Raw genomic sequence first — 224022 nt, forward strand, 5'->3', positions numbered from 1 at the left:
GGATATCGACGGCGAGCGGCACATGGTCCTTCAGCACGCGGGCATAATAGGAGGTCGTCTCGGTAGAAGTGGCGGCATTGACTTCGCCGCCGACATTCTCGATTTCCTCGGCGATCTGACGCGCCGTGCGACGCGCCGTACCCTTGAACGCCATGTGTTCGAGCAGATGCGCAATGCCGTGCTCCGCCTCGGTTTCGTTACGCGAACCCGATTTGATCCAGACGCCGAGTGCCACGCTTTCGAGGTGTGGCATCGTCTGGGTCGCTACTGTCAGCCCGGACGCAAGCCGGGTGCACTCCACTGTCATCGTCTGTCTTTCTGCGTTTATTATTCCCCGGCCCGGGCATGTTTGCCGATAAAAGTTTCTACGGCTTTAAGCTCCGGATCGAGGACGTCGAAACGCTCCTCCCTGTTCATCAGTCCAGCAAGCCACGTCGGAAGCGCCGGGTCAATACCACATGCCGATTTTACTGCGGCGGGGAATTTTGCCGGATGTGCGGTAGCAAGCGTTACCATCGGGCTTGCCGGCTTCTCGTTCTTTTCCGCAACAAAAACGCCGATGGCGGTGTGCGGATCGATGAGATAGCCGGTGTCATCGAGCATCTTGCGGATCGTAGCAGCGACCTGTTTCTCGCTGGCGCGGTCGGCGCGGAAGTCCTTCTTGATGGTCTTCAGAGCGTGGTCGCCAATCGAAAAACCATTCGATTGTTTCAGGCTTTCCATCGCCGCGCGCACCTTCGAGGCGTCGCGGTCATAGGCTTCGAACAGCAGCCGTTCGAAGTTGGAGGAGATCTGGATGTCCATCGACGGCGCAGTGGTAGCCTTGACCTCGCGCATCTCGTAGCGCCCGGTCTTCAGGGTGCGTGCAAGGATGTCGTTCTCGTTGGTGGCGATCACCAGCCGGTCGATCGGCAGGCCCATGCGCTTGGCGACATAGCCGGCGAAAATATCGCCGAAATTGCCGGTTGGAACGGTGAAGGAAATTTTCCGGTCGGGTCCGCCGAGCGCGACGGCGGTGGTGAAATAATAGACCACCTGCGCCATGATGCGCGCCCAATTGATCGAATTGACGCCCGAAAGTTTGGCGCGATCGCGGAAGGCGGTGTCGTTGAACATGGCTTTGACCAGGTTCTGGCAATCATCGAAATTGCCGTTGATCGCCAGCGCGTGCACATTGGCCGCGGTCGAGGTGGTCATCTGCCGTTGCTGCACCGGCGAAACCTTGCCATGCGGGAAGAGGATGAAGATGTCGGTCCGTTCGCGGCCGGCAAAAGCATCGATCGCCGCGCCGCCGGTGTCGCCCGAGGTCGCTCCGACAATGGTTGCCCGTTGCCCGCGCTTTTCCAGCGCGTAGTCCATCAGCCGTGCAAGCAGCTGCATGGCGACATCCTTGAACGCAAGCGTCGTGCCGTGGAACAGCTCCATCACGAAGCTGTTCGGGCCAGTCTGCACCAGTGGCGCGACGGCGGGGTGGCGGAAGGTGGCATAGGCTTCGTCGATCATGCCGCGGAAGACGTTGTCCGGAATTTCGCCGTTGGTGAAAGGCGACAGCACGGTGAACGCGACGTCCTGATAGCTCTTGCCGCGGAAAGCGCGGATCTCTTTTTTGTCAGGGTCGGCCATTTACGGGGTACATAAAGCCCGCCATCACGCGCAAGGCCGGCCAGAAGGGCGTCGCAGAAGCCAAGAGCAGGGGCTTCTCCCCGCGTTGAGATATAGTCCACGGTCTAGAATTCCTTTGGTCGCAAAATTGCCGGAGTGATGGGGTGAGAGGATAGGAGAACGAAGCGATGGCAGCCCGTCTTTTTGCGTCGGATCAGCCGCGTGGTTTTCGCGTTTGCACAATGTCCGCCCGGCTGTTTCCGGCGGGCGGCGGCTTGCGCCAATCTGTCGACGTCGAAAAGTGAGCCAAAACGGTGCCTACCCAATCGATTTTTCGCTGCGCCGCTGGTATAGACCATCGCCAAGTGTCATTAAAGGCCCGTCGAACAGGCTGCAGGCCGATAATTGAATTATATGCAGAGGGTGGAATAATAGTGTTTGGCAGAGTTTCTCGTCGTCTTTTCTCCGCTTCGCTTCTGGCATTGTTGACTGGTTGCAGTTCTCTTGGTTTCGGTGGTGGCGACAAGCAGCCCGCAACGGATGTAACGGTTGCGCCGCAGGTAACAGCGGGCAGCACAGCCTCTGCCGACCCCGCACCGCAGGTGACCGGCGGCCAGGCCTATGTCGCCGGCAAATGCCCGCAAGTGGTGATCCGTGACGAGTCGTCCGTCTACCGCACCTATGCAAAGGGTGCCAAGGACGATCCGAACCAATTGATGTACCAAGCCTCGCTCGCACAAGCGACGCGCCAGTGCACGAGCGATGGCACCAGCCTCGGTATCAACGTCGTCGCGCAGGGGCGTCTCGTCGCCGGCCCGCAGGGCGGCCCCGGTAAGGTAACCTTGCCGATCCATGTCGCCGTCATGGACGACAACAACGCGCTCTACGAGAAGACCATTAACTTCACCGCCGAAATCCCGCCGGGTGAGAGCACCACGCAGTTCCTCTTCACCGACAACGACATCAAGGTTGCCGGCGGCTCCGGCGGCTTCACCAGCGTCCAGGTCGGCTTCGATCAGGGACCGCAGAAGCCCGTGAAGAGCCAGAAGCCGGCCCGCAAGAAGCATCAGTAAGGCTGGGATCAGGCAGTAGGCAGTAGGCAGTAGCAAAAGGTCGCCCTGTCCTTGCTACTGCCGGCAGTATAGCCGCAACATCTATTGCCTATAGCCTTACAAAACGCCTTCCCATTCCGCCAGCGCCATTACCACGCCGGCCAGGTCGGCCATTCGGGCGATGACGGTTTCCGCGTCCGCGTCGGTCAGCCGGTCGGCATGGGAAGGATAGGTGTGCGAGGCGCCGGTAAAGCCGATGACGCGCATGCCGGCGGCGCGCGCCGCCTGGACACCATGGACCGAATCTTCGACGACGACGACGTTGGCCGGCGCAACGTTCATCTGCTTGGCGCCGTGCAGGAAAATATCGGGCTTCGGCTTCACTCGATCGGCGCCGAGATCCTTGGCGGAGAAGATATGCGGCGCAAACAGCTCTTTGTAGCCGACCTTGGAGAGCATCATGTCGATCCGCGCGGAGCTGGAGTTCGAGCAGATGCAGCGCGGCATCGGTAGCCGCGACAGAGCGAGAGGAACGCCCGGGATAGCTTTGACGTCACTGGCGAGCTTGAGGTCGAGAAGCTTCTCGGATTTGTCGAGCAGCGATGCCGAGAGCGGGATGCTCGCCTCGCGTTCGACTTCGAACAGAATGTTCTGCCAGGTCATGCCTGCAAAGCGCTCGCCCATTTCTTCGACACCGATTGGGTAGCCTGCTTCCGTCAGGAGCTTGGATTCAACCTCCGCCGCGATGATTTCCGAATCGACCAGAACGCCGTCGCAGTCGAAGATAATGAGATCGAAGCCATTGCTCATGAGAATACACTGCCTTTGAGGGAGCTCTGGATTTGGCACGGCCTTATCCAACAACCGCTCCGCGCTTTTTGGGGCCTGCTCTAAAAAGGATCGTGCGGCTTTACACGATGCTCCGGCAAAGCTCAACCAATCAGCTGGCATGGCAGAAATGCACAGGCGGAAGGGATAGACTGAGTCTGAGCCTGACTTAGCGGATCAGCCGTGATGGGTCATGTTGAAAAAGTCGCTGCGCAGGCTTTTGGCATGTAATTGGCCGACCTGCGACTCATATTCTTCCTGCGCCGCCTGCCAGAAAGGCTCGGCCTCCGCGATCTTGCCTCGCCCGGCCGGCGATAGCTCCAGCATCAACCGACGGCTCTCTTCCGTTTCGGGTGCGCTGATGACCAACCCTTGCTGCTGCAGCGGCTTCACCGCCCGCAGGAGCGTCGTGCGGTCCATTAGCATCGCGGCTGCCAGTTCGTTCATCGTCATGCGTGCGTCGCGGCCGAGGAAGTTCAGCAGGGAAAATTGCGTGCTGGTTATGCCGGTCGGCGCCATATGCCGCTCGTAAAGTTTCGAGACATGCCGGGCCAGTTGCCGGGTTGCCAGGCAATGACAGGCGAGGGGACCAAGATCATCTTCGATTTGCATGTTTCTAATATACGTGTGCATATGCACCAGATCAAGGCGTCATTGCATTTGATCTGGACGCTCGACAAGGCCGATCGCCACCTTTAAGGATCGGCCATGGCCAAAGAGCGCGACGACACGATTGCCAGCCGTATCAGCCGGGTGCTTGCCGATCGCATCATCCGCGGCGAGATCGCGCCCGATGCGCGCCTGCGGCAGGATCACATCGCCGAGGAGTTCGGCGCCAGCCATGTGCCGGTGCGCGAAGCGTTCCGGCGGCTGGAGGCGCAGGGGTTGGCGATCAGCGTGCCCCGCCGCGGCGTCCGTGTCGCTTCCTTCGATCTCAAGGAAGTCCGTGAAGTCGCGGAAATGCGGGCGGCGCTGGAGAGTTTGGCATTGAAACATGCGGCGCAACACCTGACGCCGGCAATCCTCGATGCCGCTGAACAGGCGACGCGGGAAGGGGATGCGGCTGCCGATGTCCGCGCCTGGGAAGAGGCCAATCGCCGCTTCCACCGCCTGATCCTTGCGCCCTGCGGCATGGCGCGGCTCCTCGCATCGATCGATGACCTGCACGCCGCCAGCGCTCGCTTTCTCTTCTCCGCCTGGCAATCCGGCTGGGAAAAACGCACCGATCACGACCATCGATCAATCCTCGCCGCTCTGCGCCAAGGACGGACGGAGGAAGCGGCGTCTATCCTGCAGAAACATGTGCAATGGATCGGCCGGGCACCGGTGCGGACACCCTCGGGCACGACACGCGAAGCTTTTGCGATTGTTGGGTAAATTATAGGTAATTTGGATGCCGTGGTCTCCCGTCGTGGGGGATGATACGGGCGCGCCCTTCATCCTCGAGCGATGTCCCCGACACTTAAGCGTCGGCCCCATCCAGCCCTTTGTTCGTCACATCGGCTTCGATAGGGAACAGCGCCAAAAACCGGCGTTCGCCTTCCGATGTGAACAGGATCGAGCGGCTGTTTTCCGTTCGCCGTGCCCAGCCCTTGTCGAAGAAGTTGGAAAGCAGTGCCTTGCCGAGGCTGCCGGCGAGATGCGCTCGGCGTTCGCTCCAGTCAAGGCAGGAGCGACAGAGTGGACGGCGTGTCGAGCGCAGCCCGGTCACGTCTATGCCGATCGAGGTGAGGTGCGTTTCGCCGCGTTCCGTCAGGCTCAAGCCGTCACCGACCGCCGAGATGGCGCCGGCCGCAATCAGGCTGTCGAGCATGCGCACACCGTAATCGCCGGCGAGATGGTCGTAGCAGATGCGTGCCTTGCGCAGCGCCGGCTCTTTCGGACCGGGGCGGTGCCGCAGGTGCCCTCGCGTGGCGGCGAAGCCCATGATACTTTCGAGCAGCTTGCCGACACCGTCGTCGGCCAGCGCAAAATAACGGTGTCGGCCCTGTTTGCGTTGGGCGAGCAACCCGCCCGCTTCGAGTTTCGATAAATGCGTGCTCGCCGTCTGCAGCGTGATGCCGCCGGCCTCCGCCAGCTCCGTTGCCGTCAGAGCACGGCCGCCCATCAGCGCGGTGAGCATGTTCGCCCGTGCCGGATCGCCGATAAGCGCGCCTATCTGCACTATGTCAGGACCTTCCTTCATACTTCGATCGTAACCGAAGCATCCGCGTCACGCAATATGCGACAACATCTCCATCACCAAAGGAGAAAATCATGATCACCTGTTTCATCCGCTACGAGATCGATCCCTTCAAGAGGGACGCCTTTGTCGAATACGCCAGGGCATGGGGGCAGGTTATCCCACGCAACGGTGCGGATCTCGTCGGCTATTTCGCTCCACACGAGGGCTCCGCGACGACTGCTTACGGCGTCTACAACATCGAAAGCCTGGCTGCTTACGAAGCCTATCGTGCTCGTCTCGCAGCCGACCCGCTCGGTAAGGCGAACTACGATTTTTCCTGCCGCGAACGTTTCATAATCAGGGAAGATCGCATCTTCCTGAAAAACGTGTCGCTGCCGCATGGTCCGAAGGTGACGTTATGATCGCCGTCATTTTCGAGGTCGTTCCCTATCTCGGCGAGCGTCATCACTATCTCGATCTTGCCGGCAAGCTGCGCGCGGAGCTTGAAACGATCGACGGGTTCATCTCCATCGAACGCTTCGAAAGTCTGACGCAACGCGGCAAGCTTCTCTCGCTGTCTTTCTGGCGCGACGAGGCGGCGGTCAAGGAATGGCGGAACCGCGAAGCGCATCGGGCTGCGCAGAAGGCCGGGCGAGGGGCGATATTTGCCGACTATCGGCTGCGCATAGCGCATGTGATGCGGGATTACGGGATGAATGAAAGGGACGAGGCACCGGCCGACAGCCGCGCGGTGTATGATGGATCCGAGACGGGGAGCGACGACCGACGATCGACGCTGTCTTGAGAATTTGCAAAATGTGGAGCTCGCTTTAGCCTTTGGTAACCAACTTAGGTAACCATAACACTCAGTTAAGCGTATCGAGTAAGTGTAACAGCGAGTATCACATGGCGTCAGTTTTCCCGCTTGCCGACCTCAGGACTTCCGCAACGCCGGGCTCTTGGGTCGACACGATCATCAAGGGTGATTGCGTGGCGGCTCTTGAAGCACTGCCCACCCATTCCGTCGACGTCATCTTCGCCGACCCGCCCTATAACCTGCAGCTCGGTGGCACGCTGCATCGTCCCGATCAGTCACTGGTCGACGCCGTCGACGACGAGTGGGACCAGTTTGCCTCGTTCGAGGCCTATGATGCTTTCACGCGTGCCTGGCTGCTGGCCTGCCGCCGCGTGCTGAAGCCGACGGGCACGATCTGGGTCATCGGCTCCTACCACAATATCTTCCGCGTCGGCGCAACGATGCAGGATCTGAACTTCTGGATCCTCAACGATATCGTTTGGCGCAAGACCAATCCGATGCCGAATTTCAAGGGCCGCCGTTTCCAGAATGCGCATGAAACGATGATCTGGGCGAGCCCGAACGCCAAGGCCAAGGGCTATACCTTCAACTACGATGCCATGAAAGCCGCCAACGACGATGTGCAGATGCGCTCCGATTGGCTGTTCCCGATCTGCAGCGGCGGCGAGCGGTTGAAGGATCAGGACGGTAAGAAGGCGCATCCGACGCAGAAGCCGGAAGCTCTGCTTGCCCGCGTCATCATGGCTTCGTCCAAGCCCGGCGACATCGTGCTTGATCCCTTTTTCGGCTCGGGCACTACCGGCGCCGTCGCCAAGCGTCTCGGCCGCCACTTCGTCGGCATCGAACGTGAGCAGGATTACATCGATGCGGCCAGTGCCCGCATCGCCGCCGTCGAGCCGCTCGGCAAGGCGGAACTGACCGTCATGACCGGCAAGAAGGCCGAAGTTCGCGTCGCTTTCAACGTGCTGATCGAAAGCGGCCTCATCAAGCCCGGTCAGGTGCTGACGGATGCGAGGCGCCGCTATAGCGCCATCGTGCGCGCCGACGGTACCGTCGCGTCCGGCGGTGAGGCCGGCTCAATTCATCGCCTCGGCGCGAAAGTCCAGGGCCTTGATGCATGCAACGGATGGACGTTCTGGCACTTCGACGACGGGCAGTCCCTGCGCCCGATCGACGATCTGCGTTCGATCGTCCGCAATGATCTGGCCAAGGCAGAATAATCCCAACTATTTAAGTGGCATGATCTTATCCGAAAGCCTTTCCCAGCTTTCGCGATCATGCCACTGCCGGATCCGCATATCCGCCTTCTTCCGTCGAGTACCTCCAGTTAGGGAGGAAGGCGAAACGCCCAGGGTTCACGCATAACCCCTTAAATCCAAATGGATTTAAGGAAAGGATTATGCGTCATTCAAAATGTTACCGGACAGCACGTCCGGTAAGGCCCTGGGCGCTTTTTTTGGAGGCCTTCTAGATTAGAATTCCTGATAGTCCGTCACATCGACCCGGACGACACGTCCGTCTTCGTCGAAAGTGATCGTCTCCTCGCCCTCGCGGATCAGCGGCTTGCCGGTCTTGCTGTTCGTCGCCCGGACGGACCAGACGGCCCGGCCGGAGAGTGGCGTCAGCGTTTCCACCAAGGAATTAGAGGCGGTTTGATCCGGATAGGTATCGAAATAGCCGCGGAAAGCTTCCATGATCGCCTCGCGGCCGGCAAGGCTGCCGACGCCGTTGGAGACATAGGTGGCATTCTCCGCGAAGAAATTCTCGATTGCTTCGTAGTCGAGCCTGTTGATCGCGTCGTGGAACAGGGTGATGCGTTGTGCCGGATCGAAAATCATGAGCTCAAACCTCGATGCCGTAGGCGGCGAGATCGCTGCGCAGCTTCTCGGCGCCGGTGAAATGGACTGCATTCCAACCCGCGGCTTTTGCACCTTCTACGTTGGCGAGCGAATCGTCGATGAAGATGGTGGAAGCCGGGTCCAGATCGAAACTTTTGACATGCGCCTCGTAGATAGCAACATCAGGCTTGATCAGGCCAATGTCGCCCGACACGGTAACGCCGCGCGGCTTGGAGAGGAAATCGAAGCGCGTCTGCGCTTCGCGAAACGTGTCGGAGGCAAAATTGGTGAGCATGGTGACGTCGCGGCCCTCGGCAATCAGCTTCTCCAGGATGGCAACGCTGTCGTCGTAGGCATGCGGCACCATGTCGTGCCAATATTTGCGGAAGGCGCGAATCTGTTCTTCGCGTTCCGGATGCTCGGCGATCAGCAGAGCTTCGGCCTCTTCCCAGGCCCGGCCGCGATCCTGCTCGATATTCCATTCATTTGTGCAGACATTGGCGAGAAACCAGGCTCGCTCCGCCTCATCCGGGATGATGCGGCTATAGGGGATGCTCGGATCGTAGTGAACAAGCACCTTGCCGATGTCGAAGACGATGTGCCGGATTTCCGTAGTCATGAATTGCGTCCTGATGTGTAAGCGCTGGCTTTAATGAATGCGCGTGGAATAGCCTGTGCGATCGCTTTTTTCATGACGGTCGGCAAGGCCTGTGCTTCAAGATTTGTAACCGGCTCCCACCATCCGTCATTGCGGGTCGTGTTCGATGCCACCTGAGCGCGATAGATCGATAGCCGCAGTTCGAAGTGAGTGAAGACATGGGTCACGGTCCCGGCTGCCTGCCAATCGGCAGGGAAGGGCGCGGCTGCAGCGCTGGTCTCGCCGTCGATCCGTGCCGTCCAACCGGTGGTTGGTACTTCCGTCATGCCGCCGAGCAGGCCGCTGGCAATGCGCCGGCGTAAATAAATCTCGCCATCGTCATTCACCGCCACGAAAGCGGCACCCTGACGCACCGGCTTTTCCTTCTTTGCCGCTTTGACAGGAAAATGTTCGGGATCATGCAGCCGCAATGCCTCGCAGGCATTGTTGAAGGGACAGAGTGCACAGGCCGGCCGTTTCGGCGTGCAGATCGTCGCGCCCAGATCCATCATCGCCTGCGCGAAATCGCCTGGACGATCGGCAGGTGTTAGTAGCGCCACCTTCTGCTTCATCAATAGCTTGGCCGCGGGCAACGGTGTGGCGATGGCGTAAAGGCGGGAAATGACGCGCTCGACATTGCGGTCCATGACGGCCGCCTGCCGGTTGAATGCGATGGCCGCGACCGCCGCTGCCGTATAGTCGCCGATTCCGGGCAAGGCCCGCAGCCCGTCCTCGGTATCCGGGAACAGACCGCCATGTTCCGCCGCCACGGCCTCCGCACATTTCTTGAGGTTGCGGGCGCGGGCATAATAGCCAAGCCCGGCCCAGGCGGCCATGACATCATCGGTGGGCGCCGCCGCAAGATCACGAACCGTCGGCCAGCGCTCCAGGAATTTGGCGAAGTAGGCTTTGACCGCCGGCACCGTGGTCTGCTGCAGCATCACCTCGGATAGCCAGATATGATAGGGATCGGGCCGGATGCCGCGCGCCGCCATCAGCGGCGAAATCCGCCAGGGCAGGTCGCGGTGATGACGGTCGTACCAGGAAAGAAGCTCTCCGCTCAGGGACGATATCTGCGGTGAAATATCCATAATTTCCTATCGGTGAAGCGATTACATCCAACTCTCTAGACGCAATTGCTCGGGAAGTGAAAGTCGGAAAATATGAGATCCCCTAAACGGTGGAGATGAAGGAGAATTCATCATGCTTATCGAGCTTTTCGATCGTCTATTGAATGCGAGTCCCAACCTAGGGCTTCTGAATATCTGCGTGGCAGAAATTCTTTTCTTGTCGCTTGTCTATTGTGTGATGTGGAAGTTGTTGCACACACAACCATTTAAGGTTCTCATCGCTTATCTCAAACAAGAATTACGGCCGCAGCAAGAGAAGAGTTCGGATCGCTCACAAATGTTTTATCATGCTTTCGGTGCGCTCATCTTCTTTGTAATGGCGCTAAGCGTCTACGCCGCGTCGTCGGTTGTGTTGCTCGTTGCAGCTTGGCACACAGGTGAGAAGGGCGTATTTCCCCTACAGCTACTGGCCCTGGGATTTTCCTTCTTGGTCTTGTTGCAACGCAACTGATGCGCAACAATGCAGTGAAAGAGTGGAGATTATTTCGTGCTCTTTTGCAAAACAGAAAAGGCAGTTCTCTTTGACGTTCCTGCCGCGCTAATGCTTCGTTCTGACGCCGGGAAGCGACCTATAGCCTCAAAATGAGCGAATATCGTCTGTCAAAAATGCCGCGTCGCGGCGAAAAACAGATTTCCGAGCTGACCAACGGCATCATCGATCCCGTTCTGGCGAAGCGTGCGGGAATTAATACCGCGCTGCTCGGTTCCTGGGACGAGATCGCCGGCGAGGATTTCGCCGAATGCACACGGCCGGAGAAGATCGCCTGGGCCAAACGCGGCGGCTCGGGCGATGATGGCGGTTATCAGCCCGGTGTGCTGACCGTCGCCTGCGAGGGCGCTCGCGCCTTGTTTCTGACCCATGCACAGGGCGAGCTCATCCAGCGCATCAACGGCTTCTTCGGCTTCCATGCCGTCAGCCAGATCCGCATCGTCCAAAAGCCGGTCTCCGTTGCCTCCAAACGCTCGCGCACGCCGCCGCCGCTAAAGGGCGAGGCGGCGCGAAAGCTGGAAGACATGATGGACGGCATCGAGGACGACAAGCTCCGTGCGGCAATTCAAAGATTGGGTACGGCGATGGTCTGGAAGCGGGGTAAGAGATAATCCAAACTTGCTTTTTGTGAATGACACTGTCATACTCAGAAGATATTTGCAGGAGCTAAATATGCGAACCAGCAAGCCGATAACGGTCACACTCGGTAGCCAACAGCGCGGTGTGGATGCCCGATTGGAATCCGGAGCGTACGATTCCGCCAGCGAGGTCCTGCGCGCTGCTTTGAGGGCGCTGGACCGTGAAGAAGAAGTCATCAATCAAATCATGCGCGCAAAGATCCAGGAAGCGCTTGATGACCCTCGACCCGGCAGAGACGCTGACGAAGTTTTTGATCGAGTCGAAAAAATACATGCCGAGCGGATGAAAGCGGCTGGTCGTGAACTATAGGGTTGTTTTCAGCGTTTTTGCCGAAGACGACCTTATTGGTATCTATGAATTCATTGCGAAAGACAGCCCGAGCCGCGCGCTGTCGTTTGTCCAACGGCTCCGGGTACAGTGCGGAACGCTTAAGACAATGGCCGCTCGAGGTCCTCAACGTGAGGGTTTAGGGTCGGGTGTTCGAATTATGGTGTTCGAGCGGCGGGTGACGGTCGCATATCATATCAAGAACGAGCAGGTGATTATTCTACGTCTCTTTTATGCTGGTCAAAATATCCCATCGACCTTAATCGACGAGCACTGAGCTTGCGCACTGCCCCATCCCAATCAATTCTGACGATAATTTAACCTTTTTGTCTTCTGTAGGTCACAATTCTTTGAAGAAAGTTGGTCAACCGTGCCTTGTTAGTGGTAACTGGCCGTTATATCGCAATGAACCATTCACAGACCTCTCAAACGACGGGTGACTCTATGCCGATGTCCGACATGCTTTTGACTAAACGCCACCTGCTGGGCGGCACCGCCGCGGCGGCCCTCTCCCTGGCGTTCGCTGCCTTTGCCGACACCGCATCCGCCGCCAATGCCACCACCGTCGGCGGTGCCCAGGAGACCACCAATGCCGCCTCGCCGGAGGACCAAGTTCCGTCGTCGGAAGGCAACGTCGACATGAACGAGGTGCTGAAGCCCGGCCCGCTGCCGGAGATCGCGCTTGGCAAGGAAGACGCCCCGGTCAAGATCGTCGAGTACATGTCGCTGACCTGCCCGCACTGCGCGCATTTCGCCACGACGACTTTCGACGCGATCAAGCAGAAATACGTCGACACCGGCAAGGTCCGCTTCATCATCCGCGAATTCCCCTTCGACCCGCGCGCCGCCGCCGCTTTCATGCTGGCCCGTTGTGCGCCGCAGGAACAGTATCTTCCGATGGTCGATATGCTGTTCAAGCAGCAGATCGCCTGGGCGTCGCCGGATGTGGATGGCCGTTCCGCACTGCTGCAAATGTCGAAACTTGCCGGTTTTACTGAGGATAGCTTTACGAAATGCTTGACGAACCAGAAGCTTCTGGATGATGTCAACTCAGTTAGGGAACGTGCGGCCAAGGACTTCGGCGTCAATGCTACGCCGACCTTCTTGATCAACGGCAAGCGTTATGCAGGGGACATGTCGGTTGGTGCTATGTCGAAGCTCATCGATAGCCTTCTCTGATCCGTGCCTTTTCGAAACGGCGGGCGGCGGGGAAACCTGCGCGCCCGTTTTTTCGTCTCTCACTCCTGAAAAGATAGGGGTTTCGTCCTTCCTCCGCCCGCGCGGAGAGGGGGAGTGGCGCTTATGAAGTTCAACAGGCTTCGTCTCGTCGGCTTCAAATCCTTTGTGGAGCCGGCGGAATTCGTCATTGAGCGCGGATTGACCGGCGTCGTCGGTCCGAACGGCTGCGGCAAGTCCAACCTGGTCGAAGCGCTGCGCTGGGTGATGGGCGAGAATTCCTACAAGAACATGCGCGCCTCAGGCATGGACGATGTCATCTTCTCCGGTTCCGGCAATCGCCCGGCGCGCAATACCGCGGAAGTCGGCCTCTATCTCGACAACAGCGACCGCACGGCACCCGCCGCCTTTAACGACAGTGACGAAATCCAGGTCACCCGCCGCATCGAACGCGAGCAGGGCTCGCTCTATCGCATCAACGGCAAGGAGGCCCGCGCCAAGGATGTGCAACTGTTGTTCGCCGATGCCTCGACCGGCGCGCGTTCGCCGTCGATGGTCGGGCAAGGGCGTATCGGCGAGCTGATCCAGGCCAAGCCACAGGCTCGCCGGCAACTTCTCGAAGAGGCGGCCGGCATTTCCGGCCTGCATTCGCGCCGACACGAAGCGGAACTGCGCCTGCGCGCCGCCGAAGGCAATCTCGAACGTCTCGATGACGTGACCTCGCAGCTTGAAAGCCAGATCGAGAGCCTGAAGCGCCAGGCGCGTCAGGCCAACCGCTTCAAGATGCTCTCCGCCGATATCCGAGCCCGCGAGGCCATGCTCCTGCATATCCACTGGGTGCAAGCAAAGGAGGCGGAAGCGGAGGCCGACAACGCCCTCAAGCAGGCGACGCTTTTGGTTGCCGAAAAGGCGCAGATACAGATGGAGGCGGCGAAGACACAGGGTGTCGCCAGCCTGAAGCTGCCGGAACTGCGAGAAGGGGAAGCAAAAGCCGCGGCCGCATTGCAGCGCCTGCAGATCGCCCGCACTCAGCTTGAAGAGGATGCCAACCGCATTCTCGGTCGTCGAGACGAGTTGACCCGGCGGCTGGCGCAACTAGCTGAAGATATCCGCCGCGAAGAGCGCCTTGTTTCCGACAATACTCAAATCCTGGCCAAGCTCGACGCGGAGGAGGCCGATATTGCCGATATTCTCGCCGATTCGGGCCGGCTTGCCGAGGAGACGCGCGAGGCTTTCGAAGAGGCTGCCGCCAAGCTGGCCGATAGCGAGCGTATCTTTACCGCGCTGACTGCGGAACGCGCAGAAGCTGCTGCCGCCCGCAATCAGCTCGAGCGCGCCATCCGCGATCTTGCCGACCGCAAGATGCGGCTGGAACGCCAGATGGACGAGGCGAACCGTGAGCTTGCTGCGATCGATGAAAAAATCGCCGCCCTGCCGGATCCCGGCGAAAAGCGCGACGTGGTCGAGGCCGCTGAAAATGTCGTAGCCGATGCGGAGGTGGCGATCCAGTTCGTCGAGGCGGCCCTCTCTAGGGCCCGTGAAACCGAAGCTTTATCCCGCGCGCCGGTCGATGAAGCCCGTTCGCGGCTGAATGCCTTGGAAACGGAAGCACGCACGATCTCCAATATGCTGGCGGCGGGAGCCACCTCGGCCGCATTTGCACCCGTTGCGGAAGAACTGCGCGTCGATCGCGGCTTCGAGACCGCGCTTGGTGCAGCTCTTGGCGACGATCTTGAATCGCCGCTGGATCCGCAAGCGCCGGTGTATTGGTCCGACAATGGGAGCGGCGCGACCGATCCCGCCTTGCCGGAAGGCGTCGTGCCGCTGATTACGCATGTCGGCGCACCGGCTGCGTTGACGAGGCGTCTGCGCCAGATCGGCCTTGTCGCCGCCGAGGACGCCATGCGTCTCATGCCGACATTGAAACCAGGCCAGCGGCTGGTGACGAAAGACGGCGCCGTATTTCGCTGGGACGGGCACGTGACCGGGGCCGATGCCCCCAGCGCAGCCGCCCTGCGATTGGCACAGAAAAATCGCCTTGCGGAGCTTGAGGCCGAAGCCGAGGTGGCACGTGATGTCCTGGCCGAGGCCGAGGAGCGCTTGGCAATCGCCGGCGATGCGATCCGCGCCGAGGAAGGTCGGCTTGTCGTCGCGCGTGACACCAGCCGGCTTGCTGCCCGCCACCTCGCGGAAGCTCGCGAAGCATTGGCGATGGCGGAGCGCGCCTCCGGCGACTTGATCCGCCGTCGCGATGTCATCACGGAAGCTACCAGCCATCTGCAGGCACAGATGGAAGAGGTGGCGGTGCAAGATGAAAATGCCCGCATCGAATTGGAGGATGCGCCCGATCTGACGACGATGGATCTCAAGCTGCGCGATCAGCAGGCGGATGTCGCCACAGATCGCGGTGCTCTCGCAGAGGCGCGTGCCCGTTACGAGGGCCTCAATCGGGAAAACGAAGCGCGGCAGCGCCGCATCCTGGCGATCCGGCAGGAGCGCGACGGTTGGCGCCAGCGTGCCGCCAGCGCCGAAGAGCATATCCAGACTTTGCGCGACCGCGAGAAAGAGGCGCGCGACGAGGCAGCCGAGCTGGACCTTGCCCCGGATGAATTCGATGATAAGCGCCGCGCGCTGATGAACGAGCTGCAAAAGGCCGAGGAGGCGCGCCGCGCCGCGGCCGACCGCCTGGTTGAGGCAGAAATCGTTCAGCGCGAGGCCGACCGCCAGGCCGCCACGGCGCTGTCGGAACTGGCGGAAAGCCGCGAAAAGCGCGGCCGTATCGAGGAGCGGCTGGTTTCTGCCCGCGAGCGCCGTCAGGAAAGCGAGTTGCGCATCCGCCAGGCGTTGAATGTAGAACTGCACGAGGTGTTGCGGCTCGCGGGCCTGTCGGCGGGGCAGAATATTCCCGATTTGCGCGAAGTGGAGCGTGAGCTGGAGCGGCTGAAGATCGAGCGCGAGCGCCTCGGTGCCGTCAATCTGCGTGCCGAAGAGGAAAGCAAAGAACTGACCGAACGGCTACGGGCCTTGATCAAGGAGCGCGACGATGTCATCGACGCCATCCGTAAGCTGCGCGGTGCGATCCAGAGCCTTAACCGAGAAGGCCGCGAGCGGCTGATCGCCGCTTTCGACGTCGTCAATGTGCAGTTCCAGCGGCTGTTTACGCATCTCTTCGGCGGCGGAACGGCCGAGTTGCAATTGATCGAATCGGACGATCCGCTGGAGGCCGGCCTCGAAATCCTCGCCCGTCCGCCGGGCAAGAAGCCGCAGACCATGACGCTGCTTTCCGGTGGCGAACAGGCGTTGACGGCGATGGCGCTGATCTTTGCCGTCTTCCTCACCAATCCGGCGCCGATCTGCGTGCTGGACGAAGTCGACGCGCCGCTCGACGACCACAATGTCGAGCGCTATTGCAATCTCATGGACGAGATGGCGGCATCGACTGAAACGCGTTTCGTGGTCATTACTCACAATCCCATCACTATGGCGCGCATGGACCGTCTCTTCGGCGTCACTATGGCCGAACAGGGCGTTTCACAGCTTGTTTCCGTCGACCTGCAGACCGCGGAGCAATTGCGGGAAATAGCTTGATGTTTTTCGTTGTTCGGCGGCAGCTTCCAACAATGCGTTGATTGTCCGAACCAATCCGAGACGTGTTCTCAACCCTGCTTTTTGGCGGCGTTCGAGGCACCCCAAAGTGAGCCTGGATTGGCGCGATTGGGATAGAGTTCCAGCATAGCGTCGTAGAGCTCACGCGCGGTCGTCGTTGCCTCATTCAGGCGATTGAAATCGAGAAGATATTGCCGCGTCTCGCTGATAATCCGGGGATCATCGGCGTTTTCAGGCAATTTGTGCCCTGCGATTACCGTCTGGGGCTGCAGTACCTCAAGCTTGTCAAGCGCGGCGATCCATTCAAGCCGGCTCTGCGTATCGGTCTCGCCAAGGTAAGGATGGATACCGTTATAGACGACGTCACCGCCGACGATCAGGCCGGTCGAGGGGACATACAAGCAGGTTGAATGGCTCGTGTCGGTATGCCCAGTATTCACCACGACAAGCTTATGCCCTTCCAGTTCTACACTGTCGCCGTCGAGCGGTTCGGCGATGAGCAATCGGTCTGGAATCTGGCCGGGAAAGAGTCTGCGCCAGAAATTGTCGATCGACTCTGGCGACAGTTGCGCATGCATGGCCTCGACCACCGCCGGCGTCGCGAACGCCTTTGCATTGGGGAAACGCTCCAGAAGCGGCGCGAGGCCAAAGAAATGATCGCCATGTCCGTGGGTGACGTAGATCGTGGTGAGGTTCTTGCCGCTCGCGGCGACCCATTCCACCAAGACCTGCGCCTGCTCGGCTGTGAGAAACGTATCGACAAGGACTGCGTCGCGCTCGCCATAGATGAGCGTCGATGAATTCACCACCCACATCAGCTCCTCTTTGCCGGCTGGCACGTCGCGGCCAAGGCCGGGGCGTTTGATCGTCAATACATCCCAGTTCAGGCCCGGCTTCGCAGTTTCAATCTCGGTCATTGTTATCTCCATTGCGGTTTGAGGGCTTGGCAACCAATTGATCTCGTTGGATCAATGCTCATATTCGCGATGATCGGGGCGCGCTTCGCCGGCAGGCGTCCCAAACGAGGATGCCCGTATTCGACTTCCGGTATGATGCGTGTTAGCTGCCCCTCTCTTGACAGTTGTTCCGAGACTGGCGATAAACACCGTATGACCGGTTGGTCTGAATTAGTCAAGAGGCCTGAAATGAAATCTTCTACAGGCGCCAAGCGCGGCCCAAAGCCAAAGCCCGATACGCGTAACAACCTCCTTCAGGTGGGACTGCAGATAATCCACGCCGAAGGCTATGCCGCGACCGGCATCCAGAGCATCGTAGATCGGGCGGATGTTCCCAAGGCTTCTTTTTACAATCATTTCCCGAGCAAGGAGGCATTCGGGATCGAAGTGATCGATGCCTATTTCGATCGCAACGAGAGCAAGTTGCGTGACTTCTTCTGCAATTCGAATGTTGGTCCACTCGCCAGGTTGGAAGCCTATTTCGATGATCGCATCGCTGCCTTCAGAGCGAATGGATTTGCGCGAGGATGCTTACTTGGCAATTTCGCCGCAGAGGTTGCCGATCATAGCGAGCCCGTGCGCGAGCATGTGGTTGAACATCTTGAAGCTTGGAGCAGTTTCTTTGAAAAATGTATCGCAGAGGCGCAGGAGCGGCGAGACATCGACAACAAGCTTCCTGCGGCTTTGCTCGGTCGTTTCGTGTTGAACAGTTGGGAAGGCGCGTTGTTGCGTATGCGAGCCGAAAAGAGCGATGCAGCGCTGCTCGAATTCAAGGAAGTCATCTTTGGTGGGCTCTTCGCCTAGCGTGATGTCCGGGCGAAATTTCTGTTCGAGCGCTATTACGGTGTCGAAAGTTAGCCTGGCGAAAGCCGCTATCGACCTCCCGCTTTGGCTCCGTACACAGCAGGTCTTGACGGTTCATTTGACCCTTTGGTTTCAAGAAATCTAGGCGCTCTTTGCATTTCGCCGTATCCCGGCAACGCCCCTTGGAACGAAAAATGTTTCACTTATCTACAAGAAATTGCTGTCTCGGCTGCCGCACAGCCGGAAAGCGTGTTAGATTTCTTTTCGATCAATAATACGTGGCGCTAATCCGCCCGGAAGGGAAGTATGTCTGGATATGATGGCGGTATTTTCGATGTCCTCGGAATATTCGCTGTGTTTTTTCTTGTCGCCGCTAATGGTTTCTTCGTTGCCGCAGAGTTTTCGCTCGTCTCCGTTCGGCGTAGCCGTGTGGCCGAGCTTGTAGCCGAACGACGCATGAATGCCGCGGCCCTGCAACGGGCGGTCGACAATCTCGATGCCAATCTTGCGGCGACCCAGCTCGGCATCACCATATCTTCGCTCGCGCTCGGTTGGGTCGGTGAGCCGGCGCTCGCCCATCTGGTTGAGCCGCTTCTCGATTTTCTGCCCGGCTCATGGGCCGCTGCCGGATCGCATGCCGTGGCCGTCGCGATTTCCTTCATCATCATCACGGCCCTGCATATCGTTCTCGGCGAACTTGCGCCGAAGAGCCTGGCGTTGCAGCGCAGTGAAGGCACTGCCCTGGGTGTCGTGCGGCCGTTGGGCTTGTTCCTGTTCCTGCTCCGCCCAGCGATCTTTGTGTTGAACGGCCTCGGGAATATGGTTGTGCGCCTCTTCGGGCTGCGGCCGGGCGCCGGCGAAGGCTCGCTGCATTCCCCTGCCGAGATCAAAATGCTGGTGGCGGAAAGCCAGGAGGCAGGCTTGCTGGAACAGGCACAGCAGGAGCTGGTCGAGCGTGTCTTCAACATTGGCGATCGCGATGTTTCCGATATCATGACGCCCAGGCTGGACGTTGATTGGATCGATGCCGAGGACACGCCTGAGGAGATGCTGAAGGCCATTCGCGAAAGCCGTTTCGAACAGCTTCTGGTCGGTCGCGGAACGATAGACGAACCGATCGGCATGATCCTGAAGAAGGATCTTCTCGATCAGCTCCTGAACGGCCAGCCCCTCGATCCGATTGCAGTCATGCGTCAGCCGCTCATTGTTCATGAAGCGACGGCCGTGTTTAAAGTGCTTGAGAGTTTCAAGCGCGCGCCCGTCCGTCTCGCCATGGTCATCGATGAATATGGCAGCCTGGAGGGCATCGTCACGCAGACGGACCTGCTGGAAGCCATCGCCGGTGACCTGCCGGACATGGAGAACGAGGGACCGGATATCGTCGAGCGCGCCGACGGCTCATTGCTGATGGAAGGCATGATGCCTGCCTATGACGCCTTCCAAAGACTAGGCGTGCGTGAGCCCTCCGAAGACGGCAATTTTCACACCTTCGCCGGCTTTGCGCTTTTCCAGCTCGGTCATATTCCGGAGGTCGGCGAGAGCTTTACGTTCGATGGCTGGCACTTCGAAATCGTCGACTTGGACGGTATGCGGATCGACAAGATTTTGGCGCGCCGGGAGGCGGAGGCTTAGTCCGATTTCTGCTGTCCATTGTTCAGCAGCAAACGCTGCAGCAGGTCGAGTGTCGACCTGCCTAAGTCCTGTGGAACGTCGATGCTTTCTGCAATGCGATAATAATGGGTTACGCTGTGAGCGGGGTCGTTTCTGATACCTATTGCCGCTAGTTCGATAACGGCCTCTGCTTCAATGTTCTTAATGACTTCGGTTAGATGTCTTGCCAAAAAATAATGATCATTTTCAGCGAGCGTAGAATCATCAACAGGAGCGCCATCGGAAACGGCCAGCAGCAACTTACGTTTTTCAGGCCGATCGCGTAGTCGGCTCGCGGCCCATTGCAGCGCTTCACCGTCAACATTCTCCTTCAGCAAATCGGGTCTTAGCATCGGCCTAAGGTCGCCGGCGTGCGGCAAAGTGCTGTCTGCAGTTCGGTAGATGATGTGGAGAAGGTCGCAGAGTCGTCCAGGCGTCTTTGGACGTGGGCGTTCTGAAAGCCAGTGTTTTCGCGAGCGTCCGCCCTGCCAGGATGTCGTTGTAAAACCGAGAACTTCCACCTTACAACCGAGGTGCACTAGAAAATCAGTGGCGACGTCGATTGTGGCCGCCGCGAGCAATATCGATTGCCCTCTCATCGAGCCGGAATGGTCGACTAAGATCGAGACCACTGTATCATTGCGCATCTGTTCTGTGGTTTGCATCCGCACCAGCCGTGAAGCCTCTAATGCGGCAATATCGCATTCCATCCGCCAATCAACGAGCGCGCCTTGATATCGTTGCCATGCTGCATCTAACGCTGCGGCATGCTCAATCGAGAGTGGTCCCAGAGCGCTATCCAACTGATTGGATGCTAAGGTTTTGTCGAACTCACGCGTATAGACTCGATAGGATGTGATCGAATCCATTGCAGGCTCGGTTGCTGGCTTTTTGAATATAGCTCTTAGAAATTGCATCAGCGATTGCTAGCTCTGAACCAATCGGCAATGAAGAGAAATTTGCCAATCTGTCCGTATTTTTGCGGTTTTCTCCATATTTATTGTGCGGCGCAACATTTTGCCGCATTTGTCGATTTTCATTTCCACCTCAATGAATTAAGTTCAACCTTGGGAGTTGGACGGGGGAAAATGACGAAGTGGGTTTATACATTCGGCAATGGAAAGGCCGAGGGTCGCGCCAGGGATTATGAGCGGCTCGGGGGGAAGGGTGCTAATCTCGCCGAAATGTGCAGCCTCGGTCTGCCGGTTCCGCCCGGCTTGACGATCGTCTGCGACGCTTGCGCCTACTACTACAAGAACGGCCGCAATGTTCCGGAAGATCTGAAACTCCAGGTGATGCAAGCGCTGAAGCAGATGGAAGAAATTACCGGACGCAAGTTCGGCGATACCGTTCGGCCGCTGCTTGTCTCCGTGCGCTCCGGTGGGCGGGCCTCCATGCCCGGCATGATGGATACTGTCCTCAATCTCGGCCTCAACGACGATACCGTGCAGGCGCTCGGCCATGATGCCGGCGATGCGCGTTTTGCTTGGGATAGCTATCGCCGCTTCATCCAGATGTATGCCGACGTCGTCATGGGGCTCGACAACGAGGTTTTCGAGGAAATCCTCGAGGACGAGAAGGCCCGTCTCGGCCACGAGTTCGATACCGATCTTTCCGCCGTCGAGTGGCAGCATGTTGTCTCGCTCTACAAGGCCGTCATTGAAGAGGAGCTAGATGATGCCTTCCCGCAGGAGCCGGAAGTGCAGCTCTGGGGTGCCGTCGGCGCGGTGTTTTCGAGCTGGATGAACCCGCGAGCCGTCACTTATCGTCATCTGCACAATATTCCCGAAGCCTGGGGCACGGCGGTCAATATCCAGGCCATGGTCTTCGGCAATCTCGGCAATTCGTCGGCCACCGGCGTCGCCTTCACCCGCAATCCTTCGACCGGGGAGAAAGAGCTCTATGGCGAATTCCTCGTCAATGCCCAGGGGGAAGATGTCGTCGCCGGTATTCGCACGCCGCAAAGCATCACCGAGGTGGCCCGCATCGCCTCCGGCTATGACCGGCCGTCGATGGAAAAGGTGATGCCGGAAGCCTTTGCCGAATTCCGCCGCATCTGCGCTGAACTCGAAGCGCATTACCGTGACATGCAGGATCTGGAATTCACCATCGAGCGCGGCAAGCTCTGGATGCTACAGACCCGCGCCGGCAAGCGCACCACCAAGGCGGCGATGAAGGTCGCGGTCGACATGGTCGAGGAGGGGCTGATTACCGAGGACGAGGCCGTCTCGCGCATCGAGCCGGCGACGCTCGACCAGCTTCTCCATCCGACGATCGATCCGCGCGTGCGCCGTGAGGTCATCGGCTCCGGCCTGCCGGCCTCACCGGGGGCGGCCATCGGGGAGGTGGTCTTCACCGCCGAGGAGGCGATCATCGCCGAAGAGGAGGGCCGCAAGGTCATTCTCGTGCGCATCGAGACGAGCCCGGAGGATATTCACGGCATGCATGCCGCCGAGGGAATTCTCACCACGCGCGGCGGCATGACCAGCCACGCGGCGGTGGTTGCCCGCGGCATGGGCATTCCCTGCGTCGTCGGCGCCGGCACCATGCGCATCGACATGCGCAACGAAAAGCTGATCGGTATTGGCGTCACCCTGAAAAAGGGTGATGTCATTACCATCGACGGTTCTACCGGTCAGGTGCTGAAGGGCGAAGTACCGATGATCCAGCCGGAACTGTCCGGCGATTTCGGCCGCATCATGGCCTGGGCCGATCGTTCGCGCCGCATGACGGTGCGTACGAATGCGGATACGCCCGCGGACGCCCGCGCGGCCCGCTCCTTCGGCGCGGAAGGCATCGGCCTTTGCCGCACCGAGCATATGTTCTTCGAGGGAGACCGCATCCATGTCATGCGCGAAATGATCCTCGCGGAAGGCGAGGAGGGGCGCCGCGCCGCGCTCGCCAAGCTCTTGCCGATGCAGCGGCTCGATTTCACCGGCATGTTCACCATCATGCACGGCCTGCCGGTGACCATCCGGCTGCTTGACCCGCCATTGCACGAATTCCTGCCGAAAACGGATGAGGAGATCGCCGAGGTTGCAGGCATCATGGGCATGGAGCCGGCCATGCTGCGCCAACGCGTCGATGCGCTGCATGAATTCAATCCCATGCTCGGTCATCGCGGCTGCCGCCTGGCAATCTCCTATCCCGAAATCGTCGAGATGCAGGCCCGTGCTATTTTTGAAGCTGCCGTCTCTGCCGCAAGGGAGACGGGTGCGGCGGTCGTGCCGGAGATCATGGTGCCGCTGGTCGGCCTGCGCTCGGAGCTCGATTACGTCAAGGCACGCATCGATGAGGTTGCCCGAGCCGTCATGACGGAAGCCAAGATGAAGATCGACTATCTCGTCGGCACGATGATCGAGCTGCCGCGAGCTGCCCTTCGCGCCCACATCATTGCCGAGGCGGCCGAGTTCTTCTCCTTCGGCACCAACGACCTGACGCAAACCACTTTCGGCATGTCGCGCGACGATGCCGCCGCCTTTATCCCGACCTATCAGCGCAAAGGGATTATCGAGCATGATCCCTTCATCTCGCTCGATTTCGATGGTGTGGGAGAGCTGATCCGCATTGCCGCCGAACGCGGCCGCCGAACGCGCAACGATATGAAGCTCGGCATCTGCGGCGAACATGGTGGCGATCCGGCCTCGATCCATTTTTGTGAGGAGATCGGGCTGGACTATGTCTCCTGCTCGCCTTTCCGCGTGCCGATCGCAAGGCTTGCGGCGGCGCAGGCGGCGATCAGAGGCAAGGCATAGCCTTCGTCGCGGGGAAGGGCGTCGCCGAAAGGCGAAGTGATCAGTGCCAGTGGTGATAATAGCGATGATATCCCGGTCCGACCACGAAGGGCGGCCCCCAGTAGAAATCATTATTGCTTTCCATGAAAGCCCGCTGGTCCGCACGGCGGCTCAGGTCCTGATTCATCAGACAGTTGGCGAAATTCTCGGTGCCGCGCCGGAAGCCGTAGCTGCTGCATCTCGCTTCGTCTGCCGCGCGAATCTCTTCCGCCGTCTGACAGGCAGATAATACCAGGGCTATGACAATGAGAGAGAGTGCGGGAAAAATACGCATGACTCGATATCCTCGGCACAAATATGCACCCGGGAATTATAGTCTGGCTTGGTGAGGTGCGAAAGGCGTATTGGCAACAGCTTATCACGAACCGTTGAAGGGCGTGATGGGGCTTGGAGCAATTCCAGGAAAAGTGCGCAGCGGTTTTCCGTCCGGAATTGCGAAAGAACAAAAGGCTGCTCAAGCGTCGTCGCGCGGCCTTTGCGGCAAGCGTTGCAGCAGATTGACGAAAGCGTCGGTGAAGTGGAGCAAGGGCTCGGTTTCCTCATCCGGCTGCAGCAGACGGATTTCCGTGCCGTCTTCGCCGAGCGCCGCGAAGATGACACGCATGGCCTCTCCATCCTCAGGGATTCGCAGAACTGCAATCCGGCAGCAATCCGATATCAATCCCGTGGCCGGAAGATCGAAGAGGAATTCGCCATGTGCGGCCCCGGCAGCGTCTCGCACTGCTTCGCAAAAGGCCGCTTCGCCACCGGAAAAACCTTCAAGCGATAATTCCAGCTCCAAGAGTTCGAGCGGCAAGGTAGGATCGGCGGCATCGGCAACCGTGCCGGCCGCTGCAGGCAACGGCTTGGCGGCGATGTCCGGCGATTGCATCGTTTCCATCTCCTCAAGTCCTTTCATGGCCTCAGTAAAACGTCAAAAAGCATGACCCTTTTTCAGAATTTAAGCAAGTACTCACGTTTTTGCGTCACTGGAGCAATTCCAGGAAAAGTGCGAAGCGGTTTTCCGTCCGGAATGCGCAAAAACAAAGGAATAGAGCGAGGAAGCGATTCCGAGAAATGCTGAACCGCTCTAGTCCGGAATCTGCTTGCAGCGGCGCGTTAATCGTCTGTGCCGAGATCTGATTTATTTTCGCCATTTCTTGTTCTAAACATGGGGTCGACCTTGGGGATTGGGGTAGCATCCGCCTTCCGATCCGACGCGCCGACGAGCTTTTGATGACCATTCGCTTCGACCGTCCCGTTTCGCATGCCGCGCGCGCCGCGCGCTTGATTGCGTCCTTTGCGCTGGTGCTGAGCGGGGTGATCTTGATCGGCCATCGATTCGGACCACTGGAAACGCCCTATTTCGTCCTGCTGATGCTGATTTCCGCGGGCTTTGCCGCGCTGGCGGTAACGCTGGCGGTCGTCGGCCTGACCCAGCTCTGGCGGGTTGCCGCCATCGGTGGCGTTTCGGCCGTCAAGGCGCTGATTTACGCCGCCTTGCCGCTGGCGATCGTCGGTATCGGCGTCGAGCGCTATTGGACGCGGCCCGCCATCTACGATGTCTCCACGGATCTCACCGACGCTCCGGAATGGCTGGCGCTACCGGAGGCCAAACAGATTTGGTTGCCGGCAAGGCATTTTGTGACAACAGAGGACCGTGAGGCGCAATCCTCCGCCTATCCGGCCCTGACCAGCCGTCGCTACGAGGGCGCTGTCGACCGCGTGCTGGAGGCCGTGCGCAAGGTCGCCAAGGACAATCACATCACCATCGTCAAGGCCGAAGGCGCCGATGTCATCGATCCGAACGGCGATGAAAAGCCGAAGCGCCGCGGGCCGCGGCAGCATCCTAGCCAGACCCCGGACGATAGTGCCGTGACCGACATGCCAGATGTCGTCCCCGTGCCGACGCCACGTCCCCTTCGCGACGAGGTGGCTGCCTTGATTCGCCAAAACTCCGACGTCGTCCTGCAGGGCGAGACCCGCACCCGCATTCTCGGTCTGCATTTCGATGTGCTGATCCGCCTGCGTGAAGAGGAAGAGACGACGCTTGTCGACGTCCGCGTCGCTTCCCGCTACGGCCAGGACGATCTCGGCATCAGCGCCAACATAGCCGAAAGCTATTTGAAGGCGCTGGATGCCGAACTTCTGGGCATTGCCGGAAGCTGATGGGCTAGGCAGGCCTGTAGGCGCCGAACAGCGCCGGCGGCCCGTCTGTCTCCACTTGGCCTTTCTCCACCAGATCCTCCAGATGCGCCAGCACGGAGAGTGCGGCCGCACCATGCAGGCGCGGGTCGGTTTCGCGATAGATGGCTTTCACCATGTCGGGGATAAAGCGGTCGCCAGCCCTGATGCGCTCCAGCACGGCGCGCTCGCGCATGCGCCGGTGGGTTCTGAGCCCGCGCATGAAGGCGGCGGGCTCCATCACCGGCCCGCCATGGCCGGGAAAGAACAGGCGGTCGTCGCGGGCAAGCAGCCGGTCGAGCGAAGCCATATAGTCGGCCATGGAACCGTCAGGCGGGGCGACGATCGTCGTTGCCCAGGCCATGACGTGATCGGCGGAAAAGACGATGCCGCTCCCCTCCAGCGCAAAGCAGGTGTGGTTGGCCGTGTGGCCAGGCGTCAGAAGCGCAGTCAGCTGCCAACCGTCTCCCGAGACGCTTTCGCCATCGGCAAGCGTGATATCCGGCAGGAAACCCGTATCCGAGCTTTCGGCGAAGGGATTGATCTCGCCCTCGTGCAGTGGCCGCGCGGCGCGGTGCGGCCCTTCGCCGACCGTCAGGGCACCCGTCGCCTCCTTGAGCCGCCTGGCGAGCGGCGAGTGGTCACGATGGGTATGGCTGACGAAGATATGCGTCACCTCGCGCCCCTTCAGCGCCGTCATCAGAGCCGCGAAATGCGCGTCATTCTCCGGGCCGGGGTCGATCACCGCCACGGACGAGCCGCCGACGATATAGCTATTGGTGCCGTGGAAGGTAAAAGCGCTGGGATTGTTGACCGTCATCCGCTCGACGCCGGGCGCTGTGGGGACGGCGCGGCCATAGGCAGGATCGAAGGCAAGGTCGAATTCGGGAGTGCTCATCGCTTATATTCAATCTCAATGAAGGCCATTGGTTCCGACCCGGCATTGACCACATTATGCTCGACGCCGGCATCGCGCCGGTAAGCCGCGCCTTTGACGAGGTCGACGCGTCGGCTCTCGGACCCTTCCTCGATCAAAAACCGGCAATCCGTCATCGGCACAACGACATAGCCGAGACCATGGACATGATGCCCCGTATCGGCGCCCGGCTCGAAGTCCCAGCGGGTGATGCGCACCACAGCGTCGTCGACAAGCACCGACGGGACGGCCGGAGGGCGGGCACGATACTGGCTCATTAGATCTCCTGGGTGGATTTTGGGATAACAAGCCCTATCATAGGGCAGCCGGAAGCACACAGAAATATGCGTTCACCCATAACTTAATGATTGTGAGCGGATGCGACCTTTGCTAATCAGACGCCGATTTGGCGCGAACAGTCGCCATCTCCCAGTGTTGGGGCGTAGCCAAGCGGTAAGGCAGCGGTTTTTGGTACCGCCATCCCCTGGTTCGAATCCAGGCGCCCCAGCCACTTCTATGTTCGGGAAACCGACCAGAGTTACGTCAGCAAGGCTTGCAGAGTTACGGCCACAAAGAACGCGATGATGACGGCTGCGGCCATCAGGGTGACTTGGCGATTGGCTCGTTGAAGGACGCGAGATTGCCGTCCCCGTTTCGCGCGAAGGCGATACCCTCGGATGGGGACTGTATTGGAGCGACCTTGCTCTTTTTTCCCGGACATAGCTGCCTCCCAGCAGGAGATGCCGCTTTTGAATATAGCAGCCGACGCCACATTTTTCATTGCTTGAATCAGCACTTTGAGGCTGGGATTCCCTATCATCCATGTTGATCATGAATCGTGCAGCGTGCGTCCTCGGCTAAAAGTTGTTAGCTTTAGGCATGAGCACGATTCACGACATCCCCCAACACTTCCAGATCGCCGAAATTGATAGCAGAGCAAGTATATCGCAATATACCTGACAATAGAGGATTGCGTTAGAGAGCACTGATCGGCTTCTTCTCTCTCCGCCTATGCCCCATCAACGCCTTGTTGCGCTTCTACGATGAAACGCGATCGCTGTTCGAAGCGATAGACGTGCACGGGCGAAGGCAGGGCAATGAGAGCGGCCGAAGCGGCAATCGCGAACCCGTTGCCGAATGACGTTTCAATGAGAGGTGCCAAGGGTGTTCTAGTCTCGATCTCCGGAGGTTCGGATATGACACTCTTCGAGGTGGACAAGGCAGCGAGCCGCATTCGGGACGAAGTGCAGGGCGACGCCGAAATCGTCATCGGTGCAATCTTCGACCCCAGTCTTGACGGCAGGTTTCGTCTGTTTGTTGTGGCGATTGGATTGGATGGTAGTCGACCCCTGGATCCGATGGACGCCTTCGTTCAGGGTTTGGGGCAGAAGTATACGCTGCAGTAGCACGCGTGTTTTTCGATGCCGAGCGCATTTCCTAAATGAAAACAGGCGACCCTTTCGAGCCGCCCGCGATATTCCGTCCCCGATAAACCCCGAGACTCAGCTCGCCTTTTCTGGCGGCGCCAGCAGTTCGGCGCAGTAGGAGGAGCCGCTGGTGCCAGGCTGGTCGCTGAGGATGTGGACCGCGCGGATGACATAGCTCTGGTTGGTGACGATATCGGCCTTGCAGCTGAGATAGAGCTTACCCTTCTTTTCGCCCTTCTTGCCAGCGATGGTGACCGTCTTGTAGCCGCCCCGCCACGTGTAGACGCGGTTGCCGCCTTCGTCGCGGTCGGAGATCGGCGGGCCGAAGGTGGCGAAGAAACGGCCAGCCGACTGGCCTTCCCAGCGGTCCTGAACCGGGTTGCTCGCAATCGTCGGAAGAGCGACAGTTGTGGTGGTGCAGCCGGCAAGGGCCAGCAACAGCCCCGCCGCGGTGATCATGCGGATATTCATCGTATCGTCCTTGAGCTTCTGTCTCGCAATCGGCTGCGGAAACGCCGCTGTCCCACGACATTTCCGCCTGTCCCGCAAAGGCTTTAGCGCCAAAGCCGGCAAAAGAAAATTCCCATCCGCGTGTACAAGCGGGATTTTGCTAAATGTGTTGCGCCTTATGCACTTCGGCCGGTTCGACACCCATTTTCCTGCCGATTTTCTGAGCAATTGCCTCTGCAATTTTTTCGTCAAGAATCAAACGGTTTTTTTGATTTTGGTGCTTGTGCTTCAAAAATGGCTGGTCTATAGAGGCGCCGCTGGTCACGGAGTGTAGCGCAGTCTGGTAGCGCACCACGTTCGGGACGTGGGGGTCGAGTGTTCGAATCACTCCACTCCGACCAGCCGAAAAGCCTAGGAACTCAAGGCTGTCATCCCGAACAATACTTCCTCCTCAAGAGCCATTTTCCAGCTAACGGGCCATTCGAGACGGCGGAGCTACAGCAATGGCGGTTCCGGATCGTCCGTGGACGGTTCTACAACAGGCTCGATGATATCGGGCCTATCATTTTTCGACGATCCTACATCCTTGCCGATCGGCCACATGGTCATAAGCTCAGACGGAAACGGCTTGGTGAGATCGTGCGGATCCGGTTCGAAGGAAAGCCAGCGTTCGTAATCTTCCGGATGCAGGATGACCGGCATGCGGTCGTGGATGGTCGCCATCAGCTCATTTGGCTTACAGGTGATGATAGCGAAGGTTCTCCGCTCAAGACCGGTTTCCGGATCGCGTCGGCTCGCCCAGATGCCAGCGAGGGCGAAGGGCTCGCCTGACTTCATTGCGATAGCATAGGGCTTCTTGTTTTTGCCGGTTCCGTAAATGTCCTTCCATTCGAAAAAGCCATTGATCGGCACCAGACAGCGTTTCGACTTATAGGAATGCTTAAACATGCTGTTGGTCGAAATGCCTTCGGACCTGACGTTGATCATCGGCCGACCGGCATCCTTTATCCAAGTCGATATAAAGCCCCATCGCGCCGTCGCGAAGACAGGCCCCATGACGTCGGGCTCCCGGACGATCTCGCGGATGATGATCGGATAATCCTGCTGCGGCGCTCCGTTATAACGGGGGAAGCCGTTAGACAGCGGCTCGACATCGCCGGGGCCGGCAAAAGCGAAGTTGGCGAGTAATTCCCTCAGGGATGTTCGGATGTAGATGCGTCCACACATGGCTATACCGCCTCGTTCAACCGCATGATGGCTTCATAGTATGTTTCGAGACGACAGGCCGCCTGTCTCGCGCTCCGTTCCCAATCGGCAGAGGGAGATTGTCGCTCAGGACGCTCCGGCGGCAAAGTGGGAAGTGATCGGCGATTATATTTTCGACGCTGTTGCTAAGCGACGGTAAAGTTGCAATCTCGCAGGCTGACGAGTTTTCACGATTTCGCCTATCTGTTCGCTCTTGAGCGATGACGGGAGTTTCGGCCACCTTGTGGGCCCGCCCACCGAAACTCCCGGCTGTCGTTAAGGGGTGAGTACGACAGCGCGGGCAACTAAGCGGGTCTCGCCAAGATGATCCAATGGTAGCCGCGCAGCTGGGTAACCTCTGATTAATATCCACCAATCTTGTGCCGTTTTGGATCGGGCCAATCTCTCGAAATCCATCGTATGAAGCCTTCGATTACGCGGCAGCCACCTGCGCCAAAAAGCGCGGTCAGATTGCTGTTGACAATTAATAAGTCTAACTTACCATTAGCTTGCTAGATTAGATTGACCTCCAATCTGCACCATGGTGGTCTGGTCGTTTCCCTCGGCCAGGCCACTTTTTTCTGGGGCATCACTCAGTTGCTACCGGCCTCGGTTAAGGCTCTCGAAACAAGTGTCGGAGTCCTTGGCTATATCGGTGTTTCCGAATTTTCCCGTTGTCTTGTGCTCTTGCTGGCCTTCGTAATCATCGCGAGCCGCCGATATGCCGTTTATGTCGGTATTGACCGCCGCCTCTCTGCTCTCGGCCTTCTTACGGTGCAGCAATCCAGTCATGGCAATTGTTGCGTGATATCCTTTTGCGGCATTGCGCTTTTCGTTGCAGGAAACACTATATACAGAGTTGAAACGGGACGACTGACTCGATGTCGAGGAGAGGCTCCCGCTTGGAAAAGCGAAGCGAGGGATGAGAATGCGGTCTTGGCGGGGACGAAATGCCGGCGGTTCGGCTCTGAGTTGTTTTACAGCCATGAAAGCCGTGAATGGGCCTGTTGCCGCCGGTCTTTCCGGGCTGGCGCTGGCTGTGGCAATCCTGCTCGCATCTGGTGCCCACGATCTCGCGCAGGCCGCAGATTGCGACAGAGTTGCCTCGCCCGGCCTGAATTGGAGTGAATGCAGCAAAACCAGCATCATGCTGCAGGGCAGTGATCTGCACGGGGCAAATCTTGCCGGCGCTCATTTCGACAGCACCGATCTCAGCAACTCCAATCTCACATTGGCAAATCTGGAGAAGGCAACGCTTGTGCGCGCGTGGTTAAAGAATGCGCGGGCCGACGCGGCGAATTTCTCGAGGATCGAGGCATACCGCTCCGATTTCAGCAATATCTCGGCCAACGGCGCCAGATTCGCCAGTGCCGAGCTGCAACGGGCCGAATTCGGCGGCGCGCAGCTCGCCAATGTGGATTTTCAGAAGGCCGAGCTTGGCCGTGCCGATTTCGACAAGGCGGTGCTGACGGGGAGTAATTTTTCTCTCGCCAATCTATCCCGTGCCACTTTGAGCGGCGCGACGATAAAGGGCCCGGTCGCGTTCGACGGCGCGTTCATGTTTCTGACCCGTATCGAAGGGCTCGATCTCTCGGCCGCCACCGGCTTGACACAACAGCAGATCAATCTCGCCTGCGGCGATAAGTCGACCATGTTGCCCGCCGGGTTGACGGCGCCGCAGAGCTGGCCCTGTCCGCCCGACGACAAGGACTGAAACAATTCGGCTGGTCACGACATAGGTCATGACATAATCGAGAGGCAGTAATTCAATGTTTGTGGAAAAGACGATCCAGCACGACAGCAAGCCCGAATTCTATCGTGAGCTTGCCGGTCAATTGCAGGCGCTGCTCGAGGGCGAGGCCGATCCGATCGCCAACGCCGCCAATACGTCGGCGCTGATCTACCAGATGCTGCCGGACCTCAACTGGGCCGGCTTTTACTTCCTGCAGTCGGATGACGAGCTCGTGTTGGGACCGTTCCAGGGCAAGCCGGCCTGCGTCCGTATCGCGGTTGGCCGTGGCGTGTGCGGGACGGCGGTCGAGAAGGAACAGTCGATTCTTGTCGCGGACGTGCATGCTTTCCCTGGCCATATCGCCTGCGATGCCGCCTCCCGTTCGGAGCTGGTGGTGCCGCTGTTTCAGGATGGCCAGGTTTTCGGCGTCGTTGATCTGGATAGTCCGCTCGCCGGCCGCTTCGACGCGGACGATCAGGCCGGCATCGAGGCTCTGGCGACGATCTATGCCTCTGCCTGCGACTGGGATGATTGATCGCTTAATGCATGTCGCGCAAAAGTGTGCTGCTGTTTTGCGAAAGCGACATGCACAAACAAGGAGCTAAAGCGTGGGAGTGAATCCTGGAGATTGCGACGAGCTTTAGGCGCGACGCATCACGCCGCCGTGTGCGATATGGCAAATCGCCTTCTCCATACCTATATTTCCGTCGCAACCACTCCCGCGACGCTCATCGAGCTTGATGTCTGTAACGATATCCAGTGTTCTCTCGTAGACCTGGTTGAGTTCGAAACATGCGTCTGAGGGCAAGGAGAACAGGAATGCAGAACTACCGCAAGACTTCCGAGGCTATAGCGAATCTGTCTCCCGAGCAGTACCGCGTGACGCAGCAAAGCGGTACCGAACGTCCAGGCACGGGCGAATATCTCAACAACAAGCAGCCCGGCATCTATGTCGATGTCGTATCAGGCGAGCCATTGTTTGCCTCTTCTGACAAGTTCGATTCGGGCTGCGGCTGGCCGAGCTTCACCAAGCCCATCGAAGCTGCCAATATCAACGAGCTTACCGACCTCTCGCATGGCATGCTGCGCACCGAAGTGCGCTCTATCCATGGCGACAGCCATCTCGGTCATGTTTTCCCGGATGGGCCGCAAGATCGCGGCGGCCTGCGCTATTGCATCAACTCTGCCTCTCTTCGCTTCGTGCATCGCGACAGGATGGAGGCTGAAGGCTATGGTGCCTATCTCGACCAAGTGGAGGATATCAGATGACTACGGAACGTGCAGTTCTCGCCGGCGGTTGTTTCTGGGGCATGCAGGACCTCATTCGCCGCTATAAGGGCGTCATCTCGACACGCGTCGGCTATACCGGCGGCGACGTTCGCAATGCGACCTATCGCAATCATGGCACCCATGCGGAAGCGATCGAGATCACCTTCGATCCCGAGAAGATCAGCTATCGCGACCTTCTGGAATTTTTCTTCCAGATCCATGATCCGAGCACGCGCAACCGCCAGGGCAATGACGTCGGCACGAGCTACCGTTCGGCGATCTTCTATACGAACGACGAGCAGAAGCGGGTCGCTCTGGATACGATCGCCGATGTCGACGCTTCCGGGCTGTGGCCGGGCAAGGTCGTCACCGAAGTGACGCCGGCAAGCGACTTTTGGGAAGCCGAGCCGGAGCACCAGGATTATCTGGAGCGCATTCCGAACGGCTACACCTGCCATTTCGTTCGTCCAGGCTGGAAACTGCCGGTCAGGCAGTCCGCCGCCGATGCCACGCAGCGCGCGGCATCCTGAATGAAAGACCATGGCCGCGGGCGAAGGCCGTGAATGAACGGCTGAACTCGTATCTCGGTACATGGGATGTCAGGCGGAAGATCATCGACCGCCTCAACGGGGGTGTTATCTCGTTCGAAGGACAGGCGTTCGTGACGCCTGTCCAGTTCGAGGAGCACGGCGACACGACGGCGGACCATGCGACGCTCAGGAGCAGCCGCACCTATCGGCTACGTGGCGAGGCTAAGCATCTCGCCGTCTGCTTCCCCAATCTCACCGAGTTCATCCGCATCGGAAATGGCGCCTCGCAACGCGTCGTCCATCACTGCGGCACCGATCTTTATCGCGGCCGCCTATTCTTTCGTGGCCCGGATGCCTGGGCCGAGATGTGGCACGTGCAAGGGCCACGAAAACACTATGTAAGCCTGGCTCACTATCGCCGTGCCTAACCAGTCAGGGCCGGATGCGAAGCGGAAAATGCTTGCGCTTCCTTCTGCAGCCATTCGCAGAACAATACCGATTTTCGATTCCGCCGAGCGCGCCGCAGCGCCACGTAATGATGTCCGCTGTCGATGAAACCCAACGGAGCGGCGAGGCGGCCGAAGCGGATGTCATCGGTTACATAGGGCCAAGGCGCGACGCAGACCCCCAGGCCGGCACTGGCCGCCTCCAACATGAAATAGAAATGCTCGTATTCGACGCGCGTTCCCGCCTCGATTGTTGCGCCCGACCGTGACAGCCAGTCGCCCCAGGCGCGAAGGCGTGTTCTCGTATGAAGCTGCGGAACGCCGGCGAAATTCTCCGCGACGGTTCTTTCGAGGGAAGGGGAGAGAACCGGACCCGTCTGCTCCGGAAACAGCGCGATCACCTCAGCGCCTTGTGGCCAGGGTACGGTCCCGACCCGGATCGCGACGTCGAACCCGTCGCGCGTAAAATCGACGGGACGGGACGATGCCGTCAGACGAACTTCGATATTGGGATACTCCGCCTGAAACCGGTAAAGCCGCGGGATCAGCCAACGCATGGTAAAGGTGCCGGGGCAGGAGACGTCGAGTGATCCGTCTTCCGTATCCGCAACGGCTCGCACCGACATGTCGATCTGATCGAAAGCGGAGACTAAGCCCGACAACAGGGTCGAACCCGCCTCCGTCAGCCGCAATTTGTTCTTTGGTCCCTCAAACAGCGGCACACCCAGCACATCTTCGAGATGCTGGATCTGACGACTGACGGCGCTATGCGTCACATTCAGCTCATCGGCCGCCAAAGTCATTCGCCCATGCCGGCCGGCGGCTTCGAAGGCGCGTAACGCATTGAGAGATGGGATGCGGCGGGCCATGTGAGATTTCCGAACAGCTCTTGTTCGATCATATCGGTTTTCTTCCTGCGCACCATAATGTTTTGTCCGGCTTACAATCTAAATTTCCCCGCTGAGGGAACAATGAAACTCGGATTGCGGGAGCATTTCGATGGCGGCGAGGCTATGCCCTGCGAGCCACAAAACTGCTCGGTGCAACCAGACAACGAGGATGAAGATACGATGGCCAACAGACATCAGGACGGCAGCGCCGGTGACGCAAATTACGGCATCATTGGCACGGACTATGCAAAATACCGCCAGCCCGACCCGCATATTGCGGAATTTATCCGTGCTGCATTGGGCAATGCCCGTAGCATCCTCAACGTCGGAGCGGGCGCCGGCTCTTACGAGCCTTTCGACCGGATGGTCACGGCAGTTGAACCGTCCGCATCCATGCGGGCGCAGCGGCCGGCGCATCTGCCTGTCGCCATCGATGCCGTAGCTGAGAAGCTTCCCTTTGCAGATGGCAGTTTCGATGCCAGCATGGCGACATTTACCGTGCATCAGTGGTCCGATCTCGCGGCCGGGCTTGCCGAGATGCGGCGGGTGACACGTGGTCCCGTCCTGATCTTGACCGGCGATCCCAGCGAGCTCAATCGATTTTGGCTTGTCGACTATGCGCCGGAAGTAATTGCGGTAGAGGCGCGCCGCTATCCGCAAATGGCGACCATCGGCGAAGGGTTGGACGGCAATGCGGAGGTCATTCCCGTGCCGATCACGCTGAACTGCACAGACGGTTTCGGCGAGGCCTATTATGGGCGCCCGGAACGCCTGCTGGAGGCGGGGGCGCGCCTTGCCAATTCCGCCTGGAGTTTCGTCGATGCTTCGATCGGGGACCGCTTTGTCGCCGATCTCAGCCGCGATCTGGAAGACGGCACCTGGGACGCCAAATACGGGCAACTGCGCTCGCTGCCGGAATTCGAGGGCTCGCTGAAGCTGGTCGTTGGTCGCGGGCGATCCTGAGCCGGATCGAAAAGGGAGGCTTTGTCCGCGGCCGCTCGGCGAAGACAAGCCTGATCGCGGACAGGGATCGTTCACCAAGGCGCGGCTGGTGAACGATCCACTGGCTGGAAAATGCTATTGGCGAGGCATCCGCCGTCTTGTTTGTGCAGCTCGGGCCAGTTCCTCCAATGTCCGGACGGAAGTCGGCCAATCAATGCAGCCGTCGGTGATGCTTTGGCCATAGACCAGTGCTTTGCCGGGAACGAGATCCTGGCGGCCGCCGACGATGTTGCTCTCCATCATCATGCCTTTGATGCGACGGTCGCCGGCAGATATTTGTTCTGCGACGGAGCTGACGACCATTGGCTGGTTCTCAGGGTCCTTGCCGCTGTTGGCATGGCTGGCATCGATGATGATCCGCGGATCAAGCCCCGTTTTCTGAGCCTGTGCCGATACCGCCTGCACACTGGCCGCGTCATAGTTGGGTTGCTTGCCGCCGCGCAGAATGAGATGGCAATCGTCGTTGCCGCGTGTCGAGGCAATGGCCGCAAGGCCATCCTTGGTCACTGCCGGAAAATGATGCGGCTGCGAGGCTGCCACGATCGCATCCAGAGCTATCTTTGCATCGCCATTCGTTCCGTTCTTGAAACCGACAGGGCATGAAAGGCCCGAAGCGAGCTGACGATGCACCTGGCTCTCGGTCGTCCTTGCACCGATTGCGCCCCAGCTCACCAAATCGGAAATGTACTGCGGCGTGATCGTGTCGAGGTATTCGCAACCGGCCGGCAGCCCTATTTCGTTGACGTCAACCAGAAGACTTCTGGCGATACGCAACCCCTCTTCGATGCGGTAGCTTCCGTCGAGATGGGGATCGTTGATGAGGCCCTTCCAGCCGACCGTGGTTCGAGGCTTCTCGAAATAGACCCGCATGATGATTTCGAGATCGTCGGCGAACCGGTCGCGCTGTTCCTTCAGGCGAGCGGCGTAGTCACGTGCCGCGACGGGATCGTGGATGGAGCAGGGGCCGATAACCACGATCAATCGATCATCGTCATTGTGCAGGATGCCGTGAACGGCATTGCGAGTTTCCGTCACGGTCGTGGTAATGGCCTCGTCCCGCGGGATCTCCTCTATAATGCGGGAGGGCGGCGTCAGGGCAGTAATCTCGACAATTCGCAAATCATCAGTGGATTTCAACACGGTATCGGTTCCTTTGTGGGTTCATACCGTGGCGACAAAAAAGCCGCCAGGTAAGACTAGCGGCTGTTCGGGTCTATGTCGTTGCGTCGATTTTACCTACGCACGGGCCCGCCTCCGCTGAGAGCAGCGGTACGAATAAAATCGCGAGGCAATTGCGTAGGTGAATGACATGCGGCCTCTCTACGACAAAAAATGCGGCTTGTCGATAATCTTGATACGTTTGGAGCGCATCATCAAAAGCCTCTTCGCGGGGCCACAGTTTTGACACCCGGGAAAGCAGCAGCAGCCTTATCTTGGCCCGCTATTTTTTGTTATCGCGAAGCCGAAACAATGCCGGCGGTCTCTGGCTTTCGAAAATCCACCCAGCAATATAATATAAGAATAACATTATATATAATGTTACAAATAAAAAATTCCACCTCCGGATGTGCTGCATCCGGGTGGTAGCGATTCTCAAATGTAGCGGTTCCAACTCGGAAGGACCGGCCCGGCTTCGCTGGAAGACGGACCGGCCCCCATCCGATCAGGGGTCAAGTCAGATCAGATCTCGGAAATGAGGTCTTAGAAGCTGCGCTGGAAGCGGAGGATACCAGCCCACTGATCCTGGTTCACAGAATCGAAGTTGGTGTAGGTAACTTCCGGCTCGACGAGCAGGTTCTTGACGGGGTTCCACTTGAGGTTCGTCGTGGCTTCGAAGATCTTCGAGTCGGTGTAGGCGAGCTGGACGTTCCACTTCAGCTGGTCGCTGATCTTATAGCCAACGCCACCCCAAACAGCCCAGTCACCCCAGCCGCAGAGATCGCCACGGCCAACCGGGCAAGCCGACGGGTCCAGGTTCGAGCCGGCATACTGGTTCAGCTTGGAGCCGTCCGTGTTCCAGCCGCCCATCAAGAAGGCCGAGAAGGCGCCGAAGTTGGCGTCGATACGAGCCTTGACAGCGCCTTCTTCGACGATGGAGTCATAACCACCGACGACGCGGAACTGCCAAGCGCCAGCCTTGTAGCCAGCACCGGCTACGACGTTCGGAGCATAGTGGTTTTGCTCGGACTTAACCCAAGCGCCGCCGAACGAAGACGCGTCAGCGCCGGAATTGGAATCTTCCAACGAAACCACAGCCGTGAAGCCGTTGCCGGCGTCGTAGTTGTAGGTCAACTGGTTGAGTTCGTACGGGCCGTCATAGATCACGTCGTCGTTGATGACGTCGCCGGCGTAACCGGTGAACAGGTTGTACTGCGAGTCCTGCTTACCAACCAGGAAACCAGCGAGGCTGATGTTAGCCCACAGCAGCTTCGGGGTCGTGGAGCCGCCTTCCTGCCAGTCGAAACGGTAGACGGTGTTGGTCTTCAGCGGACCGTATTCGGTGTCCGATGCCGTGTCGATGGAAAGCTGAGCGCGGGTGTGCCACAGCGTACCATAGTCGCCGCCTGGGCCCGGATTGTAAGCGTTGTACCACTTACCTTCGGTACGAACCATGCCGCCGATCTTGAGGCAGGTCTCGGTACCCGGGATGAAGAAGTAGCCAGCGCCATATGCGTCGCAGATGCGGACGTATTCGAGCGGCTCCGGCTCAGCGGCGACGACAGCGTCGGCTGCCTGAGCGCCGGAAACTGCTGCCAGCGCAGCAGCGGAGCCGAGAAGAAGGCTCTTGATATTCATAAAAACTCCAATCCAATATAGATTGGGCACAGGCCATCGCGCCGAAAATCGACGTGCCTCACCCTATCCCTGTTAAAAACCCCGACTCGGGAGAAGCAGGCCCCACCCGCTTCTGTTCCCTATTAAGGACTAATTCCTGCAAAGTTATATGATATATTTTTTGCAGAGCGGCATTTTCATGATTTAAAAATTTCAGTTGCAGGAAAGCAACATCCGCAAACAAAATAGTAAGACACTCATAATATTGGCGCCGTAATAATCATTTTGGAGTACGATCCAGGGAGCCAGTCCCTTGACATGCGAAGGGAAGGCGGTTGCGGGAGAATTTCCCTGTGGGTGTGGAGGCGCGCCGCTCTCAACCAGATCCGCGCCTTCAACAGTGCGCGCTGGATTGCTGTCAGCGGTGAAAGTCGCGGAGCGCCGCTTAATAGAGAACGGTTCGTTTCGAAGTCGGCGATATCAGCTTGCTGAGCATGGCGCCGATTGCGATGCCCCAGAGGGCGCCGGCCATGCCGACGATGATATCCATCGGAGAGCCGTAACTTCCATTCGCCAGAAAATGTGAGAAGCCGAGCGCCGAAACGCTGCCGATCATCAACAGGCAGGTGAAAGAGGGCGACTGTGGATAGGCAAGTCGCGCCAGCATGCCGGCGACGCAGAGTGCGCCCGCGCGATACATGTTGAAAGGATTGCCAAACTCGGCCTGCCAATTGAGATGCGCAAAGGTCACCGCAACCAGTGCCGCGATGTAGCTCCAAGCGATAATTTTCAAAAACCGGCCCGATATCATGGCGCTATTCTATAGCTGCGATCGCCATTCTGCGGCGCACACATTTTGTGTGTTTTCGAAATATATTGTTGCGTGCCGAGAGGCGCCAAAAAACGCTCGCAACCCGCGATTTCCGTAGCTTACGCCTCGGCCTATCTGATCGGAAGGCGAAGAGGGAAGCGCAGATTTCCTTAATCATGGATGAGGCGATCTGCGGCGAAATGAGCCGGCACCATTATGCCGGCTCGCTGATGCCGAAGTGGTCTCAGGCGTTGGAGGCTTTCAGCGCTTCTTCGTCGTCTTCCGCTTCCAGGTCCACGGCTTCGACGGTGCTCTCCCCGGTACCGCGGCCAAGGAACGCGAAGACGACGATTGCTGTAATGGTTGTGATCGCCATCAGGAGCCACAACAGCGCGCTAAAGGCATCACTGTAGCCTTGGATCAGCTGGGCATGTCCGATCGCCGGCACATTCGATGCCGCGTTGAGAAGATCGCCTGTGACGAGCCGCTGCGCTGCAATGGAGGCATGTTCGCCCGCCTCAGCGCCGAGATAGGATTGTATGAGCGCCGAAAGGACGGCACTGACGACAGCAAGCGCTACGCCTTCGCCGGCGACGCGGGTGGTGCTGAAGATGCCGGTCGCCATGCCCGCCCGTTCCTTCGGAACCACGCTGACGGCAAGCCCATCCATCAGGCCCCAGGGCAGGCTGATACCGATGCCGATCGTCAGGAGTGGACCAATCAATGCGGTCGACGCCGATCTTGTCGCGAGATGGCTGAGCCAGAACAGCCCGGCGGCGGAAATGATCAGGCCGACACTGCAGATGGTGGCGGCCGTGAACCATCGCGTCAGCAGACCGGCAACGATCGGCAGGATGAGAAGCGGCGCCGACAGGGCGACCATCATGCGGCCGGCCGCGACCTCGCTCATGCCCTCGATGCCGACAAAGCGAACGGGAAGCAGGATGAGCAGCACGACGAAGGCATAGGCGGGTGCCGCCGCCAGCAACTGCACGCCGACGAAACGCGGATACCGAAACAGAGTGAGTTCCAGCATTGGGCGTTTCACCAAACGTTCGATGACGCCGAAGGCCGCAAAGAGCAATACTGCTCCCGCAAGCAAGACAACGACCAGCGGGTCGCTCCAACCGCTCTGCGGAGCGCGCAGCACGCCGTAGGTGAACAATGTCAGGGCGAGCGTAAAGCTGAGTGCGCCTGGCCAATCGAGATCCGCGGCATCGGGATCTTTGGACTCGGTCAGGAAATATGCGCCGAGGCCAAAAGCGAGGCCGGCGAGGATGACGACCAGAAGAAAGATCGCCGGCCAGCCGAAGGTTTCGATCATCAGGCCGGACGCGATCGGCCCGAAGGCAAGGCCGACACCAAAGCTTGAACCGACGATGCTGAAGGCACGCATGCGCGCTGGTCCCTCGAACTCCTGCGCGAGTGAGGCCATCCCGCCGGAAAATGCGGCGGCGGCGCCCATGCCTTGCAGCGCCCGCAGGATATCGAACCAGACGATGTCGCCGGCGAAGGCCAGTCCCGCCGAGAACAGGGCGAAGCCGGCGAGCCCTATGAGGAAGATGCGCTTGCGCCCGAAGCTGTCGGCGAGCGCACCGGCGGCCATGAGGCTGCTACCGAAGGTCAGCATGAAGGCATTGGTAACCCAGTTGAGCGCGATCGGGCTGCCGCCAAGCGTTCGGCTGATTGCCGGCAACGCGACGGCAGGGCCGGTGAAGGTAAGAGGCATGGCGGCGGCCGCGCAACAGACGGCGATGAGAACGAATAGTTTTTCGGCCGGACTCGCGGCCTTTATCTTGTTTGGATGCATCGGGATTTCCGCTGAGCTTGAGCAAAAGAGAACCCGCGGTCGGTTTGGGAGTGGAAACCGGCTCTAAAAAGCGGCGTCCATCGGCCGCGGGAGTGGTGAAATACCGAAGCAGGATAATTTTGCTTCAATTGAAGGAAAATAGCGCTAAGTTTCCACTTATACCGGAAGAAAACGCTCGAATGGACAAAGGGAATGGATCGGCTAAGTGGCTTGACTGCCTTTGTGCGAACCGCCGATCTCGGCAGCTTTGCCGCCGCGGGGCGCGTGCTTGGCCTTTCGGCCTCCGCTGTCGGCAAGGCGGTGACCAATCTCGAACGGCAGCTCGGCGTCCGGCTGCTGCAGCGCTCGACCCGCAGTATTCGCCTGACTGAGGAGGGGCGCCTCTTCCACGAGCGCTGCCGGCGCGTGCTTGATGATCTCGACGACGCCCAGGCGTCGCTCGCTCAGGCGGTTGCCGTACCACGCGGGCGGCTGCGCGTCAGCGTGCCCATCGTCACCTACCATCTCCTGCTGCCGGTGCTGCCCGAATTTATTGCGCGCTATCCCGAAGTCGAACTCGATATCGACTTTAACGACCGCATTATCGATATGATCGAAGAGGGGGTCGATGTGGCGATCCGCAGCGGCAATCTGCCGGATTCGCGGCTGATGTCGCGCTCGCTGCGGCCGTTCCAGATGCTGCTTTGCGCAGCGCCCGTCTATCTCGAACGTTATGGTGTTCCCGATTGCCCGCGCGCCCTCGACGGCCACTTGGCCATCCACTTCCGCTTCCCCAACAGCGGCAAGGTTCAGAATTGGCCTCTGACCCTGCCGGAAGGCGAACCGGAATTGCGCACGCGAACGGTTTTGTCATGCAACAATATGGAGGCGCTGCGTGGCGCTACCCTCAGCGGTCTCGGTATTGGCTGCATGCCGGATTTCTTGGCGCGCAGCGCGCTTGCCGAGGGCAAGCTGTGCACGGTGCTTGACGCCCATATCGATGGTCCAGGTCGTTTCCACTTGCTTTGGCCATCCAATCGCCATCTCTCTCCTAAGGTTCGGGTCTTCGTCGATTTTCTCAGCGAACGACTTTTCGCGGAGCGCTGCGAAGCTCTGCCGGGCGCGGCTACCTTATCGTAAAAGAACGGTTTGCCGGGATATCGTTTCGAACCTGCCTCGCAGGCAGTTGCTGCGCGAGCTCGATTTTGCGACGGTACCGGCCATGAATGAAATGAAAATCCTCCGCTCGGGGTCAGCCACCACCGGCAGTTAAGTTTGAAAGCACGATGAGTCGTTTCTGGAGCCCCATAGTCCATTCCTTGACCCCCTATGTTGCCGGCGAGCAGCCGGTCATCAGCGGCCTGGTCAAACTGAACACCAATGAAAGCCCCTACGGGCCTTCGCCGCTGGCGCTGGAGGCTATTTCACAAGCCACCGCCGATACGCTGCGGCTCTACCCCGATCCGACGGCGCGGGATTTGCGCGCCGCTATCGCCGAAAGCTTCGGCCTCGACGCAAACGAGGTTTTTGTCGGCAACGGATCGGACGAGGTGCTGGCGCATACGTTCCAGGGACTGCTGAACCACGACGGGCCGCTGCTGTTCCCCGACATCACCTACAGCTTCTATCCGACCTATTGCCGCCTTTATGGGATCGCGTTCCAGCAAATCCCGGTCGATGGGGAGATGCGGGTTCGGCTTGATGACTATCGCCGGCCATGCGGCGCCATCATCCTGCCCAATCCCAATGCGCCCACGGGTATCGGCCTGCCGCTCGCCGAGGTCGAGAGCCTTCTCCGCGATCGTCCCGATCAGGTCGTGGTCATCGACGAAGCCTATGTCGATTTCGGCGGCGAAAGCGCCGTTCCGCTCGTCCGCCATTATCCGAACCTGCTGGTGATTCAGACGCTCTCCAAGTCTCGCGGGCTGGCCGGCCTGCGCGTCGGCTTCGCCGTCGGGCAAAGGCCATTGATCGAGGCGTTGGAGCGGGTCAAGGACAGCTTCAATTCCTACCCGCTCGACCGGCTCGCTTTGGCGGGCGCACTGGCAGCCTGGAAGGATCGGGAGTGGTTCGAGCGCCACCGCGAACTGATCGTCGCCAGCCGGCAGCGGCTGGCTGCCGCCTTGCGGGAACTCGGTTTCGAGGTGCTGCCGTCATCCGCCAATTTCCTGTTCGCGCGTCATCCCGGCAAGGTGGGGGCGGTACTGGCGGGGGAACTGAGAAGCAGGAAAATCCTGGTCAGGCGCTTTTCCGCCGCGCGTATCGAAGATTTCCTGCGCATCAGCATCGGGACGGACGAGGAATGCGATCGCCTCCTGGCGGCGCTCGGCGAAATATTGCAGTGATCTGACGTCTCGAAATCAACGTTCCGAGGCTTCTCCCTAACTGCTTCAGTCAAACCGAACGGCGGTCGTGTTCGCGCCGCAAAGCAGCACGGCCACACGCTCGTTTGGAGCCGGGACATATTTGTTCGCAAACAGCGCGGCAAATGCCGTCGCACCGCCGAGCTCGGCGACGATCCGCAGCCGATCCCATAAAGTCTGCTGCGCCTGGCGGATCTCGTCGTCCGATACCAGCAGGGGGCGCTGCGCATAGGCTCGGGCAATCGGGAACATCAACTCACCAACGCGCTTTGGAGCAAGCGAATCGGCGGCGATGCTGCCGGCGGGGGCATCGACCGGATGCCCGGCCTCGAAGGCCTGCCAGAGCGTCGGTGCGCCTTCCGGCTCGACAGCAACGACCCGGACGCGTCCCTCGAACCAGGCAGCGATCCCGCCAATCAATCCGCCGCCGCCGACCGCGACCAACAGCGTGTCGATATCGGGAATGTCCGCCTCGATCTCGAGCCCGATCGTCCCTTGCCCGAGCAGGGTCTCCGGCTGGTCATAGGCGTGGATCGCCATCGCGCCGCGTTCCTCGACCCATTGCTGGCTGGCGGCAAGCGCATCGGCATAACGCTCCCCGCCGATGACGAGGTTGGCCCCGTAGCCACGAATGCGCTCGGCCTTGGCCGGCGACGTCACACTCGGCACGAAGATCGTCGCCGGAATGCCGAGCCGCATCGCGGCATAGGCGACCGCCGCACCATGATTGCCGCCGGATGCCGCAACGACACCAGCCGCCGGCACGTCTCTGCCAAGCAGGCTGGAAAAGGCGCCCCGCGCCTTGAACGAGCCGGAATGCTGCAGAAATTCGAGCTTGAAGTCCAGACGGCCCGGATTAAGGCCGAAATCCGCGAGGTCCGAACGTAAAACCGGGGTGTGCCGGATATGCGGGCGGATCCGCTTTTCGGTTTCTGCAATACGCTCGGGGGTGATCTTTGTGTCGGGAAACATGGGCATCTCGCGGACAGAAGTTGACAATAACTTTGTTACTTAGCAAAGTGACGAAATGCAAGAGATTGATCTTATCAAGGCCCTGGCCAACGAACGCCGCATCAGCATTCTCAGATGGCTGAAGGATCCCCGCGCTCATTTTCCTCCGCAGATCGACGGCGATCTGGTGGAGGATGGCGTCTGCGCGCTCCTCGTTGCCGAAAAGCTCGAGATATCCCAGGCAACCTTGAGCGAGCACATGCGCATTCTGGTTCAAGCCGGTCTATTGCGGCCAAAGCGCATCAAACAGTGGATATTCTACAAGCGCGATGAATCCCGCATGGCAGCGCTGGCGGCAGTTGTTGCAAGCCTCTAGCCAAATCATCATGACGCCGGTCCAGTGGATATCCTAAAATGAAAAAGGCGGCTGAGCTGAGCCCGCCGCCTTCTTTATCAGATGCGATAGCGATCAAATATCGCTAGCCGCGTTCGCCCAAATCTCCGCTGCCTGGGCGGCGGTGACGCGGCGGACTTCGGTTTCGTCGCGGCGGCTGGCGAAGAGTTCGCTCGCCATGATCTGGTCGGCAAGGTCGGCCGGCAGCGACAAGAGCACGCGTTGGCCGTCCTTGTGGATGCCGCCGACGTCGGCGCGCTTGCCGGTGATCATGCCGCCGGCAACCGTATTGTTGCTTTCCGGATCGATCAGGATGAAGGAGCCGGTCGAGCGGTTCTGGTCGTAGGGGTCGAAGACCGCGGCTTCGTCGAAGGAAAGGCGGACCTTGCCGATCGCATTCATCCATAGCGACTGTGCCGGTGCCCAGGCACCGGTCTTCAGCTCGAGCTGAGCGATAGGCTGCACCTGCACACGCTGACGGCGGCTGCCGCTCTTCAGCCAGTAGCGCTTGCCGGGCTCGATGCCTTCCGGCTGCAGCGCGACGATCTGAGCGTCGAAGGCGAGGCCGGACTGCGGCTGGCTGTCGATGGCGACGATCATGTCGCCGCGCGACACGTCCACCTGCCGGTCAAGCACAAGCGTGATGGCATCGCCGGCCACTGCGGCATTGCGCACGAGATCGAAGGTGACGATCTTCGAGACGTTGGCGACCATCCCCGACGGCAGGATCATGACACTGTCGCCCGGCTTTACCGAGCCACCAGCAACCGTGCCCTGATAGCCACGGAAGCTTTCGCCCGGCCGCGACACGCGCTGCACTGAGAGGCGGAAGCCGACCGTCTGCGCCGAACGTACGGTGGCAAGTTCCAGTGTTTCGACCAGCGTCGGGCCGTTGTACCAAGGCATGGAGGTTTCGCCGGAATAAACGACGTTCTCCCCCTTCAGCGCCGACATCGGGATGGCGGTGATCTGCTTGACGCCGAGCGACAGAGCGAATTCGCGGAAATCATGCGAAATTTTCTCGAAGCCGGCGCGGTCGTAGTTCGTCAGGTCGATCTTGTTGACGGCGAGCACGAACTGCTTGATGCCGAGCAGCGAAGCAATCGTCGCATGGCGGCGCGTCTGTTCGAGAATGCCCATGCGCGCATCGACCAGCAGGACCGCGAGATCGGCGGTGGAGGCGCCGGTCGCCATATTGCGGGTATATTGCTCGTGGCCGGGCGTGTCGGCGACGATGAAGGAGCGCTTGTCGGTCGAGAAATAGCGATAGGCGACATCGATGGTGATGCCCTGTTCACGCTCGGCCTGCAGGCCGTCGAGCAGAAGCGCGAAGTCGGGCAGGCCGAGATCGTTCTGCTTGCCGGTGGAATCGCGCTGTAGCGTAGCGGCCTGGTCTTCCTTGACGGCCTTGGTATCCCAGAGCAGACGGCCGATCAGCGTGGACTTGCCGTCGTCGACGCTGCCGCAGGTGATCAGGCGAAGCGGGCGTGAGTCGCGCGCCGCCTTGGCGGGCTCGGCGGCAGGCAGGGTGACGACGTTTGCGGTTGCGGCTGCAGTCATCTCAGAAATATCCTTCACGCTTCTTCTTTTCCATGGAGCCGGATTGGTCGCGGTCGATGGCGCGGCCCTGACGCTCGGACACCGTGGCGATTTCCAGCTCTGCAATAACGTCTTCGAGTGTGGTGGCCGTTGAGCGGATCGCGCCCGTCAGCGGGAAGCAGCCGAGGGTACGGAAGCGGATGACCTCCTCGCGTTTGACCTCGCCGGGTAGCAGTTCAAGCCGCGGATCCGCCGCCATGATCATCATGCCGTCGCGCTCTACGACCGGGCGCTTGGCAGCAAAATAGAGCGGCACGATCGGAATCTCTTCGGCCTGGATATAGCGCCAGATGTCGACTTCGGTCCAGTTCGACAGAGGAAAGACGCGGACGCTCTCGCCCTTGCGGATCTGGCCGTTATAGATGTTCCACAGTTCCGGGCGCTGATTGCGCGGATCCCAGCGATGGTCCGGCGTGCGGAAGGAATAGATGCGTTCCTTGGCGCGCGAGGCCTCTTCGTCGCGGCGCGCACCGCCGAAAGCAGCGTCATACTGACCGGCGTCGAGCGCCTGCCGCAACGCTTCCGTCTTCATGATGTCGGTATAGCGCGCCGAGCCGTGGGTGAACGGCGTGACGTTCTCGGCCTGGCCGCGCGGATTGATATGCTCGATCAGGTCGAGGTCGTATCTCTTCACGATCTCGTCGCGGAAGGTGATCATCTCGGCGAACTTCCAGCCGGTGTTCACATGCAGGAGCGGGAAGGGCACGCGGCCGGGATAGAAGGCCTTGCGCGCCAGATGCAGCAGCACAGAGGAGTCCTTGCCGATCGAATAGAGCATCACCGGGCGCTCGAATTCGGCCGCCACTTCGCGGAAAATATGGATCGACTCGTTTTCCAGCGCCTTCAGATGCGGATCGAGTGGCGGTTTGCTGCTTTGCGGATTGGAGAGTTCCTTATCCGGACGGCTATCGGGCATTTCTAACTCCAGAACTTCAATTAATCCCGACGGCAGATGTCGGAATGAATGGGGATGCGTTGGTTCCCGGTGGATGGCGGCGAATCTGAGCGCGCTTCAAACCGGTGGCCGGGAACCGGCGGGTGTTATTGGGCAGCAACCGCAGTTTCCTCATGAACATGCAGGCCGCATTCGCGTTTCTCGTCGTTTTCCCACCACCAGCGACCGGCCCGTTCGGGCTCGCCCGGCTTAATGGCGCGGGTGCAGGGCTCGCAGCCAATCGAGGGATAGCCGCGCTGATGCAGCGGGTTCACCGGCACGCCATTGTCAGCGACATAGGCGCGGATCGCGTCGATGTCCCAGTCGGCAAGCGGGTTGACCTTGATGAGATTGCGTTCCGGGTCGTATTCCGCAAAAGGCGTATCGGCGCGATTTGCCGACTGGCCGCGGCGCAGGCCGGTGATCCAGATTGTGGCCCCGGAAAGTGCTCGCGCAAGCGGCTTCAGCTTGCGCACGCCACAACAGGCATGCCGGGCTTCGACGCTTTCGTAAAAACCGTTGAGGCCATATTTCGCGGCATAGGCATCGATGTCGGCCTGTTCCGGCTCGTAACGGCTAATATGGATGTCGTATTGGCTTTCCGTTTCATCGATCAGCGCCATCGTCTCGGGAAAGAGACGACCGGTCTGTAGGGTCGCAACTTCGATCGGCAGACGATGGTTGCCGATCTCCGCGGTGATGACCTGATCTTCAATCCCAAGGGAGGTCGTAAAGACAGCGCGGCCGCCAAGGCCGGCGACCAGAGACAGACGGCCGGCGAGATCAAGCGCCGCCAACCGGCTGTTCAGCGTTCCGGCTTCTTCGATAAGATTGATGGCAGTCATAGAGAATCCTGTCCTGAAGTTGCCAGAAGTATCGCAGCTTGTGACAGGAGCGGACAGAAAAACCGATTTCGAAAGCATGGGAATAGGGAGCAAATATCTCCATGAAGCCGCGCCCATGCGGAAAACCGACCGCCTCGGCGGTTAACCAAGGCGTTTTGCCCCTGAAGTGGGCGAGTGCAGCAACGCCGATAAGACTAGTCATATCTAAGCGCTTACTTTAATGTCTATAGAAATAGTAGAGATACACGCAGCTTGTCAAACGGAAATCGGAAGTGATGGCCAAAAAGATGCGAAATGCCGAATTTTGCCCTAAACTGTGGGCATAGCGACAAGAAGGAAAACAAGGCTGGGTTGCCGGCATCACAAAAGCTTTTTCTAGTTTGCATTTTGATGCAGAATTAAAGCTTGGTGAAAAGTGTTGAGAGTTCCGAAACGATGTGGCCGTATGTGTCGGGCGAGCGCATCGTATGTGTGTGTAGACGGTTCGAAATGATCACTCAGAAAGCAAAATATGCGCTGCGGGCGCTGTCTGCTCTGGCCCAGGCTGAAGCGGGCGAGCCGATGATGATTTCCGATATTGCCGCTCAGCAGAAAATCCCGAAGAAATTTCTGGAGCAGATCCTTCTCGACCTGAAACATCAGGGCATTGTCATCAGCCGTCGCGGCAAGCAGGGTGGCTACCTCCTGCGCAAGCCGGCAAATGAAATTACCTTCGGCGAGATCCTGCGCATCATCGATGGGCCGATCGCGCCGCTGCCCTGCCTCTCCATCACCGCCTATCGCCGCTGCGACGATTGCGACGGCGAACAGACCTGCGAAATCCGCCACGTTTTCGCGAAGGTCGCCGATGCGACCCGCAAGGTCTTGTTCTCGACCACCATCGCCGATGCAGTGGCGCTGCCCGATAAAGCCGAGGTCGCCCGGCTGCTCGCCTGAGTGAGCGTCAGCCTGTGGCGGATTGCTCTACCGCCGCGATTGCATCGACGGCGAAACCGCAGATCAGGACGCGGCCTCAATGATCACCCCGATCGCCAGCGCGACGGCCGTTCACATCAAGCATGCATTGACTCTGCTCAATCCACAAATAAAATTGCATCGCAATTGCAATGCAAGAGGTTTGTCATGAAATCCGCTTCCATCCCATCGCTTCGCGTCGATCCGGAACTGCGTGCGGCCGCCGAAAGCGTCCTCAAGGAGGGGGAGACGCTCTCCGCGTTCATCGAAAATTCCCTGCGCGCTCAGATTCATCATCGGCGAGCGCAGGAACAGTTCATTGCACGTGGACTGGCGGCAAAGGATGAAGCGAAGCGGACAGGCACTTACTATAACTCGGGAGATGTTCTGGAAATGCTGACCGCCAAGCTTGCCAAGGCAAAAGCTTCCAGACAGAAATGAAATATGCAATCCGCTACACTGCCGCCGCGTTCGAGGATTTCGAGCGTCTTTACGACTATCTGATCGCAAAAGATATCGAGCTTGCGGAGAGAGCTCTCGAGGCCATTCAAAAAGCGGTCGAACTGCTCGGCGATTTTCCCTTCACCTGTCGCAAAGCATCGGCCGATAACGCCTTTCTGCGCGAATTGGTAATCCCCTTCGGTTCTTCCGGTCACGTTGCTCTTTTCGAAATTGAGAATGACACGACAGTGACCGTCCTCGCCGTCCGGCATCAGCGGGAAGAGGATTACCATTGAAGCCATCGACGTTTACCGATCGCTCACCGCCCACCGCGGATTGATCCACGGCTCCTGGTTCGATCGTGCCAATCTCGGCTTGCCGAGGATATGGTCTGCAGCTTTTTCGCCGGTCATGATCGAAGGGCCGTTGAGATTGCCATAGGTGACGTGCGGGAAGATCGAGCTGTCGGCGACGCGCAGGCCGTCGACCCCGATGACGCGAGTGTCGGGATCGACCACGGCCATCGGATCGTCCTTCGAGCCCATCCTGCATGTGCCGCAGGGGTGATAGGCGCTTTCCAGATGCTCGCGGAGGAAGGCGTCGATCTGATCGTCGGTCTGGACCTCGGGACCTGGCTGGATTTCCGGCCCGCGATATTCTTCAAAGGCCTGCTGCCCGAAGATCTCGCGCGTGAGGCGCACGCAGTGACGGAACTTTTCCCAGTCCTCGGGATGGCTCATATAGTTGAAGCGAATGACGGGATCGGCTTTCGGGTCGGAGGAGCGCAGGGTAACAGTGCCGCGTGATTTCGACAGGTTGTAGCCGACATGCACTTGAAATCCGTGGCTCTTCGCAGCCGCCTTGCCGTCATAGCTGATGGCGACCGGCAGGAAATGATATTGAATATCGGGCTGCTTGATGCCCGGCGCCGATCGCAAAAAGGCGCAGGCCTCGAATTGATTGGAGGTTCCGAGGCCGGATTTGAAGAACATCCACTGCGCCCCGACGATGCCCTGCTTATACCAGGGCAGCCAGGAATAGAGTGAAACCGGCTTCAGGCTGGTCTGCTGGAAGTAGAATTCCATGTGGTCCTGCAGATTGGCGCCGACGCCCGGCCGGTCCACCTTCACCTGGATACCCATCTGCTTGAGATGCTGTCCTGGGCCTATGCCGGAGAGCATCAGCAGTTTCGGCGAATTGAAGGAGGAGGCCGAGACGATGACTTCGCGGTTCGCTCTGACGATCTCGGTCTTGCCGCCGCGCTCGATCTCAACGCCCGTCGCTCGGCCGTTTTCAATTACCACCTTGTGGGCTAGGCAGCGGATCAATTGGACATTCTGCCGTTTCAGCGCTGGCTTCAAATAGGCAGTCGCGGCGGACCAGCGCCTGCCGGCCCAAGTCGTCTGCTCCATCAGGCCGAAGCCTTCCTGCTTGCTGCCGTTATAATCCTCCGTCGCCTCGAAGCCGGCCTGCTTGCCGGCCTCGATAAAGGCATGGAACAAGGGATTGCGGGCATCGCCGCGCCGGACATGCAGAGGGCCGTCGGTCCCGCGCCAGCTCTTTTCGCCGCCATGCGAATGTTCCATCCGCTTGAAGTAGGGGAGCACGTCGGCATAGGCCCAGCCATGGGCGCCAAGCTCTTCCCAGCGGTTGAAATCCTCCGCGTGACCACGGACATAAACCATGCCGTTGATCGAGGACGAGCCGCCGATGACCTTGCCGCGCGGTGCAGTGATCCGCCGGTTGTTGAGTTGCGGCTCCGGCTCGGAGAGATAACCCCAATTATAGCGGTTCATGCTCATCGGCCATGCAAGGGCAGCCGGCATCTGGATGAAGGGGCCAAAATCGCTGCCGCCGAATTCCAGGACGATGACTGAATGCTTGCCGTCCTCCGACAGCCGATAGGCCATGGCGGAGCCGGCGGAACCTGAGCCGATGATGACGAAATCTGCTTGCATGACGATGGGCTTTCTCTGCGGGCGTTCTTCTTCTTCCGACGGTGATGGCTGGGCTTGGTCGTTCCCTCGCCCCGCATGAGCGGGGAGAGGGGTAGGGTGAGGGGCGGGGCAGTTAGATGCGGCATCCTCGCAGCAGCCCCTCATCCGACTTGTCGCAATCTCACTCCGTTCGATTTCTCCAACCCACCTTCTTCCCGTTTCACGGGGCGAAGGGATTTGTTCAATAAGGTGCCTGCACCGGCCCCATGCCGACATAGACCGTCTTCAGTTCGGAATAGTGCTCCAGCGCGGCCAGCGAATTCTCGCGGCCGAAGCCCGATTGCTTGGAGCCGCCGAACGGGATTTCGACCGGGCAGAGATTGTAGGTGTTGATCCACAGCGTGCCAGCTTCGAGTTGATCGACGACACGGTGCGCGCGCGTGAGGTCGGCTGTGAAGACTCCACCGGAAAGGCCGAATTCGGTGGCGTTGGCGCGTGCGATCACTTCCGACTCATCATCGAAATCCAGCACGCACATGACCGGGCCGAAGATTTCTTCGCGGGCGATGGTCATATCGTCCGTGACATCCGCAAAAACGGTCGGCTGCACATAGTAGCCTTCGCCGGCGACATTGTTGGGGATGCCGCCGCCGGCCACCAGCGTGGCGCCCTCAGCTTTGCCCTTCTCGATATAGGACAGCACCTTCTCGCGCTGTGCCCAGGACACCATCGGGCCGATTTGGGTGGCCTCGTCCATGGGGTCGCCGATCAGCATCGCCTCGGTGCGTGCCTTCAGGCGCTTCAGGAATTCGGCTTTGATCTTCCTGTTGACGAAGACGCGCGTGCCGTTCGAGCAGACCTGACCGGTCGAATAGAAATTGCCGAGCATGGCGCCGCCGATGGCGCTGTCGAGATCGGCGTCGTCAAACACGATCAGCGGCGACTTGCCACCTAGCTCCATGGTGACGTGCTTCAGGCTTCCCGCGGCTGCCGCGGCGACCTTGCGGCCGGTCGGAACCGAGCCGGTCAGCGACACCTTGGCGACGTCTGGATGGTTGATGAGCAGCGGCCCGGTTTCGCGGTCACCCTGGATGACGTTGTAGAGCCCCTTCGGCAAGCCGGCCTCGATCAGGATCTCGGCGATCTTCAGCGCACCGAGCGGCGTGTTTTCGGAAGGCTTGAACACCATGGCATTGCCGGCCACTAGGGCCGGCGCGCCCTTCCAGCAGGCGATCTGTTGCGGATAATTCCAGGCGCCGATGCCGACGCAGACGCCGAGCGGCACGCGCTTGGTATAGGCAAAATCACCGCCTAGGGGGATATAGGAGCCATTGAGGCCGGCTGGGGCCACACCGCCGAAGAATTCGAAACTATCGGCGCCCGATGTCGGGTCTGCGACGATCGTCTCCTGAATCGGCTTGCCGGTGTCGAGGGTTTCCAGCTCGGAAAGCTCGCGGTTACGCTCGCGCACGATCTCGGCGGCGCGCCTCAGAACGCGGCCGCGTGCCGTGGGGCTCATCGCCGCCCATTCCGGCTGCGCCCGCTTGGCGCTGGCGATCGCCTGCTCGACGATGGCAGGGGTTGCGGCATGCAGCCGGGCGATCACCTCGCCCGTCGCCGGATAGATGCTTTCGATGACGGTCCCGTCGGTATCCTCGACATATTCCCCGTCGATGAAATGCGAGGCTTTCGGCTGGGCTTTGAGGGTCATTTTATCTGTCCTTTTGAAAGGCGGCCTGCCTGGAAAGCGGCGCAAGCATTGTGTTGATATAGTCCTCGGTGAGTGTGATCGAAGCATCGATGCTGATCGGCGCCGATCTCAGGCTCTGGCGAATATAGAGCCCGTCGATCATCGCCGCGGCACCCTCGGCGATACGCTCGGCGTCTTCGCTCGGACACAGCGCTCGGAGGTTGGCGAGCAGGTTGGAGCGCAGCCGCCTCGCATAGATGACGAGGAAGCGGCGTGTCTCCTCGGAACGCTGCGCCTCGGCATAGAAGGCGAGCCAGGCGGCAATCGTCTCCGGCGCGAATTGATCGGCCTGGAAACTCACGCGGATAACGGCGGACAGTTTTTCCCGCGGCGTCTTTGCGGCCCTCAGCGCTATCACCGTGTTGTCGCGCAGTCGCTGTAGATGACTCCTGACGGTCTCGATCAACAACTGTTCTTTACTGCCGAAGTAGTGGTGGGCGAGAGCAGGGGAAACGCCTGCCTGCTTGGCGATTTCGGACATGGTGACGGTCAGCGACCCATGATCGCCGATCACGCGCATCGCCGCGTCCACAAGCGCCTTGCGGCGCACCGGTTCCATTCCAACTTTCGGCATACTTCACCCCAGCACTTGCTACAGTGTATTTTTGATTGACTGATCAATCAACAAAAAAATCATTGTTCGGATTGATTAACATCAGAAATCTCCCGCCTCTTTCCGGGATATGTTCCTGTATCATATTCCGCTCAATGAGGAGGTGCAGTCATGGTCAATGTTCTGGATGAAATTCCGCCATCCGCCATGCGGGACAAATGGGGATGGTTTGTTGCGCTCGGTGTGTTTCTGCTCATTTGCGGCGGGATCGCGCTTGGCAATCTTTTCATAGCCACAGTCGCATCAGTCTATTACATCGGCGTGCTGATGCTGATCGGTGGTGTCATCCACCTAGCGCATGCCTTTCAGGTCCGGGGATGGGAGCATATTCTCTTCTGGGTGCTCAGCGGCCTTCTCTATACGATCGCCGGTGTTCTTGCTTTCGCCAATCCCTTGCTCGCTTCGGCAGCGCTGACGCTGTTTCTTGCCGTCGCCTTGCTGATTGCTGGCACATTTCGTGTCTGGGTTGGCCGCAAGCTGAAACCGGAGCGGGGTTGGATATGGGTTGTCATCGGCGGCGTGGTGACCGCACTTGCCGGCATTGCCATCGCTCTCGGCTGGCCGGTCAACAGTCTTTGGGTGCTTGGTCTCTTCCTGGCGGTCGACTTGATTTTCCAGGGCTGGACGCTGATGGCCTTCGGCTTCGCTCTTAGGCAGTAGCGGCGGATAATGGGGGAGTAACGGACTGCTACTTTTTGACAAGAGGTGGGAGCGGCGTTACTCTTCGCCCACTTCCGTGGAGGACGGAGTGCGCAGGCTGACCTAACGGCAGGCGCAGTCATCCGGGCAGACGTGTCTCTTAAGACGCGCCTTCGAAGCTTCGATGACACGCATTGGAGTAGATCTCCAGCAAAGAGTTTTTCTTAAAGAGCTAAAAAGGGAGGAATATCATGCCGATGGTAACGGTTTCCATCTCCCCGCTTCAAGCTGCCGGCATCCGCGCTGCCGTCGACACGGGCACCTATGCTTCGAGCAGCGAAGTTGTTCGCGAGGCCCTGCGCATGTGGGATGCCGCGCGCAAGCGTGGTGACATCTGCGATGTGCCCCGTGCGGCGGCCAATGATCCGGATGGCGTGGCAAAGAGCAGCCGCCGCGTTGCCGATATGTTTGCCGATTACGAGGCGGAAAGACGCCGGCATAACTGAACGGCGAACACCGTATGCACCGTGAGACTATGACCGCAGAGCTTTGGATCTAAGCAATTTCGGAATGGTTAATGCTCCTTTACCATTCACGAAACTTTCACATGGGGGAAAGGTTTCGTTGACGGTTGTGGCGCATCTTGGGCCGAAAACGCGATAAATCCAAAGTTTTATTAAAAAACTTAGATCAAGATTCTTAAGTGGAGAAAGGCATGTCCCTGACTGCCGCCGTCGAGCCGGGCGTATTGCGCCGGTATGCGAGCGACCAGATTGTCACGCTTGCCAAACTCGTTATCGAAAATGCCTTCCAGCCAATTGTCGAGGCCGGCACCGGTGCGGTTTTCGGCTATGAATCCTTGATGCGCGGGCAAGAGCGTATCGGCTTCGACAGCCCGATGCAGATCCTCGACGAGGCCGAGCGCACGGGCCAGCTCCTCGGACTGGAACAGATGGTGACAAGCCGGGCGCTGGCGAAATTCGCGACCCTCGGCAATGCCGGCACCGCGACCCTCTTCCTCAATCTCGATGTCCGCCTGATCCCGCAAGGCGAAATGCTGGTCGGCGGTTTGCTGCAGCATATGAAGAAGGCTGGCATCGCACCGTCCTCCGTCTGCTTCGAATTCTCCGAACGCTTCGACAATACAAGTGTGCCGGAATTTTGCGGTTTGGTCACCAAGATGCGGGACGCCGGCTTCAAGCTCGCGATCGACGATTTCGGTGTCGGCCATGGCGAGATGAAGCTGTTGTCAGACTATCCCGTCGATTATCTCAAGATCGACCGGTATTTCGTCTCCAATATCCATCGCAGCGCCCGCAAGCGCCACATTCTCAGAAACCTCGTCAACATCGCTCACGTCCTCGGTACCCGTGTCATCGCCGAAGGCATCGAAACCGAGGCGGAGTTCCTGATTTGCCGCGAATTCGGCGTCGATCTTGTCCAGGGCTGGTTTATCGCCCGCCCGACGACCTTCATCAACGAGCTGAAGCCTAGCTTCCCGCATCTGCAGGATCTCGGCAAAATAGCGCGCAATAGCCAATCGCTGGACGAAATTCTCATCCGCAAGCAGATCGAAGTGTTGCCGACCATTCGCGAGAACGACAGCATCGACAGCGTCTTCGAACTCTTCCGCCGCAATCCGCGCCGCGCCTATTTCCCCGTCGTCAACGCCAACGGCGAACCGCGCGGCATCATTCACGAGTACCAGCTCAAGGAATATATCTATCAACCCTTTGGCCGCGACCTCCTGAAAAATAAGGTCTATGAGCGTTCGATTTCGCATTTCGTCGAGATGGCGCCGATCGTCGGCTTGGACTCCGATGCCGATACGCTGATGACGATCTTCGCCAATATGGAAAGCAGCAACTGCCTGATCGTCACCGAGGGTACGCATTATGCCGGCATCGTCTCGGCCGCCTCGCTGATCAAGGTCATCAACGAGAAGCAGCTCAAGATTGCCCAGGACCAGAACCCGCTGACCGGCCTGCCCGGCAATCGCGCCATCCACGATTTCATGCAGAATGCCGGCCGCGACGGCGATGAGGTTAGACATTTCTGCTATTGCGATTTCGACAATTTCAAACCGTTCAACGATGCCTACGGCTTCCATCTCGGCGATCATGCCATCTCGTTGTTTGCAGCGCTGATGCGGCGTTACTTCTTCGCAGAACGCCATTTTCTCGGCCATGTCGGTGGTGATGATTTCTTCATCGGCGTGACCGGTTGGAATCTTGGCGAACTGCGCGAGGTTCTGGATAGGCTGCTTGCCGATTTCCACGCCGACGTCCTGGAATTCTATTCGGCGGAAGATCGCGCCGCCGGCCGCATGCGCGGGCATGACCGCAGCGGCGCGGAGGCGCTATTCCCACTGATGCGTTGCTCCATCGGCATCCTCGAACTGCCCGATGGCCTGGTCATCGACGACATCAACCGTGTCAGCACATCGATCGCCGGCATCAAGGCTAGGGCGAAGGAAAACGAAATCGGCGTTGCGTTCCTGAGCCTGGGCGAGACGAATTGACGCCCTCCCACTCCCGCTTCTTTTCAAGCCGCATGCGCTAAACTATCTCCACTGCTTTGCTGGGAGAGGAGAAACGAGCCATGCCCTTGCCGTCTGAAATGCGTTTTGTGGATTTGCCATCCTTCGGCGTGCCCGAGGTCATGACGATTGCCCGCAAGCCTCTGCCGGTGTTGAAAGACGGCGAAATCCTAGTTCGTGTCGAGGCGGCCGGCGTCAACCGGCCGGATGTGGCGCAGCGCCAGGGCATTTATCCGCCGCCAAAGGATGCAAGCCCCATCCTCGGTCTGGAAATCGCCGGCGAGGTGGTTGATGTCGCGCCCGATGTCAGGGAGTTCGCCATCGGCAACAAGGTCTGCGGCCTCGCGAACGGTGGCGCCTATGCCGAATATTGCGTTCTCCCGGCTGGCCAGGCATTGCGGTTTCCAAATGGCTATGACGCGGTTCGCGCGGCCGCATTGCCTGAGACGTTTTTCACCGTCTGGGCCAATCTCTTCCAGATGGCAGGCCTTACCGAAGGCGAGAGCGTGCTGATCCACGGCGGCTCCAGCGGCATCGGGACGACGGCGATCCAGCTTGCCAAAGCCTTCGGCGCCACGGTCTACGCCACCGCCGGCTCCAAGGAGAAATGCGAAGCCTGTGAGAGGCTCGGCGCGAAACGGGCGATCAATTATAAAGAGGAAGACTTTGCCGAGGTCATCAAGGCGGAAACCGGCCATGGGGTCGATGCCGTCCTCGACATGATCGGCGCCGCCTATTTCGAAAAGAACCTGGCCTCGCTTGCCAAGGACGGTTGCCTGTCTATCATCGCTTTCCTCGGCGGCGCCGTGGCCGAAAGGGCCAATCTGCAGCCGATCATGGTCAAGCGACTGACAGTCACCGGCTCGACCATGCGCCCGCGCACCGCAGAAGAAAAGCGTGCCATCCGCGACGACCTTCTCTCCCAGGTCTGGCCGCTTCTTGACGAGGGCTCTGTTGCCCCCGTCGTCCACCGGACATTTGCCTTCGAAGACGTCATCGACGCCCACAAGCTGATGGAGACCAGCAGTCACATCGGCAAAATCATGCTGAAACTGGCTTAAGGGTCAACGACATCGCGATGGCGATGAGGCCGGGCAGGGCCATCAACGCATAGAGCCATGTGGCCGCCGACAGACTACCCGTGATGTCGCCGGGGTCGGCAAGACCGGCACTGTTGACGATGACGCCGGCAAGGGAAGAGCCGAACGCGCCACCCAGCGATTGGACCGTCGAAATCGCCGCCGACGCCTTGTCCTGCTCGGAGCTGTCGACAAGGCCGATGACCTTGGTGACCAGATGTGCCCAGCCAAGGCCGACGCCACAGCCCATCAAGAACATGGCGACGACGGCCGGGCCGAGCAGAGCAAGGTCGCCGGACGGATTGTCCCTCGCCAGAAAAAGAATCAGCGAGGCCGTGGCCGCGGTTTCAAGCACGCAGCCGACTATGATCGAGACGCCAGCCTGTTTCCCGGAAAACGACGCACTGAAAAAGGCTGCAAGGGTCCAGCCGAGGGCAACCAAAGCGACCAGATAGCCTGAAACCAAAGGTGCCACGCCATGCAGGGTCTGCAGGAAATAGGGAATATAGATGTCGCTCGTAAGCACCATCATGAGCGTGAACATCGTCAAATAGAGCCGAGATATAGGCCTGCCGAGCATGACCGCGCCCTGCGGCAGCAGCCGGTTCGCGCTTTTTCGTTCGATGGCAAGCATGGCGGAGATGGACGCCATTGAAATTGCGACGAGTGTGATCTTGCTCGAAATAGGTTCGATGGTTCCGGCGAAGCTCATCAACAAGACCGCGGCAAGCAGAAGGGCAATCTGAAGGACTGGCGTCTTCTGTTGCGCCCTGTCATCGTCGACGCGCGGCAGCAGCCATCGGGACGAGAGGGCCATGAGGCCTGCCAGCGGCACGAGAATGACGAAGGCCTCGCGCCAGGCGCTGCCCTGCGAAAATAACCCGCCCAACGTCGGCCCGAGCACAGTCGCGACGCCCCATATGGCGGCGTAAAGTGTAGAGGCTTTCCGCCACAATGGTTGTGGATAGACGAAGCGGATGAAAGCATAGGCGAGTGCGGCCAGCATGCCGGCGCCAAAACCTTGCACTGCCCGTCCGGCAAGTACGACCTGTATCGCCGGCGCGATGGCGCAGATCAGGTTTCCTGCGCCGAATATCAAAGCCGCCGCGACGTAGACGGTGCGCAGGCCTACGCCTCTCGGTCGTGTGGCAACGGTGATCGAGCCGAGCACGCCGGCCGCGACGAAAAGCGTTATCATCCAGGAAAACAGCTCCAGGCCGCCGATGTCGCGAACGATGGACGGCGCGATCGTCGCGGTAATGTAGGCCTCGACCGCATAGAGGGCGACGCCGCCACCAAGCATCAGCGTCGCCGGCAGGAGCGCGGGCGAAAAGAGCGAGAAGACGGAAATGGATTTTGGCGTGACTGTTTGTTCGACGCTCGACATCGGATGCCCCCGGAATTTCCCTAGCGTATAATTATTTTCCAAGTTATAAATTGGAAAATCACATAGCTATGAAATTAAAACAAGCGAAAACTTGGAAAAATGCGCCAATCGCCTGTCAACCGTATCCTGATCCTGTTGAAAACCGAGGGCGCGCAGCTCGCGTCGGCGATCGGTAGCGCGCTCGGCATATCGTCGGAAGCGGCCCGCCAGCAGCTGACGAAGATGGCGGATGAGGGCCTGGTCGAGCCGGTGACGGAAGCTGCTTCAGGTAGAGGCAGGCCGCGCCAGCTCTGGCATTTGACCTCGGCCGGCAATGGCCGGTTCCCCGACGGCCACGCCGATCTGACCGCGACGCTTCTGACGACGATGGCCAACCAGCTAGGGCCGGGTGCTGTCGATGCGGTCATATCCGCCCGTGAAGTGGAGACACTGAAGCGCTACCGCGGCGAGGTCGAAGTCGCCGCCGATCTGCCGTCACGCGTCGCGACGCTTACCGCCATCCGCACGCGCGAGGGCTATATGGCCGACCATTGGCAGGAAGAGGATGGCTCGCTTGTGCTGGTGGAGAACCACTGCCCGATCTGCGCCGCCGCGACAGTATGCGCCGGCTTCTGCCGGTCGGAACTCGAGACGTTTCGGGCCACACTTGGAGCAAACGTGGAACGCGAAGAGCATATTCTCCTCGGCGCACGACGTTGTGCCTATCGGATTCGAGCGGTCTGAAGCTAAATGGCTATGTAGCTCGCTCACTTGCCGTCCCACGACACAAGTCACAAATTCCTGCACCGCGGTTTCACTTCATATGACGATTGGCAATCCGAGGTGCAGCAGCTATCAGTAGCGTATGCCGCAAATCAAAGAGCGCTTCCCATCATGTCCAATCCTGTCTGCGTCGAAGTCACCCGTGGAAATCTCGTTGAAAGCCGTCATCGCGGTTCGGTTGCCGTGGTCGATGGCGATGGGAAGTTGGTGCTGTCGCTCGGCGATATCGAGAGGGGCGTGTTTCCGCGTTCTGCCTGCAAGGCGATGCAGGCTCTGCCGCTGGTCGAGAGCGGTGCGGCGGATGCCTACTGTTTCGGCAACAAAGAGCTGGCGCTGGCCTGCTCTTCGCACAACGGTGAAGACGCGCATGTGGCGCTGGCTGCCTCCATGCTCGCCCGTGCCGGCCGGGACGTCAGCGCGCTGGAATGCGGTGCACATTGGTCTTCCGACCAGAAAACGCTCGTCCACCAGGCGCGCACCATCGATAAGCCGACGGCGCTGCACAACAACTGCTCGGGCAAGCATTCCGGCTTTGTCTGCGCCTGTTGTCATCAGGGCATCGATCCCAAGGGCTATGTCGGTTACGACCATCCGCTGCAGCAGCAGATCCGCGCGACGATGCAGAGCCTTACCGGAACGCCGCTCGGTCACGACAATTGCGGCACCGACGGATGCTCCATCCCGAATTACGCCGTGCCGCTGAGAAGCCTGGCGCATGGTTTTGCCAAGATGGCGACGGGCAATGGCCTTGAACCGCTGCGCGCTAAGGCCTCGCGTCGGCTCTTCGAAGCCTGTATGGCCGAGCCCTTCTACGTTGCCGGCACCGGCCGCGCCTGCACCAAGCTGATGCAGATCGCCCACGGCCGCATCTTCGCCAAAACCGGCGCCGAAGGCGTCTTCTGTGCCGCAATCCCTGAACAGGGCGTCGCCATTGCGGTCAAAGCCGATGATGGCAATGGCCGCGCCGCCGAAGTCATGGTTGCAGCCACGCTTGCCCGCTTCTTTGAAAGAGGCAGCGACGTCCACGCCGGTCTTACGACGATGGCCAACAAGGCGCTCAGCAATTGGAATGGCATCCATGTCGGCGATATCAGAGCGACGGCAACGCTGGCGGCATAAGGCAGCTTGGCCATCATTGCGAAACTGAGGGTTTGCCGGGCAGAAATCGCAGAGTTGAAGGTGTCGAACCGCCGAGGCCCTGCGAATCCGCCGTTTGGGCAAGCTCCAGGTCCTCTGGAAACTCGTATAGCTGTGCCAGCCGCCGATCCAACAATGCTAGTTCTGCCTCCAAGGCAGGCCGGCGGAAATCAGGCAGCACCTGCAAGCCATATTCCAGCACCGCGCGCAGGCGGCGCGCGATTTGGAAATTTTCTGCGCCATAGAGCCGAATTTCGCTGAAGGTCAACTTTACGAAATCCTCCCAGTCCGGCGTCCTGCAGATGACCCGCAGTTCTCCAGATTGGTTCAAGATCGTTTCGCGCGTCAGGTTGCGCTTACCTACGAAGCAGAGCAGACGCTGCAACTGATCGATCGCGAGCACCGCGGTCGTTGGATCATTTATCGCTTTCGAGAGGGCCTTGATGGCAATGTCCACGATGATCCTGAAAGCAAATGTCGCGTCTTGTTCAAGAGTCCGTTCCGGTCCGAAGGCGATCATCGTCTTCAGGACGGATTCTTCGGGAAATCGGCTGCCGTACAATCGAAAGAGGGGCTCACCAGAAGCCACGAAATCGCCGATCCTCGGGACCAATTCGACCACTGACTGCGTTTTCTCGGCCAACGTCAGTAAGGCGTTTTTATTGATGGCCACGATGATGGCGGGTCGTCCCCTGTAGAGGATGACTTTGTCTGGCCGTGCGCTTGGCCTCGGATCTGTGGCGGTGGCGTCAGCTTCCTCCGTCGCCATTGTCGGGTAGACGTCTTCGATGACCGCGCGACCCTCCTCGCTCACTCGCAAGACAATGCTCACCGGTCGTAGGAGACGGGCGGCGTAGTCGATCAAATAAAGGAAGGCGGCTATTGACAGAAAACCTAAAAGGACCGGGATACCGACGATGGCTCGGTCGGTGTCGGTCTCCAGCCTTGCGAGCGTCCCTGTTGCAAACAGCAGCGTGAAAATGAACAGTCCGACGGTAAATCGGATGGCGTTGTCGCTCAGTAAGGTTGTCGCAATGATCCGAGGCGTCAGTTGACCGCCCGCGATCTGGATCGCTACCAGCAGCGACCCAAACGTAAAGACGACGAACGTCAGGGTCATCGTGATGATCGTTTCGAGTAGCCTCTGTGAGCCTGCCACACCCCATGGCCACGGTTCGATCCAGATCAACCATTGTTTAAATAGATAGGCGATGCGAATTGCTACGACGTAGAGAGGTAGGGCGATGAATGGTACCAGCCACAAAGAAGACTTGACGTAGCTTTTCAGGCTATACCATCGGTTCCAGCCCATTTTGGTTCCCTCGGTATCCGAGCGGGACACCATCGCCGCATCACTGATTGCTGTCGAAAGGTAATGATCATGCCGTTTGAATTTCAAAGCATTGATGCCGATCAATCAAGTTAGCCAATGAGATTGCACGCTTGTGCATTTGTGCATTTGCCTACTACCTGGGCGCCACCTTTCTCGTTGGCTGCGCTTCAATCATCAGCACGGAAAATAGGAACCTGTACGCTGTGATAGGGTCCCAGGCTTGCCTCCGTCATATCTGACGGCACCATCATCCCCGAGACCGCCGTGACAGGCAGGATATGGCAGGGGGAGACCGCGTCCAGCTTCTCCTGGGTGACCATCACATAGGTTTCCGCCGAGCATTGCGCGATATGCCGCTTGATGGCCGCCTCCTCGAAATCGCCGGTCGAAAGGCCGTGAATTGGGTGAATGGCGGTGACGCCGAGAAAGAAGATGTCCGGCCGCACCAGCGAGATTGCCGCCATTGCTGCGGCACCCGTCGCCACCATCGAATGCTTGTAGAGCTTGCCGCCGATCAGGACCACCTCGGCTGTCGGATGATGTTCGAGCTCGCCCGCGATCGTCGGGCTATGGGTGACGACCGTGAAGGCAAAATTCCTGGGCAGGTGACGCGCTATTTCCGCGGTCGTCGTGCCGCCGTCGAGAAATACCGTCCGTCCTGGCCGAACCATACTCGCGGCGTAAGCGCCGAGTTGCCGCTTCACATCAGGCGACACGCTCCTTCGCGCCGAAAAATCCGGCAGCTCCGGTGCGAGCGGCAGCGCGCCGCCATGCACGCGCTTCAGCAGCCTTTCAGCCGCCATCTCCCTCAGGTCCCTTCGGATCGTGTCTTCGGAAAGGCCCAGATCGTCGGCCAATGCCTTGGCGATCACCTGGCCATCGCGGCGCAGGATATCGAGGATGAGGGTCTTTCGCTGGCCTATAAGCATATCCGTTTCCACACGATAATTCATGAAATATCGTGAAGTTATCAAAATGAGTCGACAATCAAGAAATCAAACGCATATTCGTGTAAATTCCCGCAAGGTGCGGGAGGAAAAGGAGATGTGACATGTTGATCTTGATCGCCGGACCATATCGTTCGGGAACCGGGGACGATCCCCGGAAGATGGCAGAGAATCTCAGGCGGCTGGAGGAGCCGTCCTATGCGCTGTTCAGGGCCGGGCACCTGCCCATGATCGGCGAATGGGTTGCCTTGCCGGTTTGGCATGCCGCCGGCGGCAAGAGCATCGGCGACGACCTCTATGAAGAGATATTCCACCCGACTGCTGGCCGGCTGTTGCAATTATGCGAGGGTATTCTCAGGCTTCCGGGCGAATCCAAGGGAGCGGACAATGATGTCCGCATCGCCAATGAGCGCGGCATTCCCGTCTGGTATCGGCTGGAGGATGTGCCGGGCTGCGCCTAACGGGCTGGTCATCCAGTCCTTGCGGTGCGGTTGCTGACGCCGGTCTGCGCGCCTCCCCAAGAGCGATGCGCAGACGGCATCCATCAAAAGCTTTCATAGGCAATATCGGTGCCGGCCACTTCCGTATTTCCTCGGTCGCCGGTAACCTCGAGCAAAATCGAGCAGAGGAAACGGATATGCTGAATTTGTATTTCTCACCGGGCAGTTGTGCGCTCGCCAGTCTGATAGCGCTCGAAGAGTCGGGCCTTGCCTACGAGGCGCGGCGCCTCAATTTTTCCAACGGAGAGCAGCGTTCGCTGGAATATCTGGCGATCAATCCCAAGGGGCGTGTTCCGGCGCTAGTGACCGAAAAAGGCGTCGTCACGGAAAATGTGGCGATCCTTGCCTATGTCGCCCAAATCGCGCCGGCGGCTCGCTTGGCTCCGCTCGACGATCCCTTCGATTTTGCCCGCATGCAGGCATTCAACAGCTATCTTGCCTCGACCGTGCATGTGAACCATGCCCACAAAGGGCGTGGCTATCGCTGGACCGACGATTCGGCGGCAATCGAAGCGATGAAGGCCAAGGTGCCGCAGACCATGGGCGAGAGTTTCGCGCTGATCGAGGAGAAGATGCTGGAAGGGCCGTGGGTGATGGGCGAGCAATACACCGTTGCCGACGGCTATCTCTTCACGCTGGCAAGCTGGTTGCCGGGCGACGGCGTCGATCGGGCCGGCTTTGAAAAGGTCAGCGCCCATCATGCGCGCATGCTGGAGCGTCCCGCCGTGCAAAGGGCCATCGCTGTTGAGCGGATTTGATCAACCGGCGTCGAAGGCAGCCCGCAATTTCTTCGGCGCCCGAAACCGCCAGGCCTCGATCAGCCGCATCTGCAGTTCGTCGTCGCCGATGGCGGCGATACGCGTTGGCAGGGACGGCCAGCCGACATAGTGATCCGACTGGAAATAGATCTCCGGCGCCATTTCCATGAGCTGCTCCTTGCGGTCGATCGGCAGCGCCAGCACGATGGTCTCGTTATTCTTCACCGTCACAAATGATTTTCCGCCGACTTTGAAGGCCGGCAGGCCGTAATGCGCGCCGGGCTCCACCTCTGGCAATTGTGCTTGGGCCACGAGCCGCTGCAGTCGTTCCGCGATGGCGTTCATATCGATGTTCGATGTCATGTTGCGCGCGATTGGGATGTCTATTACGCGCATTCTTCCGGCTGAACGGTTCGCTTGTCCATAGGCCGTCCCAGATTTTCCGGCATGAGCGGCAGGTCGGCCAGTTCTTCCAGCGACATGGTCGAGAGCATCGGGTGCTGCAGCGGATCGCTTTCCTGTTCGCGATCCCCTTCCTGCGAGTGATTGAAGAAAAACTTCAGTATCGACATGACATGCCTCCTCGTTCTTCCGAGGCGATGCGCCTACGGGCGCGTCAGGCGTCGGGGTGGTGGCGGTTCTGATCTTTATGCTGCAATGATCGCGCGCATTGCGCAGCTTTTCAATTGAGAATGCCGGCACGCTGGTATAGATATTCTATATGAAAAATCTCAACAGCGTTCATTTGAACGGTCTCCGGGCATTGGAGGCGGTGGGGCGGCTCGGGTCGTTGCAGGCGGCTGCCGACGAGCTTGGCGTGACCATCGGCGCTGTCAGCCAGCAGGTGATCAAGGCCGAGGCGCAATTGGGGCGGCCGGTTTTTGAGCGCACGCCAAAGGGCATGGTGGTGACGGAGGCGGGCATCTCGGTCCTGGCGCGCCTAGGCGAAGGCTTTCAGGCCCTGTCTGCGGCGGTGACCGCCGCACAGCACCGCGACGACAATATTCTCACCATCTCGGTTGCGCCGGTCTTGGCCGCCCGATGGCTGGTGCACCGGCTCGATCGTTTCGCCAAGCACCATCAGGATATCCGCTTGCGCATCGACGCCACCACGCAGCTCGTCAACCCAGCGACATCGGATGTCGACATCGGCATCCGCGTTGGCAGTGGACACTGGCCGGGCGTCAAATCCGAGCTGCTATTGGCACAGGAAATCTTTCCTGTCGTCACGCCGCAGATCGCCGCCACACTCAAGAAACCTGCGGACCTGCTGGATGTGCCGGCCGTCATCGACGGACACGCCATGTTCACCTGGGATGTCTGGCTGAGAGAGGCCGGCCTTTCTGGCAAATGCATGGAAGAGCGTCACATCTTCAACGATGCCTCGCTCTGTCTCGATGCCGCCATGGCCGGCCAGGGCGCGATGCTTGCCTGGCAGACACTGGCGGCCTATGCGCTCCAACAGAAATGTTTGGTCGATCCCTTCGGTATCCGCGCCAAAACCGGCTTCGGCCATTATTTCATCACAGCCGAAGGCGTGCCGGAGGCGAAAAAGGTCACCGCCTTTAAAGCCTGGATCCGCGAGGAGATGGAGGAGAGCATGCGGCTCTTCCGGTAAGTGGCCTCAGACCGGCTCCTTGCCGCGCGTTTCCTGCATTGCCCTGTAGGCGGCGCGGGACTGGCAACGCTCAATCCAGGCTTTCACCTTCGGATGACTGTCGAACAGGGCCTGCTCCGTCTGCGCGTAGCGCAGCACCTCGGCAATGTTGAGGTCGGCGACGGTGAAGCGGTTGCCGACGACATAATCCTGGTTTTGAAGGTGTTGTTCGAGCACGCCGAAAGGCCGCTTCAGCGAGCGGCAGGCAACCGCGATCCCAGCCTTGCCGGCCTCGCTGTCGTCCTGGGCTCTATCATAGATCCTAACGATTGCGACGGTATATGGCTCGACCTCGGTCGCCGCCCACATCGTCCACATCGCCAACAATCCTTCTTCTTCCGCCGTATGGCCGGCGAGCGGGCCGCCATATTTGCGGGCGAGATAGAGATTGATGGCGAGGGATTCGTGCATCACAAGATCGCCGTCCTTGATACTCGGGATCATGCCCATGGGATTGATCGCCAAGAACTCCGCCGACATCGTGTTCAGCAGCGCATCCGGGCTCATGGGATTGTCAAGCCGGGAAGCTTGCAACACCGGCACGGATTGAAAGGCAATGCCAAGCTCCTCCGCCATCCAATAGTTGCGGGAGGCGCGTGAGCGATAGACGCCGTAAATTGTCAGCATGGCCGGTCTCCGAAAATTGAGTCGGACGGAGGTTATTGACGGATTTCGGCAAACGGAAGAGGCCCCCGTTCATATGTCAATGAAAGCTTTTGATGGGTGTGTAGGGCCAAGCACGAAAATGTCCGCCAATCGCCCATAATCTTTGCAAATCATGCGGTTTGCCCATCGCCTTCGTTCGGAAATTAGCGGTGGTGCATGCTAATATAACGTCGTGTTTTTCATCGGATGCGGTAGGAGGCATCAGGTGAATAGGCGCATGCGCAATTGGTGACTGCGATCTCGGGAGGAGAGCAGATGCTTGCAACCAGTGTATCGCTAGACGACAAATATACAGCAGAGGAAGGCCGCGTTTTCATGACCGGCCTGCAGACGCTTGTGCGGCTGCCCATGACCCAGATGCGGCGTGACCGCGCCGCCGGTCTCAACACCGCAGCCTTCATATCCGGCTATCGCGGCTCGCCGCTCGGCGGCTACGATCAGCAGCTCTTGAAAGCCAAGACCTATCTCGACGCGCATGACGTCACTTTCCAACCGGGCATCAACGAAGACCTTGCAGCCACGGCCATCTGGGGCACGCAGCAAGTCGGTCTGTCGCCCGGCGTACGAAAGGACGGCGTGCTCGGCATCTGGTACGGCAAAGGTCCCGGCGTCGACCGCTCCGGTGACGTGCTGAAACACGGCAATGCCGCCGGCACGTCGAAACATGGTGGCGTCCTCTGTTTTGCTGGTGACGATCATTCCGCCAAATCCTCCACCATGCCGCATCAGACCGACCATGATTTCATGTCGGCGGTTATTCCGGTTCTCTACCCGTCCTCGATCCACGAATTCCTTGAATACGGCCTGCTCGGCATCGCCATGTCGCGCTATTCCGGCTGCTGGGTCGGCATGAAGTTTATCGCCGACACCATCGAGACGACGGCTGCCGTCGATCTCTCCGGCGAGAAGCGGCAATTCGTGCTGCCGACCGATTTCGAGTTGCCGCCCGGCGGCTTGAACCTGCGCTGGCCCGACCCGCCGCTCGTCCAGGACGACCGGCTGCAGACCTACAAGGCCTATGCGGCGATCGCCTTCGCCCGCGCCAATCGCGTCGACGAGATTACTCATGATGTGCCGAACGCCCGCCTCGGCATCATCTCCTCCGGCAAGGCCTATGAGGACGTATTGCAGGCGCTACGCGAACTCGAAATCGGCCCCAGGGAAATGGCCGCGATCGGCCTGCGTATCCTGAAAGTCCGTATGCCCTGGCCGCTGGAGCCGGAAGCCGTCCGGCATTTCTCCGAAGGGCTGGACGAGGTACTCGTCGTCGAGGAACGGCGCGAGATCATCGAAAACCAGATCAAGCAGCAGCTCTTCAACTGGCGCGCCGACGTCCGCCCACGCATCGTCGGCAAGTTCGACGAGCACGACAAACCCTATCTCAGCTTGTCGGCGGCGCTGACCGTCGGCTCGGTGGCGAGGGCCATTGCCGGGCGTATCGTCAAGCTCGATCTCGATCCTTCGTTGCACGACCAGATCGCCGCCAAGCTTGCCTATCTCGCCGAACGCGGCGAGATCAGCCGCACACACGTCGCACCCGTGCAGCGCACGCCGTTCTTCTGCTCCGGTTGTCCGCACAATACGTCCACCCGTGTCCCCGAAGGCAGCCGGGCCCTGGCCGGCATAGGCTGCCACTACATGGTCACCTGGATGGACCGCAACACCGAGACCTTCTCGCAGATGGGCGGCGAAGGCGTGCCCTGGACGGCGATTGCCCGCTACACCGACGAGAAGCACATGTTCGTCAATCTCGGGGACGGCACCTATTTCCATTCCGGCATACTCGCCATTCGCCAGTCGGTCGCCGCCAAGGTCAACGTCACCTACAAGCTGCTCTACAACGACGCCGTCGCCATGACCGGCGGCCAGCCGATCGACGGTTATCTGACGCCCGAACTCTTGACCCGCCAGTTGCACGGCGAAGGCGTCACGCCGATCTATCTGCTCGCGGAAAATCCCGCGGCCTATTCGTCATCTGACCTGGCTCCCGGGGTCAAAGTCCTGCATCGCGACAGTATCGATCAAGTCATGCTGAAGCTGCGCGAGACCGAGGGCTGCTCGGCGATCGTCTATGTCCAGACCTGCGCCGCGGAAAAGCGTCGCCGCAGAAGCCGCGGCCTGCTGGAGGACCCCGCCAAGCGCGTCTTTATCAATCCGGCCGTTTGCGAAGGCTGCGGCGATTGTTCGGTGCAGTCCAACTGCATCTCGGTCGAGCCGCTGGAAACGGAATTCGGCCGCAAACGGCAGATCAACCAGTCGAGCTGCAACAAGGACTTCTCCTGCGTCAAGGGCTTTTGCCCCTCTTTCGTCACTGTCCACGGCGGCAAGCGCCGCAAGCGCCAGGCGCTGGAACATGCGGATGCCGAGGTCCCGATGCCGGAGGTCCCTTTGATTGGCGAGCGACCCTGGAACATCGCGATCGCAGGCGTTGGCGGCACCGGCATTCTGACCATTGGCGCCATCCTCGGCATGGCCGCGCATCTCGACGGCAAGGTGCCGATGATCCTCGACATGGCAGGTCTCGCGCAGAAGGGCGGCGCTGTCATGAGCCATCTGCGCATCGGCTATAGCGAGGCCGACGTAACCTCGTCGCGCATTGTCAACGGTGGCGCCGACTTGCTGCTCGCTGCCGACGAAGTGGTCGGCGCGTCCAAGGATGCGATTACGCTCTGTGCCTCGACCCGCACGACTGCCATCGTCAATACCGGCCTGATGCCGGTTGCCGACTTTGTTCGCAATCGCGACTTTGATTTCAAGATCGGCTCGATTCAGCATACCATCGCCAAGACCGTCAGCGATAAATCCGTCTTTCTCGATTTTGGTCATGTCGCGACCGCGGTCACCGGGGATGCCATGTCGACCAATATCCTTCTGACCGGCTTTGCCTGGCAGCGAGGCCTGCTGCCGCTGTCGCTGGAAGCTATCGAGAAGGCAATCGAGCTGAACGGCGTGGCCGTGAAGGCCAGCCTCTCGGCCTTCCATTGGGGCCGTCTGTTGGCGCATGATCCGCAATCCGTGCGCGAGATGATGACGGAACCGGATGCCGGGAAGACGCTTGCCGAGATGAGCCTCGACGAGCTGATTGCCCACCGCAAGACGCATCTGACCGCCTATCAGAACGCCGCGCTTGCTGATCGCTATGCCGCTTTCGTCGAGCGCGCCAAAGCTGTTACTGCAAGAGAGCGCCTATCGGACAAGATACCTTTCGCCGTGGCCGTCACTTATGCGCGTGTTCTGGCCTATAAGGACGAATATGAGGTGGCGCGGCTGTTGACCGATCCGGCTTTCGAGGCCCACCTTCGTAACGAGATGGAAGGCGACTTCAAGCTGGCCTTCAATCTCGCCCCGCCCATGCTTGCTGGCAAGGATCCGAACGGCCGGCCGAAGAAGCGTGAATTCGGCCGCTGGATATTGCCGCTACTTCGCAGGCTCGCGCCGATGAAGCGGTTGCGCGGTACCCCCTTCGATCCTTTCGGTTATCTGCCGGAACGCCGGCTGGAGCGCCGGTTGATCGGCGAATACGAGGCGATCGCCGAGCGTGTTCTGAACGGCCTGCGCGCGGAAAATGAGACGGAGGCCCTTGCCACCCTGTCGTTGTTCGATGAGATCAGAGGCTTCGGGCCGATCAAGGAAGAGGCGGCCCGCAAGGTCATGGCGCGGATCGCCGAGAAGTTGAAGACCTATGAAATGCCGGAGGAGAAGCACCACGTTCCCGCCGATGCGGCGTGATGGTCTCAAAAGAGGATGAGGAGAAAGCATGCTTCCAAGTGGCACCTAGCTGCTTCTGGTTCATGTGTTGGGAGGGGAAGACGATGTTTGCAGGGGGATTGAACTTCGCGCTCGGCGAGGAGATCGAGGCACTGCGCGACAGCGTGCGCCGCTTTGCCGGTCAGCGCATCGCACCGCTTGCCGACGAATTCGATCGTAACAACGGTTTTCCGATCGAGCTGTGGCGGGAGATGGGCGATCTTGGGCTGCTTGGCATCACCGCCGATGAAGCCTATGGGGGCGCCGGTCTCGGCTATGTCGCGCATGCGGTCGCCATGGAAGAAATCAGTCGGGCCTCGGCCTCCGTTGGTCTGAGTTACGGCGCCCATTCCAATCTCTGCGTCAACCAGATCAACCGCAACGGCACCGACGAGCAAAAAGCGCGCTATCTGCCGAAGCTGATTTCCGGCGAGCATATCGGTGCGCTCGCCATGTCGGAGCCCGGCTCAGGCTCCGACGTCGTCTCGATGAAGCTGCAGGCTCAAAAGCATGGCGACCGTTATGTGTTGAACGGCAGCAAGATGTGGATCACCAACGGCCCGGATGCCGATATCCTGGTCGTCTATGCCAAGACCGCGCCGGAGGCTGGCCCGCGCGGCATCACCGCTTTTTTGGTCGAAAAGGGTTTTGAGGGTTTCTCCGTGGGCCAGAAACTCGACAAGCTCGGCATGCGCGGTTCCAGCACCTCGGAGCTGGTTTTTATCGACTGCGAGGTGCCGGCGGAAAATGTGTTGGGGCAGGTCGATGGCGGCGTCCGCGTGCTGATGTCCGGCCTCGACTATGAGCGCGTCGTCCTCTCGGGTGGCCCGCTCGGCATCATGGCCGCCTGCATGGACGTTGTGCTGCCTTACCTCCATGAGCGCAGGCAGTTCGGCCAGCCGATCGGCGAATTCCAGCTCATGCAGGGCAAACTTGCCGATATGTATGTGACCATGAATGCCGCCCGCGCCTATGTCTATGCGGTCGCCGCCGCCTGCGATCGTGGCGAAACCAACCGCAAGGACGCTGCCGGCTGTATCCTCTACGCTGCCGAGAAAGCGACTGCCATGGCGCTCGAATGCATCCAGGCCCTTGGCGGAAATGGCTACACCAACGACTATCCCGCCGGCCGGCTGCTGCGTGATGCCAAGCTCTACGAAATCGGCGCCGGCACCTCCGAAATCCGCCGCATGCTGATCGGGCGGGAGCTTTTTGCCGAGACTGTCTGATTTTGAAATTTCGCCCCCAATCTTTCGGTGATACTGCATGACCGCCCTGAAATCACAAATCTCCACGCATTCGGACCGTTTCAGAGACAATCGCGCTGCGATGTTGGAGGCGATTGCGGTGGCCGAGGCGGCGGTCTTGCGGGCGGCTGAGGGCGGCGGCGTGCAGGCGCGAGAGCGCCATGTCGGCCGAGGCAAGATGCTGCCGCGCGACCGGGTGGCGGGACTGATCGATCCCGCGACGCCTTTTCTCGAGATCGGCGCGACGGCCGCCCACGGCATGTATGGCGATGGAGCGCCAGGTGCCGGACTGATCGCCGGTATCGGCCGCGTTGTGGGCCGCGACTGCATGATCGTGTGCAACGATGCCACGGTCAAAGGCGGCACCTACTATCCGATCACGGTGAAGAAGCATTTGCGGGCTCAGGAGATCGCGGCGGAAAATAATCTGCCATGCCTCTATCTGGTCGATTCCGGCGGAGCCAATCTGCCGAACCAGGATGAGGTCTTTCCCGACCGCGATCATTTCGGCCGCATCTTCTACAATCAGGCCAATATGTCGGCGGCGGGCATTCCGCAGATCGCCGTGGTGATGGGTTCGTGCACGGCTGGGGGCGCCTATGTGCCGGCTATGTCCGACGAGACCATCATCGTCGAAGGGCAGGGGACAATCTTTCTCGCCGGGCCGCCGCTGGTCAAAGCCGCGACCGGCGAGGTGGTTTCTGCCGAGGATCTCGGCGGCGGCGACGTGCACACGCGCCTTTCCGGCGTCGCCGACTATCTGGCGCGGGATGATGCCCATGCGCTTGCCATGGCGCGGCAGGCCATTGCCAATCTCAATCGCCACAAGCCGACGACTGTCGAACTCACCACACCGGAGCCGCCGCTTTACGATCCGGAAGATATTCTCGGTATCGTGCCCTCCGATCTGCGCACGCCCTATGATGTTCGCGAAGTCATCGCCCGCGTTGTCGATGGCTCGCGCCTCGACGAATTCAAGGCGCGCTATGGCGCTACACTGGTCTGCGGCTTTGCTCATATCCACGGAATCCCCGTCGGCATCATTGCCAACAATGGCGTGCTGTTTTCGGAATCGGCGCTGAAAGGCGCGCATTTCGTCGAGCTTTGCTCGCAGCGTAAAATCCCGTTAGTCTTCCTGCAGAACATCACCGGCTTCATGGTTGGCCGGAAATACGAGACGGAGGGCATCGCCAAGCACGGCGCCAAACTGGTGACGGCAGTGGCGACGACGAAAGTGCCGAAGATCACCATGCTGATCGGCGGCTCCTTCGGCGCCGGCAATTACGGCATGGCCGGCCGTGCTTATTCGCCGCGCTTCCTCTGGACGTGGCCGAACAGCCGCATCTCCGTCATGGGCGGAGAGCAGGCGGCAGGCGTGCTGGCGACGGTCCGCAGCGAGGCCCTGGCGCGTGCCGGTAAGCCCTGGACGAAAGAGGAGGAGGCGGCCTTCAAGCAGCCGACCCTGAAAATGTTCGAAACCCAGAGCCATCCGCTCTACGCCTCGGCGCGTCTATGGGACGACGGCATCATCGATCCACGCAGAAGCCGCGATGTACTGGCTCTGTCGCTTTCAGCCGCGCTCAATGCGCCGATCGAAGACACCCGCTTCGGCCTATTCAGGATGTGAGGAGATTGAGATGAAACGCGACATCGTCAATGCCAAGAACGCACCTCAGCCGCGTGGCGGCTACGCCCAGGCCGTCAAGCTCGAAAACTTCGAGAAATTGCTGTTCGTCAGCGGCCAGATTCCGACGACGGCCGACGATGCTCTTCCCGACGGATTTCAGGCGCAGGCGCATCAGGTCTGGCTCAATGTCGACGCCCAGCTCAAGGCCGCCGGAATGAGCAAGGCCGATATCGTCAAGGTCACCACCTATCTCGCCGACCGTCACCACACGCTCGAGAACCGCAAGATCCGCAGTGAGTACTTGGGCTCGCTCGCCCCGGCGATGACGGTGGTGATAGCAGGCATTTTCGATACCGCGTGGCTGCTCGAAGTCGAGGTCGTTGCCGCGCAATAGGGTTTGCCGATGTTTTCGAAGATATTGATCGCCAATCGCGGAGAAATCGCCTGCCGGATCATCCGTTCGGCAAGGCGGATGGGTATCCGCACGGTCGCTGTTTATTCCGACGCCGATATTGCCGCACTGCATGTGGCACTGGCCGATGAGGCGGTCCATATCGGCCCGGCGGTGGCGAGCGAGAGCTATCTTTCGAAAGACCGGATCATAGCCGCTGCACGGCGATCCGGCGTCGAGGCCATTCACCCCGGCTATGGATTTCTCTCGGAAAATGCCGATTTCGCGGAGGCCGTCGAAGCTGCCGGACTGGTTTTCATCGGCCCATCGCCGGCCTCGATCCGGGCCATGGGCCTGAAGGATGCCGCCAAGGCGTTGATGGAGCGCGCCGGTGTGCCCGTCGTTCCCGGCTATCATGGCGATAAACAGGATACGGAGTTCCTCGCGGAGCGGGCAACGGAGATCGGCTTCCCCGTTCTTATCAAGGCACGGGCAGGCGGCGGCGGCAAGGGCATGCGTCGGGTCGATCGGCCGGAGGATTTTGCCACTGCGCTGGAAGCGGCAAGGCGCGAGGCCAAATCCGCCTTCGGTGATGATGCCGTCCTCATCGAAAAATATCTGACCCAGCCCCGGCACATCGAAATCCAGGTCTTCGGCGACAGTCACGGCAATGTCGTGCATCTCTTCGAGCGCGATTGTTCTCTGCAGCGACGGCACCAGAAGGTGATTGAGGAGGCGCCGGCCCCCGGGATGACGGAGGAGATGCGTAACGCCATGGGCGAAGCTGCCGTCCGTGCAGCCCGCGCCATCGACTATCGCGGCGCCGGCACCGTTGAATTCATTGTTGATGTCTCTGGTGGCTTGTCGCCGGATCGCTTCTTTTTCATGGAAATGAACACCCGCCTGCAGGTCGAGCATCCCGTCACCGAGGCGATCGCCGGGGTCGACCTTGTCGAATGGCAACTACGGATTGCCGGTGGCGAGCCTTTGCAGAAGACCCAAGTCGAACTCACCGTTGACGGCTGGGCCTTCGAAGCGCGGCTTTATGCCGAAGACCCGTCGCGGGGTTTTCTGCCGGCGACCGGCACGCTCTCGCATCTCAGATTTCCCGACGGCGATGTCCGCATCGACACCGGCGTGCACGAAGGCGACAGCATCACGCCGCATTACGATCCCCTGATCGCCAAGCTCATTGTTTACGCGCCAACCCGCCAAGCAGCCCTCGCCAAGTTGACGCGGGCGCTGCAGGATACGCAGGTTGCCGGAACAGTAAGCAATCTCGACTTTCTGGTCCGCTTGAGCCAGCAGCCGGATTTCGTTGCGGGCCATCCGGATACGGGCCTGATCGACCGCGAGGCGGAGACGCTGACCGCCGCATCAATCCCGGACGATATCGCGCTTGCCATTGCCGCCATCTTCGAGGCGGGGTGCATGGCGCGATCCCATGCGCGCGATCCCTGGCAATCGCTTGGCGCCTGGCAGCTTTGGGGCGAGGCGAGCCGGCCTGCCGCCCTGCATCACCGCGGCGGTCATACGAACTGCGGCGTGATTGCGAAAGGACAAGATCTCTTCTCTGTGCATCTCGATGATCGTGCTGTCGGCGTTCGCATCGTCGGCCGCACCGACAACGGCTGCCGCGTCGAGATCAATGGCCGGCAGTCGAGTGCCGATATCTTCCAGACTCTGCATGACATGACGCTGTTCCTCGATGGCCATACCCATCATTTCCATCGACCCGATCCGCTGGATGGCGTCGAGGAAGGGGCCGTCGGTGGTGACCGGCTGATCGCGCCGATGCCTGGCCTCATCAAGATTGTCCGAGTGCAGGAAGGCGATATGGTCGCCAGGGGCGAGGCGCTGATCGTGATGGAAGCCATGAAGATGGAACTGACACTGACGGCGACGCGCGACGGCGTGGTGGAAAGCCTCAACGTCGGCGAGGGTGATCAAACCAGTGAGAGCGCCGTCCTGCTGTCGCTCCGGCCAGAGGACGAACAATGACCGATCGCCCTTCCAACCACGTCACCATCGTCGAGATGGCGCCGCGAGACGGCCTGCAGAACGAAAAACGGCTGATCGGCGCGGAGACCAAGATCGAGCTGGTGGATCTGCTCTCCGACTGCGGTTTCGAGCGTATCGAAGTCACCAGCTTCGTCAGCCCGAAATGGGTGCCGCAGCTCTCCGATGCTGCTGACGTCATGGCCGGGATCAAACGAAAGCCCGGCGTCCGCTATGCGGTTCTGACGCCGAATATGCAGGGGTTCGAGGCGGCACTTGCCGCTGGCGCCGACGAGGTGGCGATCTTCGCATCGGCTTCCGAAAGCTTTTCAGTCCGCAACATCAATTGCTCCATCGCCGAAAGCATCGAGCGTTTCCGGCCGGTGGCGGCGGCAAGCCGCGATCGCGGCATTCCCCTGCGCGGCTACGTCAGTTGCGTCGTTGAATGCCCCTATGAGGGCGCGGTGCCGCCGGCGAATGCCGCAAGCGTCGCCCGACAATTGCAGGAGCTCGGCTGCTACGAGGTCAGCCTTGGCGACACGATCGGCAGAGGCAAACCGGAGGCGGTGGACAGGATGCTGGAAGCCGTGCTTGCCGCTCTTCCCGCCAGTATGCTGGCCGGCCATTTTCACGATACCTCTGGGCGGGCACTAGACAATATCGGCGTAGCGCTGGATCGGGGCCTGCGGGTATTCGACGCCGCTGCCGGCGGTCTCGGCGGCTGCCCCTTCGCGCCCGGCGCCAAAGGCAACGTCGATACCGTGTCGGTTCACCGCTATCTGGCACTGCACGGCTTCGAGACTGGTCTCGACGAGGAGAAACTTGCCCACGCCGCCGCCTTTGCCAGCAGCCTCAGGAGTCCCGTATGACATCGCAAACGATCCAGATCGCTATCGGGGAACGCGGCGTCGCCCGCCTGACCCTGGCGCGCCCGGAAAAGCACAACGCCCTATCGGCTGAGATGATCGATGCCCTGACCGAGGCCGCTTACGATCTTGGCCGGAATGCGAGCGTGCGCGTCGTCGTCCTCGCGGGCGAGGGGGCAAGTTTCTGCGCCGGCGGCGATCTCGGCTGGATGCGCGCGCAGTTTGACGCCACCCGGGCTGAGCGCATCGCAGAAGCCCGCCGGCTCGCCATGTTGTTCAAGGCCTTGAACGAATTGCCGAAGCCGTTGATCGCCCGCGTGCACGGCAATGCTTTCGGCGGCGGCATCGGCATCCTCAGTGTCTGCGACATGGCGATATCAGCCGCTACGGCCCGCTTCGGTCTGACGGAGGTTCGCCTCGGGATCATCCCGGCCACCATCAGCCCGTATGTGATCGCCCGCATCGGCGAGGCCAAGGCCCGCCCGCTCTTTCTCTCCGGCAAGATCATCGATGCCTGGCAAGCCCATGCCGCCGGCTTACTGACCCGCGTCGTCCCTGAGGACGCGCTCGACGAAGCCATCGAATCCGAAATCCGCCATCTCCTCGCCGCTTCGCCGCAGGCCTCCGCGCGAGCAAAAGCTCTGGCCCGTTCTCTCGGCGTGCCGATCACTGATGACCTTATCGACCGCGTCATCACGCAATTGGCCGATACCTGGGAGACGGAGGAAGCAAGGGAAGGGCTGGCAGCGTTTTTCGAACGGCGAGAACCGAGCTGGAGATAGGAAGTCTACGCCAACCTATTTTTCGCTATTGTAAGTTGTGGAAAATTTTCACTCCCCGTCGTCGTCAAATCCCCTGAAGCCGGTTTGTCCCAACGAAAGCCGATGATCGCTCCTTTCGTCGCTTCTTGAAACAGATTGTCTGAGATGACAGCCGCGCCGGCGCCGTCGACGACGGAGACGGCGCAGCCGATGGGGGCTTGACGTATGATGTTGCCGGTGGCGACGAGGTTGCGCAGATAGGCGCCCCAGCCCAGTTTGAGGCCCCAGAGCGGGGCATTTTCGATAAGGTTCGAAGCAATCAGCGTGTCGGCTTCTGCCGAGATCCCGATGCCGAAACCGCTCTCCTGGGCATAGGGACCGGTCAGCAACAGATTGCGGACGATATTGCCGGTGACGCTGGCGAGCCGGCCGCCCTTGTCGAAATTGGCAATCGCGATGCCGTTTGCCGCGCCGTCGATGAGATTGTTGCTGACCACGGCGCCTTCGAACTCGAATTCGCAGAAGATAGCCGTTTCGCCTGAGCGCAGGCATTGATTACCTGTGATCTGAACGTTCGATGCCGAATTGGCCCGTACGGCGGTGAAAGCGCAATCAGCGATCTGGTTGCCGGAGACCAAGACGCCGCCGGCGCGAAAGACGTTGATGCCGTTGCCGTTTTGGCCGGTGCCACCGTCGTTGGCACCGATGCGGGCGATGCGGTTGCCGCTGACGACGCTGCCGTCTGCGCCCTTGTCCCAGCGGTGGATGAGGATGCCGCCATTGCCGCAATCCTCGACCGTATTGCCGGTGATCGTCAACCCAGTCGATTGGACGGAATAAAGGCCAGCCTCCGCGGCGCCTGATATTCGGCTGCGTTCGATGCGCCCGCCGCAGCGCTCCAATTGCAGCGCATGTTTGCGGCTGCCGGCGATTTCGCAATTGTCGATGAGGACTTGGTCGATGCCGGCAAATTGCAGCAATCCGCCGGCATAGTCGGCAAGCCACCGATTGCCGCCGTCGAGAACGAGGCCGGATAGTTCGATGCGTTTGGCCTTGTCGGCGCTCATCAGATGGCCCTCGCCACCATAGACGAGCCGTGAGGCGCCGGGGATGCCGGTAATGCGGGTGTTATCGGGCAATGTGAGGTTCGAGACATCATAGTTGCCGGGCGGCAGGAAGACCGGCGCGTTGTTACGCGCGGCGTTGTCGATCACCGCCTGGAGCTTGCCGCTTCGGATATCGCTGGTGCCTGGCGTCGCCTTGTAAGCGATAGCATCGATCGGTCCGCGCATCTCGGCGGCCGCGATCTTGGCGAGCGGTGCCGCAAGAGAGCGTTGCGCAAACAGGCCGGCGGCGGCCGAGGCGGCGATATAGGCGATGAACGCGCGGCGCTGGACCATTGTTAACTCCTGACTGAGCCTTTCGAAGCAGAAAACGTGCCACGCGCATGTGTCCTGATATGGCACGGGAAAGAACGCGATTATCGCGAAAGTGGGCTTCCTGTTTTTCAGGTGTTTCGCCCTTTTATTCTTTCATTCACCCATCCGCTTAAGAGGCTTGAAGGAAGCGCGAACTATACTGATCGCGTTTCAGTTGTGACATTTGAGAAAGCCGCGCCTGCGGCTGTAATGGGAGAATGCGCATCATGAATAAGCCGGCTTTTCAGCACGCGCGGACAAGCGAGCGTGGTCGTACGCTCGACATCGAAACGGAGCGTCTGTTGGCGGCGACGCAAGCGCTGATGGCGGCGAACGCGCACCATGTTGCCGATGGCATCGAGCAATTGCGGCTCAAGGCGATCGTGCATGAACTGCCGGATTTTCTCTTCGTCAAGGATCGTGAAAGCCGCTTCGTCTTCGCCAACGCCGCCACTGCAAAAAGTTTGGGATTGGAGAGAGCGAGTGCGCTCGCCGGCAAGACCGATTTCGATTTGATGCCGCCGGAGCAGGCTAGCGAATACTACCGTATCGAGCAGGAAATCATCGCTACCGGCAAGCCTCGGATCGATATGGAGGATGTCGTCCTTTCTGCGAGCGGCGGAAAGCCGGTCTATCGGCTGACCTCGAAATTGCCGCTGCGCAACGATCGCGGTGAGGTGATCGGTCTGATCTGCAGTTCCCGCGATATCACCGAGCGCAAGCGCCAGGAGCATCTGCGCCGCAGCCAGGCCGAACTGTTGGAAATGATCGCCAAGAGCGAGCCGCTGGAGATGATCCTCGAGGCTCTGGTGCTGATGGTTGAGGACCAGATGGTCGGCATCAAAGGGTCGGTGCTGCTGCTGGATCATGAAGGCATACATCTGTCCCATGGCGCCGCGCCCAATCTGCCCGCCGCCTACAGCCGCCTGATCGACGGCATTGCCATCGGCCCGAAGGTCGGCTCCTGCGGTACGGCCGCCTGGCGCGGCAAGCCGGTCTTCGTCAACGACACGCAGACTGATCCCCTTTGGCAGGATTTTCGCGGGCTTGCCGCGCAATTCGATCTGTATTCCTGTTGGTCGACGCCAATCATGACCTCGCAGGGCAACGTGCTTGGCACTCTCGGGCTCTATTCCAGCGCGGTACGCGAGCCGACCGAGTGCGAGCTGGAGTTGATCGCCATGGCGACCCACATCGCCGGCATCGCCATCGAGCGCAAGCGCGCTGAAGACCGCATTTATTTCATGGCCCACCACGATGACCTCACCGGTTTGCCGAACCGTGCCTTTCTCAAGGAGAACATGGCGAAGATCCTGTTCAAGGCGCGGCGTAATGGCCGCAAGGTGACGGTCGCCTATGTCGATCTCGACAATTTCAAGCAAGTCAACGACAGTCGCGGCCACGGCGCCGGCGATGAGCTGTTGAAGGAGCTGACAGCGCGCATGGTCGATAGCCTGCGAGCCTCCGACATGGTGGTGCGCCTTGGCGGCGACGAATTCCTGCTGGTCTTCGTCCACCAGTCGCGGCGGCACGACACAGGCATCGCGCGCCGACTGCGTGAGCTGCAGAAGGCGATTACACAGCCGGTGGTGATCGGAGATATCGAGGTTTCCGTCACGAGCAGCATCGGCGTCGCGGCGTTTCCCGCCGATGGTGAGACGCCCGAGGAGCTGATCGCCTGTGCAGACGCGGCCATGTACAAGGCCAAGGAGCATGGGCGCAACCGGCTGCAATATCATACCCATAAGCCCAATGCGGCAGGTGTCATGCCGTTGAGCGAGCAGGAGGAATTGCGCAGCGCCATCGGCGCCAAGCAGTTTTTCGTGGAATACCAGCCGCAGGTCGATGTCGCGAGCGGCCGCATCGTCGGCGTCGAAGCGCTGGTGCGCTGGCGTCATCCGCGTCACGGCATGCTGCCCCCTGGCCAATTCATCCCGCTGGCGGAAGAATCCGGGCTGATCATTCCGCTCGGCTTGTTCGTATTGAACGAGGCCTGCCGGCAGGCCAAGGAGTGGCAGGCGATGGGTTTGCCGCCGGTCACGATCGCCGTCAATGTTTCGGCTCGGCAGTTCGGTGATCCAGCGCTCGCCGCTCATGTCACCGAAGCCCTGGAGGCAAGCGGTCTCGGCCCGCAATGGCTGGAGTTGGAGTTGACCGAAAGCACGCTGATGCATGACGTGCCGCGCGCCTTGCATGTGATGCAGGCGCTGAAGGCGCTCGGCGTGCGCCTGTCGATCGACGACTTCGGCACCGGCTATTCCAGCTTGGCGGCGCTGAAGACCTTTCCCTTCGACCGTCTCAAAATGGATCGTTCCTTCGTCGAGGCGTTGCCTCGCGACGAAACGACGGTTGCCATCGCCTCCGCCGTCATCTCGCTCGCGCGCCGGCTGCGCCTCGCCGTGGTCGCAGAGGGGGTGGAGTCGGACGAGCAGCTCGAGTTCCTGCGCGAGAGTCAATGCAACGAAGCGCAGGGTTTCTATTTTTCGCGGCCGGTCGGAGCAGGGGAGATCGCAAGGCTTCTAACAAGCGCCTGTGACCGCCTCGCTTGAACGCATCCCCATCTGCTGTAATCCTGCCTCCACACGCTGGCCCCTGAGTTGATTCTGTATTGGGCTCCGCGCGAAGAAGAGGGGAAGTCGATTCATGGGCAAGGGGCGCATCGAGGCCTTTTCCGATGGCGTGATCGCCATCATCATCACCATCATGGTGCTGGAATTGAAAGCGCCGCATGGCGAGGGGCTGCAGGCACTCGTGCCGCTGATTCCGACGCTGCTTTCCTATGTTCTAAGCTTCGTCTACGTCGGCATCTACTGGAACAATCACCATCATATGTTCCAGGCGGTGAAGCATGTCCGGGGTGGCGTGCTTTGGGCCAATCTGCATCTGCTATTCTGGCTGTCATTAATGCCCTTCGCCACCGGCTGGATGGACGAAAACGACTTCGCCATGACCCCCGTGATGGTTTATGGCTTCATCCTGCTGATGTGCGGTTTTGCCTACTACATCCTCGGACAAATGCTGATCCGCGTGCATGGAACGGATTCAGATTTTGCCCAGACGCTCGGCTCGGATCGTAAGGCCGGAATTTCCGTCGCCCTCTACATCCTCGCGATCATACTTGCCGCGATCAACCCGTTTATTTCCCTCGGCATCTATTTCATCGTCGCCTGCATATGGCTGGTGCCGGACCGACGGTTCGAGCAGATGATGAGGTAGAAGCGCAGTTTCGCGCTGTAGACGACTCAAGGCTCGTGCTAGTCCTTCGATATGCGGATTGCAGCCTTTCAACGTCTAGCGATGTTCGATGCCGTCGATAAGGTCGCGGATGTGCTTGCGCGCGACTTGGCGTGGGCGGACGAGCAAGGTATCGAACTCGCCCTTTTCCCGGAATGCTATCTTCAGGGACACAGTTACAACGCGGCAATTGCCGGGCGGCGCGCACTGTCTCTCGATGATCCCCGGTTGAACGCCCTTGTCGCTCGCTTTGCCGCTGGGAGGACGACTGCGGTCGTCGGCCTTTTTGAGCGGAGGGGCGATGCGCTCTACAACAGCGCCATCGTCGCCAAGGCAGGCCGGATCATCGGGGCCTATGCCAAAGCGCATCCGCTGGAAAGCGGCTGCACGCCCGGGCAGGATTTTCCTGTCTGGGAGGAGGGCCATTGGCGCTTCGGTATCAATATCTGCGCCGATTTGAGATATCCCTATACCTCGACTCGTCTGGCCCGAAAGGGGGCCGGCCTTATCTGCAATCCCATCAATCTGATGCTCCGGCCTCACAAGGCGGAAAAGTGGCATAAGCCGGGTATGGCGGGCCTGCAAATATGCGCCAAGCACACAGGGTGTTGGGTCATGGCGGCCGATGTGGTCGGCGGCAACGACGACGGCTGGTTCAGCTATGGCAGCAGCGCGATCGTCGATCCGAACGGCGTCGTCGTGGCCAAGGCGAAACCACATAACGAGGATGTCCTTGTCTTCGATCTGCCCGATCGACAACCCGAACGCGGATTCGATCAAAAAGCCCCAATGATCGCTACATAATTGCACAAATCACGCTATCTTCTCCCGCATGAGACCGGATCAACTGCTTTATCCCGCGCCTGAGGGACTGTTCTGTCCGATCGGCGGCTTTTATGTCGATCCCGTGCGGCCGGTGGAGCGGGCGTTGGTGACGCATGGGCATTCCGATCATGCTCGCGCAGGCCATGGCCGAGTGCTTGCGACCCGCCAGACGCTGGACATCATGCGGATACGTTATGGCGACGGTTTTGCCGGATCGGAGCAGGCCGTCGGTTTCGGCGAGGAGCTGACGATCAACAGCGTGCGGGTACAGTTTCATCCGGCTGGGCACGTGCTCGGTTCTGCGCAGATCGCCGTGGAGAAGGATGGGCTGCGCATCGTCGTATCGGGCGACTACAAGCGGCGGCCGGATCCGACCTGTGCCGCATACGTGCCCGTTGCCTGCGACGTCTTCATTACCGAGGCAACGTTCGGACTACCGGTGTTCCATCATCCCGATCCGATGGATGAAACGGAAAAGCTGCTCGCATCGCTCCGGCAATTCCCGGAGCGCACCCATCTCATCGGCGCCTACGCGCTCGGCAAGGCGCAGCGTGTCATCCGGCTGCTGCGCGATGCCGGTTACAGCAAGCCGATTTATATTCACGGCGCGCTGGAGACGTTATGCGGCTACTATGCCGGGCAGGGCATCGTCCTCGGCGAGTTATTGCCGGCAACGATCGAAAGCCGGGATCAGTCGATCTTCAAGGGTGCCGTCGTCGTCGGGCCGCCATCGGCCTTTTCTGATCGCTGGGCGCGGCGGTTCTATGATCCTCTGCCCGCCTTTGCATCGGGCTGGATGATGGTGCGCCAGCGCGCCAAGCAGCTCGGCGTCGAGCTGCCGCTGGTCATTTCGGATCATTGCGATTGGCCGGAGCTGACGGAGACCATTTCGGAGTTGAAGCCAGGCGAAGTCTGGGTCACCCACGGGCGCGAAGAAGCCCTTGTCCGCTGGTGCGAGTTGCAGGGCATCCCCGCCAAGCCACTGCATCTGATCGGCTATGAGGACGAGGGCGACTGATGAAAGCCTTCGCAGACCTTCTGGATCGCCTGGTGCTGACGCCGAGCCGCAATGGCAAGCTGAAGCTGCTCACCGACTATTTCCGCGATACGCCCGACCCGGATCGCGGTTACGGTCTCGCCGCAATTGCCGGTACGCTGGAGGTCCGCAACGTCAAGCCGGCCATGCTGCGCGACCTCGTGCTGGAACGCATGGACGAGGTGCTGTTTCGTTACTCTTACGACTATGTCGGCGATCTCGCCGAGACCATCTCGCTGGTCTGGGACAAGGAGAGCGATATCGTCCGCCCAGTGGGTGAGCAGCCGAAGCTCGGCGACGTTGTGCGCCGAATGAATGCGCTGGGGCGTACCGAGGTACGCAGCTTCGTTCGCGACCTGCTCGACCGGCTGGACACGTCGGGCCGTTTTGCCTTCCTGAAGCTCGCGACCGGTGCGCTGCGCATCGGCGTTTCGGCGCGGCTTGCCAAGCAGGCTTTGGCGGAGTTGAGCCGCAAGGACGTGACCGAGATCGAAACGCTGTGGCATGGGCTGCAGCCGCCCTATGAAAGCCTGTTCCAATGGCTGGAAGGCAAGGGCGACAAGCCGGTGCTGGCGACGCCGGCGATTTTTCATTCCGTGATGCTCGCCAATCCGGTCGAGCCCGGGGATCTCAGTGGGCTCGATCCTTTGGATTATGCCGCCGAGTGGAAATGGGACGGCATCCGCGTCCAACTTTCGCGAGCGGGTGCGACGAGCAAGCTCTATTCCCGTTCCGGTGACGATATATCCGGCGCCTTCCCGGATATCGTCGACGCCGTGAGCTTCGAGGGCGTTGTTGACGGCGAATTGCTGATCGGCGGCACGGCGCGCTCCAACAGCCCGACACGCACTTTTTCCGACCTGCAGCAGCGGTTGAACCGCAAGACGGTGACGGCGAAGATGCTGGAGGACTATCCCGCCTTCATTCGTGCCTATGACCTGCTGTTCGATGGCGAAGAGGACGTGCGTGCCCGCGGCTTTCTCGACCGGCGCGAGCGGCTGATGGAGATCATCGAGGCAGCACCCCACGATCGTTTCGATCTCTCGCCGCTGGTCGATTTTACCTCCTGGGAGGAATTGGACCAATTGCGCTCGTCGCCGCCCGATCCCGTTATCGAAGGCGTCATGATCAAGCGCCGCGACAGCGCCTATCTCGCCGGCCGCGCCAAGGGGCCGTGGTTCAAATGGAAACGCAATCCCTACAATGTCGATGCGGTGCTGATGTATGCTCAGCGCGGGCATGGCAAACGTTCGAGCTATTATTCCGATTTCACCTTCGGCGTCTGGTCGATGACACCGGAAGGCGAGCAACTGGTACCGGTCGGCAAGGCCTATTTCGGCTTTACGGATGCCGAGCTTGAGGTGCTCGACAAGTTTGTGCGCAACAATACAATCGATCGTTTCGGCCCGGTGAGAGCGGTCAGGGCCGATCGCGATTTCGGCTTCGTTCTCGAAGTCGCTTTCGAAGGGATCAACCGTTCGACGCGGCACAAATCCGGTGTCGCCATGCGTTTTCCGCGAATTGCCCGTCTTCGACCAGACAAGCCGCCCTATGAGGCGGATCGGCTGGAAAGTTTGGTGGCGCTAATTGACGCCAAGGCTCCTGCTGTTGATGAATAGGTCAGGTTGATTCCTCACCACAATGTGAATTGGCCGCGCCTTTCAACCCGTGCAGATTTCGATTCGCCGGGCATATTTGGACAGAGCATATGACAACGTCTGAAGACAACGCATTTCCCCTCAGTCGCCGCACCGTTCTTGCCGGTCTTGCCGTAACATTGTTAGCTCCCAATATCGCCAGGGCTGTCGAAACCGCGGCTCCTGTCGCCAAGCCGGCTGATGCCAAGGTTGTCGATCCCCAGACCGGCAAGCCGGCCGCCGCAATGGCCGATCCGCCGCTTTTGGCAGGCGATTATGCCAAGGAGCGCCACAAGTTTCGCACCGATCTTCTGAACAAGGGTCCGGCGCCTGACAAATATGAGCCGCTGGTCGCGCCCTCCGGCGCCGATCAGATTTTCTATCGCAGCGGCCTGGGTGGTGAACTGGAGCTCGTCGCCTGGGTGTCGCGCTATGAGCGCACGCCGAAGCCGAAGCCGGCCGTGCTCTTCCTGCACGGCGGCAACGCCATCGGTCAGGGCCATTGGCTGCTGATGAAGCCTTATATTGATGCCGGCTACATCGTCATGATCCCTTCGATGCGCGGCGAAAACGGCCAGAAGGGCAATTTCTCCGGTTTCTATGACGAAGTCGCTGATGTACTTGCCGCAACCAATCGCCTGCGCCATCTGCCGGGCGTTGATCCACACCGTCTGTTCCTTGCCGGCCACAGCGTCGGCGGCACGCTGGCGATGCTTGCGGCGATGTCGACCAAACATTTCCGCGCGGCCACTCCCATGTCAGGTAATCCGGATGCCTTTGCCTTCTTCCATCGTTATCCGGAGGATATCCGCTTCAACGCAAAGAATCCGCGCGAATTCCAGATGCGCTCGGCAATCTGCTATGCTCACAGCTTCAAATGCCCCTTGAAGGTCACGCATGCCAGCGAAGAGGCCAATATCGACCCCCGTTTGGCGCTGCTCGCCAAACGTGCCCTTGCTGGCGGGGTGAAAATGGAATTGGCGACAGTTCAAGGCAGCCACAATTCCGCGTTGCCAGGCGAGATCGAACAGAGCATCCAGTTTTTCAGGAGTGTGGCGGTCTAAGCGGTTAGCGCATCAGCCGATCCATCAGCGCCGCTGCCGCTTCCGCGATCACCGTCCCCGGCGGAAAAATAGCGTCGGCGCCGGCGGCTTCCAATGCCGCGAAATCCTGGGGCGGGATGACGCCGCCGACTGCGATGAGAATATGGCCAGCGTGGCGGCGGGTGAGTGCCTCCTTCAGTTCCGGCACCAGCGTCAGATGGCCGGCGGCAAGCGATGAAGCGCCGATGATGTCGACGCCTTCCCGAACCGCGAGATCGGCGACCTCTTCCGGCGTCTGGAACATTGCGCCGACGACGACATCGAAGCCGAGGTCGGCGAAGGCGGTGGCGATGACCTTCTGGCCGCGATCGTGGCCGTCCTGTCCCATCTTGGCGACGAGGATGCGCGGCTTTTCGCCCTTTGCCCTGCGGAACGCTTCGACCTTGGCGACGGCCCTGTTGAACAGTGGATCGGCGGTGCCGACTTCCTTGCGATAGACGCCGGATATGGTTCGGATCTCTGCGGCATGCCGGCCATAGGCTTTTTCCAGCGCCAGCGAGATTTCGCCGACCGTGGCTCTCGCCCGCGCCGCCTTGACGGCGAAATCCAGCAGATTGCCGGTGCCGTTGCGCGCAGCGTCGGTCAGCGCCTCCAACGCGGTCTCCACGGCCGCAGTCTCGCGCGTGCCCTTCAACTGCTGCAGTTTCGAGAGCTGACGGGCGCGGACTTCGGAGTTGTCTACCTTCAGCACGTCTACGTTGATGTCCTGTTCCGGTCGCGAGAAATTGACGCCGACGATGGTCTGGTGGCCGCTGTCGATGCGGGCCTGTGTGCGGGCGGCCGCCTCTTCGATCCTGAGCTTCGGAATGCCTTTTTCGATCGCCTTTGCCATACCGCCGAGTGCTTCGACCTCTTCGATATGGGTGAGCGCGCGGGCCGCCAGATCATGCGTCAGCCGCTCGACATAGGCCGAGCCGCCCCAGGGATCGATGATATCGGTCGTACCGGATTCCTTCTGCAGCAGGATCTGCGTATTGCGGGCGATGCGGGCCGAATGGTCTGTCGGCAACGCCAGCGCTTCGTCGAAGGAATTGGTGTGCAGGGACTGGGTATGGCCCTGCGTCGCCGCCATGGCCTCGACCATGGTGCGGATAATATTGTTCATCGGGTCTTGTGCCGTCAGCGACCATCCGGACGTCTGGCTATGGGTGCGCAGCGCCAGCGATTTCGCATCCTTCGGCGCAAAGTTTTTCTGCATCAATGCAGCCCAGATCAACCGTGCCGCTCGCATCTTGGCGACTTCCATGAAGAAGTTCATGCCAACCGCCCAGAAGAAGGAGAGGCGTGGCGCGAAGCTGTCGATATCGAGCCCGGCGGCTACCCCGGCGCGGGCATATTCGATGCCGTCGGCGATGGTATAGGCGAGCTCCAGATCCGCCGTCGCGCCGGCCTCCTGCATATGATACCCGGAAATCGAGATGGAGTTGAATTTCGGCATGCGCTGGCTGGTATAGCTGAAAATATCAGACACGATCCGCATCGAGGGCTGCGGCGGGTAGATATAGGTGTTGCGGACCATGAATTCCTTGAGGATGTCGTTCTGGATCGTGCCGGAGAGCTTGTCCTCCGAAACGCCCTGTTCCTCGGCGGCGACGATATAGAGCGCCATGACAGGCAGCACCGCGCCGTTCATGGTCATCGATACGCTCATCTCGCCGAGCGGTATGCCGTCGAAAAGCTGGCGCATGTCGAGAATGGAATCGATCGCCACTCCGGCCATGCCGACATCGCCGGCGACGCGCGGATGGTCGCTGTCATAGCCGCGATGGGTGGCGAGATCGAAGGCGACGGAGAGGCCCTTCTGGCCGGCCGCGAGATTGCGGCGGTAGAAGGCATTCGATTCCTCGGCGGTGGAGAAACCCGCATATTGGCGGATGGTCCAGGGCTGCTGGACATACATCGTCGGATAGGGGCCGCGGACGAACGGGGCAGCACCAGGATAGGTGTCGAGGAAATTCAAACCGGCGAGGTCAGTCGTGTCATAGATGCGCTTGACGGCGATGCCCTCTGGAGTTTGCCAAGCCGGTGCGTCGGTTTTCGGCGTCGTGGCTTGCGGTCTTGTCCAGGCAATAGCGGCGAAGCCGGGAATACGGGTCATAGAGACGCCCTTTCATCCAGCCGCAGCGGCTTCACGCCGAGACATTCCACAACGGATCCCAGCTCTCCCAAAATTTCAACCAGCCGCTCCACCTCCGCGGCAAACAATGTCGTCCCTACAATCGGCTTTACCGCACGATTCGCGCTCGCCTCGTCCACCATCGCTGCAAGCTGGCCACCGGCGATAACCTTTGCCAGCCCGCCATCCCGCTCGATGCCCGCAAAAATCTCCCAGGCCTTTTCGGCCAGAGCCTCCGTCAGTGCCTCTATGCCACCAGCCCCGGCCGCCGGATCGGCGACGTGGTCGAGATGGCTCTCGGAAATCAGTATGGTCTGCGTATTGCGCGCCAGGCGTCGTGCCAGCGGCTCGGGGATGCCATGCGTGAGGGTGTGCGGTAATACCGAAATCTCGTCCGCGCCGCCGGTGCCGGCGGCGAAGACGGCAATGGTATTGCGCAGGATATTGGTCTCTACGTCCAGTTTAGTGAGCATTCGATAGCTCGTTTCCATGAAAATATAGGCCCCGGGCGGATGGGAAACGCCACAGGCCTCGGCGATGCGGGCAAAGATCATGCGTGCCGCGCGGGCTTTCGCCATGGTGATGAACTGGTTCTGATCGGCGGTGAGGCAGAGGCTCGTTACGTTGAGAACCGTTTCGGGGTCGATACCCGTCTGGTCCAACATCCTCAAATGGCCGACGAGAGCTGCGGCCATAACAGCCAGTTCCTGCGCCTCCGTCCCGCCGGCATTATGCGCGGCGCGGCCATCGGCACTAAGGAAGGTGCCGGCAAATCCGGCGTTGTTCAGGCGCTGAAAACTGCCCGTTATCTCGTTCGTGGTTCCGGTCGAGGTGAAGGCGTCGAGACCAAAATGCAGCGTTTGATGATCCGAAGCTTTGCCAAGTGCTGTAGCGAATGCATCGGCAAAAGCCGGGGAGCAGCCTTCGAGGCGTAGCGAGATGTTTTTGCCTGCAATTGCCGAGGCCAATCTTGCCGCTAGCCCCTCCGCACGGGTATCGATGCCGACACCAAAGGCAGACAGGCCGGTTTTCGATATGAGAGTGATGCCACTGGCGCCGTTGGCAAGATCCGCGCCGAGCTGGATGAAAGCCCGTTCGATATCCGGATCGTCCATGCGCTGGCTGACGATCCAAGGCCTTTCGGTTTGGCGGCGAGTCAATGGCGTGACATCGGAGCGGCGGGCATAGAGTGGCTCGATCGCGATGCCGTCATCCGTTCGTGACACCAGCGCTTCCTGGAAATCTGCGCCCTTCAGAGCCCTACTCACCAGTTTGAGCCATGCCTCACGACTTACCGGAGCAAAAACGTTCGGGTCGAGACTGTCGATATTCATGCTATCCTCCGTCTCCCAATGGTCTAACCCAAGCCAAGGCAAGGGAAAACAGAAGTTTGGCTTCTTGGCGCAATATCTTCGCATCCGACGCCAGCCTCGCGCCAGCCGGGCAGATCATGATGTGGCTGACCGATCCATATCCCAACTGGTTCCCGATGATGGCCGATTTCTTGCCCGTTTCCCGTCGCCTGCTTGCCGTTGCCGCCCTTGCTGCGATGTCCGGCTGCAGCATTATACCCGACACTGGGGCGACCGATCCCGATCGGTTTGCGCAGGAAACTGCGCCTATCTTTTATCAGCCTGAAGGCATCGATCCGCAGAAGGTGAAGCGCCTGCCGGTCCAGCCGGTACCGCAAGCGCGCGATCTTTTCCGCACGCAATTCAATCAGACCTATGGCCTGCCGACGTCCAATCCTGTGCATCAGGCCATGTATGCGCAAAAGAGTGAAGACGATTTCACCCTCCCGGCGATCCCGTACAAGCGCATCGATCCACGTTTCCTGCGTCAGGAAGTAGGTTATCAGACCAACGAAAGACCCGGCACGATCGTCGTCGATACCAGGAGCCATTATCTCTATTTCGTCGAGCCGGGTGGCAAGGCGATGCGTTATGGTGTCGGCCTTGGGGCGGCCGGTTATGCCTGGCATGGCAGAGGCTTTATCCAATGGAAGCAGAAATGGCCGCGATGGACGCCGCCGGCCGAAATGGTGGCGCGCGAACCGGAGATCAAACCGGTTTCGGCCGAACGCGGCGGCATGAATCCCGGGCCGACCAATCCCCTTGGCGCCCGTGCTCTCTATATCTTCAAGAACGGCAAGGATACGCTCTATCGCATTCACGGCACGCCGGATTGGCAGTCGATCGGCAAGGAGGCCTCATCCGGCTGTGTGCGCATGCTGAACCAGGACGTGATCGATCTCTATAATCGTGTGTCCGCTAAGGCGGAAGTCGTCGTTCTGTAAAGGTAGATTGAAACAAATTTTCGTGATGTTGCATAAGTGAGATAGCCGGGCTTGGCTGCGCTCTTTAGTTTTATTCTTGTCTCTGCGAATCTTGCCGGGAACCGAATCGGATCGTTTCGGGTTTCTGCTTCCCTTCCAACAGGAATGATGCTGTCGACATGAGCCTGCCTTCTTCTCTTTCCCGACGAAATTTCCTCGCGCTCGCGGGCATCGGCGCCGTTTCGACGCTCGCCGGCTGCGCTTCCACCGTCGAAAGCCGCCCGATCGTCAGCCCGGTACAGTATGGCGGTTCCATCTATCGCCCCTTCGGCGGTGAGCTTTCCAGCTATGAAGGCGAGCAACCGGACCCGGCTGTGATCTATGCGGCTATGGATGACGGCGGCTTTCATCTTCCGGCGATACCCTATGAGCAGATCGATCCGAAATATTATCGACAGCGCGTCGTCAATCCGACTGGGGAGCCGCCGGGCAGCGTCATCGTCAATACGCGCGAGCGCTTCCTTTACGTTACCGAGCCGGGCGGCACGGCGATGCGTTATGGCATCGGCGTCGGCCGCGAAGGCTTTGCCTGGGAGGGCCGCGGTGTCATCCAGTGGCGCAAGAAATGGCCGCGCTGGAACCCGCCGGACGAAATGGTGGCTCGCCAGCCGGAACTCGTCAAATTTTCGATCGCCAACGGCGGCATGGAGCCAGGCCTGAAGAATCCGCTTGGTGCCCGTGCCCTTTATATTTTCGAGGACAAGCAGGATTCGCTTTACCGTCTGCACGGGAATCCGGATTGGCGCTCCATTGGCAAGGCCGTTTCTTCCGGCTGTGTCCGTCTGCTGAATCAGGATGTCATCGATCTCTACGATCGCGTGCCGGAGCGCGCGCCGATCTTGGTGACGCAGGCGTAAGTTTCGACCTGTTTTGACCAGGGAAATTTAGCGGCTCTCATTAGAGCAATTCCAGGAAAAGTGCGAAGCGGTTTTCCGTCCGGACTTGCGTAAAAACAAAAGGATAGAGCGGGAAAGCGATTCCACGAAACGCTGACCGCTCTAGGCCGTTAAATTCGCTCTCAGCCGTTGCAGCCGGTCGCGCAGGCTGGCCATTTCATCCATATCGCAGCCGACGGCTTCGCCGATAGCGGCCATGATCATGTTGACCTGGCATTTCATGCCGGCGCCCTTTTCAGTCAATGAAACGATGACCTGCCGTTCGTCCTTCGGGTCGCGCATGCGGCCGATCAGGCCGGCCTGCTCCAGACGTTTCAACAGTGGCGACAGCGTGCCTGAATCGAGGTCGAGCTGCTCGCCGATTGTTTTGACCGGCATGCAGCCTTTTTCCCAAAGCACCAGCATTACCAGATATTGCGGATAGGTCAGGCCGACACGATCAAGGATCGGCTTATAAGCGCGATTGAAGGCATGAGCGGTCGCGTAGACGGCAAAACAGAGCTGCCGCTCCAGCCGCTTTTCGTCATCGGGGATTGCCCGCTCCTGCACCTTGTCCATCATCGCTGCTCCGCCACTTTCTTGTTGGCCTCATTGTCACAGGTTCACTTTTCAAAATCAAATCGCAAAAATATGTTGTGCACGATTAAATAGTTCGATATACAAAACTCATCCAACCAGCAAGGAGATCTGACATGCCTATCCTCTACACCACCAAGGCTTCCGCCACCGGCGGTCGTGCAGGCCGCGCCGTTTCTGAAAACGGCGTCCTCGACGTCACCCTGACCGTGCCGAAGGAACTCGGCGGCGACGGCGCCACCGGCGCGAATCCCGAACAACTCTTCGCCGCCGGCTATTCCGCCTGCTTCCTCGGCGCTCTGAAATTTGTTGCGGGCCAACAGAAGGTCAAGATTCCGGAAGACGCCAAGGTAACCGCAACGGTTGGCATCGGTCCGCGCGCAGATGGCGGGGGTTTCGGCATCGAAGTAGCCCTGTCGGTTCACATTCCCGGCATGGACAAGGCCGAAGCTGAAAAGCTCGCCGCTGCCGCTCACATCGTCTGCCCCTACAGCCATGCCATGCGCACCTCGACGGAAGTGCCGGTTACGGTCGCCTGAGAATAAGCTTTTCCCATCTCTCCGGCTGATGGAGTGGACGGCACAAAGGAGCGGTACGCTTTTTGGCGCGCCGCTCCTTTTCTTTTGCAAGAAATTTGCTATATATTTTCTTGAGAAAGGATATGGCCATGACATCTGCCCAAGCAATGGGTCATGCGAATCCCAGTGAAACCCTGGTCATCACCAAGGCGGTCGTGAATGCGGCCGAACGGCTGGGGCTGAATGCGCGCATGCTTGCCGCCGTGATCGGCGTTTCAGAAGCGACGGTGTCGCGCATGAAACGGCAAGATCATCTCCTGGAGCGGCACAGCAAATCATTTGAACTCGCCGTGCTCTTCATACGTCTGTTCCGCTCGCTCGATGCCATTGTCGGCGGCGATGAGGCCGTGGCGCGGCAATGGCTGCGTAATGTCAATCTTGCCTTCGGTGCGACGCCGCTTGAAAAGATTACCTCCGTCTCCGGATTGACCGATGTCCTTGCCTATCTGGACGCCCGCCGCGCTCTCGTCTGAGGCTCGGCCTATCTCCGGCCGCTATTGGCGGCTGGTAGAGGCGCAGCATCAGGTCTCGACATTGAAGCTGGTCGATACGCTGGAAGAGCAGGCACTTCTCGAACATTTGCTGGAGGAGAGCAAGCCGGCTTTGCCGCCGGAATGCGTCGGCCTGGATTATCTGCTGGCCACGCCCTTCCGCTACGGAGCGATCTATCCATACGGCTCGCGCTTCAGACGGGCTGGACGTACGCTAGGCGTCTTTTACGCCTCCGAACAGGTCGAAACGGCGCTGGCTGAAATGAGTTTTTACAGGCTGCTTTTCTTCGGCGATTCTCCTGAGACGCCTTTGCCCGCCAATGCGGCGGAATATACCGCCTTTGCCGCTGCGATCGCGACCAACGAGGCGATCGATCTTACCCATTCACCGTTGGATCGGGATCGCGAGGCTTGGACCGATCCCGTTAACTATGAAGCCTGCCAGGCGCTCGCGAACGCGGCGCGGGCAGGGGGCATTCAAGCGATCCTCTACCGGTCCGTCAGGGATCCCCAAGGCGGGAAGAATATTGCGCTTCTGACAGCCCATGCCTTTGCTGCGCGCGAACCCGTCGAACGCCAGACCTGGCGTATCCGACTATCGCCAACGGGCGTTCAGGCGCTCTGCGATTTTCCGAAAAGCCGCATTGGTTTCGCGCGCAGCGATTTTGGTGCCGATCCCCGCATGGGAACTAACGCTTAAGACAGCGCCAACAGATCCCGTCGCAACCGGTCGGCATTGCCGTCGGGCAGCCGCGCTTCCACTTCGGCGTGCGTTACCTTCCAGATCGGTACGGCTGCCGCAAGCACCGCTTTGCCCGATGGTGTCAGGCCGAGCAACCGTGCACGGCGATCCCTGGGATTGGGCAGAATAGTCACCCAGCCCCGGCGCGTCAGCGGTTTTAAGGCCGCCGTCAGCGTCGTCTGGTCTATTGCGAGCAGGGTTGCGACCGGTCCCATGGCCGCAGGCTCCGGCCTGTTCAGCGACATCATCAGGGAAAATTGGCCGTTGGTAAGTCCGAGCGGCCTCAGTGCTTCATCGAAACGGCGCGCTAAAGCCCGGGCAGCGCGCTGTACATGCAGGCAAAGGCAGCTATCGCGCACCAGTAGTGTCGTCTCGAAGGGAATTTCAATCACGTTTGACATGGTTCATTAATATTGATATCAATATATTTGTCAAGATTGGTGAAAAAGCAGACGCCGGAGGAGGGCGCGGGCAATGAACCAAATCGTCTCACGTGAGGTGTGGCTGGAGGCCCGCCGCGAACTGCTTGCCAAGGAGAAGGAAGCGACGCATCTGCGCGACCGTGTCAATGCCGAACGCTTGGTGCTGCCCTGGGTCAAAGTCGATAAGGATTATGTTTTCGACACGCCCACGGGCCGGAAATCGCTTGCCGACCTCTTCGACGACCGCAGTCAATTGATCGTGTATCACTTCATGCTCGGTCCGAAGTGGGAGGCCGGATGTCCCGGCTGCTCGTTCCTCGCCGATCATTTCGATGGCGCGCTGCCGCATCTCAATCATCACGACGTCACCCTCATTGCGGTTGCCCGCGCGCCGATCGAGAAGATCGAGGCCTACAAGAAACGCATGGGCTGGAAGTTCCCCTGGGTGTCGTCTTTCGCAAACGATTTCAATTTCGACTATCACGTCTCCTTCACCGAAGAGCAGCTTGCCGGCGAAACGGTGTTCTATAATTTCAGTGCCATGGATGCCAAGAACGGCAACGACGAGCTCCCCGGACTCAGCGCCTTCTACAAGGATGAAGCCGGCAGTATCTTCCACACCTATTCCAGCTATGCCCGCGGTGGCGAGGAGATGATCGGCACGCTGATGATCCTCGACAATGCGCCGAAGGGCCGCAATGAAGGGAGCACCATGGATTTTGTTCGTCGCCACGATGAATATGAAGAAGTCCCGAAAGCGCAATCCTCCTGTCATTGACCGCTGGGCGCCTAAGCCGCACGACTCTCCGCGGAAAATCGCCTGGAACAAAGACCCGAAGTAGGTGTTTAGAACGCTACGGGGCATAGGGCTCGGCCAATCGCAGAGGAGGGACGCGATGAAGGCAGAACTGACGGAAGAACACGCATTCCTGCAAAGACTGCTCGGCAGATGGGAGGTCAATGCCGCCGACCCGGACGGCAGGATTGATCACGGTGTCTGGACAGAAACTGTCCGCGCGCTGCATGGCCTTTGGTTTTTATGCGAAGGTGAGGGCACGATGCCCGGCGGCGGTGCGGCCGCGACGCTGCTGACGCTCGGCTATGATCCCGACAAGGGCAAATATATCGGCACCTGGATCGGGAGCATGATGAACCATATGTGGATCTATGAAGGCACTCTCGATCAGACCGGCCGCACGCTGCTGCTCGACACGTCTGGGCCGGATTTTGAGCACGAAGGCCAATCGGCCAGCTATCGTGAAGCCATCACATTCATCAATGACAATGAACGCGTCTTTTCCTCCAGCGTCCGCCAGCCAGACGGAAGCTGGAAAGAGTTCATGATCGCCAATTACCGCCGCAAGCACTAGGGAGAGCTACAATGGCTGCGAAGGGATATTTTGTATGGTACGAACTCATGACCACCGACATGGCCGCGGGAGAGGCCTTCTACCGCAAGGTTGTCGGCTGGGATGCCAAGGATGCCGGCATGCCGGACATCCAAATGGCGTATACGTTGTTCAGCGCGGGTGCAGGCCCGATCGCCGGGATGATGATCCTGCCGGAAGAAGCCAAGGCCATGGGTACGCCGCCCTGCTGGACCGGCTATATCAGCGTGCCCAATGTCGATGAGGCCGCCAAGACGATCGCTGCAAAGGGTGGCAGGGTCTATCGCGAGCCAGGGGATATTCCCGGTGTCGGCCGTTTCGCCGTCGTCGCCGATCCCTATGGTGCTGCCTTCTGCATCTTCACGCCGTTGCCCGGCGAGGACTGGCAGCCGTCGGAACCCAATGCTCCCGGCTATATAGGTTGGCACGAGCTATATGCCGGCGACGGCCCGAAGGCCTTCGATTTCTATCGTGATATGTTCGGGTGGGAATCGAGTTCCGACTTCGACATGGGTCCGATGGGCACATACAAGATCTTCAAGATCGGCGACCGCGACTTCGGCGGCATCATGACCAAGCCCGCGGAAATGCCGATGGCGGCCTGGAACTTCTATTTCAATGTTCCCGCTATCGACGCCGCCGTCGGTCGGGTCAACGAAGCCGGCGGAAAGGTCGTCAACGGCCCGATGGAAGTCCCCGGCGGCAGCTGGATCGTCCAGTGCACCGATCCGCAAGGCGCGTTCTTCTCACTCGTTGCTCCGGTCAGATAGCAACTCGAGTGAGATTGCCGCAGGCAATCTCACTCCAGATCTTCGGTTCGGCCCTCTCCCCCGAGGGCCAGCCTCCGACTCCACTGTGGAATCCGGGTACGCAATGGTGTCAAGCCCGCTCGTGATGGGACGCTGCGGGCGTTATCCTTGCTGAAAATATCGTCGTAGGGCATTCTGCAGATCAATCCTCTCAGCATTGACGGGGTGATGCTGTGACAGAGCGTGGTTTGCCGGGTTCATTAATGATCAGACGCGCGCGCCGATCGGATGCCGAAGCCTTATCGGGTTTCGCGGCGAGACTATTCCGCGAGACCTACGGCAACGACACGGCAGCGTCCGATCTTGATTCCTATATCTGCAAGAATTTCAACACGAGCCGTCAGCAGGCGGAGATCGCCGATCCCTCGGCCGCCGTTTTTCTCGCGATGGCCGATGATCTGATTGTCGGATATGCCCACGTCGTTGTGGGCCCATCCGCTGGAGGCTCCGCGTTTCTGAACCGGATTTATGTGGATGCCGAATGGAGGGGAAGCGGATTGGCCAACGATCTCCTCGAGGCGGTTGTCGGCGAGTCCGGGCAGCGTGGTGTTACGCGCTTGGAGCTCACTGTATTCGAACGAAACGTGCGGGCCCTGGCGTTCTACAAACGGGTTGGATTTGCCGCAACGGGCATGACAACGTTTTTGGTTGGCGAGGACTTGCAGACCGACCTCGTGATGACATTGGATTTGATCGGGCGGTTTGACAGCGGATCAGCCTAGCTTATGGCGCCGTGCTTACTTTCGCGAAAGCAGCCTCAATGAAATGCAGAGAACTTCTGTCGCGGCAATTCAACCTGTGCGGTTGAATTGCGAAAGTTAGTATTCAAAATTTGAGCAGACGATTGGCTTTGAAGGGGAGGGAGCCCCTTTACCGCTTCAAGCTTCCCATAATCCCCCGGACCAGCGCGCGCCCGACCTGTGTTGCGACCGTGCGCGCCATGCTCTTCATCGCCGCTTCCAAGATCGTCTCACGCTGGTAGCCGGAACGGTCGCGGCTTGCCGGCTTGTCATTGTCGCCACCGAAGCCTGGAAGTGTCCAGCGACCACCGGCGCTCCCGCTGTCCTGTTTGGCGGCATCCTGCTCGCCGGCCTTGCGGGCGCGGGCGGTGAGGATTTCGAAGGCGGATTCGCGATCGACCGTCTCGTCATAGAGGCCGGCGACCGGGCTGGCATTGATGACGGCTTGCCGTTCTGTGTCGGTTACCGGCCCGATGCGGCCGGACGGCGGGCGGATCAAGGTACGCTCGACGATCGAGGGCGCGCCCTTGCCTTCAAGCATGGAGACCAGCGCTTCGCCGGTGCCGAGCGTCGTGATGACCTCGGCGCAATTGAAGGCAGGATTGGGTCGGAAGGTTTCGGCGGCCGTCTGCACTGCCTTTTGTTCGCGCGGCGAATAGGCGCACAACGCATGCTGGACGCGGTTGCCAAGCTGGGCAAGCATCGTTTCCGGCACATCGAGCGGGTTTTGCGTCACGAAATAAACGCCGACACCCTTGGAGCGGATCAGGCGCACGACCTGCTCGACGCGCTCGATCAGCACTTTCGGCGCCTCGTTGAAGAGCAGGTGCGCCTCGTCGAAGAAGAACACCAGCTTCGGCTTTTCGGGGTCGCCGACCTCCGGCAGCTCCTCGAAGAGTTCGGACAGCAGCCACAACAGGAAAGTGGCGTAGAGGCGCGGGTTCATCATCAGCTTGTCGGCAGCGAGCACCGAGATCTGTCCGTAACCGTCATTGCTCACGCGCATGATGTCGGAAATTTTCAGCGCCGGCTCGCCGAAGAAATTTTCCGCCCCCTGTTGTTCCAGCACCAGCAACGCCCGCTGGATCGAACCGACGGACGACTTCGAGATCAGGCCGAATTGGCTAGAAAGCTCGCTAGCATTGTCGCCCATGTAGTTCAGCAGCGCCTGGAGATCCTTGAGGTCGAGCAGCGCCAGACCATTTTCATCGGCGATCTTGAAGGCGATGTTGAGTACGCCTTCCTGCGCCTCTGATGCGTCCATCAGCCGTGCCAGCAGCAGCGGTCCCATCTCGGCAATGGTGGTGCGCACGCGATGGCCTTTTTCGCCATAGAGATCCCAGAAGATCACGGGGAATAGCTCGAACTCGTAAGGGGAGAGGCCGATTTCCTCCGCGCGCTTCAAAAGGAAATCCTTGGGCTCGCCCTTGGCGGCAACGCCGGAGAGGTCGCCCTTGATGTCGGCACAGAAGACCGGAACGCCGGCTTTGGAAAAACCCTCCGCCAGCACCTGCAGCGTCACCGTCTTGCCGGTGCCTGTCGCCCCGGTGACAAGACCGTGGCGATTGCCGAATTTCAGGGTCAGATATTCGTCCTTGTTGACGCTGTCGTCCGGATTGCGGCTGGCGCCGACGAAAATCTGTCCGTCTTGCTGCGGCATGAGGTGTCGTCTCCCTTTGGGCGGCGGCACAGCAGCCTTCAGAAGGCTGCCACGGCCCGTTCATTGATTTGTCCTGACGCTGTTATAAGAAGAGACTTGAATGGGGACAACCGTTCGCTTCATGGTGATGCTTCCGGTAGAGTGGGCTGCAACCCGGTCCGGCTCGAGTCGGTGGGCGCATTCAATTACGTTGACGTTCACGTTATAAGTAACAGGCAGGAGGCCAGAATGAACGAGATTATTGATCAGATCGCAACGAAAGCCGGCATTTCCCCCGATATCGCGGAGAAAGCCGTTGGCATGATGCTTGGTTTCCTTCAACGCGAGGCCCCCGATGGTCCGGTCACCAAGATGATCGAATCCATCCCCGGCGCTTCCGATCTGGTGGCGCAATACAACGGTGAAGAAACGTCCGGCGGCGGCCTGCTCGGCGGCCTCCTCAATGCCGTTGGCGCCGGTGGCGGCCTCATGGGGCTCGGCCAATCCCTAATGAGCAGTGGCCTCAGCATGGGCGAAATTTCCTCGCTCGCCAAGGAAACCATTGCGACCGCCCGCGAGCATGCCGGCGATGAAGTGGTCGATCAGGTCGTCAATTCCGTGCCGGGATTGAGCCAGTTCCTGTAATCCATTTCATCCCCTCTCCCCGCTTGCGGGGGGAGGGCTAGGGTGAGGGGGCCAGGCACGTAGGCTCGGCAACGGTGGATGAGCCTGGCGGTCTTCGAGACGATGGAACGGCGTCTTCCACGCTTGCAGCTGGACCGGAGAAAGCCCCTTATCCGAGTCGTCGACATTTCGCGTCGCTCAATGTCTCCGCCCCACCTTCTCCCCGTACTGCGGGGCGAAGGTGTTTCGTTTCTCACAGGCCAGCCCTATGTCCGCAAACGCCATTCCTTCTCTTTTACCGAACGGGCCCGGGCACCAGTTCGTGATCTACGCCGATTCCTGTTCGGGTGTCCCGGGCGCGCTGCACGAGAAAACCTTTGCCGCGGTCAACGCTGTGTTGCGCCGGCTTGATCCGCCGCCGGAATTCATCCTGTTTCCAGGCGACGAAATCATCGGCCTGACCGCCGATCCGGAGGCTTTGAGGGCGCAGTGGCGGCATTGGTTCGCACATGAAATGGGGTGGCTCGATCGTGAACAGACGCTGCTTTGGCATACGACCGGCAACCACACCGCCTATGACGAGATGAGCGAGCAGGTCTTTCGCGAGGTCCTCCAGCTTCCGGAAAACGGGCCGCCGGGCCAGGAAGGGCTGTCTTACTGGGTGCGCCGCGGTGATCTCCTTCTGGTCTTCGTCCATACACTATGGACCGGTCTCGGGGGCGAGGGCCATGTCGAGACCGAGTGGCTGGAGGCGACACTGAAAAAACATGGCGATGCGCGTCATAAGATCGTCCTCGGCCACCATCCGGTTTTCCCCATCAATGGATTTTCCGGACCGTATCAGCGGGAGATTGGCCCGGATTGCGCAAAGCGATTTTGGGATATTCTGGTCGAGGCAGACGTTTTGGCCTATGTCTGCAGCCATATTCTCGCCTTCGATGTCCAGGTTCACCGTGGCGTCCTGCAGCTTTGCACTGCTGGCGCGGGCACGGCGCATAGAATGCCGGAAGGCGTGGAGTATCTTCATTGCATCCAGGCGGCGCTCGACGCTGACGGTTTTCGCTATCAGGTTCTGGATACGGACGGTGCTGTCCGTGAACGATTGCAATGGCCTTTCAAGTCGGCCGATCCCGAGAGTTGGCAAACCCTGTCGCCCGGGATGCATCTGGCCGGTTTTATCGGTCCGGTGAACAGTGATCGTATCATCGAATTGCGGATGCAGGGCCTCATGCCGGAGACGGCACACCCGGCCGCCCAAACACTCTTCTCCGCGTTCAATCCCGATGCCATCGCACCGCTCTGGCTCGGTCTGCGCGGTCCGCGGCAAACCCTGACCTTGATCCTCGGTCGCGAACCCGGCCGCAGCCCGCATTACTGGTTCGGGCCTGATTTTGTCCCCGGCCAGTCCTTCGATGTCGATATCGCCCTGCACGCCGGCATGGGACCAGGCGGGATACTTTACCGCATGCACGGCGATAGTCGATGGACGTCGTTCGACGGCGCCTCCGCGACCGGCTTCAATGGCCTGGTCTGGCCGGCGCGATGGAGCGTCGGCCATGGTCAGCGCGGCACGGAAGACCGCGCGTTCATGGGCGAGGGGTTGGAGGTCGCGATTGCCGCAGGATAGGCGCCGCGTCGCCTTCCCCTTTACGCCTCAATCGTCTCCAATCTTATGCCAGACGCGGCCGTCGCGCCCGATAAGCTCGTCCGCACAGGCCGGTCCCATGCTGCCCGGCGCATAGGGATCGGGTTTGGCGCCGTCGGCAAAGAGATCGAGAAAAGGCTGCACGGCCGCCCAGCCGGCCTCGATGCTGTCGGCGCGCTGGAACAGGGTCTGGTCGCCAAGGAAGAGTTCGTAGAGCAGCGATTCATAGCCCGTCTGATGACCGATGTCGAAATGATCGGCATAGCGGAAGTCAAGCTCGATCGGCGCGGTCTTCAGTACCAAGCCCGGCGATTTGATGGAGATTCCCATCTGCAGCCCTTCGTTCGGCTGCACCTGAATGATCAGCTTGTTCGGCGGCAGGTCCGGTCGCGAGGGTGCGCGGGGAAATTGCGCGAAAGGCACCTGCCTGAAGGTGATGACGACTTCAGTATCACGCGCCCTCAATGCCTTGCCCGTTCGCAGATAGAAGGGCACGCCTGCCCAGCGCCAGGTGTCGACGAAAAGTTTCAGCGCCACGTAGGTTTCGGTATTGCTGTCTGGCGCGACATCCGGCGTCTCTGTGTAGGCCGGTAGGTCTTTGCCGTCGAGCGGGCCCGCGGTATAGGCGCCGCGCACCGCGTTTTTCGCAGCCTCGTCTCGCGAATAGTGGCGCAGCGCCTTTAGCACCTTACCCTTTTCGTTGCGGACGGATTCTGCGTCGAAGCTGTTCGGCGGTTCCATGGCCACCATCGCAAGAAGCTGGAACAGATGGTTCGGCACCATATCGCGCAAAGCACCCGTCGCGTCGTAGAACTTGCCGCGCGTACCGACGTCCACAAATTCCGCCGCTGTGATCTGCACATGGTCGACATAGTTGTTGTTCCAAAGGGCTTCGATCATCATGTTGGCAAAGCGCGTCGTCATGATGTTCTGCACCGTTTCCTTGCCGAGGAAATGGTCGATGCGATAGACTTGGCTCTCCTCCGCGCTGTGCAGAAGCGTCGCGTTCAACATCTGCGCGGAAGCGAGGTCATGACCGAACGGCTTCTCGATGGCGATGCGCCGGAAGACGCCGGCGGTTTCGTCAAGAAGCCCATGCTCGGCAAGGCGGCTGGTAATGTCGCCGAAAAAGCGCGGCTGCACGGCAAAATAGAAAGCGGCATTGGCGCTCGGCGCTTGCTGCAGCCGCCTGCTGATTTCCTGATAGATCGCGCCCTGGGTGAAGTCGCCGGAGATATACGAGATGCGCGTCTTCAACCTCTGCCAAGCGTCGCTCTGCTGCGCTTGCTCCATTCCGTTCGCGGCGAGGAAGGTGTCAAGACGCTCGACCAGGAACTCGTCGCCGCCGGGTTCGATGCTGACACCGAGCACATGCAGATCGTCGCCCAACATGCCGGCCTTGGTCATGTTGATCAGCGTCGGCATCAGCAGCCGGCGCGTCAGGTCGCCGGTTGCACCGAAGATGACGAGCGTCAGCGGCGGAGCGGGGGAACGGTGAAGCCGGTCATGAATGCACCTCCGTCTGGAATAGGGAGATCAGGTTTCTGGACGACATGCATCTTCTCCTTCAGCCGGTTGCGTTCGTGCTTGGGCGAGGATGTTCTAACCCAAGATCGAGAAAACCGGAATCGCTTTTCTAAAGAGGCTGCGCTCCGAGGCTCGGTCCCATTGGCGGGCGTCACCGCGGCGTAATTGCCAATGGAAGCCTACTTCTTCACAGCGATCATGAACAGCCGCGGAAACCGCAACAAGACTTTGCCGTCCACCAGTGGCGGATAGGCCTTTTCGATGCGTGCGAGATAGTCGGCCGTGAAGGCGTCACGGTGTTCCGCGCCAGCATGATCGAGATAGGGACGCAGGCCCGTGCCCTTGACCCATTCGACGATGGCCGCGGCATTTTCCAGCGGGTGATTGTAGTTGGTGTGCCAGAGTTCGACGCGCGCGGATTTTCCGATCAGCCGGTTGTAATAGACCGATGGCGAGGGCAGGGGATTGCGGCGTACGCTCTTCTTCGCGAAAGCCTCACTCCAGGGGCCGTTTTTCGCGGTTTCCTCCATCATCAAGTGGCTGAGCTCGGTCAGATTGTCCGGCATCTGGATGGCGAGCACGCCGCCTGGCTTGAGGCCGTCCATCAGCCGCTCGAAAATGTCGAGATGATCAGGCAACCATTGGAAGACGGCGTTGGCGAAAAGCAGGTCAACAGGTTCTTCCGGTTGCCAGGTGGCAAGATCGGCCTTGACGAATTCTGTGCCGGGCATGCGCTTGCTGGCGGCCTCCAGCATGTTCTCATCGCTATCGAGGCCGAAGACGCCGGACGCCCCGTAGCGCTCCACAATCAGTTCGGTCGAATTGCCGGGCCCGCAGCCGAGATCGACGGCACGGTCGATGCGCTCCAGCGGCACTTGCGCCAGAAGATCGCGCGCCGGGCGCGTGCGTTCATCTTCGAATTTCACATATTGGCCGGCAGACCACGCCATGATCCTATCCTCTTCATCAGATTGCATATTCCATCCGGTGGAGCCGGACCTTGTCGATTTTGAGCATTTCGAGGGCGAGACCGCCAGAGGTGAAGTTCTCGCTCCCGTGCGGCAAATGGCCCGGCCGAAGGCGGACGAGCGAGCGCGCCCGCGATGCGGATCGTCGATCCACGACGCGGGCGAAAACGTCAGCGGTAGAACAGATACTTGATAAGTGCCGCGATCGCCAGGACGACGAGGATGATTCCGAGGAGGCCCGCAAGGCCCATGCCCCACATCATGCCGCCGCCCATCATATCGTTCATCATCGCATCCTCCTTTCATTCGGCGGCTTCAAGGCTGCGCTCGTCTATCTCGACAGACCGGCTTTCCGAGGACGACGTCGGCAGTGCCCATCCCTTCACAAGCCCGTAGACCGCCGGGATGACGATCAGCGTCAGCAATGTCGACGATACCATGCCGCCGATCATCGGCACCGCGATGCGCTGCATGATCTCCGATCCCGTACCTGTCCTCCAGAGGATCGGCACGAGACCGGCCATGATGGCGACGACCGTCATCATCTTCGGCCGGACGCGCTCAACTGCGCCGACCATGATGGCCCGGTTGAGATCCAGCTTCGAGAAGGAACGGCCTTCCTTTTTGCATGCCTCGCACTGCTCCTTCATTGCGTGGTCGAGGTAGATCAGCATGATCACCCCGGTTTCCGCCGCGACACCGGCGAGGGCGATGAAGCCGACGGCCACCGCCACGGAGGCGTTGAAGCCCATCCACCACATCAGCCAGATACCGCCGACGAGGGCAAAGGGAAGCGACAGCATGACGATCATCGTCTCGGTCAGCGCCTTGAAGTTCAGGTAGAGCAGCAGGAAGATCAGCGCCAGCGTCAGGGGGACGACGATGGCGAGCCGTGCCTCGGCGCGTTGGAGATATTCGAACTGGCCACTCCAGACGACTGAGTAGCCGGGCGGCAGCTTCACGCTTTTCGCAACCGCCTGCTGGGCCTCGGCGACATAGCCGCCGAGATCGCGGTTGGCTATGTCGACATAAACATAGACGGCGAGCTGGCCGTTCTCAGTACGGATCGTCGTCGCGCCACGGGTCAGCTTGACGTCGGCCACCTCGCCGAGCGGAACAGTTCCGCCGCCGGGTAACGATATCTGTACGTCTCGGGCGATCGCCTGCGGATCGCTGCGGAAGGCTCTTGGATAGCGAACCGCCACGCCGTAGCGCTCGCGGCCCTCGACGGTCGACGTCACGACTTCGGAACCGAGCGCCATGCCGATGACGTCCTGCACATCGTTCATGGTCAGTCCGTAGCGTCCGAGCGCGGTCCGGTCTGGGACAATGTCGAGATAGTAGCCGCCGATCACCCGTTCCGCGTAGGCGCTCGACGTTCCGGGTATGGTCTTCAGTACTGATTCGATCTGCCGGCTGATGTTCTCCATTTCGCCGAGATCGGTGCCGTAGACCTTGACGCCGACAGGCGTCCTGATCCCGGTGGACAACATGTCGATGCGGCCGCGGATTGGCATGGTCCAGGCGTTCGACACGCCGGGGAACTGCAGCGCCGCATCCATCTCCTGTTTCAGGCTGTCGACAGTGACGCCCGGCCGCCATTCGGACTTCGGCTTCAGGGTGATGATCGTCTCGAACATTTCGGTCGGAGCCGGGTCGGTGGCCGTCAGCGCCCGTCCCGCCTTGCCGAACACGCTTTCGACCTCGGGGAAGGACTTGATGATACGGTCCTGCGTCTGCATCAGATCGGCCGCCTTGGTGACGGATATGCCGGGCAGTGTGGTCGGCATGTACATCAGCGTGCCCTCGTCGAGATTGGGCATGAATTCGCTGCCGATATGCTGCGCCGGCCAGACGGTTGCCGCGAGAATGGCCAGCGCCGCCACAATGGTCAGCGACTTCACCTTCAGCACCCCGGAGATGATTGGCCGATAGAGCCATATGAGGATGCGGTTCACCGGGTTCTTCTGTTCGGGCACGATATGTCCGCGGACGAACAGGACCATCAGTGCGGGGACCAGCGTCACCGAGAGGAGCGCGGCGGCGGCCATCGAGAACGTCTTCGTGAAGGCGAGCGGGCCGAACAGCCGTCCCTCCTGCGATTCCAGCGTGAAGATCGGCAGGAACGACACGGTGATGATCAGCAGGCTGAAGAACAGCGCCGGACCGACCTCGCTCGCCGCCTCTACGAGGATTTCCACCCGCGGCTTGTCCGGCGGAGCGCGTTCGAGATGCTTGTGGGCATTCTCGATCATAACGATCGCCGCGTCGATCATCGCGCCGATGGCGATGGCGATGCCGCCGAGGCTCATGATGTTCGCGCCGAGGCCGAGCAGCCGCATGGCGATGAACGCGATCAGGATGCCGACCGGCAACATGACGATAGCGACGAGAGCGCTGCGCACGTGCAGGAGGAAGGCGATCGTCACCAACGCAACCACGATGGATTCTTCGACCAGCGTTCCCTTCAGGGTCTCTATCGCAGCTTCGATCAGGGTCGAGCGGTCATAAACGGGCACGATCTGCGTGCCAGCCGGCAGGCTGCCCTTGATCGATTCCATGCTCTGCTTGGCGTTGTCGATCACCGTGAGCGCGTTTGCTCCGAAGCGCTGCAGCACAATACCACCGGCTACTTCGCCTTCGCCATTGAGCTCGGTAATGCCGCGCCTTTCGTCCGGGACGAGTTCCACCTTGGCGACGTCGCCGAGGCGCAGCGGCACGCCGTTCTGGCTCTTCAGCACGATGTTCTCGATGTCGGGGATACCTTTCAGGTAGCCGCGGCCGCGCACCATGAATTCGAATTCGGAGAGCTCGAGGGTGCGGCCGCCGACGTCGGTGTTGCTGGCGCGCACCGCATTGGCGACATCAGAGAGCGAGACGCCCTGCGCCTTTAGCCGGGCGGGATCGACGACGATGGAGTACTGCTTGACGAAGCCGCCGACGCTCGCGACCTCGGCGACGCCCTCCGATTTGGAGACGCCGAAGCGCACCACCCAGTCCTGCAGCGAACGCAGTTCGGCAAGCGACAACTCCTTGGCGACGAGCGCGTATTCGTAGACCCAGCCGACGCCCGTCGCGTCGGGCCCTAGCGTCGGTGTGACGCCCTGCGGCAGGCGGCTCGACGCTGCATTCAGGTATTCGAGGACACGGCTGCGCGCCCAGTAGGGATCGGTGCCGTCGTCAAAGATGACGTAGACGAAGGAGACGCCGAAGAAGGAGAAGCCACGCACGACCTTCGACTTTGGCACCGTCAGCATCGACGTCGTCAGTGGATAGGTGACCTGATCCTCGACCACCTGCGGGGCCTGGCCGGGATATTCCGTGTAGACAATCACCTGCACGTCGGAGAGGTCGGGAATGGCGTCGAGCGGAAGCGAGCGCAGCGCGTAGACGCCGCCCGCCACGGCGAGCGCCGCACCGAGGAAGATCAGCACGAGATTGTGGGCGGACCAGGAGATGATGCGGGAGATCATGGCTTGGCCTCCTCGGTCATGGCGCTGAGCGCCGAGTTCAGGTTGCTTTCGGCGTCGAGTAGGAAGTTGGCGGAGATGACCACCTTGTCGCCGGCGGCGACGCCCTGCCTGATTTCCGTACTGCCGTCGCCGCGGACGCCGAGCTTGACGTTCTTCGGTTCGAAGCGTCCGTCGCCCTTGTCGATGAACACGACCTGCCGGTCGCCGGTGTCGACGACGGCGCTGTTGGGAACCGAGACGACCGGACTGGGAGCGCCAGCCTCGATATCGACGTCGGCATACATGTTGGCGCGCAGCACGCCGTCCGGGTTGGGGAGTTCGATGCGGACCTTTGTCGTCCGCGTCTGCGTGTTCACCTCAGGATAGACGAGGTCGACGGTGCCGTGGAAGGCCCTGCCGGGAAGGCTACGGATGGTAATATCCGCCTTCGCTCCAATACCGACGGAGGCAAGGTCGTATTCGGGAACGTCGGCAATCACCCACATGTTGGAAATGTCCGCGATGCGGAACAGGATGTCACCGGGCTTCGCCATCATGCCCGCCGTCGCCAAACGTTCTAGGACGACGCCGTCGCGCGGGGCGGTGTAGCTAATGCTCGTCGGCACCTGCCGGGTCCGGGCGATGCCGTCGATGACTTCCTGCGGGACGCCGAGGTTCTTCAGGCGCAGCGCCGAGCCGGCGTCGTCGTTGCCCCTCGAACCGTCGCGCCCGGCGGCGTATTCCGAAGCTGCGGTGGCCACTTCCCTGGAATAGAAGCGAAAGAGCTTCTCGCCCTTGCCGATATGATCACCCGTCGTGACGCTGGCGACGTCGTCGACGAAAGAATCCGTCCGCATCGAGATGATGCTGACAAGGCGCTCGTCGAGCGCCACTGTGCCCGGCACCCGCACCTTGCGGCTGATGCTGGCCATCTCCGCCACGGCCGTCTTCACGCCGGTCCGCTGCAGCTTGCCGAGCGGGACCTTGACGGTGGAGGCGTCGGACTGCTCGCCCTCGTAGACCGGGATGTAGTCCATGCCCATGGCATCCTTCTTCGGCACCTTGGAGGTGTCCGGCAGGCCCATGGGATTGCGATAGTAGAGAATTCGCCCCTTCGACGGCGCGGCCTCAGGTCCCGCATCCGCGGACGCCGTGACGGCGGGCGCCTTCGCCTTGTTGTCGAAGCTCACCTCTTCGCTGGCATGCACGGCGACGAACGGCTGGCCGTCGTCGGTGTTCTTCGGTGTCGCGGAGAACTGTGGAAGGCCGTCCGGATGACGATAGTAGATGATTGCGCCCATGGGGACAGCCCCCGGGGCAGCCGGTGTGGCCATTGCCGTCTCGGCAAGGTTGAGGCCTAAAACGGAGGCCAGGTTGTTGGTGCCAGCCCAATAGCCTCCCCCGCCGAGCAATACGGCGAGGGAGAGCGTGACTGCCACGCGTGATGGGGTGCTCAAGGGGCGGCCTTCAGGACGAGTTCGCCCTGGACAGTGTCAGGTTCGCCCTGGACCTTGGCGGCGAGCTTGAAACGCCAGCTGCCGGCCATCGCGAAGTCGGTCTTGAAGGCGTAGACGCCGGGTTCCGTCGAGGTTGCCGCCTCGACAGGCGTCGTCATCATCTCCATGCCCTCGGGGCCATGTCCATTCGGGTGGTGAAGATGACCGCGTCGGCAACGGGCTTGCCCGTCCGCTTGTCGACCAGGCGGACGATGACCGGCGATCCCTGGCCCTGCTTGACGTTGGAGTCGACGGCCTGGAACTCGTAATCCTGCGCGGCTGCGAAGGTGACGGTGGCGGAGCCGGCGACTAGGATACCGGCGAGGAGCATCGCTCCTCCAGGAAGATATGTCTTGTTCATGATTTCCGATCTCATCGGGACGGATTCTCGATCGCGTCCACGGGTCAAAATTGATGGCCATCGGATCCGAGCGGACGCACTTAGGCGTCCGGCGCGAGCCGTGGGCATGTTTCAAAAATGAATTGAGATCAGGCTTTCGGAGGTCGGGCCGGCGGTTCGATCAAGGTCGATGTCAACTGCGATGCCGGAAACAGATCGTAGCGGTGAGACAGCCAGGACAGCGCGAACGACCAGCCGTGATGATCGGACGCATGAGCGGAGATGGAGGTCGTGCAGACAAGCGCCAGCGCGCAGCCTTTGGCGTAGTCCGACTTGACGGGCTGCGTCTGCAGACAGCAGGACATGTCCTCGGCCATGTTCATGCCGGACATGTCGCTGCTCATTCCGTCCATTGCCACATGACCCGAGGCGGCCATGGCGCTGCTCGCCAGCCCAATGCTTACCGGGCCAATAACGACCGCGAGCATGGCGACGAGCAGGAACAGACGATGGAGGGTCCGCAGGAGGGTCATGCAATTATACTGGCATGTCGTTTCCGGCATTGGAAGCGGGCTCACGAAGATGTGTTGTGACGGATAGTTCGGGCGAGATGAATGCTCTCGGCGACCCGGCCTCAAGCGAACTCATTGAATTTGAATTTCCGCTAGAGAGTGACACGGAGAAACGATGCCGAGCACAACCTCGAGGGATCAGAGTCGCGCCCGATCCAGGCGGACGGGGCGCCTACCTCTTCAGGAGGGGAAAGGGTGCCTAAAATCGTGTAATCACGCTGATTCCGGTGCCTTCCGCCTTGTCCAGCACCATCAGCGCCGGCACCGCTTCTTCGAGGCTGATTTTACGGCCGATCAGCTTTTGCGGGGCGATCTTGCCGGCGGCGAGCATGTCCAGCATGGCGTCGTAACGCCAGGCCTGCATGCCGTGGCTGCCGTAGATCTCCAGCTCATGCCCGATCACCTGCGCCATCGGGATCTGTGGCGCGGCATATTCGCCGAGCATCAAGCCGACTTGCACATGCCTGCCGCGGCGGCGGAGATTTTTGATCGAATTGAAGCAGGTGACGGGATGGCCGAGCGCATCGATCGACACATGCGCACCACCCTTGGTGATCTCGCGCACGGCCTCAGCGACATCGGCGACGCTGGCGGCGTTGATCGTCGCGACCGCGCCACATTCGCGCGCGAAAGCTAGCTTCTCGTCGGAAATGTCGATGCCGATGGCGTTCGCGCCGAGCGCACTGGCGATCATGATGGCGGATAGGCCGACGCCGCCGCAGCCGTGCACTGCGATCCATTCGCCCGGCCGCGTTCTAGCCTGGTCGGCAACCGCGCGAAACGAAGTCGCAAAACGGCAGCCGAGGCTCGCCGCCGTCGCATCATCGATTGTCTCCGGCAAATGCACCAGATTGGTGTCTGCATAGTCGATCGCCACATATTCGGCGAAGGAGCCCCAATGGGTGAAACCGGGCTGGAACTGGTTCGGGCAGACCTGCTGATTGCCGGAATGGCATTCGGCGCAATGGCCGCAGCCGGAAACGAACGGCACAGTGACGCGATCGCCGACCTTGAAGCGAACCACGCCCCGGCCCGTCGCCACTACCTTGCCGGCCAGCTCATGGCCGGGCACATGCGGAAGCTTGATATCGGGGTCATGGCCCATCCAGCCATGCCAATCGCTGCGGCAAAGCCCGGTTGCGCCAATGGCGATCACGACGCCGTCCTCGTTTGGCGTGGGGTCGGGGAGCGTGCGAATATCGGGCGCGGCCTCGAAGGCCTCATAATACATAGCTTTCATGGGAATCTCGCCTATCCTGCCGCGGTTGGCATGACCTATCATTTTTCCTGATTCACCCATTCGTCAAGCTATTGTTTCGGCGCATGAAAATTGCGCCGGGAATGCGGCTTCCGGCGCTTTGTTGCGAATGGATTTTGGACCGTAATTTCCGCTTGACCCCCAAGTTGCGCAGGCATTTTCTTCCCGCTTTTAGGAGGAACTCATCATGGCCGTCGATACATCCCCCCGCACCGCAACCTGGACCTATGTCGATGGAGAATGGCTCTCCGGCAATCCGCCGCTGATCGGCCCGACCTCGCATGCCATGTGGCTCGGTTCGACGGTATTCGATGGTGCGCGCTGGTTCGACGGCATTGCGCCCGATCTCGACCTCCATTGCCAGCGCATCAACCGCTCCGCGGTCGCCATGGGTCTGAAGCCGCTCAAGATGGCCGAGGAGATCGAGGCGCTGGCCTGGGAAGGCGTGAAGAAATTCGACGGCAAGACCCCGATCTACATCAAACCGATGTATTGGGGCGAGCATGGCTCGCCGGGCAGCGTCGTCGCCGTCGATGTGGAATCGACCCGTTTCGCGCTCTGCCTGTTCGAGGCGGCGCTCGGTGGTCATGGCGGCGTGACACTCACGGTCTCGCCCTTCCGGCGCCCTTCGCCGGAAACTGCCATGACCGACGCCAAAACCGGTTCGCTTTATCCGAACAGCGGCCGCATGATCGTGGAGGCGAAGAAGCGCGGCTTCGACAATGCGCTGGTGCGCGACATGAACGGCAATGTCGTCGAGACCGCTTCCTCCAATGTCTTCATGGTGAAGGACGGCGTCGTCTACACGCCGGTCGCCAACCGCACCTTTCTCGCAGGCATCACCCGTGCCCGTGTCATGGGCCTGTTGCGCCGGGCAGGGTTCGATGTGCGCGAGGAGACACTCTCCGTCGAACAATTCATGGCCGCCGACGAGATCTTCACCACCGGCAATTACTCCAAGGTCGTTTCGGTCAACCGCCTCGATAGCCGCGAATTCCAGCGGGGCCCGATCGCTCGCAAGGCGCTCGAGCTCTACATGGATTGGGCTTACGGCCGAAGCGCCAGCGAGGAGTGAGGAGTGGTCGCGCCTCGCCCGAGCAATCGATCCAGTGAATCGATTGCAGCGACGAACGCGCTGAGCCAAAGCGAAGCGTAGTGCGGCAATAAAAAGGGCAGGGCCGGCTAAGCTCTGCCCCGGAAATTCCATGAGGACTTTATGGCCGCACCGGCGTTCCGGAACGACCAGCCGAAGCGATGTAGGAATGCGGCGCGAAGAAGATGCCATCGGCTTCGAAGGCTTCAAGGTCCTCTTCCTGGAGCGCCTGGCGGACTTTCGGTCTTGCACCGACGCGAGCCATGAACCCATGTAACGCTGGCCAGCGGCTAAGGTCGATCTTGATCCAGGGCGACCAGTTCAGACACACGAAGAGATAGGCGTCGGCGATCGTGAAGTCGTTGCCGGTCAGATAAGCGCCGGCAAACCGGCCATTCAGCCAATCCAGTCGTTTGGACACCAGCTCATGGATGCCGGGATGGGCACCTTCATAAGCGGCGTTGAACAGCATCGCCATCGGCTTGTGCAGTTCGGCCGTGATGAAGTTCAGATAGGATTGCACCTGGCTGCGGGCGTAGGTTCCGGCCTTCGGCAGCAGGCGTTCGCCTTCTGGCGTGCATTCCGCAAGAAACTGAACGATCGCCGGCCCCTCGGTCAATATGCGGCCGTCATCCAGCATCAATGCCGGCACATAGCCGTTGCCGTTGATGGCAAGGTAATCGTCGCCTGAACTCGTCCGATGCGTCTTCCGATCGACTTCGACCAGTTCGATATCGAGCCCCAATTCCCGACAAACAATATGCGGTGACAAGGAGCATGCGGCGGCGTGCATATAGAGTTTCATCAGTTTTTCCTCCTTCTCTCGGCGCGGGCACGAAGCATCGCGCGAATATTCGTTGAACATTTGTACCATTCCGCATAAAATTCAGTTGGTCAAGGTTTTTATGCGAAACGGTATAAAATATGAAGAGCGAGAAAAAGCAGGGTCGTCCACGCGCCTTCGATGCCAGGACGGTGATCGGGCAGGCGCGGGAGGTTTTTTGGGACAAGGGATTTTCCGCGGCTTCGCTCGATACGCTGAGCGCTGCGACAAAGCTGAATCGGCCGAGCCTCTACGGCGCATTCGGCGACAAGGAAGAGCTCTACCTGGATGCCTTGGAAGGCTATCGAGAAGACAGCCTCGATGTGCTGTCGGAGGCTCTCGATCCCGCTTTACCGCTTCGTGAAAATCTGGCGCGTGTCTATGCCGAGGCTTTGAAAATATACCTGCATGGCGAGACCGCCGCGCGCGGCTGCTTTCTGATCAGCACCGCTACGGCAGAGGCCATTCAGCATGCCCGCGTGCGGGAGGTTTTAGGCCGCAGCCTGAATGAGTTCGACGATGCAATCAAGGAACGCATGGAGCTTGCGGTGAAGCGGGGCGAACTCCCGACGGATGCTGATCCGGCGACCCTCGCGAGACTTGCTTCCGCGGTCATGCATTCGCTCGCCGTACGGGCTCGTGCAGGCGATACGCGCGAAACGCTGGAAGCGCTCGCGCGCTCCGGCGTCGATCTTATCTGCGGTCGGACATAATTAATTTAGGCGATGCGAAAATAGCATTTGTGGTAAAATGAGGCGGGCCGGCAAAGCTATCGAGGAGGCCGCCATGAAAATTTCGCTTCCCCCTTCTGTCTATCTTTTCGACTACTACAGACTGTTCTTGCAGCTCTGTGTTATCGCCGCGACAGGGTTCGTCATCTATTCGATGTTGTTCGGACTGACGTGGTGACGTGACGTCGGAAGTGATTTGAGCGTCCGGACCTTATGGCCAGCCACTCCCTTAAATGTGGAATTGTTGTCGCAGTAAAAAGCGGTCGCAGAAGTCCGATTTAGTGCCTGATCTTTAAAGCGGAGGCGCAAACGGATCTGCGATTCTCGGAAGCTTTAAAAGGCTCCGTGCACTCCCGATCTCGCTTCGAATTAGGCTATGAAAACGCTCTGGGGACATTGCTGCTTTTGAAAAGCCTTCGGCTTTTGATTGTAACTTATACACCCACGGGGCATGAGCGGGTGCAGATATCACTTTTTCAAACTCTGAACACGAAAGGCTCTCATCTCCCACGAGGCCAGCGCTTATGCCTGCGTGAAAATGGTCCCAGATGCTGATCTTTTCCAGTCGTGTGAGATGAGCAGCGACTGCTTCAATCGAGCAAAACTGCTGCCGAAAATAATTTATTTCAGCAGCGGCTACAACGGCCAGTCTTTCGACCTCTTCGAAAAACAAGTCTTCATTCTCAGCTTTCGCAAAGGGTTCGAGGCGACCGCCCTGGTCGAACGAGAAATAGGCCTTCGGATTCCATAGCCAAGTCACACCTACGTTCAAATAGGTGCCTCGATCCCAATTGCTTGGCTGAAATTCGACAAGTGATATCCACCAGCCATTATCCTTATACCAAGTGCGCGACCTTCCTTTCCGTAAGAGACCTAATTCGCCCAGACGCTTCTTTGCGACAAGCGCAATTATGCGATTGTGATCGATGCCGTTCGGAGTAATGCCCATTTGACCCCTGAAATTCCACGACAGGTTTCATAAAACTTCCTCATTGAGGTGACAGTTCTGTATCTGATATTCGCACCAGCCGCTGCAATATGGAGTCACTACCTGATTCCGCGTTTAAGTATGTGGCTAGGCCCCTATGGGGCCGTCTTTTCCTTCGGTCTGAACCACCAGCAATAGATGGCGCCGATCGCCAGCAGCACGCAGGTTCCGAGGAACACGGCGCGCATGCCGATATGGCCGCCGACGAAGCCGCCCATGACGGGGCCGGCCACCTGACCGACATATTGCGAGGAGATCGAAAGACCGAGGATGCCGCCGGCCGCCGCGTCCGGTACGCTGAGGCGGATGACGGCGGTGATGCAGGGCAGCAGCCCGCCGAGCGCGATGCCCATCAGGAAGCGCAGTCCAATCAGTTGCCAGGCCGAGGTGACGAAGGCTTGCGGGATCAACAACAGCGCGGCGGCCGCGAGCGCCACCGTGATCACCGTCCAATGGCCAATGCGATCGGCAAGCTTGCCGAGCCATGAGGCCGAGAGGATGCTGCCGAGTGCCGCCGCAGCCATCACCACGCCCGAAATCATCGTGACATGCGCGCCGTCGACGAACTGGGCGACATAGACGGTGATGATCGGCTCGATCGACATATTGGCGAGCATCAGCAGCAGACCGATTGTCAACATGGCGATGGCAGGCCGTTTGTCTGATATGGAGGCCCAACTGCCACGCGCTTTCGCAGCCTTCTTTCGCGCCGGCGATTTCTCTTCCTTGATCAGGAAGGTTGTCGCCAGGAATGTGAAGAAGATCACGCCGCCGGCGAGCAGGAAGGTGCCGCGGATGCCGATGACGGGCGGTAATGCGCCGCCGATCAAAGGTCCGACCAGATTGCCGGCCATGATCCCGGAGGACAATACTCCGAGCGCCCAGGCAGAGCGATGTTTCGGCGTCTGGGTCGCCACCAGCACCATCGAACCCGAGGCATAACCGCCGGCAAGCCCGGTAAACAGGCGCAGCGCCACCAATTGCCAAACGCTACCGGCCATTCCCATCAAGGAGATCGCCACCGTCATGCCGAGGCTTGCGCGCACCAGCATCAGCTTGCGGCCGTAGATATCGCCAAGCCGCCCCCAGAGGGGCGCGACGAAAGCGGCGGCAAAGAAGGTGGCGCCATAGGCGATGCCGGACCATTGCACGATCGCCGCCTTGTCGGTGACGCCAAGTTCCTCGACGTAGAGCGGCAGGAAGGGAAGCAGCAGCGTCATCGCCACGATGGTCGTGAAGGAGCCGATGAGGCAGATGATCAGATTCCGCATCCAATAAGCGGTTTCCGGTTCAGCCGGGGCGGCCGCATCCCATCTTGTCTGAACAGTCATCTCTTGGCCTTTGCATTCAACGTATAAAATAATTCCTGGCTGCCCGACGCAAGGATGTGTCCCTTCATCGCGGCAATGAGATCGGCGCGCGTGAAGAGATCGGGAAGATTGAGGCGGTCTACATCGAGCGCATAGACGGTAACGTGATAGCTGTGGACCCGCTCATCGTTCCAGGGCGGGCAGGCACCCATATAGCCCCCATGCGGCCCATTGCTCAAGGAGCCACCGCCTGCGCCATTCTGACCCCGCTTGCCGTGGGCCGTGCGTTCGAGCGGCAATCCGGCCTCCGGAGGACCATCGCCATCGGCGCCCTCCGGAAGTTTGGTCAGCGAAGCCGGGATATCGGCGAGCACCCAATGCACAAATTCCATCCGCTTGAAGGTCTTGGGGATGGTCTTGTCATTCTTGTTGAACAATGAGAAATCGGTCGGCACATCAGGATCGACCATCGTCAACGCGTAGGAGCGCGTGTCCTTCGGTCCCTTTGACCACGACAGGGCGGGGCTCTTGTTCGGCCCAGGTGCCGACTTGCCATTCGCTGTGGCGATACAAGACGCGTTTTCCGGCAACAACATGCGGCCATCGCTCTTTTCGAACGCGACCTTGAGATCAGCGGCGAAGGCCGGTCCGCTGGCTGTAAGTGTTGCGGCGGCGATTGCGCTGAGGAGATGGGTGATGTTTCGCATGGTCTTGCCCTTTCGTGTTTCAGCCTTTTCGAGCTCCTATTGGGCAGGGTCTAACAGATCGTCTTGGCACTTCGGCGTGCACAAACGCTCAAAATTCGTCCGAAAACGCTCAAGTGTTGCGCAGTCGTTCGGCAAAGCGCCGGGGTGAGCGATAGCCGGTGGCAAGTGCTGCCTCGCGCAGCGACAGCCCATCTTCGGTGAGCAGCGTGGTTGCCAGGGCCACGCGTTCGCTTGCCATTACGGCACGCAGCGACGAGCCTTCCTGCGACAGACGTCGTCGCAGCGTTGCGTTGCTGGTGCCGAGTTCGGCAGCGATGAGGTCGGCAGTCCAGGCGCGGTCCGGTTGCCATCGCACCAGCGCGCGCACGGCCTCGGCCGTTGTTTCTGGCGAAGCGGGCAGGGCGCCGCGTATACCGAGCACCATCAACACCTCCATCAGGCGATGCTCGATCAGTGCCGTCGGTAATTCGGCGGACGCGATACCTTCGCCGGCATGGTGGATAGCGGCGGCGAGCACCGGATCGAGCGGCAGGTTGATCTGCGATGCCACGCGCCCTGATGGAAAGGCCCGGAGAGCGCGGCGCACCAACTCGTTGGGGAAGCTTATGAAGATGGCGCGATAGACGCCGCTCTGCGGATCGGGATCGTTCACGACATCGCCGCGCCAGCCGGCGGGCAATACCAGCACCGTGCCGGCCGGAAAGCGCAGATGGCGCCCCATGCTCAGCACATCCTTGAAGCCCTCCACGAGAACGACGATCGAGACCTGGGAAAAGGTCGAGCCGGCGATACGCTCGCGCTGCCGGGTAACGAAAGTGAAAAGCGTGGAATAGTTTTTTTCGCCAACCGGCATTGTGGCCGGGCGGTTGTCCTTTCCCGCCAGGCGGCGCAACTTTTCCAGTATTTGCTGAGCCTCGGGCATGACCACGGCTTTCTGCTGATGTCCACGACAGGGATAGTCTGGACCACTCCACCAGCGATGCCAAGCCGGCAAAGCGCCTTGTCGGTTCCGTCGTCTCATGATATAAAACTGATTGCATTTTGCAATCGGATTGCCGGCGACTAAATCGATATCCAGCGGCCGCCGGATAAAGAGGAGATGCACCCATGAGCACTCTTGATACTGCCCGCTGCGACACCGTGCGGCGGCTATATGCCGCCTATGTCGCGCAACATCCTGACGTCGTCGGCCCGATGCTGACCAGCGATTTTACCTTTTCCAGCCCGCGTGACGATCACATCGACCGCTATCAATATTTTAAACATTGCTGGCCGAAGGAGAAGGTTTTTCGCGCCATTCATATCGAACATCTGGTGCCGGACCGCGATGAGGTGATCGTTGGTTACCGCGCCGAAAAGATGGACGGCGGCAGTTTTCGCAATATGGAAATGATCCGCTTTACCGGCGACAGGATTGCCGAGGTAAACGTCTATTTCGGACGCGATGTCTAGGAAGCAGTGGGCCAGCCCGAAAGCCGGCCCGTTCGCGCGCGTTACGCCCGTGCTCGGGATAGCGCATGACTGCGGTGGATCGTCCAGGCTTGCAGGAGGCTCCCGGCGGCAAACAGGATCACCCAGGCGAGCAAGGCCATCTGTACCGGCGGCGAATCCGGACCGTTACCGATCGGATGCGACGGCGGCAGCCGCGAAAGCGTTTCGTTGATGCCGGGAACCCATAGCAGGAAATAGGTGAAGGACAGGCCAAACGCCTTCAGATAAGCCCGCAGCCGACCGAGAAAGCTTACTCTTCCCACCAGGATTGCTGCTGATGCCACCAGCAGAGCGAAGATGCCGAGCGCGTGTCCCGAATTGAACCCGCCTGTCGATGAAAGTCCGAAGGAGGTCACGACCGACAGCGCCAATCCGCTAAGATAGATCTGTCCCGATCGCTTCTCGGGCTGGATGCCGCCGTGCTTCGCAAAGCTGTAGAGCCCTGCAACGATCGGGATGACGCTGATGACGGTATGGGCTTCGCCGAGCAAGGAAAGAGGAGCAGGCATAATGGGTTTCCTTATTGTGTATCGACTAGTAGGTAGCCTTGGGAGGCGAGCTATGGACGCTTCCTCGCTCCCGATGGCTGAATGATTAACCTACTAGTTGGTAGGTTGTCAATGACTAATGCTGTCGTCAATCCATGTTGAAACCGCAAGTCTGGGCTGTGTCCTGGTTCAGCTTGCGCTTATTGCCGTCATTGCCGCCTGCAATGCTGCCGTCGGACCGCTCATCGGCCGCGCATATTCGTCACCCAACAGTGCCGCCGCACCGGTCATCGATGCCTGCGCGAAGACTACCGTCTTGGCCCCTTCACGATAGGCTGCCTCCGCCGCCTCGGCGATACGCGCCAGATAAACTTCCTGTTCACCGGCCCGGAACAGTACCCATGCGCGGTCGATCAGGCGAATCTCAATCTCGGCGCCTGTGGTCTTGGCCGCCTCTTTGAATAGTTGGGTGGTTGGGGCGACGGTCGTCTCGGTGGTACAGAGAACAGTGACTTTGCCGCCGGCCTTCACGGCGTTTTCCGCGAGCACACCGTCTGCTCTGACAATCGGGACCGCGGATTTACCCGCGAGCAATGCCGCGGGGCCGAGGGTGGAGCAGTTGAGCACAATGGCATCGGCATCCTGCGCAAGACGCTGGAGGACCGCAGCCGTTTCCGCCTCGATGTCCGGCGTCAATCCGCCCGCCCGTTCAGCGGCAAAAAGAAGATCGGCACGGACATGGTGATGAAGAGAGCCGGCCGGAAGGCCCAGCTGCTTTGCGGCATCTTCATAGATGGCGATATTGCTTTCGGCGGTATGCAGGCAGGCGATGAGCATGGGTATTCTTTGAAAATCGAGTGATATGGCTGGGAATCCTAACGGCTCTGCCGGCGTTTCACCATGGCTCGATTTGATCGTTTTTTCACCATTGCGGTCCCGATGTCACCAGTGGCAAAAATTGCAGCGCAAACAAGGGTAAATTTTCCTCGACCTCATGATTTTTTGGCACGCCGCCGGTTGCCCTTCACAGCGTCCCCTCCTATGTTCCCGATCACCTGCCGACGCAATCTATTGCCAAGAGGAGATATGACCATGGCTTTCGAATTGCCTGAACTTCCCTATGATTACGAAGCGCTTTCCCCCTTCATGTCGCGTGAAACTCTCGAGTATCACCACGACAAGCACCACAAGGCCTATGTCGATAATGGCAATAAGCTGGCGGCCGAAGCGGGTCTTGCCGATCTTTCTCTCGAAGAGATCGTGAAGAAGTCTTTCGGCACCAATGCCGGTCTCTTCAACAATGCTGCCCAGCACTACAACCACATCCATTTCTGGAAGTGGATGAAGAAGGGCGGCGGCGGCAACAAGCTGCCGGGCAAGCTGGAAGCAGCCTTCGCCTCCGATCTCGGCGGCTATGACAAGTTCAAGGCCGATTTCGCCGCTGCCGGCGCCACCCAGTTCGGCTCCGGCTGGGCCTGGGTTTCCGTGAAGAACGGCAAGCTCGAAATCTCCAAGACCCCGAACGGCGAAAATCCGCTCGTTCATGGCGCCACGCCGATCCTCGGCGTCGACGTATGGGAACACTCCTACTACATCGACTACCGCAATCTGCGTCCGAAATATCTCGAGGCCTTCATCGACAGCCTGATCAACTGGGACTACGTCCTGGAACGCTACGAAGCCGCCACGAAGTAAGTTTGCCGCCTAGGCTTGCGTTTACACCCGGCGCTGTCCCAGCGTCGGGTGTTTTCATATCCGTCGTTTGATATTGTTCGATTGTCATCCTGCCAGCCCTAGGGAGGCTGTATGCCGTCTCCGTCTACTCCGCTCTTCCGTTTCGGTGTCGTCGCCGATCCGCAATATGCCGCCTTGGGACCCAATCTTGCCCTTGATCGCTACCCGGCGAAGAGCCTCGCCAAGCTTGAAGAGGCGATCGCGGAATTCAATCGGCACGATCTAGCCTTCGTCGTCACTCTTGGCGATATCATCGATGGCGGCTGGGAGAGTTTCGATTTGGTTTTGCCAGTCTACGAGACCTTACGGCATGCGCGACATTTCCTGCTCGGCAATCACGATTTTGCCGTCGCGGCGGAGCATTTGACGAAAGTCGCAAACCGCGTCGGTATGCCGTCGGCCTATTACGATTTCGCCCATGCCGGCTATCGTTTCATTGCGCTTGACGGCAACGAGATCAGCCTCTTCGCGCCACCGGAAGGCGATCCGCGCCGGGACGACGCTAAGGCGCTGATGAAGGCATTGCATGACGCGGGCGCGCTGAACCCGCACCGCTGGAATGCCTCAGTCAGCGACGCGCAATATACCTGGCTCGCCGCCAAGCTGCAGGACGCAAAAGCTGCCGGCGAGAAGGTGATCGTTATGAACCACTATCCGATCTTCCCGGAGAATTCGCATAACGCGTTCGACAGCGACAGTATGCTAGCGTTGCTCGCCGAACATGATCATGTCGTTGCCTATCTCAGCGGCCACAATCACGCTGGCAATTTCGGCGTCGTCGACGGCATCTATTTCATCAATTTCAAAGGCATGGTCGATACCGAAGACAGCAATGCCTATGCGATCGTCTCGGTGTACGAAGACCGGCTGGAAATTGCAGGATTCGGACGTGAGGAAAGCAGGGTACTGGCGCTGCAGGCGCTTAACGAGACCTCCGGCATCTTTTAAGCCGATAGGGAACGATCGGTACCGCTGAAAGTTTAGGGACGGAGGCTGCTGTGAGGCGGAGCTGATGTTTCCGACATTGCAAATTTTGACCATCTTAGTCGTCGCAGTCGCTATGGCGCTGGCACTGGCACATTTACTGGAGCTGCCAGGCAAGATGCGACTATCGAAAGAAGACTATCTGACGGTTCAGCGGATCTATTATCCCGGATTTACGATCGGTGGTGTTACCGAGCCGATAGGCGTTCTTTTGCTTCTGCTTCTCCTAGTTCTGACGCCAGCCAATACCGTCGCCTTCTGGCTGTTTGCTGCTGCCTTCGCTGCCATGGTCGTTATGCACGCGGTCTTTTGGTTGCTGATACAACCGGTCAATAATTTCTGGCTTAAAGATGTCGAGCTAAAAGGGTTGGGCGCGGGTTTCTTCTCTCAGGATCCATTTGGTGGCGGCCAGACCGCCGGCAAACCGGACTGGACCATGCTGCGTGACCGCTGGGAATGGTCGCATGCCGCACGTGCTGCCCTGGGATTGCTGGCTTTTATTTTGTTGGTGACCGCGGTCGCTTTGTAGCGTCTGTTCTTATTCCGCCGCGATCCGCATCTCCGCCACATCTCGCTTCGGCGGTGCGCCGAACATGCGGGTGTATTCGCGGCTGAACTGCGAAGCGCTTTCGTAACCGACCTGATAGGCTGCATTCTCCACATTGGCGCTGCCGGCGACCATGAGGCGGCGGGCCTCCAGCAGCCGCATCTGCTTCTGATATTGCAGCGGCGTCATCGAGGTCAGCGTTTTGAAATGCTGATGGAACGAAGAGGGGCTCATGCGCGCGGCGGCGGCAAGCTGTTCGATGCGCATCGGCTGGGTGAAATTGTCGCGCAGCAGGTGGATGGCATCGGCAATACGGCGTGTCTGGCTGTCCGGAAGCACAAGCTTGCAGACTTCGCCGCCATTCGGGCCGGTGAGCATCCAGAAACAGATTTCCCGCATGATCGCCGGATAGAGCACCGGAATAGCCCTCGGAGTCGCCAATAGGCTGGTCAATCGCACCAGGCATTCGGCAAGAGGCTGGCTGAGGTCCTCGACAAAGATCCCGAGGTCAGTCCCGCCAGTCGGCTTTGGTGGCACATCGAGTTGCTCCATCACCTCGCGCATCACGCCGACGTCGAATTCGAGGGAGATGGCGATGTAGGGCTTCTCCACGCTTGCCTCGATCACCCGGCCGGACGCGGGCAGCTCGATGCTGATGATGAGGGCTTGCATCTCGCCATAGTCGATCAGCCTGTCGTTCAGCATCAATTGCTTCGCACCCTGGACGACGACGCAAAGCGCCGGCTTGTAGACCATTGCATGCGGCATCTTCAATTCCGTCGAACGCATGATGTAAAGGCCGTCGATGCCGGTCGAAAATACCCCTCTGTCGTCGCTATCGTTGGCCTCGATGAATTGCGTGAGCGCATTTTTAAGAGCGGACGACATCTGCGTTCTCCGGAGCAAGCTGCTGCTTTACGGCTATCATAGCCGCGTCATCGTGCCCGGCAAGGCGGTTGGAGGAATAGGCAAGAAATTCGAGAGTTCCGGCATTCAAGGAGATGGCCCGGCGGGGTAGATTCCTGTCATCAAACATTCCTTGGAGAGCGGTAATGACGAATGAAAATCTAGATAAATCAAAGACAAAGATTGCAATCATTACGGGCGGCAGCCGCGGTCTCGGCCGAAATACGGCCATTCATCTCGCCCGCCGCGGCGTTGATACCATCTTGACCTATAACTCAAATAAGGCAGAGGCCGATAGCGCCGTCAGCGAAATCGAGGCGCTTGGCGGCAGGGCAGTAGCACTGCAACTCGATGCCGGCGACGTTGCTTCCTTTGACGGTTTCGCTGCCGAAGTCAGCCAAGCTCTGCGACGGGAATGGGATCGCGATCGCTTCGACTTTCTGGTCAACAATGCTGGCACGTCCCATCACGCGTCCTTCACGGAAACGACGGAAGCAGAGTTCGACAAGCTCTACAACGTCCATCTCAAGGGCGTATACTTCCTGACGCAGAAGCTGTTGCCTTTCATTCAGGACGGCGGCCGCATCGTCAACATTTCCTCCGGCCTTGCCCGCTTCAGCAATCCAGGCTCGTCGGCCTATGCTGTTATGAAGGGTGCGGTTGAAGTTCTGACGCGATACCTCGCCAAGGAGCTCGGCTCTCGCGGCATCGCCGTCAACACGGTGGCGCCGGGCGCGATCCAGACGGATTTCAGCGGTGGCATCGTTCGCGACAATCCAGAGGTTAACAAGATGGTCGCGTCCATGACGGCGCTTGGACGCGCTGGCCTTCCCGACGATATCGGTCCGATGATTGCTTCGCTGTTGTCGAACGACAACCGTTGGGTCAATGGCCAGCGCATCGAAGTCTCAGGCGGCATGGCCCTTTAAGGCCTGATGTTTCCCGGATATACCACAGCACCTCAGCCGGTCGCGGCCGGGGTGTTTATTTGCCAGCCATTCACCCAGATCTGCCTCAGTCCATCTCCTTCGCCCTTGAACCATAGTCCCGTCGCCTCGCAGCCTTCGATGCGGTCGCTGCGGAAATTGCGGATCGCCTGGCGCAGCTCGCACCAGGCGACGATATTCGCGGTTTCGGCATAATAGATGAGGGCGATCGGGCGGATGATACGCTCGGTGGCGCGGCCCAACTCGTCGCGGTAGGCAAGATCGAGTTTCTCCTCGTCGCGGATGGCGCGGCGCACCAGAGCGAGGTCGATGGCGGCGGCCGAAGGCGCGGCAAACCCCCAGGCATGCAAGGCATTGGCATCGAGCGTCTGACGGAGCGGCGGCGGCACTGCGCCTGCGATCTTGGCGCTGACGCGCTTGGCGGCGAGTTTCAGCTCATTGTCCCCGGTGCGCTCCAAGAGCGCCAGCGACAGCACGATCGCTTCCATCTCCTCGATCGAAAACATCAGGGGCGGCAAGTCGAAGCCGGGGCGTAGGATATAGCCGATGCCGCGCCCGCCTTCGATCGGCACGCGCATCGCCTGCAACGCAACGATGTCTCGATAGACGGAACGCACCGTCACCTCCAGCCGTTCGGCGATGACAGCCGCCGTCACCGGCTTTTTCGCCAGGCGCAGGATCTGGATGATCTCGAACAGGCGCGACGCCTTGCGCATTTCACCCTCGCGGTTTAAAGGCTCCTGACAATACCCTGTCAGTTGGGTTGATCTATAAAGCTGCCTATCGACTTGAAAAGCAACACATTCCTCTGCGGGTTGCTCGCACGGAACGATAGGCAACTGACATGAATTACAGCGAAAACCTCTGGCTCTTCTTTCTCCTCCTCTTCGGCATCATCATCGTGCCGGGCATGGACATGCTGTTTGTGCTCGCCAATTCCTTGACCGGCGGCAGCAATCGCGGTCTTGCGGCCACCGGCGGTATCATGCTCGGCGGCGCCGTGCATTCGCTGAATGGTGCGCTCGGCATCGGTCTGCTGATGCATTTCGTACCGATCCTTTTCAATCCGCTGCTCGTTGCGGGCGCCGCCTACATGGCCTTCATCGGTATCACGCTGATGCGGAGCTCCATCACCGTCGGCCACGACGGACCTGCCGGCAGTCGTTCGGCCTGGCGGGCTTTTCGTCAAGGCGCGGTTACCTGCCTGATGAATCCCAAGGCCTATCTCTTCATGCTCGCAGTCTATCCGCAGTTTCTGAAGCCGGACTACGGCCCGATCTGGATACAGGCTGTTATCATGGGGCTCATGACTATTGCGACGCAGTTTGCCGTCTATGGCGGGCTTGCGGTCACCGCCGGCCGCAGCCGCGATCTGCTGATCGCCAATCCCGGCGCGACCGTCCTTGCCGGCCGCACCGCCGGGCTGCTGCTTTTTGCGGTCTCAGTATTCACCATCTGGGAGGGGTGGAGGACGGCGTGATTTCCGGCGCGGAATCTGGTACATGTCTTAAATATGACGCTGATTTCGCTCAGCTCTCACCACTTTGTGACTTCATCGGCGGCGCGGAAAGCGGCAAATATGTGCGCCGTAACAGTGCGCCGGCCGCATTCGCGGTCCAGATCACGTATGGAGAGACATATGAAGTGGAAAGCAATTGTGGCTGCGACGGTCTTGGCCGGCGTTGCTTTTGGTTCCGTCGTTGCGTCCGATGGCACGCATGATTCCCGCATTGCGTTGATGAAGAAGGTCGGCGGCGCTGCCGGCGCTCTCGGCGCCATCGCCAAGGGCGACAAGCCTTACGACGCCGCTGCCGTCAAGGCCGCGCTGATGACGATCGCCGAGAACGCCAAGGCTTTCCCGGACCACTTCGGCCCGAACAGCGACAAGAGCGATGATGAAGTCAATCCGAAGCTCTGGGACAATTTCGATGACTTCAAGGCGAAGGCCAACAAGCTTTCCAGCGACGCCGAGGTCGCACTCGCCCAGCTCCCGGCCGACCAGGCTGGCGTTGGCGCTACGCTGAAGACCCTCGGTGGCAATTGCGGCGCCTGTCATCAGGCCTACCGCATCACCAAGAACTAAGCGGCAGGCCGGCTTCGACGGAATACCAATTTAAGCATCCGCATCGGCTTTGCTGCCGGTGCGGATTTTAGTATCTCTCGACGAGCATAGGGAGTGCGAGGCATGGTTGCGCGATTTGTCCGGTGGCTGCTCTGCCTTGTCGGCCTCGTCATAATCGGTTTCGCAACCTTCTATGTCGTCACCGCGCCATCGCCTTTGCCAGCCAGCCATTGGGCGAATTTGGGCGATCCCGATATCAAGAATGGCGAACAGGTGTTCTGGGCCGGCGGATGTACGAGCTGTCATGCCGCCCCGGGCGCTCAGGGCGATGCGAAACTAGTCCTGTCGGGTGGCCTGGCACTGAACAGCCCCTTCGGCACGTTTCATGTCCCGAATATCTCTCCGGATGAAAATGCGGGCCTTGGCAGTTGGACGCTTGCGGATTTCGGCAATGCGATGAAGCGCGGCGTCGGCAAGAAAGGCGAGCATCTCTATCCGGCTTTCCCCTATGGTTCCTACACCCGCATGAGCGACAAGGACATCAATGACCTCTGGGGTTTCTTGAAGACTTTGCCGAAGAGCAGTAACGTCGCGCCGCCGCATGAGCTGCCGTTCCCCTTCGATATCAGGCTGGCGCTCGGCGGCTGGAAGTTCCTCTATTTCAACGATCAGCCCCGCGTAGTCATCGCCAATGCCGACGACAAGATCAAACGCGGCCAATATCTGGTGGAAGGTCCCGGCCACTGCGGCGAATGCCACACCCCGCGCGACGGGCTCGGCGGCTTTCTGAGGGACCAGTGGCTGGCCGGTGCCCCGAACCCGGAAGGCAAGGGCAGTATCCCCGATATCACCCCTGGCTCGAAGAAGATGGGTAACTGGAGCGCCGGCGACATAGCCAACTACCTAGAGACGGGCTTTACCCCCGAGTACGATTCCGCCGGCGGCTCGATGGCGGAAGTCCAGAAGAACATCGCCCGCCTGCCGGCCTCGGACCGCGAGGCGATCGCGGCCTATCTGAAGGCGGTACCGGCGCGGTGACACCTGTCGTCACGAAGTGAAGAGAGCCAGAAGTGGCAATTTAGGCCGCTATCTGGTTCCCAATGGGCCGCACTTGCTATCGGAGAGCGCTGCCGGTAAGGCGAGCTGAAGGTCGCTCAGCTCGCGCCCGAGCGCTTGGCGAGATAGAGATGCGTTTCGTAGTGCAGCTCGAATTCGCCGCCATGGGCTGTGATTGCATCGGCGATCTCGGAAAGAAGTACTTCCCGTTGCTCATGCGGTAAGAGCCGGTGTCCTGAGAGCGTACGCAGCAGGTCGGTGTAGCTTTGAGCGCTGTGCAAATGGCTCCAGCGATAGCAATGCTGCGTCGGCGCTTCGAAATATTCTGATTGCAGCAGCAACTCCGCGAATGGCCCGTCGGGCAGATACCATGCCTCCGCGGGTGGCCCCAGGAGCTGTGGCGCATGGCGAGCGTAGATATTTGCAAATTTTTCGGCGAGCGGCGGCTTCGGCGGCATCGGTACATTGCCGAAGACTGCAAGGGTGCCCTCCGGCACGAGCTGCATGGCAGTCTTGGCAAAGCGCAATTCGGGCGAAACCCAGTGGAGCGATTGCGCCGCTGCCACAAGCTTGAAGGCGCCAGGTTTGCCCGGCCATGCTTCGAAGGTGGTCTGGATGAAACGGACCTGGGGAAATCCGGCCAGCCTTTGCCTTGCGACTGCGATCAGTTCTGCGCCTGGATCAACCGCGACGACGGACAGGTTTCTGTGGGCAAACCCCTCCGTCGCCTGTCCCGTGCCGCAACCGATCTCAAGGATTCTATCCGCGGCCTTCAAGCCGGCGCGGGCGATGATGTCCGCAAAGAGCGCATCCGGATAGAGTGGACGGGCATTGTTGTACAGACTTGCGATGCGATCGAATGTGAATCGCTGTTCCAAGGCGTATCTCCAGTTGCGGATCGAGGCCGAAGAGCCATTTTCTAGCGCATTTCGGGTGAAGCTTACAGTCCGGAATGGTTCGGGATTCGGCAACGGGAGAGAGTGGTCGTGGACGCTAGGGTGACGCAACGGGTTCCTTATTTCAGCCAGTGGGAAACGCCTGACATGACGCTGGCGGTGGTGGCTGAGGGTGCGCAATCCGCCTTGCTGAAAGACCCGCTTTGGGCGGGTTCGGGGGCGACGAACGTCGAGGAATATGCTCGCTGGGCCGGCAATAGCTGTGGTATGGCCTGCCTGAAGATGATCCTTGCCGCGCGCACGGGCGAAATCGTGCCGACCGTCGATCTCGCCTTGGCATGCAAGGAATATGGCGGCTATGTCGAAGAGCCGGACGGCAAGATCAAAGGGTTGATCTATGCGCCCTTCGTTCCCTTCGTCAAAGATCGGTTCGGCCTGAACGCCAGGGTCGTCACCGGGATTTCCGTCGCAGATATCGGCGATATCCTGGCGCAGTCGGAGTTCTTCATCGCGTCGGTCCACCATTCCATTCGCTGGCCCGAGACTGAGCCGCCGGGAAGGGGCGGGCATCTCGTTTTGGTGACGGCGGTCAGCGCAAATATGATCCGCTTTCACAATCCCTCCGGGCATGAGACTGCGACGCGCGAAAATGTCGAACTCACGCTGGAGACATTCGACCGCTTTTTTGCCGGGCGCGGGATCGCCATCGATCGCTGACGTCGGGAAAGTCAACGGCGATCCCGGCGTGGACCGCTCTCATGCAAGCGCCTGCAGGTAGCGCATGCCGGTGACCGGGCGCGCCTTGAAATCCATTTGTTCGTAGAAGCGGTGCGCCTGGACATTGCCGGTCGCAGCGCTGACCGAGAGATAGCCGCAACCAGCCTTGCGCGCGACGTCGCGAGCGCGGTCGACGAGATGCTGGCCGATGCCGTGGCCGCGATGGCCGTCGCGCACGAAGAGATGATGCAAGTCCATACCGCGTTGACCTTCCTGCGCCCGGTAGAGCGGTACGAGGATGGCGTAGCCGATCAGCCCGTTTTCGCCTTCCGCCACCAGCGCCGTGATCCATGGTACCGGGCCGAAGAGATCGCGTTCGAGCTGTTCCGGTGTCGTGGCTGCAGGGTCGCCGTGATGGGCGGCGAGCAGCCGGATCATATCGTTCAATTCCGGCAAATCGCGCGGATGCGCATGACGGATGGTGATGACGGGCGGGCGGAGAAGTGAGATTTCGCTATCGTCCAGCATGGGTTCTACGTCCTTTTTTCAATATGCCGTCAGGACGCTGCCGATACAACAAAGCCGCCTGACGGCGGCTTGTTGACAATATGATCTGTCTCGGCCGCCCCTTACAGGTACAGCCAAAAATACGAGCGATTATGGAGCGCGTGCGTGATCATGGGCGCATACATGATCCGGAATGGCGGATTTGTCAATGGGGAGAGTCGATGCTCTGTCCGGCGCAGGCAATAGGCACGCGTCAGTCTATCGCACCCGCGCTTGCTGAGAGCGGGTTTGCTCCCAGCGACATTTATAGTATACCCCCCTATACTATAAATGAGGCCGACATGTCCCATACCGTCTATCAACAAGCCAAGCTTCTTTCCCGCGTCCGCCGCCTCAAGGGGCAGATGGAGGCGGTGGAGCGAGCACTGGAGGCTGAGCGGCCCTGTGGGGAGATCCTGCAGCTTCTCGCTTCCATCCGCGGCGCCCTGACGGGACTGACCGGTGAGATCCTGGAAGATCATCTGCAGGAACATGTGCTCCAGGCCGAAAGCGAGCAGGCCCGCCGCCAGGCGGTCGACGAAATATCCGATGTGCTGAAGACCTATCTGCGCTGATCAGAGGCTTCGCAAATCCAACTGGAGACTGATGTTATGAGTACTTCTTCGGATGCGTTGACGCATAGTCACGTATTTCTGGGCGCCGGTCACAGCCGCAATGAACGCCGCGTCTGGCTGGTCATCGCGCTGACGACCGTGATGATGGTGATCGAAATCGGCGCCGGCACGCTGTATGGCTCGATGGCGCTGGTTGCCGATGGCTGGCACATGTCGACGCACGCCAGCGCCATGCTGATTTCAGCGCTAGCCTATCTCTATGCCCGTCGCCATGCACATAATGCGCGCTTCACCTTCGGCACCGGGAAATTCGGCGATCTCGCCGGTTTCGCAAGCGCCATCATCCTCGCTATGATCGCGCTGTTGATGGGATGGCAAAGCCTGGTGCGACTGGAGAATCCGGTGGCGATCAATTTCCGCGAGGCGATCGCCATTGCCGTCGTCGGACTCCTCGTCAATATTGTTAGCGCCTGGCTGCTGCGGGACGATCATGATCACCACCACCATGGGCATTCCCACGCGCATGGACATGATCATCATCATGGGCACGATCACCACCATGATCATGGCGGCAAAGATAACAATCTGCGCTCCGCCTATGTCCATGTTATCGCCGACGCCATGACCTCGGTTCTGGCCATTGTCGCGCTTTTGCTCGGCAGCCGCTTCGGCTGGACCTTTCTCGATCCGCTGATGGGCATTGTCGGCGGCCTGGTGATCTTGCAATGGTCCTGGAGCCTTTTGCATTCTTCAGGTGCAATCCTGATCGACTTCATCCCGCCGGGCGAGGACCTGCCGGATGAGATTCGAGAGGTGATCGAAACGGATATCGACCGTATCACCGACCTGCATGTCTGGCAGGTCGGTCCCGGCCATCATGCGGCAATCGTCGCAGTGATAACGACGGAACCGCGCGACCCTGCCTTCTACAAGGCACGGCTGGCCGATATCCATGAACTTTCGCATGTCACAGTTGAAGTCACGGTCAAAAAGGCAGCATAAAGTAGTCTGGAAACTGGGCGTGTCAGAGGCTTGCCATATTCCTCGCTTAGCTGAGAATCGGCTTGATTCTGCTGGAGGCTTCCGCATGCCCATACTGCTTACCCGCCGCCGCCTCTTGGCAGGCTCGGTGCCGCTTTTGCCTGCTCTCGCATTTGCGCCAAAAGCCCTCTTTGCGCAGGGTACTAGCGCCAGTAAGAGCCCCGACACGACCGCCCCGGCGCCCAATGCGTCTGATACGCAGAACGATAATTCTGCGGCACCCGATAACGGCCAAGGCTCGGATGATAACCAAGGTCCCGACAATTCCCAGTTGACCGATGATGCTGAAAAGCAGTTGGCGGACCTGGAAAAGAAGACAGGCGGCCGTCTCGGCGTTTCCGTGCTGGATACGGAAACGAACATTTCGCTCGGCTACCGCGAGGGGGAGCGGTTTGCGTTGTGCAGCACCTACAAAGCGCTCGCCGTCGGTTTCGTGCTTGCCCGTGTCGATCAGGGTTTAGAGAAGCTCGACCGCCGTGTCACTTATGGCAACGACGCGGTCGTCACCTATTCGCCTGCGACCGAAAAGCATGCCGGCACCGACGGCATGACGATCGCCGAGCTCTGTGGGGCGGCTATCACGCTGAGCGACAACACTGCCGGCAATCTCCTGCTAGACAGCTTCGGGGGACCTTCGGCGCTGACGGCCTGGCTGCGCACGACCGGCGATACGGAAACCCGGCTCGACCGCAAGGAACCCGACGTCAACCAGGCGATCAAGGGCGATCCGCGCGACACGACGACGCCTGATGCTATGCTGGATACGATCGGGCTTTTGACGCTCGGCAATACGTTATCGGAAACTTCGCGCGATCAGTTGTCGATCTGGTTGGTCAACAACACCACTGGGAACGCACGCCTGCGAGCCGACTTGCCGAAGGAATGGAAGGTCGGCGACAAGACCGGCACCGGTCAGAATGGCTCCTATGCCGACGTTGCCGTCATCTGGCCCACCGACCGTGGCCCGATCCTCGTCACCACCTTTGTCGGCGAAGCAACCGCACCCGCAAAGGATATCGAGGCCGTCTTCGCCGAGGTCGGCAAGATTATCGTGGGCATGGTGGGGAAACTATAGTGGAATTTTGAAATATAACAAATGAAATCAAGGTAATACGATCTTGATGTGAATCAGGACCGTATCGCCTTCATGTTGTTTCGAGGAAGCTCAAGCGATGGATAAGGCAGCCGCGGCACTATCGGTTTCATCGCTCTCGTCGGCCTTACTATCGATGCCGAGCTGCTGCTTGACTTGTTTCGCGATCTCATCGTTGATCGCCTTCTGCTCATCCGCGGGCAACTTGCTGAAAGACTCTTCCGTCAAGTGATGCTGCTCCAGGTATTGGGCGCGAATCTTTTCTGCTGGCGTCATGTTCGCAAGCTTGGCGAATTCGTCCTGGATATCCTGGCTCGAAGAATCGCTCGACGAATCGGAACCGTTGATGCTGGGAGCCGCCCCGGTATTCTGATCGGCGTCCACATCGGATGTCGAAGGCGCCGTTTGGCCGGTCTGGCTGAGCCAAAAGGCGGATGAAATTGAGGAAGGTGTGCCGCTGGACGTAACCGACGGTGCTTGCTTCTGCTGGTTATCGCTGTCGTCAGTCAGCATAAACGCCGTGCTGTCGTCGGAATTCGTATTCTGCTGGCTTTTCATGGGGCTGCTGAAAAAACTCTGGGTGCTGTGATGAACTTTCATCGTCATGTCTCCCTGTGGGTTGGCGCGACGATGACTCCGCAAGCCTGTCCGGGGCTTGTGTGCTAAGGCTCTCTTACGTTCCGCAGAAAGTCTGCAGCACCCGCTCCGCCGGCTGTGGCGGCTCGGCATAGGGCGCGAAGGCCGGCTGGTCCTCATAGGGCTTGGCAAGCACTTTCAGTAGCACCTCGAACAGTGAAAAATCCTCATCCTCGACCGCCGCTTCGATCGCCTGTTCGATGCGATGGTTGCGCGGGATGAAAGCAGGATTTACCCCACGCATCGCGCGTGCACGGTCGATGGGCAATTTCGGTTCACGATTGATCCGCTCCCGCCAGCGCGCCAGCCATGGCGCAGCGGAGGCGGGATCCTTGAAACTGGTGGCAAAAGCGGCTTCGCCGTCGTCGCTTTCAGCGAGATTGGAGAGCCGCCGGAAAGTCAGCGTGAAATCCGCCCCCTGCTGTTGCATCAGAGCCAGCAGCGCTTGGATCAGATCGAGATCGTCATCTCCCTCGGTTGCGAGGCCGATTTTGGCGCGCATGCCGGTAAGCCAATGGGCCTGGAATCGCTCGCCATAGTCCTTGATCACTGCATTGGCCAGGTCGACGGCCGTGTCCAGCGACGGGTCGATCAATGACAGCAGCGTTTCGCCCAGCCGTGCGAGATTCCATTGGCCGATTGCAGGCTGGTTCGCATAGGCGTAACGGCCGTGATGATCGATCGAGGAAAAGACGGTCGCCGAGTTATAGGTGTCCACAAAGGCGCAAGGGCCGTAGTCGATCGTCTCGCCGGAAATGGTCATGTTGTCGGTGTTCATCACACCATGAATGAAGCCGACATGCAGCCAACGGGCAATCAGGGCCGCCTGTCGCTCCGCAACGGCCTCCATGAGCGCGAGATAGCGGTTTTTTCGGTCCTTGATCTCCGAATAATGCCGGTCGACGACATAGTCTGCCAGGATGCGCAGACTGTCCGAATCGCCGCGCGCGGCGAAGTACTGGAAAGTGCCGACTCGGATATGGCTTGCCGCGACGCGGGTGAAAACCGCACCAGGCAGCACTTCCTCACGATAGACAGGCTCGCCTGTGGTAACCGCCGCCAGTGCCCGTGTCGTTGGAATGCCGAGCGCATGCATGGCTTCGCTGACGATATATTCGCGCAGGACCGGCCCGAGCGCGGCTCGTCCGTCGCCGCGCCGGGAAAACGGCGTGGGCCCGGCACCCTTGAGCTGGATATCACGACGCCTGCCGCTGCGGTCGATGACTTCGCCGAGCAGGATCGCCCGGCCATCCCCGAGTTGCGGCACGAAACCGCCGAACTGATGGCCGGCATAGGCCATCGCGATCGGCTGGGAGCCCGGCAAGAGCTTGTTCCCGGAAAAGATCGCCGCCCCATCCCGTTCCAGCGCATCGGCATCTAACCCTAGATCGCGTGCTAAGGCCGTATTGAACTTGATCAGCCGCGGAGCCGCGACCGGCGCAGGCGCCTGTTCCGCAAAAAACTGTGGCGGCAGGTGCACATAGCTGTTGTCGAACGGTATCGGCAGCGCATCAAACACTGCCTTGTCGTGAAGAGATGAGCTCATAGCTCTAAGGTAGGGCTGGCAAGGATGCGGCGCAAGGCTTGTGGAGGGTAGGATAATATCCTACTTTATCCTACCGGTGATTTGGGCCCATGATTTGGGAATGCGACATGAATGAAAAATTGAGCATCACACTTCCAAGCGAAATGGTGGCCGCGATCAAGAGCCGCGTCGACGCCGGAGCTTACGCCTCCACGAGCGAGGTCCTTCGTGCGGCAATGCGGGTTTGGCTGCGGGAGGAAGCAGAGTACGAGGAAAGGATCGCCGCGATCCGGTCACGAGTAAAGGCCTCGCTGGATGATCCGAGACCAGATATCAGCCTTGAAGATATGGATGAATGGATTGATTCCTTAGCTGCCGAAAAGCAGTGAATCCATGAAACGTTATTCCGTTGCGTTCCGTGGAGCGGCGCAGGCCGATCTGCGATCGATATTTAATTATGTTCTTGATCGAAGGCAAAGCAGGCAAACGGCGCTCTCCTATATCAGACGCATTCGAGAACGATGCGAAAAAATCGGAGATGCTCCGTTTGGAGGTGTCGCGCGTCCTGATATCGGTATCAATTTGCGCATGGCCGTTTTTGAACGAAGCGTCGTGATTCTCTATGTCGTTGAGGGCGATCGAGTGCGTATCACGAACATGATTGCCGGCGGGCGGGATTACGAAGCTCTGTTGCGATCTCAACTATAGATCCGGTTGCGGTGCCGTTCATTGCGCCGCTTCTGCTGCAATCTTTCTTGCTTGGCGTTGGCCTGAAATTGTTGCCCGATCTGCCACGCTTTAGCTAGCTTTCCATCTCCCGCGCCATCTCCGCCAGTTTTCGCACGGTATTAAGGTTTCGCGATGTTCCGGCCTTCAGCGTCGGCAGCTTCATTTTGGAGCGTCCGGAGCCGTCGGGATAGTGAACGTAGATTTCTTTGCCAGCGATATGCACCTCTTCGCCGCCAGGCGCGACCAGCTTGTCCAGAGCATCCGCCGGCGGACGCTCTGGGAGGAAGTTGACGAGCAGATAGTTCGGTTTGGCGTGCGGGAAGGGCGAACCTTCTGCGGCAGCCTCCAGTTGTCGGCGGCTGCGCAGAATCACGCCCGGCGATTTGCCCATCTTGAGCGCCAACGCTTCTTCGAGCTGCTTTTGCACCGTTGTCTCGTCCTTGTCGGACTGAAAGAGCACATTACCACTCTGGATATAGGTCTTCACATCGGTGAAGCCGATCTCTTCGCAGAGCGCTTTCAAATCCGCCATCGACAACGCACCGGTGCCGCCGACATTGACGGCACGCAACAGGGCGACATAGACCGGCATGGGCTCCTCCAGAGGTTTGCTAGATCTTGCCAGCGACCTTGATGGCGAATCCGTATTCGAAGGCGATTTCTTCCAGGCGCTGGAAGCGGCCCGAAGCGCCGCCATGGCCAGCACCCATGTTGGTTTTCAGGAGGATAGGCGCATCGCCGGTGGTCTTCTCACGCAGCTTGGCCACCCATTTCGCCGGTTCCCAATAGGTGACGCGCGGATCGGTCAGGCCGCCAAGCGCGAGGATCGGAGGGTAGGGCTTTTCGCCGACATTGTCATAGGGGCTATAGGCGGCGATCTGATCGTATTCTTCCTTGCTGTCGATCGGATTGCCCCATTCCGGCCATTCCGGGGGCGTCAGCGGCAATGTGTCGTCCAGCATGGTGTTGAGCACGTCGACGAAGGGCACGGCGGCGATGATGCCGGCGAATTTCTCCGGCGCCATATTGGCGACGGCGCCCATCAGCATGCCGCCGGCCGAGCCACCCTCGGCGATAATCTTCGCATAGGAGGTGAACTTCTCCTGATTCAAATAGTCGGCTGCGGCGATGAAGTCCTTAAAGGTGTTGGTCTTCTTGTCCATTTTGCCGTCTTCGTACCAGGCAAAACCCTTATCCTTGCCGCCGCGAATATGGGCGATGGCATAGACGAAGCCGCGGTCGGCGAGCGACAGGCAATTGGTGTTGAAGCCGGCGGGAATGGTGATGCCGTAGGCGCCATAACCGTAGAGCAGGCAAGGCGCGGAGCCGTCGAGCGGCGTATCCTTGCGATAGAGCAGGGTCACCGGCACCTGTTCGCCGTCCCAGGCGGGGGCGAAGACGCGGCGGGTGACATAGTCGTCCGGATTATGACCCGACGGAACTTCCTGCGTCTTCAGCAAAGTGCGCTCGCGCGTCACCATGTTGTAGTCGTAGAGCTGGCTCGGCGTCGTCATCGAGGAATAGGAGAAGCGGATAACGTCTGTGTCATATTCGGCCGCCCCTGCAGGCCGAGCGAATAGGCCTCCTCATCGAAGGCGATGGCATGTTCTTCATCGGAGCGGCGGTCGCGGATGATGATCCGAGGCAGGCCGTCCTTGCGTTCCAGCCAGGTGAGATGGCGGGCATAGGCCATATGATTGAGGATCAGCGTGCCTGGCTTGTGCGCCACGACATCGCGCCAGTTTTCCTTGCCCGGTTTGTCGACCGGCGTTTCCATGATCTTGAAATCCTTGGCATCGCCGTCATTGGTAAGGATGTAGAAGACATCGCCGCCTTCCGACATTTCATACTCGATGCCGGTATTGCGCGCGGCCACAAGCTTCGGCTCGGACGTCAGATCCGAGGTCGGAATGATCCGGTATTCGCTGGTCTCGTGATCGTGGATGTCGATGAAGATGTAGTCATCTAGCAATGAACCGCCGACGCCCATGAAGAAGCCGGAATCCTCTTCCTCATAGACCAGACGGTCTTCCGATTGCGGCGTGCCGACGACGTGATGGAAGATCTTCGAAGGACGGTGATTCTCGTCCTGCAGCGTATAGAAGAAGCTCTTGCCGTCAGGCGCCCAGACACCGCCGCCGCCGGTATTCTCGATAATGTCGGCAAGGTCTTCGCCGGTATCGAGGTTGCGAACCCTCAGCGTGAAATATTCCGAGCCTTTGTCGTCATAGCCCCAGATGCCGTGGCTATGGTCGGTGGAATGGTCGATGCCGGAAAGCCGGAAATAGGACTTCCCCTCGTTTTCCTTGTCACCGTTCAGAAGCAGCTTGCGCTCGCCGCCGTCGCGTGCCTCGCGGAAATAGTGCGGCTGCTCGCCGCCGGTGACGTAGAGCGTGCCATAGGCATAAGGGCCATCCTTAACCGGCACCGAGCTGTCATCCTCCTTGATGCGGCCCTTCATCTCGGCGAAGAGCACCTTCTGCAGCTCTTTCGTATCCGCCATGGCTGCATTCATATAGGCGTTCTCGGCCTCCAGATGCGCGCGGATTTCGGAATCGAGGATCGAAGTGTCCTTGAACATCGCCTGCCAATTATCGGCACGCAGCCAGGCATAGTCGTCGCTGCGGCTGATGCCGTGGCGCGTGTCCGTGACTGGTTTTTTTGCAGCGGCAGGCGGGGTGGGGAGGTTCTTGAATGCAGACACTGGAAGGCTTTCTCCGGGATGAAAGTCGGATACGAGGTGAAGAAGAGATAGAGGGCGCTGGCGTGGCGTTCAAGCGGCAATGTCCGCTCAAGCCTCATGCAAGCGGATGACGCTAAATTTCAATCAAGCTGATAAAGGCACAAAAGCTCGCTTGGAGCGCCGTGTGTTCATTTGAGCGCACAAAGGATGCTCCAGCTTTTTGAAGCTGGCGCGCCCTGTCCACTTTTATGTGATGTCGTCTGAAAGCAGACGCGCCTGGGCTGCCTTGATGTGACCACATTCTTTAACGAAGTCCGCTGACATTGCGTCGATAAGAAGGGCGGCTCGAGCCGCTTTCCCTGGTGGAGCAGACGCCGCCGAAAGCATGTCGCGCAAAATGCGCAGCGGTTCTGCGATAGCGACATGCGCAAAATCAAGAGCCTAAAGCGCAAAGAGCGAATCCCAGAGATCGCGATGTGCTCTAGCCCGGAAATAATCAAGGGACCGGTCTTCATGCTGAAATTCATTGCCATTCTTGTGCCGTTGGCTTCCATCGCGACCTCCGCTTTTGCTGTCGATGCAGCCATAAAAAAGCAACTCCAAAAACTCGATCCCTCCGAACGGATGGAGCAGGCCTGCGATGCTGAAGCAATGAAACGAATCGGTACCGAGAAGACCGGCTACAAGCCGGACAAGGTCATTGCCTACACGTTCGGCGACCCTGATATGGCTCCGGATTCGATGAATGCTCCCGGCGCAGTCTTTCGCAGCGGGGGAGATTGGTATCATCTCTCCTATACGTGCACGACCGGCTCGCAGCATGTTCATGTGCGCGACCTGAGCTACCAGATCGGCGACAAGGTGCCGCGCGACAACTGGCAGAAATATGATCTCTACGACTGATGCCTTAACAGCGGTTCAGCTTTTCACGGATTCGCGGAACCGCTCTATCTTTTTGTTTCTTCGCAATTTCTGCAGGAGAACCGCTTCACACTTTTCCCGGAATGGCTTCAGCGCCGCCCTTGGCGCTCCAGCCGATAGAGTTCGGAGAGAATGTGCTCCTGCACATCAGGGTTCTGGTGACAGACGGCATCCGTCAGGTCGCGTAGCGTCGCCCTGAGCCCGTGAAGCTGATCCACGAGATCCATGACCAGATCGACGCCCGACTCGTTGACGCCCATCGCGTTGATCAGGTCTAGGATCAGCTGTCCGCGCGCCAGGTCCGCTTCGCGAAAATCCCGGCCGCCCGCGGTGGTTTCGGGAACGAGCCAGCCCTGCTCAATCCAGACCTGCAGTACCGTGTTGTCGATCTCGAGACGCAAACGAAATTCGCTCTCGTTCATCGCTCAGCCTCCCATGGTCTTTCTAGGATCATGCGTTTTGCCGGCCTGCCATTCGGAAACGAAGGTTGCAAGCTCGGCATCCGGCGCGTCCGGCAGCACGATCTTCAACGAAACATAGGCGTCGCCGCTTTCCTTGCCACGCTTGGGCACTCCCTTGCCCTTCAGCCGCAAGGTCTTGCCAGTGTTGGAGTTCGGCTGAAGCGTGACAGTGACCGGGCCAGAGGGCGTGGGCACACGGATCTTGCCGCCGAGCACCGCCTCCGTGAGAGAAATCGGCAATTCTAGCCTGATGTCGTCGCCATCGCGAACGAAGAAGCGGTGCGGGCGCACGTGTATCTCGATCAGGGCATCACCATGCGCGCCGCCACCAAAACCCGGCTCGCCCTTGCCGCGCAGGCGCAGCGTCTGCCCGTCGCGGGTTCCCGGTGGTATCTGCACGTCAAGTGCCGGTCCGTCCGGCAGGCTTATCTGCTTTTTCGCGCCGTTGATGGCGTCGAGAAAGTCGACCTCCATGGAATAGTGGCGATCCTGACCCTGCATTCCGGACTGGCCTCGGCTGCGACGTGAAAAGAAGCTGGAAAGTATATCGTCGGTATCGCCGAAATCGGCGAAACCACCGGCGTTGCGGTAGGGGCCGCGCTGGCCCTCCGTCGTCGCGTAGTCGCGATAATAGCTGCGCGGCGGCTGCTCCGCACCGCTGCTGTCGATTTCGCCACGATCGAAGCGCGCACGCTTCTCCTCGTCGCCGAGGATGCCGTAGGCTGCTGAGACTTCCTTGAACTTGTCCTCGGCCTGTTTGTCGCCGGGTTGAGATCGGGGTGAAGTTTTTTCGCAAGCTTGCGATAGGCGCTTTGAATGTCTTTTTGCGGGGCGTCCCGTTTCACGCCCAGAATGTCATAGGGATCACGGCTCATAGATGTTTCCCTTTGGGAGCACAGAAAAATACGCAGATAGTGATGGGCTGGCCTCGGATCAATCGCAGCATAAATGATAGCATGTCATGGATGCGACTGCTGCAGAATGACTTGGCGCATTTGTGATGGGCAAAGGGCGGCGTTACGGGCAGGCTGCCATATTTCCGTCGCCTTGCCGGACGATTGCGGGCATGGCGGCAAGGGGCTTATGGTAGTTGCACACCATTTCCGCCAGACTTCATTTCATTCGATCCAACCGGTGGCTGCCTGATGAACCGCTTTCTGCTGATGTCCGCATTCGTGCTCGCCGCTGTTCCGGCAGCCTTTGCCGCCGAACCCGCAGCGCAGCCGGCTGTCTGGCCGCAGCTTCCGCCGAAGGCACCGGTTTCAAACGTCAAGCTGGTTGAGCCCCATCTGCACGTCAATCGTGCCGGCAAGGGCTCGCCGCGCATTGCCCTGACCTTTGATGCCTGCATGGGCAAGACCGATCCGCGTATCCTCAGCACATTGGTCGACCAGCATATCCCGGCGACGATCTTCGTCACTGCCCGCTGGCTGCGGAGCAACCCGGAAACGCTTGCCGTCTTCCTCGCTCATCCCGACATCTTCGAACTTGAGGATCACGGCCAGAACCATATTCCGGCGGTCGATATCCCGACCAAGGTCTTTGGCATTCCCGCTGCAGGCTCACCGCAGGCGGTGGCACAGGAAGTCAAAGGCGGCGCTGACGCCATGATTGCCGCCGGCATTCCGCAGCCGCACTGGTTTCGGGGCGCGACGGCGAAATATAGCCTCTCGGCCATCGCTCAGATTCGCGGTATGGGCTACCGCATCGCCGGTTATTCGGTAAACGGCGACAGCGGCTCTCTGCTGCCGGCCAAGATGGTGGAAAAGCAGTATGCCGCTGCCAAGGATGGCGATGTCATCATCTCTCACATCAACCAACCGACCCATGCCGCGGGCGAAGGGGTGGCCGCAAGCATTTTGGCGTTGAAGGCCAAGGGCGTACAGTTCGTCCGCCTGCAGGATATCCCTGAGCAGGGCGACGACGATACGACGAACTGAGCCGGGCTGAATGCTCTACTGGGATTGGCGTTCGTCAAGCGACAACTGCCTTTAGCCGACGTTCTCACTCAGGCAATTGGGGCTGCACCTTTTCGTCGAAGAAAAGCTCGTTGGTCACCGTCATGACGATCAGCGATAGCGGCAGGGCGAGCATGGCGCCGACCGCGCCCCACATCCACGTCCAGAAGATTATGGCAAGGAAGACGACGAAGGGATTGAGTTCCCATTGCCGGCCCATGACCGCTGGGAAAACTAGGTTTTCCACGGTGAGATGGATGGAGAAGAAGGCGATGGCGGGGGCGAGACCGAAAACGATATCGTCATGGGTAATGATGCCGGCGATCGCCAGCGCCGCCGTTATCGTTGTGATGCCGACGAAGGGAATGAAGCTGGAGAGAAAGGCAAAGACGCCCCAGAGGATCGGCACGCTCATACCGCTGATGTAGACGATGGCCGTCATCGCGACGCCGAGGCCGGCATAGATCAGCGCGGCCGTCGCAAAGTAGAAGCCGAGCAGTTGCTCCACTGCGTTGATGACGCGGATCGCCGTCAGCCGCGATGTTCTAGTGGAGAAAGTCATGATGATCGTTTTGCGCAGGCTGATGCGACCGGCAAGAAACAGCAGCAGCGCCGCAAAAAAGACCAGGCCTTGGACGATGGCGGGCGTCAGACTGTTGGCGAGAACATGCAGCACGTTGCCGGCATTTTCGAGCAGCACACTGATCGACATCGGTCCGCTTTCAAAAGTTTGCGGTGTGATGTGCAACCATTTGACCTGCTCGAGATAGGGCATCAGCCGATCGACGGTGCGCTGGAAAACGTCGGGCCCTTCCTTCGCGAGCGTCGCCATCGGCCCGGCGAGCGAATTGATGATCAGGAAGATGACCAACGCCACCGCTGATGACAGCAGGACGGCGTTGAGGACGCGCGGCACGCCGAGCTTGCTGAGCTTTTCCGCAACCAGCCCGAGGATCATGCCGACGACGACGGCCAGCGTCACGGGGATGAGGATGATCGACATCATGTAGACGCCCGCCAGCGCCAGGACGAGGAAGATGCCGATGACGGCCCAGGCGGACGCGATATCCAGCCCATCCTTCTCAACGGTGCTTGCGGGCGCGGCATTGTCCATTTGTTCAGTGTCAGCCCGCAACGCATGCACCCAGGCACTGGAACGCCCTTCGCGCGCTATCGTCGATCTGCGCGTCTGTTTGCGTATGCCATTGGCGATATCCATCCCGGACAAGTTCCCGAAACCCGATTGCCTCGGTATGCAAACGCGAAAGGCCCGTCCTGGTTCCGGGCCGGGCCTTCGACATCGTAAGTCGGGGGATACGCGATCAGCCGATCAAATTCAGCCCGATGCCCCAGGGATCGCGCAGCGAGACGCCGCCGTCGCGCTTTTCCGTTTTGATCTCGTGGGCGTCGAGTGCGGCGATCGCCTTGTCGAGCGCGTCCTTATCGTTGAAACGAAGAGTGTAGTCGGAAAGGCCGGTCATATGTTCGGAACGGACACCGGCGCCGCGGCTGTTCCAGGTGTTGGCGCCGAGATGATGATGATAGCCGCCGGTTGCGAGGAAAGTCGCGCCGGGATAGCGCGCCGCCATCACTTTCATTCCCAGCACATCGCGATAGAAGGAATTCGCCTCCGCGACATCGCCGACCCGCAAATGGATATGGCCGATCGCCGAACCTTCGGCCATGCCGTCCCAGCGATCCTGCGGCGCGCTTTCGTAAAGTTTCTGCAGGTCGAGCCTCAGTGTCGCCATCTCGACCGTGCCGTCGCTATCGAATTTCCACTGTTCATGTGGCCGGTCCGCGTAAATCTCGATGCCATTGCCCTCGGGGTCGGAAAGATAGATCGCCTCGCTGACGATATGGTCGGACGCGCCTTCGACCGCGACGCCATTATGCGCCGCATGCCGCAGCCAACGCGCAAGCTCGACGCGATCGGTCATCAGGAAGGCGTTGTGGAACAGGCCGGCTGCCGTCTGCGGCGCGCGCTGAGCCGCACGATCGGTCGTCAGCGTCAGTAGCGGCTGGCCGGCGACGCCCAGTATCTCACCGCTCGCAGTCTTCTCGACGACCTTCAGGCCCAGCACGTCCTGATAAAAGCGTGACACCACCGGCAGGTCGGTGACGACAAGGTGCGATTGGCCGACATAGGCGGGGCGCGTCAGCGCGTAGGAGAGAGCGGTTTCGGTCATGGAGTGTTCCAACCTCAATGTTGTAAAAAAGAGCAACCGGCGTGGGCGGCTGAAAACACCGCCGATGGCAGGCCTGAGAGTTTTCGCCGGTTGATGTGTCTCTTTGGATCCTCTGGCCTACTGTACTTGAGTTTAGATATGGCGGATATTGATTGTTCACAGAAGGCCAGAAATTGCAGATTGAGCGTTCGCTATTTATTGACAGAAGTCTTGTCGGCGTCCTCTCGCTGTTAACGAAGATTTACCTATATGCCCCTCTCACTTGGTTGCCTCCATCCCTGTGAGATGCGACGATCGAACCGAGCGCCGACCAATTGGAACACATAGGCATGGCCGAGTTCAGAGGCGTCCGTTGGGCTTATGACCGATATGAAGTGATCGTCGACAGCATCGTCAACGGTGTCGGCGTAGTCTTTGCTCTCATCGGCGCGACCGTGTTGATCTTCTATGCGACGGTGTGGAGCTCCTATGGCGAGATTGCCGCAGCCTGGATCTATGGCGTCGGCCTCGTCCTGACGCTGGCCATGTCCTTTGCCTACAATCTTTGGCCGGTGTCGAAGACAAAGTGGTTTCTGCGGCGTTTCGATCATTCCGCCATTTTCGTGCTCATAGCCGCCACCTACACACCGTTCCTGCAGCGCGGCGCCGAGGATCCGCTGCTCTTTGCCATGCTGATCGCTATCTGGGTCTTCGCCGCCTTCGGCATCATACTGAAATGCGTTTTTCCGGGGCGGTACGACCGGCTGGCGCTCCTGCTTTATCTCGCCATGGGCTGGAGTGGCGTGTTGGTGGCCAAGGACGTTTCCTTGTATATACCGTTCGCGTCGATGCTGCTGATCCTGATCGGGGGCGTCATTTATTCGCTTGGCGTGATCTTCCATGTCTGGGAGAAACTGCGCTTCCAGAACGCCATCTGGCACGGCTTCGTCATTGCCGCTGCCGCCGTGCATTATTCGGCTGTGTTGACCTGTTTCAGCCTGTCACCGGAAAGCTTTTGACGATCTGGGTCGTCGACGTACATTTCTGCGTCGAATGCAGGCTGCGCACAAGTCGCATGACGACGGCGTCGTAGCGCTGCATGGTCGCCTTCGGATAATCCATTTGGAAGAACGCGGCCGCGCCGTTGCAGAGGGCCACGCCGCGCACGTAGACGATGCGGCCCTGCCTTGTGCCCGAGAAGCTGATGCCATGCGACGTCGATTTCGAATAGGAGATCTGCCAGCCATCATCCTTGGCAAGCGCCATGCGAGTATTCGCTTCCGTCGAAAAGTCGCCATCGAGGATATTGGTGCCGAAAACCAGTAGCCGGGCCGATTGATCGGCCGGTGTCAAGGTCAGTCCGTCGCCATTATCGGGGCGGGCCGAAAGCCGGAATTCCGACGGCAATTCAATCGCATAGCCGAACCGCGCATTCTCATAGGACCACCAGTCGGCGGCCTGCGCCGGCGCGAAGGAAATGAGGAGGAGGGCAGTCAGGCGGGCGAGCATTGCGGTTTCCGGGAGGCGGGATCTGCAAACCAGCTAGGAATAGCGCATTTTTCAGCAAAAATTCCATAGTGATTCTGAGAATGATAATAAAATAGCTTGGATTCGTTACCGTTTCATTGCGAGCCATGCAGGAATGGCGGATTTACTTCATCCATATCGCGGAGTATGCCGCCATCGCATTTTAAAACAATTGGACAATGCGATTATGGACCAAGCCGTTTTGCTTCGCGATGCCACCGAGGCTGATCTGCCTGCGATTTGCGAGATCTATAACCACGCCGTGGTGCACACGACCGCGATTTGGAACGATACGCTGGTCGACGTCGATAACCGCCTGGAATGGTTCAAGGCGCGCAAGGCCAAGGGCTTTCCGGTCATCGTCGCGGCCAAGGGCGGCAAGGTGGCGGGCTATGCCTCCTACGGCGATTGGCGCGCCTTCGACGGCTACCGCCATACGGTCGAAAACTCCGTCTATGTCGACAAGGACCACCGCGGTCTCGGTATCGGCGAAGACTTGCTGCGCGAGCTCGTCGCCCGCGCTGCCGGAGGCAATGTCCATGTCATGATCGCCGCCATCGAGACCGGCAATACCACCTCTATCCGCTTGCATGAAAAGCTCGGTTTCCGCATCGTCGGCCAGTTTTCGGAAGTTGGTACCAAGTTCGGTCGCTGGCTGGATCTGACTTGCATGGAACTGCGCATAACAGCCTAGCTGGCCAGTCATTCCCGCGTCATACCCGGGCGCTATCCAAGCAACGGTAGATCTGAATCGTGATTTTCATCGCGGGTATCCTCCGTTGCATCCTCCGAAAATGCAGATAGCCGTCGTCGGCGCAGGGATTGTCGGGGCATCGATTGCCTATCATCTGGCACGCCGCGGAGCGCGGGTGCATTTGTTCGATGAAGGTCTGGCGCCAGCCGCGGGCGTCACCGGCAAGGCATTCGGCTGGGTCAATCTCATCAACGGTGAACCAACCGCGAATTATGGAAATTACCGTATCTGGCGCGAGGCGATCAGCGAATATCAACGTTTGAAGGTGGCCCTTCCGGAGGCCCTGCGGCACGCGCGGTCCGGTTCGCTAGTCTGGCATGCGACGGCCGCGGAGACGCAGGCGTTGGTGCAGGAGCATCAGGCTGCGGGCGCGGCGGTCGAACTGGTCGACGCCAAGACGGTCGCCTGGTGGGAGCCGGAGCTTCGTGAAGTGCCGGAATGCGCGGCCTTCTCTCCGGACGATCTGGCGCTGGATCCGACGCTGCTCACGCAGACATTTGTGCACGCCGCGATCGCTTTTGGGGCCCAGGCGGATTTCGATCAGAAGATTATCTCTCTCGAAACATCCGACGGTCGGATCACCGGTGTTCGGACGGCAGAGCAAGCCGTTTCGGCTGATGTCGTGGTCCTGGCCACCGGTACGTCGATCGACACGCTGATCTCGCCGTTCGGACTGGCTATCGGCGTCGAGAGCTCGCCCGCGGTGCTGCTGCAATATTCCTGCGACCGACCCTTCCTGAATCACATTCTCCGCGGACCGGATTTGGAAGTTCGCCAGCGGCCCGACCATTCGCTGCTCTCAGCCGCAAGCTGCAGGGGCGATTCCGAAGAGAACGGGCCGGTGGCTATCGGACATCGCGTGCTGGATGTGATGAGACGAAAGCTCGCTTTGCCGGACGGTGTCGAACTGCAGCGGGCAGTCATTGGCTATCGTCCGGTCTTTGCCGACGGGTTTCCGAGGCTTGGCTTCCTTCCGGGCGCCGACGGTATCTATGTTGCCGTTGCCCACCCCGGCATCATTCTGGCACCCTTGCTCGGCCGGCTGGCGATGGAAGAGATTATCGAGGGACAGCGATCCACCCTTGTGCCCGGATTTAGCGTGGGTGCTTTTCCCGGCAGCTGATGTGCCGGCTTATTTCCCGGCCGTAATGCCAGAAAATGATTCCAGTGGTTTACCCTCCGGTTTTTCTCGCGCAGGGCTTGAGGCAATCCAGCCTTTAGCCTATCCCAATGATAGACTTTCGGCTTTGCCGGATTCCAAGCGATCCTTCAGCAGGGAGAAGACATGGCCAGTGTCACCGGCCTGACATTCCTGGCTTTGTGTTTGCCCTTTCTCGGTGCGATGATCGCGCCGGCCGCCGTCCGCCATCTCGGTCATAATGCGGCTTGGCCGTTGGCGCTTTTCCCCGCACTCGCCTTTCTGCATTTCGCTGGTTTTCTTCCTGACATCGCCGCCGGACATAGTGTCCAGGACGGCTTCGAGTGGGTGCCGAGCCTGAACTTGCGCTTTTCCTGGCTGCTCGATGGTTTGTCACTCACATTTGCGCTGCTGATCACCGGCATTGGCACGCTGATCGTGCTTTATTCTGGCGGTTACCTGAAGGGGCATGCTGACCAGGGACGCTTTTTTTCCTTTATCTTCCTGTTCATGGGCTCGATGCTCGGCCTCGTCGTGTCGGACAGTTTCCTCACTCTGTTCGTTTTCTGGGAGTTGACCTCGATCACCTCTTTCCTGCTGATCGGTTTCGATCATCAGCGCGAGGCCGCCCGGCGTGCTGCCTTGCAGGCGCTCGTCGTCACCGGTGGGGGAGGGCTGCTGCTGCTCGCGGGCCTATTGCTGATCTGGCAGATAACCGGTGCCGCGGACATGTCCGGCCTGTTGAGGGCCGGCGGAGCGCTGCGCGAAAGCCCGCTCTATCTCGCTGCGCTGATCCTGATACTCGGCGGCGCCTTTACCAAGTCCGCGCAGTTTCCTTTTCATTTCTGGCTGCCGAACGCCATGGAGGCGCCGACGCCCGTATCGGCCTATCTGCATTCCGCAACGATGGTGAAGGCCGGTGTTTACCTCTTGATGAGGCTCAACCCGGTGATGGGCGGCACAATGGCCTGGGAGATGATCCTGCCGGTTTTCGGTGGCATGACACTGCTGGTCGGGACGCTGCTCGCCATCCGCCAAACCGATCTGAAGCTGAAGCTCGCCTATACTACGGTCTCCTCTCTCGGCTTGCTGGTGTTGCTCACCGGCTTCGGTTCTGACGATGCGGTCGAGGCGGCCGTGCTCTATCTGGTAGCACATTCGCTGTTCAAAGGCGCGCTGTTCATGGTCGCCGGCATAGTGGATCATGAGACAGGCACGCGCGACATTACCCGTCTCGGCGGATTGCGCACCGCCATGCCGTTGACGTTTGCGGCGGCGCTGGCGGCGGCGATCTCGATGGGTGGCCTGCCGCCGGCCTTCGGCTTCCTGGCCAAGGAGGAGATCGCTGCTGCGTTGGCTCAAGCCTCTCCCTGGCCGATCGTCCTGACGATCGTTGCGATTGCCGGTAGCGCGCTGATGTTCGCCGTCGCCTTCGCCGTTGCGCTGAAGCCCTTTATCGGCGCGCGGGTCGAGACGCCGAGACATCCGCATGAGGCGCCGCCGCTGCTCTGGCTCGGTCCAGTTGTGCTTGCCATTCTCGGGCTAGCCGCAGCCATGGTCTCCGGCTTTTGGCACGCCTATGTATCATCGCCGATGGCAAGCGCCGTGAGCGGCAAAGGAATGGAGATATCGATCTCGCTCGTTCCGCACTTCGGCATGCCGTTAGCGCTATCCGCGTTAACCGTGCTGATCGGCGTCCTCGTCTACTGGAAACTCGATAGCGCCCGCTTTTTGATGGCGGTGGTGCTGCGCAAACTCGGCCCAGGACCGGATCACGGCTTCGATGCCTTCATCTCGGGGCTGGTGCGCTTGTCGCATGCCGTCTCCCGGTTTCTGCAGCCGGGTCGGCTGGAGATTTATGTCACCGTTACATTCCTTTGCCTTGCCGCAATGCTGCTGGTGCCACCGGTGCTTTACGGCGAGCTGCCGGCCATTCCCTCCCGGCCCAACATGCAATGGCATGAGGCGGCGATTTTCCTCATCGCCGTCATCGGCCTTGCTGCGGTCGTTACGGCCCGCGACCGGCTGACGGCGATCGTTTCGCTCGGCATTCAGGGCTTTGCCGTCGCCGTCATCTTCCTGCTCTTCGGCGCGCCGGATCTGTCCTTCACGCAGTTCATGGTCGAGACGCTCTCCGTCGTCATCCTGGCGCTAGTGATGACGCGACTGCGCCTATCGACCGCCGATCACCGTCCGCCATTGCAGATGCTTTCGCATGCAGCGCTCGCCATCGCCTGCGGCCTCGGTTTCGGATTGCTGCTCCTGAAAGCCACGCAGGAGCCCTTCGACCTGACGCTGACGGCGTTCTTCAGCCATTATTCCAAGCTGATTGCTCACGGCGCCAATGTCGTGAACGTGATCATCGTCGATTTCCGCGGTACGGACACGCTCGGCGAAATCGCCGTCGTCACGATCACCGGTCTCGCCATCCTGGCGCTGATCCGCATTCGCGCCGGCGGTGAACGCAAACTTGCGGCCAACGACCCCGACGTGGAAGAGGCGATGGAGGTCGAGCGTCCATGAACACTGTCATCTTCCGTACCGCCGCGCCTTTCCTGACCGCCTTGATGCTGCTCTTCTCCGTCTTCGTGCTGCTGCGCGGCCATAATGAGCCCGGCGGAGGCTTCATCGGCGGGTTGGTCGCAGCTTCCGCGCTGGCGATCTACGGCATCGCCTGCGGTGTGACGGCGGTGCGCCGCGCCATCATCTTTCATCCGCTGGCTATTGCCGGTTTTGGACTGCTGGCATCGACGGTTGCCGGACTGTTATCGGTCTTCTCCGGTGTGCCCTTTATGACCGGGCTTTGGATCTATCCGCATCTCTTTGGCGTCGAGGTGCCGCTCTCCAGCGTCATGCTGTTCGACGCCGGCGTCTATCTGGTTGTCGTCGGCGCCATCACCTCGATCGCGTTGGCGCTCGAAGAGCGGGAGGTGGAGTGATGGAGGCTGTCTTCGCGACGCTGGTCGGCCTGTTCTTCGCCGCCGCGATCTACCTGATGCTGTCGAAATTTTCGATCCGCATCATGCTCGGCATCGCAATCCTCGGAAACGCCGTCAACCTGCTGCTTTTTACCGCCGGCCGGGTGACGCGCGAAGTGCCGCCGATCATTCCTGCCGGCGCCGATACGCTCAATGCGGACGCGGCCAATCCTCTGCCGCAGGCCTTGATCCTGACGGCTATCGTCATTTCCTTCTCCTTCCTCGCCTTCCTGCTGGTGCTGACCTATCGGGCCTATCAGGATCTGAAGACCGACAATACTGGCAAGATGCGGATAGCGGAACCGGAAGAGCGGCCGGTGCCGCCACTGGGGTATTAGCAGCATGGCGGCGCCGAGCAACACTGCTGCCGATCTTTCCGCTGCGCTGGTGACAGCGCCGATGCAGGTCGATCATTGGCTGGTGATCCTGCCGGTGGCCCTGTGCATCGGTCTCGGCGCGATTCTGATGATGCTGCGCGACCGCACCGCTATGCACGGCTGGATCGCCGTCCCCGGCTTGGCGCTATTGGTGCTGATCGATGCGGCTCTGCTTTATAAGGTCGCCAATGAGGGGCCTTTGACCATGGTCATGGGCCGCTGGCTGCCGCCCTTCGGCATCGCCTTCAGCGTCGATCTCTTAGGCGCGATCATGGCGCTAGCGGCGGCAATCGTGGCTCTGGCCGCGAGCCTCCATGCACTCGGCGAGATTACGACCAGCGGCCGCCGCTACGGCTTCTTTCCGTTTCTCATGCTGCTGCTTGCGGGAGTGAGCGGCGCATTTCTGACCGGAGACATCTTCAACCTCTACGTCTGGTTCGAAGTGCTGCTGATTTCCTCCTTCGGCCTGCTGATCCTCGGTTCGGAACGTGAGCAGATCGACGGCGCCTTGAAATATGCGGTGCTGAACCTGATCGCCACGACGCTGTTTCTCGTTTCCGTCGGCTACCTTTATGCCGTCTTCGGCACGCTCAACATGGCCGATATCGCGATGAAGGCGAGGGTACCCGGCAACGCTGCGCCGCTGATGACGCTTGCCGGCCTGTTTCTCCTCGCTTTCGGGATGAAGGCCGCAGCCTTCCCCGTCAATTTCTGGCTGCCCGCGTCCTACCACACGCCGCGTATCACCGTTTCAGCGCTTTTCGCCGGCCTGCTCACCAAGGTCGGCATTTATGCGCTGATCAGGGTCCTGGTCATGCTATTTCCGATCGAGCGCGCCGGGCTCGGTCCGATCACCGCGATCGTTGCCGTCGCCACCATGCTTGCCGGCGCGCTCGGTGCGCTCGGCGAAAGCGATGTCCGCCGTCTGCTCGGCTATGTCGTCATTTCCGGCATCGGCACGATACTGGCAGGCGTCGCGCTCGGCAGCGCCAGCGGCCTAAGCGGTGCGATCTTCTATGCACTGCATTCAATGGTGCTGATGACGGCGCTCTACCTGCTGGCAGGCCAAGCGGCTCGGCTCGGTGGCAGCTTTTCACTTGCCGCTCTCGGCGGGCTTTATCGGCAGAGCGGCTGGTTCGCCGGCCTCTCACTGGTGCTGTTTTTCGCCGCCTGCGGCCTGCCGCCGTTTTCCGGCTTCTGGCCCAAGGTCATCCTGGTAAAGGCGGCTCTCGACATGGGCGCCTGGTGGATCGCGGCTGCGATCCTGTTGACGGGCTTTCTCACCACCATCGTCTTTGGCCGCATCTTTCTCCTCGCCTATTGGCGGCCAAAATCGGCGCAGGACGCTGCCGCGCCACAGCCGATCGCATGGCAGGCCCACTTGCCGCTGGCCGCCCTCGCAGCTTTGGTCATAGGCTTTGGTCTGTTTCCCGAACGGCTCTTGCATCTGACGCAACTTGCCGCCGCAGGTCTCGATGATCCTTCGGCCTATCTGTATTCGGTCTTTCCGGGAGGGGCGGGGACACAATGATCCTGTTCGTCTTCAACCTGCTGCTCGCCATTGTCTGGGTCGCCATCACCGGCAGCGCCTCCTTCTTCAATCTCGTCTTTGGTTTTGTCCTGTCGGCGCTCGCCTTGGCAACGGTGCGCGAGTCCCATGGCGGCGTGTTGTACCTCGAGCGCGTCAGGCGGATTCTGACACTGCTGCTCCTGTTCCTGCGCGAACTCGCCAAATCTGCATGGGCTGTCGCAGTGACCGTCATGAGCCCGAATATGGATGTGAAGCCCGGCATCTTTGCCTTTCCGCTGACCGTCGACCGCGATTTCGAGATTACCCTGCTCGCCAATCTCATCACGCTGACGCCCGGCACGCTCTCCGTCGACGTTTCCGACGACCGCAAGACGCTCTACGTACACGCGCTCGACTGCTCTGACCCCGAGGCGGTGAAACGCAGCATTGCCGACGGTTTCGAGCGCCGAATCATGGAGGCTTTCCGATGATGGCCGCTTCCATCGTTTCGGCCGCCGCCATGGTGTCGCTCGCCATTCTCAGCCTGGCCTTCCTGCTCACCGTGTTCCGCGTGGTGATCGGTCCGACCTTGCCGGACCGGGTACTGGCGCTCGACATGCTGGTGGCTGTCGCCATCGGCTTCATCGCCGTCATTGCTATCAAGACCGGCTTCACGCTCTATATCGACATCGCTATTTCGCTCGGTCTCGTCGGCTTCCTTGCCACCGTCGCCTTTGCCCGGTTCATTCTCACCCACGGCGTGTCGGGGCATGCCGAACAGCCGCCTTCGCTGCTGAGCGAGGCGGGTGATGGAAAAAAGATACGCAAAAGCGGTCGACGCAGGAAAGGAGGGCGGTAATGGAACTGGTCGCCGCTATCGTCGTCGCTTTTCTGCTCTTGGCGGGCGCTTTGTTTTCGCTGGTCGCGTCGATCGGCATCGTTCGCCTACCGGATCTCTATAGCCGCATGCACGCAGCTTCGAAGGCCGGCACTGTCGGTTCTGGTCTATTGCTACTTGCGGTTGGTGTTCATTCACAGGATCTACCGATATTGGCGCGGGCGCTGGCCGGTTTTTTGTTCTTCGTTCTGACCGCGCCGATTTCGGCCCATCTTTTAGCACGCGCCGCCCACAAGGCCGGCCAACGACTGACTCCACCTTCGGTGCGCGACGATCTCTTAAGGGACGAGATCAAGCGACGTTCTTTCAAAATGAAAAGCTAACAAACGTGTGGATTGCTAGAAAAGTGAATACAAATTCTGCCCGTTAGTTACCTATTTTTAATAGATGAGAATTTTACAAAGAAATGATAGAATTAAAACTGGACATTTGGATAAAGAGTGGTAATCCAGATTCAAGTAGAGTTTTGATGTTGAGTTAGTCTCAGCCGGCTTTAAGCGCCCAATGTTTTGATCTTTCTTTTGAAGAACGGCGGGTAAAACTTTCTTCCGGTTAAGGATTGGCGGACCTACCTCCGTCGTCGCTGATTCTACATCAGGCGGTATAAGAACGGGTTTCGTCGTACAAAGTCTAGGGTGGATTTTGTGTCGCGGGCAATATGGCATGAAATGCCCCGTTTTTTGCTGATCGCTGCTACGAATATGGACAAAGCCGTTCACGCGGAGTGTCCATCGCGTATCCTGGGAAGCCGAAAGGTTTTCGAAAGGAACATGCGAAAACGTTAAAGCAATGCTGTGTTTGCGTCCTCCAATGGGGGCGCGGGGCAGTGGGCAAGCCGATGAACAGGAGAACAAAATGACAGATACGGCCCTTGGCAATGGCCAGGATTTGCTGGTTGAGCTAACCGCCGACATCGTGGCGGCTTACGTCAGCAATCATGTAGTCCCGGTCAGCGACCTTCCGAATCTGATTTCCGACGTACATTCCGCCTTGAGCAACACCTCGGCTCCGGCTCCTGCCGTCACCGTGGTGGAAAAGCAGAAGCCGGCCGTATCCGTTCGTAAATCGGTGCAGGACGATCAGATTACCTGCCTGGAATGCGGCGGCAGCTTCAAGTCGTTGAAGCGCCACCTGATGACCCATCATAGTCTTTCGCCTGAAGAATACCGTGAGAAGTGGGATCTGGCGGCCGACTACCCGATGGTTGCGCCCGCCTACGCCGAAGCCCGTTCGCGTCTCGCGAAGGAAATGGGTCTCGGCCAGCGCCGCAAGCGCGGTAGCCGCTAAAGTTACCGAACCCGGCGATGCTATCGACAAAAAACCCGGCTCTCGAGCCGGGTTTTTTTGTCGTAGTCCCGCGGCAAAAATCTATGCCGTCGCCCGTACTCTCGCCTCTTCGCGAATACGCTTGATCATCGAGCGCAAGCCGTTGGCGCGCTGCGAGGAAAGATGTTCGACGAGGCCGATCTTGCCGAAGACGTCGAGAGCATCGAGTGCGGCAATCTCGGAGGCGGGCTTCCCGGAATAAGTGGCGAGCACGATGGCCACCAGGCCGCGCACGATATGCGCATCCGAATCGCCTTCGAAGGTCAGTATCGGATTTTCCGGGTCGCCGGCGGTGTGGGTAACGAGCCAAACCTGGCTAGCACAGCCCTGCACTTTGTTTTCCAGCGTGCGCTTCTCTTCCGGCAGATCCGGCAGCGCCTTGCCAAGCTCGATCACATAGCGATAGCGATCCTCCCAGTCGTCCAGGAAGGAGAAATCCTCAATGATCTGCTCAAGCGTCGCCATCATGCCGGTCCAATTGTCTATTTCTCTGGATATAGGGGAAATGGTCGGTGATTTGAACCCATGACAAAAAAGAACGCCGTGAGCGATGGCAAGCTCACGGCGCATAAAGGGGGGGCATCGATGAAAGTGGGGATCAGGTGCGCGGCTTCGGCAGCGGCACCGGAATATAAGACGGCAGCTTGACCGTGCCGGTAACGACCGCATCGGCAGTCTCGTTGTTGATCGTGCGCTTGGCGGGCATCGGTTGTGCTTCGGCTGCCGCCTGTTCGCGGCTGACGGTGGCCGACGCGGCCTGCACGGCCGGGGCCTGCTCGCCCGACTTGTCGTTCTTAAAATGCTGGCCCAGGAGATCGTAGGCGACGCGGGCGCCGTCGCGGGCCTGATAGCTGAGCGCGGTGAGCGTTTCGCCGCCTTTCAGGCAGACCTCGGGCTTTTCCGTGCACATGGCGCCGACATATTGCACGACACCGGTCGCGGCCGACAGCGCGTCGGAAACCTGTACCTTCGGCTCGTCGGCCGACCGTGGAGCGCCCTCTGGCTTGGCGAAAATCGGCAGGAACATGAGAACCAGCGAAAACCAGAACCCTGCTCTAATGAGAAACCACATTGCCTTGCCCATCCTCTATGTCGCTCGGTCTTGTCGCCGATTCGAACTTGTCTATCTGATGTTGCTCAGACCCTATCTCGGCAGAGGAAAACATCGCTTTTCAAAACTTGGATGTATTTTCGGCAAATTTGATTCAAATTGTAGCTTTCGGCATTTCGAGCGTATTTGCATAGAATTGTAGCGATTGCTGTTAAGTATGTCTCGGCCGATCTGCCTGATATCCTGGGACTTGCGGACATCGACCTCGGCCAAAAGGTTAACGTGTGACGGAATCTAAATAAAATCCGCTGCTTACCCGCTGTTAACCACAAAAGTCAAAGGTCTCGCGAGGTGCGCCAAAACGAGATTTTCGGGCTTTTTCGGCCGATCTGCGCGTCCGTTCTTTATTCTTTCCTTAAGTCGCCAAGGCCTATTGTGCGGTTGAATAAGTGACCGTTTGTACGGGTTTTGGTGTGCGCGTATTGAGTAACATGGCTGGCAGGGCTGGAGCCTTCGTGGACCGGGCAGGCGGAAGCTGGCTTTCCCGGACAAGCGGGAATGGCGAGGTCCGTGGACAGGAATTGGCGATCCTGCGCCGGCTCGCGCTCGCCTCGTCCGCGGCTCTTGTCGTTGTTCCGACGGGGCTCTCCTTCATCACCAGCCCCGCCGTGGCATTACCGGTTGGGGTCGCCACCGTCTGCGCCGCTTTTCTGTTTTCCGCCGTCGGCAGCATTGCTCTGTCGCGCCAGCGCCCTGCCTGCGGGCCAGTCGAGGCCGTCGTTGTCGAACATCGTGATCTGATGCTGGAGGCGGCATGTGGTCTCGTGCTTCTGTTTGATCCGCAGGGTAACGTCACCGCCGCAGGTGGCCGCGACCGCGCCGAGTTCCTGAACTGGATGCGCGACCCCTCCGGCCGCGGCTTTGTCGAGCAGGTGCATGTCTCCGACCGCATCCTCTTCCTGCAGGCCGTCGATACGCTTCGCCAGGGCCGCGATGCCCTTGGCGTCGATTTGCGTTTGGAACGCTCGGCCGTTGTCGAGGGTAACGACCAGTTCGTCCATATCCGCATGGAAATGAGTGCGCGGCGTGACAGTGAAGGCCGGTTGACCGCGATCGTGAGCCAATCGCGCGATATTTCCTACGATCAGCAGCTTCGCGAGGAGGCCGCCCGCAAGGCCGCGGAAGCGGAATCGGCCAATGATGCCAAGTCGCGCTTCCTCGCCGCCGTCAGCCATGAGCTGCGCACGCCGCTCAATGCCATCCTCGGCTTTTCCGATATCCTCAGCGGCGAATATTTCGGCAAGCTCGAGAACAATCGCCAGCGCGAATATGTCGGTCTGATCCGGCAGTCCGGCGCGCATCTGCTCTCGGTCGTCAACACCATGCTTGATATGAGCAAGATCGAAGCTGGCCGCTACGAACTCTTGCTCGAGCCTTTCCCGATTGAAGCCTCCATCGGTGCTTGCGAAGCCATGTTGGCTCTGCAGGCAAAGGAAAAAGGACTGACATTGGCGAGCCGCGTGCAGCGCGGCCTCGGCGATATCGTCGCCGACCAGCGCGCCATCCAACAAATTCTCATCAACCTCGTCGGCAATGCCATCAAGTTCACCGATGCCGGCGGCGCCGTCACCATCGATGCGGCAATGACCGATGGAATGCTGAAGCTCTCGGTCAGCGACACCGGCATCGGCATCGCCAGCGAACGCCTCGCCTCGCTGGGTCAGCCTTTCGTGCAGATCCAGAACGATTATACCCGCCGCTATGCCGGCACCGGGCTTGGCTTGTCGCTGGTCAAGGGGCTGGTGGCGCTGCATGGCGGCAGCTTTGCCATCGCCAGCGCGCCGGGCGAAGGCACGGCCATAACGATCCTTATCCCTTTCGACGGTTCCGGCGCTGTGGCGATACAGCCGCCTGTGGATGTCAGCCGCCCGGTCGATTTTCCGCCACGTCTGAAACATGATCTGGAGATGACTGAGAAGCGAAAAGAGGAAGAGGTGAATGGCCCCGCAAAAGCGAAAATCGCCTAAGGGAAAGGGCAGGGGTCGGCGCAAGCAGCCCGGCCTTGCTTCCCGAGGGGCGGTTGCCGTTGGCAGCCTCGGCCTGCGCGGTGCTGGAGCACTGGGTGGCCTCGGTGTGCGCGGTGTGGGTGCGTTGGCCGGCGTGTTCGGCAGTGCAGTCGGCCGACATCCGGCGATCGCCGGCGGTGTGGCCATCTTTTCGCAGTTTTCGGCTTCGTCACGACCAATGCGCTCTGGTATCAGACAGGCACGCACCCGGCGCCGCTGCTGCGCACGCGCGATCCCAAGTCTCCCTATCAGATCCCGGGCCGCAAGCCCTTCCTGCATGCGCAGCAAGCCGATGCCGGCAACGTCACCACCTTCCGAATAGAGCGGCAGGACTCGGCAGCAGCGAATGCGACCGCGTCCAGCCAGCAGGCGGCCGTACCCGCCGAAACGGTTCAAACCGCCAGCCTGCCGGCAACGCAAACACCGGCCGCATCCGCAGCGCCATCGAAACTGGTCGCTGACGTGCAGGCCGAGCTCATCCGCCACGGCCTTTATGATGGCACTGCGGACGGTGTCATCGGATCGCGCACGACAGCCGCCATCCTGTTCTTCCAGGAGGCGTCCGGACTGGCGCAGACTGGCGTGGCAAGCCCGGAGCTGCTGGCTGCGTTGAAGGCCAGCGATGCCGGCACGGGCGCCCACGGCGCAAGCAAGACAACCGCCGCTGCGGTTCCGGCGGACCGGCCTGTCAATGTCTCGGCCAACGCTTCCGCCATTGATCCCGTCGCAGCCGCCATTCGGAGCGCCGAGAAAGATCTCAAGACGAGCGCTGCGTCCAAGAGTGCGCCAAGCGACGCGGTCAACACCGTCAACATGGTGATGCAGATCCAGAAGGGCCTGAGCAATATCGCCTATAGCAATGTCAGCGTCGACGGCGTTGCAGGCGAACAGACCAAGGCCGCCATCCGCCGGTTTCAGAAGCACTACCGGCTGCCGGAAACCGGTGAGCCCGATATGGCGGTCCTGAAGAAACTGCAGGATATCGGCGCGCTTTGATTTTCCTCCCTTGGTTGCTTCGCTCTCAACCGGCCGTTATAGCTCTGCGATGAGATTGCGCAGCGACATCTTCGTTTCCGCCTTGACCCGCCGTCTTTTCGCCCGCGGCGATTTCGCCGCTGTCGAACACAAGGGCGCGGAGGAGGCCGGCGCGATCTTCATTCGTCAGCGTTTTCGCGACGGGCTGGAAACACTCTATGCCCCCGCCCCACAAAGCTTCTTCGATGAAGAGGAGAGCGGAACGCGCCTATTCGAAGTCCGTTTGGATCGCAGGGAGCCGGAAGAGATCAGACAAACGCTGGACCGCGAGCTGAAATTCGATCCCGATCTCTGGATCATCGAGCTGGAGACGGACGACATAGGCGATATCGTGCCTGTGGCCGAGCAGCGCAGCAATCCTCTATGACAAAGAGACCTCCCAGCAACTAAGGCAGGCGATCCGTTGAGCCTGTACCTTGCGGCCACTCGCTGGTGTCATGGTCGGGATGCTGTCGGTTCGACGCGATGATGCGGGGTAAGTATCCATTCGGATCAACCGCATAGGTGGAATGATCTCCCGGGAGTTCATGCAAGCGGAAATACCACGAGACCCTGCTCTCGTTGCCGTATTGAACAACCGGCGGCACCCGATCGGGCTGGTCGAAGGTTCCCGCGAGGATGCCTATGTCCTCGAATTCGGGATATTCAAAAATCATTGGCGTGCCGCAATCCTTGCAAAACCCGCGTTGCGCCAGGGCGGAACTCTGAAACCAGGAAAACGCGCCCCGCGTCACCCGAAACGCAGTCTTCATGACCGGACAGATTACGGCAAACGGCCCGCCGACCGCTTTCTGGCACATTCGGCAGTGGCACACATGCACGTTTTGGGGCGGAAGGTCGCAGGCGAAGCGAATAGCGCCGCATTGGCAGCCACCGGTCAACGAATAGGCAGTCGCATCATCGATCATGTCTTCGTCCGTGCAAAGATCGGCAAACTGGCGATCAGGCTGCGATCCAACCATGTAACGGGAAGGGGTGACACGTCAAGAACGCGTGGAGTAAGTCAACGTGACCGGCTGACGACACGCAATTCGCGGATCGGACTTGCCTTGTTGCCGAAAAGCGGCGCACCGGGGCGCGGCGCGGGCTTCTGTTCCGGCGGCAGATAGGTGTAGCTGTCGGCGCGGCGCCAGGCTTCGACGCGGGCCTGACTTTCCTCGGCATCGATGCTGTCGAGCACCAGCCAGGCGCGGCTGACGCTGCCGTGCTGTTCGGCCAAATGCGGATAGAAGCGTTCCAACGCATAGACGGCGTCGGCGAAGCCCATGCCGAGGCTGACCAGCGTTACCGCGAGTTGCTGGCCGGACGTGTCGATCATAATGCGCTCGGCAAGCCAGCGGCTGGAGGAGAGCGCATCGGCGAGCGTCGTGGCGAATTGCTGCGCCTCGCGCTCACGGGCGAAACGCACCAGCAACGCTTCCTGCACGTCTGAAAGACTGCGCAAACCCAAACGATCACCATCGTTCCGGCCGAGATGGCGGGCGATCTGCTTGATCTTCTGCCGGAGGGCTTCCTCGCGGGCGAGCCGCTCGGCATCGGCATCCGCCGCGCTCGGTTCGAATTTTGCGGTCGAAGCGGAGACGTCCATCAAGGTCTCCGATATGGTCATGCCGCGCTCCGGCTCGGCCTGATGCAGGCTGACAAGGGCGTCGATGACTTTGGGAGACAGCGACGGGCGGCGGACGATCGCTTTCGCATGCGCGGCACCCTGCGTGCGGGCGATGGTGATTAGTGTGTCGTCGTCGATCGCTTGCGAACTCGTGAGAAACGGAGCGGCGATGCCAATCGGCTGGCAGCCGATGAAGAGGGAGACGGCCGGAGGCACCGTCGGGCATTGCGAGAGCGCCGCGACCGCCTGGCGTTTCGCCTCGTCGGACGAGGCCTGGAAGAGGGGAGTGAAGAGCTCGGCAAATTGGCGAAGCTCCGATTTCGACGGATGGGGCAGGCCCTCGAAACTGGTGACCGTCGCCATCAGAACCACATCTTTCTTGCGGACAGTCGCAGGCTCTTCAAGGTCTCGAAACCGATCACGCACGCCAACACCCATACTGATACGCGAAACAAAAAAGACGGGAGCCCGATCGGCAAATCCGTGCGGCGCTGCGTCTTTCTCTGGCCGAGCCGGATCGCGCTCTGGTTCATACGGGCGCTATGGGCGGTGGCTGTCGAAACGGGCGTGGACACGGTCGTCCTGATCTGGCTTTTCCGGGAGAGTAAGGGGCGCAGGGTTAACGGTTGGTGAAAACTTTATTAAAATCCAAATAAAAATTGCGCGTTAAGCTTGCGCCGGAAAAGCGGGAGAAATTTCGCCGGATCGGCTGTGCCTGCGGGCGCTCAATGATCGTGGAAACCGTCTCGCCGCGACGCGCCGACCATCTCGTTCAACTTATAAGAGCTTTGACGGTTTACCCTCCAGGCGAGGGCAGGAGAAATTGTGTGGAGGAAAGAACTTCGAGGGGCCGAGGCCTAATTTCTCTGAGGAGGAGAGAGGTCGGCCCGAAGCATCGGGAATTCAGAGCCCTTTATGCTCTCGCAGGGCCGCCAGCAGCTTTTCGGAGGTGTTGTATCCGGACTGAAACAGGCCAATCGCGGCCGTTGCGGCGAACTGGGCCTCGGTGCTTTTGATGTCGATCCGCTTCTCCAGGCACCATTTGTCCAGCGCACCGCGCAGGACGGTAACGTCCTCTGGGGAGAAGAAGGAATTGGCCGTCGCAGACATTGCCCGCCCTCTGTTGCGCCCGATACAATACGTTAAATTTTCGTTGCCGCAAATAATATTTGCGTGACACTTTTCTGCAACGCGTGGGCTTTCCTGACGAATCGCAAATAATGGCTTTTCTGTGCCTAAGAATATGATTTCGCGATGTTTTATGGCTAAAATGAGTCTTGAGTTTTTTACATCGCATATGAAACCAAATCTGCCCTCTCAGCGTTAGATGTTCACGGTGCCGCGAAAGCTTGGGGAGAGCCCAAGTGAGGCGCGGCGATGCTTAGCATTCTGTTAACTACAGTATGTCTCAATTCGGGTGAAAACAGCGATTTGCAGAGCTTAGTCGCATGATTGTTCGCATGGCCGCCACAGTTGGGCGTCCATGTCACGGTGTCTGAGGAATGCCGTGAGAATGGCGTGAATGCCCTTTTGTCGGAGCCGCAGGAGGCGGCGAGGACCGGAGGGAGCGCCAGCCCGCTTCGGATCGCGGGCAGGGTGAAATTAGTCGCAAGTTCATCCGTCTCGGGCCGCAAATGGAGACGAGAATGGCAGAGATCATATCCCTGTTGGACCGAAGGTCACAGTTGCCGCCGCGGGCCCAGAAGGAGCCGGTCGAGGCGAAGATTCTTCTGTTCACCGGCGTGCGCTACGAGCGCCTTGACGTCAGTTCCCATCGCCCGGAACGGGGCCGAAGCGGGTGAAGGGCAAATAGTCCGGCACGATGCCGGCGAGATGCGCCGGCGTCATGCCGTTCAGGCGTTTTCAGTATCGTGGCGTGAGCCGCGATATTGGTGAGGTCGGCCCACCTATTCGCATCAGACCCAGCCTCCAGCTTTTCAGCTAAATCTCACTGTCCGCCGAACACATCGCATCCGGCTCCCGACAGGAAATCCCGGGCGGCATCATCAAAACTGCCCTGAGGTGCCATCGTGCGCAGCACGACATAACCCTCCGCGCGTGGAGCCTCTACCAGGATCGATTGTGCAAGTGATGGCGGCAATGCCTTGCGGATTCCCGTGAGCTGGATCGGCGAAGCGATCAGCAAATCCAGCACGCCGCCGACCGAGGTCCGGTCGCTCATGCTGAATACCTCGTTCGACGCGGCGTCATAGACCGATAGAGACCAGAACGGCACCTTTCCCCTGGCTGTCAGACGGATCGGCTGGGTTCCGATGTCGAAGGCGCAGACAGCGGTGCGGATATAGGGATCGTTGTTGGAAAGCCCTGCGTCGTCATCCCTGTCGTCCAGCGTGTAGAAATGGTTTTCGTCGCCTTCGTCCTCGACGCGGGTATAGGCGTCGCGGTCGGAAAAATGCGGCAGGGCGAGGATGATGATGACATGCAGCAGCGCGGCACCAAGTACGCCGGTCAGGATGGTGAAGACGAATCTAAACATGGCCGCACCCGATTTTCTCGAGCTTCGGCATGGACAGATCGATGAGGCCGGAATTGCCGGCTGCAGGCGAATCCAGCAGCGTCCACACCAGACGGAAGCTGCCGGAGGCCGGTAGCGCCAGCCAATTGCCTGCCTGCGCGTCCGGCGAAACGGTGATGGTGAAGCTCGAATCCGGATTGCGCAGCACAACCAGGAATTGAGCGCAGATGGCCGGCCGGGAGATGCGTCGATCGGTTCGCCGTCAGTGCCCGCGATGAACAGGGTCCATAGCCGCGCTGGGGGTGTTTGGCCGCTGATGCGATAGCTGCAGCCCGCTGTCAACGGCGCGCCGGAATCGTCATCGGAGGCGGTAAATGCCAGCCCCTCCGCGCTGCCATAAAGCAATCGCCCGGCGCGGGCGCGATGCGATTTCGCATAGGGGTCGGCGTCGACCGTGTGCATTTCCGGAAATGCCTGCCAGGCGCCGAGCTTGATCGCACCGAAACCGGAGGTCGCGTCCAGCGCAAAAAGCGTGAATAGGATCCCCCGCCGAAGGCGATCAAAAGCGAAAGCGCGACAAGAAGGGGAACCGGAACACTCTAAGATCGTCCTCATGACCAATCAGAGGGCGATTTATCCCTGATTCTGAAGGATGGGGGAAGTGCAGGCGGTTGATTGCGGACCTTGCTACACCAAAAGGAGCGGCGGCAACGGGTCAATACGCAAGTGGCGGGCATCGAGCACAGGCGGCCTAATTTCACTCCGCCGCAGCCACCTTCTGCACGGCCAGCGGCCCCGCTTGTTTCAGCTTCTCGCTGATATCGCGCAGGATCTTGGTGGAATCGACCGACAGCGAGCGCGGTCGGATAAGCGGGGGCAGGGGATTGTCAGCGGACGTCTGAGCTTTCTTGGCGGCCACGGTCTGCGGCTTTTGCACCGGGAAGGGGTTGTCGATGCCGGGGATCGGTTTCAGCACGATGCCCTGGTGGGCATAGTCCATGATCTTCTTGAAGGTCATCGCCGGCAGCGTGCCGCCCGTCATATTGTTGGTAGATGTATAGTCGTCGTTGCCGAACCAGACGGCGCAGGTGTAGTTGCCGGTGAAGCCGATGAACCAGGCATCGCGATAGGCCTGGGTCGTGCCCGTCTTGCCGCCCATGACGATGCCGCGATCGAGGGCCGCTTTGCGCCCGGTGCCGATGATCGGAATCTGTGTCAGCATCTGGGTCATGTAGGAATTGGCTTTTTCGGAGAGCACCCGTTTGGCCGGCGGCTCATCGCGATTGAAATCGTAGAGTACCTTGCCGTCATAGCTCGTGATCTGCGCGATGCCGTGGCGGCGTGATTGCATGCCGTCTGCCGGGAATACGGAATAGGCCGTTGCCTGATCGAGAACGGTCACTTCGGAGGTGCCGATCGGAATGGTCTTGTCGTTGCGGATCGGGGTTTCCACGCCCAAGTTCTTCGCCATGTCGCGGATCGGTTGGATGCCGAATTTCTCCTTGGCCAGGCGCACGGGAACGGTATTGATCGACTGAGCGATCGCCTGCGTTAGTGTCACCTTGCCTTCATAGCGGTTTTCGTAGTTGTGCGGGCTCCAATTGCCCCAGGTGATCGGCGCGTCGACGATGGTCGATGTCGGCGTCATGCCGCTCTCCATCGCGACGGAATAGGTGTAGATCTTGAAGGACGAGCCCGGTTGGCGAAGCGCCTTGGTGGCGCGGTTGAACTGGCTTTCGCCGTAGTCAGTGCCGCCGACCATGGCACGCACCGCGCCGCCGTTCTCGATCATGACGCTCGCGCCCTGGCTGGCGTGAAAGCGCTCGCCATATTCCATCAGGCTGGACTGGATCGAATCTTCCGAGGCCTTCTGAAGGCCCATGTCGATGGTCGTGCGGACGATCAGCGATCGCTGCGGGAAGCGGGTGGCAAGGCGCTGCACCTCGTCGAAGGCCCAGTCGAGGAAGAAATCCGGTGATTCGATCTGAGCGCGATCGACGACGGAGGCAGGGTTGCGCCTGGCAGCAATGACTTGTCCCTCGGTCATTAATCCGCTTTGCACGAGGTTGGTCAGGACGTCGTTGGCGCGGGCGCGTGCCGCCGGCAGGTTGACATGCGGCGCATATTTCGCGGGCGCCTTGAACAGACCTGCCAGCATGGCCGCCTCGGCCAGATTGACGTCGGTAATGCTCTTGCCGAAATAGAATTGTGCTGCCGCTGCAGCGCCGAAGGTTCCGCCGCCCATATAGGTGCGGTCAAGATAGAGGCTGAGGATTTCCTTCTTGGAAAGATTGGCCTCCAGCCAGATCGCGAGGAAGGCTTCCTTGATCTTGCGGTCGATCGAGCGCTCGTTGCTGAGGAAGATGTTCTTGGCAAGCTGTTGCGTCAGTGTCGAGCCGCCCTGGACGACGCCGCCGGCCTGAGCATTGACAGTGAGTGCCCGGAACAGGCCGAAGACATCGATGCCGAAATGGTCGAAGAAGCGGCGGTCCTCGGTTGCCAGCACCGCCTTGATGAAATAATCGGGCAATTGGTCCACCGGCACCGAATTTTCATGAATGATGCCGCGATGACCGACGACATTGCCATAACGATCGAGGAAGGTGACGGCGAAGTTGCCGCGGTTACGCCAGTCCCCTTGCGTGGCTTCGAAAGCCGGCATGGCGAGCATCAGCATGACGATGGAACCGGCGGTGCCGAGCGTCAACCCTTCGCCAAGCAGTTCGAACAGGATGCGCCACCAGCCGCGGGCGCGAAAACGGCGGAAGAAAATGGTAATGTCTTCCCAGAGTTCGGCAAGGCGAAAGCCCGCGTTCCATAAAGTGGAGTCGATCCAGGAATCGATGCGTAGGAAAAAATGCCGCTTCCGGGGCGGCCGTTGCTCCGCGTGGCCTTCCGGCTGTGCATCGGGCTTAGTGTCTGTCCCGTTCTCTGGTTTGGATGGGTCTGCCACGCTCTACTTCCCGACCGCTTTACCGCTTTGCGCATTCCCTTAGGGGACGCAAAGCCTATCCTCTCATAGATTGGCGGATTGAATAATTGGTTGATTTAGGGAAAAGAACAAGAGACATGCATGCCGCAGCCCGCATTTCCCTCGCGAGCGGCGAGGACGATACGACGATGAATGACACTCCTTTCTGGAAAAATAAGACGCTGACGGAGATGAGCACGCCCGAATGGGAGAGCCTCTGCGATGGTTGCGGTCTCTGTTGCCTCAACAAGATTGAGGAGTGGGATTCAGGCGACGTCTATTTCACCTCGATCCGCTGCAAGTTGATGGACGGCGAAAGCTGTCGCTGCACCAGCTATCCGAACCGCTGGGATTTCGTGCCCGATTGCGTGCAGCTGACGCCCGAAAAGGTTCCGGAGCTGGAATGGCTGCCACCCACTTGCGCCTATCGCCTCGTCAACGAGGGGCGCGACCTCTACTGGTGGCATCCGCTGATATCGGGCGATCCGGAAACGGTTCATTTAGCTCGCGTCTCCGCCCGCGGTCGTACGGTCAGCGAAAACGATGTCGATCTCGACGATTTCGAAGACTACATCGTCGATTGGCCGTTGACGGTGGAAGACGACATGGAAGCTAATCCTCCGGCAAAGTCATAGATTTCGGCGCGACATTGCGCCACGCCTGTCGCACGAGTGCGCATATCTTTTCGTCATCCATGATATGATGGAAAAGCCGCGTCCAGCCTTTGAGCCCCCAGCCACCCGGCACAGCGAGGACATGCTCCGGTATGGTTGCCAGCACCATTTGCTGCTGATCGGGCGTCAGCTTGACAACGCAGAATTCCAGGCTCGGAAGCGTCAGGTAGATCTTGCCGCGAACGCGAAAATCCCGATTGCCGAAATGCGAACTCTCCATCGTCTCCGGTAGGCTGAGCGCAAAGGAAATAAGGTCGTCGTCGGTCATGCTGCAAGATTAGCATAGGAAGGATCTGCGCTGTAGGCATCCACTTCTCTTCGCCTCGCGCGGCCAAACGGCAGCGCGCCGGGCCGGCCCCTCGTTGAAATAACCGGGCACGCATGCTATCGCGCCATGCCTTCGCATGTGCACAAGGAGCTTCCGCGTGATCCGCCACATCGTTTTCTTCACCGTTCCCGATCGCGCCAATCTTGAGGCGGTCCGCTCCGGCCTGTCGATCCTGACGGCAATTCCGCATGCACGCCTGCTGGAGATCGGTACGAATGTGAAGACCGATCAGCTCGGCACCGATGTCGATCTTGTGGTCTACGGCGAATTCGACGACGAAGCGGCTCTTGCAGCCTACAAGGCGCATCCGAACTATCAGCTTTCCATCGAACGGGTCCGCCCGCTGCGAGAGATGCGGATCGCGGCGGATTACGAGAGCGCGATGGCCGTGCGGGAGCCGGTATAGCAAGATCCCTCGCAGCGAACACAGCTATTCGGCAATCTTTTCAAAAGACTGGATAGTTTCGCGGAATCAAATTCGCCACGGTTGGATTCATCGCGTGAAGTTCCTGATTCAACGTCTCACGCCTTCGATTCAATGCTCGAAAATGTGGCGGCAAGCGATTCAAAAGACTCAAGGAAACTGCGGTGTTTTACGTGCGTAAAACACTTTAAGGCCGGTTGCATCGGCCCGCAAAGCATCGCCGGTCATTGCGAGCTTATGAGCTAATGATAATGAAGAAAGATTAAAAAATGACTGACTTTCCCGGCTGTCCCCCGCGTGAGCGGCCGCCAGCCGGTTTTGAAAGGCCATAGAGAAAGTTAGCAGCCGAGGTTCGGAGCATTTGACGAACCGTCATCTTCAGGCCGAATTATTGCAAGGACTTAAAGGGTATGGATGGCCGCGCGCACGTTCTGCGCGTGGAAAATTGTGGCCCATTCATTTGCCATTCAGACGCGTTTGGGTAAATATTCGATCAAGTTAATGTCCCCGTGGGAAGTCTGGATAATGGCATCATTCTTGAGCATAGCAGCAGCGGCCGCCGTCATGGCCGGCTCGGCTGTTCTGCCGGCGCCGACGCCAACCGTGGTGGCGCGTGCGAACGGCGACTGCAGCGAGGCTGCCGCCGAGGTCGTTGCCAAGACCGGGGGGCAACTCCTTTCTGCACAGCCGTCAGGCGATAGCTGCGTCATTACCGTTCTCGTCCAGGGCAATGGCCAGCGGCCGCGCAAGGTGACCATGAAAGTGCCGATGTAGGTGGAAACACTTTCACGCCGGCACCCAACGGATACTCTAACGCTTTGAATCTCACGCAAAATCTTTATAGCCGAGCGATTCCACTCCGGCCTGATTTGCAGTACTATTTCTCGAACTGGGGAAATTAGGTCGAAATATGCGCATTCTCATAGTCGAAGACGATATCAATTTGAACCGCCAGCTCGCCGAAGCCCTGAAAGAAGCGGGTTATGTGGTCGATACCGCCTTCGACGGCGAGGAGGGGCATTTCCTCGGCGAGACCGAGCCTTATGACGCTATCATCCTCGATATAGGCCTGCCCGAGATGGACGGGATCACCGTTCTGGAGAAGTGGCGTGGCGCGGGCCGGGGAATGCCGGTGCTGATCCTGACAGCTCGCGACCGTTGGAGCGACAAGGTCGCCGGCATCGATGCCGGCGCCGACGATTATGTCGCCAAACCTTTCCATGTAGAGGAAGTGCTGGCTCGCATCCGGGCGTTGATCCGCCGCGCCGCCGGCCATTCGTCATCTGAAATCATCTGCGGCCCGGTGCGCCTTGATACCAAAAGCTCGAAGGCCACGGTCGACGGCAAGCCGCTGAAACTCACCTCCCATGAATATCGGCTGCTCGCCTATCTCATGCATCACAAGGGTGAAGTCGTCTCGCGCACGGAGCTGGTCGAGCATATGTACGATCAGGATTTCGACCGCGACTCCAATACGATCGAGGTTTTCGTTGGCCGTCTGCGCAAGAAGATGGGCGTCGACCTGATCGAAACTGTCAGAGGTCTCGGCTATCGCATCCAAGCGCCGACCAATGCGAATTAAGTCACTTACCGCTCGCGTTCTGCTGTTGACCACACTCTGGTCCGCCGTGGCGCTGGTGGTGATCGGCCTCGTCATCTCGAATATCTATCGCAAGAGTGCCGAACGCGGTTTTCAGGATCTCTTGAGGGCGCAGCTCTATAACGTCATCAACTCGGTCACCATCGGCGATCAAGGGGCGCTGTCCGGCAGCCCGCAGCTCGGCGACCTGCGTTTCGCCCAGCCGAAGACCGGTTGGTACTGGATGGTAGAACCGCTCGGTACATACACGGCAACGCCGTTGGTTTCCCCCTCGCTCGGCGCATCGAGCCTACCCGTTCTTTCAGTACTGGAAGCGCCTTTCGACAAGAATTACGAGCGCTACTACATTGTCACCGACGCCTTCGGAAACCAGGTGCAGGTCGCCGAGACCGAGGTCGTGCTAGACACCGACGGCCGCGCCGCACGCTTTCGCGTCACCGGCAATGTCGCCGTGGTGGAGGATGATGTCCGCAATTTCTCTCACAGCCTCTATTTCGCGCTCGTCGGCTTCGGCGTCGGCAGCCTTGTCGTCAACGCGCTCGCCATTCTCTATGGCCTCAAGCCGCTTGATAAGGCGCGTGCGGCACTGGAGCGCATCCGTGCGGGCGACAGCGAGCGGTTGCAGGGAGAATTTCCGCGTGAAATCCTGCCGCTTGCCAACGAGGTCAACGCGCTGATCGACAGCAACCGCCGCATCGTCGAGCGGGCGCGCATGCAAGTCGGCAATCTCGCCCATTCGCTGAAGACGCCGATCGCCGTCCTGCTCAACGAATCCCGTGTTCTGGAGCGGTCGCATGGCGATCTCGTCAAGAACCAGGCTGAGGTCATGCAGGGGCAGGTGCAATCCTATCTCAACCGCGCCCGCATCGCCGCGCAGCGCGAATCCGTGCTCGCGCGCACCGACGCGGAGCCGGCGCTGGAGCGGCTTGTGCGCGTCATGCGGCGGCTCAATGCTGATAAGGAATTCGAGCTTTCCGTTTCACCGAACCTGTCGCTTGCCATGGAGCAGCAGGATCTGGAGGAAACGGTAGGCAACCTCCTGGAAAATGCCGCGCGCTTTGCCGAGCGTAAAGTGCGCGTCGCGGCCAACGAAGCGCCGGCGGAGGTGAAGGGCATCGATCCGGCACGACGCCACTGGGTGGAACTGGTGGTCGAGGACGACGGCCCGGGTCTGGAGCCGGATCAGATTCGCGAGGCGATGAAGCGCGGCCGCCGGCTGGATGAAAGCAAGCCGGGCACCGGCCTCGGTCTGTCGATTGTCAGCGAGATCACCAACGAATATCAGGGGCGGCTCGAGCTGTCCCGCGGCTCCTGGGGTGGACTTCGGGCCAGCCTGATTCTACCAGGGGTGACAAAGGATGTTGCGTGATGCCTGGCATGATGCCAGAAAGATGCGGTGCGCCATGGTGATGCCGCATCGCAGTACCTCTAGTTTTACTCGTTGATACTGGTTCGGTTGTATGAAGCTTCGCACCTTTTTCCTGATTGCTCCATCCCTTTTTGCCGCCATCGCCCTTTCCGCCTGCTCGACCACGAGCGGCAAAGGTGGCGTCACCAGCCTTTTCTCTTCAGGCAAGCCGGCGTCCTCGGCGCGCTATATCGCAGCCCTGGAGGGCGGCATCGTCGGCCGCACGGGTATCAAGCTCAGCGACAACGATAAGCAAAGGGCGCTGGAGGCGGAATATCGGGCGCTGGAAACCGCACCGCTCGGCCAGCCCGTCGCCTGGACCGGCAAGAACGTCAACGGCGAGGTCGTGGCAGCAGCACCCTATCAGGTCGGTTCGCAAAATTGCCGCCAGTACGCCCATACGATCACCGTCGACGGCAAGTCGACCCAGGCGAGGGGGGCCGCTTGCCGCAACGACGATGGCACATGGACGCCGTTGAATTAAAATTCGGCGACGCTTGAAATACGCGGCTAAACGCCTCAAATCTTCGTCAATGCGGCTTTGGCGGTTGGATTAAGCGCCCCGTTAAAGTATTGGGCGTCTATGCTGTTCTGGATTCTCGTGGCCGTTCTGACGGCGATTGTCGGCGCCGTCCTGCTCTATCCTCTTTTGCGCGGAGCAAAGGTGGCTGAGGACGGTCGTGCCGGCGAGGCTGCCGTCTATCGCGATCAGCTTCGCGAGCTGGACCGCGATCTGGCGGGTGGCCTGATCTCTCCGGAAGAGGCCGGCTATGCTCGTGCCGAAATCGGCCGCCGCCTTCTTGCCGTTTCGAATGCCGGGCAAAGTGCCTTGAAACCAAGTGTCGTGAAAATGCCGGCACGCGGCTACCGCTTCTCGCAGGCTTTCATCATCGTTCTGCTGCCGGTCGTCGGCCTCTGTCTTTATCTTGCCAAGGGTAATCCCGGTCTGCCCTCCCAGCCACTGGAAGCGCGCCTCGAACATCCCGGCAACGATCTTGCCATCTCGATCGTCAAGGTCGAGCGGCATCTGGCGCAACATCCGGACGACGGCAAGGGTTGGGCAGTGCTTGCGCCGATCTACTTCAAGACCAACCGTATCGGTGATGCCGAACTTGCCTATCGCAATGTCATCCGCCTGCTCGGTCCCAGCGCCGAACGGCTCGGCGATCTGGGCGAGGTTCTGGTCATGAAGGCCGACGGTATCGTGACGGCAGAGGCGCGCAGCACATTGCAGCAATCCCTGGCGCTCGATACCGATAATCCTCGCGCGCTGTTCTACCTCGCCTTGGCGCTGGAGCAGGATGGCAAGGCTGCAGAAGCCAAGACTGCCTTCGAGGCGCTGGCGAAACAATCGCCCGCCGATGCGCCTTGGATGGCTGCTGTCAATGACCATATCGCCAAGAACGGCGGCACGGCTGATATGGCCCAAGGTTCGGCAAACACCAATGCGCCTGGGAATCCGACCGCCGAGCAGGTTGCGGCTGCAAATGCCATGAACAACGGCGACCGTCAGCAGATGATCCGTGGCATGGTCGAGAGCCTGGATGCCAAGCTCAAAGAAGACCCCAGGAATTTCGAAGGTTGGATGCGGTTGATCCGCTCATACGCCGTGCTGAATGACAAGGACCGTGCGGTGGATGCGCTGAAGCGCGGCCTGAAGACTTTCCCCGCCGACGGCGGCGAAGGGCAGCAGCTCTTGGCGCTGGCGAAGGAGCTGGGACTGCCGACGGAGGTAACGCAGCAATGACCCGCAAACAGAAACGTCTGGCTGTCATTGCAGGCGGCATGGGCTTCATCGCCGCCGCTGTGCTGCTCGTTCTCTTCGCTTTCAGCCAGTCTGTGGCCTATTTCTACATGCCGGCCGATCTCGCCAAGAGCCCGGTCAGCGCCGGCACGCTGATCCGCCTCGGTGGTCTCGTCGGTGAGGGCAGCTTGGTGCGCGGCCAGGGAACGCAGGTTCAATTTTCCGTCACCGACGGTACCGATGCGATCAAAGTCAAATATAGTGGCATCCTGCCCGATCTCTTTCGCGAGGGGCAGGGCGTGGTCACCGAAGGCAGGTTCGAGCAGGGCAGCGACGTCTTCGTTGCCGACAGCGTGCTTGCCAAACATGATGAGCGCTACATGCCGAAGGAAGTCGCCGACAAGCTGAAGGCGGACGGCGTCTGGAAGGGCGAGGAAGCAGGCCAATGATCATCGAGCTCGGACACTACGCTCTGGTGCTGGCGCTCGCGACTGCGATCATCGTCTCGATCATCCCGGTGATCGGCGCGCGGCGGGGCGAATTGTCTATGATGGACATCGCACCGGTGGGCTCCGTCGTCATGTTCGCATTGGTCGCTTTTTCCTTCGGCGTTTTGACCTATGCCTATGTCGCCTCCGATTTCTCCGTGCTGAACGTCTGGGAGAATTCTCATTCGTTGATGCCGCTGATCTTCAAGATCTCCGGCGTCTGGGGCAATCATGAGGGATCGATGATGCTCTGGCTGCTGATCCTGACGCTGTTCAGCGCCATGGTGGCGCTGTTCGGGCGCAATCTGCCGGACACGCTTCGCGCCAATGTGCTTGCCGTACAGTCCTGCATATCGTCCGCCTTTCTGCTCTTTATTCTCCTGACCTCCAATCCGTTCACCCGTCTCGATCCAGCCCCGGCGGAGGGTAAAGACCTCAATCCGGTGCTGCAGGATATGGGTCTGGCGATCCATCCGCCGCTGCTTTATCTCGGTTATGTCGGCTTCTCCGTCTGCTTCTCCTTTGCCATCGCCGCCTTGCTCGAAGGTCGCATCGACGCCGCCTGGGCGCGCTGGGTTCGTCCCTGGACGCTCGCGGCCTGGACCTTCCTGACGCTCGGCATCGCCATGGGTTCCTATTGGGCCTATTACGAGCTCGGCTGGGGCGGCTGGTGGTTCTGGGATCCGGTGGAGAACGCCTCCTTCATGCCCTGGCTCGCCGGCACGGCACTCCTCCATTCCGCCCTGGTCATGGAGAAGCGCGATGCGCTGAAGATCTGGACGGTTCTCTTGGCGATTCTGACCTTCTCGCTGTCGCTGCTCGGCACCTTCCTGGTGCGCTCCGGCGTGCTGACCTCGGTGCATTCCTTCGCCAGCGATCCGACGCGCGGCATCTTCATCCTTTGCATCCTCTTCGTCTTCATAGGCGGCGCCCTGGCGCTCTTTGCCTTCCGCGCACCACGGCTTGTTGCCGGCGGCCTGTTCGCCCCGATCTCGCGCGAGGGATCGCTGGTGCTGAACAACCTCATCCTCACGGTCGCCTGCGGCACGGTCCTGACCGGCACGCTCTATCCGCTGGCACTCGAGACGTTGACCGGCGACAAGATTTCGGTCGGCCCGCCCTTCTTCAACATGACCTTCGGTCTGCTGATGACGCCGATCCTGATCGCGGTCCCCTTCGGGCCGCTGCTTGCCTGGAAGCGCGGCGATCTCCTCGGCGTGCTGCAGCGGCTCTATGTTGCCGCCGGCCTTGCCTTGATCGCCGGTCTGGTCTTGTTCTATGTCCGCCATGGCGGGCCGGTGCTTGCCGTTTTCGGCTTGGCCGCTGGCTTCTTCCTGGTCTTCGGTGCGGTCGCCGATCTCTGGTATCGCGCTGGCATCGGCAAGGTAGCGGGCAATGTCGCGTGGCGGCGGCTGATCGGCCTCCCGCGCTCGGCGTTCGGCACGGCGCTTGCCCATGCCGGGCTCGGCATCACCGTGCTCGGCATTGTCGCGGTCACGACATTCCAGACCGAAAACATCACCGAAATGAAGCCGAGCGGCACCGCCGAGCTCGGCGGCTATACGCTGCGCTTCGAAGGCATTCAGCCGGGTGTGGGCCCGAATTACACTGAGGATCGCGCCAGCTTCTCGGTTAGTCACGGGGGCGCCCCCGTCGCCAGCGTTTCGTCTGCGAAGCGCGTCTTTACCGCCAGCCGCATGGCTACGACCGAAGCCGGCATTCTGACCCTGGGCCTGAGCCAACTTTACGTCTCGCTCGGCGATCCCACCAATGATGGCGGCATGGTTGTGCGCATCTGGTGGAAGCCTTTCATCATCTGCATCTGGGGCGGCGCCATCATCATGGCGCTGGGCGGCTTCGTCTCGCTCAGCGACCGTCGCCTGCGCGTCGGCGCGCCGAGCCGCAAGGCAAAGCCGGCCCGCCCAGTCATGGAGCCGGCGGAATGATCCGACGATTGTTCCTAGCCCTGGCGCTGCTCTTCGTTGCCGCCCCGCCTTCGCCGTCAATCCCGACGAAGTGGTGCCCGACAAGGTCCTCGAAGCGCGCGCAAGGTCGATCTCGGCTGAGCTGCGCTGCATGGTCTGCCAGAACCAGTCGATCGACGATTCCAATGCCGATCTTGCCCGCGATCTGCGCCTTTTGGTGCGCAAGCGCCTCGTCAACGGCGATACCGACCAGCAGGTGCTCGACTATATCGTTTCCCGCTACGGCGAGTTCGTGCTGTTGAAGCCGCGCCTTAGTGAAAAAACGATGCTGCTCTGGGGCGCACCGGCCGCGCTCTTCGTTCTCGGCGGGCTCGCTCTTGTCGTCTATGCCCGCCGCCGCGCGGGCAAACCGACGGGTACGCCGTTGACGGCGGAGGAAGAAGCACGTCTCAACGAGATACTCGGCAAGTGATGTTGCGCGAGAAATTGTCTTTATCCGATCGAAAACATTATTTCGCTACATTACGGATTTTTCATCGGTCGGACAGTTCGCTGTAAGGTCGGAAGTCCTATATCTTTCCATAACCCATCATCGCCGGTTTCCCGGCAGAAGAAAAATCGGACGAGAGAAGAGAAGGTAACTCGCATATGTTCAAGAATATCAAGGACGTTTTGTCCCATAGCACCGCTATGAAAGCTTCTGTCGTCGCCGGCCTCGCTGTCGCTGCCCTCGCCACTGGTGTTCCGGCTCAGATCAGCCGTTCCTATGCCGATGCCGTCAACGTACAGGCTCCGCAGGTTCCGAGCTTCGCCAATGTCGTCGACGCGGTGTCTCCGGCAGTCGTTTCCGTTCGCGTCGAATCGCGTGTCAATCCGGTCGCCGATGAAGACGATTCCTTCGGTCTCGGTCGCGGTTTCGACGAACTGCCGGACGATCATCCGCTGAAGAAGTTCTTCAAGCAGTTTGAACAGCAGCAGGGCCATAACCAGCAGCAAGGCCAGAACCAGCAAAAGGGTCAGCAGGATGGCAAGGGTCGTCTGCGCCCGGTTGCCCAGGGCTCCGGCTTCTTCATTTCCGAAGACGGTTATCTCGTCACCAACAACCACGTTGTTTCCGACGGTGCGGCCTTCGTCGTCGTCCTCAATGACGGCACCGAACTCGATGCCAAGCTGATCGGGAAGGACCCGCGCACCGACCTCGCCGTGCTGAAGGTCGATGGCAAGGGCAAGAAGTTCACCTATGTCAACTGGGCCGATGACAACAAGGTTCGCGTTGGCGACTGGGTCGTTGCCGTCGGCAATCCTTTCGGCCTCGGCGGCACGGTCACCGCCGGCATCGTCTCGGCTCGTGGCCGCGATATCGGCTCCGGCCCCTATGACGACTTCATCCAGGTGGACGCAGCCGTGAACCGTGGTAACTCGGGCGGCCCGACCTTCAACCTCAACGGCCAGGTCGTCGGCATCAATACCGCCATCTTCTCTCCGTCGGGCGGCAGCGTAGGCATTGCCTTTGCAATCCCCGCCGATACCGCCAAGAATGTCGTTGCCACGCTGATAAAGAGCGGCACCGTGTCGCGCGGCTGGCTCGGCGTGCAGATCCAGCCGGTGACCAAGGATATCGCCGAATCCCTCGGCCTGTCCGAGCCGAATGGCGCGCTCGTCGTATCCCCGCAGGACGGTTCTCCGGGCCAGAAGGCCGGCATCAAGAACGGTGACGTCGTAACCGCCGTCAATGGCGACCCGGTCAAGGACCCGCGCGATCTCGCTCGCCGTATCGGCGCGATGCAGCCGGGTTCCAAGGTCGATGTCTCGCTGTGGCGTGACGGCAAGGCTCAGTCGGTCACCGTCGAACTCGGCACCCTGCCGGCCGATCAGAATCAGGCTTCGAACGACGACAATTCGCAGCCCGCCCAGCCGCCGCAGCCGTCCTCGGAAAAGGCGCTTGCCGATCTCGGCCTCACCGTCGGTCCGTCGGATGACGGCAAGGGTGTCGCGATCACGGCGGTCGATCCGGACTCCGACGCTGCCGACAAGGGCGTGAAGGAAGGCGAGAAGATCACCTCGGTCAACAATCAGCAGGTCTCCAACGCCGGCGACATCGCCAAGGTTATCGACGAGGCAAAGAAGGGCGGCCGCACCCGCGCGCTGTTCCAGATCCAGTCCACCGACGGCAGCCGCTTCGTCGCTCTGCCGATCACCAACGGCTGATTTTTTCGGCCAATTGAAGTGAATTGGGAGCCGCGCAGGCCACGGCTTGCGCGGCTCCTTTGCATCCACGTGACTCTATCGACAAATGGCTTCCAGGGCAGATAGAAGATGACAACCGCTGGCCAACATGCTGTGAACTCCTCCGATTCTGGTTGTGCTGAGGCATCGCCGACAGGTAATGTCGCTCACATGAAGATTTTGATTATCGAAGACGATCTCGAAGCCGCTGCCTATCTCACCAAGGCGTTTCGCGAGGCCGGCATTGTTGCCGATCATGCGAGCGACGGTGAGAGCGGCCTCTTCATGGCGACCGAGAATGTCTACGACGTCGCCATCATCGACCGCATGTTGCCGCGCCGCGATGGTCTTTCCGTCATCAGCGAGTTGCGCCGCAAGGGCGTGCATACGCCGGTTCTCATTCTCTCCGCCCTCGGTCAGGTCGACGATCGCGTCACCGGCCTTCGCGCCGGCGGCGACGACTACCTGCCGAAGCCCTATGCGTTCAGCGAATTGCTCGCACGCGTCGAAGTTCTCGGTCGCCGCAAGGGCACGCCGGAACAGGATGTGCTCTACCGTGTCGGCGATCTCGAGCTCGATCGGCTCTCGCACGAAGTTCGCCGCGGCGGCAAGGAAATCCTTTTGCAACCGCGCGAGTTCCGCCTGCTGGAATATCTGATGAAGAATGCAGGCCAGGTGGTAACGCGCACCATGCTTCTCGAAAACGTCTGGGATTACCATTTCGATCCGCAGACGAACGTTATCGACGTCCACGTCTCGCGCCTGCGTTCGAAGATCGAAAAAGACTTCAGCCAGCCGCTGTTGAAGACGATTCGTGGCGCCGGCTACATGATCAAGGACGAGGGATGAGCCGCTTTCGCGTTCTCTTCAAGTCCACCGCAGTCCGCCTGTCCGCCCTTTATATCCTTCTTTTTGCGCTCTGCGCTGCGACACTCGTCTTCTACGTATCGGCCATGTCGGAGCGGTTGCTGACCGGGCAGATCCGCGATGCCGTGCAGCAGGAGGTCAATCAGGTCAAGCGCGCTTACGACGTCGGCGGCTTGAACCTGCTGCTGCGCACGATGGAGCGCCGCGCCCGCCAGCCCGGCGCCAACCTCTATGTCATCGCCAGCCCCTCCGGCGATATTCTTGCCGGCAACGTGGCTTCGGTGCAGCCCGGCGTCCTCGGCGAAGCCGGCTGGACGGAATTGCCCTTCGTCTATGAGCGCTATACGGACTCAGGCACCACCGACCCCGAACGGCGGCATCTGGCGATCGCCAATATTTTCCTCCTCGACAATGGCCTGCGTATCCTGATCGGCCGCGACCTTGGCGAGCCGGAGCGTTTCCGCGTGCTGGTGCGCCAAGCCTTGATGCTGGCTCTGGCGATCATGGGGCTCGGCGCCCTCGTCATCTGGTTCGGTATCGGCCGCAACGCGCTGAAGCGCATCGACCGCATGACCGATGCGAGCCGCAAGATCATGGCCGGCGATCTGTCGCAGCGCCTGCCGGTCGGAGGCTCCGGCGACGAATTCGATCGCATGTCGACATCGCTGAACGCCATGCTGGAGCGCATCGAGAAATTGAACGAAGGCTTGCGGCAGGTCTCCGACAACATCGCGCACGACTTGAAGACGCCGCTGACGCGACTGCGCAACAAGGCGGCTGATGCGCTCGACAATGCCAACAGCGAAGGCCGGCGCGTCGCGCTGGAAGGTATTATCGGCGAATCCGACCAGCTGATCCGCACTTTTAACGCGCTGCTGATGATCTCCCGCGTCGAGGCCGGTTCCGTCGCCGCCGAGATGACCGGCGTCGATCTCTCCTCCATCGTCGCGGATACGGCCGAGCTCTATGAACCGGTTGCTGAAGAGGCGGGTCTGACGTTGACGACCGATATAGAGCCCGATGTCGAGGTGCAGGGCAATCGCGAACTGATCGGCCAGGCGATTTTCAATCTGATCGACAATGCCGTCAAATATGCGTCCGGCTGTCCTGGCAAGCAGACGGTCGTGCTGAAACTGTCCCGTGCGTCCAACGCCGTGAACCTCGCGGTCTCGGATCATGGTCCGGGCATCCCTGCGCACCAGCGCACGGAGGTGGTCAAACGCTTCTTCCGTCTGGACGAGAGCCGCTCCAAACCGGGCACCGGCCTTGGTCTTGCCCTGGTGGAAGCGATCATGGAATTGCATGGCGGCCGGCTGGAACTTTGCGACACCGACCCGGCCAGCCTCGATACTCGCGGCTTGACCGTGACCATGATCTTCCCCACGTAGAAACAATAGACTAATCCTGCTCTATCGGATTGCCCCGTACATCATCTCTAATTCGACTTCCGATTTTAGTGATTGCGCACCGATTCAAGACGTTACTGCATCTTTTGCCCGTCCGATCGGACGCGCGGCGCAGGTGGGAGAGAACTGCATGACGATGATGGCAAGCGATTTGCTGCAGGATGTTCTGCCCGGGCGGCTTCGCCCGCTTAATCAGACGGAGCTGAAAGCGGCGCTCGCCGACCTCAAGGATATCGCCGCATCGGAACCGGCGGTTGCCGCTCTTCTCGGGGGCGAAAGTCCCCTGCGCGATTTCATTGCCGCCGCATTGACACTCTCACCCTATCTCCGCGAGACCGCCAATCTCGAACCGGGGCTGCTCGCCGTAGCCATCAGCAAACCGCTGTTGCCGCAGATCGAGGTGCTCGTGGCCGATGCCCGTCGTGCTTGGCTGCCGGCGCATGACGACGCATCGTCGCCCTCGGAATCTGAGGTCATGAGCCGTTTGCGCATCGCCAAACGTCGCGCCGCCTTCCTGATTGCGCTTGCCGATCTCGCCCGCATCTTCGACGGGCGGGCGACGACGCGCTGGCTGAGCGCCCTTGCAGAAGCCTCGATTTCGGCGGCGATCGACCATCTGTTGCTGTCGTCGCATGAGGCCGGCAAGATCGTGGTCCACGACCCTTCCGCGCCGAGCCACGGCTCCGGCCTTATCGTGCTTGGCATGGGAAAGCTCGGCGCCGAGGAGCTGAATTATTCCTCCGATATCGATCTGGTCGTTTTCTTCGACGAGATGGCCGGAATTGTTCCCAATCCCGACGATGCGATCGATGTCTTCCCGCGGTTGATGCGCCGACTGGTGCGCATATTGCAGGAGCGCAGTGCCGACGGCTACGTCTTCCGAACCGATCTCCGCCTGCGGCCCGATCCCGGGTCGACGCCGCTTGCCATCCCCGTCGATGCAGCCATGATCTATTACGAGGGCAGGGGACAGAATTGGGAGCGCGCCGCCTTCATCAAGGCGCGCGCCGTCGGCGGCGATATTGCCGCCGGCCAAGCCTTTATTCGCGATCTCGTCCCCTTCGTCTTCCGCAAATATCTCGACTATGCAGCGATATCGGATATCCATTCGATCAAACGGCAGATCCATGTGCACAAGGGGCATGGCGCGATTGCGGTCAAAGGCCACAATGTCAAGCTCGGCCGCGGCGGCATCCGCGAGATCGAGTTCTTCGTGCAGACGCAGCAACTGATCGCCGGCGGCCGCATGCCGGCCCTGCGATGCCGCGCCACAGAGGAAACATTGGCGGAGCTGACCAAGGCAAAGTGGATCGACGCGGAAACACGCGACGAGCTGACCGAGGCCTATTGGTTTCTGCGGGATGTCGAGCACCGCATCCAGATGGTGCGCGACGAGCAGACGCATCTGCTTCCCGAAACGGATACCGAGCTGAAGCGCATCGCCTTCATGATGGGCTTCGCCGATCTATCCGGCTTCTCGGAGACGCTGGTCGCCACGCTGAAGACGGTCGAGCGGCGTTATGCGCGTCTGTTCGAGCAGGAGACCAAGCTTTCGACCGAAACCGGCAACCTCGTCTTCACCGGTCAGGGCGACGATCCAGATACGCTGAAGACGCTGCACCGCCTCGGCTTCGAGCGTCCTTCCGCTATCTCCCATGTCATTCGCACATGGCACTACGGTCGCTACCGCGCCACGCAATCGGTCGAGGCGCGGGAGCGGTTGACCGAATTGACGCCGGAATTGCTGCGGGTATTTGGCGAGAGCAAGCGGGCGGACGAGGCGCTGCTGCGTTTCGACAGTTTCATCTCCGGCCTCCCGGCCGGCATTCAGCTTTTCTCGCTGCTCAGCACGAATCCGGCGCTGCTCTCGCTCATCGTCAACATCATGTCGTCAGCACCGCGGCTCGCCGAAATCATCGCTGCCAAGCCGCATGTTTTCGACGGCATGTTGGACCCCGGCCTGATGGCGGAGTTGCCGACGCGCGATTATCTGTCCGAGCGTATCAACAGCTTTCTGGCACCGGCGCGACATTACGAGGAAGTGCTGGACCGGCTGCGCATCTTCGCCTCGGAGCAGCGCTTTCTGATCGGCATTCGCCTGCTAACAGGCGTAATCGGTGGCGCCATGGCCGCCCGCGCCTTCACCTATCTTGCCGACCTGATCGTCGAGGCCGCACTAAATGCCGTGTTGAAGGAGATTGAGGCCGCACATGGTGATTATCCCGGCGGCCGCGTTGCCGTCATCGGCATGGGAAAGCTCGGCAGCTTCGAGCTTACCGCGGGTTCGGATATCGATATCATCCTGCTTTATGACTACGACGATGAAGCCGGCGAATCTACGGGGCCAAAGCCGCTCGACGCGACACGCTATTTTACCCGCATCACTCAGCGGCTGATTGCGGCGCTCTCCGCGCCGACGGCGGAGGGCGTGCTCTACGCGGTCGATATGCGCCTGCGTCCATCCGGCAACAAGGGCCCGGTCGCAACACGCATCAATTCCTTCGAGAAGTATCAGCGCGGCGAGGCCTGGACCTGGGAGCATATGGCGCTGTCCCGAGCACGCCTGATTTGCGGCGATGAGGAGCTGGTGCTGAATGCGGAGCGGATCATCGGCGAGGTGCTCTCGGCACCGCGCGATATTCCAAAGATCGCCAAAGATGTCACGGAGATGCGTGGGCTGATCGAACAGGAAAAGCCGCCCGTCAGTATTTGGGACCTGAAGCTCATCCCCGGCGGCCTGATCGATATCGAATTCATTGCGCAATATCTGCGGCTGATCGCGCCCGCGCGAGGCGTCGGCATCGATGCCAACGGCCTCAGCACCGGCGAGGCGCTGAAATTGCTCGGCGGCAGCCTGATGGATCTAAACGATCTCGACCTCTGCCTGGAAGCGCTGCATCTCTATACCGAATTGTCGCAGCTGATCCGCCTCTGCGTCGACGGACCGTTCGATCCGGACAAGGCACCCTCCGGGCTGATCGAATTGGTCTGCCGCGCTGGCGATTGCCCCGATGTTAAGACCCTGGAAGCGGAACTGAAGCGGCTTTCGAAAGCGGTGCGGAAAGTCTTTCTGTCGGTTGTTGGACCTTAGACTCGAAGCTCAAGCGAGCGCAGCATCTTCCTGTCCGCCATATGCCTCGCCGCAGCGATCACATGGCCGGCAAATTGGGTCTCAACCACGAGGGGAGGGATCGGACGGGCGTTCTCCCATCATCTCCACCACCAGATGCCATCCGGCGAGCACGGGGACCAGAAGGAGGATGCCCACCAATATCCCGGTAAGCCGCGCGACGCCGGGGGCGAGCTCGGCATGCACATAGCTGTCGGGCACCAGGGTCACCAGGATTGCCAGGGTAAACTGCGTTCCCCCATAGGCGATGAAGCTCTTGCCGTTCTCGATATGCCGGCCCAGCATCACGCCCAGCATCGTCCCGACGATCAGCACTGGCGCGGCCGCTTGCGCCGAGATATGCGCCAGGAAAAGGAACGCTGCTGCGAGGGCAGCGCCGCAGACGCATCCGCCCACCCGCAGCACGATCCGGCGGCTCACTGGGACGAGCCCGCTCTTGCCGATGCTGCTTAACGGGATGAGCATCAGCGCCATTATGGTGACGGCGCCTTGCGTAAGCTCCGGTATCTGAAACGCCGCCCTGAGAAAGGGCAGCATGGCGAGGGCGATGGCAACCTGGCCGGCGTGGCGCGCGACTTCCGGGTTCCAGCCGAAGCTAGGTACTGGCGGGCGCGGCGGGCCCGGCCAGCGCCGCCGAAGCGTGAAGGTCGAAACCATGCTGATCAATACGCAGGCGAGGGTGCCCGCGCCGGTTTCGCCTATGCGTGTCGAGACGAAGGCCTCTACCACAAGGTCGGGGTGTTCGAGCTTGTCCAGCAAGATCATGGCAAAGGTCAAACCGACGAACAACCAGGCATAGCTGCGCTTGCTCATCAGCGCGCCATAGAGCGTGGCGCCGCCGATCAGCGCCAATGCTGCTGACGACGCTGCCGGGCTGGTCCAAACCAGCGGGACCACGGCGAGTGCCAGCAGCGCGCCGGCTATCGTGCCGATGATGCGCAGTACGCCGCGCAGTAGGCTCTCGGAGATGTGGCCGCGCATCACCATATAGCCGGAGAACGCGGCCCAGGAGATGTTCTGCACGTCCGCGAGATGGCCGAAGACGATCGCGAGCAGCACGGAGGCGATGCATTCGAATTCGTCGACTATTCGCGGACCAGGGGTAAAAAGCCCCTTCACCTCCGCCACGAAGCGCTGGCGCCATTGGCTGTTTACCATTTCCTTGAGCATTCCATACGACGTTCGCTTATCCGATTCGATTATCAACGACAGAAATAAATCTAGTGCTGATAACGAGTTAGGGTCATCATCCTACAATGCCCCGAAAAATGCCATGTCCATTTAGCCCCGACGTCGGGGCGAACATGATACCTCAACATCATGCAAGTGAATGGAAGGGCGCGTTGCAATGTCTTTGGTGCGCGTTTCGGTCATGACGTCGTGCAGGAATGTCGCGACTCGATAGACGAGCCGCAACCCAAGCTCATCCCAGGTCCGGAATTCGAATGGCAATCGCGGTGCCGATGCCTTCGCGCGAGCGGATGCGCATGCGGCCGCAATGCAGTGTTGTCAGCGATCGCGAAATGGCAAGCCCGAGGCCTGAGCCTCCCTTGCTCTTGGCGTATTGGTTTTGCACTTGCTCGAAGGGCTGACCGATCTTGCTGAGCGCCGACTTCGGAATGCCGATGCCGGTGTCGGCGATCGTCAACATCACGGCGTCTTCGACCTTGCGCGCACGCACCGCGATGCGGCCGCCGTCGTTGGTGAACTTCACGGCGTTGGAGAGGAGATTGAGCAGGATCTGCTTCATGGCGCGGCGGTCGGCCGTCAGCTTTATGCCGGAGGAGATGCGCTGTTCGACGCGGATGTCCTTGCAGGCGGCCGGAATGGCCGTGAAGCGCAGGCATTCCTCGATCAATGGCGCAAGATCGATCCGCTCGCAGGAGAGCTTGATATGGCCCGCTTCGATCTTCGACATGTCGAGAATGTCGTTGATGACGTTCAGCAGATGCTTGCCGCTGTCGTGAATGTCCTTGGCATATTCATTGTATTTTGCTGAGCCCAGCGGCCCAAACATCTGGTCCTGCAGGATTTCGGAGAAGCCGAGAATGGCGTTGAGTGGCGTGCGCAGCTCATGCGACATGTTGGCGAGGAATTCCGACTTGGCCTTGTTGGCGGCTTGGGCACGTTCTTTTTCCGCGAGATAGTTGGTGTTGGCGGTCGAAAGCTCCGCCTTCTGCCGCTCGAGGATCTGCCGGGAGGCGGAGAGATCGTTGATCGTCGCCATCAGCCGGCGCTCGGAATCGCGCAGACGCTCCTGGTTGCGCTTCAACTGGGTAATGTCGGTGCCGACGGAAACGAGGCCGCCGTCGCGGGTGCGGCGTTCGTTGATCTGCAGCCAGCGCTCATCGGCAAGCTGCACTTCCGTCGTCTGCGAGTGGTTGGAGCGGTCGGGATCGACGATGCGCCGCTCGATGACGGGGCGGACTGCTGCAGCGTTGACGACGGCGCGTTCGGTTCCCGGCACCAGCACCTTGTCCGGGAGGCCGTAGGCTTGCTGGAAATGGCCGTTGCACATCACCAGGCGGTCATTCTTGTCCCAGAGTACGAAAGCTTCCGACGTGCACTCGATCGCGTCCGCCAGGCGTTGGTCGGCCTCGGCATAGCGCTGTGCCAGCCGATGCTGCTCGGTGACGTCCATGGCGATGCCGATCATATGGACACGACCGGAATTGGTGCGGATGACCTGGGCGCGAGCGCGCATCCAGACATAGTGCCCTTTGGCATGACGAATACGCAGGATTTGATCCACTTGGCCAGCATTGCCGCGGGTGACCGACCGGGCCAGCATATGCAGGCTATTGTCGTCGGGATGCATCATGCGAGCCGCATCGATGAACGACAACGGCCGGTCGGCGGCCGGCAGGCCGAGCATGTCGTACATCGACCGAGACCAGAAGAATTCGCGGCTGGCGAAATCGAAATCCCAAAGACCGCAGCGGCCGCGCGACAGGGCGGTTTCTACGCGCAGATTGGATTCGAGGAAGATCTCGTCGGCGTCGCGTGCCCGTTTCACCTGGGTATAGTAGGCGTAGAGAACGACGAGCAGGATGGAGGAGATGCCGGCGAAGAGCGTGACATTAAGGGTCAGCTCATCGCGCCAGAGCTTGTCGATCTGCTCCATCGAGGCGGCCGATAGGACGAAATCACCCCTGTCGCCGATCAGCGAAATCGCCGCATAAAAGGGCGCACCATCGATCATCGTTTCGATTACGCCGGCATGGTCGCCGAAACTTCTGATGGTGGAAACCTCCGGGAAGAAATCGGAAATCGTCAAGCCGATATAGGCGGAGCCGGCTGCTGATGAGCCAAAAACGCGGCCGCTTGCCTGGACGAGAAGGACGAATGCACCGGTGTCGAGTCGGTCCTGCGGAAGGTAAGTTGCGAGTTTCTTTTCGGCGCCGTTCCGGTCGCCGGCCTGGAACAGGCTGGCATCATTGGAAAAGGCGGCGGAAGCGGCGGCAATGGAGAGCGATGTTGCGCGCCGCGCCGCAGCCGTCATTCGCCCATGTTCCATCATCATGCCGAAAAAATGCGAAGCAGCGACGACCATCAGAAAGGAGACGATGAGAACGGGAATAACCCGCTTCAGAATATGTTCGGCCTGCGGAAAGCGGCGCGAAATCGTCTCCGCGCGCATTCCCGCTCGATCGGTAACACCGCTATGCCAGGATTTCAGACCGTCGAAATTAACACGCAGCCGTCCATCGGCCGCGGTTGCCCGCCGCACGTCCACCATCGCTCTAGCCTTGTCCCTCGTGTGATTCGCTGCGCCGCTCGCCCGAATCTACCCTAATGAATCACTCGTGATTCGCCTTGTCCAGAGGCAGCGGTAAAACTTTCTTAACCATATGCGATTTCATGCTTTTTTGCACTCGCAATGGTAATGGCGCGGATGTCCGGGACTCGTTGTGGCTGAAAAGACGGGTGCAAATCACCCGCCTTGATGACCAATAAGCAAGGAGAAAATCACTCCTTGAGGATGCGATCCACAATATCGCGAACGTCGGTCGAAAGGCCGCCGGCACGTTCGATTTGCATCAAAGCGGAGCGGGCGTGATCGGCGCGAACCGGCTCCAGCAAGCGCCAGGAACGCATGGAGGTCAGGATGCGCGCCGCGAGCTGCGGATTGCGCTGGTCGATATCGAGGATTTCCTGCGCGAGGAAGCGGTAGCCGGCGCCGTCGGCGCGGCCGAAGCCGGTCGGATTGGCGAAGGCGAACGTGCCGACAAGCGCACGCATGCGGTTCGGATTGGTGCGCTTGAAAAGCGGTGTTTCCATCAGGCCTTGGATACGCTCCAAGGTTGCCGCGCCCGGAATAGCCGCCTGGATGGCAAACCATTTGTCGATAACCAGCGCGTTTTCCGCGAAGCGATCGTGGAAGTTTTCGAGCGCTGCCTTGGCTTCTGCCGTTTCCGGGAAACGGTGGGCGAGGATGGTCAACGCAGCGCTGAGATCAGTCATGTTATTGGCGGCGTCATAGGCAGCCTTGGCGCGCGCCGGCGCATTGTCCGACTGCGACAGATAGGTAAACGCAGCGTTACGCAATGCCCTCCGTCCGGCGCTGGCGGCATCCGGGCTGAAAGGACCCGGTGTTTGCATGTTGTCGTAGAGGGCGGTGAAGACGTCCTTTCCGGCTTCGGCGATCAGTGCGAGGATCGCCTGGCGACCGGCATGGATTGCGTCCGGATCGTTATCGCCGCCGAGCTCACGGGCAATATCGGCTTCGCTCGGCAGGGCGAGCGCCTGGGCGCGGAAGGCGGGTTCCAGGCTCTCGTCCTTGGCCGCCGCCAAAAGCGCATCGACGAATGCTGCGTCGCAAGTGACCGCAATGCCCTGGCGAGCGTCACGAGCTGCCTGCAGCAGGTTCGGCAGCCCAAGATCGATCAGCGCCTGCCAGCGGGCGAAATGGTCGGTTTCATAACGGGCGATCAGCGCCATATCCCCGGCGCTCTGGCTGAATTGCAGATTGATCGGCGTCGAGAAGCTGCGGTTCAGCGACAGCACCGGCCGCGAAGGAATGCCGTGGAAGACGACCGTCTGTGCCCGCTCGGTCAGGTGGAGGACGTCATCGGTCAGCTCCGCGCCGGTCACCGATGTCGGCGTCAGCAAGGCGCCATCCTCGGCGAAAAGTGCCATGCGCAGCGGAATGTGCATCGGCTCCTTGGTCGTCTGACCGGGGGTGACTGGCATCATCTGTTCGAGCGACAGGGTAAAACTCCTGCCGCCGGCGTCGTAGGTTCCGGAAGCGGTCACCAGTGGCGTGCCGGCCTGATGGTACCAGAGCGAGAACTGCGTCAGGTCGCGGCCACTCGCGTCTTCGAAGCATTTGATGAAATCTTCGATCGTCACGGCCTGGCCGTCGTGACGGTCGAAATAGAGATCCGTGCCCTGCTTGAACAGATCGCGACCCAGGAGGGTGGCGATCATGCGGGTGACTTCGCTGCCCTTCTCGTAGACCGTCGTGGTGTAGAAGTTGTTGATTTCACGATATTTCGTCGGGCGAACAGGATGGGCAAGCGGCCCGCCGTCCTCCGGGAACTGTTCCGATTTCAGATGGCGGACTTCAGCGATACGCTTCACCGGCCGGGAACGCTGATCGGCGGAAAATTCGTGATCGCGATAGACGGTCAGGCCTTCCTTGAGGCAGAGCTGGAACCAGTCGCGGCAGGTGATGCGGTTGCCGGTCCAGTTATGGAAATATTCATGCGCGATGATCGCCTCGATATTGGCATAGTCGGCGTCGGTGGCGATTTCCGGATCGGCAAGGACGTATTTGTCGTTGAAGACGTTGAGGCCTTTGTTCTCCATCGCCCCCATGTTGAAATCGGAGACGGCAACGATCATGAAGATGTCGAGATCGTATTCGCGGCCGAAGCGCTCCTCGTCCCATTTCATCGATCGCTTGAGCGCATCCATGGCGTAGGCTGCACGAGGCTCCTTGCCATGCTCGACATAGATCTTCAGCGCTACTTCGCGGCCCGATGCGGTGACGAACGTATCCTCGACGACGCCAAGGTCGCCGGCGACGAGAGCGAAGAGATAGCTCGGCTTCGGATGCGGATCGAACCAGGCGGCAAAATGCTTGCCTTCGCCATAACCGGCGCCACCGAGGAAATTGCCGTTCGACAGCAGTAGCGGATTGGCGGCTTTATCGGCGATGATGTTGACCGTATAGGGAGCAAGTACGTCGGGCCGATCGGGGAAATAAGTGATGCGGCGGAAGCCTTCGGCCTCGCACTGGGTGCAATAGATACCGCCGGTGCGGTAGAGCCCCATCAGCTGCGTGTTGGCTTCCGGATTGATGATGGTCGTGATCGTCAGCTCGAAAGGCGCGCTTTCCGGCAGATCACGAACGGTCAGGCTTTCCGCTGTGGCCTCATATTGCGCGGCCGAAACTTCCGTCTGATCGAGCAGCAGTCCCGAGAGGGTCAGTTCGTCACCGTCGAGCACGAGCGGTGCCTGTCGGTCGGTGCCCTCGCGACGATGGAAGATCAACCGGGCTTCGACCTTGGTCTCGGTCGGGTGCAGCTCGAAGGTGAGGTCCACGCGTTCCAGAACGAAGTCGGTGGGACGGTAATCTGCCAGATACACGATCTGGCCGGTGTCTGTTCGCATGGTCTATCCTGATCAGGCTTGTACTGCGGCGGGCGGCGTTGATCCGGAGCGGAGGCTCCAGACGGGAAATCCGCGCGCATCATTACATCGAAATCTGAACCAAAGTTAAAGTCTTATCGTCGCGCCGCTACAATTTGTGATGGCGAGGGAAGTATTTGGTCAAGAAGGCCACGTTTCATTTCAGGTTGAAGGCCGCCTTGATTGCATCGTCGGCTTCCGTTTGCTGTACGACGACACCATGCCACCCGAGGCCATCATAGTCTTCATAGCCGAGCGTCTTGGCGTAAGCGACGATGGCGCCGTTATTGTCGTAATAGCTGCCTCGCGTCGTGCCCTCGGGATTGGCAAGCGCGAAATGCGAGAACATCAATTTCGGATCACTGCAGGCAATGACGCGCTTCTTGCCGTCGAGCAGCATCACCACGGTCTTTTCGGCGACCTGCGGCGGCAGGTTGGCCTCCTTGTCGACGATCGCCTGTCCCTGGTTCTGCCAGTCGAAATAGACACCCAGCGTGCCGATCTGCTTGCCATCCGATCGTCCGCCTTCGCGAATACCGGTGGCATAGACGAGCACATTGCGCCGGTCGTGAAACTCGCTGGGTTGGACCTCGTCGACAATATAGTCATCGCCCGACCGGCAGCTGGCCGCTGCCCTGAACCAGGGATCCGAGGCGAGATTGGCGCCGGCGAGCTTACGCTGGTAGGCGGGATTGGCCGAGGCGATGACCTGTCCCTTCATGTCGGTCACGACCAGATCGAGATAGACCGTGTAGAAGCGATTGATGACGCCCAACCGTTCGGCGGCGAAGGCGACGCGCTGTGGCTGCGGGTCCTGAAGCGCCTCCCACAGCGCCGTGTCGGTCGCCCACCAGCGAACATCGGCAGTGCGCTCGAAGAGATTGCGGACGATGAGCTGCACCAGCGTCTGAGCGAGATCGGTCAGGCGAACGCCCTCCATTTCCTCGACCAGCGCTTCGGCCATGCCGCGGCTGACGCCGATCCGGCCAAGCACGTTGTCCTGGAACTTGCCCGCAATGTCGGTGGCAATCTGCGCCAGGCGTTGTACCTCATTGGCGACCACAGCGAAGCCTTTGCCGGTTTCGCCGGCACGCGCAGCCTCGATGAGGGCATTGATCGCCAGAAGCTTGATCTGTTTGACGACATTGGTGTTGTCGGTACTGAAACGCTCGAGGTCTCTGCCGATACCATTCGTAACGACCCGCATCGAGCGCGGTGTTACGGCGCGCTGTTGGGAACTCAGTTCCGACGATTGGGCTGCCGTCATGGGATATAGACCTCGGAAATAGTAGAAACTGAAATAGCTATCGGCAATACATGGCGCGTCGCAGGAATTATTGACTGCGATGAAAATAAATTGAAACGCTATGGTTTTAAAAAGGTTAATACGGCTTATGATGAAGTAACTATACCGTTTTTGGTCCGAAAAAAGTCTTGGCGGACAGATCCGTGGCGATCAGTCGGCGGTAGACTGCGCCGTGCGGACGGTGGTTTCGCTGCCGCGAACGGGCAGCGGTAGGGGCTGGAAATCCGTTTTTTCGACGCGCCCCTCATTTGGCTTGCGCCTGGCAATGCGCCAACCGGCGTAGCCGGCATAGAGTGCGAAGGCCAGAGCCAGGAACCAGAGAAGGCCGGATGGGCCGGCAACTTCCATCATTGCGCCGCCGACCAGCGGCCCGGAGACCGTGCCGAGACCGTAGAGCAGCATGATACCACTGGAGATGGTGACATATTCGTCCGGTGCGGCGCGGTCATTGGCGTGGGCCACGTTGAGCGCATAGATCGGATAGAGCACTGTTCCGATGAAGAAACCGGCAATGTAGAGCGTCAATTGCGCATGCGCGTTGAACAACGTCATGATCACGCACGCAAGAATGCCGACGACGCCGCAGACGATCATCACGTAGCGGCGGTCCATTCGGTCCGATATGCGTCCGATCGGCATTTGCGATACTGCGCCGCCGGCGAGGACGCAGGCCAGCAGCGTTGCGCCCTCCGCAGTGTTCATGCCGACATTCTGGGTATAGACGCCGCCAAGGCTGCTCCAGGTACCGGAGAGGGCGCCAGACAGCAGAGAACCGACGAAGGCGATCGGCGAAAGCCGGTAAAGCTTTGGAAGGTCGAACCTGGCCTGATGGATCGGCGTCGGCGACTTGGCGGTCGACAGGGCCGTCGGCAGCATCGCCAGCGCGAAGATGACGCCGCACAGAATGAAAAGCGAGGTATTGCTTGGATCGCCAAGCGGCACCAGATATTGCCCGCCGATCGAGCCGACCAAACAGGTGATCATATAGACCGAGAAGATGGTCGCGCGGTTGTCGTTGGTGACCCGCTCGTTCAACCAGCTTTCGATGATGAGATAGGCTCCGGCGATGCCGAAGCCGCTGATGCAGCGGAAAACCAGCCAGGCCCGCCAATCGACCATCAATGCGCAAAGCAGAATGCCGATGCTGAGCAGCGAGATCAGGGCACCGAATACACGCACATGTCCCACCCGCTGCACGAAACGCGGCGTTATGATGCAGGATAGGGTGAAGCCGAAGGTGTAGCCGGTAGCGATCACCGAAATCGTGAAGGTTGACCAACCTTCCGCGACGGAGCGGATGGGAACCACGAAGTTCATCAAGCCATAGCCGACCATCATCAACAGCGTTGACAACATCAGACTGGCGATCGAGACGAGGCTGGCCAGCATTGGAGCGGGATTCCGGTCGAGTGGTTGAAGAGGATGTGCATCGCGAAAGCGCATCTTGCTCTAACGCAGCAACGATGCGCGATCAATCGCGACGGCATGTGACGCAGGTGATCGTTCGATCTTTCCTCGCGCCGTCATGGGAAAACATGATGGCTAAAGAATGGTTTTAAAGTTAAATTCTTTGTTTAACTTCTTGCGATAGCAGTGTTTTTAAACAATTATAGCATGCTATGTGATGTCGAGGTCGTGGTCTGTGACGGCAGATTTATCCAAAAAAATTAGAATAATTCTTTCCGTTTTGTATTTTAGAAGGGCGTCATAAGGAGGCCCGCTTGAGCTTTTCCGTCGAGCAACTTACCCGACATTCCGAATTCGTATCCAGCCTGCGTTTTTTGGCAGAGGCGCTGCGGGCTCGTTACGACAGCGGACCGCGGATCGCTCGTCTATTGGCCTCGCATCAGCGCTGGCTTTTGACCCAAATGGCCTATGCACTCTATCTTGAATATGATCCAGCCATACCCGGTTCCGGCCTGACTGTCGTCAAGCTCCGCGATGTCATCACGGAATACCGCGTCGCCAGCCGCAACACCGTGCTGAGCTATGTCGAGGAACTGCTGACCTATCGCTTCATTGTTCCCGCCGCTGGCGGCGTCCGGCGCCCACGCCGCTACGAGCCCTCCGAGATCAGTCACGCCGCAATGATCAGTTGGTATCTTGCCAATCTTGCTGCACTCGACATGCTCGACAATGGCGGCCGTGCGGTCGCACTTGCCGCTCATCCGGAACTGGTCGATTTGGCGCAGCCGCGCATGGCGCGCCACTGCCTGGAGGCCGCCGCCTGGCGCGAGCCGCCGGAGCGTGTCGGCCAATTTCTCTGGACGGAAGCGGGCGGCCTGGTGATGGACCATCTCCTATCCCGGGTGGATCTGAGTACCGAAGTCGACGGACGCGTCGATCTCGGCCGCATCGACACGCGCGCGATCGCTGCGCAATTCATGATGTCGCGCACCCATTTGCAGCGCCTTTTGCGCAAGGCTGCCGATCACGGCAGTCTTGGCTGGTATGACGAACCGAAGAAGACACGCGTGTGGATGTCCCGTGACTTCCTCGATGAATATTGCCGCTGGCAGGCCGTGAAACTCGCTGCTGTGGACGAAGCTTTTGCGTGGGCCCAATCCGTCGCGGCGAGCACCAGTCCGGCACAATAAGCCGCATAAAAAACGCCGGGCCAGGCCCGGCGCTGCTCTTCATGAAAATCTCTTATGAAAATCCAAAGGGCAGGGTCGATGATCCCACCCTTTCCAAACCTATAATGGGATGCCCGCGGCCGCTGCATGCGCAGGCCGCAGGTTGCTGCTGCCAGCCTTACGCAGGCCACGGGAGCGTTCAAATTCTTCCGCAGCGCGCACCGCTGAGCCAATGTGCCCTACGGAGTCGAGAAGAGTGAAAATTGAACGAAAGCCGGCAGACACGATATGATCCCTGAAAATAAAATCGTGTGCGATGCTGTCGCGATTTTCGCGGCACATCAACATACAATTCGGAAAAGCTGAGTTGTACAAATTGCAAAGCTAACGCATGTCGCGCAAAAGTGCGAGCGGTTTGCGAGAGCGACATAAGGGCTAAAGCTCAAGGAGCGTATCTGAAGGATCGCGATGAGCTTTAAACTTTGATTTGTCTCGGCTTTCCGTCGCTCAGCACTCGCGAAAATCGGCGAATATGGCAGTCGGACGACCGACGCGGGCAGAAATGCCAGTGCCGCGAGCAGTCATCTGCTCGTTGGCGGCAATGCCGAGGTTGCGGTGGCCGTTAGTGGCGCGCACAGGTTCGAGAGCGCGGCGCAGGGTATCAAACCCGCAATGGATAGGACGGAAGCGTGCAGTCACGGCCTTGGTTCCTTTCGAGTTCCTCCCAAGACACGCTACATATATTGCAGTGCAGCATTGATTCTGCAATGCGCACGGCTGGAATACTGCTATGCAAAAGACGCATGGCAAATTTCATCTTCCATTAACATTGATGAAAAATTAGCCCGAAACCTCGGCATCAATGCGGCTCTTGAACATCAAAAGATCGTTCCAGGCCAATCGCTTATTGATGGGAGCGGTCAGCAATTCCTGCGGATGGAGGCTGGCAATCGCCGGGATCGGCCGGCCGGCTATCGTCACGTCCCGCCATTGTCCGCGCAGGCCATGAATCGTTTCGTTGCTTTCAAAGAAGTGGCGCGCGGTGAAATTGCCAAGCAGCAGCAGGGCTTTCGGCTCCGCGAGCGCGATCTGCCGTTCGATGAAGGGGCGGCATATCTCGATTTCCGGGGCGGAGGGTGCGCGGTTGCCCGGCGGCCGCCATGGAATCACATTGGTGAGCAGGATGCCGTCACGCTGCAAACCGATGGCGGCCAACATCTTGTCAAGCAGATACCCGGTTCGCCCGGCAAAGGGCGTGCCTTCGCGGTCGTCATCGGCACTCGGCATCGGGCCGATCACCATGACCCTGCCTTCGGCGGTGCCGCTGGCGAAGATGGTCGAGCGGGCACTGTTTTTCAGATTGCAGCCGTTGAAGGCCTCCAGCGCAGTCTTGAGTTCGCTCAATGACCGTGCGCTTTCGGCCGCGAACCGGGCCTGTTCGACGGCTTGCTCGTCAGGGATGGCGGGTGCGTTTCGCGGCGGCATCGTTGAGGCGGCCGGTTGTGCGGCCTGGCGACGTTCCGGCTGCATCGCCGGCCGCGTCGCAGGCGGCGTTGCCTCCACGCGCGGCTGGACTGCCCGGGCGCCTTGGCGGCTGGCCTTCAGCGCCTCGAATTCGGCAAAGCGGTCGACCGCTTCCTCTTCAAGCAGCCACTCGACGCCAGCCTCCGCATGAAAGTGCAGAAGGGCGGCAAGTTCGGCCGGAGTGAGGTCGTTGGCAGAGATCATCGGGGAATTCTAGCCAAAGCGGTGGCAGAACGAAAGGGCAGGGTGCTCTCGACCCTTACGCCGTCCACTGGCTGATATCGTCGCGCTCGCCGATCAAGGCGAGACCATGGGCGATCGACAGCAACTCGCCGCCGGTTTCGATCCGCTCCTGACCGAAGCGTTCGGTGAAGATGCGGCGCACCGCCGGCACGAACGATGTGCCGCCGGTGAGGAACACCTTGTCGATGCTCTCGGGCGATGTGTTGGTTGTCGCCAGCACGTCATCCAGCGCACCTTCGATGCGCGCGAGATCGTCGGCAATCCAGCTTTCGAATTCGGTGCGGCGCACGGTCTTGCGGCCGGCTTTGCCGAGCGGCGGGAAATTGAATTCGGCTTCCTCGTTGGCCGAAAGCGCCATCTTCGTCGCCGATACGGCCTGATAGAGCGGATAGCCTTCGTCATGTTCCACGAGATCGATAAAGGTCTCCAGCTTTTCCGGCTCGAGACTGCTGCGCACCAGTGTTTTCAGATCGGCATATTCGCGCGAGGTCTTAAAGATCGATAGCTGGTTCCAGCGGCCGAAATTGGCATAGTAGGAGGTGGGCATTTCCAGCAGCTTGTCGAAGCTTTTGAAGAGGCTGCCTTTGCCGATCGCCGGCGAAACGATGTTGTCGATCATCCGGAAGTCGAAGTGATCGCCGGCAATGCCGACGCCTGAATGGCCGATCGGGGTCGCCGTCAGCTTTCCACCATGGGTCTCGAAGCGGATCAGCGAATAGTCGGTCGTGCCCCCGCCGAAATCGGCGACCAATACGGTCGCGTCCGCTTTCAGATGCTGGGCGAAATAGAACGCAGCCGCGACCGGTTCGTAGACGTAATGGATTTCTGGAAAGCCGAAGCGCGACAGCGCCGCGTTATAGCGCGCTGTGGCAAGGGATGCATCCGGATTGGCGCCGGCAAAGTGCACCGGCCGGCCTGTGACGATGCGGCCGACATCCGCCGGCCAGCCCTCACCGGCATAGGCGCGCAACCGGCGCACGAAAATCTCCATCAGATCCTCGAACGTGTGGCGCTTGGCAAAGATCAGCGTACCCTGGAAAAGCGCGCTTGCCGCAAAAGTCTTGATCGATTGCAGAAAGCGGCAATCGCCCGGATTGTCGATGAATTGCCGGATGGCGGCATGCCCCGCCTCGACCTTCAAAGCCGCAGCGCCCAGTCCCGGATCCTTCATGAAGGACAATGCCGTGCGCATGCTGTCGGCGGTACCGGCGGCACTGGTGAAGGCAACCGATTGTGTCGCCGGACCATCGGCCAGAGCCAAAACCGTGTTCGTTGTGCCGAAGTCGAAACCAAGCGCCCGAGCCATGCCCGCACTCCCTTCTGCTGAATTTTTTTGGAATGGGGCAATACCCCCTTATGGAACGCGAGACGCGCCCTTGTCGTAAGGAGGGCGCGTCATGGCATGACTGCAATGCAAGTGCAAGATGTGAGAGTGCATTTGTTTCGGCATGCTCCCATCCGAAAACCGAGTTTTCGCTGCAGCGTTCTTGGGTTCGGGATCATGCGAAGCAAAACGGGCGCCTTGCGGCGCCCGTCGGGTTATTCGGCCGCAATGGCGGTCGGCGTTTCTTCTTCGTGCTGGTGCGTCTCTTTGCGATTGCCGAAGCGAGCCAGGTAATCGTTCAAGGAATTCATCTGAAGGAAGATGACCGGCGTGATGAACAGCGTCAGGATCTGTGAGACGACCAGACCGCCGACGACGGCAATGCCGAGCGGCTGGCGCAGCTCCGAGCTGGCACCGCCACCGAGGGCAATCGGCAGCGCGCCGAGCAGGGCGCAGAAGGTCGTCATCATGATCGGACGGAAACGGCGAATGCAAGCTTCGTGGATCGCCTCCGCCGGCGATATGCCGGCGGTCGATCGAAGCGTTTCCAGCGCCACGTCGATCATCATGATCGCGTTTTTCTTGACGATACCGATCAGCATCAGCAAGCCGATGAGCGCGATGATCGACAGGTCGAAGCCGAAGAGCTTCAAGGCGAGCAGGGCGCCGAGAGCGGCAGCCGGCAAGCCCGAGAGAATGGTCAGCGGATGGATGAAGCTCTCGTAGAGAACGCCGAGGACCACATAGATCGTCAGGACGGCGGCAAGGATCAGGTAAGGCGTGCTGCCCTGCGACTGCTGGAAGATCTGAGCAGTACCGCCGTAGGACGTGAAAACGTCCGCCGGCATATTGATGTCCTTCTTGATCTGGTCGATCTGAGCGGTAGCGTCGCCGAGCGCTTCGCCGGCCGGCAGGTTGAAGGACACGGTGGTCGAAACGAGCTGACCGGTCTGGTTGATGGTCACCGGGCCGGTATTGCGCACGATGTGCGCGAAGGCCGACAATGGAACCTGCTCGCCCTTCGAAGACGTCACATGAATGCGCGACAGCTTCTGGTCGTCCCAGGGCTGGTTCGCATCATATTCGATGATCACGTCATAGCTGTCGCCGGTCGACTGGATCTGGGCGGCGGCGTAGTCGCTGAAGGCCTCTTCAAGCGTCGTGCGCAGCAGGTTGTTGTTGATGCCGTAGGCGGCGGCCTTCTCTGTGTCGACGACGATATTGGCCTGCAAAGCGTTGTATTGCGCGTCGGTGGTCACGTCGGTGAAGCGCGGATCCTTGCGCATCTCCTGCAGCATCTTGTTGGCCCACTGGTTCGTCAGATCGGCGTTGAGGGCCTGGATGATGAGCTGATACTGGCTAGCGGTCTGGCGTCCGCCGAAGCGAAGGCTTTGCTGCGGGTTGATGAAGACCTGAATGCCTGGGATCTTGGCGACTGCGGCGCGCATTTCGCGCAGCGTCTGGTCGAGCGGTTCGCGATCCTTCTTGTCCTTCAGCTGGGCATAGATCGTACCGTTGTTGAGTGTCTGGCGGGCGCTGGCGCCGACGACCGACATTACGTGCTCTACGGCCGGGTTCGCCTTGATGGCTGCAGCGGCCTGGTTCTGCAGGTCACGCATGGCCGGATAGGAAATATCCTGGCGCGCGCGCGTCGAAATCTGCAGTCGGCCAATGTCTTCCTGCGGGAAGAAGCTCGCCGGCAGCGTCAGGAAGAGGTAGGCTGAGAGCGCCACCGAGGCAAGGAAGCTTCCAAGCACGATGTAGCGATGGCGAAGACACCATTCTACGCCCTTGCCATAATTGGCTTCGGTCCAGTTGAAGCCCTTGTTAAACAGGCGAACGGGCAGGGGAGGGTGGCTGTGGGCGCTGGAGAGGCGCGAGCCGAGCATCGGCGTGACCGTGAGCGAGACCACGGCCGACGAGACAATGGCGATGGCCACGACCATGCCGAATTCGTTGAAGATACGGCCAACGACGCCGCCCATCAGCAGGATCGGGATGAACACGGCGATCAGCGAGATCGACATGGAGATGATCGTATAGCTGACTTCGGCCGCGCCCTTGAGGGCTGCCTGCCGCACGGGCATGCCTTCTTCCATGTGCCGCAGAATGTTCTCCAGCATGACGATTGCGTCGTCCACCACGAGGCCGACCGCGATCGTCAATCCAAGCAGGGAGATGTTATCGACGCTATAGCCGAGCACATACATCATGCCGAAGGTTGATATCAGCGAAAGAGGCACGGCGAGACCGGGGATGATCGTTGCCGTCACGTGGCCTGTGAACATGTAGATGACGAGAACGACGAGGCCGATGGTCAGCATCAAGGTGAACTTGACGTCGGAAATAGCCTCGCGGATCGGCTGGGCCGAGTCGTTCATAACAGTCATTTTGACGGAAGCCGGCATTTCAGCATGCAGCTTCGGCAGCGTCTTGTTGACGGCATCGACGACGTCGACGGTATTGGCGTCGGGCTGGCGCTGAATCGCCAGGATGATCGCCCGCTGGCCATCGTACCAGCTGCCGATATTCTGGTTTTGGACGCTGTCCTGGACGTCAGCGACATCGCCGAGGTGAATCGGATTGCCGTTGGGATTGGCGATCACAAGAGTGCGAAACTGGTCGGCGTTGACGCGCTGTGTATCAGCATTGATCGTCATGCTCTGCGCGGCGTCTTGCAACGTGCCGATCGGGACCTGGTTGTTGGCGTTGACAACGGCTGAATTGACCGTGTCGATACCGATGCCGCGATCGAGAAGCTTGTTGGGGTCGACGTCGATACGCACCGCGTAGGTCTGCGCGCCGTTTACGGTCACTTCGGCGACGCCCGGCAGGGTCGAAATCGACGGAGCGATGATGTTCTCGGCAATATCGTCGAGTTTGCTGCGTTGCAAAGTGTCGCTCTGTACGGCGATCAGCATGACGGGCGCATCGGCCGGATTGGTCTTCCTGTAGCTCGGCGGCGTGGTCAGGTTGTTGGGCAGTTTCCTCTGTGCGGTCGAGATCGCCGCTTGCACGTCACCGGCGGCGGCGTCGATGCTGCGGTCGAGATTGAACTGCAGCACGATGCTGGTATTGCCAAGCGAGTTTGTCGAGGAAATTTCGCTGATGCCGGGGATCGTCTCGAACTGTTTGATCAGTGGCGTGGCGACCGAGGTGGCCATGGTCTGCGGTGAGGCACCCGTCAGCTGGGCCGAGACGTTGATCGTCGGGAAGTCCACCTGCGGCACCGCCGCGACGGGGATGAGCCGGTAGCCGGCGAGACCGGCAAGAACCACGCCAATGGCAAGAAGCGTGGTGGCGACCGGTCGCTGGATACAGAAGCTTGGGATCATTGCTGCGCTCCAACTGCGATGGTTTCGGTCTTGCCATCATCGGCCGCGGCGACCTTCTCGCTCGGATTGTCGCTGAACTGTTCCTTGACCTCGGTGCCGTTGTTAAGCTGCGACTGCCCCTCGACAACGACATGGTCGCCGACCGAGAGGCCCGTGGCGACGGCCGTTCGGCCGCCGTTGGCGCGATCAATGGTGACCGGCGTGATCTTGACCTTGTTGTCTTTCACCACAAAGGCGATGTAGCCGTCCGGCCCGGGCTGACGGCGACCGTCGGCACGACGATGAGTTGCTCGTTGTCGGCAAAGTGAACCATGACATTCGCGGAGCGTCCCGGCCACAAGGCGCCGTTGGCGTTCTCGAAGGTTGCCTTCACGGCGATCGTTCCGGAAGCCTGGTTGACCGTATTGTCATAGAAGGTGATCGTTCCGGTGCGAGGCTTGCCCTTTGCGGAACGAGGAACGGTGGTGACCTGGACAGGACCGGCGGCCAGCTGCTCCTGCAATTGGCGCAGGTTGTTTTCCTGCATGGTGAACTTGATGTAGGCCGGATCATATTTGCTGATTGTCACGATCGGCGTGCCGGCGCTGACATAGGCCCCGAGGCTCAATTGAACGTCGCCAAGGCGGCCGTCATAGGGCGCGCGTATATCGGTGTTTCCGAGCAGGACCTGATCCGAGGCAAGCTGCGCTTGGTCCGCGCTGACTGTGGCAATAGCGGCATCGCGGGTCGCGCGCGCTTCGTCAGCGGTCGCCTGAGTGCCGGCATTGCTTGTGAGCAGGCTATTGGCACGGGTCAGCGCGGTCTCTGCCTGGGCAAGGTTTGCCTGGTCTTTCGTGAGGTTCGCCTGGTCCTTGCTGACGGCAGCCTGCGCTGTACGCGGATCGAGCTTGGCGATTAGATCGCCGGCTTTGACCGTTGCGCCGTCCTTGACGGCGATCTGCGTGATCAACCCAGCTTCCTGCGCGGCGATCGTCGTCGAATCGATCGGCACGACCCAGCCGGTCGCCGGGACGTCCATCGGAAGCGTGCTTTTGACAGCGGCGACCGTCTTTACGGCGATGGGGCCGACCTGACGCTTGCCCTGGCCACCAGCAGTTTTGCTGCTATCCTCGGTCTTGGCCGATGCTTTATCGACGAAAGCCGACATGAAGGGGATACGGTCGCGGTAGCTCCAGACTGCTAGAGCGGCGACAATGACAACGCCAAGAGAAAGCAAAATTTCTTCATATTTAAGAACCGGTCGAGGCAAGTTGCAGGAAACGCGATGACATTTGATGTGGATTTATTGCGACGCAACAAAGACGGGCTTTGCCGCAATTCATCACATCGCCGTTACCGCTAACGTTCGGTATTCTGTCCCTATAACGCGAATTTATGAACGCCAATTCGCGGCAACTTACCACAGTTCGACAGGGTGAAAAATTAACACTTGGAAAGCTTTGCCGGTGTGTTTCCGTTTGCAGTGCAACAAATGGTCGAAATGACTATTTTTTGATTGCAGTTATGCGACAAAAGCAATGCAATGCCGCTCTTATGTCGCCGTTTATCCCGAATCTGCAGGATTCGGGCCCGGTATCGGCCTCGTCGTTTCTCACGCAATTGTGTTCGGTGCGCCCGTTTTCTCCAAAGGCACACCGCTTATTCGCTGATCCTATCTTCAGAGCGAACGTGCCGCGCCGCCGTCGCAGCGGATCATGGAGCCGGTGACATAGCTCGCGGATTCGCTGCAGAGAAAGGCGGCTGTCGCCGCGAACTCTTCGACGCGGCCATAGCGACCGGCGGGAATGCGCTGCTGACGCTCGGCATGAATTTCCTCCAGGCTCTTGCCACTGCGTTTGGCTGCCGCGTTGTCAAGTTCGGCCAATCGGTCGGTAGCGATGCTGCCCGGCAGAAGCATATTCACGGTGATGCCATGGGCCGCGACCTCGGTCGCTAGCGTCTTGCTCCAGCCGGCAAGCGCGGGGCGCAGCGTGTTGGAGAGCGCCAGATTGGGGATCGGTTCGATGACGCCGGAGGAAGCGACGGTCAGGATGCGTCCCCAGCCCTGCGCCTTCAGGCCGGGCAGCAACGCATTGGTTAGCGTTATGATCCGCGCCACCATCGACAGGAAATAGGTTTCCAGCCGGTCGGCGGTCATGTCCTCTGATGTTCCTGGTATCGGCCCGCCGGTATTGTTGACGAGAATGTCGAGTCCGCCGAGTTTGTCGGCTACCGCCTTGCCGACGACCTCGACGAAATTCTCGTCGTTGAGATCTGCCCAGATCCAATCGGCCTGGCCTTTTCCTTCGGCATTGATGGCCTTGCAATTGCTCTGGAGCCTCTCGCCGCTGCGACCGCAAAGCAGGACATTTACACCCTCACGCGCCAGCGCCACCGCTATGCCATGGCCAAGCCCCTTGGACGAAGCCAAAACCAGCGCCCGCTTTCCTTTGATGCCGAGATCCATGTTGTTCACCTTTCACGTTGCCGAATATTTCGAAGGGGATTTATAGAATGCTGCGAACCATTTTTGAAAGTTGAATGCCGATAAGCAGCAAGCAAACGCGCGGAAATATTGACGTTAACGTAAGAGTAATCTAACTTCGACAGAGCGCTGTGCGAATTGGAGGATCAACTGTCGCTTCCCGGCTCGACAATCCCCTCCCATTTTGACAAGAGATACCCGAAATGGGGAAGACGCCCAAAGGGGATAAGGCCGCGCGCCAATTCAATCGGAGCCTGGTCAATCGGAGAAAGTGAATGACTGACGCCAGTGAGCTGCCTGAACGCGAGAGCATGGAATTCGACGTTGTGATTGTCGGCGCCGGACCGGCTGGCCTGTCGGCTGCGATCCGGCTGAAACAGGTCAATCCCGATCTCACCGTCGTTGTGCTCGAAAAGGGAGCGGAGGTCGGCGCCCATATCCTATCCGGCGCGGTCGTCGATCCGATCGGCATAGATCGCTTGCTGCCCGGCTGGCGCGAAGAGGAGGGGCATCCCTTCAAGACCGAGGTGACGGACGATCATTTCCTGTTCCTGGGACCCGCCGGCTCCGTCCGCCTGCCGAATTTCATGATGCCGCCGCTAATGAGCAATCACGGCAATTATATCGTCTCGCTTGGGCTTGTCTGTCGCTGGCTCGCCGAAAAGGCCGAGGCGCTCGGCGTTGAAATCTATCCCGGCTTTGCCGCAACCGAAGTGCTCTATAATGATGCCGGCGCCGTCATCGGCGTCGCCACCGGCGACATGGGCATCGAGAAGAACGGCGAGCCTGGTCCGAACTATACGCGCGGTATGGCGCTGCTCGGCAAATATGTGCTGATCGGCGAAGGCGTGCGCGGCTCGCTCGCCAAACAGCTGATTGCCAAGTTCGACCTGCAGAAGGGCCGCGAGCCGCAGAAATTCGGCATCGGCATCAAGGAACTCTGGCAGGTGAAGCCCGAGCACCACAAGCAGGGTCTCGTGCAGCATTCCTTCGGTTGGCCGCTCGGCATGAAAACAGGCGGTGGCTCTTTCCTCTATCATCTCGAGGACAATCTCGTCGCCGTCGGTTTCGTCATCCACCTCAACTACAAGAATCCCTATCTCTATCCCTTCGAAGAATTCCAGCGCTTCAAGACGCATCCGGCGATCCGCGGCACGTTCGAGGGGGCCAAGCGGCTCTCCTACGGCGCGCGCGCCATTACCGAGGGTGGCTGGCAGTCGGTGCCGAAGCTTTCTTTCCCCGGCGGCGCGCTGATCGGCTGTTCGGCCGGTTTCGTCAATGTGCCGCGCATCAAGGGTAGCCACAATGCGGTGCTCTCGGGCATGCTGGCGGCTGACAAGATTGCTGCGGCGATTGCATCCGGCCGCTCCAACGATGAAGTGGTCGAGATCGAGAATGAATGGCGTGCCACCGATATCGGCCGCGACCTGAAGAAGGTCCGCAACGTCAAGCCGCTCTGGTCGAAATTCGGCACCGGTCTCGGCATTGCGCTTGGCGGCTTCGACATGTGGATGAACACCTTGTTCGGCTTCTCCCTGTTCGGCACGCTGAAACACGGCAAGACCGATGCCCAATCTCTCGAACCGGCGGCCAAGCACAAGCCGATCGCCTACCCAAAGCCGGATGGCGTTCTGACCTTCGACCGCCTGTCCTCGGTGTTCCTGTCGAACACTAATCATGAGGAGGACCAGCCGGTCCATCTTCAGGTCAAGGACATGGCGCTGCAGAAGAGCTCGGAATTCGACATCTATGCCGGTCCGTCGACCCGCTACTGTCCGGCCGGTGTCTATGAATGGGTGGAAAAGGACGGCAAGGAAACTTTCGTCATCAACGCCCAGAACTGCGTCCACTGCAAGACCTGCGACATCAAGGACCCCAACCAGAACATCAACTGGGTGCCGCCGCAGGGCGGTGAGGGGCCGGTCTATCCGAACATGTGACGGGCATGGGAAGATGCAGCGAGACGCTTTCACCATTCGGCTTGCCCGTTCCACTGATCTGGATTTTATGGCGGAGATCGAGATCGACGCCTTCGTGACTCTCCGTCAGGCACTCGGCAGAGAGGATGACGGCAGGACCGTGCCGCGTGACAAGCTGCAGCGTGCGCTCGATGCGAAGCTGTTGCTCGTGGCGGCGGATGATTTGGATCACCCCTTCGCCTTCCTTGCCGCTGCCGAGCTTGATGGTGCGATCTATGTCGTGGAGATTGACGTCATGCAACGCTGGCAGCGCAAGGGTGTCGGGCGCCGCTTGATGCTGACCGTAATCGAAGCGGCGCGGACGCGCGGCGCATCGGGCGTCACCTTGACGACGGACCGCTATGTGCCGTTCAACGCGCCTTTTTACGCCTCGCTCGGGTTCAAAGTGCTGGATGAACATCAGATGCCGGCAGGACTGTCTGAGATTCTAAAATTCGAGATCGACCATGGCGCGGGTTCCGAAAGACGGGTGGCCATGGCACTGTGGTTCTGAGTAGGTATTTACAGGCGTCAACTATCAGATGACGCTGTCTTAAATGCCGAAGGCTGCCCAAGGGGCAGCCTTCAAGCTATCCTTCACTGATCGCCGCGCTTATTTCCGCGACAGTACCCCCGTCGAAAGCGCAACGCCCATTCCGGTGACAACAGCGGCTGCAATTTCAGCGGCGCCGATCGATTCGCCAAGCAGCAATGCGCCGCCGAAGGTGGCGAGGACGGGTGTGATGGCAGTGAAGGCCGCGGCTTGCGTGCCGCCGAGGGCCTGAACGGCGAGACCATAGGCGAGCGTGGCGGCGAGGCCGGAAAGCAGGCCTTGGCTGACAACCTGCAGGCCGATTTCCGGCAGTGGGATGGAGGCGAGCGAACTGCCGAAGATGAAGGCCAGGCCGACGTGGATGAGGAACGACCAGATGGCGATGATGGCGCTTGATTGGATGGCGTTCAGGCCGGAGCGACGAAAAGCGTGGGTGTAACCGGCCCAGAGGAGGGCGCCGAGCGGCAACAGCGTGAAGCTGGCCCATGAAATCTCCGTGCCGGACAGGCTACGCACCAAAAGGATGATGACGCCGGCGACGATGCCCCCGAGGCCGAGCCAGCGGGTGATGTCGGGTCGCTCGCGAAACAGCAGCACGCCGAGCAGCGCCGTTGCCAGCGGCATTGAGCCACCGAGCAGGATGCCGGCTGATGCGGCGGGTGTGAAATGGATGGCGAAGGTAGTCAATTGAAAGAAGAGCGCGCCTGAGCCGCAGACCATCAGCGCCAAAAGCTTCAGCGGCACACCTTTCGGCAACAGCCCGGTGCGCAGCCAGACGGGCGAAAGCACCAGCGCCGGAATGCCGTAGCGGATCAGGCCGAGGTCGACCGTGCCCATCTGCGTTTCTGCGGTGTGGCGGGTGGCAAGAATCCAGTTGGCCCAGATCAGCACCGTAACGATGGCGCCGGCATAACCGACTGCAGCAGGCGTTGTCTTGCGGGAGGAGAGGGTCAAAGCAGTCATCGACGTATCCTTTCGAGCCGTCCGGATCATCATCCGGTTGACGAAAAGATAGCGCCGAAGGCCGAGGCATGTCCTTGCTAGTTATGGCTCGAAGAAAGTGCTATGAGCAACTATCTGCCAATATTAGCGGAAAGACTTTGCAAAAATGCCAAAACTGGATAAATTCGATATTGCCATCCTTAACTGCCTGCAGGAGGACGCGCGCGCCACCAATGTCGAGATCGCCGAGCGGGTGAACCTGTCGCCGTCACCCTGTTTGAGGCGCATTCGCAATCTGGAAAAATCGGGTCTGCTGCGCGGCTATCGCGCCGATATCGATCGCAAGGAGGCCGGTCTCGGGCTGACGGTTTTCGTCGAACTCAAGGTCGGCCATCATTCGAAAGAGAATTCCGAGGCGCAGCAGGCGGCATTGCTCGCGATCCCCGAGATCGTGTCCTGCCACCTGATTTCCGGAGCTGCGGATTTTCTGGCGGAAGTCGTCGTCGAGGACCTTGCCGCCTATGAGAAGGTGATGTCGGAAAAGCTTCTGACGCTGCCCGGCGTCTCCGACCTACGCTCGAATTTCGCAATCCGCAGCATCAAGACCAACGGCGTCTTGAAGCTGCCCCAGCCGATCTGAAAACTACCGGCATGAAAGAAAAAGGGGCCGTCGCCGGCCCCCTTCGATGCAGGATTTTCTTATCCTCAAAGCAAAGTGCCGCTGAGGATCATCAGCGCGACCGAGAAATAGATCACCAACCCGGTGACGTCGACCAGCGTTGCGACGAACGGGGCCGATGCGCTGGCTGGATCGAGGCGCAGTTTTTGCAGAATGAAGGGCAGCATCGAGCCGGCCAGCGAGCCGAAGGTGACGATACCGATCAAGGCGGCGAAGACCGTGACGCCGACCAGTTGCCAATGCGGACCATAGTCGAAAAGGCCGATGGTCTGCCAAAGCACAACGCGGGCAAAGCCGACGAGACCGAGGATCGAGCCGAGCACAATACCCGTCGGCAATTCGCGGAACGCGACCCGCCACCAATCGGAAAGCTTGAGCTCGCCGAGCGCCAGCGCCCGGATGATCAGCGAGGTTGCCTGCGAGCCGGAATTGCCTCCCGAGCTCATGATCAGCGGGATGAAGAGCGTCAGCACGACTGCCTTCTCCAGCTCGCCTTCGAAGTGCTGCATGGCGCTTGCCGTCAGCATCTCGCCGAGGAAGAGGGCAGCGAGCCAGCCGGCACGCTTGCGGATCATGCCCCCGAAGCCGATTTTCATGTAGGGCTGGCCGAGGGCCTCCATACCGCCGAATCTCTGTGCAGCCTCGGTCGTATCGGCGATCATGGTATCGATGACGTCGTCGACCGTGACGATGCCGAGCATGAGGCCGTTTTCGTCGACAACCGGCAATGCGAGCAGGTCGTGGCGACGGATCAGGCGGGCGACATCCTCCTGCTTCATCAGCGCAGGCGCAGTGACCGGTGCACCCTTCTGCGCCACCGTCAGGATACAGGCATCGGGCTCGCCGGTGATGAGACGGCGCAGCGTCACGACATGCAGCAGCGCATGGGTGTCGTCGTCGAGCACATAGATCGCATAGACCGTTTCGCGGGAGCGCTCGACCTGGCGAACGTGGTCGAGCGTCTGTGCGACGGTCCAACTGGCGAACACGCTGACGTACTCTGTCGTCATGATGCCGCCGGCCGTGCGCGGCGGATAACCCATCAAGCCCTGGATTGCGACACGTGCAGGCTCCTCAAGGGTGGCAAACAGACGCGCGCGGGCGTCGTCGTCCAGTTCGAGAAGAATGTCGGCCACGCGGTCGTTGGACATGCCATGCAGCAGCCGTGCGGCGTCTGCATTGGTCATGACCTCAAGAATGGCAGGGGCGTTACGAAGCTCCGGCCGGTCGAGAATGCGAATGGCGCGTTCTTCCGGCATCTTGGCCAAGATGCGCGCGGCTTCGCTGGCCTCGATCGCGTTCAGCGACTCAACGCGTTCTGCAATGGTAAGGCCGCGATTATTATTGATGAATGCACGAGCGGCGCTGCCAGCCCGCATGGGGAAGCTGTTGATATTCATTATAGCTCGCCTTTCCAGTCGATCCGCCGTCGTGACAGATCGTGGCGAGCCGACAGGAGTCGGTTACAGCACGAGCGCCACTGACGGCAAAGGCAATCGACTACTACTGTCGCTAGGCATCGTAAGATGGCTCCGGTTAATCGGTATGGAAAACACTGTTCCCCACATCGGGAGAAGTCGCTCCGAAGAGGCGAAAAGTCAAGTGGCGCCGATGGTTAATGCCATAATGTCGCAGGTATTTTTTTATTGGGCGGCTAAGGCTTGTGCGTTGCAGCAATCATTGTTGCAAAAATGTCAAAAACAGTTTGGCCGGGGGCATGTGCCGCGCGTCGATTATGCGCTGACGCCGCTCGGCGCCAGCCTTGAGCCGATCATCAAAGCGATAGCCGTCTGGGGTGAGGAAAACGTCTTCTGCGATAGTGGCAAGCAAGAAGTGCGGCCTCTGCCGGCGTCATGCGCGCCGGCTGTCGCGCTCAAGAGCAACTGATATCCCGAAAACGATCAGGCCCAAGACGGAAAGCACCGCGCCGACATAGCCCGTCGACGCCGCCGTGAAGCCCCAGGAAATCACCAGGCCGCCGAGCCAGGCGCCGAGCGCATTGGCGATGTTGAAGGCCGAATGGTTGGAGGCGGCAGCCAGCGTCTGTGCATCCGCCGCGACATCCATCAGACGTGTTTGCACGGCAGGGCAGGCGGCAAAACCGCAGCCGATCAGGAACACACAGAGGCAAAGCATCACAGAATTGGCAACCGTCAGCGAAAACAGCGTCATGATGACGACGTTGAAGACCATCATGCCGCCGATCGTGCCCTTGAGCGACAGGTCACCCAGACGCGAGCCGACAATATTGCCGACATTCATGCCGATGCCGAAGAGCGCCAACACGACCGGCACCATGCCTGTTCCCAAACCGGCAACCTGCGTTGTCGTCGTTGCAACGTAGCTGAAGATCGAGAACATGCCGCCGAAGCCGACCGCGGCAATGCCAAGCGTCAGCCAGACCTGGACACGGCGCAGCGCCCCCAGTTCGCGGGCGATGCTCGCGCCTTCCTCGACCCTATCCTTGGGCAGGAACAGCGCAATGAGCAGCATGGTCACGAGGCCGACGCCGCCGACCATCATGAAAGCCGCCCGCCAGTTCAGAAGCTGGCCGAGAAAGGTGGCGATCGGTGTGCCGATCAGGGTGGCTATGGTGAGGCCAAGCATGACCTGTCCGACCGCACGCACGCGGCGATGGACAGGCACCATTGAGGCGGCCACAAGCGCTGCGACGCCGAAATAGGCACCGTGCGGCAAGCCGGTGATGAAACGCAGAGCCGCGAAGCTTTCGAAGGTCGGAGCGAGAGCACTGGAAATATTGCCGGCTGCAAAGATTGCCATCATCAGCAAAAGCAGGGTGCGCCGCGCCATCTTGGCAGCGAGAACGGCGATGACCGGGGCGCCGACGACAACACCGAGCGCATAGGCACTGATGACATGGCCTGCCTCTGGCGTGGTAACACCGAAAGTATCGGCGACCTCAGGCAACAAGCCCATGATGACGAATTCGCCGGTGCCGATACCGAAGCTGCCGACCGCGAGCGCCAGTGTGACAAGGGCGATCGCGGTGCGCGACGGCCCTTCGAGGACGGTTTGGGAATCAATGACGTCGGCGGCGATATCGCTCACGAAAACTCCTTGGCGGCGATCATGCAAAAAAGCGCCGCGGAGCGGGCAACCGGATGGAAGAAACCGGGATGCAGGCGTCGGGCACACGATACGAAATGAAGACTGGAAAGGCATGAGAACGCCCCAATTAATAATATGAATCAGGGTGATATCGCTGTCGCGTGCATTTTCTGCAGTGCAGCATATCGCTCCTTGCATAAGTCTTTGCGAGGCTCATCGTTCGATGTGCCACCCGCATTGATTGCCGTAGACGGTGTCAAAACGCTTGAAATCGCCTTGGTCGAAACCATTTCTGGAAGAGCAGGTGTGGGGATCAGATCCTTTTTGAGACGTATTCAGCGAGAGAACCGGGAGCCTCGATGAAACTGATCGGCTTTTTCAATCGCGACGGCGGTACGTTCAAGACAACGGACATGGCCGCTTACGAAATGAAGGCAGAGCAGGTTTTCCGGGATGCCGGCCATGATTTCGAAGGCCTGGTCGTTTCGGGTAGCGAAATCGTTGCTGCGATGGAACGTGCAGCGCGGCGCGACGATATCGACGGTATCGTCGCTGGCGGCGGTGATGGAACGATTTCCGCGGCCGCCGCGGTCGCTTGGAGAAACGGCGTCGCACTTGGCGTCATTCCGGCCGGCACGATGAACCTCTTTGCACGCTCGCTCCGGCTGCCGCTCGATATCTATCAGGTGCTGGACGTGCTGGCGACGGGCGAGGTCGATCAAGTGGATATCGGCAGCGCCAACGGCCGGCCCTTCATCCATCAGTTTTCCGCCGGCATGCACGCGCGCATGGTGCGCTACCGCAACGCCTATACTTATCGTTCGCGTTTCGGCAAGATGTCGGCCAGCACGCGCGCCGCCTTGGGCGTCGTCTTCAATCCACCGGAGTTCGATGTCGATTTCGAAGCCGAGGGAGTTCGTGAGCGCCGCCACGTCTCGGCGATTTCCATATCCAACAATCCCTTCGGCGCCAACACGCTGCTTTATGCCGATGATCTGCGCGGCGGCGAGCTTGGCTTCTATACGGCAGGGCCGTTGCGGCCGCTCAACGTGGCGCGGCTGGCCATCGATATGCTGCGCGGCCGATTTCGCGACAACGCCGATGTCATGGTCATGCATGCGCGCGAAGTGCATCTGCATTTCCCGAAGTTGCGCAGCCTGGCGAATTGCGTCGTCGACGGCGAGCTGCTGCCGCTGGAACGCGATATTACACTTAAACTTCATGCCGGCGAGCTGAAGGTGATGATCAAGCAAGCCACAGCCGCACGAGCAGCCGAGGAAGACGCAGTCCGCAGCGCGTTCGTCTGACGTCCGTCAAAGGCGCGGCAGATACGTCCGATAGTCGAAATCGGACACGGTGCGCAGATAGCGGATTGCTTCCTTGTGCTTCGTATCGCCGTAGAGCTTCTGATACCGCTCTCCGAAAATATCGGCGATGAAGGGCGAGGCGCGGAAGCGCTCAACGGCGGTAAGGAAATCATGCGTCAGTCGTGGCGCATTGGACGGCACATGGCTTGGTGTCGTCTCTTCGCCGGGATCGAGTTCATTCTGCAATCCAAGCAACATGCCTCCGAGGATCGCCGCCAGCATCAGGTATGGATTGGCATCGGCACCGGCGACACGGTGCTCGATACGGGCCTCCGGCCCATCCTTTTCAGGGATGCGCACCGCCGTTCCGCGATGACCGTAGCCCCAGGTCAGATCCACGGGCGCGAACGAGCCCGGCTGGAATCGGCGATAGGAATTGGCATAGGGTGCAAAGACCAACTGCGCGTCCTGCAGGGTTTGCAGCAAACCGGCGCAGATCGATTTCAGCCTCTTTGGCTCGCCGCCCGCCGCGTCAAGAATATTGCGCCCCTGACCGTCGATGATGCTGGCGTGCACATGCAGGCCGGAACCAGCGTGATCGCTATAGGGTTTCGCCATGCAGGTCGATTTGAGACCGTGCTTGCGTGCTGCCTGCTCGGCTGCTCGTTTCAGAAAGATCGAGTCATCGGCCGCCGCGAGCGCGTCCGGGCGATGCAGCAGATTGACCTCGAACTGGCCTGGGCCGAATTCCGCCGTGGTCGCCTCCGCCGGCAGGCCCTGTGCTTTGGCATAGGCCCGCAAGGTTTCGAGATAGTCGCCGAGGAGATCGACGGCATCCATATCGTAGAGCTGATAGCCGTTCGGCTCGTCGCGATACATCAGCGCCGGCGGCGGCGAGGGGCGGCCGCGCTCGCGCCAGTCGCTAGCGAGAAGATAGAATTCCAGTTCGGTCGCAACGACCGGCGTCAGGCCGAGCGCCCTATAGCGATCGACCACGGCCGACAGAATAGCGCGCGGATCCTGGAAACTTGGGGCTCCATCGAGTTCGTGCATGGTGGCCAGCACCTGCTTCGATCCGGATGGCGTCCAGGGCATGTCTACGAGCGTACGCGGATCAGCGACGCAGATGCCGTCCGGATCGCCGATCGTGAGCGACAGGCCGGTGAGGTCGTCATTGTCATCGCCCCAGATATCCAGGGATTGCGTCGAGGTCGGCAGGCGCACCGCGCCGGACCAGACTTTCCTCTCGGCTTCCATGGGTATCTGCTTGCCGCGCAGCCGGCCGTTCATGTCTGATATCAACACTTCGATGCGTGCCGTACCTTCGGTTGTGTTGTCAGCCGCCATGCCCTTGTCAATCCCCCATGCTCACGGCATGGTGGTAAACGATCGAGGCCAGCCTTTCAATCCGATAGGGATTCTGCAAACGATGTCCGACACTTCCAGCCGTTCCAACCTCGCCGCCGTCGACGCCGCTCACCATCTCCATCCGTTCGCCGACATGAAGAAGTTGAATGCCGACGGCGCCCGCATCATCCAGCGCGGCGAAGGCGTCTATATCTTCGATGGCAGTGGCAAGAAATATCTCGACGGTTTTGCCGGCCTCTGGTGCGTCAATATCGGCTATGGAAGAACAGAAATTGCCGATGCCGCCATCCGGCAGATGAACGAACTGCCCTACTACAACACCTTCTTCGGCACGACGACGACGCCGGCCACGCTCTTGTCGGAGAAAGTCTGCGCCCATGCCGGGCCGCATTTCAATCACGTCTTCTTTACCAATTCCGGCTCGGAAGCCAACGACACCTGGTTCCGCATGGCGCGCGTCTACTGGAGTGCGGTCGGCAAGCCGACGAAGAAGATCGTCATTGCACGTAAGAATGGCTATCACGGCTCCACCGTCGCCGGCGCCAGCATGGGCGGCATGAAATATATGCATGAGCAGGGCGACCTGCCGATCCCCGGTGTCGTTCATATCGGACAGCCCTATTGGTACGCGGACGGCGACGATCTCTCTCCGGAAGAGTTCGGCCTCAAGGTCGCTCGCGAGTTGGAAGAAAAGATCAATGAACTTGGCGAGGACAATGTCGCGGCCTTCATCGCCGAACCGGTTCAGGGGGCGGGCGGCGTCATTATTCCGCCCTCGACCTATTGGCCGGAAATCGCCCGCATCTGTAAGGTGCGAAACATCCTCCTAGTTTGCGACGAGGTGATCTGCGGCTTCGGAAGGCTCGGCTCCTGGTTCGGCTATCAGCATTTCGGTATCGAGCCCGATCTCGCACCGATCGCCAAGGGCCTGTCTTCCGGCTACCTGCCGATTGGCGGTGTGTTGGTCAGCGAGCGCATCGCCGATGTCCTCATCAATGATGTCGGTGAGTTCAATCACGGCTTCACCTATTCCGGCCATCCGGTCTGCGCCGCCGCTGCGCTGGAAAACCTCAGGATCATCGAGGACGAGCGGCTGATCGAGCGCGTCCGTGACGATATCGGCCCCTATTTCGCAAAGGCGTGGGGCGCCCTTGCCGATCACGATATGGTCGGCGAAGCCGTCAGCATCGGGTTGATGGGCGCGCTGCAGCTTGCCGCCGACAAATCCACCCGCCGCCGCTTCGAGAAGCCGGATGCGATCGGCTCGGCAGTGCGCAATCATGCTTTGACCAATGGTCTCGTGCTTCGCGCCACCGCCGACCGCATGCTGGCCTCGCCGCCATTGATCATCAGCCATGAAGACGTGGATCAAATGGTGCGCATCACGCGGCTGGCGCTCGACGCGGTGTGGGCACAAACGAGATCCTAGTCAACTCTTGTCCGCCAGCGATGGCGCATCCCATTTGCCGGCCTTGTGCAGGGCAAGCGTCAGCGCCGCGACGTGGATGACCTGGATCATCCTGCCCTTGAGTGCCAATCCGATGGCCTGCCGGATCGGCATGCGCACAAGGCGAATGCGCTCCGTCGGATCGTCTGCGGGTTTCGCTGATATCTCGACATTACGGGCGAGCACGATATGGGAAAGGTTCGAATGGGTGGCCGGATTCGGCGCGAGGGCGCCCACATATTCCCATTCGGAAGCAGACAGGCCAGTTTCTTCCCTCAGCTCGCGCGTGGCCGCCTCGATCGGATTGGCGTCGCTCGCATCCATTGCACCGCCTGGCAGCTCCAGTGAGACGACACCCAGACCATGACGATACTGCTGGACCAGGTAGATATTGTCCTCCGCATCAATCGCCACCACCCCCACCCAATCGGGATATTCCAGTACATAATAGGGCGCGATCTCCACGCCCTCGGCCGTAACGCACGCGTCAGCTCTGACTTTCAGCCATCGGTCGTGAAGCAGATGGGTGGAGCTCTTGACTTGCCATGGCGGTAGATCGGCGGAGTCAGGCGAGTTGGTTGCAAGCTTGTCGGTCAGGTCCATGAGCTGTTCCGGCGTGGAAAATTGAGAATGGAGTGCAAGTTCCGCGGATCGGATGATCGGCGTTTATTTCGGATAGATCCAGGCATAGCCGAAGGGCGCCATGTCGCCGGGCTTGCCGTGAATGTATTGGACATTCGCGAGCTTGACGTCCGGCGCCCTATATTGCGCGCCGAGCGTTTCCTGCAACCAGCGCGTCAATGGTGGCGGCACGCCGTCGGCGTTCTTGCCCGGCCGCCACACGACGAGGATCGGCTTGTCGGCGCTCCATTGATAGTCCGCCTTCAGATTTCCGAAAAAGAGCGACATGGCCGGCACGTCGGGCAGTTGCAAATGCAGATTGCCGGCCGGCAGCCAATTGTCCGTCAGCACCAACCCCGGCTTTTTGCCTTCCGTCGCCACGGCCTGGCTGACGAAGGCGGGGTAGGGGGTGTTGTAATGGTCATAGGAGCCGAAAAGCGCCGGTAAGGTGACGCGGATCAAAAGCGATGCCGGGATGATCAGCATCATCGCCAGCGGTATATAGAAGAAGCGCTTGCCGAAATCCGCGGCTTTGATGCCAGCCACCTCCATCTTCAGGCAAAGATAGATCGGCAGCAGAAACAGGAAGGGCAGCAGCCAGCGGTCCCGCAGCGCCGTCATGCCGACGGCGACGATCAGGATGAGCACCAATATGGCGATGACTACGAAGAGGACTTCGAAAAAACGTGTCCATTCGTTCGACCGCCCCAGGTTCTTAAAGAGGCTCTTGCCGAAGACCAGCGAATAGATGACGAGCGTCGGTGCGCAGATGACGACGACCAGTTTCACGAATTCCAGCGGTCCCTGCACCAGTTTGGCAAAAGCGCTTTGCGGCGCGTCCTGCTCCATGATCCCCAGGGTTCGTCCGGAGGCTAGGTCGAGATTGTGGATCAGCCAAAGTCCATGCGGCAGAAAGATCAACAGGGAGATTAGCAGGGTCAGCAGAAAACGCCGGTCGAAGATACGCGACCGTCCCTTCGGATGCATCAGGACGGCGACGACCGCGGCGGCGGCAAGCAGAGCGAAATTATATTTCGACAGCATGCCGAGACCGAGTGCTATGCCGGTGAACACATAGGAACCCAGGCTTGGCGTCTTCAGCGTGCGGATAGCGCCATAGAGGAAGAGGTTGATGGTCAGGAGCTGCGCGACCGTATGCGTCAGGTCGCGCTGTGCCTCCCAGAAAAGCTGCGGGATCGTCAGCAAGGACAGCGTGGCGATCGCTGCGAAAACCTTGTCGGACAGCACGAGCTTTGCCAGCTTGTAGTAGCTGAAGAACACCAGGAAGAGCACGACGTTCTTGACGATGGAAATCGTCGCCAATGATAGTCCGAAGACGGATACCGCCAGCGCCTGCACCCAGTTGTAGAGCGGCGGCTGGGAATCGTAGCCGAGTGTCAGCCATTGCGAGAAAAGCGCCTGCTGTGACTCGTCGTAGCGCATGCCGTGCGGCATGGCGAGCCGCACCAGGAATTCCAGAAGGAAGTAACCGACAAGCAAAAGGATGATGGTATCCGGTCGGCGGACCAGAAACCTATGCATCCTGATGATCTCGATCGAAGATCTTTCGGACGATGTAGTTGGGCGACAGATCATCGCGATAATAGATGCGCGCGATCATCTCCGCCAAAATGCCCGTGGTGATCATCTGCACCGACGACAGCAGGAGCACGACGCCGACCAATAACAACGGCCTGTCCCCGATATTGTCTCCGAAGATGAACTTGTCGATGAAGAGCCATAGCAGGATCAGACTGGCGAACGCCCCGAGGCCGAGGCCGACAGAGCCGAAGAAATGGCCCGGCCGCGCCTTGTAGCGCATGAAGAACATGACCGACAGCAGATCGAGAATGACGCGGAAGGTGCGCGAGATTCCGTACTTCGATATGCCGTGTTGGCGTGCATGATGGGTAACGACCATTTCGCCGATCCGCGAGCTCGGTACGACGCCGGCGACCCAGGCGGGGATGAAGCGGTGCATCTCGCCCATCAGCTTAATCTGCTTGATGATCGAGGCACGGTAGATTTTCAGGCTGCAGCCGTAATCGTGCAGCTTGACGCCGGTGATGCGGCCGATGAGATAGTTGGCGCACCAGGAGGGAATCTTGCGCAGGAAAAGCCCATCCTGCCTATTCTTGCGCCAGCCGACGAGCAAGTCGAGATGCCGCCGTTCCAACTCTTCGACCATCGAAGGGATATCCTTCGGGTCATTCTGCAAATCGCCGTCCATCGTGGCGATCAGCCGGCCGTTGGCGGTATCGATGCCGGCCTGCATGGCCGCGGTCTGGCCGAAATTGCGTTGCAGCTCGACGATGCGCAGCGTCAATCCCTCGCGCCCGAGCGAGCGGCGTGCATTGGCAAGCGTGGCATCGGTGCTGCCGTCGTCGATCAGAATCAGTTCCCAGGGCTTGGCGAAACCTGCCATGGCGGAACAGATACGCTCGATCAGCGGCCCGACGCTTTCTTCCTCATTAAAGACAGGCACGACCAGCGAAAGCTCAGTGGTACTTACTGTGTCGGTCAGGGGGCGGATCGACTCTGCCGTTGTCTGCAACTCTTCTTTCTCCTAAAAGACCGGCAGAACCGGCCGGACGGAACGAGCGACATGTCCGGCGTCAGCCTCCGCTCGCATTTGGTGCCTTAACTACATGAAGACTCCGATGGTTGCCAGCCGACAGAACTGGTTTATTCGCAATCGAATGACGATGCTGACGGGTGCTGTCGTCTTTGCCTATGCCGCCTTCATCGAATGGTTCTGGGGCTGGAGTTCGATCCTGGCGCAATGGGGCAAAGTCGGTGTCCTGCCCATTTTGTTGGCAATGGCGCTGCTGACCAGCACCTACTTCCTGCGCACCTGGCGCATCTACGATTATTTCCCGAAGGAGACCGGCGGCCATTTCACCGCGCTCTTCCGCGTGACGCAGGTCCACAATCTCCTCAATATCATGATGCCTTTCCGCACGGGGGAGACCAGCTTCCCGGTGCTGATGCGTTCCGAATTCGGAATTCCCCTGGCGCGCGGCACCTCGGCGCTGTTTGTGATGCGGCTGTTCGACCTGCATGCGTTGCTCGCCGCGGCCGGCATCGGCTTGGCGCTAGCCTCGCCCTATCGCGCTCTTGCCTTGGTCATATGGCTTGTTTTCCTGCTTTTACCGGTCGCCGGTTTTGTCCTGCGCCGCCCGCTGATCAAATTTGCCGCCAAGGCATTGCCGAAGAGGGCGCAGGGGCTCGTGCATGAGCTGGAACGTGGCTTGCCGGCTAATGCCGGTGCTTTTGCTCGCGCCTGGTTGGCGACCGTCGTCAATTGGCTTGTGAAGGTCGTGGTGCTTGCCTGGGCGCTCCGCCTTATGAATGTCACGCCGCTGTCGGCAAGTTTCGGCGGCGCGCTCGGCGGCGAGCTCTCCTCCGTACTGCCGGTGCATGCGCCCGGAGGCGTAGGCACCTATCCCGCAGGCATCACCGCCGGCGCCATGGCTTTCGGAGCGCCGGCGCAAAAGGCTGCGCTCGACAATCTGGCGCAGGCCAGCATCAGCGCACATCTCCTGATCGTCGTTTCGGCTCTGACGGGGACGGCACTCGCCTTGCTTGTCCCCAAGAAGCACCCCTGACGCGGCCTGTCACCCGGTCTTGCCGGCAAGTCCTGCCAGTCGCCTGCGGAGGAACGCCTGCTCAGGCGCCTGATGGCAAAGCGAAAGTGCCGTCTCATAGGACTGCCGCGCTTCATCTTTGAGGTTGAGCTGGCGCAGGAAATCAGCCTTTGCCGCGTGGGCCAGATGATATCGAGCCAACCTGTCTTCGCTCAGGAGGCCGTCGACGATCTCGAGCGCGGCCGCCGGCCCGTCGCACATTGAAACCGCGACTGCCCGGTTGAGCTCGATCACCGGTGATGGATGCGCTACCAGCAGCAGATCATAAAGCGCCACGATCCGCCGCCAGTCCGTTCGCTCCGCCGTTGCCGCGCGTGCATGCTCGGCGGCGATTGCAGCCTGCAATGCATAACTGCCGACGCTTTCGCCCGCCATCGCCTCCGCGGCGAAGGCCAGTCCCTCGCGGATTCTTCGGATGTCCCAGAGCTCACGGTCCTGATCCGCAAGCAGGATAAGATCGCCTGAAGGAGTTGCCCGTGCCAGCCGTCGCGAATCCTGCAGAAGCATCATCGCAAGCAGTCCGGCAACCTCCGCATCGGGCAGCAGCCTCAGAAGCAGGCGACCGAGGCGAATGGCTTCGGCAGCGAGGTCGGCGCGGATGATCGCAGCGCCGGACGAGGCGGAATAGCCTTCGTTAAAGACGAGGTAGATAACGTGCAGCACCTGCGCCAGCCGCTCCGGCAACTCCGCCTTCGCCGGAACCTCATAGGGAATCTGGGCGGCACGAATGCGGTTCTTGGCGCGAACGATACGCTGGGCGACGGTCGGCGCGGAGATGAGGAAAGCATGGGCGATCTCTTCCGTCGTCAGGCCGCAGACCTCGCGCAAAGCCATCGCCATCTGTGCGTCCGCAGGAATGAGCGGATGGCAGCAGGTGAAGATCAGCCTGAGCATATCGTCTTCGATCTCTTCGCTTTCGGCGATCTCGGTCAATTGGCCCTCCGGATACAGGCTGTCGACGATATCGGCCTCGGAGGCGTTGAAACGCGCTCGCCGCCGGATGTGGTCGATGGCCCGGAAGCGGCCAGTCGAAACCAGCCAGGCATAGGGGTTGGCCGGGATAGCCTCTTCCGTCCATTGCTGCGCCGCTGCCGCAAAGGCGTCGTGAAGAGCCTCCTCCGCCCGGTCGAAATCGCCGAGCAGGCGGATCAGCGTCGCAAGTACGCGGCGCGATTGACTGCGGTAGATATCGTCGATGGTTTCGTTCAGCGACACGGCCGTGTTCTGTTCTCCCTGTCAGGTGCCGGGAAGGGTCAGTATCCGGATCGGACGGATTTCGATGGCGCCGTATTGGGCAGAGGGGATGCGGCGGGCAATTTCGGTTGCACCGGCCATGTCAGGCGCCTCGATGACATAGAAGCCTGCGAGATGCTCCTTCGTTTCTACGAACGGGCCGTCTGTTGTGGAAAGCACCGATCCGCGCGCGCGGATGACGATCGCGTTGTCGGGGGTCCCCAGCGCATCCGACCAGATCATTGTACCTCTGCGCCTTAGGCTCTCGTCGTACTCAAAGTGGTCGGCGATCAGGGTATCACCCTCGCTGGGAGTCAACGTACTGTCCAGGTCGGCCGGCATGTAGATCAAGCATAAAAACCGCATGTCCATGTCCTCCCGCTCTTTACCTATTCGTTCGGAAACCGGATATCATAGGCCGCGCGGACCTCGATCATGCCATAGCGGGCGACAGGGAAGGTGGCGGCGATGCTGGCAGCCTCTTCCATATCCTTCGCCTCGATCAGCACGAAACCGCCGAGATGCTCCTTCATTTCGGCAAAGGGGCCGTCGCTGACCGTGGCCTCGCCCCTGCGCACCCGAACCGTTCTGGCGGTCTGCGGGGCTCGCAATGCATTTGCTACGACGATATGTCCGCTGTCGCGCAGCCTGTTGTCGTTGTCGATGGACTCCTGCGTCAGCCGCCGACCTTCTTCCTCGGTGAGGGTCATGATCTCGGCGGTGTCGAACCAGACCTGGCAGAGAAATTTCATCGTCGCCTCCTTAAGCTTCAGGACCGAAGGAATAGATCGGCCGCACTTCGATGCTGCCGAGCTTTGCAAGCGGAATACCGGCTGCGACACGGATCGCGTCGTTGAGATCCTTGGCCTCGATCAGGATGAAGCCGCCAAGATGCTCCTTGGTTTCGATGAATGGGCCGTCCGTCACCGACGTTTCCCCGCCGCGCACCCGCACCGTTACGGCCGATCGTGGCGATTGCAGTGCTTCGGCATGGATCATATGCCCGCTGGCAGTCAGGTCCCGGTCGTAGGCGAGTGAATCCGAATCGAGCCTGTGCTTTTCCTCTTGTGTCATGGCCTCGAGCTTCGAGCCGTCGAACCAGACCTGACAAAGATATTTCATCGCAGCGCCTCCGCTTTCCGTTTGCTGATAGCCATAGACGAGCGGGCCACGCGCAAATCGACATCCCGACCACCAGCATGACAAAAAATTTCATCGCTGTCGAAAAAGAGCGAAGCCGCTCGACAAGGTTCCATCATCACCAACGGAGAGACGGATATGCAAACCTTGGAAACAGCTCTGGTGAATCATTGGTGCGGGAAGACATTGTCGGAGAAGGATCTGATGGAGCCGGCCGGGCTCGGGAAGGTCGTTCTGCGTACCATGGCCGGCTTTGCTGCCCTTGCGGTTCTGATCCTCTGCCTCAATTGGGCGGCAGATCCCGCAATCAATCGGCCGCAGGTAGCGGCCGTTGATCAAATGTGGCCGATGCCGGAGGCAAATAAATAACGGGTGAAGCGCCCGCCCTAACCGAAGGCTGGATACTTCCTGTCGCAAATGTGTCGCGAAACTCAGACTTGTTGCGATCGCAGTGGTCACTTTATCTGGTGGCAAATCGCTTCTTTGCTTCGTCGGTACTCGGCATGTAGAGCGAAACGGCATTTCCATCGGGGTCCCGAAACTGAAACGTTGTGTTGCCCCAAGGCATTGTCTTGAGTTCATGCACGAGGGGCACTTTGTCTTTGAGGCGGGCATATTCGGCGTCGATATCGTCGACCTGAAACTCCAGGACGAGACTGCGATTGGTGCATGGTTCAGCGCTGCCTTCCTTCCAGAGCGCAACCGTTTCCGATGAACCAATCGCTAGTACAGCGCCGGGCAAGACCATTTCGGCGAAGACCGGCGCTAGCCACTGCGCTTTCACGTTTGCGATCATCTCATAGAAGGCGACCAGTTGCTTGATGTCCGCGGTGATGATGCGTGTCGATGCAAATTTCATTGTGGGCTCCTTTTGACATGATGGAGCTTGTCGCACAGCCCTGTTGCCACCATTATGGCAGCAGGAGTCAGCATATGCGTCGAGCCGATCGCCTATTTCAGATCATTCAAATCCTGCGTCGGAGTACCCGGCCGGTGACTGCCGCTGACATTGCGGAAGAACTTGAGGTCTCGAAACGCACCGTCTACCGCGACATTGGCGATCTCATTGGCCAGAGGGTGCCGATTTCAGGGGAGGCCGGCTTCGGCTATTTGCTCGATCCCGCCTACGACATGCCGCCGCTTATGCTTACGCCTGATGAAATCGAGGCTGCGATATTGGGCGCGCAATGGGTCGCCGGCCATTCCGATACTCTCATTGCCAACGCCGCCCGTGATGTCATCGTCAAAATCGCGGCCGCCGTTCCTGAAAACTTGCGGCCGTTTATCGCCGAGCCAAGCATAGGCGTGAAACCAGGTTCGCGCCCGCCAACTGAAATCATTGATGTTGCCGACATCCGGGAAGCAATCCGTCAGAGACGTAAATTGGCGCTGTGCTATCAGGCGGAGAACGGCGAGATAACCGACCGCATCGTGTGGCCAGTCATCCTCGGCTATGCCGAGAGCCATCGGATGCTGGTGGCTTGGTGCGAATTACGGCAGGATTTCAGGCACTTCCGCTGCGACAGGATCACCAGGGCAATTCTGTGCGATGGAACTATCGGCCTGCGCGTCGGCGAGCTCCGCCGGAAATGGCAGCAATGGAGAGCGGAACGATTTAAGCCAATCCAGAACCGCACTTAGGAAATAGGGAGCTGCGTTAAAAGCGCTGCACAAAATCCGAGAAGGCAACATAAAATCTGGACACTTGATCGGCCGGCGCATCGTTTTCCGGCCAGATCGCGATTAGCTCTTCAAGTTCCGTCTTGATCGCATGGAAGGTGTCCAGCCCCTCCTGCTCACTGCCGACAAAAACAGTGTAGACCATATTGCCGTAGAGGCCGCAGGTAATGGCAAATGGCACGCGGTCACACCTCTCAAGTGTGACCCGCGCCGGCGCCGTGTTCTTCGTCCAAAACAATGACGCCACCTTCTGAACCCCGAAGGCCGACTGTCGAACCGCTATCAAAGCTCATCCACGGCACGACATTTTCCTCTGCCAATGTGATTGCCGCCTTATCGATAGGTCACTGAAACGCCGTTTCGAAGAAACTGCGCAGCTTGCGTGAATGCAGCGCTTCCGGCGGCATTGCCGCCAGCTTCTGGATGGCGCGGATGCCTATCTGCAGATGCTGGTTCACCTGCGTCCGGTAGAAGGCGGTCGCCATGCCGGGCAGTTTCAGCTCGCCGTGCAGCGGCTTGTCCGAAACGCAGAGCAGCGTGCCGTAGGGAACGCGGAACCGGAAACCGTTGGCGGCAATCGTCGCCGACTCCATGTCGAGCGCCACGGCGCGCGCCTGCGACAGCCGCTTGACGGGACCGGCCTGGTCACGCAGTTCCCAATTGCGATTGTCGATCGTGCAGACCGTGCCGGTGCGCATGATGCGTTTCAGCTCGAATCCTTCGTAGCCGGTGATCTCGGCGACCGCCGCTTCCAGCGCCACCTGCACTTCGGCAAGCGCCGGGATCGGCACCCACACCGGCAAGTCGTCGTCGAGAACGTGATCCTCGCGCATATAGGCATGCGCCAGCACGTAGTCGCCGAGCCGCTGGCTGTTGCGCAGACCGGCGCAGTGGCCGAGCATCAGCCAGGCATGGGGGCGGAGCACGGCGACATGGTCGGTGATCGTCTTGGCGTTGGACGGGCCGACGCCGATATTGATCATCGTGATACCCGCATGGCCCTTCATTTTCAGATGATAGGCCGGCATCTGCGGCAGCCGCGGTGGGGTCGGGTTCCCGTCTGGTTGGCTGGAGCCGGCCGGCGTGATGATATTGCCCGGCTCGACGAAGGCAGTGTAGCCGTCGCCGCCCTTGGCCATCAGATCGCGCGCCCAGTTGCAGAATTCGTCGATATAGAACTGATAGTTCGTAAAGAGCACAAAGTTCTGGAAATGCGTCGCACTGGTTGCGGTATAGTGAGCGAGGCGCGCGAGCGAATAGTCGATGCGTTGCGCGGTAAACGGCGCCAAGGGTGATGGCTGGCCCGGCGGCGGGATATATTCGCCATTGGCGATTTCATCGTCGGTGGTGTTCAGGTCCGGCGCATCGAAGAGATCGCGCAGCGGAATATCTTCGAAAGCAGTGGCGGAAGCTTCCACATGCGCCCCTTCGCCGAAGGCGAAATGCAGTGGGATGGGTGTCGTTGATTCCGACACGAGCACCGGCACATTATGGCTGCGCATCAGCTGCGCCAATTGTTCTTTCAGGTAATACCGAAAAAGCTGCGGGTGGGTGATGGTAGTCGTGTAGACGCCCGGCGCGGTGACGTGGCCGTAGGAGAGACGCGTGTCGACATGGCCGAAGCTCGTCGTCTCGATGCAGACCTGCGGATAGAAGGCGCGATAGCGTGCCGTGATCGGAGCGCCCTTGGCGAGCTTGGTAAAGCTGTCGATCAGGAAAGCGGTGTTGCGCTCATAAAGCGCGGTGAGCGCATCGACTGCTTTGGCCGGATCATCGAAGCTCTGCGGCTGAAACGGACTGGGTGAGGAAATATCGAGGGGTGAAAAAGGAGAGATTCGGTTGCTCATGAGCTATTATAGAATGTCGTCCTTAACAAGCAAACGACGTTGCAAGGCACCGTCCGGGATTTTCGCAGCTATTTTCATGCTGTTTTGTGGTTCGATTCTCGAAGATCGGTGAAAAGCTGCCGATTACTGCACTGTCGTGCAATAAGGGCTGCCTGTCTGCAGGCAGGTGAAGCTTGCACCAAAATGCGATTGCGAGCCGCTGCGGCCGGTATGGTCGACTGCCATCGAAAACGTGACCGCAAAGATGGCCGCAAACAGCATGATGATGGCGAAGCGCCGCGCTATGATGATTGTGTTCATATTCCTGGCCCTACCCGTGCCCTATACTGGACACTGTTTTGCCATGGTCAGGCTGAACAGGTGCTGAGATACCGGTTCATCCGGCGTTCAGAAAGACTAGCGCGCTCGCGACTTTGAACCGAAGGTCTTCTCCGGCGCGGAGGACGTATTGATTTGGCCTTACGTCCCCCGGCGAAGTACTTTCTATAGCTTCGTCCAAGTTTGTGATTTGCAGAATATCTTCAATACGCACCCCTGCATTTTCACGGTATTACCGCTTACTATGCCGGTCCCGCTATAGGTCTTGTTGTCCTCGGGATCTGTAAGTTCGCCCGTGTAGGTGCCGTCCTTGCCCTCCATCTTGCCGACCTGCCGACCGGCATATTCCCCGGTCTGCAATGTCACGCAGTAACCACTGCCGCAACGCGTGACGACGGCGGTCTCGCCGTCCTCGGTCTTCCATTTGCCGACAATCGACTCTTCGGCCAAAGCCGCACTCGCGCTGAAAACCAGTGCGGCGGCGAGAATGGTGGCGCGGATCATATCTTTCCTCCCCCAAGGTTCTCCGGCGCGGGGGCCGGGATTGCGGTGAGACTATTCAGCGCGAAGGCAAAGGTAAATACTCTTCGTCGGGGGCAATTTTACGGCTTTCCTCACCTCGGAAGCTCACCGAAAAATAACGCGCCTTGTTTCAGTGGCTGCTTTCGTGGTGAACGAAGAGTTTAAATCCAAACCTTAACGATGGGTAAAACTCGCTCGAAAATCCTTAATTTGCAAGGGAAGCGATGTTTAACAAAATCCCAAGTTTACCAAGCATTTGTACTTTGTTTGCATCGAATTAAGCATGCATTTTAGCCGTTTTTTGAAAGCCGTCTGCGATAGTGAAGCCATCAAACGAGCGGGGCAAACCCGCCGACCGGAAGGATCATCAAGCCGCGATAGACGGCAAGGTCCGGAAGGAAAAACAGGGTCGATAACGAATAGACTGAAACAGGGATTAAACCGATGGCACGCTTCGAAATACCGACATCCGAAATGGCCATGATGGGTGGCAACAGCGCCGACGCTCTTTGTGAACTGGGCGTGATCCATGCGACCGGCAGGGGCTGCAAGGCCGACCTCGTTGCCGCCCACAAATGGTTGAACATCGCCGCCATCAAGGGCAGTGACCGCGCCGCCGAGCTTCGCGCCGACGTCGCAGCCTCGCTGACCAAGATGGAGCTCGCCGCAGCGCTCCGCGCCGCCCGCGAATGGATGACCACGCACTGAAGCGCGCCACAAGGAATACGAGAACAAAAGCCTCGGAAGAGGGGACAAACAGCGGGCGGAGAGGCACGCTGTGACTATCAGAAAACCGCGACCGGCCGGAAACAAGGCCGGCGCGGTTTCTTGCTTCGCGGAGCATCCATTTGGCCTCTCAAGACGCATCTGTCGCTGCAAATGGTGCG

Annotated in this window: 214 protein-coding genes, 2 tRNA genes and 9 pseudogenes (1 of these 225 running past the window's edge); 122 read left to right on the top strand and 103 right to left on the bottom strand. The window is 59.9% G+C overall.

Annotation, left to right across the window (positions count from 1 at the left end; translation table 11 throughout):
- Both CCGE525_RS05785 and thrC read right to left on the bottom strand, forming a co-directional pair.
- A protein-coding gene (locus CCGE525_RS05785; protein ID WP_120703452.1) for a M16 family metallopeptidase crosses the window boundary here: on the bottom strand, positions 1–307 show its start. The gene continues 992 nt to the left of window position 1, outside the view; the window shows 307 of its 1299 coding nt (coding positions 1–307); its start codon is at positions 305–307; its stop codon lies off the left edge, out of view.
- Between the two features lie 20 nt (positions 308–327).
- Positions 328–1724, bottom strand: a pseudogene (gene thrC, locus CCGE525_RS05790) (threonine synthase).
- 312 nt (positions 1725–2036) lie between these two features.
- Here thrC and CCGE525_RS05795 point away from each other — a divergent pair.
- The gene (locus CCGE525_RS05795) at positions 2037–2675 is read left to right on the top strand and encodes a hypothetical protein (protein WP_120703453.1); all 639 of its coding nucleotides are present in this window, start codon (positions 2037–2039) and stop codon (positions 2673–2675) included.
- Positions 2676–2771: 96 nt separating this feature from the next.
- On the opposite strand, the gene CCGE525_RS05800 is transcribed toward CCGE525_RS05795, so the two are convergent.
- Positions 2772–3464 carry an HAD family hydrolase gene (locus CCGE525_RS05800; RefSeq protein WP_120703454.1) on the bottom strand — a complete coding sequence of 231 codons (693 nt, stop codon included), beginning with the start codon at positions 3462–3464 and terminating at the stop codon, positions 2772–2774.
- Positions 3465–3659: 195 nt separating this feature from the next.
- Positions 3660–4001: a MarR family winged helix-turn-helix transcriptional regulator gene (locus tag CCGE525_RS05805; protein ID WP_205587432.1), complete on the bottom strand. Its 342-nt coding sequence runs from the start codon at positions 3999–4001 to the stop codon at positions 3660–3662.
- 189 nt (positions 4002–4190) lie between these two features.
- Here CCGE525_RS05805 and CCGE525_RS05810 point away from each other — a divergent pair, with 189 nt between their 5' ends.
- Positions 4191–4859: a GntR family transcriptional regulator gene (locus tag CCGE525_RS05810; protein ID WP_120703456.1), complete on the top strand. Its 669-nt coding sequence runs from the start codon at positions 4191–4193 to the stop codon at positions 4857–4859.
- Between the two features lie 85 nt (positions 4860–4944).
- Here the strand turns inward: CCGE525_RS05810 and CCGE525_RS05815 are convergent, their stop codons facing one another.
- On the bottom strand, positions 4945–5667 hold the full coding sequence (locus CCGE525_RS05815; protein ID WP_120703457.1) for an ArsR/SmtB family transcription factor: 723 nt from the start codon (positions 5665–5667) through the stop codon (positions 4945–4947).
- Positions 5668–5738: 71 nt separating this feature from the next.
- Between CCGE525_RS05815 and CCGE525_RS05820 the strand changes: the two genes are divergently transcribed.
- From CCGE525_RS05820 to CCGE525_RS05830, 3 genes are all read left to right on the top strand, one after another.
- Positions 5739–6068 (top strand): NIPSNAP family protein, encoded by a 330-nt coding sequence (locus tag CCGE525_RS05820; RefSeq protein WP_120703458.1) that lies wholly within the window; start codon positions 5739–5741, stop codon positions 6066–6068.
- Positions 6065–6451: an antibiotic biosynthesis monooxygenase family protein gene (locus CCGE525_RS05825; protein ID WP_120703459.1), complete on the top strand. Its 387-nt coding sequence runs from the start codon at positions 6065–6067 to the stop codon at positions 6449–6451. Before CCGE525_RS05820 ends, CCGE525_RS05825 begins: the two co-directional genes overlap by 4 nt.
- A gap of 101 nt (positions 6452–6552) precedes the next feature.
- Entirely contained in the window at positions 6553–7683 is a 1131-nt protein-coding gene (locus CCGE525_RS05830; RefSeq protein ID WP_120703460.1) for a site-specific DNA-methyltransferase, read from the top strand.
- A 252-nt stretch (positions 7684–7935) separates the two neighbouring features.
- Here CCGE525_RS05830 and CCGE525_RS05835 read toward each other — a convergent pair whose 3' ends face one another.
- From CCGE525_RS05835 to mutY, 3 genes are read right to left on the bottom strand one after another with little or no spacing between them, the layout of a single operon-like run.
- A complete protein-coding gene (locus CCGE525_RS05835; RefSeq protein WP_120703461.1) occupies positions 7936–8301 on the bottom strand; it encodes a nuclear transport factor 2 family protein in 366 nt (121 codons plus the stop codon).
- Positions 8302–8305: 4 nt separating this feature from the next.
- Positions 8306–8920: an HAD family hydrolase gene (locus CCGE525_RS05840; protein ID WP_120703462.1), complete on the bottom strand. Its 615-nt coding sequence runs from the start codon at positions 8918–8920 to the stop codon at positions 8306–8308.
- The gene (mutY, locus tag CCGE525_RS05845) at positions 8917–10029 is read right to left on the bottom strand and encodes an A/G-specific adenine glycosylase (protein ID WP_120703463.1); all 1113 of its coding nucleotides are present in this window, start codon (positions 10027–10029) and stop codon (positions 8917–8919) included. The genes CCGE525_RS05840 and mutY overlap by 4 nt, the downstream gene beginning before the upstream one ends.
- 112 nt (positions 10030–10141) lie before the next feature.
- On the opposite strand from mutY, the gene CCGE525_RS05850 reads away from it, so the two are divergent.
- The 6 genes from CCGE525_RS05850 to CCGE525_RS05875 all read left to right on the top strand — a co-directional run bounded on the left by CCGE525_RS05850 (position 10142) and on the right by CCGE525_RS05875 (position 16288).
- Positions 10142–10519, top strand: coding sequence for a hypothetical protein (locus CCGE525_RS05850; RefSeq protein ID WP_120703464.1), 378 nt, complete (start codon positions 10142–10144; stop codon positions 10517–10519).
- Between the two features lie 131 nt (positions 10520–10650).
- A complete protein-coding gene (locus tag CCGE525_RS05855; protein WP_245472093.1) occupies positions 10651–11169 on the top strand; it encodes a DUF721 domain-containing protein in 519 nt (172 codons plus the stop codon).
- Between the two features lie 61 nt (positions 11170–11230).
- The gene (locus tag CCGE525_RS05860) at positions 11231–11506 is read left to right on the top strand and encodes a type II toxin-antitoxin system ParD family antitoxin (protein WP_120703465.1); all 276 of its coding nucleotides are present in this window, start codon (positions 11231–11233) and stop codon (positions 11504–11506) included.
- Positions 11496–11801: a type II toxin-antitoxin system RelE/ParE family toxin gene (locus CCGE525_RS05865; RefSeq protein ID WP_120703466.1), complete on the top strand. Its 306-nt coding sequence runs from the start codon at positions 11496–11498 to the stop codon at positions 11799–11801. The genes CCGE525_RS05860 and CCGE525_RS05865 overlap by 11 nt, the downstream gene beginning before the upstream one ends.
- A 167-nt stretch (positions 11802–11968) precedes the next feature.
- A complete protein-coding gene (locus CCGE525_RS05870) occupies positions 11969–12703 on the top strand; it encodes a DsbA family protein (protein WP_120703467.1) in 735 nt (244 codons plus the stop codon).
- A 123-nt stretch (positions 12704–12826) separates the two neighbouring features.
- Positions 12827–16288, top strand: a complete 3462-nt coding sequence (locus CCGE525_RS05875) for a chromosome segregation SMC family protein (protein ID WP_120703468.1) — start codon at positions 12827–12829, stop codon at positions 16286–16288.
- A gap of 68 nt (positions 16289–16356) precedes the next feature.
- Here CCGE525_RS05875 and CCGE525_RS05880 read toward each other — a convergent pair whose 3' ends face one another.
- Positions 16357–17223, bottom strand: coding sequence for an MBL fold metallo-hydrolase (locus tag CCGE525_RS05880; RefSeq protein ID WP_120703469.1), 867 nt, complete (start codon positions 17221–17223; stop codon positions 16357–16359).
- A gap of 54 nt (positions 17224–17277) precedes the next feature.
- On the opposite strand from CCGE525_RS05880, the gene CCGE525_RS05885 reads away from it, so the two are divergent.
- Together CCGE525_RS05885 and CCGE525_RS05890 are read left to right on the top strand one after the other, a co-directional pair.
- The gene (locus CCGE525_RS05885; protein ID WP_245472094.1) at positions 17278–18066 is read left to right on the top strand and encodes a TetR/AcrR family transcriptional regulator; all 789 of its coding nucleotides are present in this window, start codon (positions 17278–17280) and stop codon (positions 18064–18066) included.
- A 306-nt stretch (positions 18067–18372) separates the two neighbouring features.
- Complete coding sequence (locus CCGE525_RS05890; protein WP_120703471.1) at positions 18373–19698, top strand: hemolysin family protein; 1326 nt, start codon at positions 18373–18375, stop codon at positions 19696–19698.
- On the opposite strand, the gene CCGE525_RS05895 is transcribed toward CCGE525_RS05890, so the two are convergent.
- Positions 19695–20585, bottom strand: coding sequence for a cobaltochelatase CobT-related protein (locus CCGE525_RS05895; protein WP_162950132.1), 891 nt, complete (start codon positions 20583–20585; stop codon positions 19695–19697). The genes CCGE525_RS05890 and CCGE525_RS05895 overlap by 4 nt on opposite strands.
- Positions 20586–20804: 219 nt before the next feature.
- Between CCGE525_RS05895 and ppdK the strand changes: the two genes are divergently transcribed.
- Positions 20805–23471 (top strand): pyruvate, phosphate dikinase, encoded by a 2667-nt coding sequence (gene ppdK, locus CCGE525_RS05900; RefSeq protein ID WP_120703473.1) that lies wholly within the window; start codon positions 20805–20807, stop codon positions 23469–23471.
- 40 nt (positions 23472–23511) lie between these two features.
- On the opposite strand, the gene CCGE525_RS05905 is transcribed toward ppdK, so the two are convergent.
- Complete coding sequence (locus CCGE525_RS05905) at positions 23512–23784, bottom strand: hypothetical protein (protein WP_120703474.1); 273 nt, start codon at positions 23782–23784, stop codon at positions 23512–23514.
- 180 nt (positions 23785–23964) lie between these two features.
- The gene (locus CCGE525_RS05910) at positions 23965–24381 is read right to left on the bottom strand and encodes a hypothetical protein (protein WP_162950133.1); all 417 of its coding nucleotides are present in this window, start codon (positions 24379–24381) and stop codon (positions 23965–23967) included.
- Positions 24382–24725: 344 nt separating this feature from the next.
- Here CCGE525_RS05910 and CCGE525_RS05915 point away from each other — a divergent pair, with 344 nt between their 5' ends.
- Positions 24726–25658 (top strand): DUF1499 domain-containing protein, encoded by a 933-nt coding sequence (locus CCGE525_RS05915; protein ID WP_120703475.1) that lies wholly within the window; start codon positions 24726–24728, stop codon positions 25656–25658.
- Between the two features lie 4 nt (positions 25659–25662).
- On the opposite strand, the gene CCGE525_RS05920 is transcribed toward CCGE525_RS05915, so the two are convergent.
- Complete coding sequence (locus CCGE525_RS05920) at positions 25663–26571, bottom strand: MBL fold metallo-hydrolase (protein WP_120703476.1); 909 nt, start codon at positions 26569–26571, stop codon at positions 25663–25665.
- Positions 26568–26867: a cupin domain-containing protein gene (locus CCGE525_RS05925; protein WP_120703477.1), complete on the bottom strand. Its 300-nt coding sequence runs from the start codon at positions 26865–26867 to the stop codon at positions 26568–26570. The genes CCGE525_RS05920 and CCGE525_RS05925 overlap by 4 nt, the downstream gene beginning before the upstream one ends.
- A 158-nt stretch (positions 26868–27025) precedes the next feature.
- Here CCGE525_RS05925 and CCGE525_RS05930 point away from each other — a divergent pair.
- Positions 27026–27100: transfer RNA gene (locus CCGE525_RS05930), tRNA-Gln, on the top strand.
- 568 nt (positions 27101–27668) lie between these two features.
- Positions 27669–27995, top strand: a pseudogene (locus tag CCGE525_RS05940) (hypothetical protein); the annotation flags it as partial.
- A 96-nt stretch (positions 27996–28091) separates the two neighbouring features.
- Here the strand turns inward: CCGE525_RS05940 and CCGE525_RS05945 are convergent.
- The gene (locus CCGE525_RS05945; RefSeq protein WP_120703479.1) at positions 28092–28487 is read right to left on the bottom strand and encodes a hypothetical protein; all 396 of its coding nucleotides are present in this window, start codon (positions 28485–28487) and stop codon (positions 28092–28094) included.
- A 303-nt stretch (positions 28488–28790) separates the two neighbouring features.
- Between CCGE525_RS05945 and CCGE525_RS05950 the strand changes: the two genes are divergently transcribed.
- Positions 28791–28867, top strand: a tRNA-Pro gene (locus tag CCGE525_RS05950).
- Between the two features lie 94 nt (positions 28868–28961).
- On the opposite strand, the gene CCGE525_RS05955 is transcribed toward CCGE525_RS05950, so the two are convergent.
- The gene (locus tag CCGE525_RS05955) at positions 28962–29693 is read right to left on the bottom strand and encodes an SOS response-associated peptidase (RefSeq protein WP_120703480.1); all 732 of its coding nucleotides are present in this window, start codon (positions 29691–29693) and stop codon (positions 28962–28964) included.
- A gap of 1003 nt (positions 29694–30696) precedes the next feature.
- Here CCGE525_RS05955 and CCGE525_RS05965 point away from each other — a divergent pair.
- The 5 genes from CCGE525_RS05965 (at position 30697) to CCGE525_RS05985 (ending at position 33670) form a co-directional block, all read left to right on the top strand.
- Positions 30697–31425: a pentapeptide repeat-containing protein gene (locus CCGE525_RS05965; RefSeq protein ID WP_205587433.1), complete on the top strand. Its 729-nt coding sequence runs from the start codon at positions 30697–30699 to the stop codon at positions 31423–31425.
- A gap of 55 nt (positions 31426–31480) precedes the next feature.
- Entirely contained in the window at positions 31481–31978 is a 498-nt protein-coding gene (locus CCGE525_RS05970) for a GAF domain-containing protein (RefSeq protein ID WP_120703483.1), read from the top strand.
- 284 nt (positions 31979–32262) lie between these two features.
- Positions 32263–32712 (top strand): peptide-methionine (R)-S-oxide reductase MsrB, encoded by a 450-nt coding sequence (gene msrB / locus CCGE525_RS05975; RefSeq protein WP_120703484.1) that lies wholly within the window; start codon positions 32263–32265, stop codon positions 32710–32712.
- Positions 32709–33242 carry a peptide-methionine (S)-S-oxide reductase MsrA gene (gene msrA, locus CCGE525_RS05980; protein WP_120703485.1) on the top strand — a complete coding sequence of 178 codons (534 nt, stop codon included), beginning with the start codon at positions 32709–32711 and terminating at the stop codon, positions 33240–33242. Before msrB ends, msrA begins: the two co-directional genes overlap by 4 nt.
- 29 nt (positions 33243–33271) lie before the next feature.
- Positions 33272–33670: a DUF6314 family protein gene (locus tag CCGE525_RS05985; protein ID WP_120703486.1), complete on the top strand. Its 399-nt coding sequence runs from the start codon at positions 33272–33274 to the stop codon at positions 33668–33670.
- Here CCGE525_RS05985 and CCGE525_RS05990 read toward each other — a convergent pair.
- Positions 33667–34557 carry a LysR family transcriptional regulator gene (locus CCGE525_RS05990; RefSeq protein WP_120703487.1) on the bottom strand — a complete coding sequence of 297 codons (891 nt, stop codon included), beginning with the start codon at positions 34555–34557 and terminating at the stop codon, positions 33667–33669. The two genes, CCGE525_RS05985 and CCGE525_RS05990, sit on opposite strands and share 4 nt — an antisense overlap.
- Positions 34558–34758: 201 nt before the next feature.
- Between CCGE525_RS05990 and CCGE525_RS05995 the strand changes: the two genes are divergently transcribed.
- On the top strand, positions 34759–35541 hold the full coding sequence (locus tag CCGE525_RS05995) for a class I SAM-dependent methyltransferase (RefSeq protein WP_120706280.1): 783 nt from the start codon (positions 34759–34761) through the stop codon (positions 35539–35541).
- A 114-nt stretch (positions 35542–35655) separates the two neighbouring features.
- Here the strand turns inward: CCGE525_RS05995 and CCGE525_RS06000 are convergent, their stop codons facing one another.
- From CCGE525_RS06000 to CCGE525_RS06015, 4 genes are all read right to left on the bottom strand, one after another.
- Positions 35656–36720, bottom strand: coding sequence for a 3-deoxy-7-phosphoheptulonate synthase (locus CCGE525_RS06000; protein ID WP_120703488.1), 1065 nt, complete (start codon positions 36718–36720; stop codon positions 35656–35658).
- Positions 36721–37281: 561 nt separating this feature from the next.
- Positions 37282–38376 (bottom strand): porin, encoded by a 1095-nt coding sequence (locus CCGE525_RS06005; protein ID WP_120703489.1) that lies wholly within the window; start codon positions 38374–38376, stop codon positions 37282–37284.
- A gap of 424 nt (positions 38377–38800) precedes the next feature.
- Positions 38801–39148: a hypothetical protein gene (locus CCGE525_RS06010; RefSeq protein ID WP_120706281.1), complete on the bottom strand. Its 348-nt coding sequence runs from the start codon at positions 39146–39148 to the stop codon at positions 38801–38803.
- A 262-nt stretch (positions 39149–39410) separates the two neighbouring features.
- Positions 39411–40976: an MFS transporter gene (locus CCGE525_RS06015; RefSeq protein ID WP_120703490.1), complete on the bottom strand. Its 1566-nt coding sequence runs from the start codon at positions 40974–40976 to the stop codon at positions 39411–39413.
- Positions 40977–41168: 192 nt separating this feature from the next.
- On the opposite strand from CCGE525_RS06015, the gene CCGE525_RS06020 reads away from it, so the two are divergent.
- Together CCGE525_RS06020 and hisC are read left to right on the top strand one after the other, a co-directional pair.
- Positions 41169–42095, top strand: a complete 927-nt coding sequence (locus CCGE525_RS06020; protein ID WP_120703491.1) for a LysR family transcriptional regulator — start codon at positions 41169–41171, stop codon at positions 42093–42095.
- A 146-nt stretch (positions 42096–42241) separates the two neighbouring features.
- Positions 42242–43300, top strand: coding sequence for a histidinol-phosphate transaminase (gene hisC / locus CCGE525_RS06025; protein WP_120703492.1), 1059 nt, complete (start codon positions 42242–42244; stop codon positions 43298–43300).
- Positions 43301–43345: 45 nt separating this feature from the next.
- On the opposite strand, the gene CCGE525_RS06030 is transcribed toward hisC, so the two are convergent.
- Entirely contained in the window at positions 43346–44290 is a 945-nt protein-coding gene (locus CCGE525_RS06030; RefSeq protein ID WP_162950134.1) for a threonine/serine dehydratase, read from the bottom strand.
- 55 nt (positions 44291–44345) lie between these two features.
- On the opposite strand from CCGE525_RS06030, the gene CCGE525_RS06035 reads away from it, so the two are divergent.
- Positions 44346–44645 (top strand): ArsR/SmtB family transcription factor, encoded by a 300-nt coding sequence (locus tag CCGE525_RS06035; RefSeq protein WP_120703494.1) that lies wholly within the window; start codon positions 44346–44348, stop codon positions 44643–44645.
- Positions 44646–44738: 93 nt separating this feature from the next.
- Here CCGE525_RS06035 and cysN read toward each other — a convergent pair whose 3' ends face one another.
- The 3 genes from cysN to CCGE525_RS06050 all read right to left on the bottom strand — a co-directional run bounded on the left by cysN (position 44739) and on the right by CCGE525_RS06050 (position 48041).
- Positions 44739–46223, bottom strand: a complete 1485-nt coding sequence (cysN, locus tag CCGE525_RS06040) for a sulfate adenylyltransferase subunit CysN (RefSeq protein ID WP_120703495.1) — start codon at positions 46221–46223, stop codon at positions 44739–44741.
- Position 46224: 1 nt separating this feature from the next.
- Positions 46225–47178 (bottom strand): sulfate adenylyltransferase subunit CysD, encoded by a 954-nt coding sequence (gene cysD / locus CCGE525_RS06045; protein ID WP_120703496.1) that lies wholly within the window; start codon positions 47176–47178, stop codon positions 46225–46227.
- A gap of 125 nt (positions 47179–47303) precedes the next feature.
- A complete protein-coding gene (locus CCGE525_RS06050; RefSeq protein ID WP_120706282.1) occupies positions 47304–48041 on the bottom strand; it encodes a phosphoadenylyl-sulfate reductase in 738 nt (245 codons plus the stop codon).
- Between the two features lie 489 nt (positions 48042–48530).
- Here CCGE525_RS06050 and CCGE525_RS06055 point away from each other — a divergent pair, with 489 nt between their 5' ends.
- From CCGE525_RS06055 to CCGE525_RS06065, 3 genes are all read left to right on the top strand, one after another.
- Positions 48531–48977 (top strand): RrF2 family transcriptional regulator, encoded by a 447-nt coding sequence (locus tag CCGE525_RS06055; protein ID WP_120703497.1) that lies wholly within the window; start codon positions 48531–48533, stop codon positions 48975–48977.
- A 186-nt stretch (positions 48978–49163) separates the two neighbouring features.
- Entirely contained in the window at positions 49164–49436 is a 273-nt protein-coding gene (locus CCGE525_RS06060) for a YlcI/YnfO family protein (RefSeq protein WP_120703498.1), read from the top strand.
- Positions 49433–49732 carry a type II toxin-antitoxin system RelE/ParE family toxin gene (locus CCGE525_RS06065; protein WP_120703499.1) on the top strand — a complete coding sequence of 100 codons (300 nt, stop codon included), beginning with the start codon at positions 49433–49435 and terminating at the stop codon, positions 49730–49732. Before CCGE525_RS06060 ends, CCGE525_RS06065 begins: the two co-directional genes overlap by 4 nt.
- Positions 49733–49744: 12 nt before the next feature.
- Here the strand turns inward: CCGE525_RS06065 and betA are convergent, their stop codons facing one another.
- The 3 genes from betA to betI all read right to left on the bottom strand — a co-directional run bounded on the left by betA (position 49745) and on the right by betI (position 53697).
- On the bottom strand, positions 49745–51394 hold the full coding sequence (betA, locus tag CCGE525_RS06070; RefSeq protein ID WP_120703500.1) for a choline dehydrogenase: 1650 nt from the start codon (positions 51392–51394) through the stop codon (positions 49745–49747).
- Between the two features lie 220 nt (positions 51395–51614).
- Positions 51615–53084 (bottom strand): betaine-aldehyde dehydrogenase, encoded by a 1470-nt coding sequence (gene betB / locus CCGE525_RS06075; RefSeq protein WP_120703501.1) that lies wholly within the window; start codon positions 53082–53084, stop codon positions 51615–51617.
- Between the two features lies 1 nt (position 53085).
- On the bottom strand, positions 53086–53697 hold the full coding sequence (betI, locus tag CCGE525_RS06080) for a transcriptional regulator BetI (RefSeq protein WP_120703502.1): 612 nt from the start codon (positions 53695–53697) through the stop codon (positions 53086–53088).
- Positions 53698–53847: 150 nt separating this feature from the next.
- Between betI and CCGE525_RS06085 the strand changes: the two genes are divergently transcribed.
- The 4 genes from CCGE525_RS06085 (at position 53848) to CCGE525_RS06100 (ending at position 57975) form a co-directional block, all read left to right on the top strand.
- The gene (locus CCGE525_RS06085) at positions 53848–54396 is read left to right on the top strand and encodes an HdeD family acid-resistance protein (protein ID WP_120703503.1); all 549 of its coding nucleotides are present in this window, start codon (positions 53848–53850) and stop codon (positions 54394–54396) included.
- A gap of 230 nt (positions 54397–54626) precedes the next feature.
- Complete coding sequence (locus CCGE525_RS06090; RefSeq protein ID WP_120703504.1) at positions 54627–54881, top strand: ribbon-helix-helix domain-containing protein; 255 nt, start codon at positions 54627–54629, stop codon at positions 54879–54881.
- A 209-nt stretch (positions 54882–55090) separates the two neighbouring features.
- The gene (locus CCGE525_RS06095; protein WP_120703505.1) at positions 55091–56896 is read left to right on the top strand and encodes a GGDEF domain-containing protein; all 1806 of its coding nucleotides are present in this window, start codon (positions 55091–55093) and stop codon (positions 56894–56896) included.
- 80 nt (positions 56897–56976) lie between these two features.
- Positions 56977–57975 carry an NAD(P)H-quinone oxidoreductase gene (locus tag CCGE525_RS06100; RefSeq protein WP_120703506.1) on the top strand — a complete coding sequence of 333 codons (999 nt, stop codon included), beginning with the start codon at positions 56977–56979 and terminating at the stop codon, positions 57973–57975.
- Here the strand turns inward: CCGE525_RS06100 and CCGE525_RS06105 are convergent.
- Entirely contained in the window at positions 57956–59380 is a 1425-nt protein-coding gene (locus tag CCGE525_RS06105) for an MFS transporter (protein WP_120703507.1), read from the bottom strand. The genes CCGE525_RS06100 and CCGE525_RS06105 overlap by 20 nt on opposite strands.
- A 99-nt stretch (positions 59381–59479) precedes the next feature.
- On the opposite strand from CCGE525_RS06105, the gene CCGE525_RS06110 reads away from it, so the two are divergent.
- Positions 59480–60103 carry a helix-turn-helix transcriptional regulator gene (locus CCGE525_RS06110; protein WP_120703508.1) on the top strand — a complete coding sequence of 208 codons (624 nt, stop codon included), beginning with the start codon at positions 59480–59482 and terminating at the stop codon, positions 60101–60103.
- Between the two features lie 150 nt (positions 60104–60253).
- On the top strand, positions 60254–61261 hold the full coding sequence (locus CCGE525_RS06115; protein ID WP_120703509.1) for an asparaginase: 1008 nt from the start codon (positions 60254–60256) through the stop codon (positions 61259–61261).
- Positions 61262–61274: 13 nt separating this feature from the next.
- Here the strand turns inward: CCGE525_RS06115 and CCGE525_RS06120 are convergent, their stop codons facing one another.
- Together CCGE525_RS06120 and CCGE525_RS06125 are read right to left on the bottom strand one after the other, a co-directional pair.
- Complete coding sequence (locus CCGE525_RS06120; RefSeq protein ID WP_245472095.1) at positions 61275–62696, bottom strand: DUF2254 domain-containing protein; 1422 nt, start codon at positions 62694–62696, stop codon at positions 61275–61277.
- Between the two features lie 83 nt (positions 62697–62779).
- Positions 62780–63541: a DeoR/GlpR family DNA-binding transcription regulator gene (locus tag CCGE525_RS06125; protein WP_120703510.1), complete on the bottom strand. Its 762-nt coding sequence runs from the start codon at positions 63539–63541 to the stop codon at positions 62780–62782.
- Positions 63542–63663: 122 nt separating this feature from the next.
- On the opposite strand from CCGE525_RS06125, the gene CCGE525_RS06130 reads away from it, so the two are divergent.
- The gene (locus tag CCGE525_RS06130) at positions 63664–64020 is read left to right on the top strand and encodes a DUF4406 domain-containing protein (RefSeq protein WP_120703511.1); all 357 of its coding nucleotides are present in this window, start codon (positions 63664–63666) and stop codon (positions 64018–64020) included.
- 176 nt (positions 64021–64196) lie between these two features.
- Positions 64197–64817 (top strand): glutathione S-transferase family protein, encoded by a 621-nt coding sequence (locus CCGE525_RS06135; protein WP_120703512.1) that lies wholly within the window; start codon positions 64197–64199, stop codon positions 64815–64817.
- On the opposite strand, the gene CCGE525_RS06140 is transcribed toward CCGE525_RS06135, so the two are convergent.
- The gene (locus CCGE525_RS06140) at positions 64818–65180 is read right to left on the bottom strand and encodes an MmcQ/YjbR family DNA-binding protein (RefSeq protein ID WP_120706284.1); all 363 of its coding nucleotides are present in this window, start codon (positions 65178–65180) and stop codon (positions 64818–64820) included.
- A 23-nt stretch (positions 65181–65203) separates the two neighbouring features.
- Positions 65204–65389, bottom strand: a complete 186-nt coding sequence (locus CCGE525_RS06145) for a hypothetical protein (protein ID WP_120703513.1) — start codon at positions 65387–65389, stop codon at positions 65204–65206.
- 149 nt (positions 65390–65538) lie between these two features.
- Here CCGE525_RS06145 and CCGE525_RS06150 point away from each other — a divergent pair, with 149 nt between their 5' ends.
- A complete protein-coding gene (locus CCGE525_RS06150; RefSeq protein WP_120703514.1) occupies positions 65539–66435 on the top strand; it encodes a LysR substrate-binding domain-containing protein in 897 nt (298 codons plus the stop codon).
- A gap of 6 nt (positions 66436–66441) precedes the next feature.
- Here the strand turns inward: CCGE525_RS06150 and CCGE525_RS06155 are convergent, their stop codons facing one another.
- The gene (locus tag CCGE525_RS06155; protein ID WP_120703515.1) at positions 66442–67101 is read right to left on the bottom strand and encodes a glutathione S-transferase family protein; all 660 of its coding nucleotides are present in this window, start codon (positions 67099–67101) and stop codon (positions 66442–66444) included.
- 294 nt (positions 67102–67395) lie between these two features.
- Between CCGE525_RS06155 and CCGE525_RS06160 the strand changes: the two genes are divergently transcribed.
- The 7 genes from CCGE525_RS06160 to CCGE525_RS06190 all read left to right on the top strand — a co-directional run bounded on the left by CCGE525_RS06160 (position 67396) and on the right by CCGE525_RS06190 (position 77798).
- On the top strand, positions 67396–70869 hold the full coding sequence (locus CCGE525_RS06160) for an indolepyruvate ferredoxin oxidoreductase family protein (protein WP_120703516.1): 3474 nt from the start codon (positions 67396–67398) through the stop codon (positions 70867–70869).
- Between the two features lie 83 nt (positions 70870–70952).
- Positions 70953–72116, top strand: coding sequence for an isovaleryl-CoA dehydrogenase (locus CCGE525_RS06165; protein WP_120703517.1), 1164 nt, complete (start codon positions 70953–70955; stop codon positions 72114–72116).
- 37 nt (positions 72117–72153) lie between these two features.
- Positions 72154–73761, top strand: a complete 1608-nt coding sequence (locus CCGE525_RS06170) for a carboxyl transferase domain-containing protein (RefSeq protein WP_120703518.1) — start codon at positions 72154–72156, stop codon at positions 73759–73761.
- A gap of 10 nt (positions 73762–73771) precedes the next feature.
- Positions 73772–74155 carry a RidA family protein gene (locus CCGE525_RS06175; protein ID WP_120703519.1) on the top strand — a complete coding sequence of 128 codons (384 nt, stop codon included), beginning with the start codon at positions 73772–73774 and terminating at the stop codon, positions 74153–74155.
- A 9-nt stretch (positions 74156–74164) separates the two neighbouring features.
- On the top strand, positions 74165–76153 hold the full coding sequence (locus CCGE525_RS06180; RefSeq protein ID WP_120703520.1) for an acetyl/propionyl/methylcrotonyl-CoA carboxylase subunit alpha: 1989 nt from the start codon (positions 74165–74167) through the stop codon (positions 76151–76153).
- Complete coding sequence (locus CCGE525_RS06185; protein WP_120703521.1) at positions 76150–77019, top strand: hydroxymethylglutaryl-CoA lyase; 870 nt, start codon at positions 76150–76152, stop codon at positions 77017–77019. Before CCGE525_RS06180 ends, CCGE525_RS06185 begins: the two co-directional genes overlap by 4 nt.
- On the top strand, positions 77016–77798 hold the full coding sequence (locus tag CCGE525_RS06190) for a crotonase/enoyl-CoA hydratase family protein (RefSeq protein ID WP_120703522.1): 783 nt from the start codon (positions 77016–77018) through the stop codon (positions 77796–77798). Before CCGE525_RS06185 ends, CCGE525_RS06190 begins: the two co-directional genes overlap by 4 nt.
- Before the next feature lie 5 nt (positions 77799–77803).
- Here the strand turns inward: CCGE525_RS06190 and CCGE525_RS06195 are convergent, their stop codons facing one another.
- Positions 77804–79177 carry a TIGR03808 family TAT-translocated repetitive protein gene (locus CCGE525_RS06195; RefSeq protein ID WP_120703523.1) on the bottom strand — a complete coding sequence of 458 codons (1374 nt, stop codon included), beginning with the start codon at positions 79175–79177 and terminating at the stop codon, positions 77804–77806.
- A gap of 245 nt (positions 79178–79422) precedes the next feature.
- Here CCGE525_RS06195 and CCGE525_RS06200 point away from each other — a divergent pair, with 245 nt between their 5' ends.
- The 6 genes from CCGE525_RS06200 to CCGE525_RS06225 all read left to right on the top strand — a co-directional run bounded on the left by CCGE525_RS06200 (position 79423) and on the right by CCGE525_RS06225 (position 86991).
- Positions 79423–81744, top strand: coding sequence for a sensor domain-containing protein (locus CCGE525_RS06200; RefSeq protein WP_245472096.1), 2322 nt, complete (start codon positions 79423–79425; stop codon positions 81742–81744).
- Positions 81745–81838: 94 nt separating this feature from the next.
- Positions 81839–82411 (top strand): TMEM175 family protein, encoded by a 573-nt coding sequence (locus CCGE525_RS06205; RefSeq protein WP_120703524.1) that lies wholly within the window; start codon positions 81839–81841, stop codon positions 82409–82411.
- A gap of 81 nt (positions 82412–82492) precedes the next feature.
- Entirely contained in the window at positions 82493–83233 is a 741-nt protein-coding gene (locus CCGE525_RS06210) for a carbon-nitrogen hydrolase family protein (protein WP_245472097.1), read from the top strand.
- Between the two features lie 28 nt (positions 83234–83261).
- Positions 83262–84272 (top strand): ligase-associated DNA damage response exonuclease, encoded by a 1011-nt coding sequence (locus CCGE525_RS06215; protein ID WP_120703526.1) that lies wholly within the window; start codon positions 83262–83264, stop codon positions 84270–84272.
- Entirely contained in the window at positions 84272–85909 is a 1638-nt protein-coding gene (locus CCGE525_RS06220) for a cisplatin damage response ATP-dependent DNA ligase (RefSeq protein WP_120703527.1), read from the top strand. Before CCGE525_RS06215 ends, CCGE525_RS06220 begins: the two co-directional genes overlap by 1 nt.
- An 89-nt stretch (positions 85910–85998) precedes the next feature.
- Complete coding sequence (locus CCGE525_RS06225) at positions 85999–86991, top strand: alpha/beta hydrolase family protein (protein ID WP_120703528.1); 993 nt, start codon at positions 85999–86001, stop codon at positions 86989–86991.
- Positions 86992–86995: 4 nt separating this feature from the next.
- On the opposite strand, the gene scpA is transcribed toward CCGE525_RS06225, so the two are convergent.
- Both scpA and CCGE525_RS06235 read right to left on the bottom strand, forming a co-directional pair.
- Positions 86996–89128, bottom strand: coding sequence for a methylmalonyl-CoA mutase (scpA, locus tag CCGE525_RS06230; protein WP_120703529.1), 2133 nt, complete (start codon positions 89126–89128; stop codon positions 86996–86998).
- Positions 89125–90480, bottom strand: coding sequence for a methylmalonyl-CoA mutase family protein (locus tag CCGE525_RS06235; RefSeq protein ID WP_120703530.1), 1356 nt, complete (start codon positions 90478–90480; stop codon positions 89125–89127). The genes scpA and CCGE525_RS06235 overlap by 4 nt, the downstream gene beginning before the upstream one ends.
- Before the next feature lie 155 nt (positions 90481–90635).
- Between CCGE525_RS06235 and CCGE525_RS06240 the strand changes: the two genes are divergently transcribed.
- Entirely contained in the window at positions 90636–91442 is an 807-nt protein-coding gene (locus CCGE525_RS06240; RefSeq protein WP_205587459.1) for a L,D-transpeptidase, read from the top strand.
- 158 nt (positions 91443–91600) lie between these two features.
- Entirely contained in the window at positions 91601–92338 is a 738-nt protein-coding gene (locus CCGE525_RS06245; RefSeq protein WP_120703531.1) for a L,D-transpeptidase family protein, read from the top strand.
- A 141-nt stretch (positions 92339–92479) separates the two neighbouring features.
- Here the strand turns inward: CCGE525_RS06245 and CCGE525_RS06250 are convergent, their stop codons facing one another.
- Positions 92480–92938 carry a MarR family winged helix-turn-helix transcriptional regulator gene (locus CCGE525_RS06250; protein ID WP_120703532.1) on the bottom strand — a complete coding sequence of 153 codons (459 nt, stop codon included), beginning with the start codon at positions 92936–92938 and terminating at the stop codon, positions 92480–92482.
- A gap of 131 nt (positions 92939–93069) precedes the next feature.
- Between CCGE525_RS06250 and CCGE525_RS06255 the strand changes: the two genes are divergently transcribed.
- The 3 genes from CCGE525_RS06255 to CCGE525_RS06265 all read left to right on the top strand — a co-directional run bounded on the left by CCGE525_RS06255 (position 93070) and on the right by CCGE525_RS06265 (position 94722).
- Positions 93070–93492 carry an organic hydroperoxide resistance protein gene (locus tag CCGE525_RS06255; protein WP_120703533.1) on the top strand — a complete coding sequence of 141 codons (423 nt, stop codon included), beginning with the start codon at positions 93070–93072 and terminating at the stop codon, positions 93490–93492.
- 128 nt (positions 93493–93620) lie between these two features.
- Complete coding sequence (locus CCGE525_RS06260; RefSeq protein WP_120706287.1) at positions 93621–94004, top strand: MbcA/ParS/Xre antitoxin family protein; 384 nt, start codon at positions 93621–93623, stop codon at positions 94002–94004.
- Positions 93964–94722 (top strand): RES family NAD+ phosphorylase, encoded by a 759-nt coding sequence (locus tag CCGE525_RS06265; protein ID WP_120703534.1) that lies wholly within the window; start codon positions 93964–93966, stop codon positions 94720–94722. Before CCGE525_RS06260 ends, CCGE525_RS06265 begins: the two co-directional genes overlap by 41 nt.
- Here the strand turns inward: CCGE525_RS06265 and CCGE525_RS06270 are convergent.
- A complete protein-coding gene (locus CCGE525_RS06270; protein ID WP_120703535.1) occupies positions 94719–95165 on the bottom strand; it encodes a MarR family winged helix-turn-helix transcriptional regulator in 447 nt (148 codons plus the stop codon). The genes CCGE525_RS06265 and CCGE525_RS06270 overlap by 4 nt on opposite strands.
- Before the next feature lie 73 nt (positions 95166–95238).
- On the opposite strand from CCGE525_RS06270, the gene CCGE525_RS06275 reads away from it, so the two are divergent.
- The 4 genes from CCGE525_RS06275 to CCGE525_RS06290 all read left to right on the top strand — a co-directional run bounded on the left by CCGE525_RS06275 (position 95239) and on the right by CCGE525_RS06290 (position 98105).
- On the top strand, positions 95239–95964 hold the full coding sequence (locus CCGE525_RS06275) for a DUF899 domain-containing protein (protein ID WP_120703536.1): 726 nt from the start codon (positions 95239–95241) through the stop codon (positions 95962–95964).
- 118 nt (positions 95965–96082) lie between these two features.
- Positions 96083–96556, top strand: coding sequence for a DUF1579 domain-containing protein (locus tag CCGE525_RS06280; RefSeq protein ID WP_120703537.1), 474 nt, complete (start codon positions 96083–96085; stop codon positions 96554–96556).
- Positions 96557–96567: 11 nt separating this feature from the next.
- Positions 96568–97344, top strand: coding sequence for a VOC family protein (locus CCGE525_RS06285; protein ID WP_120703538.1), 777 nt, complete (start codon positions 96568–96570; stop codon positions 97342–97344).
- Between the two features lie 242 nt (positions 97345–97586).
- Positions 97587–98105: a GNAT family N-acetyltransferase gene (locus CCGE525_RS06290; protein ID WP_120703539.1), complete on the top strand. Its 519-nt coding sequence runs from the start codon at positions 97587–97589 to the stop codon at positions 98103–98105.
- Positions 98106–98253: 148 nt separating this feature from the next.
- Here CCGE525_RS06290 and CCGE525_RS06295 read toward each other — a convergent pair whose 3' ends face one another.
- Positions 98254–99783, bottom strand: coding sequence for a helicase HerA-like C-terminal domain-containing protein (locus CCGE525_RS06295; protein WP_120703540.1), 1530 nt, complete (start codon positions 99781–99783; stop codon positions 98254–98256).
- A 228-nt stretch (positions 99784–100011) separates the two neighbouring features.
- On the opposite strand from CCGE525_RS06295, the gene CCGE525_RS06300 reads away from it, so the two are divergent.
- Both CCGE525_RS06300 and CCGE525_RS06305 read left to right on the top strand, forming a co-directional pair.
- Entirely contained in the window at positions 100012–100407 is a 396-nt protein-coding gene (locus tag CCGE525_RS06300; protein WP_120703541.1) for a hypothetical protein, read from the top strand.
- A gap of 247 nt (positions 100408–100654) precedes the next feature.
- On the top strand, positions 100655–102013 hold the full coding sequence (locus CCGE525_RS06305) for a metallophosphoesterase family protein (protein WP_120703542.1): 1359 nt from the start codon (positions 100655–100657) through the stop codon (positions 102011–102013).
- A 27-nt stretch (positions 102014–102040) separates the two neighbouring features.
- On the opposite strand, the gene zwf is transcribed toward CCGE525_RS06305, so the two are convergent.
- From zwf to CCGE525_RS06340, 7 genes and pseudogenes are all read right to left on the bottom strand, one after another.
- Positions 102041–103456, bottom strand: coding sequence for a glucose-6-phosphate dehydrogenase (gene zwf / locus CCGE525_RS06310; RefSeq protein WP_245472099.1), 1416 nt, complete (start codon positions 103454–103456; stop codon positions 102041–102043).
- Between the two features lie 281 nt (positions 103457–103737).
- Entirely contained in the window at positions 103738–104508 is a 771-nt protein-coding gene (tam, locus tag CCGE525_RS06315; RefSeq protein WP_120703544.1) for a trans-aconitate 2-methyltransferase, read from the bottom strand.
- A 320-nt stretch (positions 104509–104828) separates the two neighbouring features.
- Positions 104829–107999 carry an efflux RND transporter permease subunit gene (locus tag CCGE525_RS06320; RefSeq protein ID WP_120703545.1) on the bottom strand — a complete coding sequence of 1057 codons (3171 nt, stop codon included), beginning with the start codon at positions 107997–107999 and terminating at the stop codon, positions 104829–104831.
- Positions 107996–109435, bottom strand: a complete 1440-nt coding sequence (locus CCGE525_RS06325; RefSeq protein ID WP_245472100.1) for an efflux RND transporter periplasmic adaptor subunit — start codon at positions 109433–109435, stop codon at positions 107996–107998. Before CCGE525_RS06325 ends, CCGE525_RS06320 begins: the two co-directional genes overlap by 4 nt.
- A pseudogene (locus CCGE525_RS06330) lies at positions 109432–109805 on the bottom strand (FixH family protein). The gene CCGE525_RS06325 and the pseudogene CCGE525_RS06330 overlap by 4 nt, the downstream one beginning before the upstream one ends.
- Before the next feature lie 158 nt (positions 109806–109963).
- Positions 109964–110347 (bottom strand): hypothetical protein, encoded by a 384-nt coding sequence (locus CCGE525_RS06335; protein ID WP_120703547.1) that lies wholly within the window; start codon positions 110345–110347, stop codon positions 109964–109966.
- A 238-nt stretch (positions 110348–110585) separates the two neighbouring features.
- A complete protein-coding gene (locus CCGE525_RS06340) occupies positions 110586–111626 on the bottom strand; it encodes a zinc-dependent alcohol dehydrogenase family protein (RefSeq protein WP_120706288.1) in 1041 nt (346 codons plus the stop codon).
- A 205-nt stretch (positions 111627–111831) separates the two neighbouring features.
- Between CCGE525_RS06340 and CCGE525_RS06345 the strand changes: the two genes are divergently transcribed.
- Positions 111832–112719 carry a branched-chain amino acid aminotransferase gene (locus tag CCGE525_RS06345; protein WP_120703548.1) on the top strand — a complete coding sequence of 296 codons (888 nt, stop codon included), beginning with the start codon at positions 111832–111834 and terminating at the stop codon, positions 112717–112719.
- A gap of 139 nt (positions 112720–112858) precedes the next feature.
- On the opposite strand, the gene CCGE525_RS06350 is transcribed toward CCGE525_RS06345, so the two are convergent.
- Entirely contained in the window at positions 112859–113542 is a 684-nt protein-coding gene (locus tag CCGE525_RS06350; RefSeq protein ID WP_120706289.1) for a glutathione S-transferase N-terminal domain-containing protein, read from the bottom strand.
- A gap of 119 nt (positions 113543–113661) precedes the next feature.
- On the opposite strand from CCGE525_RS06350, the gene CCGE525_RS06355 reads away from it, so the two are divergent.
- Positions 113662–114273, top strand: coding sequence for a TetR/AcrR family transcriptional regulator (locus CCGE525_RS06355; protein WP_120703549.1), 612 nt, complete (start codon positions 113662–113664; stop codon positions 114271–114273).
- Positions 114274–114346: 73 nt separating this feature from the next.
- Positions 114347–114469 carry a hypothetical protein gene (locus CCGE525_RS39530; protein ID WP_281024645.1) on the top strand — a complete coding sequence of 41 codons (123 nt, stop codon included), beginning with the start codon at positions 114347–114349 and terminating at the stop codon, positions 114467–114469.
- 114 nt (positions 114470–114583) lie between these two features.
- On the opposite strand, the gene CCGE525_RS06360 is transcribed toward CCGE525_RS39530, so the two are convergent.
- The 4 genes from CCGE525_RS06360 to CCGE525_RS06375 all read right to left on the bottom strand — a co-directional run bounded on the left by CCGE525_RS06360 (position 114584) and on the right by CCGE525_RS06375 (position 118218).
- On the bottom strand, positions 114584–115240 hold the full coding sequence (locus CCGE525_RS06360; RefSeq protein ID WP_120703550.1) for a hypothetical protein: 657 nt from the start codon (positions 115238–115240) through the stop codon (positions 114584–114586).
- Between the two features lie 134 nt (positions 115241–115374).
- Complete coding sequence (locus CCGE525_RS06365) at positions 115375–116610, bottom strand: MFS transporter (RefSeq protein ID WP_120703551.1); 1236 nt, start codon at positions 116608–116610, stop codon at positions 115375–115377.
- Positions 116607–117296 carry a YbhB/YbcL family Raf kinase inhibitor-like protein gene (locus CCGE525_RS06370; protein WP_120703552.1) on the bottom strand — a complete coding sequence of 230 codons (690 nt, stop codon included), beginning with the start codon at positions 117294–117296 and terminating at the stop codon, positions 116607–116609. Before CCGE525_RS06370 ends, CCGE525_RS06365 begins: the two co-directional genes overlap by 4 nt.
- 109 nt (positions 117297–117405) lie before the next feature.
- Complete coding sequence (locus CCGE525_RS06375) at positions 117406–118218, bottom strand: helix-turn-helix domain-containing protein (RefSeq protein WP_120706290.1); 813 nt, start codon at positions 118216–118218, stop codon at positions 117406–117408.
- A gap of 185 nt (positions 118219–118403) precedes the next feature.
- Here CCGE525_RS06375 and CCGE525_RS06380 point away from each other — a divergent pair, with 185 nt between their 5' ends.
- Complete coding sequence (locus CCGE525_RS06380) at positions 118404–118748, top strand: nuclear transport factor 2 family protein (RefSeq protein WP_120703553.1); 345 nt, start codon at positions 118404–118406, stop codon at positions 118746–118748.
- Between the two features lie 41 nt (positions 118749–118789).
- On the opposite strand, the gene CCGE525_RS06385 is transcribed toward CCGE525_RS06380, so the two are convergent.
- Together CCGE525_RS06385 and CCGE525_RS06390 are read right to left on the bottom strand one after the other, a co-directional pair.
- Positions 118790–119296: a hypothetical protein gene (locus CCGE525_RS06385; RefSeq protein WP_120703554.1), complete on the bottom strand. Its 507-nt coding sequence runs from the start codon at positions 119294–119296 to the stop codon at positions 118790–118792.
- A gap of 168 nt (positions 119297–119464) precedes the next feature.
- Complete coding sequence (locus tag CCGE525_RS06390; protein WP_120703555.1) at positions 119465–120112, bottom strand: aspartate/glutamate racemase family protein; 648 nt, start codon at positions 120110–120112, stop codon at positions 119465–119467.
- A 255-nt stretch (positions 120113–120367) separates the two neighbouring features.
- Between CCGE525_RS06390 and CCGE525_RS06395 the strand changes: the two genes are divergently transcribed.
- The 3 genes from CCGE525_RS06395 (at position 120368) to CCGE525_RS06405 (ending at position 122522) form a co-directional block, all read left to right on the top strand.
- Positions 120368–120970: a superoxide dismutase gene (locus CCGE525_RS06395; RefSeq protein ID WP_120703556.1), complete on the top strand. Its 603-nt coding sequence runs from the start codon at positions 120368–120370 to the stop codon at positions 120968–120970.
- A 111-nt stretch (positions 120971–121081) separates the two neighbouring features.
- A complete protein-coding gene (locus tag CCGE525_RS06400) occupies positions 121082–121957 on the top strand; it encodes a metallophosphoesterase (RefSeq protein ID WP_120703557.1) in 876 nt (291 codons plus the stop codon).
- Positions 121958–122021: 64 nt separating this feature from the next.
- Positions 122022–122522, top strand: coding sequence for an anthrone oxygenase family protein (locus tag CCGE525_RS06405; RefSeq protein ID WP_120703558.1), 501 nt, complete (start codon positions 122022–122024; stop codon positions 122520–122522).
- A 9-nt stretch (positions 122523–122531) separates the two neighbouring features.
- On the opposite strand, the gene CCGE525_RS06410 is transcribed toward CCGE525_RS06405, so the two are convergent.
- Positions 122532–123428 carry an AraC family transcriptional regulator gene (locus CCGE525_RS06410; RefSeq protein WP_120703559.1) on the bottom strand — a complete coding sequence of 299 codons (897 nt, stop codon included), beginning with the start codon at positions 123426–123428 and terminating at the stop codon, positions 122532–122534.
- Positions 123429–123592: 164 nt separating this feature from the next.
- Between CCGE525_RS06410 and CCGE525_RS06415 the strand changes: the two genes are divergently transcribed.
- Entirely contained in the window at positions 123593–124375 is a 783-nt protein-coding gene (locus tag CCGE525_RS06415) for an SDR family NAD(P)-dependent oxidoreductase (protein ID WP_120703560.1), read from the top strand.
- A 32-nt stretch (positions 124376–124407) separates the two neighbouring features.
- Here CCGE525_RS06415 and CCGE525_RS06420 read toward each other — a convergent pair whose 3' ends face one another.
- The gene (locus tag CCGE525_RS06420) at positions 124408–125109 is read right to left on the bottom strand and encodes a helix-turn-helix transcriptional regulator (RefSeq protein ID WP_120703561.1); all 702 of its coding nucleotides are present in this window, start codon (positions 125107–125109) and stop codon (positions 124408–124410) included.
- A 128-nt stretch (positions 125110–125237) separates the two neighbouring features.
- Here CCGE525_RS06420 and CCGE525_RS06425 point away from each other — a divergent pair, with 128 nt between their 5' ends.
- The 3 genes from CCGE525_RS06425 (at position 125238) to CCGE525_RS06435 (ending at position 127493) form a co-directional block, all read left to right on the top strand.
- Entirely contained in the window at positions 125238–125873 is a 636-nt protein-coding gene (locus CCGE525_RS06425) for a LysE family translocator (protein WP_120703562.1), read from the top strand.
- A 159-nt stretch (positions 125874–126032) separates the two neighbouring features.
- Complete coding sequence (locus CCGE525_RS06430) at positions 126033–126476, top strand: c-type cytochrome (protein WP_120703563.1); 444 nt, start codon at positions 126033–126035, stop codon at positions 126474–126476.
- Positions 126477–126578: 102 nt separating this feature from the next.
- Entirely contained in the window at positions 126579–127493 is a 915-nt protein-coding gene (locus tag CCGE525_RS06435; RefSeq protein WP_120703564.1) for a cytochrome c, read from the top strand.
- Positions 127494–127609: 116 nt separating this feature from the next.
- On the opposite strand, the gene CCGE525_RS06440 is transcribed toward CCGE525_RS06435, so the two are convergent.
- The gene (locus CCGE525_RS06440) at positions 127610–128389 is read right to left on the bottom strand and encodes a class I SAM-dependent methyltransferase (protein ID WP_120703565.1); all 780 of its coding nucleotides are present in this window, start codon (positions 128387–128389) and stop codon (positions 127610–127612) included.
- 165 nt (positions 128390–128554) lie between these two features.
- Here CCGE525_RS06440 and CCGE525_RS06445 point away from each other — a divergent pair, with 165 nt between their 5' ends.
- Complete coding sequence (locus CCGE525_RS06445; RefSeq protein ID WP_245472133.1) at positions 128555–129124, top strand: C39 family peptidase; 570 nt, start codon at positions 128555–128557, stop codon at positions 129122–129124.
- Between the two features lie 39 nt (positions 129125–129163).
- Here the strand turns inward: CCGE525_RS06445 and CCGE525_RS06450 are convergent, their stop codons facing one another.
- Complete coding sequence (locus tag CCGE525_RS06450; protein WP_120703567.1) at positions 129164–129652, bottom strand: GNAT family N-acetyltransferase; 489 nt, start codon at positions 129650–129652, stop codon at positions 129164–129166.
- Positions 129653–129972: 320 nt separating this feature from the next.
- Between CCGE525_RS06450 and dmeR the strand changes: the two genes are divergently transcribed.
- The 3 genes from dmeR (at position 129973) to bla (ending at position 132361) form a co-directional block, all read left to right on the top strand.
- Positions 129973–130245: a Ni(II)/Co(II)-sensing transcriptional repressor DmeR gene (gene dmeR / locus CCGE525_RS06455; RefSeq protein WP_120703568.1), complete on the top strand. Its 273-nt coding sequence runs from the start codon at positions 129973–129975 to the stop codon at positions 130243–130245.
- Between the two features lie 36 nt (positions 130246–130281).
- Positions 130282–131247: a CDF family Co(II)/Ni(II) efflux transporter DmeF gene (dmeF, locus tag CCGE525_RS06460; protein ID WP_120703569.1), complete on the top strand. Its 966-nt coding sequence runs from the start codon at positions 130282–130284 to the stop codon at positions 131245–131247.
- Positions 131248–131332: 85 nt separating this feature from the next.
- Complete coding sequence (gene bla / locus CCGE525_RS06465; protein WP_120703570.1) at positions 131333–132361, top strand: class A beta-lactamase; 1029 nt, start codon at positions 131333–131335, stop codon at positions 132359–132361.
- Between the two features lie 90 nt (positions 132362–132451).
- Here bla and CCGE525_RS06470 read toward each other — a convergent pair whose 3' ends face one another.
- Positions 132452–132979: a hypothetical protein gene (locus tag CCGE525_RS06470; protein WP_120703571.1), complete on the bottom strand. Its 528-nt coding sequence runs from the start codon at positions 132977–132979 to the stop codon at positions 132452–132454.
- 73 nt (positions 132980–133052) lie between these two features.
- Positions 133053–134561 carry a protein adenylyltransferase SelO gene (locus tag CCGE525_RS06475; RefSeq protein WP_120703572.1) on the bottom strand — a complete coding sequence of 503 codons (1509 nt, stop codon included), beginning with the start codon at positions 134559–134561 and terminating at the stop codon, positions 133053–133055.
- 107 nt (positions 134562–134668) lie between these two features.
- Here CCGE525_RS06475 and CCGE525_RS06480 point away from each other — a divergent pair, with 107 nt between their 5' ends.
- Positions 134669–134929 carry a ribbon-helix-helix domain-containing protein gene (locus tag CCGE525_RS06480; protein ID WP_120706291.1) on the top strand — a complete coding sequence of 87 codons (261 nt, stop codon included), beginning with the start codon at positions 134669–134671 and terminating at the stop codon, positions 134927–134929.
- A gap of 4 nt (positions 134930–134933) precedes the next feature.
- Positions 134934–135248 carry a type II toxin-antitoxin system RelE/ParE family toxin gene (locus CCGE525_RS06485; RefSeq protein ID WP_120703573.1) on the top strand — a complete coding sequence of 105 codons (315 nt, stop codon included), beginning with the start codon at positions 134934–134936 and terminating at the stop codon, positions 135246–135248.
- 94 nt (positions 135249–135342) lie between these two features.
- Here CCGE525_RS06485 and CCGE525_RS06490 read toward each other — a convergent pair whose 3' ends face one another.
- Positions 135343–135861: a DUF1697 domain-containing protein gene (locus CCGE525_RS06490; RefSeq protein WP_120703574.1), complete on the bottom strand. Its 519-nt coding sequence runs from the start codon at positions 135859–135861 to the stop codon at positions 135343–135345.
- Between the two features lie 19 nt (positions 135862–135880).
- Positions 135881–137973: pseudogene (locus CCGE525_RS06495) on the bottom strand (S9 family peptidase).
- Between the two features lie 492 nt (positions 137974–138465).
- Between CCGE525_RS06495 and CCGE525_RS06500 the strand changes: the two are divergent.
- Complete coding sequence (locus tag CCGE525_RS06500; protein WP_120703575.1) at positions 138466–138855, top strand: DUF930 domain-containing protein; 390 nt, start codon at positions 138466–138468, stop codon at positions 138853–138855.
- A gap of 107 nt (positions 138856–138962) precedes the next feature.
- On the opposite strand, the gene CCGE525_RS06505 is transcribed toward CCGE525_RS06500, so the two are convergent.
- Together CCGE525_RS06505 and CCGE525_RS06510 are read right to left on the bottom strand one after the other, a co-directional pair.
- Positions 138963–139295 (bottom strand): chaperone modulator CbpM, encoded by a 333-nt coding sequence (locus tag CCGE525_RS06505; RefSeq protein WP_120703576.1) that lies wholly within the window; start codon positions 139293–139295, stop codon positions 138963–138965.
- 3 nt (positions 139296–139298) lie between these two features.
- A pseudogene (locus CCGE525_RS06510) lies at positions 139299–140209 on the bottom strand (DnaJ C-terminal domain-containing protein).
- Positions 140210–140479: 270 nt separating this feature from the next.
- Here CCGE525_RS06510 and CCGE525_RS06515 point away from each other — a divergent pair.
- On the top strand, positions 140480–141274 hold the full coding sequence (locus tag CCGE525_RS06515) for a polysaccharide deacetylase family protein (RefSeq protein ID WP_120703577.1): 795 nt from the start codon (positions 140480–140482) through the stop codon (positions 141272–141274).
- Between the two features lie 64 nt (positions 141275–141338).
- On the opposite strand, the gene CCGE525_RS06520 is transcribed toward CCGE525_RS06515, so the two are convergent.
- Positions 141339–142511 (bottom strand): AI-2E family transporter, encoded by a 1173-nt coding sequence (locus CCGE525_RS06520; RefSeq protein ID WP_120703578.1) that lies wholly within the window; start codon positions 142509–142511, stop codon positions 141339–141341.
- A 103-nt stretch (positions 142512–142614) separates the two neighbouring features.
- Positions 142615–143481 carry a VOC family protein gene (locus CCGE525_RS06525; RefSeq protein ID WP_120703579.1) on the bottom strand — a complete coding sequence of 289 codons (867 nt, stop codon included), beginning with the start codon at positions 143479–143481 and terminating at the stop codon, positions 142615–142617.
- 329 nt (positions 143482–143810) lie between these two features.
- Here CCGE525_RS06525 and trhA point away from each other — a divergent pair, with 329 nt between their 5' ends.
- Positions 143811–144479 (top strand): PAQR family membrane homeostasis protein TrhA, encoded by a 669-nt coding sequence (gene trhA / locus CCGE525_RS06530; protein WP_120703580.1) that lies wholly within the window; start codon positions 143811–143813, stop codon positions 144477–144479.
- Here the strand turns inward: trhA and CCGE525_RS06535 are convergent.
- Complete coding sequence (locus CCGE525_RS06535) at positions 144454–144969, bottom strand: hypothetical protein (RefSeq protein ID WP_120703581.1); 516 nt, start codon at positions 144967–144969, stop codon at positions 144454–144456. The two genes, trhA and CCGE525_RS06535, sit on opposite strands and share 26 nt — an antisense overlap.
- A 205-nt stretch (positions 144970–145174) precedes the next feature.
- Between CCGE525_RS06535 and CCGE525_RS06540 the strand changes: the two genes are divergently transcribed.
- From CCGE525_RS06540 to CCGE525_RS06585, 10 genes are all read left to right on the top strand, one after another.
- Positions 145175–145681, top strand: a complete 507-nt coding sequence (locus tag CCGE525_RS06540) for a GNAT family N-acetyltransferase (RefSeq protein ID WP_120703582.1) — start codon at positions 145175–145177, stop codon at positions 145679–145681.
- A gap of 100 nt (positions 145682–145781) precedes the next feature.
- Complete coding sequence (locus CCGE525_RS06545; protein WP_120703583.1) at positions 145782–146864, top strand: NAD(P)/FAD-dependent oxidoreductase; 1083 nt, start codon at positions 145782–145784, stop codon at positions 146862–146864.
- 162 nt (positions 146865–147026) lie between these two features.
- Positions 147027–149402, top strand: a complete 2376-nt coding sequence (locus CCGE525_RS06550; protein WP_120703584.1) for a putative monovalent cation/H+ antiporter subunit A — start codon at positions 147027–147029, stop codon at positions 149400–149402.
- Positions 149399–149818 (top strand): Na+/H+ antiporter subunit B, encoded by a 420-nt coding sequence (locus CCGE525_RS06555; RefSeq protein ID WP_120703585.1) that lies wholly within the window; start codon positions 149399–149401, stop codon positions 149816–149818. Before CCGE525_RS06550 ends, CCGE525_RS06555 begins: the two co-directional genes overlap by 4 nt.
- Positions 149818–150195, top strand: coding sequence for a Na+/H+ antiporter subunit C (locus CCGE525_RS06560; RefSeq protein WP_120703586.1), 378 nt, complete (start codon positions 149818–149820; stop codon positions 150193–150195). The genes CCGE525_RS06555 and CCGE525_RS06560 overlap by 1 nt, the downstream gene beginning before the upstream one ends.
- Before the next feature lie 4 nt (positions 150196–150199).
- Entirely contained in the window at positions 150200–151765 is a 1566-nt protein-coding gene (locus CCGE525_RS06565) for a Na+/H+ antiporter subunit D (RefSeq protein ID WP_120703587.1), read from the top strand.
- Complete coding sequence (locus CCGE525_RS06570) at positions 151762–152235, top strand: Na+/H+ antiporter subunit E (RefSeq protein ID WP_120703588.1); 474 nt, start codon at positions 151762–151764, stop codon at positions 152233–152235. Before CCGE525_RS06565 ends, CCGE525_RS06570 begins: the two co-directional genes overlap by 4 nt.
- Positions 152232–152603 (top strand): cation:proton antiporter, encoded by a 372-nt coding sequence (locus CCGE525_RS06575; protein ID WP_120703589.1) that lies wholly within the window; start codon positions 152232–152234, stop codon positions 152601–152603. Before CCGE525_RS06570 ends, CCGE525_RS06575 begins: the two co-directional genes overlap by 4 nt.
- Positions 152603–152965, top strand: coding sequence for a monovalent cation/H(+) antiporter subunit G (gene mnhG, locus CCGE525_RS06580; protein WP_120703590.1), 363 nt, complete (start codon positions 152603–152605; stop codon positions 152963–152965). The genes CCGE525_RS06575 and mnhG overlap by 1 nt, the downstream gene beginning before the upstream one ends.
- A 532-nt stretch (positions 152966–153497) precedes the next feature.
- Positions 153498–153929 carry a Ros/MucR family transcriptional regulator gene (locus CCGE525_RS06585; protein ID WP_104822432.1) on the top strand — a complete coding sequence of 144 codons (432 nt, stop codon included), beginning with the start codon at positions 153498–153500 and terminating at the stop codon, positions 153927–153929.
- 81 nt (positions 153930–154010) lie between these two features.
- Here CCGE525_RS06585 and CCGE525_RS06590 read toward each other — a convergent pair whose 3' ends face one another.
- Together CCGE525_RS06590 and CCGE525_RS06595 are read right to left on the bottom strand one after the other, a co-directional pair.
- A complete protein-coding gene (locus CCGE525_RS06590) occupies positions 154011–154433 on the bottom strand; it encodes a SufE family protein (protein ID WP_120706292.1) in 423 nt (140 codons plus the stop codon).
- Positions 154434–154566: 133 nt separating this feature from the next.
- Positions 154567–155040: a DUF5330 domain-containing protein gene (locus tag CCGE525_RS06595; RefSeq protein ID WP_120703591.1), complete on the bottom strand. Its 474-nt coding sequence runs from the start codon at positions 155038–155040 to the stop codon at positions 154567–154569.
- Positions 155041–155510: 470 nt separating this feature from the next.
- On the opposite strand from CCGE525_RS06595, the gene CCGE525_RS06600 reads away from it, so the two are divergent.
- The 3 genes and pseudogenes from CCGE525_RS06600 to CCGE525_RS06610 all read left to right on the top strand — a co-directional run bounded on the left by CCGE525_RS06600 (position 155511) and on the right by CCGE525_RS06610 (position 158487).
- The gene (locus CCGE525_RS06600) at positions 155511–157046 is read left to right on the top strand and encodes a sensor histidine kinase (protein WP_205587434.1); all 1536 of its coding nucleotides are present in this window, start codon (positions 155511–155513) and stop codon (positions 157044–157046) included.
- A pseudogene (locus CCGE525_RS06605) lies at positions 157018–158081 on the top strand (peptidoglycan-binding domain-containing protein). The gene CCGE525_RS06600 and the pseudogene CCGE525_RS06605 overlap by 29 nt, the downstream one beginning before the upstream one ends.
- Before the next feature lie 49 nt (positions 158082–158130).
- Positions 158131–158487, top strand: a complete 357-nt coding sequence (locus CCGE525_RS06610) for a DUF1491 family protein (RefSeq protein ID WP_120706293.1) — start codon at positions 158131–158133, stop codon at positions 158485–158487.
- Between the two features lie 19 nt (positions 158488–158506).
- Here the strand turns inward: CCGE525_RS06610 and CCGE525_RS06615 are convergent, their stop codons facing one another.
- From CCGE525_RS06615 to CCGE525_RS06625, 3 genes are all read right to left on the bottom strand, one after another.
- Positions 158507–159028, bottom strand: a complete 522-nt coding sequence (locus tag CCGE525_RS06615; protein ID WP_120706294.1) for a GFA family protein — start codon at positions 159026–159028, stop codon at positions 158507–158509.
- A 95-nt stretch (positions 159029–159123) separates the two neighbouring features.
- Entirely contained in the window at positions 159124–160155 is a 1032-nt protein-coding gene (locus CCGE525_RS06620) for a DUF2336 domain-containing protein (RefSeq protein WP_205587435.1), read from the bottom strand.
- 477 nt (positions 160156–160632) lie between these two features.
- Complete coding sequence (locus tag CCGE525_RS06625; RefSeq protein ID WP_120703594.1) at positions 160633–160839, bottom strand: hypothetical protein; 207 nt, start codon at positions 160837–160839, stop codon at positions 160633–160635.
- Positions 160840–161375: 536 nt separating this feature from the next.
- Between CCGE525_RS06625 and CCGE525_RS38240 the strand changes: the two genes are divergently transcribed.
- The gene (locus CCGE525_RS38240; RefSeq protein WP_162950135.1) at positions 161376–161531 is read left to right on the top strand and encodes a hypothetical protein; all 156 of its coding nucleotides are present in this window, start codon (positions 161376–161378) and stop codon (positions 161529–161531) included.
- 146 nt (positions 161532–161677) lie between these two features.
- Here CCGE525_RS38240 and CCGE525_RS06635 read toward each other — a convergent pair whose 3' ends face one another.
- The 3 genes and pseudogenes from CCGE525_RS06635 to CCGE525_RS06645 form a co-directional block, all read right to left on the bottom strand.
- Positions 161678–162226 (bottom strand): DUF1254 domain-containing protein, encoded by a 549-nt coding sequence (locus CCGE525_RS06635; RefSeq protein WP_120703596.1) that lies wholly within the window; start codon positions 162224–162226, stop codon positions 161678–161680.
- Positions 162219–162768 (bottom strand): annotated as a pseudogene (locus tag CCGE525_RS06640) (DUF1214 domain-containing protein). The gene CCGE525_RS06635 and the pseudogene CCGE525_RS06640 overlap by 8 nt, the downstream one beginning before the upstream one ends.
- 194 nt (positions 162769–162962) lie before the next feature.
- Positions 162963–165158, bottom strand: coding sequence for a transglycosylase domain-containing protein (locus tag CCGE525_RS06645; protein WP_120703597.1), 2196 nt, complete (start codon positions 165156–165158; stop codon positions 162963–162965).
- Between the two features lie 167 nt (positions 165159–165325).
- Here CCGE525_RS06645 and CCGE525_RS06650 point away from each other — a divergent pair, with 167 nt between their 5' ends.
- On the top strand, positions 165326–165811 hold the full coding sequence (locus CCGE525_RS06650; protein WP_120706295.1) for a YcgN family cysteine cluster protein: 486 nt from the start codon (positions 165326–165328) through the stop codon (positions 165809–165811).
- Here CCGE525_RS06650 and CCGE525_RS06655 read toward each other — a convergent pair.
- Positions 165789–166118, bottom strand: coding sequence for an MmcQ/YjbR family DNA-binding protein (locus tag CCGE525_RS06655; protein WP_120703598.1), 330 nt, complete (start codon positions 166116–166118; stop codon positions 165789–165791). The genes CCGE525_RS06650 and CCGE525_RS06655 overlap by 23 nt on opposite strands.
- 157 nt (positions 166119–166275) lie before the next feature.
- Between CCGE525_RS06655 and CCGE525_RS06660 the strand changes: the two genes are divergently transcribed.
- The 13 genes and pseudogenes from CCGE525_RS06660 to CCGE525_RS06720 all read left to right on the top strand — a co-directional run bounded on the left by CCGE525_RS06660 (position 166276) and on the right by CCGE525_RS06720 (position 181357).
- On the top strand, positions 166276–166584 hold the full coding sequence (locus CCGE525_RS06660) for a Dabb family protein (protein ID WP_120703599.1): 309 nt from the start codon (positions 166276–166278) through the stop codon (positions 166582–166584).
- 543 nt (positions 166585–167127) lie between these two features.
- On the top strand, positions 167128–167376 hold the full coding sequence (locus CCGE525_RS06665) for a hypothetical protein (protein ID WP_120703600.1): 249 nt from the start codon (positions 167128–167130) through the stop codon (positions 167374–167376).
- Positions 167377–167512: 136 nt separating this feature from the next.
- The gene (locus tag CCGE525_RS06670) at positions 167513–168184 is read left to right on the top strand and encodes a response regulator transcription factor (RefSeq protein WP_120703601.1); all 672 of its coding nucleotides are present in this window, start codon (positions 167513–167515) and stop codon (positions 168182–168184) included.
- Entirely contained in the window at positions 168174–169571 is a 1398-nt protein-coding gene (locus tag CCGE525_RS06675; RefSeq protein WP_120703602.1) for an ATP-binding protein, read from the top strand. The genes CCGE525_RS06670 and CCGE525_RS06675 overlap by 11 nt, the downstream gene beginning before the upstream one ends.
- 91 nt (positions 169572–169662) lie before the next feature.
- On the top strand, positions 169663–170094 hold the full coding sequence (locus CCGE525_RS06680) for a hypothetical protein (RefSeq protein WP_120703603.1): 432 nt from the start codon (positions 169663–169665) through the stop codon (positions 170092–170094).
- 99 nt (positions 170095–170193) lie between these two features.
- A complete protein-coding gene (gene ccmI, locus CCGE525_RS06685) occupies positions 170194–171357 on the top strand; it encodes a c-type cytochrome biogenesis protein CcmI (RefSeq protein ID WP_120703604.1) in 1164 nt (387 codons plus the stop codon).
- Positions 171354–171803 carry a cytochrome c maturation protein CcmE gene (ccmE, locus tag CCGE525_RS06690; protein WP_120703605.1) on the top strand — a complete coding sequence of 150 codons (450 nt, stop codon included), beginning with the start codon at positions 171354–171356 and terminating at the stop codon, positions 171801–171803. Before ccmI ends, ccmE begins: the two co-directional genes overlap by 4 nt.
- A complete protein-coding gene (locus CCGE525_RS06695; protein WP_120703606.1) occupies positions 171800–173788 on the top strand; it encodes a heme lyase CcmF/NrfE family subunit in 1989 nt (662 codons plus the stop codon). The genes ccmE and CCGE525_RS06695 overlap by 4 nt, the downstream gene beginning before the upstream one ends.
- A pseudogene (locus tag CCGE525_RS06700) lies at positions 173785–174239 on the top strand (cytochrome c-type biogenesis protein). The gene CCGE525_RS06695 and the pseudogene CCGE525_RS06700 overlap by 4 nt, the downstream one beginning before the upstream one ends.
- A gap of 176 nt (positions 174240–174415) precedes the next feature.
- Entirely contained in the window at positions 174416–175975 is a 1560-nt protein-coding gene (locus CCGE525_RS06705; RefSeq protein WP_120703607.1) for a Do family serine endopeptidase, read from the top strand.
- Between the two features lie 108 nt (positions 175976–176083).
- Positions 176084–176842 carry a response regulator transcription factor gene (locus CCGE525_RS06710; protein WP_120703608.1) on the top strand — a complete coding sequence of 253 codons (759 nt, stop codon included), beginning with the start codon at positions 176084–176086 and terminating at the stop codon, positions 176840–176842.
- Positions 176839–178248, top strand: coding sequence for a sensor histidine kinase (locus tag CCGE525_RS06715; protein ID WP_120703609.1), 1410 nt, complete (start codon positions 176839–176841; stop codon positions 178246–178248). Before CCGE525_RS06710 ends, CCGE525_RS06715 begins: the two co-directional genes overlap by 4 nt.
- A gap of 148 nt (positions 178249–178396) precedes the next feature.
- Complete coding sequence (locus CCGE525_RS06720; RefSeq protein WP_120703610.1) at positions 178397–181357, top strand: bifunctional [glutamine synthetase] adenylyltransferase/[glutamine synthetase]-adenylyl-L-tyrosine phosphorylase; 2961 nt, start codon at positions 178397–178399, stop codon at positions 181355–181357.
- An 81-nt stretch (positions 181358–181438) separates the two neighbouring features.
- Here the strand turns inward: CCGE525_RS06720 and CCGE525_RS06725 are convergent, their stop codons facing one another.
- The 5 genes from CCGE525_RS06725 to CCGE525_RS06745 form a co-directional block, all read right to left on the bottom strand.
- Complete coding sequence (locus tag CCGE525_RS06725) at positions 181439–182566, bottom strand: FUSC family protein (RefSeq protein ID WP_120703611.1); 1128 nt, start codon at positions 182564–182566, stop codon at positions 181439–181441.
- Between the two features lie 253 nt (positions 182567–182819).
- A complete protein-coding gene (locus CCGE525_RS06730) occupies positions 182820–185135 on the bottom strand; it encodes a PAS domain-containing sensor histidine kinase (RefSeq protein ID WP_120703612.1) in 2316 nt (771 codons plus the stop codon).
- Between the two features lie 230 nt (positions 185136–185365).
- Positions 185366–188014, bottom strand: coding sequence for an aminopeptidase N (gene pepN / locus CCGE525_RS06735; RefSeq protein WP_120703613.1), 2649 nt, complete (start codon positions 188012–188014; stop codon positions 185366–185368).
- A gap of 175 nt (positions 188015–188189) precedes the next feature.
- Positions 188190–189299: a methyl-accepting chemotaxis protein gene (locus CCGE525_RS39535; protein WP_120703614.1), complete on the bottom strand. Its 1110-nt coding sequence runs from the start codon at positions 189297–189299 to the stop codon at positions 188190–188192.
- A gap of 189 nt (positions 189300–189488) precedes the next feature.
- Positions 189489–190727 carry an MFS transporter gene (locus tag CCGE525_RS06745; RefSeq protein WP_120703615.1) on the bottom strand — a complete coding sequence of 413 codons (1239 nt, stop codon included), beginning with the start codon at positions 190725–190727 and terminating at the stop codon, positions 189489–189491.
- A gap of 332 nt (positions 190728–191059) precedes the next feature.
- On the opposite strand from CCGE525_RS06745, the gene CCGE525_RS06750 reads away from it, so the two are divergent.
- Positions 191060–191935, top strand: coding sequence for a hypothetical protein (locus CCGE525_RS06750; protein WP_120703616.1), 876 nt, complete (start codon positions 191060–191062; stop codon positions 191933–191935).
- A gap of 486 nt (positions 191936–192421) precedes the next feature.
- On the opposite strand, the gene CCGE525_RS06760 is transcribed toward CCGE525_RS06750, so the two are convergent.
- The 6 genes and pseudogenes from CCGE525_RS06760 to CCGE525_RS06785 all read right to left on the bottom strand — a co-directional run bounded on the left by CCGE525_RS06760 (position 192422) and on the right by CCGE525_RS06785 (position 200786).
- Positions 192422–192613: a hypothetical protein gene (locus CCGE525_RS06760; RefSeq protein WP_120703618.1), complete on the bottom strand. Its 192-nt coding sequence runs from the start codon at positions 192611–192613 to the stop codon at positions 192422–192424.
- Positions 192614–192754: 141 nt separating this feature from the next.
- Positions 192755–193642, bottom strand: a complete 888-nt coding sequence (locus tag CCGE525_RS06765; protein WP_120703619.1) for a uracil-DNA glycosylase — start codon at positions 193640–193642, stop codon at positions 192755–192757.
- A 55-nt stretch (positions 193643–193697) separates the two neighbouring features.
- Entirely contained in the window at positions 193698–194987 is a 1290-nt protein-coding gene (locus tag CCGE525_RS06770; RefSeq protein WP_120703620.1) for an Hsp70 family protein, read from the bottom strand.
- 233 nt (positions 194988–195220) lie between these two features.
- Positions 195221–198340, bottom strand: a complete 3120-nt coding sequence (locus tag CCGE525_RS06775) for an efflux RND transporter permease subunit (protein ID WP_120703621.1) — start codon at positions 198338–198340, stop codon at positions 195221–195223.
- Positions 198337–199559, bottom strand: a pseudogene (locus tag CCGE525_RS06780) (efflux RND transporter periplasmic adaptor subunit). Before CCGE525_RS06780 ends, CCGE525_RS06775 begins: the two are co-directional and overlap by 4 nt.
- A gap of 438 nt (positions 199560–199997) precedes the next feature.
- Positions 199998–200786, bottom strand: coding sequence for an SDR family oxidoreductase (locus CCGE525_RS06785; RefSeq protein ID WP_120703622.1), 789 nt, complete (start codon positions 200784–200786; stop codon positions 199998–200000).
- Positions 200787–201079: 293 nt separating this feature from the next.
- Here CCGE525_RS06785 and CCGE525_RS06790 point away from each other — a divergent pair, with 293 nt between their 5' ends.
- Together CCGE525_RS06790 and CCGE525_RS06795 are read left to right on the top strand one after the other, a co-directional pair.
- Positions 201080–202744, top strand: coding sequence for an electron transfer flavoprotein-ubiquinone oxidoreductase (locus CCGE525_RS06790; protein WP_120703623.1), 1665 nt, complete (start codon positions 201080–201082; stop codon positions 202742–202744).
- A gap of 13 nt (positions 202745–202757) precedes the next feature.
- The gene (locus CCGE525_RS06795; protein ID WP_120703624.1) at positions 202758–203276 is read left to right on the top strand and encodes a GNAT family N-acetyltransferase; all 519 of its coding nucleotides are present in this window, start codon (positions 202758–202760) and stop codon (positions 203274–203276) included.
- A 99-nt stretch (positions 203277–203375) separates the two neighbouring features.
- Here the strand turns inward: CCGE525_RS06795 and CCGE525_RS06800 are convergent, their stop codons facing one another.
- Positions 203376–204278, bottom strand: coding sequence for a DMT family transporter (locus CCGE525_RS06800; protein WP_120703625.1), 903 nt, complete (start codon positions 204276–204278; stop codon positions 203376–203378).
- Between the two features lie 145 nt (positions 204279–204423).
- On the opposite strand from CCGE525_RS06800, the gene CCGE525_RS06805 reads away from it, so the two are divergent.
- On the top strand, positions 204424–204897 hold the full coding sequence (locus CCGE525_RS06805; protein ID WP_120703626.1) for an Lrp/AsnC family transcriptional regulator: 474 nt from the start codon (positions 204424–204426) through the stop codon (positions 204895–204897).
- 65 nt (positions 204898–204962) lie between these two features.
- Here CCGE525_RS06805 and mgtE read toward each other — a convergent pair whose 3' ends face one another.
- On the bottom strand, positions 204963–206336 hold the full coding sequence (mgtE, locus tag CCGE525_RS06810) for a magnesium transporter (protein ID WP_120703627.1): 1374 nt from the start codon (positions 206334–206336) through the stop codon (positions 204963–204965).
- 145 nt (positions 206337–206481) lie between these two features.
- On the opposite strand from mgtE, the gene CCGE525_RS06815 reads away from it, so the two are divergent.
- On the top strand, positions 206482–206823 hold the full coding sequence (locus CCGE525_RS06815) for a winged helix-turn-helix transcriptional regulator (RefSeq protein WP_120703628.1): 342 nt from the start codon (positions 206482–206484) through the stop codon (positions 206821–206823).
- On the opposite strand, the gene CCGE525_RS06820 is transcribed toward CCGE525_RS06815, so the two are convergent.
- Entirely contained in the window at positions 206788–208005 is a 1218-nt protein-coding gene (locus tag CCGE525_RS06820; RefSeq protein WP_120703629.1) for an MFS transporter, read from the bottom strand. The genes CCGE525_RS06815 and CCGE525_RS06820 overlap by 36 nt on opposite strands.
- Positions 208006–208364: 359 nt before the next feature.
- Between CCGE525_RS06820 and CCGE525_RS06825 the strand changes: the two genes are divergently transcribed.
- Entirely contained in the window at positions 208365–209312 is a 948-nt protein-coding gene (locus CCGE525_RS06825; RefSeq protein WP_120703630.1) for a diacylglycerol/lipid kinase family protein, read from the top strand.
- A gap of 6 nt (positions 209313–209318) precedes the next feature.
- Here the strand turns inward: CCGE525_RS06825 and CCGE525_RS06830 are convergent, their stop codons facing one another.
- Complete coding sequence (locus tag CCGE525_RS06830; protein WP_120703631.1) at positions 209319–210659, bottom strand: glutamine synthetase family protein; 1341 nt, start codon at positions 210657–210659, stop codon at positions 209319–209321.
- Positions 210660–210741: 82 nt separating this feature from the next.
- Here CCGE525_RS06830 and CCGE525_RS06835 point away from each other — a divergent pair, with 82 nt between their 5' ends.
- On the top strand, positions 210742–212109 hold the full coding sequence (locus tag CCGE525_RS06835) for an aspartate aminotransferase family protein (protein ID WP_120703632.1): 1368 nt from the start codon (positions 210742–210744) through the stop codon (positions 212107–212109).
- Here the strand turns inward: CCGE525_RS06835 and CCGE525_RS06840 are convergent, their stop codons facing one another.
- From CCGE525_RS06840 to CCGE525_RS06850, 3 genes are all read right to left on the bottom strand, one after another.
- On the bottom strand, positions 212110–212730 hold the full coding sequence (locus CCGE525_RS06840; protein WP_120703633.1) for an NUDIX hydrolase: 621 nt from the start codon (positions 212728–212730) through the stop codon (positions 212110–212112). It abuts the gene before it with no gap.
- Between the two features lie 63 nt (positions 212731–212793).
- Positions 212794–214290 carry a glycosyltransferase family 39 protein gene (locus tag CCGE525_RS06845; RefSeq protein WP_120703634.1) on the bottom strand — a complete coding sequence of 499 codons (1497 nt, stop codon included), beginning with the start codon at positions 214288–214290 and terminating at the stop codon, positions 212794–212796.
- The gene (locus CCGE525_RS06850) at positions 214283–215302 is read right to left on the bottom strand and encodes a glycosyltransferase family 2 protein (RefSeq protein ID WP_120703635.1); all 1020 of its coding nucleotides are present in this window, start codon (positions 215300–215302) and stop codon (positions 214283–214285) included. Before CCGE525_RS06850 ends, CCGE525_RS06845 begins: the two co-directional genes overlap by 8 nt.
- Positions 215303–215396: 94 nt before the next feature.
- Between CCGE525_RS06850 and CCGE525_RS06855 the strand changes: the two genes are divergently transcribed.
- Positions 215397–216356, top strand: coding sequence for a lysylphosphatidylglycerol synthase domain-containing protein (locus CCGE525_RS06855; RefSeq protein WP_120703636.1), 960 nt, complete (start codon positions 215397–215399; stop codon positions 216354–216356).
- A gap of 9 nt (positions 216357–216365) precedes the next feature.
- Here CCGE525_RS06855 and CCGE525_RS06860 read toward each other — a convergent pair whose 3' ends face one another.
- Genes CCGE525_RS06860 through CCGE525_RS06875 form a run of 4 tightly spaced genes read right to left on the bottom strand, consistent with a single transcriptional unit; the run spans position 216366 to position 218750 of the window.
- Positions 216366–217604 carry an RNA polymerase sigma factor gene (locus CCGE525_RS06860; protein ID WP_120706296.1) on the bottom strand — a complete coding sequence of 413 codons (1239 nt, stop codon included), beginning with the start codon at positions 217602–217604 and terminating at the stop codon, positions 216366–216368.
- A 27-nt stretch (positions 217605–217631) separates the two neighbouring features.
- Complete coding sequence (locus CCGE525_RS06865; RefSeq protein ID WP_120706297.1) at positions 217632–217994, bottom strand: YciI family protein; 363 nt, start codon at positions 217992–217994, stop codon at positions 217632–217634.
- Positions 217995–218017: 23 nt separating this feature from the next.
- Entirely contained in the window at positions 218018–218380 is a 363-nt protein-coding gene (locus tag CCGE525_RS06870; protein ID WP_120703637.1) for a YciI family protein, read from the bottom strand.
- A 10-nt stretch (positions 218381–218390) separates the two neighbouring features.
- Positions 218391–218750, bottom strand: coding sequence for a YciI family protein (locus tag CCGE525_RS06875; RefSeq protein WP_120703638.1), 360 nt, complete (start codon positions 218748–218750; stop codon positions 218391–218393).
- Between the two features lie 156 nt (positions 218751–218906).
- On the opposite strand from CCGE525_RS06875, the gene CCGE525_RS06880 reads away from it, so the two are divergent.
- Positions 218907–219137, top strand: a complete 231-nt coding sequence (locus CCGE525_RS06880; protein WP_120703639.1) for a hypothetical protein — start codon at positions 218907–218909, stop codon at positions 219135–219137.
- A 91-nt stretch (positions 219138–219228) separates the two neighbouring features.
- Here CCGE525_RS06880 and CCGE525_RS06885 read toward each other — a convergent pair whose 3' ends face one another.
- On the bottom strand, positions 219229–219627 hold the full coding sequence (locus CCGE525_RS06885) for a VOC family protein (RefSeq protein ID WP_120703640.1): 399 nt from the start codon (positions 219625–219627) through the stop codon (positions 219229–219231).
- A 74-nt stretch (positions 219628–219701) separates the two neighbouring features.
- Between CCGE525_RS06885 and CCGE525_RS06890 the strand changes: the two genes are divergently transcribed.
- A complete protein-coding gene (locus CCGE525_RS06890) occupies positions 219702–220409 on the top strand; it encodes a helix-turn-helix transcriptional regulator (protein WP_120703641.1) in 708 nt (235 codons plus the stop codon).
- 16 nt (positions 220410–220425) lie between these two features.
- On the opposite strand, the gene CCGE525_RS06895 is transcribed toward CCGE525_RS06890, so the two are convergent.
- The 4 genes from CCGE525_RS06895 to CCGE525_RS06905 all read right to left on the bottom strand — a co-directional run bounded on the left by CCGE525_RS06895 (position 220426) and on the right by CCGE525_RS06905 (position 223117).
- Positions 220426–220686 carry a hypothetical protein gene (locus CCGE525_RS06895; RefSeq protein ID WP_205587437.1) on the bottom strand — a complete coding sequence of 87 codons (261 nt, stop codon included), beginning with the start codon at positions 220684–220686 and terminating at the stop codon, positions 220426–220428.
- 106 nt (positions 220687–220792) lie between these two features.
- On the bottom strand, positions 220793–222295 hold the full coding sequence (locus CCGE525_RS06900) for an AMP nucleosidase (protein ID WP_120703642.1): 1503 nt from the start codon (positions 222293–222295) through the stop codon (positions 220793–220795).
- Positions 222296–222418: 123 nt separating this feature from the next.
- Complete coding sequence (locus CCGE525_RS38245) at positions 222419–222595, bottom strand: hypothetical protein (RefSeq protein ID WP_162950136.1); 177 nt, start codon at positions 222593–222595, stop codon at positions 222419–222421.
- 183 nt (positions 222596–222778) lie between these two features.
- Positions 222779–223117 carry a DUF2147 domain-containing protein gene (locus CCGE525_RS06905; protein ID WP_120703643.1) on the bottom strand — a complete coding sequence of 113 codons (339 nt, stop codon included), beginning with the start codon at positions 223115–223117 and terminating at the stop codon, positions 222779–222781.
- Between the two features lie 462 nt (positions 223118–223579).
- Here CCGE525_RS06905 and CCGE525_RS06910 point away from each other — a divergent pair, with 462 nt between their 5' ends.
- Positions 223580–223843 carry an SEL1-like repeat protein gene (locus tag CCGE525_RS06910; protein WP_120703644.1) on the top strand — a complete coding sequence of 88 codons (264 nt, stop codon included), beginning with the start codon at positions 223580–223582 and terminating at the stop codon, positions 223841–223843.
- Positions 223844–224022 lie beyond the last annotated feature (179 nt).

This window comes from Rhizobium jaguaris, from assembly GCF_003627755.1.
GTDB lineage: Bacteria > Pseudomonadota > Alphaproteobacteria > Rhizobiales > Rhizobiaceae > Rhizobium > Rhizobium jaguaris.

Bases quoted from the DNA above. Each gene is read 5' to 3' on its own strand.
- CCGE525_RS06805 (WP_120703626.1), top strand. From the start codon at position 204,424: ATGCCAAAACTGGATAAATTCGATATTGCCATCCTTAACTGCCTGCAG.
- CCGE525_RS06055 (WP_120703497.1), top strand. From the start codon at position 48,531: ATGATCACTCAGAAAGCAAAATATGCGCTGCGGGCGCTGTCTGCTCTG.
- CCGE525_RS06840 (WP_120703633.1), bottom strand. From the start codon at position 212,730: ATGGACCTGACCGACAAGCTTGCAACCAACTCGCCTGACTCCGCCGAT.
- CCGE525_RS06380 (WP_120703553.1), top strand. From the start codon at position 118,404: ATGAGCACTCTTGATACTGCCCGCTGCGACACCGTGCGGCGGCTATAT.
- CCGE525_RS06520 (WP_120703578.1), bottom strand. From the start codon at position 142,511: ATGGATATCGCCAATGGCATACGCAAACAGACGCGCAGATCGACGATA.
- CCGE525_RS06720 (WP_120703610.1), top strand. From the start codon at position 178,397: ATGACGATGATGGCAAGCGATTTGCTGCAGGATGTTCTGCCCGGGCGG.
- CCGE525_RS06615 (WP_120706294.1), bottom strand. From the start codon at position 159,028: ATGATCGATGATGCGACTGCCTATTCGTTGACCGGTGGCTGCCAATGC.
- ppdK (WP_120703473.1), top strand. From the start codon at position 20,805: ATGACGAAGTGGGTTTATACATTCGGCAATGGAAAGGCCGAGGGTCGC.
- CCGE525_RS06710 (WP_120703608.1), top strand. From the start codon at position 176,084: ATGACAACCGCTGGCCAACATGCTGTGAACTCCTCCGATTCTGGTTGT.
- CCGE525_RS06845 (WP_120703634.1), bottom strand. From the start codon at position 214,290: ATGCATAGGTTTCTGGTCCGCCGACCGGATACCATCATCCTTTTGCTT.
- CCGE525_RS05815 (WP_120703457.1), bottom strand. From the start codon at position 5,667: ATGAAGGAAGGTCCTGACATAGTGCAGATAGGCGCGCTTATCGGCGAT.
- CCGE525_RS06170 (WP_120703518.1), top strand. From the start codon at position 72,154: ATGACCGCCCTGAAATCACAAATCTCCACGCATTCGGACCGTTTCAGA.
- CCGE525_RS06200 (WP_245472096.1), top strand. From the start codon at position 79,423: ATGAATAAGCCGGCTTTTCAGCACGCGCGGACAAGCGAGCGTGGTCGT.
- CCGE525_RS05895 (WP_162950132.1), bottom strand. From the start codon at position 20,585: ATGGATTCGATCACATCCTATCGAGTCTATACGCGTGAGTTCGACAAA.
- dmeF (WP_120703569.1), top strand. From the start codon at position 130,282: ATGAGTACTTCTTCGGATGCGTTGACGCATAGTCACGTATTTCTGGGC.
- CCGE525_RS06410 (WP_120703559.1), bottom strand. From the start codon at position 123,428: ATGTCGTCCGCTCTTAAAAATGCGCTCACGCAATTCATCGAGGCCAAC.
- CCGE525_RS05850 (WP_120703464.1), top strand. From the start codon at position 10,142: ATGCTTATCGAGCTTTTCGATCGTCTATTGAATGCGAGTCCCAACCTA.
- CCGE525_RS06625 (WP_120703594.1), bottom strand. From the start codon at position 160,839: ATGTCTGCGACGGCCAATTCCTTCTTCTCCCCAGAGGACGTTACCGTC.
- CCGE525_RS05885 (WP_245472094.1), top strand. From the start codon at position 17,278: ATGCTCATATTCGCGATGATCGGGGCGCGCTTCGCCGGCAGGCGTCCC.
- CCGE525_RS06575 (WP_120703589.1), top strand. From the start codon at position 152,232: ATGATGGCCGCTTCCATCGTTTCGGCCGCCGCCATGGTGTCGCTCGCC.
- CCGE525_RS05835 (WP_120703461.1), bottom strand. From the start codon at position 8,301: ATGATTTTCGATCCGGCACAACGCATCACCCTGTTCCACGACGCGATC.
- CCGE525_RS06110 (WP_120703508.1), top strand. From the start codon at position 59,480: ATGCGCCAATCGCCTGTCAACCGTATCCTGATCCTGTTGAAAACCGAG.
- CCGE525_RS06415 (WP_120703560.1), top strand. From the start codon at position 123,593: ATGACGAATGAAAATCTAGATAAATCAAAGACAAAGATTGCAATCATT.
- CCGE525_RS06205 (WP_120703524.1), top strand. From the start codon at position 81,839: ATGGGCAAGGGGCGCATCGAGGCCTTTTCCGATGGCGTGATCGCCATC.
- CCGE525_RS06400 (WP_120703557.1), top strand. From the start codon at position 121,082: ATGCCGTCTCCGTCTACTCCGCTCTTCCGTTTCGGTGTCGTCGCCGAT.
- CCGE525_RS06390 (WP_120703555.1), bottom strand. From the start codon at position 120,112: ATGCTCATCGCCTGCCTGCATACCGCCGAAAGCAATATCGCCATCTAT.
- CCGE525_RS06830 (WP_120703631.1), bottom strand. From the start codon at position 210,659: ATGGCGGCTGACAACACAACCGAAGGTACGGCACGCATCGAAGTGTTG.
- ccmI (WP_120703604.1), top strand. From the start codon at position 170,194: ATGCTGTTCTGGATTCTCGTGGCCGTTCTGACGGCGATTGTCGGCGCC.
- CCGE525_RS06525 (WP_120703579.1), bottom strand. From the start codon at position 143,481: ATGACCGAAACCGCTCTCTCCTACGCGCTGACGCGCCCCGCCTATGTC.
- CCGE525_RS06405 (WP_120703558.1), top strand. From the start codon at position 122,022: ATGTTTCCGACATTGCAAATTTTGACCATCTTAGTCGTCGCAGTCGCT.
- CCGE525_RS06600 (WP_205587434.1), top strand. From the start codon at position 155,511: ATGGCTGGCAGGGCTGGAGCCTTCGTGGACCGGGCAGGCGGAAGCTGG.
- CCGE525_RS06125 (WP_120703510.1), bottom strand. From the start codon at position 63,541: ATGCTTATAGGCCAGCGAAAGACCCTCATCCTCGATATCCTGCGCCGC.
- CCGE525_RS06335 (WP_120703547.1), bottom strand. From the start codon at position 110,347: ATGACCCTCCTGCGGACCCTCCATCGTCTGTTCCTGCTCGTCGCCATG.
- CCGE525_RS06570 (WP_120703588.1), top strand. From the start codon at position 151,762: ATGATCCTGTTCGTCTTCAACCTGCTGCTCGCCATTGTCTGGGTCGCC.
- CCGE525_RS06715 (WP_120703609.1), top strand. From the start codon at position 176,839: ATGAGCCGCTTTCGCGTTCTCTTCAAGTCCACCGCAGTCCGCCTGTCC.
- msrA (WP_120703485.1), top strand. From the start codon at position 32,709: ATGACTACGGAACGTGCAGTTCTCGCCGGCGGTTGTTTCTGGGGCATG.
- CCGE525_RS05955 (WP_120703480.1), bottom strand. From the start codon at position 29,693: ATGTGTGGACGCATCTACATCCGAACATCCCTGAGGGAATTACTCGCC.
- CCGE525_RS06450 (WP_120703567.1), bottom strand. From the start codon at position 129,652: ATGCTGGACGATAGCGAAATCTCACTTCTCCGCCCGCCCGTCATCACC.
- CCGE525_RS06655 (WP_120703598.1), bottom strand. From the start codon at position 166,118: ATGACCGACGACGACCTTATTTCCTTTGCGCTCAGCCTACCGGAGACG.
- CCGE525_RS06360 (WP_120703550.1), bottom strand. From the start codon at position 115,240: ATGGGCATTACTCCGAACGGCATCGATCACAATCGCATAATTGCGCTT.
- CCGE525_RS05920 (WP_120703476.1), bottom strand. From the start codon at position 26,571: ATGAGCACTCCCGAATTCGACCTTGCCTTCGATCCTGCCTATGGCCGC.
- dmeR (WP_120703568.1), top strand. From the start codon at position 129,973: ATGTCCCATACCGTCTATCAACAAGCCAAGCTTCTTTCCCGCGTCCGC.
- CCGE525_RS06420 (WP_120703561.1), bottom strand. From the start codon at position 125,109: ATGCGCAAGGCGTCGCGCCTGTTCGAGATCATCCAGATCCTGCGCCTG.
- bla (WP_120703570.1), top strand. From the start codon at position 131,333: ATGCCCATACTGCTTACCCGCCGCCGCCTCTTGGCAGGCTCGGTGCCG.
- CCGE525_RS06305 (WP_120703542.1), top strand. From the start codon at position 100,655: ATGTCCGCAAACGCCATTCCTTCTCTTTTACCGAACGGGCCCGGGCAC.
- CCGE525_RS06235 (WP_120703530.1), bottom strand. From the start codon at position 90,480: ATGAATATCGACAGTCTCGACCCGAACGTTTTTGCTCCGGTAAGTCGT.
- CCGE525_RS06185 (WP_120703521.1), top strand. From the start codon at position 76,150: ATGACCGATCGCCCTTCCAACCACGTCACCATCGTCGAGATGGCGCCG.
- CCGE525_RS06215 (WP_120703526.1), top strand. From the start codon at position 83,262: ATGAGACCGGATCAACTGCTTTATCCCGCGCCTGAGGGACTGTTCTGT.
- CCGE525_RS06275 (WP_120703536.1), top strand. From the start codon at position 95,239: ATGAACCAAATCGTCTCACGTGAGGTGTGGCTGGAGGCCCGCCGCGAA.
- CCGE525_RS06635 (WP_120703596.1), bottom strand. From the start codon at position 162,226: ATGTTTAGATTCGTCTTCACCATCCTGACCGGCGTACTTGGTGCCGCG.
- CCGE525_RS05990 (WP_120703487.1), bottom strand. From the start codon at position 34,557: ATGGCCCGCCGCATCCCATCTCTCAATGCGTTACGCGCCTTCGAAGCC.
- CCGE525_RS06905 (WP_120703643.1), bottom strand. From the start codon at position 223,117: ATGATCCGCGCCACCATTCTCGCCGCCGCACTGGTTTTCAGCGCGAGT.
- CCGE525_RS06105 (WP_120703507.1), bottom strand. From the start codon at position 59,380: ATGTCGAGCGTCGAACAAACAGTCACGCCAAAATCCATTTCCGTCTTC.
- CCGE525_RS06770 (WP_120703620.1), bottom strand. From the start codon at position 194,987: ATGGCTCGGGCGCTTGGTTTCGACTTCGGCACAACGAACACGGTTTTG.
- CCGE525_RS06285 (WP_120703538.1), top strand. From the start codon at position 96,568: ATGGCTGCGAAGGGATATTTTGTATGGTACGAACTCATGACCACCGAC.
- CCGE525_RS05875 (WP_120703468.1), top strand. From the start codon at position 12,827: ATGAAGTTCAACAGGCTTCGTCTCGTCGGCTTCAAATCCTTTGTGGAG.
- CCGE525_RS06165 (WP_120703517.1), top strand. From the start codon at position 70,953: ATGTTTGCAGGGGGATTGAACTTCGCGCTCGGCGAGGAGATCGAGGCA.
- CCGE525_RS06035 (WP_120703494.1), top strand. From the start codon at position 44,346: ATGCAAGAGATTGATCTTATCAAGGCCCTGGCCAACGAACGCCGCATC.
- CCGE525_RS05860 (WP_120703465.1), top strand. From the start codon at position 11,231: ATGCGAACCAGCAAGCCGATAACGGTCACACTCGGTAGCCAACAGCGC.
- CCGE525_RS06295 (WP_120703540.1), bottom strand. From the start codon at position 99,783: ATGCCGCAGCAAGACGGACAGATTTTCGTCGGCGCCAGCCGCAATCCG.
- CCGE525_RS06815 (WP_120703628.1), top strand. From the start codon at position 206,482: ATGGAAAACACTGTTCCCCACATCGGGAGAAGTCGCTCCGAAGAGGCG.
- CCGE525_RS06015 (WP_120703490.1), bottom strand. From the start codon at position 40,976: ATGCATCCAAACAAGATAAAGGCCGCGAGTCCGGCCGAAAAACTATTC.
- CCGE525_RS05910 (WP_162950133.1), bottom strand. From the start codon at position 24,381: ATGCAATCGCCGGACATCGCCGCCAAGCCGTTGCCTGCAGCGGCCGGC.
- CCGE525_RS06375 (WP_120706290.1), bottom strand. From the start codon at position 118,218: ATGCCCGAGGCTCAGCAAATACTGGAAAAGTTGCGCCGCCTGGCGGGA.
- CCGE525_RS39535 (WP_120703614.1), bottom strand. From the start codon at position 189,299: ATGACGGCAGCCCAATCGTCGGAACTGAGTTCCCAACAGCGCGCCGTA.
- CCGE525_RS05905 (WP_120703474.1), bottom strand. From the start codon at position 23,784: ATGCGTATTTTTCCCGCACTCTCTCTCATTGTCATAGCCCTGGTATTA.
- CCGE525_RS06155 (WP_120703515.1), bottom strand. From the start codon at position 67,101: ATGCTGACAATTTACGGCGTCTATCGCTCACGCGCCTCCCGCAACTAT.
- CCGE525_RS06555 (WP_120703585.1), top strand. From the start codon at position 149,399: ATGAACACTGTCATCTTCCGTACCGCCGCGCCTTTCCTGACCGCCTTG.
- CCGE525_RS05890 (WP_120703471.1), top strand. From the start codon at position 18,373: ATGTCTGGATATGATGGCGGTATTTTCGATGTCCTCGGAATATTCGCT.
- CCGE525_RS06245 (WP_120703531.1), top strand. From the start codon at position 91,601: ATGAGCCTGCCTTCTTCTCTTTCCCGACGAAATTTCCTCGCGCTCGCG.
- CCGE525_RS06260 (WP_120706287.1), top strand. From the start codon at position 93,621: ATGACATCTGCCCAAGCAATGGGTCATGCGAATCCCAGTGAAACCCTG.
- CCGE525_RS06775 (WP_120703621.1), bottom strand. From the start codon at position 198,340: ATGATCCCAAGCTTCTGTATCCAGCGACCGGTCGCCACCACGCTTCTT.
- CCGE525_RS06085 (WP_120703503.1), top strand. From the start codon at position 53,848: ATGGTCAATGTTCTGGATGAAATTCCGCCATCCGCCATGCGGGACAAA.
- CCGE525_RS06505 (WP_120703576.1), bottom strand. From the start codon at position 139,295: ATGAACGAGAGCGAATTTCGTTTGCGTCTCGAGATCGACAACACGGTA.
- CCGE525_RS06355 (WP_120703549.1), top strand. From the start codon at position 113,662: ATGAAGAGCGAGAAAAAGCAGGGTCGTCCACGCGCCTTCGATGCCAGG.
- CCGE525_RS06300 (WP_120703541.1), top strand. From the start codon at position 100,012: ATGAACGAGATTATTGATCAGATCGCAACGAAAGCCGGCATTTCCCCC.
- scpA (WP_120703529.1), bottom strand. From the start codon at position 89,128: ATGACCCGTATTCCCGGCTTCGCCGCTATTGCCTGGACAAGACCGCAA.
- ccmE (WP_120703605.1), top strand. From the start codon at position 171,354: ATGACCCGCAAACAGAAACGTCTGGCTGTCATTGCAGGCGGCATGGGC.
- CCGE525_RS06445 (WP_245472133.1), top strand. From the start codon at position 128,555: ATGACGCTGGCGGTGGTGGCTGAGGGTGCGCAATCCGCCTTGCTGAAA.
- CCGE525_RS06270 (WP_120703535.1), bottom strand. From the start codon at position 95,165: ATGTCAAACGTGATTGAAATTCCCTTCGAGACGACACTACTGGTGCGC.
- CCGE525_RS06365 (WP_120703551.1), bottom strand. From the start codon at position 116,610: ATGACTGTTCAGACAAGATGGGATGCGGCCGCCCCGGCTGAACCGGAA.
- CCGE525_RS06515 (WP_120703577.1), top strand. From the start codon at position 140,480: ATGAACCGCTTTCTGCTGATGTCCGCATTCGTGCTCGCCGCTGTTCCG.
- CCGE525_RS05810 (WP_120703456.1), top strand. From the start codon at position 4,191: ATGGCCAAAGAGCGCGACGACACGATTGCCAGCCGTATCAGCCGGGTG.
- CCGE525_RS06790 (WP_120703623.1), top strand. From the start codon at position 201,080: ATGACTGACGCCAGTGAGCTGCCTGAACGCGAGAGCATGGAATTCGAC.
- CCGE525_RS06145 (WP_120703513.1), bottom strand. From the start codon at position 65,389: ATGTCGATACTGAAGTTTTTCTTCAATCACTCGCAGGAAGGGGATCGC.
- CCGE525_RS06865 (WP_120706297.1), bottom strand. From the start codon at position 217,994: ATGCGGTTTTTATGCTTGATCTACATGCCGGCCGACCTGGACAGTACG.
- zwf (WP_245472099.1), bottom strand. From the start codon at position 103,456: ATGCCGACGCTGATCAACATGACCAAGGCCGGCATGTTGGGCGACGAT.
- CCGE525_RS05830 (WP_120703460.1), top strand. From the start codon at position 6,553: ATGGCGTCAGTTTTCCCGCTTGCCGACCTCAGGACTTCCGCAACGCCG.
- CCGE525_RS06745 (WP_120703615.1), bottom strand. From the start codon at position 190,727: ATGCTGGCCAGCCTCGTCTCGATCGCCAGTCTGATGTTGTCAACGCTG.
- CCGE525_RS06425 (WP_120703562.1), top strand. From the start codon at position 125,238: ATGAATTACAGCGAAAACCTCTGGCTCTTCTTTCTCCTCCTCTTCGGC.
- CCGE525_RS05925 (WP_120703477.1), bottom strand. From the start codon at position 26,867: ATGAGCCAGTATCGTGCCCGCCCTCCGGCCGTCCCGTCGGTGCTTGTC.
- CCGE525_RS05825 (WP_120703459.1), top strand. From the start codon at position 6,065: ATGATCGCCGTCATTTTCGAGGTCGTTCCCTATCTCGGCGAGCGTCAT.
- CCGE525_RS06220 (WP_120703527.1), top strand. From the start codon at position 84,272: ATGAAAGCCTTCGCAGACCTTCTGGATCGCCTGGTGCTGACGCCGAGC.
- CCGE525_RS06560 (WP_120703586.1), top strand. From the start codon at position 149,818: ATGGAGGCTGTCTTCGCGACGCTGGTCGGCCTGTTCTTCGCCGCCGCG.
- CCGE525_RS38245 (WP_162950136.1), bottom strand. From the start codon at position 222,595: ATGAACACAATCATCATAGCGCGGCGCTTCGCCATCATCATGCTGTTT.
- CCGE525_RS06115 (WP_120703509.1), top strand. From the start codon at position 60,254: ATGTCCAATCCTGTCTGCGTCGAAGTCACCCGTGGAAATCTCGTTGAA.
- CCGE525_RS06475 (WP_120703572.1), bottom strand. From the start codon at position 134,561: ATGAGCTCATCTCTTCACGACAAGGCAGTGTTTGATGCGCTGCCGATA.
- CCGE525_RS06680 (WP_120703603.1), top strand. From the start codon at position 169,663: ATGAAGCTTCGCACCTTTTTCCTGATTGCTCCATCCCTTTTTGCCGCC.
- betB (WP_120703501.1), bottom strand. From the start codon at position 53,084: ATGACCCTCAAAGCCCAGCCGAAAGCCTCGCATTTCATCGACGGGGAA.
- CCGE525_RS06490 (WP_120703574.1), bottom strand. From the start codon at position 135,861: ATGCCGGTCTATGTCGCCCTGTTGCGTGCCGTCAATGTCGGCGGCACC.
- hisC (WP_120703492.1), top strand. From the start codon at position 42,242: ATGAGTCGTTTCTGGAGCCCCATAGTCCATTCCTTGACCCCCTATGTT.
- CCGE525_RS06500 (WP_120703575.1), top strand. From the start codon at position 138,466: ATGCTGAAATTCATTGCCATTCTTGTGCCGTTGGCTTCCATCGCGACC.
- mnhG (WP_120703590.1), top strand. From the start codon at position 152,603: ATGGAACTGGTCGCCGCTATCGTCGTCGCTTTTCTGCTCTTGGCGGGC.
- CCGE525_RS06265 (WP_120703534.1), top strand. From the start codon at position 93,964: ATGTCCTTGCCTATCTGGACGCCCGCCGCGCTCTCGTCTGAGGCTCGG.
- CCGE525_RS06350 (WP_120706289.1), bottom strand. From the start codon at position 113,542: ATGAAACTCTATATGCACGCCGCCGCATGCTCCTTGTCACCGCATATT.
- CCGE525_RS06670 (WP_120703601.1), top strand. From the start codon at position 167,513: ATGCGCATTCTCATAGTCGAAGACGATATCAATTTGAACCGCCAGCTC.
- CCGE525_RS06340 (WP_120706288.1), bottom strand. From the start codon at position 111,626: ATGAAAGCTATGTATTATGAGGCCTTCGAGGCCGCGCCCGATATTCGC.
- CCGE525_RS06250 (WP_120703532.1), bottom strand. From the start codon at position 92,938: ATGATGGACAAGGTGCAGGAGCGGGCAATCCCCGATGACGAAAAGCGG.
- CCGE525_RS06150 (WP_120703514.1), top strand. From the start codon at position 65,539: ATGAAAAATCTCAACAGCGTTCATTTGAACGGTCTCCGGGCATTGGAG.
- CCGE525_RS06885 (WP_120703640.1), bottom strand. From the start codon at position 219,627: ATGAAATTTGCATCGACACGCATCATCACCGCGGACATCAAGCAACTG.
- cysN (WP_120703495.1), bottom strand. From the start codon at position 46,223: ATGACTGCAGCCGCAACCGCAAACGTCGTCACCCTGCCTGCCGCCGAG.
- CCGE525_RS06395 (WP_120703556.1), top strand. From the start codon at position 120,368: ATGGCTTTCGAATTGCCTGAACTTCCCTATGATTACGAAGCGCTTTCC.
- CCGE525_RS06065 (WP_120703499.1), top strand. From the start codon at position 49,433: ATGAAATATGCAATCCGCTACACTGCCGCCGCGTTCGAGGATTTCGAG.
- CCGE525_RS06430 (WP_120703563.1), top strand. From the start codon at position 126,033: ATGAAGTGGAAAGCAATTGTGGCTGCGACGGTCTTGGCCGGCGTTGCT.
- CCGE525_RS06545 (WP_120703583.1), top strand. From the start codon at position 145,782: ATGCAGATAGCCGTCGTCGGCGCAGGGATTGTCGGGGCATCGATTGCC.
- mutY (WP_120703463.1), bottom strand. From the start codon at position 10,029: ATGGATATTTCACCGCAGATATCGTCCCTGAGCGGAGAGCTTCTTTCC.
- CCGE525_RS06695 (WP_120703606.1), top strand. From the start codon at position 171,800: ATGATCATCGAGCTCGGACACTACGCTCTGGTGCTGGCGCTCGCGACT.
- CCGE525_RS06910 (WP_120703644.1), top strand. From the start codon at position 223,580: ATGGCACGCTTCGAAATACCGACATCCGAAATGGCCATGATGGGTGGC.
- betI (WP_120703502.1), bottom strand. From the start codon at position 53,697: ATGCCGAAAGTTGGAATGGAACCGGTGCGCCGCAAGGCGCTTGTGGAC.
- CCGE525_RS05805 (WP_205587432.1), bottom strand. From the start codon at position 4,001: ATGGCGCCGACCGGCATAACCAGCACGCAATTTTCCCTGCTGAACTTC.
- CCGE525_RS06870 (WP_120703637.1), bottom strand. From the start codon at position 218,380: ATGAAATTTCTCTGCCAGGTCTGGTTCGACACCGCCGAGATCATGACC.
- tam (WP_120703544.1), bottom strand. From the start codon at position 104,508: ATGGCGTGGTCTGCCGGCCAATATGTGAAATTCGAAGATGAACGCACG.
- CCGE525_RS06190 (WP_120703522.1), top strand. From the start codon at position 77,016: ATGACATCGCAAACGATCCAGATCGCTATCGGGGAACGCGGCGTCGCC.
- CCGE525_RS06100 (WP_120703506.1), top strand. From the start codon at position 56,977: ATGCCCTTGCCGTCTGAAATGCGTTTTGTGGATTTGCCATCCTTCGGC.
- CCGE525_RS05965 (WP_205587433.1), top strand. From the start codon at position 30,697: ATGAAAGCCGTGAATGGGCCTGTTGCCGCCGGTCTTTCCGGGCTGGCG.
- CCGE525_RS39530 (WP_281024645.1), top strand. From the start codon at position 114,347: ATGAAAATTTCGCTTCCCCCTTCTGTCTATCTTTTCGACTACTACAGA.
- CCGE525_RS06825 (WP_120703630.1), top strand. From the start codon at position 208,365: ATGAAACTGATCGGCTTTTTCAATCGCGACGGCGGTACGTTCAAGACA.
- CCGE525_RS06280 (WP_120703537.1), top strand. From the start codon at position 96,083: ATGAAGGCAGAACTGACGGAAGAACACGCATTCCTGCAAAGACTGCTC.
- CCGE525_RS06180 (WP_120703520.1), top strand. From the start codon at position 74,165: ATGTTTTCGAAGATATTGATCGCCAATCGCGGAGAAATCGCCTGCCGG.
- CCGE525_RS06030 (WP_162950134.1), bottom strand. From the start codon at position 44,290: ATGTTTCCCGACACAAAGATCACCCCCGAGCGTATTGCAGAAACCGAA.
- CCGE525_RS05870 (WP_120703467.1), top strand. From the start codon at position 11,969: ATGCCGATGTCCGACATGCTTTTGACTAAACGCCACCTGCTGGGCGGC.
- CCGE525_RS06470 (WP_120703571.1), bottom strand. From the start codon at position 132,979: ATGAAAGTTCATCACAGCACCCAGAGTTTTTTCAGCAGCCCCATGAAA.
- CCGE525_RS06370 (WP_120703552.1), bottom strand. From the start codon at position 117,296: ATGCGAAACATCACCCATCTCCTCAGCGCAATCGCCGCCGCAACACTT.
- CCGE525_RS06550 (WP_120703584.1), top strand. From the start codon at position 147,027: ATGGCCAGTGTCACCGGCCTGACATTCCTGGCTTTGTGTTTGCCCTTT.
- CCGE525_RS06195 (WP_120703523.1), bottom strand. From the start codon at position 79,177: ATGGTCCAGCGCCGCGCGTTCATCGCCTATATCGCCGCCTCGGCCGCC.
- CCGE525_RS06050 (WP_120706282.1), bottom strand. From the start codon at position 48,041: ATGACTGCCATCAATCTTATCGAAGAAGCCGGAACGCTGAACAGCCGG.
- betA (WP_120703500.1), bottom strand. From the start codon at position 51,394: ATGCAAGCAGATTTCGTCATCATCGGCTCAGGTTCCGCCGGCTCCGCC.
- CCGE525_RS06345 (WP_120703548.1), top strand. From the start codon at position 111,832: ATGGCCGTCGATACATCCCCCCGCACCGCAACCTGGACCTATGTCGAT.
- CCGE525_RS06005 (WP_120703489.1), bottom strand. From the start codon at position 38,376: ATGAATATCAAGAGCCTTCTTCTCGGCTCCGCTGCTGCGCTGGCAGCA.
- CCGE525_RS06890 (WP_120703641.1), top strand. From the start codon at position 219,702: ATGCGTCGAGCCGATCGCCTATTTCAGATCATTCAAATCCTGCGTCGG.
- CCGE525_RS06090 (WP_120703504.1), top strand. From the start codon at position 54,627: ATGCCGATGGTAACGGTTTCCATCTCCCCGCTTCAAGCTGCCGGCATC.
- CCGE525_RS06585 (WP_104822432.1), top strand. From the start codon at position 153,498: ATGACAGATACGGCCCTTGGCAATGGCCAGGATTTGCTGGTTGAGCTA.
- CCGE525_RS06210 (WP_245472097.1), top strand. From the start codon at position 82,493: ATGTTCGATGCCGTCGATAAGGTCGCGGATGTGCTTGCGCGCGACTTG.
- CCGE525_RS05880 (WP_120703469.1), bottom strand. From the start codon at position 17,223: ATGACCGAGATTGAAACTGCGAAGCCGGGCCTGAACTGGGATGTATTG.
- CCGE525_RS06730 (WP_120703612.1), bottom strand. From the start codon at position 185,135: ATGGTGGACGTGCGGCGGGCAACCGCGGCCGATGGACGGCTGCGTGTT.
- CCGE525_RS06255 (WP_120703533.1), top strand. From the start codon at position 93,070: ATGCCTATCCTCTACACCACCAAGGCTTCCGCCACCGGCGGTCGTGCA.
- CCGE525_RS06785 (WP_120703622.1), bottom strand. From the start codon at position 200,786: ATGGATCTCGGCATCAAAGGAAAGCGGGCGCTGGTTTTGGCTTCGTCC.
- CCGE525_RS06140 (WP_120706284.1), bottom strand. From the start codon at position 65,180: ATGACATCGAACATCGATATGAACGCCATCGCGGAACGACTGCAGCGG.
- CCGE525_RS06385 (WP_120703554.1), bottom strand. From the start codon at position 119,296: ATGCCTGCTCCTCTTTCCTTGCTCGGCGAAGCCCATACCGTCATCAGC.
- mgtE (WP_120703627.1), bottom strand. From the start codon at position 206,336: ATGAATATCAACAGCTTCCCCATGCGGGCTGGCAGCGCCGCTCGTGCA.
- CCGE525_RS06290 (WP_120703539.1), top strand. From the start codon at position 97,587: ATGATCAGACGCGCGCGCCGATCGGATGCCGAAGCCTTATCGGGTTTC.
- CCGE525_RS06095 (WP_120703505.1), top strand. From the start codon at position 55,091: ATGTCCCTGACTGCCGCCGTCGAGCCGGGCGTATTGCGCCGGTATGCG.
- CCGE525_RS06835 (WP_120703632.1), top strand. From the start codon at position 210,742: ATGTCCGACACTTCCAGCCGTTCCAACCTCGCCGCCGTCGACGCCGCT.
- CCGE525_RS06665 (WP_120703600.1), top strand. From the start codon at position 167,128: ATGGCATCATTCTTGAGCATAGCAGCAGCGGCCGCCGTCATGGCCGGC.
- CCGE525_RS05915 (WP_120703475.1), top strand. From the start codon at position 24,726: ATGACCATTCGCTTCGACCGTCCCGTTTCGCATGCCGCGCGCGCCGCG.
- CCGE525_RS06565 (WP_120703587.1), top strand. From the start codon at position 150,200: ATGGCGGCGCCGAGCAACACTGCTGCCGATCTTTCCGCTGCGCTGGTG.
- CCGE525_RS05840 (WP_120703462.1), bottom strand. From the start codon at position 8,920: ATGACTACGGAAATCCGGCACATCGTCTTCGACATCGGCAAGGTGCTT.
- CCGE525_RS06540 (WP_120703582.1), top strand. From the start codon at position 145,175: ATGGACCAAGCCGTTTTGCTTCGCGATGCCACCGAGGCTGATCTGCCT.
- CCGE525_RS06480 (WP_120706291.1), top strand. From the start codon at position 134,669: ATGAATGAAAAATTGAGCATCACACTTCCAAGCGAAATGGTGGCCGCG.
- CCGE525_RS06725 (WP_120703611.1), bottom strand. From the start codon at position 182,566: ATGCTCAAGGAAATGGTAAACAGCCAATGGCGCCAGCGCTTCGTGGCG.
- CCGE525_RS05945 (WP_120703479.1), bottom strand. From the start codon at position 28,487: ATGAATATCCGCATGATCACCGCGGCGGGGCTGTTGCTGGCCCTTGCC.
- cysD (WP_120703496.1), bottom strand. From the start codon at position 47,178: ATGCCCGATAGCCGTCCGGATAAGGAACTCTCCAATCCGCAAAGCAGC.
- trhA (WP_120703580.1), top strand. From the start codon at position 143,811: ATGGCCGAGTTCAGAGGCGTCCGTTGGGCTTATGACCGATATGAAGTG.
- CCGE525_RS05800 (WP_120703454.1), bottom strand. From the start codon at position 3,464: ATGAGCAATGGCTTCGATCTCATTATCTTCGACTGCGACGGCGTTCTG.
- CCGE525_RS06765 (WP_120703619.1), bottom strand. From the start codon at position 193,642: ATGATCTCTGCCAACGACCTCACTCCGGCCGAACTTGCCGCCCTTCTG.
- CCGE525_RS06875 (WP_120703638.1), bottom strand. From the start codon at position 218,750: ATGAAATATCTTTGTCAGGTCTGGTTCGACGGCTCGAAGCTCGAGGCC.
- CCGE525_RS06675 (WP_120703602.1), top strand. From the start codon at position 168,174: ATGCGAATTAAGTCACTTACCGCTCGCGTTCTGCTGTTGACCACACTC.
- CCGE525_RS05855 (WP_245472093.1), top strand. From the start codon at position 10,651: ATGAGCGAATATCGTCTGTCAAAAATGCCGCGTCGCGGCGAAAAACAG.
- CCGE525_RS06590 (WP_120706292.1), bottom strand. From the start codon at position 154,433: ATGGCGACGCTTGAGCAGATCATTGAGGATTTCTCCTTCCTGGACGAC.
- CCGE525_RS06130 (WP_120703511.1), top strand. From the start codon at position 63,664: ATGTTGATCTTGATCGCCGGACCATATCGTTCGGGAACCGGGGACGAT.
- CCGE525_RS06610 (WP_120706293.1), top strand. From the start codon at position 158,131: ATGAGATTGCGCAGCGACATCTTCGTTTCCGCCTTGACCCGCCGTCTT.
- CCGE525_RS38240 (WP_162950135.1), top strand. From the start codon at position 161,376: ATGGCAGAGATCATATCCCTGTTGGACCGAAGGTCACAGTTGCCGCCG.
- CCGE525_RS06900 (WP_120703642.1), bottom strand. From the start codon at position 222,295: ATGAGCAACCGAATCTCTCCTTTTTCACCCCTCGATATTTCCTCACCC.
- CCGE525_RS06855 (WP_120703636.1), top strand. From the start codon at position 215,397: ATGAAGACTCCGATGGTTGCCAGCCGACAGAACTGGTTTATTCGCAAT.
- CCGE525_RS06160 (WP_120703516.1), top strand. From the start codon at position 67,396: ATGCTTGCAACCAGTGTATCGCTAGACGACAAATATACAGCAGAGGAA.
- CCGE525_RS06880 (WP_120703639.1), top strand. From the start codon at position 218,907: ATGCAAACCTTGGAAACAGCTCTGGTGAATCATTGGTGCGGGAAGACA.
- CCGE525_RS06435 (WP_120703564.1), top strand. From the start codon at position 126,579: ATGGTTGCGCGATTTGTCCGGTGGCTGCTCTGCCTTGTCGGCCTCGTC.
- CCGE525_RS06175 (WP_120703519.1), top strand. From the start codon at position 73,772: ATGAAACGCGACATCGTCAATGCCAAGAACGCACCTCAGCCGCGTGGC.
- CCGE525_RS06020 (WP_120703491.1), top strand. From the start codon at position 41,169: ATGGATCGGCTAAGTGGCTTGACTGCCTTTGTGCGAACCGCCGATCTC.
- CCGE525_RS06535 (WP_120703581.1), bottom strand. From the start codon at position 144,969: ATGCTCGCCCGCCTGACTGCCCTCCTCCTCATTTCCTTCGCGCCGGCG.
- CCGE525_RS06135 (WP_120703512.1), top strand. From the start codon at position 64,197: ATGCTGAATTTGTATTTCTCACCGGGCAGTTGTGCGCTCGCCAGTCTG.
- CCGE525_RS06060 (WP_120703498.1), top strand. From the start codon at position 49,164: ATGAAATCCGCTTCCATCCCATCGCTTCGCGTCGATCCGGAACTGCGT.
- CCGE525_RS06795 (WP_120703624.1), top strand. From the start codon at position 202,758: ATGCAGCGAGACGCTTTCACCATTCGGCTTGCCCGTTCCACTGATCTG.
- msrB (WP_120703484.1), top strand. From the start codon at position 32,263: ATGCAGAACTACCGCAAGACTTCCGAGGCTATAGCGAATCTGTCTCCC.
- CCGE525_RS06595 (WP_120703591.1), bottom strand. From the start codon at position 155,040: ATGTGGTTTCTCATTAGAGCAGGGTTCTGGTTTTCGCTGGTTCTCATG.
- CCGE525_RS06225 (WP_120703528.1), top strand. From the start codon at position 85,999: ATGACAACGTCTGAAGACAACGCATTTCCCCTCAGTCGCCGCACCGTT.
- pepN (WP_120703613.1), bottom strand. From the start codon at position 188,014: ATGCGAACAGACACCGGCCAGATCGTGTATCTGGCAGATTACCGTCCC.
- CCGE525_RS06485 (WP_120703573.1), top strand. From the start codon at position 134,934: ATGAAACGTTATTCCGTTGCGTTCCGTGGAGCGGCGCAGGCCGATCTG.
- CCGE525_RS06240 (WP_205587459.1), top strand. From the start codon at position 90,636: ATGATGGCCGATTTCTTGCCCGTTTCCCGTCGCCTGCTTGCCGTTGCC.
- CCGE525_RS05970 (WP_120703483.1), top strand. From the start codon at position 31,481: ATGTTTGTGGAAAAGACGATCCAGCACGACAGCAAGCCCGAATTCTAT.
- CCGE525_RS05995 (WP_120706280.1), top strand. From the start codon at position 34,759: ATGGCCAACAGACATCAGGACGGCAGCGCCGGTGACGCAAATTACGGC.
- CCGE525_RS06705 (WP_120703607.1), top strand. From the start codon at position 174,416: ATGTTCAAGAATATCAAGGACGTTTTGTCCCATAGCACCGCTATGAAA.
- CCGE525_RS06320 (WP_120703545.1), bottom strand. From the start codon at position 107,999: ATGATCTCCCGCATCATCTCCTGGTCCGCCCACAATCTCGTGCTGATC.
- CCGE525_RS06650 (WP_120706295.1), top strand. From the start codon at position 165,326: ATGAATGACACTCCTTTCTGGAAAAATAAGACGCTGACGGAGATGAGC.
- CCGE525_RS06800 (WP_120703625.1), bottom strand. From the start codon at position 204,278: ATGACTGCTTTGACCCTCTCCTCCCGCAAGACAACGCCTGCTGCAGTC.
- CCGE525_RS05820 (WP_120703458.1), top strand. From the start codon at position 5,739: ATGATCACCTGTTTCATCCGCTACGAGATCGATCCCTTCAAGAGGGAC.